Origin of the sequence: Saccharopolyspora phatthalungensis, from assembly GCF_014203395.1 — a bacterium.
In the GTDB taxonomy this organism is placed as follows: domain Bacteria; phylum Actinomycetota; class Actinomycetes; order Mycobacteriales; family Pseudonocardiaceae; genus Saccharopolyspora; species Saccharopolyspora phatthalungensis.
The window spans coordinates 518,152-747,301 of sequence record NZ_JACHIW010000001.1 but is presented as its reverse complement, the minus strand read 5'-3'; the positions used below and the strand labels follow the sequence as shown (position 1 = coordinate 747,301).

Sequence of the window (229,150 nt, the reverse complement as noted above, 5' to 3'; positions counted from 1 at the left end):
CAGTTCGGCGCGGTGCCGGGGTCGGGGCCTCGACCCGCGGGTGCGGCATTGGTGGTGGGCCGCCGTAGCCCTGGCTGCCGGGGGGCAGGTGCGTTGACGGCGGCACCCAGTCCGAGCGGTCCGGCACCTCCAGCCGCGGCTCCGGCTCCGGCGGGTCGGCTGGAGGCGGCTGGAGGACCGGCGGCGTGGGGGTCGTGCGGCGTTGCAGCCACAGGCCGTACCCGGTCAGGACCAGCCCGACAAGGCCGATCAGGGCCGATAGCACCGAGCCCAGCTTGTCTGCGATCTCCAGCACCCGAACAGACTGCCAGAACGAAGCCGGGGAACGCGCTGGAACAGCCGGATTCAGCGCGGCGGCGTCGGCGGGTCGGGCGCGAGGGTGCCGTCCGGGGCGATGTGGTCGAAGATCTGCTCGACCAGCGTCATCACGTGCGGGTCGTCGACGGTGTAGAGGTGGCGCCGGCCCTCTCGGCGGGCGGTGATGACCCCGGCCAGGCGGAGTTTGCTCAGGTGCTGGCTGACCGTCGCGATGCTGATGCCGACTCGCTTGGCCAGCGTGCCGACGTCGTAGGAACCGTGTGTGATCAACCACACAAGGTGTAATCGGGGTGGGCTGGCCAGCAGCGCGAACGTCGCCGCGGCGGCGGTGAGCTGGGCCTCGGTCGGTTCGGCGTCCTGCCTGGGCAGGCCGGGTTCTGCGGCGTTCGGTGCGGGATTTTTCGGCATGGCGAGCTCGATTGTTCCTCACCACGCAACCCCTGGGTGCATGCCGCGCAAACGTTTCGTTGGTTGCGAAAACTACGAAACCAGGGTGAAGGTAGTGGCATTCCGAAGGGGAGTAGTCCGCAAGCCCACCGTTCGACACGCTGAGATCCGTCTCCGGCGGTGGCCGACCGAGGTCCGGGAAGGAACTCGATGTCCACCACACTGCTGCGTCCGCTCGCGTTCTGCGCGGCGCTGACGGTGCCCGCTTTGATCGTGCGGTTCGCCGGACTGTCCCCGAGTCCGTTGCTGGGGTTGCTCCTGTTCGGCATGGCAGTGGTGGCCTCGTCGTTCGTGCTGGCCTGGGCCGCCGAGGCGGCGCAGGTCGACATCTCCGGCGGCTTGGCGATCGCGATCCTCGCGGTGATCGCCGTGTTGCCCGAGTACGCGGTCGACCTCTACTTCGCCTACACCGCGGGCAGCAACCCCGAATACGTCGCCTACGCAGCGGCGAACATGACCGGCTCGAACAGGTTGCTACTCGGCCTGGGCTGGTCGCTGGTGGCGATCGTGGCGCTCGCGCGGGCCAAGCAGCGCACCGGGAAGTCGGTGCGGGAGCTGACCCTGGAGTCCGGTTACCGGGTGGAGCTCGGTTTCCTGGCGATCGGCTCGCTGGTCGCCTTCGTGGTGCCGACGACCGGCCAGATCTCGCTGCTGCTCGGGTTCGCATTGCTCGCGTTCTTCGTGTTCTACCTGTGGAAGGTCTCGCGCGCCGAGGCAGCGGAACCCGACCTGGTCGGCACCGCCGCGACCATCGGCGACCTCCCCAAGCACCTCCGCCGACCGCTGGTGATCGCGTTGTTCGTCTTCGCCGCCGTGGTGATCCTTGCCTGTGCCGAGCCCTTCGCGCACTCGCTGATCGCCACCGGCACCCAGCTTGGCATCGACCAGTTCCTGCTCGTGCAGTGGCTTGCGCCGCTGGCGTCGGAAGCGCCGGAGTTCATCGTGGCGATCCTGTTCGCCGTCCGGGGCAACGGCGCCGCCGCGATCGGCACGCTGATCTCCAGCAAGGTCAACCAGTGGACGCTGTTGGTGGGCAGCCTGCCGCTGGCCTACCTGCTTGGTGGCGGTGGAACGGCCCTGCACCTCGACGCCCGCCAGGTGGAGGAGTTCCTGCTGACCGCGACGCAGACGGTGCTCGGCGTGGCCGCGTTGCTCGCGTTGCGGTTCCCGCGCTGGGCGGCATGGACGCTGCTCGGGTTGTTCGCGATCCAGTTCGCGCTGCCCGGCCAAACCGCGCGCTACGTCCTGTGCGGCATCTACGCGGTCATCGCGGTCGCCGCGCTTATCCGCAACCGCCGCCACATCCGGTCCACCCTCGCCGCGCCGTTCCGGAACCAGGTCGCCGACAGCCAGGCCACGCCCGATCCGGCACCCGCGAGCTCGGCACGCTGATCACGTCCGATGACTGTCCATCAGCGGGCGCACCCCCAGTCACGTGCCCGCTGGTGAGCAGTCATCTGCTGCGCACGGCCACGCAGCATTCGCCTACACGCGGGTCAAGGACCGCTTCGACTGAGCGGGCCTGCAGTCCCGCGAGGAACCCTTGCAGGAAGGCCCGGTTGAGTCCGCACACCAGCTCCGGTGATTGGGCGGTCAACGGGTGGAACGGGCAGTTGCGCAGCCGTACGCAGGTCGGCGTCTCCCGGTCGGGCTCGAAGCCGTAGCCGGTGAGCACGTCTTCGGTCTTGGTCAGCGCGCGTTCGGGGCCGAGGCGGCCGGGGCGGCTGCGGATCCGTTCCTCGGTACCGAGGCGGTGCCCGTGCTCTCGCGCGGTGCGCAGCGCGGCCTCGATCGCGGTCTCCTGGTCGCCTTCGGTGAGCACGGCGTCAAGCAGTACTTCGGCCAGCAGGTCGGGGCGGCGGGGCGGGATGCTCACCCCGATGTGGGCGTCGGTGGGTTCGTAGACCTTCGGCGTGCGGCCGACCTTGCGAATGCCGCCCACCGGTTCGAACCGCGCGCACAGCAGTCCGGCGTCGACGAGCTTGTCCAGGTGGAACGCGGCGAGCTTGCGGGAGATGCCGACCGCCGCGGCGGCCTCATCCCGGCCGACCGGGCGCCGGGCGCGCCGGATGAACTCGTACATCCCGCGCCGCAGTTCGTCGGTCAACGCGGCCACCGCCGCCATCGAGTTGCTGGTCGGCACGTTGCTGGACACCATTTCCCCAGGATACGCCCTGTCGCGCCCAATGTAGTGTCCGAAATCGGATGCGGATCGCTCAGTGCTGCAACATTGACCCGTTGGCATCAAAAAGACTAATGTCACTTGGTGAAATAGTCCCGGGTGGGTGAGCACGGTTCCGGTCGGTTCGCACGGGCGGGCGCGCCACCTGGGCCGGCGCAACCGACCCGAGGAACGCTGATGCCCGCTCCCGCCCTGCACGTCGTCCACCAGCCCGACGGCCAGATCGACCTCGCCGCCGCCGAGAAAGCGGCGGGAGATCTGCTGCGGGCCTTGGGGATCTCCACCGATTCCGAGAGCCTGCGCGGTACGCCGGGGCGAATGGCCCGCGCCTACGCCGAACTGTTCTCACCGCGGCCGTTCGAGCTGACGACCTTCCCGAACGATGAGGAGTACGACGAGCTGGTCCTCGCGCGGGCGATCCCGGTTCGCTCGGTCTGCGAGCACCACCTGCTGCCCTTCGTCGGCACCGCGCACGTGGGGTACCTGCCCGGCGAGCGGATCCTCGGGCTGTCCAAGCTGGCCCGGGTCGTCGAGCACTTCGCCTGCCGCCCGCAGGTCCAGGAGCGGCTGACCAAGCAGGTCGCCGACTGGTTATGCGAACAGCTGCAGCCGAAGGGCGTCGGCGTCGTGATCGAAGCCGAGCACACCTGCATGACCCTGCGCGGTGTCCAGGCGACCGGCTCCAACACCGTGACCTCGACCCTGCTGGGCACCCTGCGGCAGGATGCGCGGTCCCGTCAGGAGTTCTTCGCCCTCACCGGCGTCAACGCCTAACGGCATACCGCACGCCGCTGAAGCCGAGAGCATCTTGCGTTTCCCGGCAACGCGAGCGTGGGCATTCACTGTGCGCCAGTGTGCGCCCGAGTGCGCGGTGGAGCCTGCCGGATTTGTCGGAGCAGCGTATCGAGTGCGTACGGGCCGCCCCCCAGTATCGCGATCAGCAAGAAGAACCAGGCGTACAGCGCGGCCGAAACCCCGCCGTTCTGGAGGGGTAGAAGTCCTTTGGGCTGGTGCACGCTGAAGTACGCGAACGCCATCGCGCCCGAGCACACCAGCGCAGCGGGCCTGGTGAACAGCCCAAGCAGGACCAGGACGCCGCCGACGAACTGGATCAGTCCGGCCCACCAGGACGGCCACGCGAACAAGGGCGCGGGGTACGGGGCGCCCAGCACCCCGAAAAGCGCCGAAATGCCATGCAGAATGAACATGAACGACACGACGATCCGCACCGCGGACAGTGCGATCCCGCCCAGCCGATCCCAGGAATCCTGAGCCATTCGCCCTGCCCCCCTTCCGGTTCGGAGTTCTTTCGACGCCTGTAGGCGTTTCCCGATTGGCAGGCTCCCAATCTGATCCGGATCGCGGCGGCCAGGGGTAACAGCCATCGGCGGCCGTAATGGCCTCGCCCGGGCTGATCAAGTGGGTGATTGTCGCACGTCCGGGTGCCGGGATTGGCAAAGATCATTTAGGTTCGAACCCGTTCATCCCGCTGTTCATCCGCAGCGATCCGGGAGTAACCATGACGGACCAGCTTGCCGCCACCGACACCGCGCACCCGTTGCCGCGCACCTGCCCGTTTTCTCCGCCGCCGGAATACGTCCGGCTCCGCGCCGAGCGCCCCGTCACCAAGGTGCGCATGGTCGGCGGCGGCACCGCGTGGCTCGTGACACGGCACGAAGACGTGCGCAAACTGCTTGCGGATCCGAGGATGAGCTCCGACCGCACGCGTCCCGGTTTTCCCCGCCTGGCCGCGGGGCGGCAACCGCCGGACGCGATCATCGCGCCTTCGCTGATCGGGATGGACCCGCCCGCGCACACCGCCGCGCGCCGCGCGGTGCTCGGCGAGTTCACGGTCCGCCGCATCGAGGCCATGCGCCCACGCATCCAGGACATCGTGGACTCGTGCGTGGACGATCTGCTCGCCACGTCGCGGCCGGCTGATCTGGTGCACACGGTGTCGCTGCCGGTGCCGTCGCTGGTGATCTGCGAACTGCTCGGCGTGCCCTACGCCGACCACGACTTCTTCCAGCGCCACACCGCGATGATCATCCAGCGCAGTGGTTCGGACGTGCAGCACGCGTTCACCGAGATCCGGTCCTACCTGGACGAGCTGGTCACCGCCAAGGAGCGAGACGAACCGGATGACCTGTTGGGACGGCAGATCCGCAAGCAGCGCGAGACCGGCGAGCCCGACCACGACAGCCTGGTCAGCCTGGCGCTTCTGTTGTTGATCGCCGGGCACGACAGCACCGGGAACATGATCGCGCTGGGCACCCTTGCGCTGCTGGAGAACCCCGACCAGCGCGCTCAGATCGTGGCCGACCCGTCCCGCACGCCCGCGGCGGTCGAGGAGCTGCTGCGCTACTTCACGATCGCCCAGGCCGCGACATCGCGCACCGCACTGGCCGACATCGAAATCGGCGGTGTGCGCATCCGCGCGGGCGAGGGTGTGGTCGCGCTCGCGCTCGCCGCCAACCATGACCCGGAGGTCTTCGATCGGCCCGATGAGCTCGATCTGACCCGAAGCGCGCGGCAGCACGTCGCCTTCGGGTTCGGCCCCCACCAGTGCATCGGGCAGAACCTGGCGCGCCTGGAACTGCAGATCGTCTTCGACACCCTGTTCCGGCGCGTTCCCGGACTGCGGCTGGCCACGGCGGTGGAGGACCTCCCGTTCAAACAGGACGGCACCGTCTACGGCGTCCACGAACTCCCCGTGACCTGGTGAGCGGCGCCGCCGGGCGGAGTAGTACGTACTTCCGGCGCCCTCACCGGAGGGGCAGCCAGCGATGCGACGGGACGCCCACCCCGGCGGCGCGGGCCCCTCGATTACCCGGCCGGTGCCGCTTCGATCAGGGAAAACGGGCTGGGCGGCGGGAGCGGAAGGATCCGGGTGAGGGTGAGACCGGCCAACCGGCACAGGTCCTCGAAGTCGGCGCGGGTTCGTTCCCGGCCGCCGAGGTTCACCAGCATGTCCAGATCGCTCAGGTAATTGATCGGCCCTGTCGAGGAGGCCACGGTGGCCGGAAGCACGACTTCGACGAGCAGCACGCGGCCGCTCTCGGGCACGGCCCTCCGGCAGTTCCGCAGGATGACCGTCGCCCGGCCGTCGTCCCAGTCGTGAACGACGTTCTTGAGCAGGTACAGGTCTCCGCCGTCGGGGACGGAGTCGAAGAAGTCGCCGGCGTCGAGCGCACAGCGGTCCTCGACTCCTTCCCTCCCCAAGGATTCGCCAGCTCGGCCGAGTCCTTCGGGAGTGTCGAAGAGGATCCCACGCAGAGACGAGTGTTTCCGCAGGATCGCGGCGAGCAGCGTACCGTCGCCGCCGCCAACGTCCACGACCGTCGCGAACCCGCCGAAATCGTAGTGCGACAGGATGTCGGCGATGGTCGCGTGCGTGCCCTGACCCATCGCCGCGTTGAACTCCGCGGACAACTCCGGGTTTTCCTTGAGATAGCTGAAGAAATCAGTGCCGAAAACCGCATCGAAGGACGTCTTACCGGTGCGCACGCTGTCTGCCAGACCGTCCCACGATCGCATCGTTGCCGGACACGTGACCATGCGGACGAGGGAGTGCAGGGAATCTGGCCGATCGGTGCGCAGCAACGCCCCGGCCGGCGTCAATGAGAAGCTGCCAGGCCGGTTCTCGACGAGCAGTTCCAGCGCGGCAAGGGCCCGCAGCAGCCGGGTCGTCGCCTGCGGGTCCGCACCGCACTCCCGGGCCAGGTCGGCCGCCCTTCGCTGGCTGTCACCGATCAAGTCCACCAGGCCCAAGCGCACACCGGCCGCGACCGCCTGCGCCGCCATGTGTCCGCACGCGAGCTGAACCAGCTTTCCGCGGTCCGCCACGTCGTCTTGCTTCGGCTCCATCACAAGCCCTTCGGTGTCGCCCGATGCCCGCCCGCAATGAAGTCGCCAGCTGACGGGCTTGCAGGCAATTGTGTCCACGATGGGAAGATCCCGGTCGAACTAGGAGAAATGATCGCCCGGAAAGACGACGAGATCGAACCGCTCCCGATCAGCCGTGCGAAGACGGGTGGCTCCACGAGTCAAACCGGCGCATGCCGTAGAGCAGCGGAACGTCGGCCACGTGCGCGACCCCGACCACCACGCCGAGCACGACGGCGTGATCACCGACCATGTGGGTTCCGGTCACCGTGCACTCGGCGATCGCGAAGGCGTCCGTGACGAGCTTCGGAGCCCCGGTCCGGGGAGCCGCGCACCACGCCACCTTCCCAAAGCGGTCGTCCACTCCCGAGGAGAAGATCTCGGCGACGTGCCGAGCCCGGGCGTGCAGCAGGTTCACCGCGAAACCACCCCGGGCACCAAGCGCGCCGAGTGTGCCGCTGTGCTGGTGCAGGCAGACGAGCAAGGTCGGCGGGGCCAGGGTCACGCTCGACAGCGAGGTACACGTCAGGCCGTGCGGTTTCCCTTCGTCGTCGACCGTCGTGATCACCGCGACGCCGGTGGGAAAGGCGCTCATTAAGCTGCGGTAGTCGTCCACCGCCACGGCCGCGGGGTGGGGCGGAAGACTCCGCACCGTGGGCGCGGATGGCTGGATCGGTACGTCGACCATGATGGTGTCGCCTTCCGGGCGGGCGTGCGGAAGCCGCGGGCGGCGTCCCGGTCTCCGCCCACGATCTGGAGAGCCGGGCCGGGACCGTCAGTTGATGGAGTGCAGGTACTCGTAAGCGCTGGGCAGGGTGGCGACGAGTTCCTTGGCCTCGGCGCGCAGCCGACCGAACTGTGCCTGGGCCTGCATCGGGTCGATGTGCGCGAGCGCGGGCTTGGGGCGGCCGGGTTCCCAGCCGAGGCCGAGCAGCATCGTGTTCCAGGAATCCATGTCGAATCCGTGGTAATGCTGGTAAATGTTCTCCTCGCTGGGCAGCCGCGTCATGGCCATGTCGAGCCGCTCTTCGAGCCCGGGCGGCACTTTCCGAATCTTGGCTTCCTTCCAGTACGCCGTGTCGTCCCGTTTCGCGGCGCGGTAGTGCAGCACCAGGAATTCCTTCACGCCCTCGATCGCGCGGTTGATCCTGGTGTTGTAGTTGTCCCGCAAGCGCGGATCCCAGTCGGCGTCGGGAAAGTTCTTGACCAGTTGCTCGATGCCGTGCTGGATGAAGAATATTCCCGTGGACTCCAACGGTTCGACGAACGCGCTGGACAGGCCGATCGCCACGCAGTTGTTCACCCAGGACCGTTCGTTGCGGCCCACGCGCATCCGGATGTGGTTGGCTTCCAGGTCTTCCTGGTCCGGAGCCGCGAAACGGCGCAGCGTCCGCTCCGCTTCTTCGGGGGAGCAGAATTGGTCGGAGTACACGTAACCGGTGCCGACCCGCCCATAGAGCGGGATGGTCCAGATCCATCCGGCGTCCATCGCGGTGGCGGTGGTGTAAGGCTTGATGCCCAGTCGGGCCATGTCCCGGGGCACCCGCAGCGCCACGGCCCGGTTGTTCGGCAGAACGTCTTCGAAGGAGGTAAACCGCTCGCCGAGCGTCTGGTTGATCAGCATGCCCCGGAACCCGGTGCAGTCGATGAACAGGTCGCCGGTCACGTCGCCGTGCTCGCGCGTGGTCACGTGCGTGATCCAGCCGCGTTCGTCCTGCCGGACTTGCAGCACATCGTCCACCACATGCCGAACTCCGCGCTGTGTCGCGAATTTCGTGAGGAAGAGGGCCAATCGCGCCGCGTCGAAGTGGTAGGCGTAGTAGTACGGCGACGGGCGTTCCAGCGGCGTGGGGCGGCCGGGCGAACCGTCGCGGTTGGAAGACGATGTCGATCCGTCGAACATGCGCGGCGACCGCATGTGCTCGCACAGTGCCGTGGTAATGAAGCAGTTCTGGTCGAATCCGGTGCTGCGGTCGCCGAGCTGAAGCCACCAGTCCGCCAGGTTGAAACCGTTCGCGGTCCGGAACCATTCGAACGGGTGGTAGAAGTGGTGACCGGGTTCCCGCCAGTTCTCGAAACGAATCGCGAGTTTGTAGGAGGCGGAGCACTCCGGCATCCACTCCGGCTCGTCGAGACCGAGATACTCGAAGAAAAGCCGGATCGTCGCGAATGTCGCCTCGCCCACGCCGATAGTGGGTATCCGGTCGGACTCCACGACCGTGACCGACACCCGATCCCCGAACGTGGTCTTCAGGTAGGCGGCACTCATCCACCCCGCGGTGCCACCACCGACGATTACGACTGACCTGACCATCCAGAGCTCCTGCCTTCCACCGCGCGGCGTGTTGTCGGCCGAAAGGCGCTGAATTCGGGGGTGCGAAGCATTTCCTGGGAATTCAACTCCTTTCGGGGGATCGATCGCCGCCATCTAAGCAGCGTTCCCGGGGCCCCTCAACAGGAACCGAGCAGTCGCCACTGAATCGGTGAATCGGTGGCTCTGACGGGTAATAGTGGGGGACTTGCCCTTGCTTGCCCTGCCGACCTCTCCGACAGTGCGTAGCGTGATCGCCGTACTGCGTTTTCGTAGTCGGGCTCGTATTCCAGGCAAGGGGTTGACGTGAAACGCGATTTGCCGACTCTCGACGTCGCGTCCGAGGATTTCGCCGCCGACCCGCACCGCGTGCTCGCCACCCTGCCCGCAGGCACCGCCCTCGCCCGGAGCTCCCGCGGCCTAGAAGTGCTTAGCTACCACGCCTGCCAGGAAGTCTTCTCCAGCAAGAGTTTCACCCCGTGCATGCCGGAACTCGGCGCCGTGGTCGGCGTCACCAACCGGGACGTGCTGAGCTTCGTCGGCGAGGAGCTCAACAGCCACGAGGGAGCCGAGCACCGGCGGCTGCGCTCCGCGGTGTCCGGTTTTTTCACGGCCACGCGGCTGCGGCGGATGCGCGAGCACGCCGCGGAGATCGCCACCGATGTGGTCTCCTCGGCGGGCCGGGCCCGCCGGTGCGACGCCGTCGGCGAGGTCGGCATACCCGCCGCCGCACGCTTCTTCTGCCGCCTGCTCGGTGCGCCCGAGTCCGACGCCGAGGAGGTGCACCGCCACTCGGTGGCCTTCTCGGCGATCTTGCGCGGCGAGAACCAGTCGGAATACCGGGAGTTCCGGGACGGAATCGACGCCTACCTGCTCGACCTCTTCGACCACCGCCGCGCCGAACCGGGCGACGACTTCCTCTCCCACCTGCTATGCACCGAGCAGGATGGCCGACGCAGCCGGGCCGAATCGCTTCGGCTCGCGATCACGGTCCTGGGTGCCAGCACCGAGATGGTGGCCGGGCAGATCGCGCTGCTGATCGACACCCTGATCGAACACCCCGAGCAGTGGACTCTGTTGCGCGAGCGGGCCGACCTGGTCTCCGGCGCGGTGCAGGAATGTGCCCGGCTGCGGCCGACCGTGTTCGCCACGGAACGGATCACCCGCGAGGACGCCGAACTCTGCGGTGTCCCGGTCCAGCGCGGCGAGTTCGTCTTCGTCCACATCATCGCGGCGAACCGGGATCCGGAGGTGTACCGGGAACCCGACCGGCTCGACATCACCCGGCCGATCGGTCATCCGCCGCTGACCTGGAGCGTCGGTCGGCACTTCTGCGTCGGGCGGGTGCCCTCGGTGGTGATCATGGAGGAGGTGCTGCGGGCGATCCGGGCGCGGTGGACGGCGATGCGCCACACGGCGCCGCCGCAAACGATCGGCCAACCGTACAGCGTGCGGCCGCTTTTCATGCCCATCGCCGTCGACCAGGAGCCCGCGAGCCGGGCGACCGAACGCGAGGCGTCGACGCAGGACCGCACCTACAACGACATGTGGAGACCCCAGTGGACTTGAGTCCCGATACCTCGACGATGACACCACCGGACGAGGCCAGTTTGTCGGCGCTGTGCGGGGCCGATCCCGCGCTGTGGGAGACAGTCACGGCGGTGGCGGGGCGCCAGCCCCGTTCGCTGCGACTTGCCCAGCGCGCCTACCGAGTCTCCACGTCGCTACCGGCGAACCTGCCGTTTTCCGCGCCGTTGTTGCCAATCTGCATCGAGCACGCGAACGGTTCCCGGCTGCGGGATGTCGACGGCAACGACTACGTCGACTGCCACCTGAGCTACTCGGCCGCGACCCTCGGGCACAATCCGCCGCCGGTGGTCGCGGCGGTGCGGGAGAAGTTGTCCGGCGGCGTGGGGGTCGGCTACTTCGCCGCGGCGCAGGTGGAATTGGCCGAGCTGATCGCCGAGCTCGTTCCGGGCGCCGACCGGGTCGGGCTGTTCCACACCGGCGCCGAGGCGACCGCGGCGAGCGTGCGGATGGCGCGCGCGGTCACCGGGCGCCAGTTGGTGGCCAAGTTCGAGGGCGCCTACCACGGGGCCCACGAGATCGGCCTCTACAACAGTCTCGGGGCGGCCGGGCAGTGGGACGCCGATTCGCGGTACGGGATCAGCCCGCAACCCAGCGGTGGCGGCCTGCGTTCGCTGACCGGCGGTGAGCTGCTGGTGCTGCCGTTCGACCACGAGGCCGCGTTGAAGCTAGTCATCGAGCGCTCGTCCGAGCTGGCCTGCGTGCTCGTCGACCCGGTGCCCCGGTTCCGGACCCACGCGCCGTACGCCGCCCGAGACTTCCTAGCCGCGCTGCGGACCGTCACCGCCGAGCACGATGTACCGCTGATCTTCGACGAGGTGATCACCGGCTTTCGGCTGTCTCGCGGTGGTGCGCAGCAGGCGCTGTCCGTCACCGCCGATATGGCGTGCTTCGGCAAGCTCACCAGCGGCCTCGGCGTGCCCCTGACCGCGGTCGCCGGGCGCTCCGGCTACCTCGACGCCGCCCGCACCGACGGCCTGCTCGCCGACGCCGAGTCCGGCAAGACCTGGTTGTCCAGCACCAATCAGGGCAACCACGTGGCGGTGGTGGCGGCCCTGGCGCAGTTGCGATACCTCCGGGACAACTACGACGAGCTTTTCGACCGTATCGATCGGCATCACGACGCGCTGCGGGCCCGGTTGGCCGAGTTCGCGCAACGCAGCGGCATTCCCGTGCACCTGAGGGGAAATCCGCGCCACGTCACGCTTCTCGCGCTCGGCGAGCCCCCGGCCGACACGGTCGGCTACGCCGATTGGATGCGGGACATGGCGTCGCCGACGTCCCTGCGCGCCCTCCAGTTCCTGAGCCTGCACCTGCGGCTTCGCGGAGTGTTCACCCCCGGAATTCCCACCATGAACATCTCCGCCGCACACACCGAGGCCGACATCGACCAGATAACGATGGCCATCACCGAGAGCCTGCAGGCGATGGCCGAGCAGCGACTCCTGCCGAACTGACCGCCCGGGAGGGCACGTGACCACGCTCGACGACCACAAGATCCGGAAGTTCGGCAAGGGATTCACCCTGCTCGACCGCGACGACGACGGGGTGCTCCGGTTCGCCGACCTGCTCGCGGTGATCCGGGCCGAGGCCGAACACACCGGCCGGGACTACGACGCACCGGAACTGCTTCCGTTGCGCACCACGGTGCAACGGTGGTGGCAGACCGTCGACCCGTCCGGCCGGGCGCAGGTGGATCGCGGCCAGTTCGTCGCCGCACTGCTGGAACTGTCCACCGATCGCGAGGCGGTCCGGTACGTCTTCGAGGACGGCGTCCGCTGCCTGCTGTCGTTCATGGACTCCGACGGGGACGGCCGGATCAGCCAGGCCGACTTCGCCCGGGTCACCCGGGAAGACGGGCTCACCGACGAGGAGCGCAATGCCGCGTTCGCCCGGATGGACCGGGACGGCGACGGCTATGCGGATGTCGAGGACCTGGTGGCGGACTACATCGAGTTCTACTGCACGACGGACCCGGACGCGCCCTGCAACGGGATCGCCGGGTTCATCTGAGGCCGCCCGCAACCTTCGTCGGGCAAACCTGGTTCAGCTCCGTGGAGCGCGTCGTTTCGGTAGGGATCGCGCATGTCAGAGAACGGCCATCAAGGGGTCGAATTTCCGCTGCTGTCCGGGCAGCGGGAGATCTGGACCGCTCAACTCCTTGACCCCTCCAGCACCGCGTTCGACGTCGGCGAGCGCATCGACATCGCCGGTCCGGTCGACCGGGACGTCTTCGCCGCGGCCGTGCACCGGGTCCAGGCCGAGGTCGACATTCTTCGGCTGGAACTGGTGGAACGCGATGGGGTTCCGACGCAGCGGATCGCCCGGGAGCCCGCGCACGCGCTGCGGTTCGTCGATCTCGCGGACGAGCCGGACCCCCGGACCGCGGCCGACGAGTGGATGCGCGATGACCTGGACCGGGGACTGAACCTGCTCGGCGGACCGCTGTTCGCCCCGGCATTGCTGCGTCTCGCGCACGATCGGCACGTCTGGTTCAACCATCTGCACCACATCATGATGGACGGTTTCAGCCTGGCGATGATCGACCGGCGGATCGCCGCCGTCTACACCAGCCTGGTCCGCGGCGCTCGGCCTGACCGTCCCGGGTTCGGTGAGTACCGGCTGCTTTGCGCCGAGGATGCCGCCTATTGCGAGTCCGAACAGTCCGAATTGGACGCCGCATTCTGGCGTGATCGGCTCGCCGACCGCCCGGAGCCGGTCAATCTCGCCGGTCGGTGGGCGAAGCGCAGGACGGGCAAGGTGTCCAGCACCGCGCGGTTGTCACCCGAGCTGGAGACCGACATCCGCGGCCTGGGGCGGACCGTCGGGGCCGGTTGGACGCACGTGCTGACGGCCGGGATCGCGACCTACGTCTCCCGGCTCACGGGAGCACGCGACATGGTCGTCGGCCTGCCCCGGATGTGCCGCCCCACAGCGGCCCTCCAGCAGATCCCGGGCATGCTGGCGAACAATCTTCCGGTGCGCGTGGCGGTTTCGCCCGAGCAGAGCCCGGAGATGCTGATCAGGCAGGTGGCGGAGCAAGTCCGGGTTGCCAAACGGCATGAAAGGTACCGCTTCGAACACATCCGGCGTGACCTCGGCCTCCACGCCCCGGACGCCCCGCTGTTCTGCCCGGTGATCAACTTCATGCCCTTCGACTACGACCTCGACCTGGCGGGCACCGCGGGCACGGCGGAGATCCTGGCCAACGGCCCGGTCGACGACCTCACCGTCAACATCTACGACCGGCCGACCGAGGCCGGCGTGCGGATCGACCTGGTCGGCAACGCCGATATCTACGACGCCGACACGGTCGCGGACCATCTGCGGCGGCTCGTGCGGTTCCTAGCCTCCTTCGTCTCGGACGCCCGAACGGCAGTCGCGCGGTTGACCGTGCTCGGCGCCGGTGAGCGGGAAGTCCTGCTGGGCAAGAGCACCGCGCCACCGGCTCAGGTTCAGCCGGCGACGCTGTCGGAGCTGTTCGCCGACCGAGCCGCGCGGAATCCGGACACGACCGCCCTGGAGTCCGGTGCCCGTGCAATGTCTTTCCGCGAGGTCGCGAAACAAATGCGGAGCTGGGGCACCCTGCTGCGCGCGCACGGTGTCGGGCCGGAGCGGATCGTGGCCGTCCTGCTTCCCCGCTGCCCGGAGTGGGTCACCGCGGTGTTCGCGATCAGCCACGCCGGCGGCGCTGCGCTGCCGATCGACCCGGACCAACCGGTCGACCGCATCGCCGCCGTGCTCGACGACGCTCAGCCGCACGCGGTCATCTGCTCGGACGAGCTGATTGAGCGGATACCCGCCGACGGCGGAGTCGTCCGGCTGGTGCTCGACCACCACGAGCTGAGGCCCGCCTCCGACGCCGATCACACCCCCGACCACGATGTCGCGCCCGCGTCACCCGCGCTGGATCACGCCGCGTACGTGATCTACACCTCCGGGTCGACCGGGACGCCCAAAGGCGTGGTGGTGTCCCACCGGGGACTGGCCGGACTGGCCGCCGCGCAGGCCGAGCGGTTCACGCTGTGCCCCGGCAGCCGGGTGCTGTTCTTCGCGGCCCTCGGCTGTGATTCGGCGGTCGCGGAGGTCGTCACCACGCTGGTGGCCGGAGGCACGGTCGTGATTCCCCGATCGACGGAGCACCTGCCCGGCGCCGGACTGGCCGAGTTCGTCGCGGACCGGCGCGTCAGCCACGCGACCGTCCCGCCGAGCGTGCTGGCCGGCATGAACCCGGCCGACTACCCGAACCTGGTCACGGTGATCGTCGCCGGGGAAACCTGCCCACCGAACGTGGTCGCGGCCTGGGCGCCCGGCCGTCGGATGCTCAACGCCTACGGCCCGACCGAGACCACCGTCTGCGCGACCATGTCCGACCCGTTGACCCCCGAGGGCGGCACGCCGACCATCGGTCGTCCCATTCTCGGGGGCAGCGCCTACGTCCTGGACTCCTGCCTCCAGCCCTGCCCGGACGGCATCGCCGGAGAGCTCTACGTCGCCGGCCCGTCGCTTGCCCGGGGCTATCTGCGGAGCCCCGCGCTGACCGCGGGCCGCTTCGTCGCCAACCCTTTCGGTCCGGTCGGCAGCCGGATGTACCGCACCGGGGACCGGGTACGCCGACGGCCCGACGGAAACCTGGAGTACCTCGGCCGCGCCGACGGCCAGGTCAACGTCCACGGTTTCCGCATCGAACCGACCGAGGTCGAGGCGGTCCTCACCAACCACCCGGCCGTCGCTGCCGCCGCCGTGCTCCCGCAGTCCGAGGGTTCCGGTCCGCCTCGGTTGATCGCATACCTGGTCGGTGCCGACGACACCGACCTCGATGCGGGCGAGATGCGCCGCCACGCCGCGGCGCGGCTGCCCCGGCATATGGTGCCGTCGGCGTTCATCACCCTGGACCGGCTCCCGCTGACCGCGAGCGGCAAGCTCGATCGCCGGGCGCTGCCGACGTCACCGGCGGCCGGCACCGAGCCGGCGGGTGGGGCGCCGCAGGAACAGATCCTGTGCGGCCTTTTCGCGGACCTGCTGGACGTCACCTCGGTGTCGGTCCACGACGACTTCTTCGCTCTCGGCGGGCATTCCCTGCTCGCGACCCGGTTGGTCAACCGCATTCGGGCCACCTTCGGCGCCGCACTGTCGATCCACGACGTCTTCGAGGCTCCCACCCCCGCCCAGCTCAACGAACGCATCGACGCTCCGGTGGGCCTGCCGGCGCTGCGCCCGGAAAGCCGACCGGACCCGGCCCCGCTGTCCTACGCCCAGCGCAGGTTGTGGTTCCTGCACCGGATGGAGGGACCGAGTTCCACCTACACCATGGCGGCCGTCGTCCGGTTTTCCGGAGAACTCGACGTACCGACCCTGCGGCAGGCCCTGCACGACGTCATCGCCCGGCACGAGAGCCTGCGCACCATCTACCCCGAAGTGGACGATCAACCGCGGCAGGTGGTGCTGGACCCGGAGGACGCCTCGCCCGCACTGCTCGTGCACCGCATCGACGCCACCGAGCTGTCCGAACGCCTCGACGCCGGGGCCCGGTTCACCTTCGACCTCACCAAGAATGCCCCGGTCCACGCCGAACTGTTCACTATGGACACCGAGGAACGGGTGCTGTTGCTGCTGATCCACCACATCGCGGGCGACGGCTGGTCGATGGGGCCGTTGTGCCGCGACCTGGCCGCCGCCTACCGGGCCCGGCGCGACGGCACCGAGCCGAGCTGGTCGCCGCTGCCGGTGCAGTACATCGACTACACGCTGTGGCACCGGCGGCTGCTGGGCAGCGCGGACGATCCGGACAGCCGGCACCGCCGACAACTCGACTACTGGACGCGCACGCTGGCGGACCTGCCGGAAGAACTCGCGCTGCCCACCGACCGTCCGCGCCCGGCGGTGTCCTCGTACCACGGCGGGGTCGTCTCGTTCGAAGTGGACGCCCGGCTGCACCGGGCCCTGCTGACGCTCGCCCGCACGCACGACGTCACCCTGTTCATGGTGTTGCACGCCGCGTTGGCGACGCTGCTCACCCGGCTGGGTGCGGGCACGGATGTCCCGATCGGCACCGCGATCGCCGGGCGCACGGACGCCGCGCTGGACGACCTGGTCGGCTTCTTCGTCAACACCCTGGTGCTGCGCACCGACACCAGCGGCGACCCTCGGTTCACCGACCTGCTCGAACAGGCACGCCGGGTCGACCTCGGCGCGTACGCGCACCAGGACCTGCCGCTGAACCTGGTGGTCGAGGCCGTCAACCCGACCCGGTCGGCGAATCGGCAACCGCTGTTCCAGAACATGTTGGTGCTGCAGAACGTTCCGGAGATCCGCCTCGACCTGCCCGAGCTGAAGGCGAGCCTGGAACCGCGGTACTTGGATGTCGCCAAGGTCGACCTCGGCTGGTCGTTCATCGAGCGCTACACCGAAGATGGCGGCGGTGCCGGGCTTTCCGCCACGGTCGAGTACAGCAGCGATCTGTTCGACCGGGAGACCGTCCAGCAGTTCGCCGACCGGCTGGTCCGGGTGCTGGCCGCCGCGGTGGCCGACCCGGAAACGCGAATCTCCGAGTTGGACGTGCTGTTGCCCGATGAGCGGGATCGCCTGCTCCGCCGGTGGGCGGCCTCGCCCGACCGGGTCGAGCCCGCGACCGTGCCCGAACTGTTTGCCGCCTCAGTCGACCGCGATCCGCACGCCGTGGCGGTGTGCTCGGACGGCGAATCCGTGTCCTACGCCGAACTGGATCGCCGGGTTGACGAGCTCGCCCATCGGCTGCGGGTCCGCGGCGTGCGGCCGGAGCAGGTCGTGGCGGTCCTGCTGCCGCGCTCGGTCGACTGGGTAGTCGCGGTGTTGGCGGTGCTCCGAGCCGGTGGGGCGTTCCTGCCCATCGACCCGACCACCCCCGACCGTCGGATCAATGCGCTGCTCGCGGACGTGCGGGCCCGAACGGTGCTCACCGACACCGACCTGGCGGCCCGCGTGGCCGGATTCGCCTCGTCCGACCCTGTACTGATCGACCAACCGTCGTCGCGGGACGAGCGCCCGGAGCCCACTGCACTGCCGACGTCCCATGCATTGTCGGTGGACCATGCGGCTTACATGATCCTCACCTCGGGCTCGACTGGAGTCCCCAAGTGCGTCGTCGTTTCACATCGCGGCATCGCCAGCCTGGTCGCGGCGCACGCCGACCGGTTCGCCCTAGGACCGGGCTCTCGGATGCTGCAGTTCGCCGCGCTCGGCTTCGACGGAATCGTCGCCGAGTTGTTCAGCACTCTGCTCAACGGCGCCACGCTGGTGGTGCCATCGGGCACCCGCCCCCCGCTCGGCCCGGAACTGGCCGAGGCGGCCGAGCGCCACCGTGTCACGCATCTCATCCTGCAGCCCAGCGCACTGGCCACGCTGCGACCGGACCAACTGCCCACCGTGCGCACGCTGGTCGTGGTGGGGGAGGCGTGCCCGCCACCCACCGCCGCCGCATGGGCCTGCGATCGTCGGCTGATCAACGGCTACGGGCCGACCGAAACCACGGTGTGCGCGGCCCTGTCCGATCCGCTGACCGGGCCGGACGCGCCGATCGGCCGACCCAGTACCGGTCTGCGCTCCTACGTGCTGGACGCACGCCTCCGGCCGTGCCCGACCGGCGTCCCCGGCGAGCTCTACGTCAGTGGGGCAGGGCTCGCGCGAGGCTATGCCGACAAGCCGGGGCTCACCGCGCAGCGGTTCGTCGCCGATCCGTTCGCCGCCAACGGAGAACGGATGTACCGCACCGGAGACTTGGCGCGGTGGCGCCGGGACGGCCAGCTCGACTACGTCGGCCGGGCGGACGATCAGGTCAAGGTCCGGGGCCTGCGGGTCGAGCCAGCCGAGGTGGAGGCGACCCTCGCCGGGCACGCCGAGGTCGCCCATGCCGCCGTCGTCCGGCAGGACCACCCCGTCGTCGGGCCGCAGTTGGTCGCCTACGTCGTGCCGACCCCGCGATCCGCTGGGCTCGCGGCCAGCGAACCCGACGAGGTCGAGGAATGGCGGACGTTCAACGACGCGCTGTACTCCAGCAGCGCGCAGACAGCCTGGGGCGAGGACTTCGCCGGCTGGGTGAGTAGTTATGACGGGCACCCGATTCCGTTGTCGGCGATGCGGGAGTGGCGTGCCGCCACGGTCGAGCGGCTGCGCGCCCTCGCCCCACGGCGCGTGCTGGAGATCGGTGTCGGCAGCGGGCTGGTGTTGGCCAAGCTCGCCCCGGAGTGCGAAGAGTACTGGGGCAGCGACATCTCGGCCGCCGCAATCGCCAAGCTCCGCGAGCAGATCGCCCAGCGCCCGGAACTGGCCGACCGGACGCGGCTGCGGACCGCGCCCGCGGATGACGTCAACGGGTTGCCCAACGGCTTCTTCGATCTCGTCGTGCTCAACTCGACCGTCCAGTACTTCCCCGATACCGAGTACCTGGAGCAGGTGCTGCGGCATGCGGTCGACCTGCTCGCCCCCGGGGGCCGGATTTTCCTCGGCGACGTGCGGAACTTGCGCACACTGCACCTACTGCACACGGCGGTAGAACTGCACCGCGCAGACGGGGTCGTGGAGCCGAGCGCGATCCGCGAGGCCGTGCAGCGCCGGAGCGCCGACGAGCGGGAACTGTTGCTGGACCCGGACTACTTCGCCGCGCTGCCCGCGAAGCTCGACGGAATCGGCGGCGTGGACATCCGACTCAAACGCGGCCTCCAGCACACCGAGCTGACCCGCCACCGCTACGACGTCATCCTGCAGCGCCTCCCGGTGCATGATGGTGCCGAGCAGGACTCAGAGCTGGTGTGCAACGACACGGCGGGCCATCCGGAGCGGGTGGCCGACGTGCTTCGCGCCCAGCGGCCGGCCCGCCTGCGAGTCGCCGCAGTGCCCAATGCCCGGCTCGCCGGTGAGGCAGCCGCCAGCCACGCGCTGTCCGCCGACGAGGTCCGCGCGGACGTGCTGCACCGGCTGACGCAGCCGCCGCAGCCTGGCGTCGACCCGGAGACCTGGTACGACCTGGGTGCCCGGCTCGGCTATCAGGTCGAGGTGACCTGGAACGGTGCCTCCGCCGACGGCGCTGTCGATGTGGTGTTCAGCCGGTCGGGGCACCAGAAGCCCCCGGGCGGGCTCTACCGCCCGGCACAGCGCGGGATAGGATCGGCGCGGCTCGCCAACGATCCGGGCGCTGCCCAGCGCGCGCGGCGGATCGCCGCCACCTTGCGGGACTACCTTCGGGATCGGCTACCCGAGCACATGGTGCCGGCCGTCATCGTCGGTCTGGAGCGGTTTCCGTTCACCGCCAACGGAAAACTCGATTACGCGGCGCTTCCGACACCGGATTTCGAGGAACAGCCGCGCGGACGCCCGGCCCGCAACCCGCAGGAACGCGCGCTCTGCCGACTGTTCGCCGAAATGCTCGGCCGCCCCGAGGTCGGAATCGACCTCAACTTCTTCGATCTCGGCGGCCACTCGTTGCTCGCGGCGCGACTGATCAGCAGGATCAACCAAGAATTCGGAAGCGATCTGCCGGTCGCGGCGGTATTCGACGCCCCGACCGTCGCGGGCCTGTCCGAGGCGCTGGAACGCGTCGACTCGCCAGGGCGGGAAGCTCCGACCGTCCGGGAACTGCTGGCGGACGCGACCCTGGATCCGGCGATCGACACCGAGCCCAGTAGCTCGCAGCCGGCAGCCCGCATGGCCGACCCTGAGCACGTGCTGCTGACCGGAGCAACCGGTTTCGTCGGCTCCTTCCTGCTCGCCGAACTGGTGCGGAGCACCCGCGCCACGGTGTTCTGTCTGGTGCGTGGTTCCGACGAGGCGGACGCCGGTCGGCGGTTGCGGGACGTGCTGCGGCGTTATCGGCTGGCGGATGCGGTGCCGGACGGTCGGGTTATCCCGGTCGTCGGGGACTTGGCGCAGCCACTGCTGGGCCTGAGCCCCGAGCTGCACGGCCGGCTCGCCGAGCAGGTCGACGTCATCCATCACACCGGCGCGTGGGTGCACACCATGCACCCGTACCGGCAGCTCCGGTCGGCCAACGTGGGCGGCACCCGGGAGGTGCTGCGGCTGGCGGCGGCCGCACCGGGGACGCCGGTGCACTACATGTCGACCATCGGTGCCGCCGTGCAGGCCGATGGCAGCACGACGACAGTGCGAGAGGACTGCCGGCTATCGGCGGAGTCGGTCAATCCCAACGGCTACGTCAGCAGCAAGTGGGTCGCCGAGCAACTGGTGCACGCCGCCCGCGACCGCGGCATCCCCACCACCGTCTTCCGCCCCGGTCGGGTCAGCGGGCACAGCGGCACCGGAATCGGCGGCACCACCGACTCCTTCTGGCTCATCGTGCGCACCATGCTCGAACTCGGCGCGGTTCCACACTTCGCCGGGGACCACACCGGGATCGAGGTCGACCTGGTGCCGGTCGACTACGTGGCGCGGGCCGTGGCCGAGCTGGCCGGGCGGCCCGAGTCGGTCGGCACGACCTACCACATTCGCAATCCGCACCTGGTGTCGCTGGACGCGGTGGTGCACGCCCTGCGCGAAGCCGGTTATCGATTGGACGTCGTCTCGCCCGAGGACTGGTCCACCCGACTGGACACCCAGGCCGCCCAGGGCTCGGACCCGTTCCGGGTGGCCGCGATGTTCGGTCGGCTGGTCCCGATGCTGCGGGCGGCTTCGGCGCTGCGGTTCGACGCCGACCACACCGACCGCGCTCTGGCGGACACGGCCATCCACTGCCCGGACGTCGACGACGACGTGCTGGGACGGTACGTCGACTACTTCCTCCACACCGGGTTTTTCCCTAAGCCCATGGGGTAAATCCCGTTCCGGTCGGTCTCTGGTGGATTACCAGGCCACCGGCAGTGCCCGAAGATCGATCTCGGTGCCCGGCGGATTCCACGAAATCTCGTCGACCGGGACCGCCAGCCGCACATTCGGCAGCGTACGGACCAGCGCGCCGATGGCTTCCTGCAACACGACTCGGGCCAGCGAGGCACCGAGGCAGTGGTGCAGCCCGGCGCCGAAGGTGAGATGCGGATTCCCGTCTCGGTCCGGGTCGAACCTGTCCGGGTCGCAGAACCGCTCCGGATCCCGGTTGGCCGCCACCAGCGGGGGGATCACGATCTCGCCGCGGCGGACCAGCACCTCGCCCACCTCGACGTCGACCAACGCCCTGCGCTGTGAGCTGATCTCCGCACCGGTCAACTTGTACCGCAGAATCTCCTCCACCAGCGGTTCCAGCGCCTCGGGAGCGCGGTGCGCCTGCTCCAGCCGCTCAGGACGGCGAAGCAGCGCCAGCATCCCGCCGCCGATGGTGCTGGCTGTGGTCAGATACCCAGCCAGCAGCACCCAGACCACCATGCTGTGCAGCTCGTCGTCGCTGAGCCGACCACCGTCCTCGGTGCTCACCTCGGCGAGCTGGCCGAGCAATCCGACGCCGTCGCCGCGGTGACGGGCGACCAGTTCGCCGATGTGCTCCTCGACGTCCTGGATCGCCGCCCGCGCCCGCTCGTCGCCGGTCGCGGGATCCATCGGGATGGCCGCCCACCGGGCCATGCGGTCCCGGTCCGGCACGGGCAGTCCGATCACGTCGCACAGCACCGTCAGCGGCACCGGAAGCGCGAAGTCGGCCATCAGGTCCGCCGAGGCGCGGTCGGCGGTCATGTCGGCCAGGATTCCGGCCACCAGCTCGCGCACCCTCGGCCGCCACTTCTCCGCGCGGTGTGTGGAGAACGCTGCGGCCACCAGCCGTCGCAACCGGGTATGCCGGGCCCCGTCGTCAAACAGCATGAACTCGGCCCGGGTGTCCCCGGCCTTTTCGGGGGCGTGCAGCTCGAAGTTCGGGGATGTCAACACCGCGCGGATGTCCTCGTGGCGTGTCACCAACCACGCCACCTGACCGTCGGCCAGCGACACCCGCAGCACCGGCGTGCTGGAGCGGTACCGCGCGAATTCCGCGGACGGGACCGCCGGTGCGGGTTGTGGGAACGGGAAGGTAGGGACCTGCGGGTGGTCGGACATGGTTCCAGCAGCTCCTGCTCGTCAGTCGTCGATGCGGTAGGTCAGCAGGGACCACCCGCCGCGGGACACCAGCGGTGTCGTTTCGGACAGGGTCAGGCCGGCCGATTCACCGAGCGCTCGGAATTCACGTTCGCTGCGGATCTTCGCACCGAAGAGCAGCAGGAGACCCAGATCGGTCTCGACGATGTCCTGATCGAGGCCGGACGTCTCGGCGGGAACGACCTGGTCGACCATGACGATCCGGGACCCGGGGGCGGCGGCCGAGGCGCACTGGCCGAGGATCTTCCGGCTGTCCTCGTCGTTCCAGCAGTGCAGGACGTTGGCGAGCAGGTACACGTCCCCGTCGGTGGGCAACGGGTCGAAGAAGCTCTGACCGAGCGCCGTTGCGCGCCCGGCGATACCGAGCTGGTCGAACCGGTCCGCTGCCTCCGCCGCCGGACGGGGCAGATCCACCAGCGTTCCGCGCAGCCGAGGGTGGCTGGTCAACAACTCGGCGAGGATGCGTCCGGTGCCGCCACCGACATCGACCACGTGTTGTGCGGACGCCCAGTCGTATCCCTGCGAGATCCAGGTGGCGAGGAGCTCGGGGAAACCCGACATGGCGCGGTCGAACCCGTCCGACAGCTCCTGATCCTGGTCCTGGTCGGTCCAGAAGTCACGGCCCCACAACGCGGTCCACACGGGTTGTCCGGTGCGGACCGCCTCCAGCAGGCCGGTGATCGTGGCGGCTTCCCGGCGGTTGAAGGCGTTTTCTTGGTCCAGGGCGTTGGTGAGTCGGGCAGGGTGCTCGGTGCGCAATGGTTGCCCGAGCTCGGTGAGTTCGACGTGCCCTGGTCGGGGCTGGCGAACGAGGCCGAGGTGAGTGAGGTGACGAACAACGCGAGCCAGCGCGTCCGGGTCGGCCCCAGCGCGAGACGCTAGGGCGCTGATCTCGGTGGTGCCATCGGAGATCAGGTCGGGTAGCCGCAGGGTGACCGCGACCCGGATCACCCACGGGGCGGTCAACGAGGCCAATGCGCCGACGCGCACCGCCGCTTCGTCTTCTCGTCGCATATCGGCCACCGCCGCTCTCTAGTACACTCCGGAGTCGAATAATCACCGTTCGTGATCTTACCCAGGTATGGGTCAATCTCGCCGAGGAGCCACCGTTCCTAGTGAAAAATCGATGCGTGGCCGGGTGTTTCGTGGTCTGCGGTCGTTCGGGTCGCGGACGTTACCCCTCTCGGGCACAACCGCTTGCCGATCTCCGCGCGGCCTCGCTAGCGTGGCTTGGCGCCCCCGATGCCTTCCAGGGCAACGGAATCAACGGATCAGCACCCTCCCATCTGCATCCTGTCCGTGCGACAACGCGGCCTCGTGCGGGACACGCGACGCTGCCCGCCGGCGGCCATTCGACCAGAACCAGGAGGACCGTCATGACCAACCCGTTCGAGGACGAGGATGCCCGATACCTCGTCTTGGTCAACGCCGAAGGTCAGCACTCGTTGTGGCCTGCCACGATCGAGGTGCCGCCGGGTTGGACCGTCGCGCGCTCGGAAAGCAGCCGACAGACCTGTGTGGACTACATCGAGGAGCACTGGACCGATCTCCGTCCAAGGTCCCTCACTTGACAGTGTGTTTCCCGGCGAAAGCTCGCCTTGTCGCGTCATGCCGGAACGTGGCTCACGTCAGCGGTGGAACCGATTTCGGAGAGCCCAGGGTCCACAGTCGACATGCTCTTCGCCGCTGCCGAGGAACGGTCGTGCAACGTCGATCGAAAGGTGTCCTGGCGGCTCAAGCCGAGGAACCCGCATAGTGCTCTCGCGCGGCGGGACGGCTGTCGACGCGTGCGTACGAGCGGGCGACGTACCACCTGCGGTAAGTGATCGTGGACTCATGGATCGCCGCTGTGCCGAACCGCTTCCACCCGACCTCCGCGCGAGTTGTCGACAGAGTCCTCAATCGAATCGCGGAATGGCGATGCCGATAGCAGCGTCCACGCCCCCCGAGATCTGGAGCAACACATGGCGCACTCGCTCACCGAACCGTATTCGACCAAGCGCGTCGAGTCAGACCTGCTTCTCGACGGCCACGGGCTTGCCCTGCCCGATGTGGTCGCCGTCGCACGTGGCCCGCATCGACGTCACGTCGGCATTGCGACCGATGCGGTCGGGCGGATGGAAGCCGCCGTCCAGGTCAAGCTCAAGCTGATGGACGCGGGCGTCCCGATCTACGGCGTCACCGCCGGATTCGGTGACAGCAACACCAGGCAGATCCACGGCGACAAGAGTGCCGCGCTCCAGGAAAACCTGTTGCGCTTCCTCAACTGTGGCACCGGTTCGCCCGCCTCGCCCGAGGTCACGCGAGCGACCATGCTCATTCGCGCCAACTGCCTGGCCCGTGGCTATTCGGGGATCCGGCCGAACGTCGTGGAACTGCTGGTGGAGTGCCTCAACCACGATATCCTCCCGGTCATCCCAGAGCGCGGATCGGTCGGCGCCAGCGGGGATCTGGTACCGCTCAGCTACGTGGCGCGAATGCTGATCGGAGAAGGGGAGGTGCGGTACGGCGGAGAAGTTCTTCCGGCGGCCGACGCACTCGCCGCCGCCGGGCTTAAGCCGGTCGCGCTCGAAGCCAAGGAAGGGCTGGCGCTCGTCAACGGCACGTCCTTCATGGCGGCGTTCGCCGTCCTCGCCGCGCACGCGGCGGCAGAGATCGCGAACACGGCCGAGATGTGCACGGCGCTGGCCAGCCAAGTCCTCTGCGGCAATCCCGCCCATTTCGACGATTTCCTGTTCGAGCAGAAACCCCACGACGGTGTGCGGAGGAGTGCCCGGCACATCCGGCAGCTATTCAACGGCGTGACATCCCCTGGCCTCACGGGTGATTTCGACACCGACTGGTCCGGGCTCGGCTACCGGCAACTCGACCAGCCAATCCAGGACCGCTACTCGATCCGCTGCGCACCGCACGTCATCGGGGTTTTGCGCGACACGCTCACCTGGACCGAGAGGATGCTGGAGACCGAGGTCAACTCGTCCAACGACAACCCGCTGTTCGCGCCCGACGGCACGGTGCTCAACGGCGGCAACTTCTACGGTGGGCACGTCGGCCAGACAATGGACTCGTTGAAAATCGCGGTGGCGAGCGTCGGTGACCTTCTCGACCGGCAGCTGCAACTGGTCGTCGACGAGAAGTTCAACAACGGGTTGACGCCGAACCTCGTTCCGCGTTTCGACCCGGAGAGCTGGAACGCCGGCCTGCACCACGGCTTCAAGGGAATGCAGCTCACCGCGTCGGCTCTGGTCGCCGAGGCCTTGCGGTGGACGAATCCGGCGACCGCCTTCTCCCGCTCGACCGAGGCGCACAACCAGGACAAAGTCAGCATGGGAACGATCGCCGCCCGTGATGCGCGCTCCGTCGTGGAGCTAATCCAAGAGGTCGCCGCCATCCACTTGATCGCGCTGTGCCAAGCCGCCGACCTGCGTGGGCTGGAAAGGCTGAGCCCGGAGACGACCGCGGTCCACGCAGCCGTCCGGAAACTGTCGCCTTTCGTACACGCAGACCGCCCATTGGCAGCGGATGTCCGCCGCGTGACGGAAGCAATCGCCACTGGTGTGTGGAGCAGTGCTTGCACGGGGGAAACCGCGGCTCTCTGAACGAGATCCACTACGCGTTGTCGCGCCGGACAACTCAGAAGAATGATCGAGTTCAACGTCCGAGTGGCGAGCGGCAACTCGGGTTTCCCGCAAGTTGATCAGCACATAATCTGGCCACGCACCTGCTGGCGAACTGTGCACGGGTGCATTTTCCCGGTCAAACAATCCGCAGAGGAGAACGATGTCCAAGCGAAACCTGTGTGCTGCCGCGGTGATGTTTCTGACGCTCGCGTTGCCCGCGAGTGTCGCCAACGCGCAACCGGGCTTCACCGGGGACCCGGAGCCAGCCGTGGTCGAGAGCGCCTCGGCGAACGATTGCCCGGAAAACTCCGTCTGTTTCTACACCCAGGCAGAGTTCTTCGGCACACTGGTTTACTACAAGAATCCCCTCCAGCACACATGCAGTCCGCTCCCCAGGTACCCAGCTCGATCCGTCATCAACGCCACCGGTATCGACGCCACGCTCTATTCGGACCTCGAGTGCGGAGCCCCGACGGTCGTGGTGAAGAAGGGCCAGGCGCGAGACGTTCCGAGCTCAAGCAGTTGGAGATGATCCCCCGCGCCATCGACACAAGGCGCCGGTCACGTCCACTCCCTTTGCGTCCATGTGTCGGCTCAGCGGACGCAAAGGGAGCAGACCACTGAGGACGCACCGGTACGTCATATGTACTACGGCAGCTGGGAAGTGACGTGGCTGAGCGAGATGACGCGGCCGTGTATGTATGGCTTCCTGGCAAATAACGGTCTTTGCCCTCGCGGGGAAGGGTTCCCCGGTTGCAGCAGCTCGACATTGTCAAGCACGGGGACCGGCGGTGCTGGCCGCGTACGGCGTGACGTGGGCGCGGCCGGGTTGCCACTGCACGCACGTCGGCCGCGCTCCGGCACGGCCGCGCCGCATCCTGTGTCCATGTTGCAGACCGTATTGTTCAGCACGATCACGCCGTACGTCTTTTCCGGACTAACCTGATGACTTCCTTTCGCTCGCCCTCGCTGGGCAGACGAGTTCGCTGCCGACACTGACAAGTGTTGCGGGGAAAGGGGCTTCGTATTGATCATTCGTTCGCGGTGCCCCGTCGGTGGGGATTCCCAGGTTCGTCGGGCTAGTTCGTTCGTCAGCAGGGTTGCGCTATAGCCTGATGCCATACATGGCAGCCACAGAAGGACAGCGGCGAGGATCAACAGCCATTGCGACATGTGACGACCTTCGCCCCGATGCTAAGGAAGTTGTTGCCCTCGTGGCAAACACCCAGATGGGCTACACGTGGAGCCCAGCCCTGTAGGCCATACCACGCAACTCGCGGCCCACAGCATCACGCTTCGCCAGCGCTAGCAGCTCGACGAGCGTTGACCGTGTGAATGGGTGCCTGTGTACGTGCTCTGGAGAAATGTGCTCAGCTCGCCGCAGCATGATCACAGCGCCATCGCGCCTCTTCGGCAAACGCGCCAGCGCCCGGCCGGTCTCCCGCCAGTAAACGGCTTGTCTGGCGCGAACGGTTAGCGCATCTGGGTTGACGGTCTCGGCGATTTCGGCAGCCTCGGCGTAGTCGCCGGCTTCGAGCGCGCCCTGCATTCGCCAAACTGCCACATTCGATGGGCCGAAGCCGTAACCAAGCATGTTGGTTTCGCCTGTCTGTTCTGCCAGTTCCGCAGCGTGCTCCAAAGCGGCAGACCGGTCGGCGTGATCTTTCCGTGCCGCGGAGATCAGCGCCGACGCCAACGCCAGCGACCCGGCCATCTGCTTGTCCTCGGTGTTGGTCGGCGGCAGCTCGACTGCGGCGACGGTCTGGGATGCGAGTTTCAACGCTCCGGCGGACAGAAGCCCGAGCGCGGTGCCATACGCACTTACGGCCAGCGAAATCGGATCGTCAAGCCGCTCGGCAGCCTGCCGCGCCAGAATTGCTGCCTGCCACGATAGATCCAGCGGAGCACCGATCGTTGTCAGCCACGCCTGCGTGCCCTGCATGTGGGCCAACGTCAGCAGCCGCAACACTTCGGGCTCATCGCAGTGTGCTTTCAATGTCGTGTGCAGATCCCGCGAGGGCAACGATTTCCCTACAGCGGCGCTTTCGGCGTTGTTCTGTGCCGCCAGCATGCGCTGGACATCCGCGTGACGGGCCGAACCTCACCTCGCGGCTCGTCGAGGCTTACAGCCAGCAGCGCAAGACGAACTTCGTTCAGCGCCAGATCGTCACCCGGATCACGAGGTATCGCCAGTGCGGAACCAGTGATCTCGCTTGGAGCGACGTCCAACGCGTGCGCCAATGCCACGATTAGCCAACGCCGGTCGAGCGAGCGGTCACCGGACTCCAGCCGTGACAAATACGAAGGAGAAATGCCCGCCAAACCGGCGACCACTGCCAGCGACCTTCCACGAGCTTTGCGGATTTTCCGGAGCGTCTGGCCGAACGTTTCCATGAGGCCACCTACTTCGCCGTGTGTTCCCTTCGCCGCGCCTTGTGAGCTACCCCCCCCGGGGCTTCAGCCTCGGCGAACAGTGACCTTGAGCGTATCGACAACACGACCAGGTGGCGACCACCAGTATCCCCAAGAGCCCTGAGCTAGCAGGCCACGTTTGGCCACCGCAGTAAACGGGAAAAGTCATTCTCTTGCATCTGGCCGTGGTCGCCGGTCGGGCCGGACTCGGCGTAGCAGTGGGTGCATTCCAGCTGACATTTTCCGGTGATCTCTAGCCATACGAACGATATCCCTGCGTCCACAGTGAACCTCCGAATTCGCCGCTTGCATTGATCGCTCGTTCCCTGGTGCCCCGCTCAGACACCCGCGGGTAGGCCCCGGCGCGGTGGGGTCGGTTGCGGCGTTGTGCCGCTCGTCGACCCGGTCGCAGCGGCCGTGCTGCGGCTGCGACGCGCCGGGGCCGGGAAAGCTGGCCGAGCAGTTGGAACGTCACTCGACGCTGCTCGGCCGGCGGTCACAGTTGCGGGCCAACTCCCGGCCAGTGCGCTACGCCCCACGAGTCGTAGTACGGCGTGCCCTCGCCGCTGTCGTTCTGCTCGGTGGTGGATTCGTCTTCGAGCTCGGGATTGTCGGGCATCGGTCTCACCCCCTCTCTTTGTCCACAGTGGCCATTTCGGCCCGCAACGTCGTTGGTGCGGGAAGTTAGAACCGGCTGGACGGTGCGCCCGGGGGAAGTGCACCGTTAGCCGGGCGACCCGGTGCCGGTCGGGGGGCGTTTACGACACCGGGCCGGGTCTAAAGCCGCTTCACACTCGCGAGCAGGCGTTGCAGCACCAGCAGGTTGCGCGCCTGGTCGTCGCGGTCGAGCGACCGAATTTCGGGTGGCAGCGTCAGGATTCGGGTCTGCGTGTCGGCGAGGTCGTCGGCGAGGTCACCGCGGATCGTGACCGGCCCGCGCCGCTGGTGCCAGCCGCCGCTGCTCGCCTCGGACTCGACACGGTCGACCAGTTCCCGCACGGACACCGCGCCGTTGCGAGGATTCCGCGCCGGGTAGTAGCGACTGGCCCACACCGCCGTGAGGACGACTGCGGCAACGCCGATTACAACGCCTAGGACGACCACTGCGGCGGCCCTTCTGCTCGTGATGGTTGGTGGTTGCGGGAAATCAGCGGGGAATCGGCCGCGTTGGGTGCGGAGGATCGCCGGAGATCGACGGCGGCCGATAACTGATGGGGCGGCCTAGGTCCGGGGGTAGGAAGCACAGCGGGTCGGGCCGCAGCATCGCGATCGGCGCCTCAACGTGCCCCGGTTCGGGCAGTGCGAGCACTGCGCGCAGGGTCCACACCGCCGACGAGTGGTATTGCCAGGACACCAGTTCGGGCATGAGCGGGTCGGCGCCGGGCAAGGTGGCTGTGCGGTAGGCGGTCGCGTCGTTTTCGCCATCCTCGCCACGGAGGATCACCACATCCGAGCATGTCGGCCACCGACGCACCGAAGCGACGATGTCGGGACCATCCTTCGGGCCGAACACCCACGTTCCCCACGACTGGCGGCGCAGCTCGGCGAACAGGGCGTCGATCTGGGTACTCACGGTCGGTCGCCTCCGCCAGGACGCCGCCGCGCCAAGGGCGAAGTCGGCTGGCCCGGTGCGGGAAGATGGACGCGCACCCGATGTCGAACAATCACTCGTCGTTCACGCCTCGTGTGCGCGCTCACGCGTCTCGCTCTGCACCAGGCTTTCGCCGCCGAGAACACGTGTCCCAGGAACCCGCTGGTGCTCCCCGAATTGGTCATGACCTGACTCTCGTCAGAAAACGCGGGTCATCCGACACAGTTTCCGGGTCATCTCGGGTCAGGTTGCTATATGACCCGCTGCGTCCATGTAGATACACTCTGTGGTTGATCGTGAAAGGAGAGATCGTGCCAACGCCGAACACATCTCTTCGTGCAGCACGTGAGGCCACTCCATCCCGCCGCGTTCCGGGCGAGTCCATGTCGCGGTCCGAGCTGGCCGAGGAGGTCAATCGTTACCTGTTCGCCGCGACTGGCGATCGGTACGATCTCGATCGACACCAAATTGCTCGATACGAGCGTGGCGAAGTCAGGTGGCCCGGCGCGGCCTACCGGTCAGGACTGCGCGCAGTGCTGGACGCGCAATTCGACAGCGAACTGGGGTTCACTCCGCGTAGGCAGACGCCGACACAGTCTCGATCTTCAGGGGCAGACGCGCAGTCCACGGGCTGGCATCCTTCGGACGTCGTAGCCACTGCCGAGGAAATGACGAGTCAGGACGTGACCCTCTCGCGACGAAAAGCGCTGGCATCCGCGTCGGCCATCGCCGGTGCAGCACTGACCGACCCCCTACAGCGCTGGTTGATGCCCCAGCACAGTCGGTTCTCGGGTACCTCTGTGATCAGCCGGGCCGAACTGGACGGCTGGCGGGAGATCGCAGGAGGTCTCCAGGGGTGGAACAACACACCCACTGGGCAACTCGTCCGCAAAGCCGTGATCGCGCAACTCAACGACGTCAGCGACCGGCTGAAGAACGCTGCCGACACCGTCACAACGCGCGAGGGATTTCTCGCAGGCGCCGAGATCGCTGAGATCGCCGCGTCGATGTCGTGGGACTCCGGCCTACACCGAGCCGCCCAGCGCTACTACACGCTTTCGGTCCAGTTCGCCAAAGTCGGCGGCGACGACAACTTCGCCGCGGTCACCCTCGCGGCGTTCGCACGACAATGCTTCGACCTCGGCCAGCCCGACGATGGTCTTGAACTCGTCCAGCTTGCCCAGTACGGCACCCGGAAGTCGGCGCGCCCGATACTGCGCTCCCTGCTGGCCACACGCGAAGCGTGGTCTTACGCCCAGACCGGGGCAGTACAGCCGTTCCGCCGGGCGGTCGGCCTCGCCGAAGACCACTTCGCGGAATCCGGCGCCGAAGAGCCTGATAGCCGAGTACGGGGACTCGATGAGGCCGAGCTGTACGGCGTGCTCGGCGCCCGGTGGCGCGATCTCGCCGCCACAAGGCAGGAACCGACGGAAGCCCGACACGCACAGGCATACATCGGTCGCGCGCTTGCCCTGCGCGACCCGTCCCGCGCCCGAAACCGCGCATTCGACCTCATCGGCCTTGCACGCACTCACCTCATCACCGCGGAGCCCGACCGCGCGTGCGAACTGGTCGACGAGGCATTGCCCATCGCCAAGCACTGGGCGAACGGGCGCGTCGGCGAGAAGCTGCGAGACTTCCACCGCGAATCGCAGCCGTTCGCGTCGTCAGCGGCGGTGCGCAGCACACGCGACGCGGTTCGCGCCTTGATCGAAGCCTGATCAGCAGTGAAGGAAAGGGCCGGACTTGCCGCGTATCGGAATCACTGGGCACTCGAACCTCACAGCCGCGAGCGTCCCACTCGTACAGCAAGCACTAGAGGCTGAGTTGCTGCCTCACCGTGAAGGACTCATCGGGGTGAGCTGCCTTGCCCGCGGTGCTGATCAGATCTTCGCCCGTGCAGTACTCAACGTTGGCGGCTCACTCGAAGTCGTTCTTCCCGCCGCCGACTACCGCGACCGCAAGGTGAAGCCGGACAACGCCGCCGAGTTCGACGAACTGATCGGCGCAGCATCGAAGGTTCGAACGATGCCGTTCGCCGAGTCCGGTCGCGACGCCTACATGGGCGCAAGTGAGCACATCCTCGACACCGTCGACGCGATGCTGGCCGTATGGGATGGCCAGCCATCGGCCGGACACAGCGGTACGGGTGACGTCGTAAAGGCGGCCCGCGAGCACGATGTGCCGGTAACCGTCATCTGGCCAGACGGCGCAGGACGCGAGTAAGCAAAGACACCCCGTCTCTCCAAAAGATGTCGAACGGACGGAGCGAGGGCGTGGGTCAGTACTACGCTCGACGTGCTCGCGGGTGATCGCGCTGGCTGCGGTCGGCATCCCTCGGTCGCTGAGGAACTTCACGAACTCCTCGCCGACGTTGAGGTAGGAGAGGATCGTGCGCGGCGCCGTGTTCGTGGCGCGCAGGTGCCTACGTCAGTCTGTCAGCAGCTCGCCGAGGTCGTCGAGCGCGGCAGCCTGGGAGGCTAATGGCGTGGTCTTCGGCATAACCCGAGAGTAGGTCGCCGAATCCTGTGCTCGCTATACGCTGTGCAGGACTAAGTCCCGTTGTTTTGGCTGGTGGCGCCCCCAGCAGGACTCGAACCTGCGACCTAAGGATTAGAAGTCCTTTGCTCTATCCAGCTGAGCTATGGGGGCCGTTCGGGCGACAGCTCGTCTGAGCCGCAGCAAGCAGGGTAACCGGAGGCGTCATCAGGTGCGGGACTGACGCCACACCGTTGCCGAGCCGGTACCTAACGGCAAGCTGATCGACAACCTGGGTTCGCCCCGGTCAGGCCGGGGGCAACTTGTGCAGGGCGGCGGTAGTGAGCTGGAAGAGCTGGTCAGAGGTGTCGGCCGCGGACGCACCCTGCATCGACAGCATGGTCAGCAGCGTGCGGTCGGACCGGATCGCGGTGGCTGCGGTGCAGGTCTGGTGGGTATTGACGAGCTCGCAGTACAACCAGACCGAATGTCCCTCGACGTCGACCGGGACGCCCCGCGGTTGGCGGCTGACCGCGATCTCGTAAGGGTCGTAAAAACCGGCCGCCGCGGTGTTCTCCGGGCCGCTGGCCAGCAGCTGGGCGCAGGCACCGGCGATCGGGTTGTCCGGATGCGGCGACCCGACCGCACCGCCGACCACCGCCAGGTCGGCGGGTGTCAGCAGGGCGCAGGGGGCGATCCCGTCGGGGTTGCGCGGCGTCGCGATGTTCGCGTGCGTGGCGATGGACGACCGCGGCTGCCCCGGGTAATTGTCGTGGAATCCTGCCGCCGGAATCGGTTCGCCGGGCACCTGCGCGGCGCACCCGGTCACTGCGGACAAGAACAACACCGGCAACACAAGTACACAGCGACGGACGATTGTCACTGTGCAACCGTAGCGGCCCACGCGCACGGGAGAACACGTTCCCCAACGGTGTGAAGGCCGCGGTGCGGAGTACGTGCGACGGCGGTTCCGCACGCAAGCAGGGTGCCCGGTGTTCGCTGAACGTTTCGGACGCGGCGCTAACGTGGCCAGGCTCCCCAGCCGTGCGTACGCGGCGGTTACGCTCAGAACGTGCCCTCCGAGACCGTCCCCGCACCACCACCGGAACGGCGCAGCACGTCGAGCACCGTGGGCGTGTTGGTCGTTACCGCCGGGGTTCTGGCGGCGCTGATCGCCGCCGCCTTGACCGCGCTTTCCGCCGGTTCCTCGTACGCCCTGCTCGGCTTGCCGGATCCCGGGCCGATCACGCACTACGGGTTGCCGGTCGTTCGGGTAACTGCGGAATCCGGTGCCGTCGTGTGCATCGGCTCGCTGCTGCTGGCCGCGTTCGGGATCCCGGCGAAGCGGTCGGGTGCGCTGGCCGCTGACGGATACGCCGCCGTGCGGACCGCCGGTTGGGCGGCCGCGGTCTGGTGCGTGGGCGCGGCGCTGATGGTGCCGTTCATCGCCGCCGATGCCACCGGTCGCCCGGTGTCCGACGTGCTCAACACCGAAGTGCTTTTCGGCCTGGTCGACGCTCTGGAGGAAGCCAAGGCGTGGGCCCTGACCGCATTCATCGCGTTCGTGGTCGCGCTGGCTTGCCGGGTGGCGCTGTCCTGGGGCTGGACCGTCGTGGCCTTCGGGCTGGGGCTGCTCGGGCTTTTCCCGGTGATCGCCACCGGCCACTCCGCCAGCGGTGGCGCGCACGACATCGCGACCAACAGCCTGCTCTTTCACCTGTTCGGGGCGGTTCTCTGGGTGGGCGGCCTGGTCGCGCTGCTGGCGCACGCGGCTCGCCGCGGCGCATATCTCCCACTGGTCGCCCGGCGGTTCTCGCGAGTCGCGTTGGTGTGCTGGGCGGCGATGGCGCTGTCCGGGATGATCAACGCGCTGGTGCGGGTGTCGCCGGGGCAGCTTTTCACCTCGACCTACGGCCTACTGCTGGTGCTCAAGATCGTCGGCTTGGTGGTGCTCGGCGGGTTCGGGTACCTCCAGCGCCGCAGTGTGGTCCGGCGGTTGGACGGCGGGGCGGGCGGGTCCGCCCTGCTGCGACTCGGCGCGGTCGAGGTGCTGGTCATGTTCGCCACGATCGGCGTCGCCGTAGCCCTCGGACGCACGCCGCCGCCCGCCGGGAGCGCGACCGTGCCGGGCCGGACCGAGCTGCTGATCGGCTACCCGCTGGACGTCCCGCCGACCCCGCTCCGGCTGCTGTTCGACGTCCGGTTCGACCTGGTCTACGGCACGCTGGCGCTGGCCCTGGCCGCGCTTTACCTGTGCGGCGTTTACCGCTTGCGCCAGCGGGGCGACAGCTGGCCGGTCGGGCGGACCATCGCCTGGTTGTGCGGCTGCGCGACGATCTTGGCGGCCACCTCGTCGGGCATCGGCAAATACGCGCCCGCGGTGTTCAGCGTGCACATGGGCCAGCACATGCTGCTGTCGATGCTGGCGCCGGTTTTGCTGGTGCTGGCCGGCCCGACTTCGCTGGCGCTGCGCGTGTTCAAGCCCGCCGGGAAGGAGCAGCCGCCGGGACCGCGCGAATGGTTGCTGGCGTTCGTGCACTCGCCGGTGACACGGGTGCTGACCAACCCGATCGTCGCGTTGGCCCTGTTCGTCGGCTCCTTCTACGCGCTGTACTTCTCCGGGCTGTTCGACGTGGCGCTGACGCAGCACTGGGCGCACCTGGCGATGAACGCGCACTTCCTGCTGGTGGGCTATGTCTTCTACTGGCCGGTGATCGGCATCGATCCTGCGCCGCGCCCGCTGCCGCCGATGGGCAAGGTCGGTCTGGTCTTCGCCTCAATGCCGTTCCACGCGTTCTTCGGCATCGCGCTGATGATGTCGCAGACGGTGATCGGGGCGAACTTCTACCGCAGCATCGACCTGCCCTGGATGACCGACCTGCTCGCCGACCAGCGGCTCGGCGGGGGGCTGGCGTGGGCGTCGGGCGAGGTGCCGCTGGTCGTGGTGATGCTGGCGCTGCTGGTCCAATGGTCCCGCGCGGATTCCCGCGCGGCCCGGAGAATTGACCGGAAGGCCGATGCGGACGGCGACGCGGATCTGGCCGCGTACAACGAAATGCTGAGGCAACTAGCCGAGAAGGACACTCCTCGGAGCAGTTGACCTGGCCGATCGGCCGGAATATCTACGTAACGTAGTAAATCTGTCGCGCTGCGTGGCGATCTTCAGGCAACCTTGGGTGGTGGCCGGAGGTCGGCCGCGCAACACCGAAAGGAGCGGCAGCGATGTTCGAGACCCTGGTGACGGTGGTGGGCTACGTCATCACCGAACCCGTCGTGCGGGATACGCCGAATGGAAATCGGGTGGCCAGTTTCCGGGTGGCCGCCACCTCCCGCCGGTTCGACCGGGATGCCGAGGAATGGGTTGACGGCGCTCGGTTCTACGCCACGGTGAACTGCTGGAAACGGCTCGCCGACGGGGTGGCAACCGCATTGGGCAAGGGTGATCCGGTGGTGGCGACCGGGCGATTGCGCACGCGTGAGTACGAGCGGGGCGGGCAGTGGAGCACCGTCGTCGAGTTGGAGGCCAACGCGGTGGGGCTGGACTTGGCGCGTGGTGCGCCGCCGGCGGAGGACGTGTTACGGCAGCGCTCGGTCAGCGACCGCGGGCTGGTTTCGCTACCTAGCGGCTGATCGCGATCTTCGCTGCCGACCAGCCAGATTTCCGGTTCGAAGGAGGTGAGAGACGTCGAGATTCGGCGGGTAGGCGCCGTGGGCGGGGCGCTGGGGGACCGCGTGCGCGGTCCAACACGGGACGCAACTACGATTCATGGCATGGCCGAGTTCATTTACACCATGAAGAACGTGCGCAAGTCGCATGGTGACAAGGTCATCCTCGACAACGCGACCATCCAGTTCTACCCCGGCGCCAAGATCGGCGTCGTCGGTCCGAACGGGGCTGGCAAGTCGACCGTGCTGCGCATCATGGCGGGACTCGACCAGCCGAACAACGGTGAAGCGTTCCTCACGCCGGGCTACACCGTCGGCATCCAGCAGCAGGAGCCGCAGCTCAACGAGGAGAAGACGGTTCTCGGCAACGTCGAGGAGGGCGTCGGGGAGATCAAGCAGAAGCTCAATCGCTTCAACGAGATCGCCGAATTGCTCGCGACCGACTACTCCGACGAGCTCATGGAGGAGATGGGCAGGCTCCAGGAGGATCTGGACCACGCCGATGCGTGGGAGCTGGACTCCCAACTGGAGCAGGCGATGGACGCCTTGCGTTGTCCGCCGCCGGACGCCGAGGTCAAGAATCTCTCCGGTGGTGAGCGCCGCCGGGTCGCCCTGTGCAAGCTGCTGCTGAGCAAGCCCGACCTGCTGCTGCTCGACGAGCCGACCAACCACCTGGACGCCGAGAGCGTGCTGTGGCTGGAACAGCACCTGGCCAACTACCCGGGCGCCGTGCTCGCCGTCACCCACGACCGGTACTTCCTGGACAACGTCGCCGGCTGGATCCTGGAGCTGGACCGCGGCCGCACCTACCCATACGAGGGCAACTACTCGACCTATCTGGAGAAGAAGGCCGAGCGGCTCGCCGTGCAGGGCAAACGGGACGCGAAGCTGCAGAAGCGGCTCAAGGACGAGTTGGAGTGGGTTCGCTCCAACGCCAAGGCCCGCCAGACCAAGTCGCGTTCCCGACTGGGGCGCTACGAGGAGATGGCCGCCGAGGCGGAGCGGACCCGCAAGCTCGACTTCGAGGAGATCCAGATCCCGCCGGGCCCGCGCCTGGGCAACGTCGTGGTCGAGGTGGAGAACCTGAAGAAGGGCTTCGGCGACAACCTCCTCATCGATGGGCTGTCGTTCACCCTGCCGCGCAACGGCATCGTGGGCGTCATCGGCCCGAACGGGGTCGGCAAGACGACGCTGTTCAAGACCATCGTGGGCCTGGAAGAGCCGGACTCCGGCACGGTCAAGGTCGGCGACACCGTCAAGCTGTCCTATGTGGACCAGAACCGGGCGAACATCGACCCGAACAAGAACGTTTGGGAGATCGTTTCCGACGGGCTGGACTACATCCAGGTCGGCCAGGTCGAGATGCCGTCGCGCGCCTACGTCAGCGCCTTCGGGTTCAAGGGGCCGGACCAGCAGAAGCCGGCCGGGGTGCTCTCCGGTGGTGAGCGCAACCGCCTGAACCTGGCGTTGACGCTTAAGAAGGGCGGCAACCTGATCCTGCTGGATGAGCCGACCAACGACCTCGACGTGGAAACCCTGAGCTCGCTGGAGAACGCGCTCGAGCAGTTCCCCGGCTGCGCCGTGGTGATCTCCCACGACCGCTGGTTCCTGGACCGCGTCGCCACCCACATCCTTGCGTGGGAAGGCGACGACGAGGACCCGGCGAAGTGGTTCTGGTTCGAGGGCAACTTCGAGGGCTACGAGGAGAACAAGATCGAGAGGATGGGACCGGATGCGGCCCGCCCGCACCGCGTGACGCATCGCAAGCTGACCCGGGGCTGAACGGAGGCGCCTTGGCGAGCGTGCCCGGTTCACCGAACACTGGCTCGGCACAGGGACTTCTCGAACCCGCACGGCAAATGCGGTGGCGAGTCCCCGAGTTGGCGTTGGTGCTCAGTGATCATGCGGTTGCGCTCGCCAGGCGCACCGGCGACCAAGCGGCGCGGTTGCGCGCCGAGGCTCTTGCCCTGTTCGCCTCGAACCGCTTGGGACGCGGTGTCCCGGCCACCGGCCGGGCGCTCGCCGCGGTCCGCGACGCGGAGGTGGCGGGCGACGCCGAAGTCGCCGCGGAGCTGAGGGTCGAGCTGGCGTGGTGCGCCCGTAGCGCTGGCACCAGCGAGGTCGCGGTCCGGGTGCTGGACCCGGTGCTGGAGCAGGAGCGGATCGAGCCGACGGTGCGGGCACACGCCTTGCTGGCCTTTGCCGCGTCGTTGCCTGCGCACCGGCAGGACGGGGAACGCTCCGAAGCGCTCGACGAGGCCGACCGGCTGTACGCGGGCTGCGGGCTCAACCGGGACACAGTTCGGTTGCTCAAAGCCCGGGTTTGCGCTGCCCGCGCGGGACATCACCGCAGGCTGGGCGAGTTTGACGAGGCCATCGCGGCAGCCGACGGCGGGCTGGCGCTGCTCGGGCAACTCGGTGATCCGGCCGCCGACAGCGGGGAGATGCACACCCGGCTGGTGCTGGAGCAGGTGCAGTCGCTGCTGGAGTTGGGGCGGCGTCCGGAGGCCGTCCAAGCAGCGGAATCCGTGCTGGCGAAGCCGGTTCGCGCCGCGGCGGCGGGGCCGGTCGGCTGGTTAGGTCTCGCCTTGGCCACGCGCGTGCACCTTCCGGATGGCAACGACGGGGCAGCGGTGCGGACGCTCAACGACACTGCGGCAATCTCGGAGCGGCACAAGCTGGACGGTTTGCTCGCCGAAACGTTGAACACGCTGTCCCACATACTTGAGCGGGGAGCGGAGTTCGCCGAAGCGCTTCGGGCTTTGCGGGGCGCATATTCCGCTGATCGTCGCTGGCGTGCAGCCTTGCACACCGCAAGGGCTCGACTGCTCGCGGAATTCCCGGTGCTCACCAGCGACATCGAGGTGCCGCGGCAGCCAAGCTGGCCATCCGATCCGGCGCCGTGCGAACCGGGACCGCCCACCCCCGGGCAGCCCGACGCCGAACGGGCGCGGTCCAAGGGCCGGTCGGAGTACGAGGACGCGCACGATGCTGCGCGTCGACTGATGGAGACCCTCACCAACCGGGCCGCCGAACAGCGCGATGAGGAGCACCGTCGGCGAGTGATGCCCGAGCCTAGGACTTCCTCCGATGAGCCCGCGTCCCCGACGGTCGTATTCGAGCCCACGGTATTCGAGTCGCAGTCTGAGACCGGGCAACCGAGTCGCCAGGCGATCGCCGAACCAGTGGACCTTCAGGTTGAGACAGCCGCCTTCGCGCCACCCGACGACGGTGGGCTTGCCGGGCGCGAATCGGTGTCCGACGGCTACGTGGAGCCAACCGCGGCGGCTACCTCGCAGGCGGACTGGTGGCCGTCGGAGTCGTGGGGTCAGCCGTCCAACGCCGAGCGCACCTTCGGCAAGGGGTCTGCCGCATACGAGCCCCAGCCGCCCGAGTTACCAGAATCCCAGCTGTCGGAACCCGAGCCGACGAGTTCCCCGTCGGCGCAGCCCCGGTCCGCCGGGGCGCAGTCCAGCGCGGAGGCGTTGGCCGCGACAGCGGACCACCTTGGCTGGTCGACGGCCGCTCCCGGCCCTAGCGCGGTGGACGTAACCGCGATCCTTCCGGTGATCGGGGGTTCGGCCGAACTGGCCGACCGACCGGAATCAGGGTCGGCTGCCGATCAACAGCTGGAAGATTCGCAGCGCCAGCGGCACGACCAGGACCGGGCGGCCGAACTTCCCGGCATCGACCGGCCGGATGCCTACCCGGTCGTAGGCGGGCTGCGGAACGAGCCGGCCTACGGCGAACGCGAACCCGAAGCGGTCGAGGCCCTGGCAGACGGGATCGAGGAGCAGGAGGGCGGTCGCCGATCGCGCGGTAGATCGCTGGCCGAGATCCGCGCGAGCCTGCAGTTGTCCGGTGAGCCGCGGCCGAGTCGTCGTCGAGCCCGGCACGCCGAACCGTCCGAAACGCTCGAAGTGTCTGAAATGGCCGAGTCGGTCGAATCATCCGAAATTGCCCCCGTGCTGCCCACTCCGGCCGCAGAGCTGCTCGGCCGTCACCGCCAGGACTGGGCGACCGAGCCGAACCTCCCGGTGGCGGAGGCGGAGCAGCCCCCTTCGGGGTCAGAACGGTTGGAACCGGCCGGTGACCAGGCAGCTGCGGGCTCACCCCCGGAGGGTGCCGGACCGGCCGAGAAGATCGGGCTCGCCGAGCTGCTCACCGAGGCGTTGATGGCTTACGAGAGCGGTCGACGAGGGCAGCCCGAAGCCGAGCAGGCCGCGTCGCCCGGTCGGCACAGCGAAGCGCGTGTGGCCGGAATCACCAGCCGTTCTCAGGTCTCCCACAACGGCTATTCGTCCACATCGGACGATCGGGAACCGGGCACGGCCGCCCGGCACCGCCGTCCAGGGATCGACGCCACGGCGACGGATCCCCTGTTCTGAAAGACTTTTCGGCGGCGGCGCAGTCATCCGTAGCTCGCACCGCAGCGCATTTTTCCGGCTGCGTTGCGGTCCGGCGTCCCCGGCAGCGGCGTGTTAGCGCAGCTTTGGTCGGGGATCCCACAGCGATCCCGAAGACGGTCGTCGAGCGAAGCTGGGATCGAGGAACAGGTTCTGAAACGAACCCGACATCGATCATTGTGCCGCTTTTCACGCGTTCGACCGCGTTACCGCCCGCAGCGAACCGCCGGAGCTGGCAGTCTTAAGGTGGAACCTGTTGGCACAACGAGGTGCCGTCAAGCGTGGAGCTGCCTGAAGATGACCTGGAATCCCGGACAGTTGAAGACCGGACAACACCCGCAAGCCGGTGGGGACGGCGCGGTCGGCGAGTGGTCCGAGAACCCCGAACTGGCCAAGCGCCGCCTGCTGGACAGAGCGGTCGAGTTCGCCCCGGACCTCGCCGACCTCTTGCGCGCCTACTACCGGCACGTGCCCGCCGAGGAGCTCGTCGACGACGAGCCCACCGACCTCGTCGGGGCGCTGCGGTCGCACCACCTATTGGCTTCGGCCCGGGTGGCGGGGCGCCCGCTGGTGCAGATCTTCAACCCGAATCGGACCGATGACGGCTGGCAGAGCCAGGCGACGGTGGTGCAGATCGTCACCGACGACATGCCCTACCTGGTGGATTCGGTGATCGCCGAACTCGGCCGCGACGGCGCCGAGGTGCAGCGCATCATCCACCCCATCTTCGTGGTACGCCGCGACGTGGCCGGCCAGCTGCTGGAGGTGCTGCCGGGCGCGGACCCGACCACCCCGCCGGCCGACGCGATGGCCGAGAGCTGGATGTTCATCGAGGTGGACCGGGTAGTCGACGCCGAGCGGCTGACCGTCCTCAAGCAGGGCCTGACCGACGTGCTCAACGACGTGCGCGAGGTCGTCGAGGACACCGAGCGGATGCACGCCACGGCTCGGTCGCTGGCCGACGAGCTGGAGCAGAATCCGCCGCCGCTGCCGGGCGAGGCGGTTCACGACGGGGCCGAGTTGCTGCGCTGGCTGGCCGCCGGTCACTTCACGTTCCTCGGCTACCGGCACTACGAACTGGTCGGCGACGGTGCCGAACCCGCGCTGCAGGCCGTGCTGGCCTCCGGGCTGGGGGTGCTGCGCAGCGACAGTGTCGCGGCGCGCAGCCTGACCGCCGGGCCGGGCGCCCGCGGCAGCGCGTTGTCCAAGGACCTGCTGGTGCTGACCCAGGCCAGCGCACCGTCCACAGTGCACCGTCCGGTGCACCCGTTCTACGTCGGTGTCAAGACTTTCGACGAGTCCGGGCAGGTCAACGGCGAGCACCGCTTCCTCGGGCTGTTCACCACCACCGCGTTGCACGAAGACGTGCTCGACATTCCGTTCATCGATCGCCGGGTGCGCGAAGTCATCCACCGCGCCGGGTTCCCGATGGAGTCCTACTCCGGACAGCGGATGCTGGAGGAGATCCAGAACTATCCGCGCACCGAGCTGTTCTCCACCGACCTGGGCACGCTGCAGGAAACCATCACCGGTGTGCTGGCGCTGGCCGAACGGCGCAAGCTCAAGCCGTTCCTGCGCCGCGACCCCTACGGCCGCTTCTACTCCTGCCTGGTGTACCTGCCGCGGGACCGCTACACCACCAGCTCGCGGCTGGCGATGCAGGAGGTGCTGCTGGAAGAACTCGGCGGCACCGGCCTGGAGTACAGCACCAGGGTCGGCGAATCCACCCTGGCGCGGGTGCACTTCGTGGTCCACACCGACCCGGAGAACCGGCTGGAGCCGGACCTGGTGCGCATCCAGCAGCGGCTTAGCGAGGCCATCCACACCTGGGACGACCAGATGATCGAGGAGGTCGACGCCGAGCAGTCCGGTGGCGGCCACGACGGGCACGTGACGCGCAGCCTGTCGGAGGCGATCAGCCAGATCGGCCAGCGCTACGCGGCGGGCTTCCCAGAGGCATACAAGGAGGACTTCACCGCCAGCGAGGGCCTGGTGGACCTCCGGCGCCTGGAGTCGCTGTCGGGTCCCAGGGACCTGCGGATGTCGTTCTACGCGCCGCGCGACGCCAGCGCGGGCCAGCGCCGTTTCAAGCTCTACGTCGGCGGCCGGGTCATCCTGTCCCGGGTGCTGCCGGTACTGCAGAGCATGGGTGTCGAGGTCGTCGACGAGCGCCCGTACGAGATCGTCATCGACGACACCGAACAGCAGTACTGGATCTACGACTTCGGGCTGCGGCTGGAGCCGGGGCTGCTGGACAGCGAGGGCGCGGGAGTGCTGGACACCCTGCGGGAGCGTTTCGAGGGCGCCTTCCGGGCAGCCTGGCTCGGCGAAGCCGAGGTCGACCGGTTCAATGCGCTGGTGCTGCGCGCGGGGCTGACCTGGCGGCAGGCCACGGTGCTGCGCGCCTACGCCAAGTATCTGCGGCAGGTCGGCATCGCCTACAGCCAGGACTACATCGAGGACGCGATCCTGGCGCACCGCACCACCACGACGACACTGGTCAAGCTGTTCGAGACGCGCTTCGACCCGGCGCTGTCCGAGGACGACCGCGAATCCCGCGAGGCTGACCTGACCGACGAGGTCACCAAGCTGATCGACGAGGTCACCAGCCTGGACGCGGACCGGATCCTGCGCAGCTACCTGAGCCTGATCCGGGCCACCCTGCGGACCAACTACTTCGTCGCCGACGACAGCCGCAAGCGCTCCTACCTGGCGTTGAAGCTGGAGCCCAGGGAGATCCCGGGGCTGCCCGAGCCGCGCCCGCAGTTCGAGATCTTCGTGTACTCGCCGTGGGTGGAGGGCGTGCACCTGCGGTTCGGTTCGGTGGCCCGCGGCGGCCTGCGCTGGTCGGACCGGCGGGAGGACTTCCGCACCGAGATCCTGGGCCTGGTCAAGGCGCAGGCGGTGAAGAACGCGGTGATCGTGCCGGTCGGCGCGAAGGGCGGCTTCGTGGTGAAGCGGCCGCCGACACCGACCGGCGACCCGGCGGTGGACCGCAAGGCCACCCTCGACGAGGGCATCGCCTGCTACCGGATGTTCATCTCCGGCCTGCTCGACCTGACCGACAACCTGATCGGCGGCGAGGTGGCCCCGCCGCGCGATGTGGTGCGCCACGACGGCGACGACACCTACCTGGTGGTGGCCGCGGACAAGGGCACCGCGACGTTCTCCGACATCGCCAACGACGTGGCCAAGTCCTACGGGTTCTGGCTGGGCGACGCGTTCGCCTCCGGCGGCTCGGTGGGCTACGACCACAAGGCGATGGGCATCACCGCCAAGGGTGCCTGGGAGAGCGTGAAGCGGCACTTCCGCGAGCTCGACGTGGACACCCAGACCCAGGACTTCACGGTGGTCGGCATCGGCGACATGGCCGGCGACGTCTTCGGCAACGGCATGCTGCTGTCCGAGCACATCAAGCTGTTGGCCGCGTTCAACCACATGCACGTGTTCATCGACCCGGATCCGGACCCGGCGGTGTCCTTCGCCGAACGCCGCAGGCTGTTCGAACTGCCGCGGTCGACCTGGGACGATTACGACCGCAACAAGATCAGCGCGGGCGGCGGCGTGTGGTCGAGGTCGTTGAAGTCCATACCGCTGAACCCGGAGATCAGGCAGGCATTGGGCATCGACGAGTCGGTGCGCCAGCTGGCCCCGGCCGAGCTGATCAAGAAGATCTTGCTGGCCCCCGCGGACCTGCTGTGGAACGGCGGTATCGGCACCTACGTCAAGTCCTCGACCGAGACGCACGCCGACGTCGGTGACAAGGCCAACGACGCGGTTCGCGTCAACGGCGCCGACCTGCGCGTGAAGGTCGTCGGCGAGGGCGGCAACCTCGGCTTGACGTCGCTGGGCCGTATCGAGTTCGCCCGCGTCGGCGGCAAGGTCAACACCGACGCGTTGGACAACTCCGCCGGGGTGGACTGCTCCGACCACGAGGTCAACATCAAGATTCTGCTCGATCACCTGGTGACCGACGGCAAGTTGACCGGTCCGCAGCGCAACGAGCTGCTCGCGGACATGACCGACGAGGTCGGCGAGCTGGTGCTGGCCGACAACCACGCGCAGAACGCCGTGCTCGGCATCTCGCGGGCGCACGCCGCGCCGATGGTGTCGGTGCACGCCCGACAGGTGGCGGCGCTGGAAAAGAGCGCGGGCCTGGATCGCGAGCTGGAGGCGCTGCCGACGCCGAAGGAGTTCCGTGACCGCGAGAAGGCCGGGGAGGGGCTGACCTCGCCGGAGCTGGCGACGCTGCTGGCGCACGTCAAGCTGTCGCTGAAGCACGATGTGCTGGACAGCAGTCTGCCGGACACCGAGGCGTTCAGCAGCCGGCTTCCCGAGTACTTTCCGAAGCCGCTTCGGGAACGCTACGGCGACGCGATCGCGGCGCACCCGCTGCGCCGCGAAATCATCACGACGCTGCTGGTCAACGAGATGGTCGACGGTGCGGGCATCTCCTACGCCTATCGGCTGGCCGAGGAGATCAGCGCTTCGACGACCGATGCGGTGCGGGCGTTTGCGGTGGTCACCGACGTCTACGAGCTGGCCGAGCTGTGGGAGCAGATCGACGCGCTGGGCGGTTCGGTGCCGAGTTCGGTGGCCGACGAGCTGGTGCTGGAGAGCCGTCGGCTGCTCGACCGGGCGGCGCGCTGGATGCTGACGAACCGGCCGCAGCCGTTGGCGATCGGCGCCGAGATCAGCCGGTTCCGCCCGGTGGTGGCGGAACTGTCCGCCGGGGTCCGGGGCCTGTTGCGCGGCCGGGCCGCCGAGGGCGCCACCGAGATGATCGACCGCTGGACGGCGGCCGGAGTCCCGGCGGAACTGGCGGAACGCGTCGGCGTGCTGCTGGATTCCTTCGCGCTGCTGGACATCCGGGAGGTCGCCGAGCTCGCGGAACGCGACGCCGGCGTCGCGGCGGAGCGCAGCCCGCGGGAGAGCGCGGAGCTGTACTACACGCTGGCCGAGCACCTCGACGTCGAACGGATGCTGCTCGCGGTCAACAAGCTGGAGCGGGAAAACCGGTGGCACTCACTGGCCCGGTTGGCGTTGCGGGATGATTTCTACGCGTCGCTGCGAGCGATCACCATCGACGTCCTGCGGACCAGCGAACCGGAGGACGACGCGGAGCAGAAGATCGCTCGTTGGGAATCGACCAACGAGTCGAGACTGGCGCGGGCCAACTCGTCGCTGGAGCAGATCAAGAACTCCGGTCGACTGGATCTGGCCACGCTGTCGGTGGCGGCCCGGCAGCTGCGCAGCATGGTCCGGTGACAGCATGATCGGGTGGATGGGCGGGTGGCTTGCGGCAGGGTGACCGCAAGCCACCCGAACGGCAGAAAGGAAGCTCGCGAGTGGGCGCGTTCGTAGCCGAGGTGGCGCTGCGTTGGTCCGACATGGACGCGTTCGGCCACGTCAACCATGCCAGGACGATCACGCTGCTGGAGGAGGCGCGGGCCGACCTGCTGTTCACCGAGGCGGAACGGCAGGGCCTGTTCGGCATGGCCGAAGGCATGGTGGTGGCTCGGGTCGTGATCGACTACCACAGCCCGCTGCTGTACCGGGCGAGGTCGCTTCAGGTGCGGATGTCGGTGCGCGAGCTCAAGGCGGCGTCGTTCATCATCGATTACACCGCCTATGCGCAGGAGGCCGTGGCCACCGCGGAAACCCTGATGGTGCCCTACGACCTGCGGGCCGGGCGACCGCGGCGGCTGTCCGCCGACGAGCGCGACTTCCTCGCGGAGTGGCAGCTGGTCGACTCGGAGAAGACGGAGCTGGGTCGTGCCTGAGCTGCGGATGCCCGACCGGGTCGAGCGCGAAGACCTCGGCGCCTTCGTCGCCCGCGCGGTGCGGCTGGACGGTCAAGCGGTGGTGCGCCTGCGCAACCGCCCTGGCGGGGACCGGATCGACGTCTGGGCGGCGACGCCGTTCGACGCGCTGTGCACGCGGTCGGTCGAAGGCGAGGTGGAACCGGCGGACCTCACGGTGTCCGGCAACGAGCTGCTGGCCACGCTGACCGTGGCGGGTGCCCCGGTGATGGACCCGGGGCCGCCGCGGGACCTGATGTGGCGATCGGAGTTGCCCCCGGTCGAGGGCTGGCACCGGGTGGACGACCTGCCGGCGAAGCTTGTCGGCGAGGTCGCCGAACGCGGTATCGACGTCGCCAAGGACAATGTGGGTCCGAAGGGAACACCGCCGGCGTCGTTGCTGGACCAGGAGGTCTTCACGGTCAGCGGTGCCGGCTACGAGGTGAAGATCCCGCTCCGCTGCCTGTTCGTGCTGTCCGGCATGGGTTTCCTGGTTGCCAAACCAGCGGAATCCGAGATCGTCCGGGTAAGCGCGACGGACGCGTGGCTGCGCCTCGACTCCCGCTACGGCGCAGTGGTCCGCCGCCGCCACGCCCTGCTACCACTGCTCATCTGACACCTCATCCGGCCAAGTCTCCCGGCCGCACGCGCTCGTCGCCTCGTCCGCCGCTCAACCACAGCCCTCAAAGCACAGCCAATTCCGTCCTCGCAGATCGAATCCCGCCTAATTTTCGCGCCCGTTCGGTCAAGTGCGCCTTCCATCGCGTCGTGTTCCTGGTGCTCCCTTCCCTCGGGAAACGCGCGGCTGGCTTTTTAAGGTTGTAGGTGTTCGCCGCGACGCGAACGCCCACTTCCCGTGCCGTGTCCCGGGAATGTTGGCCGGGTAATCGAGCGCACGTGGCGATCTCGCGCGAATCGGCGGCCCTGGTGTTGACCGTCAGTCCCGGCTTAGCGTTGCGCGCGAATCGAAGGCGTGCCGACCGCCGGTAACTGGCTGCCAACGCCAGATTTTCGCGCCGCCAGGCAATATCTCGACTCCTTCCTCCTGGAGTTCCCCACCGGCAGCCTCTATTTGGCGGAACCCGAGGAAAACGCGCGGTATACGCTGAACTTCGACCACCTGCGAGCGACTGCCCTGGATCCGAGAGACTCCGTGAAGCTGCTCGGCAATGCTTGTCGCGCCATCGTCCAAAAACAGCCGATAGACGCCCTTCTTGGTCCCGCCGCGCAACCGTTCGACCGCGACCAGCTCGCGCCCTTCGAATGCGGCTCGGGCGACATCGAGCAGGTCGGCCCTTTCGAGGTGCGTCGGGGCATCGGTCACGGGTGCACAGTACCGATCAAACCCTTGCCCGGCCTTCGATCGGCTACGTCGATTCGGGCCGCTTTCTCTTGCGTGCTGGCAACAACGCGATCACACCGTCGTTGCGTACGAGTCCCGCCGACACATCTGTGCCCCCCCACGCGGCGCTCCCGACAAGTAGGGACTGAAGACGATCACGGTGCCGGGAGCCACAGACGTATTCAGGACGTTCCGTTATTGGTGTCGCTCGGCGTGGTGTAGGTCGGTGTGTTCGTGGGATGTGTGGGTGTGTTCGTCGAATTTGTGGGTGTGCTCGTGGAATTTGTCGGTGTGTTCGCGGAATTTGTCGGTGTGTTCGTGGGATTGGCCGGCGTGCCCGTGGGATGCGTCGGCGTCGTCGTCGGTTCGGTGGCCGCTGTCGTTGGTTGCGTCGGGCGCTCGGTGGCCGTTGTGGCCGGTTGCGTCGGGGGCTTGGTGGTCGGCTCGGGCCTTGAAGTCGTTGTGTGCGGCGGGTAGGGGGCCGTCGTGGTCGTCTGCGGAGGATTGGTGGTGGTTGGCTCGTCGGGCACTTGCGGCTGAGTGGCGGTGGGCTGTGGCGTGGGTGCCACGGGCGCTGCCGGAGTGGTGCCAGTAACGCCTTGCTGCGGCGTGGCGTCGCCGGTCGGTTGCGGAGTCTGGACCTGTGCCGACGCCTGGTACGGAGTGGCGCTGCGCTCAGCTGTTCGCGGCGTCTCCGGTGCCCCCTGCTGCCCGGCCGATGGACGCGATGTCCCGGGCGGAAGCGGTGACTGCGGTGTCGGTGCGGCTGAGGGACCGGATGCGCTTGAGGGACCGGATGCGCTTGAGGGACCGGATGCGCCTGAGGGACCGGGTGCTCCTGGGGGAGCGGGCGCACCTGGGGGAGCCGTACCCTGCGGGGGCGGCGGGCCCGGAGCAGCCGCAACGAGTGGCGTCTCGGGAAGCGCCGCCCCGTTGGGTGTGAACAGGAGCGGCGCTTGGCCGTCCGCGGCTGGGGGCGCTGTGTTCTCGGCGAACGGCGGGATCCGGTTGAAGATGTCCGGCGGAATCAGGCCGAGGAACGGGTCTGAAAAAGGCGCCGTCAGCGTGTAGCTGCTCGCCGCCACCGCGGCACCGAGCGCGGCCGTCGCGAGTGAGAGGCGGAACTGCTTCCGAAACGGCAGTACGCGCGGCTCCGGGACCAGGACCGGCGATACGAGCGGTTCGCTCACCAGCCACCGCCGCACCGCCGTGCCGTTGCGCGTATGCGAGATCCAAACCCGGCCGAGCCAGGTTGTCGCGTTGCCCAGGTGGTCCTGCAGCGCGGCGACCGGGAGCGGGCTGATCGAGAGGGGCCCGCCCAAGTGAACCAGGTTCGTCTCGCCGGTCTCGTGGATCCGGCTGTCGAGGCTGTCGAGGCGTTCCCGGACGATCGCCGGGTCGGTGAGGGCGGACATGACTCAGCCCTCGTTTTCGTCGAACCGGAGGCTCGACAGCGCGACGCCGTCGTAGCGCCACCACCGTTCGGTTGAGAGGTCCAGAATCCAGGCGTCGTGCTCGCGCACGATCAGCCCGATGCGCAGGGCGCGGCGGCGAAAGGTCGCATCATCGATGCGGCCCGCTTCCAACTCGTCGAGCAGGGTCCGGTAGCTCGCCATGGCCCTGCCGAGGGCGGGCGGGATTTCGACCGCTTCCGTTGCGTCGTCGGGCTGGTGCCGGAAATTCATGGAAACCACCTCCGGGTGCGCGACGGTCATTCGTCAACGCAACGACCCGCACGGCGAGACTGTTAAGAGGCGAAAGTCCCACACGTTGCGCGACCGGGCTTCTCCCAGGTCAGCGGCTTCGGGCCAGGTGTTCGGTGAGCCACCGGACGGTTTCGCTGACGGCCGCCTCCAGCGGCCCGCGGTGGAAGAACCGGCGCCAGATCAGCGGGAAACCGATGGAGAAGATCAGGAACACCTCCGGCATGTAGGTGTTCACGAACGCCACCACGCCCTCGGGGTGGTGGCCATCGCGCGGGAACGCGGGCATGTTCGGGATGTCCGTGGGCAGCGCCGGACCCATGCTGGCCAGCTTGGCCAGAAAGTCCGGCACGCCGCTCAGCGGCCAGCCGCCGACGACGATTTGCCACGACAGCACCAGCGCATGGATCGCGTATAGCGTCAACGCCATCGACCCGGCCGTGGCCAGCGGCTTCAACGCGCGGCCCGTCCGGTCCGCCAGTTCCAGGCACACGGCGAGGATCACCAGCGCGATGCCGCCGGAGTCGAGCAGTTCAAACGTGGTGCCGCTGTGCGCGGTGGTGGCCAGCAGCCACTCCGAGTGCTCGATCGGCACGGTGCCTTGGGTGGGGCCCGGCGGCAGTCCGCCGACGGATTCCACCAGCAGGCTCGATACCCGGCAACCCACGATCGACAGGACCAGCCCGGTCAGGCCGAGCCAGCACCGCACCTTGGTCGACTGCAGGTCCAGTCGCCCGACCGCCATCCCGGCCAGCACCAGCGGCAGGGCCGACGCCGCCGGGTAGAAGCCGAGCAGCAGCAGGTCGAAAACGCCGGCGTCGGCGATCAGATGCCCCGGATCGACCGAGTTGACCACGGAGATGACCGTGCCCAACGACGTGTCCCAGGCGATCCAGGTCCGCAGCAGGAACGACAGCTGAGGCCCCACCGCGGCCGCGACCACCGCGGCGATCAGCAGCCCGCGGGCCCGCAACCGGACGAACGGCACCGCCAGCAGGAAATACAACCCGTAGAACGGGATGATCACGGTCAGCAGGAAGCCCGTCGCATTGGTTGCCCTGGCCAAAGCGATGCCGACCACCAGCAACAACACCGCGCGCACCGCGATGCGGGTGCGGGCCTCGCGCAAGGCACTGCCGGTCGGTGGTTCGCCGCGCCCGGACAGCATCGCCAGCGACACCCCGGCCAGCAGGATGAACAGCGCGGTCGACCGGCCGCTGCAGAACTGCGCGACCCACACCTCCGGCGCGCCGTGCGTGAACGGCACGCCGAAGTGGATGCAGAACATGCCGAACACCGCGAAGAACCGGGCGATGTCGATGCCGACCAGCCGACGGGTGCGCTCCGTCCGAGACGAGTTCAGCTCGGGCGCGCAGGCAGTCATAGCATCCATCGGGAGTTCGGTGGGCGGATCCACCAGAATTTACCGATAGCCGTTACGGTCCACTCGCGGAAGGTCAGTTTCGGGAGGCCCGGCTCACACCAGCCAGGCCGCCGTGCCCGGCGGCAACTCGCCGGACTCCAGCGGCCGGGAGCTCAGCAGCAACTCGCCCGGCGGCACCGGCACCGCCGACGGTGAGGTGTTCAACGCGCAGATCAGGCTGGTGCCGGTGCGCCGGAACGCGAAGCATTCCTCCGGCGCCCCGAACCATTCGACCTGATCGCTGGTGAACGCCGGATGCGTGCTCCGGGTCTCCAGCGCCTGCCGGTACAGCGACAGCGTCGACGCCGCGTCCTCCAGCTGCGCCTCCACGGTGAAGGCGACCCAGTCCGCCGGGATCGACGACCAGTCCGCTTCGGCGGTGGAGAAACCGAATGGCGGCCGATCGCCTTCCCAGGGCATCCGCACCCGATGTGCGCCCGGCAACCCGAGTTCTTCACCGTGCCGGAGGCACACCGCGCCGGGCAGCGCCAGCTGCACCAGGGCCATCGCACGGACCGGGGTCAGCGCGGCTTCGTCTCGGCTCCGCTCGGTGTCGCGGCTGGCCATCGCCCACGCCGGCCGCGGTGCCGGGGCGGCGAGCACGTCCTTGATCGCCTCGCGGACCGGTTCGGCGGCGAACCCGGCCACGGCCAGGTCGAGGTTGAACGCCAAATGCCAGTCGCCAGGGCCGCTGCCGATCACCACGCGGTCCGGGTAATCGGCCAGCACGGCGCCGATCGCATCGGCCGGATCGGGGCGCGGCGCGAGGTGGAACCCGTCCACCCCGCGCTCCAGCCAAGGCAGGAGCACCGATCCAGGGTCGGTGCGCGCCGGATCGACATCCAGCGCGAGCATCACCCGCATCCCGGCCTCGTGCGCCTCAACGAGCAGGTCCGCGAAGTTCTCCGCCGCCGGATCCAGCCCGGCGGTTCCGGCCAGCACGACCGCGTCGACCCCGAGCAGTTCCAGGTAGCCGAGCCGGTCGCGTAGCCCGTCCAGGTCGCCGACGCCGTCGCCGTCGCCATCGGCGAACGAACCGACGTCAACTTGGTAGCACACCGCGTCCCACCACCACGGCCGTTCACCGTGGTCGGCCAGCGCGTCCGCCCGCCGCATCACCAGGTCCTTTGTCTCAGAACCACGAATTCATCATGCTGTTGGCGGCCATCTCCAGGTATTGCCACAGCTGCTCGCGGTGCTCGGGCTGGAGATCGACCTCGTCGACCGCGATCTGCATGCAGCGCAGCCACGCATCCCGTTCCGCCGGGCCGATCTTGAACGGGGCATGCCGCATCCGCAGCCGCGGGTGGCCGCGCCGGTCGGAGTAGGTGTGCGGGCCGCCCCAGTACTGCATCAGGAACAGCCGCAGGCGTTCCTCGGCGGGCCCGAGGTCTTCCTCCGGATAGAGCGGCCGCAGCAGCTCGTCCTTGGCCACCTCCTCGTAGAACCGCGCCACGATCCGGTGGAAGGTCGCCTCGCCGCCGACCTGCTGGTAGAAGGTCTCCACGGAAGTCACGTCTCCATCCTCTCAGGGCAGGTTGCCATGTGGACGACGTGCCCGCGCCGTGGAGAGTGGCGATTTCAAATGGAGATCGGCGCGTTGATTTCCATTTGAAATCGCACTCGGGGTCGGCTAGCGCTTCGCCGGGCTGGCGGGCAACCCAGGCCGGCCGTACGGGTACGGCGGCTCGATGTCCTCGTTGCTGTAGGCGCGTTTGATCTCCACGCGAAGCCGCCGCTGCACCGACCACTGCCGACCGGGCCGGACCTTGGTGGTCAGCCGCAGGGTGATGGTGTCCGCTGTGATCTGGTCCACGCCCAGCATGTCCGGCGGTTCGAGCACGTCCTTGGACAGCGGCTCCCGCGAGGTCGCCTCGGTGGCGACCTGGGTGGCCACCTCGATCGCCTTCTGCACGTCACTGTTGTGCGAGATGGGGAAGTCCACCACGGCGACCGCGAAGCCCTGGCTGGAGTTGCCGACCCGCAGGATCTCGCCGTTGCGGACGTACCAGACGGTGCCGTTGATGTCGCGCAGCGTCGTGACCCGCAGGCCCACCGCCTCGACGGTGCCGCTGGCCTCGCCGAGGTCGACCACGTCGCCGACCCCGTACTGGTCCTCGACGAGCATGAACATGCCGGACAGGAAGTCCCGGACCAGGTTCTGCGCACCGAAGGCGACGGCCACACCGAGCACCCCGGCGGAGGCCAGCACCGGCGCCACCTGAATGTCCAGGACCTGCAGCATGTAGATCGCGGCCAGGCCGAAGACCACGAACGAGGCCAGCGACTTGAGCACCGAGCCGATCGTGCGGGCCCGCTGGACGCGGCGCTCCGAAAGCAGTTCGGCGGTCAGTGTGTCAGCCCGGCGCTCCCGTAACGGCTGCAACAGCTTCGGGGGCCTGCCATTGCCGCGCGTAAGGCGGGTGATGGTGCGGTGCACCAGCCAGCGCAGGAGGAACGAGACGATCAGGATGAGCAGGATGTTCAGCGGCTTGGCGATGAGCAGGTCGGAGTAGGACGCCAGCCACTCATTGCCGGTCCACCGGAAGATCGTCTGGCACCAGCCTGGTTCTGACGTGCAGGTCGGTTGGGTCAGCAGCGGCAGATTCATGGGTCGGGGGTTCTCCATGCTGTCGTTCAGTGCCCACGGTGGTGGCCGGCACGAAGTGCCGGTGCATTGGGGCTACATCACCGGGTAGCGCAACCGCCAACCTGAGCATCGTGCGCGCCCCGCCGCGCACGAGACTCGAACAGCTGACCGCCGGGACCGAGTTCGGGGCTCAGTCCAGGGCGAGTCCGGTGGCCTCCGCGAGGAAGGCGAGCTGGTCGGTCGCCAGCCCCACAGTACGGGACACGGAGCGCGCGGCATGGCCGACCTCGGTCTCCCGGCGCAGCAGAACCGGCCGCTTGGCCGGGGCCGCGCTGGTGGCGTGCTGCAACGCCGCGCACATCTTGCGCGCGTGATTCGGGTCAACCCGGGAGTCCGACTCGAAGACGGTGAACAGCACCGACGGATAGTCGGTCTGGTCGGCCACGTTGTGGTACGGCGAGTAGGACAGCAGCCAGCCCAGTTCCGCCGGGTCATCGGCGGTGCCGTACTCGTCGTTCCAGGTGCGGCCCAGCAGGAACTGCTCATAGCGGACCATGTCCAACAGCGGTGCCGAGCACACCGCCGCCCGGTAGAGCTCCGGGCGCTGCGTCAGCGCCGCCCCGACCAGCAAACCGCCATTGGAGCCACCGGAGATCGCCAACTGGTCGGACGTGGTCCAGCCCTCGTCGATCAGGTGCTGCGCGGCCGCGTGGAAGTCGTCGAAGGTGTGCTGCTTGTGCTCGCGCATGCCCGCGAGATGCCATTCCTCGCCTTCCTCGCCGCCACCGCGCAGCGACGGCAGCGCCCAGACGCCGCCAGCGGCGACCCACGCCAGGGCGGATGGCGTGTAGCCGGGCTCGCGGGACAGCGAGAAACCGCCGTAGCCGGTCAGGAACACCGGGCGCGGGCGGTCCGGCTCGGCCGTCGGGCTCAGCAGGAACATCCGCACCGGGGTGCCGTCCAACGACCGGTAGGTGACCTGCTGGGTGTGCACCGCGGGCAGCTCGATGACGCCGGGGGCCTGCTGGTCCAGCGCGGTCTGCCCGGTCCGGCGGGAGAAGGCGTGCACGCAGGGCGGGGTGGCGAAGTCCGTCCACCCGATCCACAGCCGGTCCCGGTCGCCGTCGGTGGTCTCATCCACGGTGGTGAGTGCGGTGACCTGGCCGGTGCTCGGCAGCGGGACCTCCGCGATCTGCCGCCCGGTGGCCGGATCGTGCAGCGTCACCTCGGAGACCGCGTGCCGGGTGCGCAGCACGACAAGTTGCGGGTCACCGTCGCCGGTGTCGAACCAGCGCACCGCCTCCAGGACCGAGTCGGGCTCCTCGGCGATCAGCTCCGTCCAGTTCGCCGGCTCGGGCCGAGTCGGGTCGGCCACGCATAGCCGCCAGCGCGGGGCGTCCGAGGTCGTCATGACGTACAGGCGACCATCGCGCTCCACCCAGGCGTCGACCCGGTGTCCGTCGGAGGTGTCGACGATCTGCCGGAGGTTCGGTACCTCACCGCCTTCGGCGAGATCGGCGATCCACACCGAGTCGCGCCGGGCGGTGCCCGGGCTGCCTTCGATCACCAGCCAGCGGCCGTCCCGCGACACTTGGGTGCCGTAGTAGTAGGTGTGGTCCAGGCCCTCGCCGTGCACCAGGAGGTCCTGGTCGGGGTCGGCGCCCACCCGGTGTCGCCACACCCGGCGGTGGAACTGCTCCTCGCCGTCGGGCACCAGCTCCGGGGCGAGTCGCCGGATGTAGAAGTACTCCTCGCCGCCCGGTAACCAGGAGATCGTCGAATAGCGGCAGCGGTCGATCGGGCCCTCGATGATCTCCCCGGTGGCTACGTCCAGCACGTGCAGCAACGACTCCTCGTCGCCGCCAGCGGAGATCTGGTACGCCAGCCGGTTGCCCTCCAGGCTCGGGCTCCAGCTGTCCAGCGTGGTCAACCCGGACGGGTCCAGCTCCGTGACGTCCAGCAGCACCCGCTCGGTGCCGTCGGGCTCGCGCACGTAGAGCACCGGGAACTCCTGCCCGGGCTCCCGGCGGGTGAAGAACGACCGTCCGGCCCGCCACGCCGGGGCCGAAACCGAGCCGGCCGACAGCAGTGATCGCATCCGCTCTTCGACCGCCTCCCGGCCGGGCAACGCGTCTAGCCAGCTCCGGGCGAGTTCGTCCTGAGCGGCCGACCAGGCCTCGGTGCGTGGCCCGGTCGGGTCCTCTAACCACCGATACGGATCGGCCACCTGGTGGCCGTGCAGGTTTTCGACGATGTCGTCGCGGTCGGCGTTGGGGTAGCGCAGATGCGCTGTCTGCACGTCGGTCACCCACGCGACGATACGTTCGTTCCGCAGTCGTTCGGTGTTCTATGAGTGATCAACTGCCCGAATTTCGATTCGCATTCGCCCCGGAATGATCATTATTGATTCCAGGACGCATGATCGAGAATGATTGATGCCGCGTTCGGCGGTAGTTCAGCGTGGCGTGTCGAATCACACGTGCGTTCGGGCGGGGTTCTGTGTTCGACTATGCCCGACACCGGTGGAGGTGGTCGCGTGCCCGACCGACAACCGACCCGACAACCGGCGCTGAAGGCCACTGGCCTCGCGTCGCGGGCCACGCTGTGCCCGCCGAGCCGCGCCGGAACGTCGCCACCGCAGGCCGACCGCCCTCCCGGTCACGCCCCGTCCTGGCGCAAGCGGCGGGTGCTGCTGCTCAACACGACGTTCGAGCCGCTGACCGCGCTCCCGCTGCGCCGGGCGATTGTGCTGCTCGTCTGCGGTAAGGCTGAGGTGGTGCACGGTGATTCGGCCGGGATGGTGCTGCATTCCGCCACGGACAGCGTTGAAGTCCCGTCCGTGATTCGGTTGAGCAACTTTGTGCGAGTGCCCTACCGCGGCCGGGTGCCGCTGACCAGGGCGGCGCTGATGCTGCGGGACAACCACAGGTGCGCGTACTGCGGTGCTCGCGCCGAAACGATAGATCATGTCGTGCCGCGCAGTCGGGGCGGGCCGCACACCTGGGAAAACTGCGTCGCTTGCTGCACCAAGTGCAACCACCGCAAGGCGGACAAGACGCTGAGCGAGCTGGGTTGGCGCCTGCCGGTGGTGCCGCACGCGCCGCGCGGGCGGCACTGGCGACTGCTGGCGGGACTTTCCGAGACGGACCCGTTGTGGTTGCCGTACCTCGGTGAGCCCGCGGCCTGACTTGTCGTAGGTGCCGAACGAGAACCGCGTGACGCGTCGGCGGACGGCTCCTCTGCTGCCCAGTCGATTAGCTGATCCGCACGCCGTGCTGCGCGCTGATCCGGACGCCACGGCGGATCCGCACGCCGTTGGAAATCCGCACGCCTTGCTGTCCGCTGATCCGTACGCCCTGTTGTCCGCTGATCCGTACGCCACGGCTGATTCGCACACCGTTGGAGATCCGCACACCGCGCTCGCCGCTGATCCGGACGCCGCACTTGCCGCTGATCCGCACACCGCGCTCGCCGCTGATGCGCACGCCGGGGCCCCGGCCGCTGATCCGAACACCGTGTTCAAGCAGTGGCCGGTTGGGCATCGGAAGAGTGAGGGCGTTGCTCTGAGTGGCGGTTTTGATGATCAACATAGTGTGCCTCCCGCATTCAAAATTTGCTTTGAACGCATGTGATCAAATATGCAAGACCCATACAGGTGAAAAACTAGGAGCCGAAAACCTCGGGAACAAGCCGCCAAGTCGCCGCGCATTGCAACCGTCCGGTTGGACTCCATTCGGTGGCAGTAGTTACTCTGAAAGAGTTACCTTAAGTGATGTACAACACGCTTGACTAGTAACCGTACGTAGTTTCCGGAATTGTCAATTCGCTTTTCACCTGCGGAAACCTTGGTTGGGGCGAATCCCGGTCGTCGGGTCAACTCGAACGTGTCGGCGCGAGGTCGCGGCGCCTGGCCGCTGGCGTCGATCCTGCGCGGCACAGGTCGGGCGCACGGAGCGGAGGCCATCCGATACCGTACTCGCGTGACTGTCTTGGAGACTGTGCTCGCCTTGGCGGTGATCCCAGCGGCCATCTACGGCCTGATCGTGCTCATCGCGATGTGGCCCAGGCTCACCCGCCCGCGTTACCGCTCGGGGCAGGACTGGGATTTCGCGCCGGTGTTCTGGGTGGCCAACCCAGCGGGCGTGAACACCGCCGCACCAGCGGCAGACGTGGATTCGGAGAGCGCGCCGGAAGACGCGCGGCCCAGCACCGCTCGGGGAGGCGCACGTGGCAACTGGTGAGATCGCGGGGCGGCCCGCCGCGGACCCGGGCGAGCTCGCCATTGGCGAAGCGATGATGGCCACCGGTCGGCTGTCCGTCGCTCGCCACGTCGAACCCGACCGGCCCCGGCTGCCATTCAGCCCCGGCCAGCTCGCGCGACTGGACGAGGCACTGACCCTGTCCACCCGCAGCACCGGGCTGGAGTTTGCGATCTACCTCGGCGACCTCGGCGAGGACACCCGCAAGCAGGCCGAGGATCTGCATGCCGGCCTCGGTCCCAAGGCGCCAGAGGGCGTGCTGATCGCCGTTTCGCCCGGCCAGCGGAAGTTCGAGATCGTCACCGGTGAAGAGGCGCACCGGCGGATCCCGGACCGCAGCTGCCAGCTCGCCGCGATGAGCATGGTGGCCTCCTTCAAGGAGGGCGAGCTGATCGACGGCATCATCGGCGCCCTGCGCATGCTCGCCGACGCGGCGGGCACCAGCTACCCGGAATCCCGCGCCCACCACTGAGCAAGGTCAGCAGAGCACCTGTGACGCCCTCGGTGCCACGGGTGCTTGAGTTTCGGGCGGGTTCCGCGCCGTGCCGGACTTAGTGCGCGGGTTCGGTCAGAGCAGGTCGAAGCTCTGGAAGTTCTGGAACATCTCGTAGGCCGACGATGTCGTGCCGACCGCGCCCAACTGCCGCGCGTGCTCGCCGTACTGCTGCTGGGCCCGTGCGCTGCTGTAAACGATCACCGGGGTGTCGACGCCCAGGTCGCGGAGTTCGCTCAGCAGTGCGAGCCCGGCGTCGGGCCGCCACCGGCCGTTCTCCTTACGCCCCATGTCCTCCACGATCAGCCGGTACGGGCGCTGCGAGAGTTCAGCGAGCGCTGCATCGGTGGTCGTCGCCATCGTTACCCGCACGCCGTTCTCCCGGAGCTGCTCGGCCAGTATCGCGTGCGCCTCCGGTCTCTCGGCGATCCACAGCACGGCGAACGGCTCGGGGCCTGTCGGCGCCTGCACCGGTGGTAGCTCGCCCTGGTGTTCTCCCTCGCCGTTGCCGGGGAGGTCGGCTACCTCGGGCAGCGCCGGAACGGCGATCGGTTTGGGGACTTCCAACGCGGCGTCGACCCGATCGCGGTCCTCCAACTGCTTGCTGAGCATGCTCAGCTGCCGCTGGAGGTCCTGGATCATCTCGTTCTGCTGGTCGTTGAGCTCGTGCATGGTGAGCCGCTGTCCGCCGATCTCGAACTCCAGCTCACGCTTCTCGGCGGTGCGCAAGACCCGCCCGATCGCGCGCCGAAACACGACGATCGCCATCAGCGCGATCAACGGCCAGAGCAGTTGGGCGAACGCAGAGATCAACTCGGGCATCGACGCTCCTACCCCTCACGCCGGGCAGATCAAAAGCAGCTTACGCGCCGTGCCCGGTCGAACACGAACCGTGCTCGACCGCGTTTCGAACCAAGCAAGTGCCCCCTAGACCAGAGAGGCTCGGTCCAGGGGGCCCGCACTTATCACCCGTTGGTGTCAGGAGCGGTCGAACTCGCGAGCCGCGAGGGCGCGCACGATGCCCGCGCGTCCCTCCGACACCAGGCGGCGCAGCGCCGAGGGGTGTTCGCCGTCCAGCCAGGCGTCCGCGGCCGCGACGGTCTCGTCGGCGACGGCCCACGACGGGAACAGCCCGATCACCGTCGGCTGGGCCCGCTCGCTGGAGCGGCGCTGCCAGACCTCGTCGATCTCCTCGAAGTAGCGCCGCACGTACGGCACGAGCAGCTCGCGCTGGGCCGGGTGCTGGAAGCCCGCGATGATCGCGTCGCTGACCGCGTTCGGCAACTGGTCGTCATGCACCGCCCGCTGCCAGGCCTTCTCCTTGGACTCCGGGGTCGGGATCAGCGCCCGCGCCCGCTCCGCACGTCGCCGGCCGGTCGCAGTCTGGTCCTTGTCCAGCTCGACGTCGATCTCGGACTCGTCGGCCGCGCCGTGCGCGACCAGCGCCTGAAGCAGCTGCCAACGCAGGTCGGTGTCGACGGTCAGCCCGGGCAGGGGTGCGGAGCCGTCCAGCCAGCCGCGCAGCTCGGCGACCTGCCCATCGGAAAGCACCGATCCGGCAAGCGAGTTGACGAAGGCGAGCTGGTGGTCCGAGCCGGGCGCGGCCGTGCGGGCGAGCTCGAAGAGCCGAGCCGTGAACCGCCGCCAGCCCTCGGCCTGCCATGAAGTGTCCACATAGGACCCAAGTGCGGTCTGTGTCTGCAACAGCACCCGCTGCACCACGCCGATCTCGCTCTCGGCGCCGATGCCCCCGGCGGCGGAGGCGCCGAGCACCAGGGTCACGAAATCGCGCGCCTTGAGCTCCGCCTCGCGGGTCATTTCCCAGGCCGTGGACCAGCACAGTGCGCGCGGCAGCGATTCCTCGATGTCGCCGATCCGGTCGATCAGCGTGGTCAGCGACTCGGGGTCGAAGCGCAGCGAGCAGTAGGTCAGATCGTCGTCGTTGACCAGCACGAGCTTGCCCCGGTGCACGCCGACCAGATCGGGTACCTCGGTGCGCTCGCCGCTGACGTCGAGTTCGACGCGGTGCTTGCGCACCAGTTTGCCGCCCTCGTCGTCGTAGATGCCGATCGCCAGCCGGTGCGTGCGTAGCTCACCCGCGCCGGGCCGGGCACCGTTCTGCACCACCTCGAACGAGGTGATCCGCCCCTTGTCGTCGGTGGCGAACCGGGGCCGCAGCATGTTCAGACCGGTGGTCTCCAGCCACTGGGCGCTCCACCACGACAGGTCGCGGCCGGATGCCTCCTCCAATGCCCGCAGCAGGTCGTTGAGGGTGGCGTTGGCCCAGGCGTGCCGGTTGAAGTAGATCCGCAGCCCGGCCAGGAAGTTGTCCAGGCCCACGTAGGCGACGAGCTGCTTGAGCACCGAGGCGCCCTTGGCGTAGGTGATGCCGTCGAAGTTGACCTCCACGGCCTGCAGGTCCGGGATGTCGGCGGCCACCGGGTGGGTGGAGGGCAACTGGTCCTGCCGGTAGGCCCACGACTTCTCCACGCTCGCGAACGTCGTCCAGGCGTGGTGGTACTGCGTGGCGCTGACCTGCGCGAGCACGCTGGCCCAGGTGGCGAACGACTCGTTGAGCCAGAGGTCATCCCACCAGCGCATCGTCACCAGGTCGCCGAACCACATGTGCGCCATCTCGTGCAGCACAGTCTCGGAGCGCCGCTCGTAGAGGTAGCTGGTGACCTTCGACCGGAAAACGTAGTCCTCCAGGAACGTGACGCAGCCGGCGTTCTCCATCGCGCCCGCGTTGAACTCCGGCACGAAGCATTGGTCGTACTTGCCGAACGGGTACGGGACCCCGAACGCCTTGTGGTAGAAGCCGAAACCCTGCTTGGTCTCGGTGAACAGTCGCTCGGCGTCGAGGTGCTCGGCCAGGGAGGCGCGGCAGTAGATGCCCAGCGGGATCTCGTCCTGACCGTCCGCGCCGGGAAAGACATCGCGCCACTCCGCGTACGGACCGGCCACGAGTGCCACCAGGTAGGTCGACATCGGTTTGGTGGTGGCGAACTCGTGCCGGTTGCCGTTCGTCGAGGCGGTGACCTCGGCGGCGGCGTTGGAAATGACCTTCCAGTCGGCCGGCGCGTCCACCGTGATCTGGTAGGTGGCCTTCAGGTCGGGCTGGTCGAAGCAGGCGAACATCCGCTTGGCGTCGGCCGTTTCGAACTGGCTGTAGAGGTACACGCCGCCGTCGACCGGGTCGATGAAGCGGTGCAGGCCCTCACCGGTGTTGGTGTAGGCGCAGTCGGCGCGCACCACTAGTTCGTTGTCGGTGGCCAGGTTCGGCAGCCGGATGCCGGTGGACTCGTCGTAGTCGGAGACGTCGAGCTCAACTCCGTTGAGCACGGCACCATACACCCGTTCGGCCACCAGGTCGATCCAGCTGTCGGCGCCCGCTTGGTTGCTGCGGAACCGCACCGTGGTGGTGGAACCGAACGTCTCCACGTCCGGCCCACCCGCGCCGGCAGCGAGATCCAGTTCGATCGCGTAGGACTGGATCTCCAGCAAGGCCGCGCGCTGCTCGGCCTGTTCGCGGGTGAGGTTCGGCGGGGCCACGGATCACCTCGTTGCTCGTCGGGACTCGTCATGCCAGGGGCGTGCGGCGCACCTGGCGCAGGCATCAAATCACGTCCGCGTTCGGGCGTGTCGCCGGGCGGGTCCGGCTTTGTCGTCGGCGTGTCGGGTCGGGCGGGAAGACAACCGACCCTACCGGGGTTGGTACCCATGACGGGGCGTGCCGGAACGCATCCGCGATCGAACGGACATCGGAGGCGATACGGACGGTGGTTTCCCGCTCGTGCCCGTCGGCCGGTGTACCGCAGAACATGGGAGGACTGATGAGTGCCGCTACCCGCCCCCGGGTCGACTTCTACTTCGACCCGGCGTGCCCGTTCGCGTGGGTGTCCTCGCGCTGGATCTTGGAGGTCGCCGAGGTCCGTGACATCGATCTGCATTTCCGCGTGATGAGCCTGTCGGTGCTCAACGAGGGCCGCGACCTGCCGGCGGAATATCTGGAACTGCTGGACAGGGCGTGGGGCCCGGTGCGGGTGGCCATCGCCGCCGCCAAGCACCACGGCGAGGAGGTCCTGGACCCGCTGTACACCGCGATGGGCACCCGCCTGCACAACCAGGGCAATAAGGACTTCGAGCAGGTGATCAGCGAGTCGCTGGCCGAGGTGGGGTTGCCCGCGTCGCTGGCCGAGGCGGCCGGCAGCACCGAGTACGACGAGGAGCTGCGCGCCAGCCACCACGCGGGCATGGATCCGGTGGGCGAAGAGGTGGGCACCCCGACCATCCACGTCGACGGGGTCGCGTTCTTCGGGCCGGTGATCACCCGCATCCCGCGCGGCGAGGAGGCGGCGAAGTTGTTCGACGGCGCGGTGGCGCTGGCGAGCTACCCGTACTTCTTCGAGCTCAAGCGCACCCGTACCGAGTCCCCGCAGTTCGACTGAGGAGCGGGCACCCGCAGACGACTGGCCAGACCTCGTGCGTGCTTCGGAGCGCCGTGGCACCCAAAGCACGCACGAGCTGCGGCCGAGCTCTTCCCCGCTCGGATCGGCGTTCGCGCAAATGACGGCTCATCGCAGGCCCCCGGGGCGTCGCTGCCGTGGCCTACGATCGGATGAGTGATCCGCGTCCGCGACCTGCACCCGTGGCCCTCGACCGAGGCCGAAGCCGTTGCGATCCAAGAACGACTGCGCCCGCTGGTGCGTTTCGACGGCGGGCCGGCAGCGGTGCGCACGGCGGCGGGCTTGGACGTCGCGTACCGCGAAGACTCGGCCGAACTGGTCGCCGCGGTAACGGTCCTCGACGTGGCGAATCTGACCGTTGTGGACAGCGTAGTCGTCGATGGTAAGGCGGAATTTCCTTACATTCCAGGTCTTTTCGCTTTTCGCGAGGCGCCCCCGTTGCTCAGGGCGCTGTCCGAGCTGTCGGTGCAACCGGATGTCCTGGTGTGCGATGGGCAGGGCTTGGCCCACCCGCGCCGCTTCGGCCTGGCCTGCCACCTGGGGGTGTTGACCGACCTTCCCAGCATAGGCGTCGGCAAGACCGCCCCAACGCTTAACGCGGCCGGCCGCTACGAGCCGTGCGGCGTGGAGCGCGGCGAATGGTCTCCGCTTCGGCTCGACGACGAGGTCGTCGGCCGAGCGCTGCGAACACGGCGCGGGGTGAAACCGGTGTTCGTCTCGGTCGGCCACCGCTTCACCCTCGACGATGCGTGCGAGCTCGTACTCCGCCTCGCCCCGAAGTACCGCCTACCGGAGACGACCCGAACGGCCGATCATCTTGTCCGGATGTCCTCGCTTTGAGCCGAACGGCCCGTCCGGCCCGCCCTGGGGCTGGCGGCGATTTCGCGCGAAATCGCCGCCACCCCGCGGCAGGACCGCCGGTTTCGCGAAATCGCTACGCGTCAACCTCGGGCCACGTGCCGGTGACGAAGTTCCTCGGCAGGTACTCCGAATCAACCTGCACCGCGATCCCGTTGTCATGCGCCAGGGCCGCGAGCGCCGTTGGTGCGAGGGCGAAGAAACCGTCCGGGTTCGAGGATCGCTCGGCATCGGCGGTCCAAAAGCGACGATGGAGTTCAACTGCCTCGGCAAGGTTCTGGTTGAACTGATCGGCCTCGCCTGCCGCGATGTTGTAGAGCAACTTCATCGCCGGGTAGTAGCGAAGCAGCACGATCTCTGGCGAGCCGAATTGAAGCCCTTCGGGGTCGGTGAGCTCGATGCTTCGGTTGACTTTCGCATACACGTCGTCGTCGCCGCGGAAGTATCCCTGCAAGGTGTCGATCCATGAGTACATGTATTCATCGAACGTGCCACCGCCCTCGCGAAGGGTCTCCAGCGGTGTCTGGAAAAGGTCTTCGGCGAGGTGGTGTGCTCGGCAAATGACCGATGCCCACAGGGAATTCAGCCAGATTTTCGGGGCGTGGCTCTTCGTCGGGCCTAGGCGGTGCAATGTGGTGGTGGCGCCGACCGTGTACTCGAATTCCTCTTCCGGCCGGTTGGCCGCGGCGAAGAATCCCGCTCCCGCTTCGGCCGACAGCAGGAGCCCGGCGTGGGTTTCTCTTTTCGCCGCGGTGGGATCCAGCAGCACCCGATAGCTCGTCGTGATCAGCGATTCGTCGGAAACGTTTCGGAGTTGGCGGGTGTTGCGGGCCGCGCGGGACAAGAACATGTCCACGAAGCCCGCGCTTTTCGCGATTTCGTTTTCGGTATTGGCGTCGGCGCTCACGTGCCTGGTGGTCGAGGTCATTGTTGTCCCTGGTCGCGGCGTCAAATGTGGAACTTCCTGCGATTGTAGCCCGCGTAGACGTGATGTTTCTGGCCGTCCGGGCCGACAACCTCTCGAACGGATGGTTTGACTTCGAGATACTCGACGTCTCCGTCCTCGAGTGCCGCCTTGATGCGGGCGGCGAGCGCCTCGTCCGGGCCATTTCGCCTCATGTTGTCGAGGATCGATTCCATGTACTCCCGCGTTCCCTGCTGCACGAGGTCGCCGTTCAGGTCTCTCCTGGCCCCCAGGTCGGCGTTCGGGCCCTTGGCTTCGACGATGATGATTCGGCCGTCGTCAAGCTCGACGACCTTGTCGAAGACTCCGGAACCGTTGAATGTCTGGATTTGATCGGGGTTGACACCGTAATGCTGCGCGAGCATGTCGTCGGCCGCGGCTTCGCCGAAATCTTCCCCGGTGTTCGTGACATCCTTGTGCGCGGCGCTTAGTTCGTCCTTGGCTTCCTGGGCCTCCGGGGAGGAGTCTCGTTCCCGGATGACATTGCCGTCCGCGTCCTTCTGCTCATCATACGGCTCGTAGTTGTCCTTCTTTTGCTGAAGATTGTCGAGCTGCCGTTGCCGCTCGTCGACGAGATTCGAGTGTCGTAAGGCGTCGTCGCCGCTTGGCGGGGTGTGCGGAAGGTCGTCCCATTTCGCGAAGACCTTGATGTCGTCACTGGGGATGTGGAAGCCGTTTTCGTCGCTGTAGCGCAGTCGTGGGACCTGGTCGCCCGCGAGGTCTTCGGTGTCTTCCGTGCGTCGCCGGTAGTTTCCGTTCTTGTCCGGGCCGTCGTAGTAGCGCTCGCGATAGTTCGGATCGTGTATTGCCCGCTCTTCGGCGGTTTTTCGGAAGTCTGGGTTGGGTTTTCCGTTGTCGAGTAATTCGTGTTCCGACGGGGCGTGGACATCGCGTGGCGGGTTTCCCCGGTGGGTCGCGTCGTCGGGGCGGTCGCCTGGGTCGGCGCCGTCACGGGACGGGTGGAAGGCATCGTCGCTGGCCGGCGAGTTGGAGCCGTCGGGGTGGTGGGTGTCCCAACCGCCGTCCGGAGGCCAGGTGGGACCGCCGTCGGGTGCTTGGCTGGTGGAGAAGACCCTGCCGTTGCTGTCGGTCCACGCCAGGCCCCGCGGGGCCGTCACGTCCACGCCGAGCTTCTTCGCCAGGTCGCCGGCGAAATCGCCGGAGTCGCAGCTGACCAGGCGAATCGGGCTCTGCCCGTCCCAGCCGGAGCGGCGCAGCACGTCGGCGAACTCGTCGGGCGAGTAGCTGCGGCCGCCGATCTGGATGCGGCCGTCCGGGCCCATATGGGCGTCGACGGTGGTGTGCTTGCCGTCGTTGGGGACCTGGTCGGCGAGGTTCTGGTGGTTCGGGTCGGTGTGACCCGACATGCCGGCGTCGGTCTCCCTCAGGTTGTCGGCGCCGTCGCTGATCTTCTGGTCGTATTCGGGAGTGCCGGGCTCCGGGGTGTCGGGATCCGGATCGTTCGGCCCGTCCTTCGGGCTGTCCGACCCGTCAGGTTCTCGCTGGGAGTCGGGCCCGTCCTTCGAGCCGTCGGGCTCCTTCTGGGAGTCCGGTCCGTCCTTCGGGCGGTCCGGGTCGGTGGGATCGGGGCGCTTCGAGTCCGGCTGGTTGGCCGTGTCGGGCGACTTGGCGCCGTCTGGCTGCCTCGTGGTGTCCGGAGATTTCGTCGAGTCCGGGGTTTTCGTCGAGTCCGGAGTCTTCGTGGTGTCCGGGGTCTTCGGGCTGTCCGGTTTGGTCGAGCCGGGGCCCCCCGCGTCGGGGCGTTGGCCTGGGCCGTTGTTGGGGTGGGTGGGCCGCTGGGACGGTGCGTCCGGGCGGGAGCCCGGCGCGTCGGTGCGCGGCGTTCCGGTGCCGCCCGGGCCGCGACCGTCGGGACCCGTCGGCCGGGACGGGCTGTCGGGCCCGCTGCGTGGGCGAGACGGTGCGTCCGGGCCAGCCGATCCGCGAGGCGCCGCGGTGGGGCGTTCCGGTGTGCGGGGCCCGCTGCCTTCTGGGCCACGTGGGCGAGGCGGACCGTCCGGGGTCGAAGGCGGACGTCCCGCCGCGCCGGGGCTGCCCGGCGTGCCGGTCCAGCCGCCACCGCTGCCTGGACGGCTTCCGCCGCCACTCGGGCTCGCACCACCGCCGCCGGGGCTACCTGCCATGCCGCCACCACCCGTCGGGCCGCCCGCCGGGGCGCTGGCGGGCGGCTGGTCGGCGCGGGGCGGGTTCGGCGACGCCGTGGGGCTAGGAGCGTGTGCCTCAGGCGCGTCCACACTGGACGAACTGGTGCTGGACGGGGTGTTCGGGTTCGGCCGGTCGAACGAAGACGGTGCGTGGCTGCCGCCACCACCGGGCATCCCGCCGCCGGAAGTCCCGCCACCGCCGGGCATTCCGCCGCCGGTGCTGCTGCCGCCGGACGAGTGGCTGCCGGACGAGTGGCTGCCGGACGAGTGGCTGCCGCCAGGTGATCCGCCGCCATCAGGACTTGAGCCGCCGTGCGACGAGCCGCCACCGAGGTCGGGGCTGGAGCTTCCATTGGGCGAGCCGTGCGAGCCGCCCACATCGGGGCTGCCGGAGAGATCGCCGGAGAACGACGTGGTGCGCGGGCCGTCCGGCAGGTGTCCGCCGCCGGGCGAGCTGGGGGAATCGGCCGCCGAGCCGTTCCCGGCGGAGTGGCCGCTGCTAGAACCGCCGCCATCGTGCGACGGGCCACCGCCGGACGACGAAGCTGGGCCGTCGGGGGCGGAGTGAGATCCCGGCGACGAGCCGGACGAGTGCGAACCCCCTGAGTCGGTGCTGTGGGAGCGCGCCGGACCGTCGGACGACGTATCCGAGCGCGGGCTCGCGGGACCACTCGAACCTGGGCTGTGGTCGGAGCCGGAGTTGTAACCGCTGTCCGAACCTGGGCTGTGGTCGGAGCCGGAGCCGGAGCCGCTGTCTGAGCCGGAGCCGGAACTGCCGTTGCCCGAGCCGGAATCCGAGCGGGAACCGCTGCCGGAATCCGAGTGAGAACCGTTGCCTCCCGAACCCGATCCCGAACCGGTCTCGCCGGAACCCGACCCAGTTCCGTTCGAACCCGAGCCCGAACCGGACCCGTTCGAGCCCGAACCGGACCCCGAGCCGCCGTCGGATCCGCCGCCGTCGGGCAGGCTCCTGCCGCCGCCGCCGAACTTGGCGTTGTGCTTGCCGACGATGTTGGTGCCGAAGACGTCGTCGACCTTCTTCCACGCGCCTTCGGCGAACTTGTCCGGCATATCCCCGAGCTTCTTGATGACCTTGCCCAGGACCTCGACCATCTTGCTGATCTTCGGCGCGACGTTCTTGATCGTCTTGATCAGCTTCTTGACGACCTCACCGATCTTCGACACGGTCTTGGAGATGAAGGCGGTCGCCTGGGCGACGATCACCGGCGTACCGAGTCCGAAGGTGCCCAGCGCTTCCAGGGCGTAGGTGATGAGCCGGGAGACACAGTCGGCGACGAGATCGCGAACGAACTCGCGGACGAAAGAGACGACCTCGCCCATGATCGTGACGACCGTGCTGAGCGTTCCGGCCAGCTCACCGGCGCTGGCCACCGCATCGGCTTTCTCGGCCGCTTGCTTGCGGTAGGCGTCACTCGCCGCGCCGGTCCACTCCGCGGTGTCGCCCTTGACCGCGTTGTTGTACTCCTCCACGGCTGCCTTGACCGCTTCGGAGACCTTCCCCCAGGTTTGGCCGTAGGCCTTGACGCCGTCGGGGTCGCCGGCGAACCAGTCCAGCGCTTCCTTGAGCGGCTGCACGTGCTCGATGAGGAACGAGACGCCGTAAGACGCCAGGGTGCCGATCGGGTCCATCGCGATGCTGGCGACTTCCATCGCCATGCCGCCGTAGGCCAGCCCGGCTTCCACCCAGCTGGACCCGTCTTCCAGGCTCTTGATGTCGTGGGCGGACTCCAGGATGCCGACTCCCTTGATGCTGTCGGGAGTCTCGTTCGGGTCCTTCTGGAGGGTGTCTTCGGTGACGACCAGGTCGTTGTCGGCCATCACTGCATCCCACGGAACATGGAGCTGTTGTCGTCGTCCATGGACTGGTAGTCCTCGGCGGCGCCACGCACGTTCTCGGCGATGCCCTCCATCGCCGAGACGGCCTTCTGCAACGCTTGAACCCCGTTCTGCTCAACGGGCTGCAGCATCATCGCGAACGGCTGGCACAGGATTCCGTAGGCGCTGTCGTCCATGGTCACCTGCTGCGAGGCGTCCAACGCGGTGTTCAGCCGGTCGACCACACCATCCACTTTGGACGAATGGGCGCGCAGGTTTTCGGTGACGACGTTCATCTGGTCCGCCATCGTCAGCTCCCCTCAGTAAGGTGCTTCAGCGCAGGAACGAACGGTCGCCGAAGTCGTCGTCGTCGAAGTCGTCCGGGCGGCGACGTGATGGCCGCTGTTGGTGCGGCGGCGGGGCGGCGGGCCGTTGCGGCGGTTGCGGCCGCTGCGGTTCCTCGTAGTCTTCCTCGATGCCGAACCGCATCTGCGGCACGCCGGAACGGCCTTGCCGCGGTTCGTCCTCGTCTGCGGGTGGGTCCGGGAAGCTCTTGCGCGCCTCGCCGAGCACGTGCTGGGCGGCGGGGTCCTCCAGTCCGACCGTGTCGGCCACCGCCTGCTGCATCAGTGCCGGGACCCTCGCTTGCGCCGCTTGCACGGCGCGCATGATCTCGGCAGCCAGTTTCGCCATCGGGCGGTTGCTGGCGTTCTCGGTCAGCTGGAGGTCCCGCAGGATTCCGTTCGACCCGATGGTCACCTGGATCGAGCCGTCGCGGGAGGTTTCGGTCACCGCGATCTGCTCGATCTCCTGCTGCATCCGGCTGAACTTCTCGGCCTTCTCCGCAGCCCGCTCCTGCCACTGCTGAACCATCCGCTCAGCAGCGCCGATGTCCGCACCCACGTTGTCAGGCACGCGCCCCTCCTCGGCAGAACCCCCCTGTTTCGCAAAGAATGACGTGCGTGGGCGCTATTCGGATCCACTCCGCCGCACAATGCGGCCGAACGGCCTAGTATATGGATCTGAACGGTCTAGTTGATCCTGGGGAAGTGGAGATCAGCGGACCCGTCGCAACGCGTCGCGGGTGGTGTCCGCGGGGAAGGGTGAGCGGCGAACCGCTTGGTCCCAAGACGCCCGGCCGGTGCGGTATTCGCGGCAGGCGACGGCCAATTGGGTCAGTTCGGCGTGCTGCGTGCGGACGAAGGCGTGGTCGACCGGGCCGCCGTGTCCGGGTACGACCGTGATCGGGTCGAGTGCCAGCAGGGCGTCCACTGTGGATGGCCAGTGTTCCGGGTGGGAGTCGCCGAAGTCAGGGGGCGCGCCCTGCTCGACGAGGTCACCGGCGAACACCACCCCGGCGTCGGGGACCGCGATGACCAGGTCGTGGTCGGTGTGCCCGAGTCCGAGGTGCCGCAGCTGCACGGTTCGGCCACCCAGGTCGAGATCGGCTCGTTCGGGGACCAGCCGGTCCGGCGTGGTCGGGACGGAGTCGGCAAGCGCGGCGGCGATTTCGGGGTGGCCTTCGCGCTGGTAGTGCGCGACCCACTGGCCGCGCTGCTCGTCCGCGGTGGCGGCCAGGTACGCCGGGCAACGCTCCTGCGCCCAGACCGGTGCGGGCAGGAAGGCATCGGTGCCGAAGCAGTGGTCGAAATGGCCGTGCGTGATCGCGACCTGCCAGGGCAGTGCGGTGACTTGACGCACCGCGTCGGCCAGTTCCGAACCCTGCTGGTGGTCACCGCGCGTGTCGATCACCAGCGCGGACTCCGCGCCGACCACGAGCCCGACCGAAAGGTCCAGCTCGGCGTAGCGCCGGACGAAAACGTCCGGCGCGATCTCCAGCCACTTCACGGCGCCACTTCCATTCCCGGCCGCCGGCCACCTCGACGGCCAGCGCGCGAGGCGGCAGAGCGCGGGCCGGGTGCGCTCAGCCGCGGTGCACCTCGGTGTTCGCGCTGGTCACGGGGGCAAGCCTAACCAGGGTATGCGGGGTAGGCGGGCTATTTGGCAGACTGCCAGCGTGCGCGTCTACATCGGCTCCGACCATGCCGGCTTCGAACTCAAGAACCACTTCGTCAAGTGGCTGACCGACAAGGGTCACGACGTGACCGACATCGGTCCGGCGGAATACGACGCCCAGGACGACTACCCGCCGTTCTGCATCGAGACCGCCCGCCGCGTCGTCGCCGACGAGGGCAGCCTCGGGCTGGTCCTCGGCGGGTCCGGCAATGGCGAGCAGATCGCCGCGAACAAGGTCCCCGGCGCCCGCGCCGCGCTGGCCTGGAGCGTCGAGACCGCGAAGCTGGCTCGGCAGCACAACAACGCGCTGCTGGCCGGCATCGGTGCGCGGATGCACTCCGTCGACGAGGCCGAAAAGATCGTCGAGGCGTTCCTGACCACCGAATTCGAGGGTGGTCGGCACCAGCGCCGCATCGACCTGCTCACCAGGTACGAGGAGACCGGCGAGCCCCCGGCTCTGCCGGGCAACTGACCATGGCAACGGCGCGTCCGACCGCGGCACTGCTGACACCACTGGTGGCAGCGGCGGGAACCGCGGTCGGGGTGTTGGTGCTGTATTTCGGGCAACGCGCGCTCGCGCCTGTCCTGGCCGGTGGCCGAGGCTCGGTCTGCGCCCAGCCCGATTGCATGCTCGGTGTCGGCGTGTGGCTGATCGTGGGCGGCTTCCTCATGCTGGTCGTTTCGCTGCTGGCCGGGGTGGTGTTCCGGGATCGTGATCGGCCCGTTCGGCGTGGCCTGTTCGTCGCGCTGTGGTGCGTGGTTGCGTACTTCGTGGAGTCCGTCGTGCTGTGGATCCTCGCTTGACGCGGACGGAACGTCGACATGCCTGAAGGCCATACGCTGCACCGGCTCGCCGGGCTGCACGGCGACCTCTTCGGCGGCACCGAGGTCCAGGTGCACAGCCCGCAGGGCAGGTTCGCCACCAGTGCTTCGTTGCTGGACGGCTCGCTGTTCCAGCGGGCCGAGGCGCACGGCAAGCACCTGTTCCACTTTTACGGCCCGGACCGGGTCGTCCACGTGCATCTCGGGTTGTACGGCACGTTCACCGAGTCCGAGCTCCCATTGGCCGAACCGCGCGGCCAGGTGCGGATGCGCGTCGTTGGCCGTACACATTGGACGGACCTGCGCGGCCCGACCGCGTGCGAGCTGCTGACCGGCGAGGAGGTCGCCGCGCTGCGCGGGCGGCTGGGGCCCGACCCGCTGCGCCCGGATGCCGAACCCGAGCGCGCCTGGCAGCGGATCTCGCGTTCCCGCACGAGTATTGCCGCCCTGCTGATGGACCAGAAGGTGCTGGCTGGCGTCGGGAACGTCTACCGGGCCGAGGTGCTGTTCCGGCACGGCGTCCCGCCCTACACGCCCGGCCGGTCGCTCGGGCGCGAGCAGTGGGAATCCATTTGGGCCGATCTCGTGGCCCTGATGGCCGCCGGCGTGCGCGTCGGCCGCATCGACACCGTGCGACCGGAGCACCTGCCGGAGGTCACCGGCCGAGCGCCCCGACAGGACCGGCACGGCGGCGAGGTCTACGTCTACCGGCGGGCCGGGATGCCCTGCCTGGTGTGCGCGACACCGGTCGCCGGTGCGGACCTGTCCGCCCGCAAACTCTATTGGTGCCCCACCTGCCAGGCGGAGTAGCCGATTTCAATGAGCGTTTCCATCCTGTTTGCAGCACGTCGCTTTCTATTGAGATCGCCATCAACCGGGGTTAGAAGCCGCCCATGTCAAAGCCGTCGAACCCGTCGAAGCCGCTGTCCCCCATGTCGCCGCCGTCGAAGCCCTGACCGCCGCCGTCGAAGCCCGGATCGCTGCCGTCGAAGCCCATGCCATCCTGGAACCCGTCCGCGTAGGCGGCCTCCGCGGGGACCCCGGCCATACCGCCGAACAGCGCGCCCATCAGCAGGAACGAGCCCACGCCCCACGCGCCTCCGACCAGGGCTGGCTTCCACCACGGTTCGCTGTACCAACCCTGCGGAACGGGTCGTCCGGCGACCGTGCCGCCCGGGTAGTAGTGCGGGGTCTGCTCGGTCGGGTTCGGCGACGCCATCTGGCGCTGGCCTTCCACCTCGACCTCGCGGTATTCGGTGACCTTGCCCGCGCCGCGCTGGCCGGACAGGTCGGGCAGCTCCGGGCCCGGATCCATGTCCATCGCGATTCGCGCGGCACGCACGTAGTAGAGCCCTTCCAACGCGGATTCCGTGGTCAGGCGCGCCTGCGCGGCCGTGTTCGCCTGGTCGAGCTGGGAGACCGCCGCGCCGTGCCGTTCCGCTGCGTCGGCGAGCGCCTGCTTGGCCGCCTCGTTGGTGCCGACGAGGTTGAGCACCTGACCACCCAGCCGCTCCACCCAGCGCCGCGCCTCCGCCTTGGCGTCCTCAAGCTGCTTCTGCTGGTGCGCCACGGCTTTCTGGCGGGACCACCAGACCGCGGCGGCGATCACGACGAGGGCGATCACGATGATGACTGTTGCCGTGGACACCGCTGCCTCCTGACCTGGCGGAACCGGTTGCCTCCGACGGTACTCCGCTCAGCGCGGCGACGATTTCAGCGGAAATCAGCCCGTGGCGCCGAGGGGGACCTCGCCGATGGTTTCCCACTCGGAGCACGAGTGATCCCGGTTGAGCTTGACCAGCGACAGCGCGGACACCTTGGCCGTGGTTGGCTCCACAACGGTGGCGCTGAGCGTGGCGATGGCGAAGATCGCCGGACCGTCGGTGGTGGAGTGGGCGAGGCTCACGTACTTGTCGATGTCCTCAGGCTCGGCCGGCACCGTTGATTCACCGAGGACCTCGGCGGTCGCTTCCCGCACCGCGGCGCGCAGATCGAGCACCGTCGACTGCGGTTCGGCGGGCAGCGACAACGACTCCGGCAGCACCACGGCGTGGTGGAACGCCAGGGTGAGGGGCGGCACGGATGCCAGCCGGGTCCGTGCCGCCTCGAGCAGGGGCTCGATGCGCGACTGGTGGACCTGGTCGGTGAAACCGATCTCCTGCACCAGAATGTGCATCCATTCCAGCGGGACGAGGTCGAAACCTGGCAGGTCCCGCAGCGCGTACTGGTAGTCGTTCACCAGCTTGCGCAGTCCGGGTTGGTCGGCCAGCGGCAGTAGCCATGCGTAGCCGGTGCGCCCGGCGTGCCAGCCCGGGCGCCAGCGGGCGTGGTTGCGAACCTGATCGGCGTGCGGCATGTCGGTCACCCCTCACATACTGCCCGGGCCGGTCCGGAAGTGGGGCGAGCTTGAGCTATCTCACGGTTTCCGACGGCGTGCGTTCACCCGGCTGTGCCTTCACCGTCGTGGTGTCCAGGCTGGCCACCGCGTCGGCGTCGCGCACCCGCAGCCCCACCAGCAGGCCCAGCCCCGCGAACAGCACGGAGACCAGGAACGCGCCGTGGTAACCACCCAGCTGCGCTGCGGCGACCTGACCGGCCGCCGCGGGATCCACTGTGGACATGCCGCGTTCGGTCAGCACCACCAGCACGGTCGCCACGATCGCGGTGCCCAGCGCGGTGGCGACTTGCCGGCTGACGTTGAACATCGAACTGGCCTGCCCCATAGCCGCACCGGAGATGCGGGCGAACGTCGCGGTCTGCACCGGCGTCATCAGCAGCCCCATCGCCACCCCCTGCACCGCGAGCAACGCGACAAGGAACCACAGCGAGGTGTCGACGCCCTGGAGCTGGAGTCCGAGGCCGATGGCGATCTGCACCGCGAATCCGGCCAGGATCAACCGCTTCGGCCCGACCCGGCCGTAGATCCGGCTGATCACCTGGGTGGTCAGCAGCATGCTCATTGCCTGCGGCATGAGTACCAGGCCGGCGTGCATGGGGGACACCCCGCGCAGGTTCTGCAGATACAGCGGGATGAGGAACAGCACCCCGAACATCGCCCCGGTCTGGCACAGCAGCAGCACGTTGCCGGTGCCGAACAACCGGTCGGTCAGCAGCCGCAGGTCGAGCATCGGGGCGCGAACTGTCAGCTCCCGCCAGATCAGCCCGCCGATAAGCAGCACAGCGGCGATGAGGCTCAGCCACACCTGGGCTTCGCCCCAACCGAGCTGGGCGCCTTGGTCCAGGCCGTAGAGCAGGGTAGCGAGTCCTGCCCCGGCGAGCACGAACCCGGGCAGGTCCAACCGCCCAGGATCGCTACGCGCCTCCTCCTTGAGGAAGAGCACGGTGAAGACCAGCGCCAGCGCGCCGACGGGAACGTTGATGAAGAAAATCCAGCGCCAGCTCGCGTATTCCACGAGAAGGCCGCCGAGCACGGGGCCCAGCATGGGGGCGATGGTGACCGGAATGGACAGTACGGCCCCGGCCTTGGCGCGCTCGTGGGGCGGGAAGGTGCGGAAAAGCATCGCCTGACCAACGGGCACCAGCATGCCGCCGCCAACACCCTGCAACACCCGAGCGCCGACCAGCTGCCACATCTCGGTGGACATCCCGCACAGCACGGAGGCCAGCGTGAAGATCACCACGGCCGACTGGAAGGTCCGCTTGCTGCCGAACCGGTCGGCGATCCAACCGGAGGAGGGGATGAACACGGCGAGGCTGATCATGTAACCGGTGAGCACCCACTGCAGGGCGGCGGCGTCGACCCGGAACTCCCGCCCCAAGGTCGCCAGCGCGACGTTCAGGATGGTGACGTCCAGGATCTGCATGATCAGCGCCAGGACAAAGGTGATGCCGACCATCCACTTGTATTCGAGCCGCCGCACGAAACCCCCAAGATCGGAAAAATCCGGACCGGAACTCAAGCCGGACCCAAGCCTCGCGCAACCCCCTGACAAAACCCAAAGCCTTTTTATTCCGCCGATCCCGAGAAAATCCATCCAAAACCGACAACGTTCACAACGCCACCGACCCCCTTTCAGTTGGCGGGCCTGCCTGTCCCGAGCCCGTCGCCTCGTATTCCGCTACGTTCAGTCCACAGTCGATCACGGAGAGGTTTCGGGTGATGACGCACGCGGTGGACGACGACATCTCCGACGGACCATCCGGCCGGGCCGCTTGGCTCGGCCCGTTCGCCGCCGTCACCGTCCCGACCGGGCTCACCGGGCTGCACGCGATTGCCTACGGGCGGTGGATCGTCGACGACGCGGCGATCACCTTCGCCTACGCCCGTTCGGTCGCCACCGGCGCCGGCCCGGTTTTGCAGGCAGGCGTCGAGGCCGTGGAGGGCTACTCGAACCCGGCGTGGTTGGCGGTCCTGGTGGTGGGCCGCTGGTTGGGATTGTTCGATCACGGCGCCTGGTTCGGGGTGCCCGACTGGGTGGCGTTCCCCAAGGTCGTCGCGTTGGCGTGCGTGGCCGGGGTGTTCGCCGGGTTCTACGTCATCGCCCGGGCGCTTTCGGCCCGGCCGGTGCTGGTCACGCTCGTTGCCGGGACGGTGACCGCGCTGGTGCCGTCGTTTGTGATCTGGTGTTTCTCCGGGATGGAAAACCCGCTGCTGGCGGTCACCGTGGTCGGGGTCGGCGTGGTTCTGGTGCGGGCCGAGACGGTGGGCCGGTTGTTGGCGACGCCGACGGCGGTGGGGTGTGGGCTGCTGGCCGCCGTGGCCGCGCTCACCCGCCCGGATGGGCTGGTCTATGCGGGGGCGTACCCGATCGCCGTGCTGGTGCTGCTGCGCCAGGAGGCGTTCGCCCGCGCGATCACAGCGGCGGCGGTCAATGTGGTGGCGTTCGCGGTTCCGGTCGGGGCGTACCTGGCCTACCGGCTGGCCACGTTCGGGGCCTACCTGCCGAACACCGCGCTCGCGAAATCCCAAGCCGTCCCGGCCCCGGCTGATCTGGCCCGCCCCGGGGAATTGGTCGCCTATCTCGGGTGGCTGACCGTGCTGCTCGCGGCTGTGTGCGTGGGTGCGGCGCTGGCGCGTCCCTCGCGGCTGCGTCGTGGTCTGATCCTGCTGCTGGTCCCGCTTGGGCTGGCCCTGGCCGCGTTCGCGGTACTCACTGAGGACTGGATGGAGCAGTACCGGTTCGCCACCCCGGTGTGGCCGCTCGGCGCGCTCGTCGGCACGCTCGCCGCAGCCCACCTGCTGCCCCGGCTCGCTGTCCGCGGCCGTATCACCCTCACTCTGGTAGCTGTGCTGTCGGCGGTCCTGTCGGCGGCAGTGCTCGCTGAGCAGGCCCGCGTGTTCCGGGCCGACCCCACGGTGCCGCTGTGTGTGGTCGTGCAGCATCCGGGCCGGGACTTCAACGTCTACGCCGACACCCTCGGCCTGCCCGGCGGCACGGTTTTGGCCCCGGACATCGGCGGGGCCGCCCTCACCAGCCGGTTGCAGGTTGTCGACTTGGTTGGGTTGGCCGACCCACGGATGGCCCGCTACTGGCGCGCGAAGGACATGCCCGGCCTGCGTGATCATGTGTTCGGCACGGTGCGGCCGACGTTCATCACCAGCCACGGCAACTGGTCCATCCGCACCGGGCTACCGGACGATCCGCGGATGGCCGCCGACTACGCCGAGATCACCACGCTCAACGCCAAGACGGCGTGGGTGCGCCGCGAAATCCTCCGCCCGGGGCAACTTGAGGCTCTCCAGCGCGCCGCCGCCGAGGTGGTCGATCCGGCCGAAAACCAAGCGCGGGTGGCGCCGCGCCGCTCGTGCGGCGACGTCCTGAAGTAACAGGCGAACTGCAGCGCGTTCCTGAGGTATGGCCAACGGCCCGTCACGTCGAGCCGATGCCGGAAGCGACATGCTGTCGCGAAGATGGACCAACGGCCGCGAAGCGGCACAAGACAACGAAACGCAAGGGCCGGTCAAAACCCAGTCCAGAAACGCTCCGAGAGTGAAGGCAATGCCGGAGTGGATTGGCTGGTCGCAAACCCAGGCAGGGAACGCTCACGACTCGTGAGGAGCCCGTCGAGAGGTGGCGACCGCACTGTGGGGGTGTGTGAAGGTTGGGGCAAAGCCGGAGTCGGGTTGGCTGGTCGCAAACCCAGGCCGGGAACGCGGTGATTCGTGAGGAGCCCGTCGAGAGGTGGCCACGGCACCGTGGGGGTGTGGGGGGCTCGGCCCCCCACGGCAATGGCGGAGGGTAAAGGTTAGCGGCAAAGCCGCAACACACTAAGTCCAACTCGGAGCGGGCGACGGGAATCGAACCCGCGTAGCCAGTTTGGAAGACTGGGGCTCTACCATTGAGCTACGCCCGCGTGCGGGTTTCGCCTGTCCTCGTCGGGTTAGGCGACCTTGCGTGCCACAGCTTAGCGGGTCGCGATAAGCTCTTCGCAACGCACCCGGGTTTCCGGGTGCGTCGCACGTCGGACGGGGTGTGGCGCAGTTTGGTAGCGCACTCGCTTTGGGTGCGAGGGGTCGTGGGTTCAAATCCCGCCACCCCGACGTCGCGGCCGGCCGCTCGCCATTGGTGGGTGGCCGGTTTTCTTTTGCCCGTGGACGCCGTGGGCCCGGTGACATCCGGCGCAGTGTTGGGACGCGTTGGTAACGGTCGGCCGGAGGGGGCCGATTTCGTTTTCGTGCGCGATTGGAGTCTGGTCGGGTGCCGCGTTCAGCTGCCTGCTGCGGTGGTGTGTGCGGTGCTGAGCGCCGTCGTGGCTTTCCTGGTGGGCGTGTCGCTGTGGGTGCCGGGCCCGCCCGCGTCGCCGGGGTCGGCCCCGGCCGATGGCATCGTTACCGCGGCCACGCCTACCGAGCTGGGTTCAGCGGCCGGCCGGGTGCTGGTCGGCCAGTGATGGCGTCGGCGGTGTAGGCGGTCGGGCGGACCGCTGCCTTGCCGCAGCTGTTGGGGCGGGCCGGGTCGAGTTCGCGTTCTTGCACCGTCACCTGCCAGCTTCGGCCGTCTTGGTGGGTGATCAGCACTTGGCCGGCTTGCTCGCCGGTGACGCGCAGGGCGTCGATCAGGTATTCACCGATGTGTTCCCGGACGGCGAGTTCGGCCGTTTGTCCGGCGCGGGTCCACGAGGAGCGGCCACGGCAGTGGTCGAGGACTACTTTGCCGGCTGCGGCAGCGGAGAGCACCGCTTCAGCGGTGTGCGGCGTCAGCCGGCCGTAGGTGTATCCGCTGGGTAGGACGACCGCGGTCGGCGCGAAGCGGTGTCCACCGGTGTGCGAGGACTCCCAGATCGAGCCGTCGTGCCGCCCGGTCAGCGCGGTGATCAGTTGGCGGCCAAGGAGCGCGCAGCAGCGGTCGCGGCGGCCGTTGGTGCACACGAGCAGCAGCGGGTCGGTGACCGGGCGACCCCAATCGTCGTGGTGGCCGGCGGCGATCCGGTCGAAGTCGAGGTCGAGCAGGTCGGCGGGGCTCGTGGTGGTTGCCGTCCGCAGCCAGCTGGTCCCCGGGCCGGTGTGCGCGATGAACACCCGCCGCGGCGAATCGCCGGGGGTGTCCGCGTGCCGACCGGGGTGCCGGATGAGCTGGATTCGCACGCCGTGTTCGTCGCCTCGCGCGGACAGCAAACGCCCGATTTCGGGGTTCAGGTGGCTCTGGACCAGCGCGTTGTGGCCCCAGGGGCCGCGTTGCTCCAGGCACAGCCAGCTGCCGGCTACCGCGGCGGTGCCGGGCAGCGGCTCGGTGAACGCCTCGGAGAGTCCGGCGCAGGTGGCGACGGCGGCTGTGGTGTGGTGCACGTTTCCACTCAAACACGGATGGACGCCAGATGGGTGACATGGCTTAGGTGAGGCTGGCCAATGCGGGTTCATGCAACCCCGGGCCGTGTGCCCGGGTGGGAAGCAATAGACTCGGAGGTCAGCCCGGCATCGTTGGACGTGGTGGTATGCCGCGTCCGCTGGCAGCGCCGGGAATCAAGCACGTTCGCACTAGGAGACCACGTGAAGAGCACCGTCGAGCACCTGAGCCCGACGCGCGTCCGGATCAACGTCGAGGTGCCGTTCGACGAGCTCAAGCCGAACTTCGACCGCGCGTACAAGGCACTCGCCCAGCAGGTCCGCATCCCCGGCTTCCGGCCGGGCAAGGTCCCGGCGCGGGTGCTGGAGAGCCGCATCGGTCGGGGCCCCGTGCTCGACGAGGTCGTCAACGAAGCGGTCCCGGCCAAGTACCTGGAGGCGGTCAACAGCAGCGAGGTGCGCACCCTCGGTCGCCCGGACATCGAGGTGACCAAGATCGAGGACGGCGCGGAGATCGCGTTCACCGCCGAGGTCGACGTCCGCCCGGAGATCACCGTGCCCGCGTTCGGTGAGCTCTCGGTGAGCGTGGACGACGTCGAGGTCGCCGAGGAAGAGGTGACCGAGCAGCTGGACTCGCTGCGCGCCCGCTTCGGCACGCTCACCGGGGTGGAGCGGCCCGCGCAGGAGGGCGACTTCGTCAGCATCGACCTGTCCGCCACCGTCGACGGTGCGGAAGTCGAGGACGCCAAGACCAGTGGCCTGTCCTACGAGATCGGCTCCGGCCAGCTCGTGGAGGGCATTGACGACGCGCTGGTGGGCGCCAGCGAGGGTGACACCAAGACGTTCACCACCAAGCTGGTGGCCGGCGAGCACGCGGGCAAGGACGCCGAGGTGTCGGTCACCCTCAACTCGGTCAAGGAGCGGCAGCTGCCCGAGGCCGACGACGAGTTCGCCCAGCTGGCCAGCGAGTTCGACACCGTCGAGGACCTGGTCGCCGATCTGCGGGAGCGGCTGGGCAGGGTCAAGAAGATGCAGCAGGGCATGGAGGCCCGGGACAAGATCCTGGACGCGCTGCTGGAGACCATCGAGGTGCCGCTGCCGGAGAAGGTCGTCGAGTCGGAGATCGAGGCGCGTCGGCACGACGCGGTGCACCCGTTCGACCACGACGAGGCGCGCTTCGAAGAGTGGCTTGAGCAGCAGGAGAAGACCCGCGAGGAGTTCGACTCCGAGACCCAGGCCGAGGCGGAGAAGGCGGTCAAGACCCAGCTGGTGCTGGACACCATCGCCGACGCCGAGGACGTGTCGGTCTCCGACGAGGAGCTCACTCAGCGGATCATCTACCAAGCCCAGCGCTACGGGATGAGCCCGGACCAGTTCGTTCAGCAGGCCCAGCAGTCCGGTCAGCTCGGCGCGCTGTACGCGGACGTGCGGCGCAGCAAGGCGCTGTTCTCCGTCGTGCGCCAGGCAACCGTCCACGACGCGGCTGGCAACGAGTTGGATCTCGACGAGCTGTTCGGCCCGCAAGAGGGCGAGCAGGACGATGCGGCGACCGAGCCGGCCGAGGCCGCGAAGGCGGAGTGACCCGTCTCTCGGCGCACAACTGAAAAGCATGCTCTAAGCGAACGTGGGCGGTACTGGGAAGCTGGTGCCGTCCACGTTCGTTAGGGTCGCTTGTAGCGGATCACCCGAGAGGGAAGCAGGACATCACCGGGGGCCGCCGCGGTCGTCCGACGGCCCGGCCGCACCGGTCCACTGTGGAAGGGGACCGAGTGGCCGAAGTGGCCCTGGTGGATAACGGCCCATTGTGGGAGAAGGCAGGGAGACGTGACGCAGCACCTGACTGTTCCGGCGTCCGACGCGCAGTCGCCGTCCATGCGGACGGGGACGAACGGGCTCTCGCTCAACGACTCGGTTTACGAGCGGCTGCTGCGGGAGCGCATCATCGTCCTCGGCTCCCAGGTCGAGGACTCGATCTCGAACCAGATCTGCTCGCAGCTGCTGCTGCTGGCGGCCGAGGACGCGGACCGCGATATTTCGCTCTACATCAACTCGCCGGGTGGCTCGGTGACGGCGGGCATGGCGATCTACGACACCATGCAGCTGATCAAGCCGGACGTGGCCACCGTGGCGATGGGCATGGCCGCTTCGATGGGGCAGTTCCTACTGTCCGCGGGCGCCAAGGGCAAGCGCTTCGCGCTGCCGCATGCGCGGATCATGATGCACCAGCCCTCCGCCGGTTTGGGCGGCACGGCATCCGACATCGAGATTCAGGCCAAGATGTTCTCCAGGCACAAGAAGGAGATGGCCGAGCTGATCGCCGAGCAGACCGGGCAGACGGTGGAGAAGATCACCGCCGACTCGGACCGCGACCGGTGGTTCACCGCGGAGGAGGCCCGCGACTACGGATTCGTGGACCACGTGGCAAGCGCGGCGAACCTGCCGAGCAGCTGATCACACGCCCGGACCTAGTAACGAGGAGTCACCTGTCGTGAGCTCATTCCAGCCTCTGCAGTCCCGGTACGTGCTGCCTTCGTTCGTCGAGCGCACCGCGTACGGGGTCAAGGAGTCCAACCCGTACAACAAACTCTTCGAGGAACGCATCATCTTCCTCGGTGTCCAGGTCGACGACGCCTCGGCGAACGACGTGATGGCGCAGTTGCTGTTCCTGGAGTCCGACGACCCGGACCGCGAGATCGCGATGTACATCAATTCGCCCGGTGGTTCGTTCACCGCGCTGATGGCCATCTACGACACCATCCAGTACGTCCGGCCCGACGTGCGCACCATCTGCCTCGGCCAGGCCGCCTCGGCCGCGGCGGTGCTGTTGGCCGCCGGCACCAAGGGCAAGCGGTTGGCGCTGCCGAACTCGCGGATCCTGATCCACCAGCCGTCGGTGGAGGGCATCTACGGCCAGGTCTCCGACCTGGAGATCCAGGCCGCCGAGGTGCAGCGGATGCGGGAGTTGCTGGAGACCACGTTGGCCAAGCACACCAACCGGTCCCAGGAGCAGATCCGCGACGACATCGACCGTGACAAGATCCTCACCGCCGAGCAGGCCGCTGAATACGGCCTCATCGATGAGGTCTTGCCGTACCGGAAGCTGTCGGCGCAGAAATCCTGAATCGGTCAGCGATGACGGCCCGTGTTGTGGCGAGCGCGCCACGCCCGGCCGTCATCGCCGACACGCCGGGCGCGACGCTGGTCACACCACGCTCGGCAATGGCGGACACTGTGAGTCTCCCCGAACTCGGGGAACGCCAGGTACCGTCGGAGGCAAATACGGTCAGGCGCGCCACCGGACGGCGTGCCGGAGGGGACGGGGTCAGCGGTCATGGCACGTATCGGTGACGGCGGCGACCTGCTGAAGTGCTCCTTCTGCGGGAAGAGCCAGAAGCAGGTGAAGAAACTCATCGCCGGCCCCGGCGTGTACATCTGCGATGAGTGCATCGATCTCTGCAACGAGATCATCGAAGAGGAACTGGCCGAGGCGGGCGAGGTCAAGCTCGATGAGCTGCCGAAGCCGGCGGAGATCCACGAGTTCCTCGACCAGTACGTCATCGGGCAGGACCCGGCCAAGCGGAACCTTTCGGTCGCGGTCTACAACCACTACAAGCGCATTCAGGCTGGTGAGCGGCGGGAGAGCCGCGGCGAAGAGGCCGTCGAGCTGGCCAAGTCGAACATCTTGATGCTCGGCCCGACGGGCTGCGGCAAGACCTACCTGGCCCAGACGCTGGCGAAGATGCTCAACGTCCCGTTCGCTATCGCCGATGCCACCGCGCTGACCGAGGCCGGCTATGTCGGCGAGGATGTGGAAAACATCCTGCTCAAGCTGATCCAGGCGGCCGACTACGACGTGAAGCGGGCCGAGACCGGGATCATCTACATCGACGAGGTCGACAAAATCGCCCGCAAAAGCGAGAATCCCTCGATTACCCGGGACGTCTCCGGTGAAGGCGTGCAGCAGGCGCTGCTGAAGATCCTGGAGGGCACCACCGCGAGCGTGCCCCCGCAGGGCGGGCGCAAGCATCCGCACCAGGAGTTCATCCAGATCGACACCACGAACGTGCTGTTCATCGTGGCGGGCGCGTTCGCCGGGCTGGAGAAGATCGTCGAGGACCGGGTCGGCAAGCACAGCGTCGGGTTCGGCGCGGAGTTGCGTTCGAAGAACCAGATCGACACCGCCGACCACTTCGCCGACGTGATGCCCGAGGACCTGATCAAGTTCGGGCTGATTCCGGAGTTCATCGGCCGTCTCCCCACGGTCGCCAGCGTGACCAACCTGGACAAGCCGTCGCTGGTGCGGATCCTCACCGAGCCGCGCAACGCGCTGGTGAAGCAGTACAAGCGGTTGTTCGAGATGGACAACGTGGAGCTGGAGTTCACCAAGACCGCGCTGGAGGCCATCGCCGACCAGGCGATCCTGCGGGGCACCGGCGCCCGCGGGCTGCGCGCGATCCTGGAAGAGGTCCTGCTGCCGGTGATGTACGACATCCCGAGCCGCTCGGACGTGGCCAAGGTAGTGATCACCGAGCAGACGGTGCGCGAGAACGTCAACCCGACGATCGTCGCCCGCCAGGCCACCCGTCGCGAGCGCCGCGAGAAGTCCGCCTAGTGCTCGGCGCGCCGGTTTCCGTCGTCCCGGCCGGGTGAAGCCGTACCCGGTGGGTGGGTACCCGTGATCTTTGGCTGCGCACCTCGCGGGGTTAGATGATCATTGGTTGCGATGACCATCGACTCCGGGAGCGGTGCCATGAGCGAGATGCATGTCCTGCTGGTTCACGGGATGGCCGGTTCCGGTCCCTGGCACTGGCAGCAGTGGCTCGCCGGGCAGCTGCGCGAGCATGGGGTCCGGGTGGACCTGCCGCGCCTGCCCAGTGCGGACCGTCCGGTGTTGAAGCAGTGGCTGCCGGTGCTGCGGGAGCTCCTGGCGGCCGTGCCGCCGGAGGCAGAGCTCGTCGTGGCCGCCCATTCCTGCGGGGTGGCGCTGTGGCTGCACCACGCGGCGACGATCGCTGGGCGGGCCCGGCGCGCGGACCGGGTGCTGCTGGTGGCCCCGCCCGCCCCGGATTGGCAGCATCCGGACGTCGAGGACATCACGCCCTATCCGGCGGATGCCGCGGCGCTGCGCCGGGCCGCCGGGATCACCCGGCTCGTGGTGGGCACCGGCGATCCGTACCTGTCGATGCACCGGGCGCACGGGCTGGCCGAGCGGTTGCAGGTCGAGATGGACGTGATCCTCGACGGCGAACACCTGAACACCGACGCCGGCTACGGACCGTGGCCGTCGTTGCTGCGCTGGGCCCTCTACGGCTCGGTGCCGCTGACCGACCGATTCGACACGGACCGTTACTCCGCCGACCGCTCGCGCCGACTCCGCCTGGTGTGAATTCGTCGGTATCAATTCCTTCTGGGCACCCCGGGGCCTGGTGGCGACTGCCCTTACGGTGTGGCGAGCCGGGCGCCGACGAAGTCGACGACTTCCGGCAGTGCCTTGCGGTAGTAGCGGCTGTTGTGGCCGCCTGAGGTGGTCGAGGCGTACTCGGGCCGGGCCGCGCTGATGAAGCGGCGGGTGCCTTCGATGAACCGGTCCTCGGTGCCGCACCACACGCCCAGCGGGATGTCGCCGAGGGCGTCGAGGTGGTGGAGCGGGTCGATCGCCGCCCACTCGGCTTCGCTGGCGAAGGCCCGCCGCTTACTCATCTCCGGCCAACTGGTGATCAGCGCCGGGGAGACCACGGCGGTGGCCGACAGCGGGTTCCGCTGCTCTCGTCGGCGGCGGGCGTAGAGCAACGCGCCGAATCCGCCCATCGAGATGCCAGCCGCCGCGAACGGTTCGCCGTTCTCGCCGCCGAGGCCGCGTTCGGCCAGCCAGCCTGGCACCTCGTCGAGCAACATCCACATCGGATCGTCGCCCGGCCAGCGGTGCCAGTAGCTGTTGCCGCCACCGTCGACCGCGAGGAACGCGAACGGCGGGATACGGCCCGCGCCGACCGACTCGGACAGCCAGGTCGGCAGCCCGCCGGCCGACTTGCGCGCGTCACCGAACCGGCCGTGCAGCATCAGGCACACCGGAAGTCCTTCGCGCGCAACGTCTTTCGGGTACATCGTGACCAGGTTGACGACGCGATCGCGGGCCCGCGAGTACACCTGTTCCACGGACACGTTCGACTGCCCGGCCAGCGGCATGGGCGGGGGCGGGCTCACATCGGCGCTTAGCCCGAGGCCCAGCCCCGCGAGCCCGGCGACCCCGCCGGCGAGGACACTGCGCCGGCTCAGCATGCGGCCGGTCGACTCGCCGTCGCCCATGCGTCCTCCCTCCGCCGTCCGGTGTTCATCGTGCCAACGGGATGGCCCGGCACCAACCTGGCGGGGTGGGCTCAGGCGATGTCCTTTGTCACGATGCGCTCGGTTCCGGTGTAGACGTTCATGGACCGGCCACGGAGGAACCCGACCAGCGTCATACCCTGCTCCGCCGCGAGGTCCACGGCGAGAGACGACGGCGCGGAGACGGCGGCCAGTGCGGGCACCCCGGCCATCGCCGCCTTCTGCACGAGCTCGAAGGACGCCCGCCCCGATACCATCAGCACGCACCCGGTCAGCGGCACCCTATCCGCCAGCAACGCCCAGCCCAAGACCTTGTCGACGGCGTTGTGCCTGCCGACGTCCTCGCGCACCGCGAGTAGTTCGCCGTCGGCGGCGAACAGTCCTGCCGCGTGCAGCCCGCCGGTGGTGTCGAAGACGCGCTGGGCCGTCCGCAGCCGGTGCGGGAGGTCGACGAGGGTGTCGGCGTCGAGGACCAGCGGGTCGTCGGCGGGGGAGTGCCGGGTGCTCAGCCGGACCGAGTCCAGCGCGGCCTTGCCGCACACCCCGCACGACGAGGTGGTGTAGAAGTTGCGCGTCACCGAGGCGTTCGGGGGCTGCACGCCCGGCGAGAGCTGGATGTCCAGCACGTTGTAGGTATTGCGGCCGTCCGGCCCGGGGCTATCGCAGTAGCGGGCCGTGGACAACTGCTCCTTGTCGTGGATGACGCCCTCGGTCAGCAGGAACCCGTGCGCGAGTTCGATGTCGTGGCCGGGGGTGCGCATGGTGACCGAAAGCGGTCCGCCGTTGACCCGGATCTCCAGCGGTTCTTCGGCGGCCAGCGTGTCCGGTCTGGTCCGGCTGCCGTCGGCGGCGATCTTCAGCACCGGCCGTCGCACCGTGACACGTCCCATCAGGCCCTCCCTACCGGCTGCGTCGGCGAAATCACCCTCGTTCAGCGCCTGTACACAGTATGCTCGGCCGCGCTGTGATCAACATCGCGTCGGGGAGGTCCCGTGGTCGCAGACCTGCTAGCTCCCGAACGAATCGTCGCACCCGCTGATTGGAACCGGTGGCTGGTTCCGCCCGCGGCCCTCGCGGTGCACCTGTCCATCGGACAGGTCTATGCCTGGAGCGTCTTCAAACCGCCGCTGGAGGACGCCCTGGGGTTGTCCGGGACGCTCAGCGCGCTGCCGTTCCAGTTGGGCATCGTGATGCTGGGACTGTCCGCCGCGCTGGGCGGGACGCTGGTGGAGCGACGCGGGCCGCGGTGGGCGATGGCGGTATCCGCCACCTGCTTCTCGCTGGGGTTCCTACTCTCCTCGCTTGGCGTCGCGCTCGGCCAGTACTGGCTGGTGGTGCTCGGTTACGGGTTCGTCGGCGGGATCGGGCTCGGCATCGGCTACATATCGCCGGTGTCGACGCTGATCAAGTGGTTCCCGGACCGGCCGGGCATGGCGACCGGGATCGCGATCATGGGCTTCGGCGGCGGCGCGCTGATCGCCTCGCCGTGGTCGACGCAGATGCTGGAGTCCTTCGGCACCAGCCGGTCCGGGATCGCGTTGACGTTCTTGGTGCACGGGTTGGTCTACGCGGTGTTCATGTCGCTGGGCGTCGCGCTGGTCCGGGTGCCGCCGGCAGCGAAGCAGGGTGTCCGGCAAGTGATCACCACGGCGAACGTGACGGCCCGGAACGCGGTCCGCACGCCGCAGTTCTGGCTGCTGTGGGTGATCCTGTGCTGCAACGTCACGGCCGGGATCGGGATCCTGGAGAAGGCCGCACCGATGATCGCCGGCTTCTTCGCCGGGAGTTCGACGCCCGTCGCGACCGGCGCGGCGGCCGGCTTCGTCGCGCTGCTGTCGCTGACCAACATGGCGGGGCGGTTCGCCTGGTCGTCCACATCGGACATCGTGGGGCGCAAGAACATCTACCGCCTCTTCCTGGGCGGCGGCGCGCTGCTCTACCTGGGCATCCTGCTGCTCGGGGCGACCGGCGTGCCGGTGTTCGTGTTCTGCGCGATGCTGATCCTGTCGTTCTACGGCGGGGGTTTCGCGACGATCCCGGCGTACCTGAAGGATCTGTTCGGCGGCCTCCAGGTGGGCGCGATTCACGGCCGGTTGCTCACCGCGTGGTCGGCCGCCGGGGTGCTGGGCCCGTTGATCGTCAACGCGATCGCCGACGTCCGCAAGGCGGCCGGGGCCACCGGGCCGGACCTGTACACGACATCGCTGTACATCATGATCGGCCTGCTGATCGTCGGTTTCGCGGCCAACGAGCTGGTGCGGCCGGTCAACCCCAAGTTCCACGAACCGGTCTCCGGAGGTGCGCGATGAGCCGCCGAGCGCTGCTCGTGCTCGCCTGGGCGTGGGTCGGGTTGCCCTTCGCCTACGGCGTCTATGAACTCGTGCAGAAGGTCACCCAGCTCATCACCGGCTGATCCCTCCGGGGGAGATTTCCGTTGAAATCGGCGGTCGACACGGTCAGGCCCGCTCCAGCCGGATGATGACGGCCTTGGAGACCGGGGTGTTGGACCGCTCCGCCACCGAGTTCAGCGGCACCAGGGGATTGGCTTCCGGGTAGTAGGCCGCCGCGCAGCCCCGGGCCGTCGGGTAGGCGACGATCCGGAAGCGCTCCGCGCGGCGTTCTTCGAGCGCGCCGTCCACGGCCGTCCACTCCGAGATCACGTTTACCAGATCTCCGGCTGTGAAGCCGAGTTCGGCGATGTCCTCGCCGTTGACCAGCACTACGCGGCGGCCGTCCTCGACGCCGCGGTAGCGGTCCGACAGCCCGTAGATCGTGGTGTTGTACTGGTCGTGGCTGCGCAGGGTCTGCAGCAGCAGCCGCCCCGCGGGCACGCGGATCGGCTCCGGCACGTTCACCGTGAAGTTCGCCTTGCCGGTCGCGGTCGGGAAGGTGCGGCTGTCGCGCGGCGGGTGCGGCAGCACGAAACCATCCGGTTCGCGGACCCGCCGGTTGTAATCGGCGCAGCCGGGCACGACCTGCGCGATATGATCCCGGATCACGTCGTAGTCGTGCTCGAAAGACTCCCAGCGCACCGGGTGATCCGGGCCGAGCAATTCGCGCGCCATCCGGCACACGATCGCGACTTCCGACAGCAGATCGCCCGATGCCGGGGCGAGCCGTCCGCGCGAGGTGTGCACCACCGACATCGAATCCTCGACGGTCACGAACTGCTCGCCGCCGGCCTGCACGTCGCGTTCGGTGCGGCCGAGCGTGGGCAGGATCAGCGCGGTCCGCCCCGGGGTGACGTGTGAGCGGTTGAGCTTGGTGGACACCTGCACCGTCAGCTCGCAGCCACGAAGCGCCCGCGCGGTCGCGTCGGTGTCCGGCGTCGCGGAGACGAAGTTCCCGCCCATTCCCAGGAACACCTTGACCCGGCCGGACTGCATGGCCCGGATGGTGTCCACTGTGTCCAGTCCGTGGTGGCGCGGAATCGGCACCTCGAACTCGCGCTCCAGCGCGGCCAGGAACGAGTCCGGCATCTTCTCCCAGATGCCCATCGTGCGGTCGCCCTGCACGTTGGAATGGCCGCGGACCGGGCACACCCCCGCGCCGGGCTTGCCGATCATCCCGCGCAACAGCAGCAGGTTGACCACCTCGCGGATGGTGGCGACACCCTGCCGGTGCTGGGTGAGCCCCATTGCCCAGCACGCCACGGTGCGCCGCGAGGAGATCAGCATCTCGGCGATCCGCTCGATCTGCTCGCGGGCCAGCCCGGTGGCCTCGGCGGTGGCCTCCCAGTCGACGTCCTCGGCCTGGGCGGCGAACTCGGCAAAGCCGTGCGTGTGGGCGTCGATGAATGTTTGGTCCACCGCGCCCGCCTTGAGTACCAGCGCGTTGAGAGCCTTGAACAGCGCCAGGTCGCCGCCGATGCGGATCTGCGCGAACTCGTCGGCCAGCTGGGTGCCGTCACCGACCACGCCGCGCACGTTCTGCGGGTTCTTGAACCGCATCAGCCCGGTCTCCGGCAGCGGATTGACCGCGATGATCTTCCCACCGCGCCGCTTGACCTTCTCCAGCGAGGACAGCATCCGCGGGTGGTTGGTGCCCGGATTCTGGCCCACCACCAGCACCAGGTCCGCGTGCTCCACATCGGACAGTGACACCGAGCCCTTGCCGATGCCGATGGTCTCGGTCAACGCCGAACCGGACGACTCGTGGCACATGTTCGAGCAGTCCGGCAGGTTGTTCGTGCCGAAGCTGCGCACCAGCAGCTGGTAGAGGAATGCCGCCTCGTTGCTGGTGCGGCCCGAGGTGTAGAACGCCGCCTCGTCGGGCGAGGCCAGCCCGCGAAGGCCCGCCGCGATCACCCGGAACGCCTCGGTCCAGCCGATCGGGCGGTAGTGGCTGTCGCCGTCGCGCAGGATCATCGGCTGGGTCAGCCGGCCCTGCTGACCCAGCCAGTAGTCGGTCTTGCCGGCCAGGTCGGTTACCGAGTGACGGGCGAAGAACTCCGGCCCGACCCGCCGTGTCGTCGCCTCCTCGGCGACCGCCTTCGCCCCGTTCTCGCAGAATTCGGCGATCTTGCGCTTGTCGCCCTCGTCCTCGCGAGGATCCGGCCACGCACACCCCGGACAGTCGAAACCCGCGCGTTGGTTCAGCAGCGGCAACGTCCGGGCGGTCCGGGCCAGGCCCATCTGCTCCCAACTGCGTTGCAGCGAGACCAGCACCCCTTTCACGCCGGCCGCGGCATGGCCGGGCTGGCCGACTCGGAGGGCGTTTTCGTCGATGTCCTGTTCTGGGGCTCCTCGCGACATGGGAATAGCGTGCGACACGGTTCAGAGCGCAGCACCGCGGGGGTGGCGGGAGTCACATCAGCGGTGGTTGCGACGGAGGTGAATGCCCGCAAAACGCGCTGAACAGGCACTCGTAGAATTCGGTGCGTGACACAGACCCATGCCGCCCAGCAACGTGAACTTCCGTCGACCTGGAACCCGGCCGACGTAGAGGCCGAGCTGTACCAGCGCTGGGTAGCCGCCGGGTATTTCACCGCCGACGCGAACAGCGACAAGCCGCCGTTCTCGATCGTCATCCCGCCGCCGAACGTCACCGGCAGCCTGCACATCGGGCACGCCTTCGAGCACACCCTGATGGACATCCTCACCCGGCGCCGCCGGATGCAGGGCTACGAGGCGCTGTGGCTGCCCGGCATGGACCACGCGAGCATCGCGGTGCAGGCGCTGGTCGAACGGCAGCTCCGCGACGAGGGCATCGACCACCGCGACCTGGGCCGCGAGGCGTTCCTGGAGCGGGTGTGGCAATGGAAGGACAAGCACGGCGGGGCGATCTTGTCCCAGATGCGTCGCCTGGGCGACAGCGTGGATTGGACCCGCGAGCGCTTCACCATGGACTCCGGGCTGTCCCGCGCCGTGCAGACGATCTTCAAGAAACTCTACGACGACGGGCTGATCTACCGGGCCGAGCGGCTGGTCAACTGGTCGCCGGAGATGCGCTCGGCGATCAGCGATATCGAGGTGGAGCACAAGGAGGTCGAGGGCGAACTCGTCTCCATGCGCTACGGCGACGGCGAGAACTCGATCGTGGTCGCCACCACCCGGGTCGAGACGATGCTCGGCGACACGGCCGTCGCGGTGCACCCCGACGACGAGCGCTACCGGCACCTCGTCGGCACCGAGATCGAGCTCCCGCTGACCGGGCGCAAGATCCCGATCATCACCGACGAGCACGTCGACCCCGAGTTCGGCACCGGCGCGGTGAAGGTGACCCCGGCCCACGACCCGAACGACTTCGAGATCGGCAAGCGGCACGAGCTGCCGATGCTGACGATCATGGACGAGCAGGGCCGGATCGCGCACACCGGCACGCAGTTCGACGGCATGGATCGCTTCGAGGCACGCGGCGCGGTCCGCGAGGCCCTTCGCGAACAGGGCCGCATCGTCGCGGAGAAGCGCCCGTACCTGCACAGCGTCGGGCACAGCTCGCGGTCGAAGGAGCCGATCGAGCCGCGGCTGTCGCTGCAGTGGTTCGTCAAGGTCGGCCCGTTGGCCAAGGCCGCCGGGGACGCGGTGCGCGACGGCCGGGTGGCGGTGCACCCGCCGGAGATGGCCAAGCGCTACTTCGACTGGGTCGACAACTTGCATGACTGGGCCATTTCACGGCAGTTGTGGTGGGGCCACCGCATCCCGATCTGGTACGGCCCGAACGGGGAGGTCGTCTGCGTCGGACCGGACGAGGAACCGCCGTCGGGCGAGGGCTGGCGCCAGGACGAGGACGTGCTGGACACCTGGTTCTCCTCGGGCCTGTGGCCGTTCTCCACGATGGGCTGGCCCGAGAACACCCCGGAGCTCCGGAAGTTCTACCCGACCAGCGTGCTGGTCACCGGCTACGACATCTTGTTCTTCTGGGTCGCCCGGATGATGATGCTCGGCCTGTACGCGATGAGCGATCGAGAGCCGTCTGGTGCCGTGCCTTTCCGGGTGATCGCGCTGCACGGCATGGTTCGCGACGCGCACGGCAAGAAGATGTCGAAGTCCGCGGGCAACACCGTTGACCCGCTGGTGTGGATGGACACCTACGGCACCGACGCGCTGCGGTTCACCCTGGCGCGTGGGGCCAACCCGGGCGCGGACTCGCCGATCAGCGAGGAATGGGTGGCCGGGTCGCGCAGCTTCGGCACGAAGCTGTTCAACGCCACCAAGTTCGCGATGCTCAACGGTGCCCGGGTGCCGGAGCGGTTGGCCGACCGGGCCGAGCTCACCGACGCCGACCGCTGGATCCTGGACCTGACCGACCAGCTGGTGTCCGATGTGGACGAATTGCTGGAGGACTTCCAGTTCGCCAAGGCCACCGAGGCGCTCTACCACTTCACCTGGGACGAGTTCTGCGACTGGTACCTAGAGCTGTCCAAGGTTCAGCTGGACGCGGGTGGCGACCGGGCGGAGCGCACCCGCGAGGTGCTCGGCCACGTGCTCGACGTGCTGCTGCGGCTGCTGCACCCGATCATCCCGTTCATCACCGAGACGCTGTGGACCTCGTTGACCGGTGGCGAGTCCGTGGTCGTCGCGGACTGGCCGAAGGCGTCCGGGGCGGTGCGCGACGAGGCAGCCGCGGAGCGGATCGTCGCGGTGCAGAAGCTGATCACCGAGATCCGGCGGTTCCGGTCCGACCAGGGGCTCAAGCCGGGGCAGCGGGTCGCGGCCAAGCTCGGCGGCGTGGCGGAGCTGGGATTGGCCGACCACGTGCCCGCGGTTCGGGTGCTGGCCCGGGTCACCGCGCCGACCAACGGGTTCACCAGCTCGGCGGCCATCGAGGTCGGATTGACCGGTGGGAACGTGTCGGTGGAGTTGGACCTCTCCGGTGCGGTCGACGTGGCCGCCGAGCGCAAGCGGCTGGCCAAGGACCTGGCCGTGGCGGAGAAGGAGCTGGCCGGAACCGATAAGAAGCTGAACAATCCGGCGTTCCTGGACAAGGCCCCGGCCGACGTGGTGGACAAGATCAAGGCCCGCCGCGAAACGGCCCAGGCCGACATCGCCCGCATCAGCGCCCGCCTCGCGGCTCTCCCCGAGGCCTGACCACCTGGCGACGTGCTACCTGAGGGGCTCCTTTGACCTGTGCAAAGGAGCCCCGCACGCATTTCCGGGAACTGACCATCGAGTCGTGGCCCCCGCCGCCGCGGCTGCCCCCGCAGTTCCAGGCGGGGTCGGCCGGAGCGGGTCTTCGGCGGCTGGCCGATGGCCGAGACGTAGACTGTGACCTCGACATTCTTCGTCGCCCAGCAAGACATCGCAGGGGAGTGAGCACTTGTCCGGCACCGATCCCGCCGCGCTGCAGGAGCTGCGCGTGGTGGAGGCCGAGCTCAACGAACGCTGGCCGGAAACCAAGATCGAACCGTCGCTCGACCGGATCCGGGCGCTGGCCGACCTGCTCGCCGATCCGCAGCACAGCTATCCGGTCGTGCACATCGCCGGTACCAACGGCAAGTCGTCGACCTCGCGCATCATCGACGCACTGCTGAGCGGGCTCGGGCTGCGCACCGGCCGCTACACGAGCCCGCACCTGCAGCTGGCCACCGAGCGCATCAGCATCGACGGCGCGCCGATCAACCCGGCCGGTTACGTCGAGGCGTACCGGGACGTCGCGCCGTATGTGTCCATCGTGGACTCGCGCAGCGACGTTCGGATGAGCAAGTTCGAGGTGCTCACGGGGATGGCGTTCGCGGCCTTCGCCGACGCCCCGGTGGAGGCCGCGGTGGTCGAGGTCGGCCTGGGCGGCAGCTGGGACGCCACCAACGTCGCCGACGCGAAGATCGCGGTGATCTGCCCGGTCGCGCTGGACCACGCCGAGTACCTCGGCACCGAGCTGGGTGGCATCGCCACGGAGAAGGCCGGGATCATCAAGCCCGGTTCCATCGCCGTGGTGGCGGCACAGCCAGCCGAAGCGCAGAAGGCGATCATGGAGCGGGTCGCCGAGGTGGACGCGACGGTGGCCCGCGAGGGCCAGGAGTTCGGCGTGCTGTCCCGGACCGTCGCGGTGGGCGGTCAACTGCTCCGGCTGCAGGGTCTGGGCGGGGTGTACGACGAGATCTTCCTGCCGCTGCACGGCGAGCATCAGGCGCGCAACGCCGCGTTGGCGCTGGCGGCGGTCGAGGCGTTCTTCGGTGCCGGCGCCGACCGGCAGCTCGACGTCGAGCGGGTCCGCGAAGCCTTCGCCAGCGTCACTACGCCTGGACGCCTGGAGCGGGTTCGGGCCGCACCGGCGGTGCTCGTCGACGCTGCCCACAACCCGCACGGCACTCGCGCCTTGGCTGACGCGCTGAGCTCAGAGTTCTCCTTCCGCCGCCTGATCGCCGTGGTGGGGGTGCTCCGCGACAAGGACGTGCGCGGCATCCTTACCGAGCTGGAGCCGGTGGTGGAGGAGATCGTGCTGACCAAGAACTCCTCGCCCCGCGCGATGGATCCCGACGAACTAGCGGGCGTGGCCAAGGGCATCTTCGGCCCGGACCGGATCGTCGTGGAGCCCCGGCTGGACAATGCGGTCGAGACCGCGATCCAGCTGGCCGAGGAGACCGAGGAGCCGGGCGAGTCGGTCTCCGGCGGCGGCGTGGTGATCACCGGTTCCGTGGTGACCGCGGGCGAGGCACGCGCGCTGTTCGGCAAGGAGCCGGCGTGAGCGATCCGCAGAACACTGGAGCCGTCGTGACCGATCAGCCGAAACCCGAGCCAGGCAGGGGCCTGCCGGAGGCGCCGCCCGGCGTGCGCGACCCCTGGAAGGGCCTGCGCGGGATCATGGCGGGCACGTTGGTGCTGGAGTTCATCACCTTCATGCTCGCGCTGCCGGTGGTCGGCAAGCTCGGCGGTGGCGTCTCCAGCATCGGCTTCATCATCGTCACGGTGCTGTCGGTGTTGATGCTGGTCGCGGCGTTCGTGCAGCGCCGTCCCTGGGGGCTTGGCGTGGCGCTCGCCCTGCAGGTCGCCATGATCCTGTGCGCCTTCGTGCACCTGGCGGTCGGGGTCATGGGCGTGATTTTCGCCGCGGTGTGGGGCTACCTTCTCTACCTGCGGCGGGACGTCGCCCGCCGGATGCGCGAAGGTCAGCTCTACGACCAGCTCGGCCACCCGCCCGGGTATCCGCCGGAGCAGACCGACTGAGGCTCCGCCTGGCCAGGACCGTGCTCCGTGCTGCGATACCGCCGCTAATTCGCCCGGCGATCGGCGGAGCCGTGGTGAAGCCGGGAGAACTGCTCGGGTGACTAGCCGATGTCGATGACGGCTCGGCCGACGGTTTCGCCGTGCTTCAGGGCGTCGTAGGCATCTTGGACCTGCTCGAAGGGGTAGTGGCGGCTGATCGCGTCCTGCGGGCGCAGCAGGCCGCGGGCCACCAGGTCCAGCAGGACCGGCATGTCGCGTCGCGGTTTCGCGCCATAGGAGCCCTTGATCTGCAACTTCCGCCGGGCGATGGTGGCCAGGTCGAACTCGCCGGTAGTGCCCCTGGCGGCGATGCCGACCACCACGACCTGCCCGCCTTCGACGACCGCGTCGCGAGCGATGTTGAACGTCGCTACCGCGCCCAGCGCCTCGAAGGCGACATCCACGCCCCGCCCGCCGGTCAGCTCGCGGATCTTCGCCGAGGCGTCGACCTCGGCCGAGTTGACCGTGTGCGTCGCGCCGAGCTTGCGCGCCCCGGCCAGCTTCTCCTCGCTGATATCCACCGCGACGATCGGCGAGGCGCCGAACACCGTCGCCAGCTGGATCAACGCCGAGCCGACCCCGCCCGCCGCGACCACTGCCACGGCGTCGCCGACATGCACGTTCGCCGCGTGGCGCAGCGCTCCGTAGGCGGTCATCGTCGCGCACCCCACCGAAGCGACGTCGGTCAGCTCGACGCCCTCCGGAACGCGGTAAACCGAGGTCGCGGGTGTGACGCAGCGTTCCGCCAGGCCGCCCATCGAGTACATCCACACCGGTTCGCCGTCCGGCCGGAACAGCCGGGTCTCGTCGTCGTAGAGCCGCCCCTTGCCCCGGTTGAATTCGAAGAACCGCTGGCAGATCTCCTCGTTGCCGCGCGCGCATTGCTCGCATTGGCCGCACGGCATGATGAAACTGGTCACCACCCGGTCGCCCACCTCGAATCCGGTGACGCCCGGCCCGACCTCGGAGATCATCCCGGCTACCTCGTGCCCGAGCACGGTCGGCGTCGGGAACGGCAGTTCGCCCTTGAGCACATGCAGGTCCGTGTGGCAGGCGCCGCACGATCGCACGTCGATCGCGACCTCGCCGAGCTTCGGCCGGGGATCGGCGAGCTGCTCGATCCGCATCGGCTGGTTCGCGGCGGTGTGCACGGCGGCGCGCATCCGGACCTCCTCGTCGGACCGCCCAGTCGGTTCGCTCGTGAAGCTATCGCGCCGATCTCGCCCGCACCAGAGATGCGACGCTCGCGGCTGCCCGGCCGGGCTCTATCCCGGTTGGAGGCCCTTATGCACTCATGACCGGGTCGTGCGCTCGTGACCGAGTCGTGCACTCATGACCAATCTGCACGAAATCTTCACCTGCGGGCCCACTTTCGGTGGTCACGCTGCCGCCACGGCCGATTAGAAAACGCCGCATGAGCCATGAACCAGTTTTGAACCGGCGCGACCTCCTCCGACGTGGCGCCACCGGCATCGGCCTCGCGGCGGCCGGGCTGCTGCTGCCCGGCACCGCGTTGGCAAGCTCGGGTCGTCCGGTCCTGACCCACGGCGTGCAGCTCGGCGACCCCCGACCGGACGGGGCCGTGGTGTGGACCCGCGCCGACCGGCCGTCGCGAATGTTCGTCGAGATCGCTCGGGACGCCGATTTCCGCGGCGCGGTGCGGATTCCCGGCCCGGTCCTGACGCCGGAGACCGATGGCACCGGCGAGCTCCAGCTGACCGGATTGCCGCCGGGGAAGCAGATGCATTACCGCGTCATCGCCCAGGACCTCGACGGTCGCGTCGAAAGCGACGCGCTGACCGGAACCTTGCGCACAGTGCCGCGAAACCGGCGCGACGTGCGGTTCCTGTGGTCCGGTGACGTCGTCGGGCAGGGCTGGGGCATCAACCCGGACATCGGCGGCATGACGATCTACGCCGCTATGGCCGCCCGCAACCCGGACTTCTTCCTGCACAGCGGCGACACGGTGTACTCCGACGGCCCCTTGCGGGAATCCGTGACGCTGCCCGACGGCCGGGTGTGGCGCAACATCGTCACCCCGGAGAAGTCCAAGGTCGCCGAGACGCTGACCGAGTACCGCGGCCAGTTCGCCTACAACCTGCTCGACGAGAACGTGCGCCGCTTCACCGCGCAGGTCCCGCAACTCGTGCAGTGGGACGACCACGAGGTCACCAACAACTGGTACCCGGGCGAAATCCTGGATTCCGACAAGTACACCGAGAAGCGGGTCGACGTGCTGGCGCAGCGCGCGTTCCAGGCATTCCACGAGTGGCAGCCGGTCCGCCGCCAGGACGCGGTGGACGGCCGCGTGTACCGGAAGGTCTCGCACGGCCCGCTGCTGGAGGTGTTCGTGCTCGACATGCGCAGCTACCGCGACCCGAATTCGCCCGGCACCGCGCCCGAGCGGATCCTCGGTGACCGCCAGGCGCGCTGGCTGGTCGACGAGCTCACCCGCTCCCGCGCGACCTGGAAGGTGATCGCCTCGGACATGCCGATCGGCATCATCGTGCCCGATGGCGACAAGATCGAGGGCGTGGCCAACGGACTGCCGGGCGTGCCCAACGGGCGCGAGGCCGAGCTGGCCCGGGTGCTGCAGGAGATCAGTCGCCAGGCAGTGCGCAACATCGTGTGGCTGACCGCCGACGTGCACTACACCGCGGCGAACCACTATGCCCCGGAGCGGGCGGCCTTCAGCGGCTTCGACCCGTTCTGGGAGTTCGTCAGCGGCCCGCTGCACGCCGGTGCGTTCGGCCCGAACAAGCTCGACCCGACCTTCGGCCCGGAGCAGGTGTTCGTCAGCGCCCCGACCCGCCAGGGCGCCTCGCCGCTGGAGGGCTTCCAGCACTTCGGCGAGGTCAACATCGACGGCCACACCGGACAACTCCGCGTGGACCTCCGCGACCAAACCGGCCGCTCCCTCTGGAACAAGACCCTCGACCCGCGGCGCTGACCGGCGAGGATCGAGGCGTGTGGTGGAGTGCGAGCGGTCGCCGTTGCCGATTTTCCGCACCGGCGCGCATGCTGCGGTGGGACGCCCGGCGGTAACCGCACGTACTTTCCGCCGGTCCGGTTGATCGCCCCCTGGCGGGTAATGTCACCTGCATCGATACGCTGGCGGGCAAATCGGGCGCGGTGCGTGTTCGTAGCCGGCGCCGCAGGTAGCGAAGGAGAGGTAATCGTGAGCGAGCGCACCCTGGTCCTGGTCAAGCCCGACGGGGTCGAGCGCGGCCTGGTCGGCGAGGTGATCAGCCGCATCGAGCGCAAGGGCCTGAAGCTGGTCGCGCTGGAGCTGAAGAACGTCGACCGCCAGCTCGCCGAGCAGCATTACGCCGAACACGACGGGAAGCCGTTCTTCGGCAGCCTGATCGAGTTCATCACCTCCGGCCCGGTCGTAGCCGCGTGCGTCGAGGGCCCGCGCGCGATCTCGGCGTTCCGCCAGTTGGCCGGCGGCACCGACCCGGTCGACAAGGCCGCGCCGGGCAGCATCCGCGGCGACTTCGGCCTGGAGGTCCAGTACAACCTCGTGCACGGGTCCGACTCCGCCGAATCGGCGGAGCGCGAGCTTAAGCTGTGGTTCCCGGAGCTCTGAGTGCCCGGCGATGACAATGGAAATCGGCACGTCTGGCACGTCGATTTCCATTGACATCGCCCCCCGGACCACCGCTTCGCCCACACTCGGCGCGGACCTCTACCCTGGCCGAGTGCGTGTGGAGTCCGTTTTCGACAGGTTGGAACCGCTGCTGTCGCGCGTCTCCAAGCCCGTGCAATACGTGGGTGGGGAGCTCAACGCGACGGTGAAGGCGTGGGACGACGCCGCCGTGCGGTGGTGCTTGATGTACCCCGACGCCTACGAGGTCGGGCTGCCCAACCAGGGCGTGCAGATCCTCTACGAAATCCTCAACGAGCAGCCCGATGTGCTGGCCGAGCGCACCTATTCGGTGTGGCCGGATCTTGAGGAGCTGATGCGGGAGCACGAGATCCCGCAGTTCACCGTGGACAGCCACCGCCCGGTCGCGGCCTTCGACGTGCTGGGCCTCAGCTTCGCCACCGAACTGGGCTACACCAACCTGCTCGGCGCGCTCGACCTCGCGGGCATCCCGCTGCACGCGGCGAACCGCACCGACGACGACCCGATCGTGCTGGCAGGTGGGCACGCCGCGTTCAACCCGGAGCCGATCGCCGACTTCCTGGACGCGGTGGTGCTCGGGGACGGTGAGGAAGCCGTCCTGGAGATCACCGAGGCAATCCGGCGCTGGAAGGCCGAAGGGCGGCCCGGCGGCCGGGACGAGCTGCTGCTCCGGCTGGCCGAGTCCGGCGGCGTGTACGTGCCGAAGTTCTACGACGTCACCTATCGCCCGGACGGCCCGATCGACCAGGTCGTGCCCAACCGCGAGCGGGTGCCGTACCGCGTCTTCAAGCGCACCACCATGGAGCTCGACGACTGGCCGTACCCGAAGCAGCCGCTGGTGCCGCTGGCCGAGAGCGTGCACGAGCGGATGAGCGTGGAGATCTTCCGCGGCTGCACCCGAGGCTGCCGGTTCTGCCAGGCCGGGATGATCACCCGACCGGTGCGGGAGCGGTCCATCGAAGGCATCGGCGAGATGGTGCAGCGCGGGCTTGCGGCCACCGGTTTCGAAGAGGTCGGGCTGCTGTCGCTGAGCTCGGCGGACCACTCCGAGATCGCCGAGCTCACCAAGGGGCTGGCCGATCGCTACGAGGGCACCAACACCGGGCTGTCCCTGCCGTCCACCAGGGTGGACGCCTTCAACATCGATCTCGCCAACGAGCTGTCCCGCAACGGGCGGCGCTCCGGGCTGACCTTCGCGCCCGAGGGCGGCAGCGAGCGGATCCGGCGGGTGATCAACAAGATGGTGTCGGAGGAGGACCTGATCCGCACCGTCTCGGCCGCGTTCGCCAACGGCTGGCGGCAGGTCAAGCTGTACTTCATGTGCGGGCTGCCGACCGAGACCGATGAGGACGTGCTGCAGATCGCCGAGATGGCCAAGGAGGTCATCCGGGCCGGCCGGCAGGCATCGGGGCGCAAGGACATCCGCTGCACCATCTCGATCGGCGGGTTCGTGCCCAAGCCGCACACCCCGTTCCAGTGGGCGTCGCAGACCGACCCGGACACCATCGACGACCGGCTGCGCAAGCTGCGTCAGGCGATCAACGCCGATCGCGGCCTGGGCCGCAACATCGGCATGCGCTACCACGACGGCAAGCCGTCGCTGGTCGAGGGACTGCTGTCGCGCGGTGATCGCCGGCTCGGCCGGGTCATCGAGCGCGTGTGGCGCGAGGGCGGCCGGTTCGACGGCTGGAACGAGTACTTCTCCTTCGAGCGCTGGATGTCCTGCGCCGCCGCCGAGCTGGCGCCGCTGGGCGTGGACGTGGACTGGTTCACCATCCGGGAGCGCGGCGAGGACGAGGTGCTGCCGTGGGACCACCTCGATTCCGGGCTGGACAAGGAATGGCTGTGGGCCGACTGGCAGGACGCGCTGGACGCCCGCGAACAAGATGACTGCCGGTGGACGCCGTGCTTCGACTGCGGCGTCTGCCCGACGATGGGCACCGACATCGAGGTCGGCCCGACCGGGCGAAAACTGCTGCCCATTTCCCCGGTCGGACAGGGCTCGCCGGTGCGCAACCCGGCCTTCGACCACGGCTGACCACCTCGACCGGATGCGGGTTTTCGCTGGTCATCCGATGTGAGCCTGGTGGTCTGCGAGATCCGCCCGGCAGACTCACGGCCATCGGGCAGGGGATGTGCCGAGAAGAACCCCCGCCCGCTCCAGCGGTCGGTGCGGGGGTACGGGCCGAGGTACTGTCCTTCGAAACATGACCCGCAGGTGTTGTCACACTGCGGTTGAGCACGCAAGCATCGGTTTCGGAGCGGTCGGACGACCGCCGATGACGATCATTGGTCGGGAGGGCATTCTGAGTCGGCGAGATCACCCCAATCCCTCGGCGCCGCCGGTGCAGAAGCTGCGGCTGCGCTACGCCAAGCGGGGGCGGCTGCGGTTCACCTCGCACCGGGACGTGGCGCGCACCTTCGAGCGCGCGCTGCGGCGGGCTGGGGTACCCATGGCGTATTCGCAGGGCTTCAGCCCGCACCCGAAGGTGTCTTGGGCGGGCGCGGTGCCCACCGGGGTTTCCAGCATGGCCGAATACGCCGAGCTTCAACTCGTCGAAAGACTCGAACCGGCGGTGCTGCGCGACGAGCTGAACGCCGCGCTGCCCGACGGCATCGACGTGCTCGACGCGGCGGAGGCCGAGCCGGGCGCACTCGCCGACCGGCTGCAGGTCAGCCGGTGGCGGATCGATCTTCCCGGCACGGACGTCGCCGAACTGCGCGACGCCGTAGCGGCGCTGATGGCGGCCGAGACCGCGCTGGTGGAGCGGATGACCAAGGACGGTCTCCGCACCATCGACGCGCGGGCGGCGCTGCTCAGCGCGGAGGTTCAGGACGGTTGTCGGGCGATCGCGCAGAGTGATCAAAATTCCGCGTCGACCGCCCAGGTGGACGATTGGCCGGAGGCATCGGAACCGTATGGGATACTTGTAACGGTCGTGCGGCAGACAACACCGGTCGTACGACCCGACGACGTACTGAGCGCCCTGCGTGTCGTCGCCGGTCTGGCACCGTCGGTCGTCGCGAGCGCGACCCGGCTGGAGCAGGGTCGGCTCGACGACGGGGGAGGGATTGTCGACCCGTTGGCCCGGGCCTCAGGCGGCGACCGGATTCCGGCGGGAGAGCCCGCGACCGGGTGACGGACGGCGCGGACGTCGTCGACCCGCCGTGTGACTTCCCGGCCTGAAGGCCCGGGGCGGAGGGACCACCAGAATTGCCGTCGCCAGCGGGCGGCGGAGACCGAAGATCGCACATGCCTCTGTGCGGCCGCGTCCAGCCGGACGCGCCCGGGGGCGGAGGAGCTGGATGTTGAACATGGATACGCCCGCTGGAAACACCAGCGGGCAATCGCCCACACCTACCCGAGAAGAGCAGGGCACGATCGAGCTGCCCGCCAAGCTCCGGGTGCACGCACTGGCCAAGCTGCTGGGCGCCAGCAGCCGGGAGATCATCACGACGCTGGAATCGGTCGGCGAACCGGTCCGCAGCGCGCAGTCGAACATCACCCGCGAGGTCGCTCTGCAGGTGGTGCAGGCCCTGCACCCCGAACTGGTGGCGGAGTCGGGGGGCACGGCCGCGCAGAACGAATCCGAATCCCGGGTCGAAACCGAGCCGGAGCGGGCGGCCGAGCCCGCAGCGCCGGCCGCCGACTTCGCGCCCGCCGGGAGCAAGCCGGGGGCGGGCACGTCCGTGCCCGGGCTGACGCCGGTCTTCGCCGCACCGGAGGCGATGTTCCTGGCGCCCGACCCGCAGACGGCACGGCCCGCGCCGAAAGCCGAACCGAAGGCCGAGCCGAAGCCGGCGGAGGCAAAGCCGGAGCCCGAAGCCGCCCGGACCGAGGCGCCCGAGGAATCCGCCGAGACCGACGACGAATCCGAACCCTCTGGTCGCCGTCGCCGCAGGCGTGGCCGCCGGGGCCGGGGCCGCGGCCGCGGCGCCGACTCCGAGCCGGGCGGCGAGGAAGAATCGTCGGAGTCCGCCGAGGAGACCAGCGCCGAAGCTTCCGAGGAAAGCGCCGAGGAGCAGTCGGCCGAGTCCTCCGAGGGCGCGAGTGAGTCCAGCCGCCGTCGTCGGCGTCGCCGGCGCCGCAAGGGCGCTGCCGATGACGAGAGCAGCGCCCGCGAGGACGATCCGCCGAACACCGTCGTGCACGTGCGCGAGCCGGCCGCTGAGTCCCGCCAGGACAGCAGCGACGACGAGGTCCGCGCGGTCAAGGGCTCTACCCGCCTGGAAGCGAAGCGGCAGCGTCGTCGGGACGGTCGAGAGGCCGGCCGCCGCCGCGCGCCCGTGCTCTCCGAGTCCGAATTCCTGGCCCGCCGCGAATCGGTGGACCGCAAGATGGTGGTCCGCCAGAACGGCGACCAGACCCAGATCGCGGTCCTGGAGGACAACGTCCTCGTGGAGAACTTCGTGACCTCGTCGGGTTCCGGCTCGCTGGTCGGCAACGTCTACCTCGGGCGCGTGCAGAACGTGCTGCCCAGCATGGAAGCGGCGTTCGTCGACATCGGCCGGGGCCGCAACGCCGTGCTCTACGCCGGTGAGGTGGACTGGGACGCCGCCGGGCTGGCCGGCAAGGCCCGCCGCATCGAGCAGGCCCTGCAGACCGGCGACAGCGTTCTGGTGCAGGTCACCAAGGACCCGGTGGGTCACAAGGGCGCGCGGCTGACCACCCAGATCAGCCTGCCCGGCCGCTTCCTGGTGTACGTGCCCGGCGGCGGCGCCACCGGCATCAGCCGCAAGCTGCCGGACACCGAGCGCAAGCGGCTCAAGGAGATCCTCAAGCGGATCGTGCCGGAAAACGCCGGGGTGATCATCCGCACCGCGTCGGAGGGCACCAGCGAAGAGGCGCTGGACCGCGACGTGCGCCGGTTGCAGGCGCAGTGGGAGGTCATCAAGGAGAAGGCCGAGACGCCGGGCGCGCAGGCCCCGCAGCTGCTCTACGAGGAGCCTGACCTGCTGATCAAGGTCGTCCGCGACCTGTTCACCGAGGACTTCTCGGCCATGACCGTCCAGGGCAACGACGCCTGGGACACCATCGAGGCCTACGTCAAGCACGTCGCGCCGGACCTGGCGCAGCGGTTGTCCAAGCACGTCGGCAAGAACGACGTGTTCACCGAACAGCGGATCAACGAGCAGATCGCCAAGGCCCTGGATCGCAAGGTCTGGCTGCCCTCCGGCGGCTACCTGGTGGTCGACCGCACCGAAGCCATGACGGTGATCGACGTCAACACCGGCAAGTTCACCGGCTCCGGGGGCAACCTGGAGGAGACGGTCACCCGTAACAACCTGGAAGCCGCCGAGGAGATCGTCCGGCAGCTCCGGTTGCGCGACATCGGCGGCATCATCGTCATCGACTTCATCGACATGGTGCTGGAGTCCAACCGGGACCTGGTGCTGCGTCGCCTCACCGAGTGCCTGGGCCGGGACCGCACCCGCCACCAGGTCGCCGAGGTGACCTCGCTGGGTCTCGTGCAGATGACCCGCAAGCGGGTCGGCACCGGGCTGCTGGAGGCATACAGCAGCACCTGCGAGCACTGCCGGGGTCGCGGCCTGATCGTCTCCACCGATCCGGTCACGCAGTCGAACGGGCAGGCGGCCGCCAACGGTACCCGCCGCGGTCGGCACCGCGGCAAGCAGCACGAGGCCGAGCAGCCCGCGCCCCCGGAGCCCCGTGGCGAGGCCAAGCCGGAGGCTGCCAAGACCGAGGTGCCCAGGCCGGAGCCCGTGAAGTCGGCGGAGCCGGTGCGAGCGGAGCCCACTGCGGCCGTCGAGCCGCCGACCGCCAAGGCCGAGCCGGTGTCGTCGGCTCCGATGGCGGAGGCCGCGAAGCCGGCGGCGGAGCCCGAGCCGGCGGCGGCCCCAGCCGTCGAGCCCAGGACCGGGTGCCGGCCGGTGCCGTTCAAGGCCGAGCCCGTCGAGACGCAGCCGGTGGCTTCGGCGTCCCAGCCGGAGAGCGCGGTTGCCAACGGCCGGCCGCGCCGAAGGGCGAGGCGGGCCGCTGGTAGCGCCGGCGCGCCGACGTCTCCGCTGATCGTCAGCAAGCCGGCGGAGCCGCAGCAGGGCGTCGACAACGGCCTGCCGAGAGCCGCTCCGGCCACGCCGGTGCGCCGGGTCCGTCGGGCCCGCCGGGCCGCGTCGCGTCCGGCCGGTCCGCCGGTGGAGGACACGCCGACCGGGACTTCCACCGAAGGCTGAGCAGATCCGCGGGAATGGCCGATTCGCCCAGGGGCGAGTCGGCCATTCGTCTTTGACGTCGGCGCATGACTCGATGCGTCGCAGAACGCGTGGCCGCCGCGGACTTATCCGGTGCTGCCGATCGTGATCTACTACGGCTGGCGCGCGCTCGGAGCCCGCCCTGCTCGTCAACAAGGCGACACCGGCCCATGTGGTGCAGCGCGTCAGCGCGCGAAGTACTGGCGCGGAGTCAGGCCGCTGAGCCGGCGGAACTCGCGGGTAAGGTGCGCTTGGTCGGCGTAACCGGCGGTGCAGGCGAGCTCGGCGAGCCCACCCGGCCCGACGCCGAGCCGCGTCGCCCGCTGGAAGCGGAGCACACCGGCGAGGGTCTGCGGGCCGTAACCGACGGCTGCGGTGACCCGTCGCCGCAGTTGGCGCTCGGAGAGCCCGAGCGCGTCGGCGAGCGCCGGAATGGACGGCGGCACCGGGGCATCGAGAGCGGCGACCGCGGGCGTGAGTACCGGGTCGGGCCGGTATTCCGACAACCGTGAACAAGCGAACTCTTCGAGGATCCGTGCCGCCTGATCCGGTTGCTCGCCAATCCTGTCCACAGTGTCGCGGACCGAAACCCCCCAGACATCCAGGCTGTCGACCTGGAGATCCCGGAGTTCGGTGGCGGGCAGGTCGCCCAACAGCACGCGGGCGGCGCCGGGCCTGGCGCGGATCCCGATGATGCGGCTCCACGGCGGCAGCGCCACGAGCCGGGCGGCGGTGTCCGGCCCGACCACGTCGAGGCGATCGCCCATCCAGATCAGATCCACGCAGCCGTCCGGGACAACGCGCTGCAGATGGCCGTCCGCGTCCGCCCCGTGCGACCACACGCAGGCAATCGCCCCGGCCAGCGCCCCGACCGGCTGCCGCTGCCGATACCGACTCATCCGTCCATGATGCGCAGCCACCCCGACACAGCTTCTACCAGTCGAAAAGGGGCCCTCGACCGGCTCGCACCATCCCTCCAACACCGAAAGCACCTGATCGCGGTCAGTCCGAGTCGCTGTCGAAGGCAGGGATGTCGGTGCGGTTGTCGGAGCTGGGCATGTCTCCGGGCAGTTCCACGGCCTGCGTCAGCGGGCCGGGCGACCAGGTGCCCCAGTGGGTTTCGGAATGCACCTCCATCGCCGCCTGCGCCGGCAGCGCGTCCGCGTCGTAGGGGTGCACCACGAACAGCGAACCCCAGTCCTGCTGCGGGTCGTTGCGCAGGTAGGTGGGCAGCTCGCGGACGCTGGACGCCACGGTCAGCCAGCCGAACGGACCGCCCGCATCCGGCGACGACCAGCCTTCGCCGATGCCCCGGACCTCCTCGCCGGCCGACACCCGGAACTGCGGCATCTCGGCGATCCCGTCGTACAGCCCGGAAATCCGCAGGCAGGGGTGCACCAGGGCGGCGGGCCACTCCACGAACGTCGGGCTGTCGCCGATGACCTCGGTCATGTTCGTCAGCTTCGGCACCCGGGGCGCGGTCACCGCGAGCCAGCCCTCCCGGCCCAGCGCCTGGTCGACCGCTATGAGCCGCATCTTCGTCGCGGCCTTGGCCTCCGCGCCGAGCATGTACCGGTGGTCCCGCCACCCGGGCGGCGGGCCCTGCCGCACGGTGTAGCGGCCGGTGATCTGGAAACCGCGGTCGGTGTCCTTGCCGAATTCGAGCAACACGAAGTTCGCGCCGGATTCCGCCCCCGCCAGGCTCAGCGCCACCGGCAAGTTGCCGCCGCGGGCCGAGTCCGGCAGGTCGTACCAGGGGGTGCGCAGCTCGCCGGTGGTGGTGCCGGTCTCGTCGAAGCTGCCCCACACCGGCGCTTTTGTGCCGCCGAACTGGTGCGGCGGCTTCCAGTTCGGTGCGTCCGAGTTGGAGCCGTCGGCGGTGGGCACGCCGGGCCGGGTGAAGCCGACCTCCTTGGGCTGGAGGTACTGCGCGGCGGTCTCCCGGTCGGCCAGTCGGCGCGGCGGCACCGCCATTTCCGGGTCCACGGTTGGCGCGGCCACCGACGGCTGGTGGGCCGACACCGGCAACACGCCGGCCTGCGGATCGGTCTCCACCCCGATGTAGTCCGACAACCCGCAACTGGATCCGGTGAGCTGCTTGATGTTGTCGGTGGACAGGCTGTAGCTGTCGCCCCGCTCCTGGATGGCCTTGCCGAAGGCCGCGAGTTCACCGAACACCATCAGCGCGCACAACACCGACAACGGCGCGGTGCCGAGCCGCAGCGCCCGGCTCCGCTTCTCGGGGCTGTCCCAGCGTTCGTCGACGATCTTGGGGTTGTTCTCGTCGATGCGCAGGTGCTCGACCAGTGCGATGAGGCCGGCGATGCTGGCGAAGATGAGGAACAGCGTGCTGAAGTTGTGCCCCTCGATCGACGGTGGCTTGTCGAACCACGGAATGCCCCAGCCCGAGACGTACCACCAGGCGTTCGGACCGGTGGACGCGAACGCCAGGATCACCAGCAGCCCGGCCACGAATGCCGCCCGGTTGCGCCAGGAGCGCAATACGGTGCTGCTGGTCGCCAATGCGGTCAGCGCCGCCAGCGCGCCGCCAAACGCCGCGAAGATCCCGAAATGGTGGGTGTGCTTGGTGGGGGTCAGCGCCAGCACGGCGAAGCACAGCGCGGTGATGGCCAGCAGCCGTCGGCTCGGTCCGAGCGCGGCACCCCGGATCCGCCCGCGCCGCAGCAGCACCACCGCGCAGGTGGTCAGGCACAGGATCACCAGCAGCACCGGGAACCGGCGGGTCAGCGATCCGTCCGGGCTTTGGCTGAACAGCAGGCTGTACCGGTTGAGCTCCTCGTACCAGCGGCCGTTCGGGCCGAAGGTGGTCTTGAGCTCCATCGCGTCCATGACCGACTGCCAGGTCTGGTCGTAGAACACCAGCGTCAGGATCACGAACCCGGACGCGGAAATCGGCGCCAGCACCGGCACCCAGCCGAACTCCTGGGCCCGCTTGCGCACCAGCCGGAAAAGCGGCTTCACCGCGGCGACGTAGGGCAGCACCGCGACGAGACCATGCGGGTTGACCCCCACCGACAGCGCGGCGCCGACCAAGCCCAGTGCGGCGGGCATCAGCCGCCCGGTCGCCACGGCCCGCTCCACGGCGCACAACGCGAGCAGCGAGAACAGCACCACGACCGGCTCGGCCCGCAGCCCGTTGTTGTAGGGCAGCCAGAACGCCAGGAACACGGCGGCGGCGGCCCAACCGGCGGCGTTGCTGCGCCGCACCTGCTGGCCGAGCCGGGGAAGCACCTCGCGGCTGATCAACAGCCAGCTGACGATGGCCATCAGCAGCGCGGGCAACCGCACCCACGGCGTCGACGTCGACACCTGCACCCACAACGAGTAGAGCTCGTAGAACCAGCCGAACGGTGACTCCGGATTGGCGAACCAGCGGTAGTAGTTGCTGACGTACCCGGCGCTCTGCTCCGACCGCACCATGCTCAGCACATAGCCGTCGTCCGAGGTCATCGCGCCGAGCAGCCACCACACGACCAGCGCCGCGTACACCGCCGCATCGCGGAAGGTCGGCTTCCACCAGCCGCGCGGGGCCAGCCGCGGTGGGCGTCGGCCGGCCCGCACGTCCAGCCGTCGCAGACAGACCACCGAGCCGATGAACGCCGCCACGGTCACGGCGATCACTATGAACTTGAGGGGCGTGGCGTAGCTGCTGAACCGGTTGTCGACGCGGGCTTCGAAGGACAGCCCGCGCACGTCGTCGGAGGCGTTGTCCAGCGAGGAATAGATGCCGGTCAGCTGCGGACGCTGATCGCCGAGAACGCGTGCCCACTGCTGCTTGCCGACGGCGGCGGTGACGCCGGATGCATCGGCGTGCACCTTGATCGCGCAGTCGTCGGCGGGCAATTGCACCGTGCTCACCTGCTGGCCCTTGGCGAGCAGCGCGGCTTGGCCGTTGTCGACTTGCAGCGTCAAACCGGTCAGCTTGCCGTAGTCCGACGACGGCGGGTTGGTGCTCAGCAGGATGCCCGGCCCCGCGCTGCGTGCATCCAGGCTGTGCGCGGCGGCGCAAGGCACTTTCGCATCCAGCCACAGCGGCGAGTAAGCGACCAGCGGTGCCGACACCGATCTAGTGCCTTCCGAAGTTGGCCACCGCAATGTCACCACGTCGTGGTTGACAGGTAGGAAGGGCACGAGCAGCGCCAGCACGGTGCCGACGAGCCCGAGCAGCGAGGCGTACAGCCGAAGTTTTTTCGCCGACTCAGGGTGCACGAGGAGACCATACGGGCGGTGATCGGCTGTAGTTGTGCGGACCCCTTGGGTAGCCACCGGAACGCGTTAATCCGACCACACTGTTGCTGGTTCAGCTGGTCAAGGCCGGCGAAGCGTCCGGTGTTAATAGCCCCTCGAAGTAATCATGATCATTTGCCGAGACGGAAGTTCACGTTCGACTGGGCGCGGGGGTCGCGGCTGGTGTGATCGGCCACAAGCACGTCCACATCGCGGTCCCGTCCGGTCCGGTGCAGCACCAGTTCGGCGAGCAGGCCGACGGAGATCATCTGCACCGCGAAGATCTCCAGCAGGATGCCCAGCGTCAGCAGCGGGCGGGTGCCGATCGACTGGTCGGTGAACAACCACACCCCGCTCAGGTAGAGCAGGATCAGCGTGCCGATCGTTCCGGACAGCAGACCCAGCCCGCCGAACAGGTGCGCCGGGCGGCGCCCGTAGCGGGTGAGCGCGACGACCGTGAGCAGATCCAGCGCGCCGCGCACGTAGCGCTCCAGACCGTAATTGGACTTGCCGTGCACCCGCGGTCGATGGTGCACGGCGAGCTCGCGGACCCGGTAGCCGAGCTGGTGGGCAAGCGCCGGGATGTAGCGGTGCAGTTCCCCGTACAGCGGCACGCGCCGGTAGACCTCGGTCCGCGCCGCCTTGAGCCCGCAGTTGTGGTCGGCCAGCTTCAGGCCGGTGATCAGCCCGGTGATCCAGTTGAACACCTTCGAGGGCAGCCGTTTGCCCAGCGGGTCCTGCCGCTGAGCCTTGTGCCCGCTGACCAGATCCGCCCCGTCGTCGAGTTCGGCGAGTAATCGCGGGATCTCGGCGGGATCGTCCTGCAGGTCGGCGTCCAGCGTGACCAGCAGGTGCCCGCGGACCTCGGCGACCCCGGCCGCCAGCGCGGCGGCCTTGCCGAAGTTGCGCCGCAACCGGATGCCGCGGAACCGGGGATCAACCCGGGCCTGCGCGGTGATCACCTGCCAGCTGTCGTCGGTGCTGCCGTCGTCGACGACCAGTAACTCCCAGGACCGGTGCTGCCGCTGCATCGCGTCCCGGACCTCGGCGAACAGCCGGGGCAGGTTCTCGGCTTCGTTCTTGGCCGGGGCAAGCAGCGAGACCTCGACTTCGGGAGCGGCTTCAGTCATGGCGTGACCTGCGGACTTTCGCTGAGGGGCCGGATCCACCAGCCGTCGGGGAAGCGGAAGGCGATGCGCAGCGGACCGCTCTGGGCCGGCGCGACCGCCTGGAAACCCAGCCCGATCTCGATGCCGGGCGTCTGCGCCTCGGCATCCGAGCGCGGGATGTCGACCACCCCGCCGCCGACGACGGTGCCGGTCTGGTCGAGCACGGCGACGCACTCCGCCCGCTCGATCCCGGAGATGGCCCAGCCCTTGAGCATCCGGGCCCCACCGTGGACCTGATCGGTCTCCACGTTGAGCAACACGTCCCAGCCGTTCGGCCGCGGCTCGCGGAACGCGCCGACGCTGGGCACCCGCCAATCCCGGGTGTCCGCGCGGTCGCCGATTTCCACGCCATCGGGACAGCCCAGGGTGAATTCGGCGGAGAACGGGTAGTGCCCGAGGGCCCGCAGCCGTGGCAGCAGCCGGTCCGGTTCCGGAAACCGATCGATGAAGGCGTCGGGATGACCGATGCGCGCGGCGATGGCCAGCAGGCTCTGGTTCGGCGCATCGGCCCGCACGCCCTGCGCCATCGGAGCGCCCAGCGCGACGGTGGCCAAGGCCGTACCGGCGACGATGACGGTGCGGATCTTAGGCCAGCGGGGCCAGGTGACCACGATCACCAGCACCGCGATCCACAGCGCGGCGGTCATGCTGTTGTAGCGGCTCTGCAGCCCGGCGGTCTCGCCGAACGCGGCGCGCGAACCCGAGATCATCACCGCGCACCCGACCGCGTAGATCGCCATGCCCCACCAAGGCGCGGCGCTACGGCGCTCTTCCGGCGTCTGCCGGGCGTGCAGCACGAGCACGGCCAAGCCGGACACGCCCGCGATCAGCGCGACGGACGGTTCGGTGCCCGTCCACACCATGCCGAGCATGCTCAGCCCGGCGAGCAGGGCCTGTGCGGGATCGTCGGTGGGTGAGCTGCCACCGCCGCCCTGCGGGCCGCGCAGCACCAGCCATGCGGCGACCACGAGCACGCCGACCACCAGCGGCGTCACCACCGACCGGCGGCGGTCCCCGCGCAGCCACGCCACCAGGGCAAGCGCCGGCCACACGGCGAACGACGTACCGTAGCTGATCGATGCCAACAGGCCGAACACGATCGCCGACACCCGGTGCTCCCGTTGCATCGCCAGCAGCGCGGCGAGCACCAGCAGCAAGGCGAGAATCCAGGACGCCCCGCTCATTGAGCGCACGTAGTTGTGGATGCCGTGCGGGTTGAACACCAGCGTCGAGGCCACTGCCACCAACCCGGCCCGCTGCCACGGGTTCAGTTCCTTGGGCAGCATGGCGCGCACCAGCAGCACGCAGCCGATCCCGAAGGCGATGACCAGCAGCCCCAGCGGTTGGTTGAGCCCGTGCCCGAAGCGGGCGCTGAGCCAGAAGAGCAGGCTGGGCAACACGAACGGGTGCTCATTGCGGAATCCGAACAGCGCCTCCGGGCGTAATGAGCCGTCGTCGTTGGTGATGTCGAGCAGGACCCACCAGTAGTCGTAGAAGTGCATCTGCCGGTAGCGCAGCACTTCCCGGAGCATCATCAACGGCGGCACGATCGCCGACAGGCCGAGCAGCACGGGGCCGAACCGTTGCACCGGCCCGGTACGAGGGGCTTCGGGGGTGGCGGACTCGGCCCGGTCGGTATCTGATGCGATTTCAGTCACGCTATGTTTTTCCCAGATCAAATCGAATAGCGACTCACGTTAGCAAGCGCGGGTCGGCACCCGGCACTCCCGAAAGTCGGATGACGCCCTTTGGCCTGTCGGATGTGGTTGACCGGCCGGATCCGGCGGCCGTAGGCTGGCGCGGCTCGCCTGTCACCGGCTGTCGCGGCCGGGTCTCTCCCGCAGTGCCGCCCCCGGTCGATCGGGACCACTAACGCGGTCTGTATGATGGGTGGGAACTTCTCGCCGCCGGACGGGCGGAGAGGTTAAACGCCTGTTTCGGACGCGATCGCACGCGCGGCTCGGCTGCCGAGACGGGAACCCACCGAGGCGCTGCACCGGCGGCGTGGTAGGAATCCTCGATCCACACGGTCGGGGTGGACGTCCGCCGCAGACCTGGTGAAGTAGCGAAACCGAGCAGCAGGAGACTTCCGACTCATGTACGCGATCGTCAAGACCGGCGGCAAGCAGTACAAGGTGGCTGTCGGGGACGTCGTCGAGGTCGAGAAGCTCGAGGGCGAGCTGGGCTCCGAGGTCAGTTTCCCGGCGCTTCTGGTCGTCGATGGCTCTGAGGTCACGACCGACGCCGACGCGCTGGCCAAGGTGTCGGTGACCGGCAAGCTGGTCGAGCAGACCAAGGGCCCCAAGATCCGCATCCACAAGTTCAAGAACAAGACCGGCTACCACAAGCGCCAGGGTCACCGGCAGAAGCTGACCCGCGTTGAGGTCACCGGCATCACGAAGTGAGGACCTGAGTAGTCATGGCACACAAGAAGGGCGCATCCAGCTCTCGGAACGGCCGCGACTCGAACCCCAAGTACCTCGGGGTGAAGCGCTACGGCGGCCAGGTCGTCAAGGCCGGTGAGATCCTGATCCGGCAGCGGGGCACCAAGTTCCACCCCGGTCTCAACGTCGGACGGGGTAACGACGACACCCTGTTCGCACTGTCCGCTGGCACCGTCCAGTTCGGACGTTACCGCGGCCGCAAGGCCGTCAGCGTGCTGCCGGCCGAGGCCTGACCCGGCTCTCGGCTGCGAAGTACTTCCCGACGAGGGGCGGGTCCGGCTCAGTCCGGCCCGCCCCTCGTCGTTTGTGTTGTGCGGGTGCTCACGCCCCACGACAACAACGCGCCCCGCGCGGCAGTATCGAGGTAGGCGACTAGGCGGTGCTCGCGGGAGCTCGACCTGGTTCGGCCTTCGCGAGCCGGGCGCCAAGACTGTTTTCGCCGGGCCGAGCTCGGCCGGATTTTCCTGGAGGCATTCGTGTCGCGGTTCGTTGACCGCGTGACCATCCACGTCGCGGCAGGCGACGGCGGGCATGGCTGCGCCTCGGTGCACCGGGAGAAGTTCAAGCCGCTGGGTGGCCCGGACGGCGGCAACGGCGGCAAGGGCGGCGACGTCCAGCTCATCGTCGATCCCGGCGTGCACACGTTGCTGGACTTCCACTACCGGCCGAACGCGCGCGCCGCCAACGGCAAGCCGGGCAAGGGCAGCATGCGCAACGGCGCGATGGGCGAAGACCTGGTCCTGCCGGTCCCCGACGGCACCGTGGTGCTGTCCCCGGACGGCGAGGTGCTGGCCGACCTGGTCGGCACCGGCACCTCGTTCGTCGCCGCCGCCGGCGGCCGCGGCGGCCTGGGCAACGCGGCGCTGGCCTCCAAGGCCCGCAAGGCGCCGGGCTTTGCCCTCCTCGGCGAGCCGGGAGAGCAGTTCGAGCTGGTGCTGGAGCTGAAGTCGGTCGCCGACGTCGGCCTGGTCGGGTTCCCGTCGGCGGGCAAATCGTCGCTGATCTCGGTGCTGTCCGCGGCGCGGCCGAAGATCGCCGACTACCCGTTCACCACGCTGGTGCCCAACCTCGGCGTGGTCACCGCGGGCGAAACGGTGTTCACCGTGGCGGACGTCCCGGGGCTCATCCCGGGCGCCAGCGAGGGCCGCGGGCTGGGCCTGGACTTCCTGCGCCACATCGAGCGCTGTGCGGTACTGGTGCACGTGGTGGACTGCGCCACGCTCGAACCCGGCCGCGACCCGTTGTCCGATGTGGACGCCTTGGAGGCGGAGCTGGCGCAGTACACGCCAGCGCTGAAGGCCGAACAGGGCGGTCAGGACCTGGCGTCCCGCCCGCGCATGGTGGTGCTCAACAAGATGGACGTGCCGGAAGCACGCGAGCTGGCCGAACTGGTCAAGGCGGACGTCGGGGCTCGCGGGTGGCCGGTGTTCGAGGTGTCCACCGCGTCCCGCGAGGGGCTGCGCGAGCTGAGCTTCGCGATGGCCGCCGAGGTCGAGCGCTACCGCGCGCAGCTGCCGCCACCCGAGCCGGCGCGAGTGGTCGTCCGGCCGGCGGCCGTGGACGGCGGCAGCTTCACCGTCGAACCCGATCCCGAGGTCGAGGACGCGTTCGTGGTGCGTGGCGAGAAACCGGAGCGGTGGGTGCGGCAGACCGACTTCGGCAACAACGAGGCGATCGGTTTCCTCGCCGACCGGTTGGCGAAGCTCGGCGTGGAGGAGGCCCTGGCCAAGAACGGCGCGAAGCCGGGTAGCCAGGTGACCATCGGCAACATGACCTTCGACTGGGAGCCGTCCACCCCGGCCGGGGTGGCGGGCGTGCTCGGCCGTCGCGGCACCGACCTGCGCATAGACCACGATGACCGGATCTCGGCGGCGGACCGCAAGGCCGCGAAGAAGGCGCGCCGCAGCTCGCTGGACGAGTTCGGCCGGTACGTCGAGGAGGAGGACGGGCGGTGAGCGATCAGGCGTCGGCGACCAGGAAGGCGATAGCGGCGGCGCAGCGCGTCGTGGTGAAGGTCGGGTCGTCCTCGCTGACCACGACGACGGGCGGCCTGGACGCCGAGCGGCTGATGTTGCTGGTCGACACCGTGGCCCAGCGGGTGGCCTCCGGCGGTCAGGCGGTGCTGGTGTCGTCGGGGGCGATCGCGGCAGGGATCGCGCCGCTGGGCCTGCGCCGTAGGCCGAAGGACCTCGCAACCCAGCAGGCTGCGGCGAGCGTCGGTCAGCAAGCCTTGGCACACGCCTACGCCGAATCCTTCTCGCGCTACGACCTGACCGTCGGGCAGGTGCTGCTCACCGCGGACGACGTGGTGCGTCGCGGTCATTACCGCAACGCGCAGCGCACTCTGAACCGACTGCTCGGCCTCGGGGCGGTGCCGGTGGTCAACGAGAACGACACGGTAGCGACGCACGAGATCCGCTTCGGTGACAACGATCGCTTGGCCGCGCTGGTATCCCACCTGGTGGGGGCCGATGCGCTGATCCTGCTGTCCGATGTGGACGCACTGTACGACGGGGACCCGCGGCGGGGCGATGCTTCCGTCATCCGCGAGGTCAACGGCGATGCGGACATGGCGGGCGTGCGGGCGGGGCGCACCGGGGCATCCGGGTTGGGCACCGGAGGCATGGCGTCCAAAGTGGAGGCTGCCAGGGTTGCCTGCTCATCGGGGATTCCCGTGCTGTTGACCTCCGCCGCGCTGGCCGATCGCGCGCTCGGCCCGGCCGATGTCGGAACCGCGTTCGCGGTAACCGGCAGCAGGCTTTCGGCCCGCCGCTTCTGGCTGGCGCACGCGGCGGGAGCCAACGGCCGCCTGTGGTTGGACGACGGTGCGGTCGCGGCGGTGGTCAAACGCCGCCGCTCCCTGCTGGCGGCAGGTATCACGGCGGTGGAGGGCGCCTTCGACGGCGGGGACGTGGTCGAACTGGTCAACCCGGCGGGCGAGGTGGTGGCCCGTGGCGTGGTCGCCTACGACGCGGCGGAACTACCCGACCTGATCGGCCGCTCCAGCCACCAGCTCCCGGCCGAACAGCGCCGAGAGGTGGTCCACGCCGACGACCTCGTACCGCTGCGCTAAGACACGGCCGCACCTTTCCCAGGCCGGACTTCCTGCCAAGGGCCGGGTCAGCGGAGCTCGGCGGCCTTGGTTTCGGGGAGGGTGCGGATCGCGAAGAACGCGATTACCGCGCCAATCGCGATGTACCAGAAGAACATCGCCGATAGGTCGTAGCGGGCCAGTGCCTGGATCACCAGCGGTGCGGTGCCGCCGAAGATCGCGACGGTGAGGTTGTACCAGGCACCGATGCCCAGGCCGCGCAGTTCGGTGGGGAACAGCTCCGACATGATCGCCGGTGCGATCGACGTCATCGCGGTGTACAGCGCGATTCCGACGCAGAACGCCACGAGCAGGTTGCCCAGCCCGGGCCGCACCAACGTCGACAACGGCACGATGAGGATCGCGGTGGCCGCCGACCAGACCAGCAGCTGCGGTTTGCGGCCGATGCGGTCCGACAGCGCGCCCATCGGGTACTGCAGGACGATGAACAACGCAGTCGCGATCGACAGCGCAAGGAACACATCGGTGGCGTCGGCGTCCCGGTTCTTCACCGCGAACGGCGTGAGCGCGCTGAAGAACGTGTAGTAGCACAAAGTCGAGAGCATGCTGAAACCCACGAGTTGCCCGACCGCCTTGGGATGGTACCTCAGCGTGATCCACAGTGGATTCTTCAGCGCCCTGGCCCGGGCCTGGTTGTCCCCGAACTGCTCGGTTTCATCGAGCGTGCGGCGCAGCCAGATGCCGAGCAGGCCGAGCACGCCGCCGATCAGGAACGGGATCCGCCAGCCGTAGTCGGTGAGCTGGTCCTCGGTGAGCAGTGCGGTCAGCGCATAGCCGAGCAGCGAGGCGACCAGCAGCGCGGAAGGTAGATCGTCCAATCGAGTACCACTCGACGGCATTGCCGATGCTCGCGGCGACCAAGGTGCGGACCGGTAGCCGGGATTCCTCGGCAGTCGCCGCGTCATGCGCCATTTCGCATCCTCCGGTGCCGTACCAGGACGCCCGCGCTCCGGAGGCGTGCCGTGTTCCTCCGGGCCTTGAACGGGTGCGGACACAGGACGGTCTGCGACACCGGCGCGGAAAGTTCGAGTTCACCCAGTGGGAGGGCCTGGACGACAGGGTGCGATGGGGGTACCCGCGAGCTCGTGCGCGGCCTTGTTGCACTCCGGACAGGTCGTCCACAGCCACGCGACATCGGAATTGTCCACAGTGATCTGCGCGCCGCACAGCGTCTCAAGCTGCGTTCCGACCGGAAATCCGCCGTGGGGGCGGGGTTTCAGCGTGGCGTGTCGTTGTCCCTCGCCGGGTTGCCAACGAAACGGGTGGGGCATGCACGATCACCGCCTGTTCCAACTCGGCTGGAGGCGACCGCCGCGGGTCGCATCCGGGCAGCCGGTTTCGGGAAACGACGTCGACTGGAACGCGGTACCGGGCACCGGACTGCGTCGCACTGCTGCGAGATTGGCCGGTGTCCACATGTTGTGCTCCTGGTTGGTCGTCGTCGGGAGTACCATCTTGGTGGTACTGAAACGGCTGGCCAATTACCTGAACAGGTAGTAGTTACCAGACTCGAATTCTGTTTCGCTATGTTTCATGACCCGTACCACTGGCGGCACGCCGAAAGCCCGTGCGCTCGGCGCTGAGCTGCGCGAAGCCAGGGAAGCGGTCGGCAAAAGCCTACGCGCGCTGGCACACGAACTGGACACGAACCACGTCAAGCTGATGAGGTTCGAGACGGGGAAATCCGTGCCGCCGCCGGAAGTGGTAGCCGCCTTCGTCACTGCGTTGGGTGTTTCGGCTACCGAACGTGATCGACTTGTGGAAATGGCCCGCGATGCCGATGCGCCGAACTGGCTCACCGCGGACCGCTCCGGCGTGCGCCAGGAACTCACCGCGCTGATCGAGTTCGAGCGCACCGCCACCCGAATCACCAACGTGGCCACCGGGCTGATTCCTGGGCTGCTGCAGACTTCCGACTACGCGCGCGCGGTGATGCGCGGCAGACCGGTCGGCGAGGTCGAGAAACTGGTGCTGATGCGCGTCGGCCGCCGGGAGATCCTCTCCGCCCGCAACGCGCCGCGGCTGACGGCGATCATCAGCGAACACGCTCTGCGGGAACCGATCGGCGGGCACGCGGTGATGGCCGAACAACTCCGCAAGGTGGTGGAACTGGCCGACCGGCCCAACGTCGACGTCCGGGTGGTGGCGAGCGGTTCGACGACGTGGCATCCGGGCCACGTCGGCCCGTTCGTGGTGTTCGAGTTCCCGAAGGCCCGGCCGATCGTCCACTTGGAGCACTACCGCTCCGCCGCATTCCTGTACAACCCCGGACCCGCGCAGGAATACCTGGACGCGATCACTACCCTGCTCTCGTTCGCGATGGACGAAGCCGAATCGATCGGGTTCATCGCCGAGTGTGCGACCGAGATGGAGGGTATGGCGTGAGTACGGCACAGCCGGTTGGTTGGCGGAAGTCGAGCCGGTCGGCGCAGGTTACCGACTGCGTCGAGGTCGGACGCTGCGGTGACGGCGCGGCCGTCCGGGATTCGAAGCACCGCGCGGCAGGGTTTTTCACGGTTCCGGGCGCGCAGTGGCGATTGTTCATCGCCGGTGTGCGTGCCGGCCGATTCGATTGCTGAGCCGCCTACCGCGGTGCCCTCGACCCGCCGTTCGAGGGCACCGAACCGGGGGATTTTCCCGAGTTCAGGCCGAATCGGGAAAAACTCGGGTGCCTTACGGACTGTTCAGTTCGTGGTGGCGAGGGTGAAGGGGAGAACCGCGGGGGCGCCGCCGTGGCGGAGCAACCGGCTGACGACCGTGATGGTCCACCCGGTATCGGCGTAGTCGTCCATCAGCAGCACCGGTCCATCCAGTGTGGACAGCTTCGCGGCGAGGTCCTCAGGCACCTTGAACTGCGACCACAGCGACGCCACTCGTTGGGCGCTGTTGGTGGCGCGCCGGGGCGTCGTGTTCGGATTCGTCAGCACCTCGCCGAGCAGCGGCAACCGGCCGATCGTGGCGATTCGTTCCGCCAGGCTGCGCACCAGCCGCGGGCGCGTCCGCGATCCGAGCGCGACCACGCCCACCGGGCGCCGCGCCCAGTCCCAGGCGGCCAGCACCTTGATCCCGGCCTGGAACAGATCGTCCGGCAGCTCTTGGTCCGGCGCGCCGGTGGCGAGCAGCTCGCGTAGCCGGTTGCCCCAGCCGATGTCCGTGAGCCGTCCGATCGCACGGCCGTCCCCCGCCTGTTCGCCGACGGGAAGCCTGCCGGAGACCGGGATGCCCAGCGCGTCCATGCCGCTCGGCCACATCTTGCGCGGCGAAACCTCCACGCCAGGCCGGCGCAGCCGTTCCTCGGCCTGCTGGACGGCCTGCTCGTCGACGTCGCCGGAGTAGCCGGAGCCGGTGCAGTTGTCGCAGCGCCCGCAGGGTTCGGCCGCCGGGTCGTCGAGCTGCCGCCGCAGGAACTCCATGCGGCACGCCGTCGTCCCGAGGTAGTCGAGCATCGCCTGCTGCTCGGACTTCCGCTCCGCGGCGATGCGCTCGTAGCGCTTGGCGTCGTACTGCCACGGCTCGCCGGTGGCTTCCCAACCGCCCTTGACCCGGCGGACGGCCCCGTCGACGTCAAGCACCTTGAGCACCATCTCCAACCGGGTACGCCCCAGCTCGACGTGCGGCTCAAGGGCCACCGTCGACATGCGCTCCTGCTGGGCCAGCGCGTCGAGCACCGCGCGCACCGTCGGTTCCGGCGGGAAGGCCAGCGACGCGAAGTAGCTCCAGATGTCGCGATCCTCCGGGCCGGGCAATAGCAGCACTTCCGCCCGCTGCACGCCGCGACCCGCGCGGCCGATTTGCTGGTAGTAGGCGATCGGCGAGGACGGAGCCCCGAGGTGGACCACGAAACCGAGATCGGGCTTGTCGAAACCCATGCCCAGCGCGGAGGTCGCCACCAGCGCCTTGACCCGGTTCGCCAGCAGGTCCGCTTCGGCCTGCTGCCGCTCGGCGGGGTCGGTGCGGCCCGAGTAGGACGCCACCTGGTAGCCCTGGTCACGCAGGTAGGCCGCGATCTCGTCGGTCGCCGCCACGGTCAGCGTGTAGATGATCCCGGAGCCGGGCAGGTCCTTCAGGTGGCTCGCCAGCCAGCCCAGCCGGGCCTGCGCCGTGGGCAACCGGACCACGCCCAGTCGCAGGCTCCCCCGATCCAGGCTGCCGCGCAGGACCAGCGTCTCCTGCGGGTCGGTGTGCTCGCCGCCCACCCCGAGCTGATCGGCGACGTCCTGCACGACGCGGTCGTTGGCGGTGGCCGTGGTCGCCAGCACCGGAACGCCTTCGGGGAGCTCGGTGAGCAATGTCCGTAGCCGCCGGTAGTCCGGCCGGAAGTCATGCCCCCAGTCGGAGATGCAGTGCGCCTCGTCCACCACGAGCAGGCCGGCGGTCTGGGTGAGCTCCGGCAGGATCGTGTCGCGGAAGTCGGGGTTGTTCAGCCGTTCCGGGCTGACCAACAGCACGTCGACCTCGCCGGCGGCGACCCGTTCCTCGACGTCGGCCCATTCGTCCGGGTTCGCGGAGTTGATCGTCGCGGCCTGCACACCCGCGGCCGCGGCTGCCTCGACCTGGTTGCGCATCAGCGCAAGAAGCGGCGAAACGATCACCGTCGGGCCTTCGCCCAGCTCGCGCAGCAGCGCGGTGGCGATGAAGTAGACGGCGGACTTGCCCCAGCCGGTGCGCTGCACCACCAGCGCGCGACGGCGCTCCAGCACCAGCGCGCGGATCGCGCTCCACTGGTCTTCGCGCAGCGCGGCATCGGGTCCGGCCAGCGCGCGGAGTCGATCGTCGGCTAGTTCGCGCAGGGCGTGTTCGTCCACCCCCCGATTCCTACCGGACGCCCGCGATGTGCCGCCGCCGGGGTGATGACCGGGCCAAATCCGGTGTCTGTGGTTGTCCGAACGGACTAGTCTGGGCGGGTGACCACCACCGAGTCCACGATCACAGGCAAGGTGTCCGGGGACCAGCTGCGGGAGCAGGTCCGCGACGCGGCGCGGCGGGCCAAGCGGGCAGCGGCCGAGTTGGCGCAGGCCACCAGGGGCACCAAGGACGCGCTGCTGCACGCGATGGCCGAGGCGCTGATGCAGCGAGCACCGGAGATCCTCGCCGCCAACGACCGGGACGTCGCCGCGGGCCGCGAGTCGGGGATGCCGGAGGGTCTGATCGACCGGCTGAGCCTGAGCACCGAGCGCATTGCCGCGATGGGCGACGGACTGCGCACGGTCGCGGGGCTGCCGGATCCGGTCGGTGAGGTGGTGCGCGGTGGCGTGCTGCCGAACGGGTTGCAGTTGCAGCAGGTCCGGGTGCCGCTCGGCGTGGTCGGGATCGTCTACGAGGGCCGACCCAACGTCACGGTGGACGCCGCTGGGCTCACGCTCAAGGCGGGCAACGCGGTGCTGCTGCGGGGCTCGTCCTCGGCGGAGAACTCCAACACCGCGCTGGTGTCGATCCTCGCCGACGTGATCCGCGAACACGGCCTACCGGCCGACGCGGTGCAGCTCCTGCCGTGCCACGACCGGGCGTCGGTGCAGCACTTGATCACGGCGCGCGGGCTGGTCGACGTGGTGATCCCGCGTGGTGGCGCGGGCCTGATCTCGGCGGTCGTGGAGCAGGCCACGGTACCGGCCATCGAGACCGGCGTCGGCAACTGCCACGTGTACGTCGATGCGAGCGCTGATATCGACACCGCGCTGCGCATCCTGCTCAACTCCAAAGCACGGCGGCCCAGCGTGTGCAACGCGGCGGAGACCGTGCTGGTGCACAAGAACATCGCAGCGGAGTTCCTGCCCAGGGCGCTCGTCGAGCTGCACGGCGCGGGTGTGACCGTGCACGGCGACGAGCGCGTCGTCGCCGAAGGTGGCGCCAATATCGTGCCGGCCACCGACGAAGACTGGGACACCGAATTCCTGTCGCTGGACATCGCGGCAGCGGTGGTGGATTCGCTGCCGGACGCCGTCGAGCACATCCGCACCCACGGATCCGGGCACACCGAGGCCATCGTGACCAGCGACGTGCGCGCGGCTCGGCAGTTCACCGCCCAGGTGGATGCCGCCGCGGTGATGGTCAACGCGTCGACCGCGTTCACCGACGGGGGCGAGTTCGGGATGGGCGCGGAGATCGGCATCTCCACCCAGAAGCTGCACGCCCGCGGGCCGATGGGGCTGCCGGAGCTGACCTCCACGAAGTGGCTGGCCTTCGGCGATGGGCACGTGCGCCCGGGCTCCGCACCGGTAAGCACCAGCCCCGGCGCGGGGAGCTGATCCGATCCAGGGCCCTTCACGTGACCCGGCCGACGCGCCGAACCGGGGCGGGCTGCGCTTCGCGACGGCGACGAGGGCGTCTACCGAAAACCAGATACTCGTCCGGACCCCAATGCATGCCGCTGTCGTGGCAAAGTTGCGGGTGATCTTGCTCATCATGTGAAAGAGGTGGCGAATGAGCTGGTCGATCGAGGTCGACGCGGACACGTGTATCGGCTCCGGCATGTGCGCCGGCATCGCGCCGGACCATTTCGATCTGGTGGACGGGTATTCGTGCGTCAAGAACGCGACGGTGGACCCGGCTGAGCAGGTGGTCGACGCGGCGGAGTCGTGCCCGGTGGAGGCGATCCTGGTCAAGGACGCCGATACCGGTGAGATCGTCGCTCCAGCGGAGTGACGCACGACACTCCCGCGATCGTGTCATGGCGTCCGGGCGAGCGTGTCTCACCCTTGCGCGCCTGAGACACGGCAGCGCCCGCGACCCGAGGTGGGCCCCCAGCCGCTGCGGGTCGCGCAGGACCGCGGGGCCCGGCTCAGGGGGGAGCGTGGGCCGGGCTTCACGGTCAGCGTGACGTACGACTCACGCCCCGCTGACCATCGCGGGGCATCGGCTTTCTAGGCTTATCAGCTATGTCGCGTCGCCGGATCGGGGTCATGGGTGGCACCTTCGACCCCATTCATCACGGACACTTGGTGGCCGCCAGCGAGGTGCAGGCGCAGTTCGGCCTGGAACAGGTCGTCTTCGTGCCCACCGGTCAGCCGTGGCAGAAGAGCCACGAGCTAGTCAGCCCCGCCGAGGACCGGTACCTGATGACCGTGATCGCCACCGCGTCCAACCCCCGGTTCCTGGTCAGCCGAGTCGACATCGACCGAAGCGGGCCCACCTACACCGCCGACACCCTCACCGACCTGCACCACCAGTTCCCGGATGCGGACCTGTACTTCATCACCGGCGCCGACGCGCTGGAGCAGATCCTGTCCTGGCACCGGGTGGAGGAGCTGTTCGACCTGGCGCACTTCATCGGCGTGACCCGGCCGGGCTACTCGCTCAACGGCGCCCACCTGCCGGCCGGGGCGGTGTCGCTGGTCGAGATCCCGGCGATGGCGATCTCGTCCACCGGCTGTCGCGACCGGGTCCGAGCGGGGTTGCCGGTCTGGTACCTGGTTCCGGACGGCATCGTCCAATACATCACCAAGCGCGGCCTCTACCGGGAACCAACCCCGGAATGGGGTCCGTAGCAGGCGGTTTACCAAACGCAAACGGGGCTCAGGCTGCCCGGGTACAACTCCGGTACAACCTGGCCCCGCTTAGCTACGTGAACTTTGTCTCGACGCCGAGCGCGGCATCCACGAGCGTTCGAGTCCTGTCAACCGCATCCGGCCACTCATGGGCGTAGGTGTTGAGTGTGATCGTCGGCGTGCTATGTCCGAGTGCCAGCTGCACCGTCTTCACTGACGCCCCCGCATGAATCAGCAACGAAGCAAAGTAGTGCCGAAGACCGTGTAATCCGAATCCCTGCGGAAGCTTTGCCCGCTTCACCGCCGATCGCATAACCGGAGACCAGTTCGACCGGGTGACAGGCAGCCCGGTCGTCGTGGTGAATACCAGTCGAGCAGGCCGACGGATCGGATTTCTCGGATCGGTCAGATCATCGATCATGGTCACCGTCGGTGGATACGCCTTCAGGTGCCCCTTAAGTGCCCGAGCTGCGACTTCGGGGAGCTCGACCGTCCGTTTGCTGGTCTTGGTCTTCAGCTTTGCCAGCTGGGGCGGCTGGCCAGGGAGCTGCTTGAGCTGCTGGGCGATTGCGATCTCCCGGCGGTCGAAGTCGATATGCTCGACTTCCAAGCCGAAGACCTCACTGGGACGTGGTCCACAACCCGCCGCAACGTACGGCACAGCCCGATAACGCTCGAACAGCTCTCCAGCAAGTGCGTGAACCTGCCCGGGAGTCGGAATGAATCGATCTCCGTGTTCCAGCTCAGGGAGTCGCACCCCCTTGCACGGCGTTGACGCGATCACTTTGTCATAGAGTGCGGCCCGACACATCGACGCTATGTACCCGTAGAACAGGTGCACCGTGGACGGTGCCAGCTCCGCCGACCGGTCCTTCACCCACGACCGGAGATGACTCGACTGAAGATCACCCAGTGCCCGAAACCCTAGGATCGGATTGATGTGGAGCCTGAAGGCACGTTCAACCAGGTCCGCCGTTGAATCACGGTGAAGCTGCTCTTTACGCCACCCCTCCGAATATTCAGCAACAGTGATCTTTCCCGCGCTGGGGTCGATATAGAGCCCCCGCGAGATGTCGGCGTGAACGGTCGCATCATGCCGCTCGGCTTGGGCCTTTTTGTCAAACAAGGAGGTTTGCGTCTGCCCCGTCTTAGGATCGACCCACCGAACCCGCCATCGCTTACCCCGACCGTGCCGCTTGGACGGCAGCCGTTCACCCGTCCCCGGGTCTCGCTTCCGTAGGTACCACAGGTCATCGACCGGCACTCAGATCACCGCCTGAGTTTCGAACCAGGCTTCGACGTCGCCGGGTCTGTAGCGGACGTGCTTGCCGACGCGGCGTCCTATTGGCCCGGTGCCCCGGCTGCGCCATTGGTAGACGGTGCCGAGCGGTACGCCGAGGTAGTTGGCGACGTCTTGTGGTCCCCAGAGGTTGCGGATCATGGTCAGTCTTTCCTTTCTGTTGCGTAGCGGTGTTTGCGTGCCTCTCGCTGCCGTTCGGCGATAGCGGCAGCCAATTCGCGTTCTTCGGGGGTGTGGTGGCCGACGCTGACCAGGGACCAGTGGTTGACCACCGTGATCGATTCCTCGGTGACCCCGAGTTCGGCGAGGGTGTGTTCGTGCCGGTAGCGGCGTCGGTCGTCGCGGATCTGCCGGAACGGCACGGAATACGCCTGGGACTTGGTGAGGAAGTGGCCCCGGAAGGCGAGCATGTGTGCCCAGCGGCGCAGCTTGAGCGCATCCACCGGGTCGGGGCGGTCGCCGAGTTCGGGGTGCAGGCGGCGTTGGCGCACGGTGCGGGTGACCTCGCCGCCGTTGTTGCAGGTGGCGCAGTAGTGGGCGTGCTGGCAGCCGCACCCGTCGGTGTGGTGGAAGCCGTGGGGGTGACAGTCCGGGCAGGGCACCGGGGCCCCGAGATCCCAGGCGGTCTGGATGATCCGGCGGTGGTGCGGGGTGACGCGTAGCCGGTCGATATCGGCCTGGGAGCGGATGCGGCGGTCGGCGGCTTCGGACTTGCCGGTGCCTTTGGTGGCGTATTTGGCCACGTAGGAGGCCAACCGATCATCGGTGATCACACCGCGCTCGTCCTCAACCCGACCCGCCTCAGCCGGGCGGATCGGGCGGATATCGATCTGCCCTCCGAAGGCCAGCTCCCAGGTGCGCCCGTCAATGTCGGGTGAGGTGACCCGGGTGCAGGCGTGGGCGGCGTGGATGGCGTCGGTGAGTGCCTGGACGGTGCCCCAGGTGGGGGTGGGGTCGCCGGGTCCGTCTGGGCCGTCGAGGCGGATCACGGCGTGGAAGTGGATCAGCCCGCGCCGCTGGTATTCGGCCACCTTCGCGAACGAGAGCCGGGCGTGGTCGGCGAACGCGCGTTGCGGGAGCCCCGCTGCGTGGGCGAGGTGACGTTTCAGCGCGGTGATGAACCGGTGCCAGAGTTCGCCGCTGTGGGCCTGCCAGAGAACATGCCCGAGGTAGTCATAGCTACCGGGGTCGACCGGCTGCCCGAGGCGGGGGTCATCGGGGTGGTGGAATTCGCCGCAGCGGCACGGGATCGCTGTGCCATGGGGGGTGCGGCGGTTGTGGACCGGCCCGAAGCTGGGGGCGGTCAGGGTGAGGAACAGGCGTGGCTTGTCGGCAACGGTGACCGGGATGCCCTTGGTGCCCCCGGCCAGCCCGGCGCGTAGGAGGTGGAAGGCGTCGGCGGCGTAGCGGTCGGAGCAGGCGGGGCAGACGCTTTCGCGGCGGTTGCCGCAGGGCACCATCACCCGCCCATGCAGCGAGTCCAAGACGGTGCCGGTGGTGTTGTCCTGAACCGCCCACGAGCCCGACAAGCGGATCGGATGGGTGCAGCCACCGAGCCGTTCGATATCGGTGCGCCACTGCGCAAACCCGGCTGCGCGGGCACGGCGCTGGAAACCATCGGCGGTGATCCGCTGGTAGTCGGTGTGGTTGATGAGAGCGGTTGGGGGCAATGGGTGTCCACCTCCTGACAAGCAAAGGCGGGACACCCCCGGACCCATTGGCCCTGCGGTGATGTCCCGCCGAGCTGGCATTGGTTCCGGGTATTCAGTTGTGCGGCAACGGGTTTCAGGCGACCGGGTGCCCGTTGGTGGTGTAGTCGGCCACGATCCGCTCGGCCAACTCACCGGAGATATTGATCACGGCCTGCACGTCGGCAACGGTAAGCTCTCGCCCCTGCGCAGCCGCTTTCGATCGCGCGCCCAGGACGGCTTTGACCATCGGGGGCGGCAGATTCGGCCCCCGCTTGGCAACGGTCGGGGACTTCTGTGTCGGCGCAGGCTCCTGCGGTGGTGAAGGAGCAGGCGGCTGGTCAGGCCCCAGGCCCCGCGGTTGCAGGAGTGCCGCTTCAGCAGGTGAGGGGACGCCTTCCTGCGGTGACGGGGCCTCGTGGTCTGCCTGGTCGACTTGTTCGCTTTGGTCGGCTTGTTCGTAGCCTTGCAGGATCGCTTGCCGGGCCCGGGCCTGGATGACCGGGATCACCTCCGCCAGCCCGTAGACGATCACAGGGACGATCGCGTGCACGAACGCCGATCCCGGGTTGAACGCATCCCAGTCGGTGAACAGGGGAACGAGCTGGGGAATGACGTTCATGAACAGCGTGGCCACCAGCAAGACCCGTTTGAGCCTGGACCACCACTGGTGATCCGGCTCGATCCCGTGGGAGAGGATCAGGGCCTCAAAGTTCAGCAAGACGATCAGCAGTCCGGCGAACATCGGTTCCACCGTCCACGCAGCCCACCACAACGGGTCGGTGAAGGTGGCCTTGCCCGCCAGGAACTTCTGCACTCCCGCGCTGGTGAACACCAGCCCCAGGGCCAGGAAGAACCACAACCCGGCCAGGGTGCGCCTGCGGTGTCGTTCGATCTCCACCGCGTTGAGGTCGGGGTTGCGGACCAGGCCCCGCAGGCGGGTCGCTTCCGCGATCCGCTTGCGTAGCTTGCCGACCCGCCGCGTCTCCCCCTCCTGGCCGTCCTGGGGGCGTGGGCGCACACGCATAACCCGCCCTCCCTTATTCGCCGCTGGGGGTGAGCAGGGCATACAGGGCCCGTACGAGCACGATCACCCCGATGCCCCCGCCGATGGCGTAGGCGGGCCCGATCAGCAACCACACCAACGCCAGCACCACCACGACCAGGACCAGCAACCCGAGAATGGTCTTGATCGCTTGACCGGTCAGTTCAAAAAGGACAACAGGCTTCATCACGCTTTCCCTTCTACGTAAGGATTTTCAGGCGACTTCGTCTTCGTCTTGGTCTTCGTCGCGGTGGAACTGGACCACATTGGACTCATCCACCGGGCCCGGGGTGCAGGTGCGCACGAGTTCGGCGATATCGGCATCCGAGACCCACCCGGCCCGCACACGGGTCGGGCGGCGCGAGCGCTGATCCACCCGGAACCCGATCCCGGCGTATTCCTCATCGGCCGGGATCTCATCGGTCAGCGCGCCCTTGATGCGCATGCCCTCGCCCAGCACCATGTCCGGGTGGTTCTCGGCCGTGGTGCGCAGGCAAATCCGGCGGGTGAACAGGTCCCGGACCGGAACAATGTCCTTGGTCGGCTCCTGCACGTAGGCACACAACGCGAAACCCGGGGCGCGGCCTTGGGTCATCACCTCGGCCATGAGCTTGATGGCCGCCCGCGTGGTGCTTGAACTGCCCAAGGCCGTCATCATGGCTAGCTCATCGATCATCAGCACCCGAAACGGGGTCTCGCGGCTGACGGTGAACTTCCGCAAGCCCCTTTCGGCCAGGTGACGTTGGGTAGCCTTCATGTCATCGCGGAACGCCTCAATGACCTCAAGACCGGTGTCGGGCTCGGCTGCGTAGCGGTGGAACAGCGACCGGGCGGTCCCGGCGGCCATACCGCCCTTGAGATCGAGGAAGTCCACCCGCACCAACCCGTCACGAATCGCCGGGCCCATCCCACGCAACGGATTCCAGATCAGCGAGTCCTTACCCGAACCAGTCGCCCCGCACCCGATCAGGTGATGACCGAGCAGGGGTTCGGTCCAGTCGTTGCCGTACTCGTCCTCACCGAAATACAGGTTGCGCAAATCCACATCAGCGGAATCCACGGGAACCTCGGCCGGGTCGATCACGTCGGCGAACGGGTTGCCCCGCACCACGGTCAACGCGATCACACCCGGCTGAACCTTCACGATGCCCAGCGCGTCGGCCCGCAGCGCCATCGCCAACTCATCCTGCGCGTCCTGGAAACGCTTGAGCGACTGCCCGCGCAAGACCTTGACATACAGGGTGTCGATCGACGGAGACGCCGAACGCACCCGCAGCAGGCGCGGCACCTCGATGTGGCCGGTGCGGCGGTTCTCCCGCCCGAACTCGCAATCGATCATCAAATCCCGCCACCTGCGGCCCACATACCGCAGCCATCTACGGCGAAACGCCCGCACATACGGAGCCGCGTAACGGTCGAAGGTCTCCGGGTGGCCCCGGTACCACGACAACCCCGCCACACCCAGAGCCGCCAGCGTGGCCCCGGCACCAGCGGGCCCCAACTCGGCCACACCGGCACCGAGCACGGCCGGAGCGGCACTCATCCCCGGATGCCGCACCATCCACCCGGCAACGCGCCACTCGATTCCCTTGCGTCGGGTTTCCTTACCCATCACTGACCAACTCCCGATATCGCGGAAAAAGACAAAAAAGGGGGGCCCGGCCACCACATAGGGCAGCCGAGCCCCGAAACGATCGTGCGTGTTGCTACCTGGACGCGGCGATGTAGGGGGCCACGTCTTCCAGGTCCACCTTGTAATCGGCCACCTTCCGGGCCAACTCGTCATGCTCCTTCTTGAACCCCGCCGTGCGCACCTGGATCCCGGCCATCGCGTCACGAAGCTTGACCATCGCCTTGTCCAGATCCTCAATCACGGCATCCACCTGAAACCGGCCCATTCCTTAAACCCTCCATCCACGCGAAACGAGTTCCTTTTCCCACTTCACCGTGCTCGTGTGCAGCACGTTCAACTGCTCGGTCGCCTTGTGATGCCCGGCCTCAACCTGTTCACGGTCCGGCACCCGCCACCCGGAGTCCTCATCAACGGGCTTCCTGATCTTGGCGTGCAGCCTCGCCGCTTCCTGCAAAGCGATCCGCACCACCTCCAGCGCGTTGTGCAACTCCTGATACTTGTTCATCGCGCGCTTGTTCAGCGCTTGCACCTGCATTTTCTCTTTACTCCCTTCCGTTACGGATTCCGTGCTCACTCCTCGCCATCTGCGTCGAGGAATGCTTTCAGAAAGCGATTAGGCGGCTTTCCACGGCTTTGCCAGCGAGCCCCAGCGATACGCGGCTTGTTTCGACTTCCGGGGCACCAGCACCGACCGCGCCGACCCCGTGTAGCGGTCATAGCGCACATGGTGCGTACCGCCGACCTCCAGCCACTTAGACTCGATCAGCTGGTGTACCGCGTGATCCACATCCGGCGACACCGATTCGACCAGATCATCAGTGACACGGCGACACACCAGCTCACGGATGCCCACCAGCACGAACCCCACCGACGCCGCCTCACGCAACACCCGCTCGATCAACTCCATATCGTTGACCGTCGGGCGAGGCTCCGAACGAGGCGCAGGCGAGGCCACCGGGTTGCCCAACAAATCCGTCTCACCAACCACGGCCGGTCACCCCTTTACCCGCTCCCAGGCAGCCGGACCCGTGAAAACCGAACCCGCTCACTCGTCATCACCCCGCAGGTAATCAGCCGCCCGCGCCCACTCACACTCGTGGTGATCGGCCTCAACCTCATCGGAAACCGAGTGCCCACACCCCAGCCGGAAATCATCGGACATCGATATCCCTACCCTTCCCATTCACTTGCGGTTGTCAGCAACTCATCCCGCGCCTGCTCCACTGCGGACAAAGCGAACGGCACCCGCCAATTCCGCTCCCCCGCCCGAGAACGAGTGCTCCGGGCGAAATCCTCGATACTCTCCGAAATCGCCTTCAGTCGTTCCGTGATGCAGTGCAGATCGCGGCACTCAGAACCGTTCGCACCGGTCACCACTACTCACCTCCCGGGCACCGGATTCACAGAATCGATCACCCGAGTGCCGGTACCGAAGCTGGTCAATGTGGCACGCTGGGCAATACGCAAGAGACATGCTCTTACCACTTCCTTATACGTGGGCATTTACTCCACCTCGGCATTCTCTTCGAAGAACGCGATCCAGCGGCGCAGCTCCATGCACATTCTCTCCATGTCGTGGATGAGATTCGCTGATCGCTGGCGACAAGCGCCACCGGCTGACACGACGGTCCGCGAGTCTTCGTCCAGAAACGACGTGGCGCTCTCTACTATCTCCGCAACGTGCGTGTAGGAGTTCATCAACTCGTGGTACTGACGCTGATTTAGCACGCTCTCTCCTTCCTCTCGGGAAACCATGAAAGCCCCCGACTCTTTTGCATTCGGGGGCTAACCTGGCCTCCCCGGCGCAACAATTCACGCCGAAAAAGGGCATAGCTCGGCCCACTATGGAGTTCTCAAAGAACAAACAGCCGAATGGCTTAAAAGAATTCAGTCGGATTCGGTTTCCGACGGATCAAGCGCGTACTCGACCACCGAGAGGTTCACCCGGCCGTCACCTTCGCAGGCCTCGCAGTCCGGGCCCCAGTGATCGGGACAGTCCCCGGGCTCGGGGTCAGGCCAGCGAAACGTGTGCTGCCACAACATCTCAGGCCGCTGGGGTCAAGCCGTTGGCCTTGAACGAGATCCCCGACGAGTACCGCCCCTTACGCTCGGTCTGCCACGGGCTCACCGTCGCGTCCACCAGCTGGACGTAGGTGCCCTCCTCGAACCCCTCACCCGGGTCCGCCGTCAGGGTCACCTTGATTTCCTCGCCCTTCTCGGCGTACTCGCCCGGCTGCGCCTTCCGCTTCGCGAACAGCGACACCACGAACTGCTGCACACCCTGACGATCCGTGACCGGCTCCACCTGACCCGTGTCCTCGTTCTCTCGCATCTTCATCGCCGGAGCCTCAGTGATCATCAGCTTGTAACCCTGCATATTCGCCGGAATGTTCTTCAGAGCCATCACTACCTCCGTGGAGATCGACCATCGTTGTCCGAAGTCAGCTGCCGTTCAACTGGCTTGAGCCAGTGCCGATAGGTCATTTCTACTGGCTTGAGCCAGTGAAGTCAAGTGGCTTGAGCCAGTATCACTCGACTGGCTCAAGCCACCACGTGTAACCTGCGGATATGAACAGAGCTAAGGAGGAGGAGTGACGACCAAAGAGGAACCGCCCAGCAGGGCCCTTGCGACGCAGCTACGGGCAAAGATCCAGCGAGGCGACTACGCCCCCGGGGAGAAGTTGCCATCGGAACGAACGCTCGCTGCGGAGTACGGCATTGCCCGGAACACCGCCGCCGAAGCGGTTCGGCTACTCGCCGAGGAAGGCTTGGTGACCCGCCAGCACGGGAAGGGGAACTTCGTTAGGGGTGAACAGGCACTTATCAGGCTTGGGAGTGACCGGTACTCCCCCAAGTACAGGGAGTCAGGGCTGTCGCCGTTCCTACTTGAGTGTGAGAAGCAGGGCAAAGTCGGCCGCTTTGAAGTCCTGTCTGTCGAGAAGATCCGCAGCCCGGAATGGGTAGCCGACGAACTCGGGGTAGAGAACGGCAGCAACGTTCTAGAGCGGGAGAACGTCTTTTGGGCGAGCGACGACCCCGTGTATCGAGTGACGACCTACGTGCCCTGGGGTATCGCGAAGGGGAGCGGACTTCTCCGAGACGAGATTCCACACAAGTACGGCATCCACGGAATCTTCGAAGACAAGGGCTATGTCATGGCACGCATCCGTGAGTCAGTCAAGACTCGAATGCCCACCCCAGAAGAAGCTGAGCACCTACAACTGCCGTCAGGCGTACCCGTGCTCGAAGTTGTCCACACAAGCCTCACCGCTGAACAAACGGCCTACGAGGTCACCAGGTTTGTGATGCGCGGAGACATGAGTGGTCTGCTGTACAACATGCCGGTCGAGTAGCCAGACCCAAACCCGCGTGTTCAGAGTTTCTTTTCTTCATCAAGGGCGGCCCCTGCGGGGCCGCCTGCCTGCTGTTTCCCTGGCCGGGCCAGCGGGGCCGCAGGGGCCCGGCCGCAAGCGGCCACCCTGCGCCCCGCGGCCCGGCCGGACGGGAAGGCAGGCGGCCCCGCGCCGCAGAAGGGGCGCGTTGAAGCGCAAAGAGATGTCCTCGCCGGACTGGCGGGCCAAGGAGCCGTCGCGAGAGCACTGGGTCGCCTGGGCAAGGTCAAAAAACGGTACTGGGCACGTCGCCGAGCTGGTCGCCTTACCACTCCAGCAGGAACCGAGCCGTCACCTGCCGAACGGGGTTGCCCGCTTGTGGTCCCGATCAGGCAGCCCAGTCGACAAGATCCCCCCGGCGGGGAAAGGAGCCAGGTCGACGGGGTGAAGGCAGCGGCACTCCCTTGCTGGGGGAGGCAAGAGCCGCCCGGTACAAATTCGGTACATGTGAGCACGTCGACCACCCGAAAACGACGACAAACGACGGCAGGCATTGTGCCTGGTCACGGCGCATTTGAGCCCCGTCGATGCTGGTCAGAGGATTTCGACGTGCACTTCATCACCAAGCGCGGCCTCTACCGCGAGACGACCCCGGAATGGGGTCCGTAGCAGGCATCGTTGCACAGGGCTGCCCCACAGCGCCCACCGCTGCTGCTGGTGGTGCCGTCGTGTTCGGCGATCTGCGTCGTGGCGGTGCTGGCCCAGACAGATTGCATAGGGTCGCCCGATTTTCGGCACCCGCAGGGTGCTGGAGTGTGGGCGGGCGGTGGGGCGCGTTGTCGATCCCGCCTCTGGGTATTCGATGCTCAGGCCGACCCGCGGCATGCACTGCCGGTTCGGCGCTCGGAGCCGGCTCCCCGCGGAGGCGGTGACCGGGCGTGATGAGCGGCGAGTCGTCGCGGGTAGAAGCACCACATGTGGTGCGGATCGGAGCCCGCCATGAGTGAGCACACCCGCGACTGCACGTCCGGGACTCGCCGCCGGAATGCGTTGAAGATTCCGGTGCAACGGGTGGACAGCTTCCAGCAGCGCCACCGATCGTTGGGCGTGACGGTGGCCGTGTTCCGCAAGTTCGGCGAAGATCGGTCCGCGAACTTGGCGAGTATGCTCGCTTTTTGGGCGTTCTTCTCGATCTTTCCCCTGCTTTTGGTGCTGGTCACGCTGCTTGGCTTCCTGCTGCCGGTCAGCATGAAAGACCGGGTGCTCAGCAGTGCGGCGACGATGTTGCCGCTGCTGGACCCCGCAACCGTGCAGGGTCTCAGCGGCGCCTGGTGGGCGCTGATCCTTGGTGTGGTCACTGCGCTGTGGAGCGGTCTGAGGGTGGTTCGCGTCGCCCAAGCCGCGCTCAACTCGGTCTGGGGATTGCCGTTCGCTCGGCATCCCACGATCGTCCAGCAGATCGTGCGCGGTGTGGCCATGCTGGCCACCGTCGGCGTGGGCCTGGTGGTGAGCACCCTGGTCAACGGATACGTCTCCGGCGCTGCGGCGGGGATCGATCTGGGCTGGTTTGGTCGCCTGCTCGGCTATTTGATCGCGATCATCCTGGACCTGGGGCTGTTCGTGGCTGCGTTTCGGCTTCTCACCCACCGGCAGGTCACCACCCGCGATGTCCTGCCCGGCGCGGCGCTGTGCGGGGTCCTGTTCTTTGTGCTGCAAACCGCTTCGTCGTTGATTATCAGCCGGTTCTTGCACACTGCTCAAAGCACCTATGGCCCCTTTGCCACCGTGATCACCATGCTGTGGTGGTTCTATCTGCAAAGCGTCATCACCCTGCTGGGCGCACAGCTCAACGTGGTGCTCAAGGAACGTCTGCACCCTCGCGCACTGGTCGCCGCCCCACAGACCGATGCCGACCGCCGTGCCTACAGCGCCTATGCCCAGGTACGCACCTACCACCACGACGACGAGGGCTTTCGCTCGTAGTCGGACCCGCCGTGGACTAGGTCACCCCGGTGGCGCGGTATGTACCGATTCCGCCCCGTCCGTGATCGCAGTGAGGACGAACAGCGCACCACACCGACGACCTCCAGCACCTCGATCAGGCCGAAGGTTTCCTGCCCCTAGATCGCCTCGGCAGTGGCCGGGGCGGCTTGTTCGGGAGGAGAATGTCAGAACGTCGGCAAGGGGGTGGCCGCGTGCACTTTGATCCTGAACTGGCAGCAGCCCTGCCCGCGCTGCCCAACTTGCACATCCAGGACCTCGCCCAAGCTCGCGCCCGGATGCGGCAGCTGGCCGCGGGCGGGGAACGGCCCCCACCGGACGAGGTCATCATGACCGACCATGCGGTCCCTGGTGCCGACGGCAACTCCGTGCCAGTCAGGGTTTGCAAGCCGCCCGACGCCACCGGCCCACTGCCCGCTCTGCTCCTGCTGCACGGTGGCGGATTCGTGATGGGCGACGTGGAAGCGGTCACCGCGCAGGCGGCGGACCTGTGTAACCAGGTGCCGACGGTCGTCGTAGGCGTCGACTACCGGCTGGCCCCCGAGCATCCGTATCCGGCTGCCCTGCAAGACTGCGAGGCCACGCTGCGCTGGATCGCTTCCGAAAGCGAGGCGCTCGGCGTCGACACCGCACGAATCGGCGTGTACGGGATGAGCGCCGGCGGTGGCCTCGCCGCGGCACTCACCCTGCTCATCCGCGACCGTGGCGGACCGCCGCTGTGCTTCCAGCTGCTTGACGCACCCGAGGTTGATGACCGGCTGGACACGACCTCGATGCGCACGCTCGGCGACACCCCGCTGTGGAACCATGCCGACGCGGTACTGAGCTGGCGGCACTACCTGACGGGCGGTGAAGGGCTGACTGGCGGTGAAGGGCTGACCGGCCGTGAAGGGACGGTTCCTCCCTATGCGGCACCGGCGCGTGCCAGCGATCTCTCCGGTCTCCCTCCGGCGTACGTGTCGGTCTACGAGAACGATCCGCTGCGCGACGAGGGGTTGGCCTATGCGTCCGACCTGCTCAATGCCGGGGTGTCGGTCGAGCTTCACCTGTTCCCAGGCACCTTTCACCGATCGGCCATCATCACGAGCGCGGCCGTATCCCGGCGACAGGCGGCCGAAATCCTCGACGCGCTGCGCCGTGGACTGAACCCCGTCGCATAACGGTCCATCACTCCGGAATGCCTCTCGCGGCAACGACTTTCGGGGGCGGGGAAGTCCTGGCCGGCTTCAGCGCGTTGAAGTCGGCCACGTTCTTCGGGCATAACTGACGCCGGGGTCCAATGGCCGTGGAGGCGGGCCGGGCCCCGTGCCGGACGGGCTGGCTATCCTCTACTCGGCGTGGGCCGCACACCGGGCCTACCCGAGAGGAGTGACGTGGCAGCCACCGAGAACGCCCGCCGGCTGGCTCTGATCGCGGCGCAGGCCGCGGCGGACAAGAAGGCCACCGATGTGGTCCTGCTGGATGTCTCCGAGCAGTTGGTCATCACCGACTGCTTCCTGATCGCCTCGGCGCCCAACGAACGGCAGGTCGAGGCGATCGTCGACGCGGTCGAGGAGAAACTGCGCGCGAACGGCACCAAGCCGGTGCGCCGGGAGGGCGCGCGCGAGGGCCGGTGGGTCCTGTTGGACTTCGTCGACGTCGTGGTCCACGTGCAGCATTCCGAAGAGAGGGCGTTCTACCAGCTGGAACGGCTGTGGAAGGACTGCCCGCGGATCGAGTTCGAGGACAAGAACGCTCCCGCCGCGGCCGATTCGCCGGACGCGGACTTGTGAGCCTGGACCGGCTGGTGCTCTGGCGGCACGGGGAGACCGACTACAACGCGGCGGGCCGCCTCCAGGGGCATCTCGACAGCGCGCTGACCAAGACCGGCCATGAGCAGGCCAGGCGGGCGGCACCGGCGATCGCCCGGTTCGCCCCGGACCTCGCGGTCAGCTCGGACCTGAGCCGGGCGCGTACGACCGCGGCGGCCTTCGCCGAGGTCAGCGGTGCCTCGGTGCGATTGGACAAGCGGCTGCGCGAGACGCATCTGGGGGAGTGGCAGGGCCTCAGCGGACCTGAGGTCGAGCACGGCTGGCCCGGGGCCATGAGCACCTGGCGGGCGAACCCGAGGTGGGCGCCGCCGGGAGGAGAGTCCCGCGTCGAGGTCGCCGAGCGCGCGTTAGAGGTCGTAGCGGAACTCGACCACCAGCAGCAGGGCACGGTGCTGCTGTGCGCGCACGGCGGCCTGATCACCGGGTTGACCGCCAAGCTGCTCGGCTTGCCGCCGGACCTGTGGCCGGGGCTGGGCGGCGTCGGCAACTGCAACTGGGTGGAGCTCAGGCGGCGCAGCAGCAGCGATCACCGCTGGCGGCTGATGGCTTACAACGCCGGGGTACTGGCCGAGGGCTGATCGCTTTGCGACGGTGACGTCGTAGGGTTGCGGCGTGCCCATTGCAGTCGTCACCGACTCGACGGCGTACCTGCCGGCGGGATACGCCGAGACCTACGCGGTGCGGACCGTCCCGCTGCACGTCAGCTTGGATGGGGCCGCCGCGATCGACGAGACCGATTTCGGTCCCGGCGATCTAGCGCACGCCTTCGATCGCAAGCACCGGGTCACCACTGCCGGTGCGACGCCGGAGGAATTGGCGCGGGCCTACCGCGACGCGCTGGACGCCGGTGCCGACGGCGTGGTGGCGGTGCACCTGTCCCGGCAGCTATCCGGCACGTGGGACGCGGCGCGGCTGGCCGCGCGGGAAGTCGATCCCGCACTGGTTCGGGTGGTCGATTCCCGCTCCACCGCGATGGGGCTTGGGTTCTCCGTGCTCGCTGCGGCCGAGGCGGCCAAGTCGGGGGCCGAACTGGCGGAGGTGGAACGCATTGCGGTATCGACCGCCGAGCGCACGACGACACTATTCTCCGTGCAAACCTTGGAATACCTGCGGCGTGGCGGGCGGATCGGCACCGCCGCTGCGGTCTTGGGCACGGCGTTGGCGATAAAGCCCCTGCTGCACGTCCACGACGGGCGGATCGACGCGCTGGAGAAGGTGCGCACGACCACCCGGGCGATGGCTCGGTTGTTGGAGATTTCGTTGCGCTCGGCCGGGTCCGGGTCAGCCGCGATCGCGGTGCACCACCTGGCCGCACCGGAGCGTGCCGAGCAGCTTGCCGTGCGGATCCGGGCAGGGCTGGGGGACTCGGTGGATTGCGTTGCTTCGGAGGTCGGCGCGGTCATCGGCGCGCACATCGGGCCGGGCGCGGTGGGTGTCGTGGTGCTCCCGAACGGGTGGCGTTCGGGCGCCTGAAAACCTTTCGGCGGGCGGATTCCACACCTTCGAGCTGAATCCGGTCGGACTTTCCTCCACAGTGTCCTGATCGACGAAAAATAAAGCTGCGAAACGAGTTTCCACTGCCGTACCGTCGACTTCATGTTCGACACCAAAGGTTTCCGTTCCGGCACGGTCGAATCCGACGAAGCGCTCGACCCGCGAAGCAGGCTGCGAACGCTGCGGCGACATGCTTCCTACGACGACCCGGCGGAGCGCGCCGGATCGAATTATTCGGTGCAGCCACCGGATCCCGGCTCGGGTTCGTCCTGGCGGCGACTCGCCGAGCGGTGGCTTCCCGAGTCCCTGCTTCGGTCCAGAGTGGACCCTGGCCGGGTTGGTGTGCTCGCGCTCGCCCTGGTGGCTTTCGTGGTTCTGGTCGGCGTTGGCATCGGGGCGTGGGCGGGTCAGCCCACGGCCGAACCTGCGCCGCCGCCGATCTCGCCGCCCCCGATCTCGCCGCTGGCACCGGCCACGACGCGGGCGCCACCGGAGCTCGTGGTCAGTGTCGTCGGCCGGGTGGCTCGCCCGGGTCTGGTCACCGTGTCGCCGGGCGACCGGGTGGCCGATGCGGTCGAGTCCGCGGGTGGTCCGCTGCCGGACACCGATCTGACGGGGCTGAACCTGGCCCGTCGATTGGTCGACGGCGAACAGCTCTACGTCGCCGTCTCGCCGCCACCGCAGGCGTCGCCGGGCCAGCCCGGGGGCGACGGAAAAGTCGATCTCAACACCGCGACAGTGGAGCAACTCGATGAACTACCCGGCGTCGGCAAGGTCACCGCCAAGCGAATCGTGCAGTGGCGCGACGAACACGGCCGGTTCGATTCGGTGGAGCAGTTGCGGGAAATCGACGGCATCGGAGAGTCCCGGTTCGCCCGGCTGCGGGAGGTGGTGCGGGTGTGACCGCGAGCCTCGATCTTCGCCTGGCACCGGCCGCGCTCGCGGTTTGGGTCGTGACGTTGACCGGTCTGCTGGCGGGTTGGCTTCCGGCTGCGGTCTTGGCACTGCTCGCGATGCCGGCCGCGATCTTGGCGTGGAAGGCGGCGCGCGTCCGGCCGTTCGCCAGGGCAGCGCTGGTTGTCCTGCTGCTGGCGGGTGTCGCGGCGACCGGAATCGCGGTGCGGGCTTACGGCGTAGCGCACCATCCAGTGCGGTTGGCCGCCGATCATGGCGAGCGGGCGACGCTGCGGGTGACGTTGACGAGCGCACCAACCCCGTTGCGTGGCGCGTCATTCGGCACTCGACGAGCAGCAGACAGATCGCTGGTCCATGCGGAGTTGCAGGCCGCCGAGGTGGCCGGGCGCCGAGTGCGGGCCGACGGTGCGGTGGTGCTGCTGGTCCCTACTGCGGCATGGCGGAATCTCATTGCGGGGCAGCAGTTGACCGCGACCGGCAAGGCGGCTCCGCCGCGTGCCGGGGAGCTCACGGTCGCCGCGCTCCAGGTGTTGGGCCCGCCGGCTGACGTCGTGGCTGCGCCGGGTTGGCAGCGTGTGGCCGAGGATCTGCGTGTCGGCCTTCGTCAGGTGTCCGCGGATGTGCTCAGCCCGGCCGCGGCGGGCCTGCTGCCGGGGCTGGTGGTCGGCGACACCGGAAAGCTGCCCCCGGAAGTCGAGCAGGACTTCAAAACCGCTGGCTTGTCACACCTGACGGCGGTATCGGGTGCCAATCTCGCGATCGTGTGCGGCGCGGTGCTGATGTTGCTGCATCTGGCCGGTGCCGGTCCGGTCATCTCGGCCATCGGTGCCGGCGCGGCACTTATCGGCTTCGTCGTCTTGGCGGGTCCGGAACCGAGCGTGTTGCGTGCGGCGGTGATGGGTGCGATCACGTTGCTGGCACTGGTCCTGGGCAGACAGCGGTCGGCGTTGCCGGTGCTGTCGGCGAGCGTGATCGGTCTGCTGCTGCTCGAACCGGACCTGGCGACGAGCGCTGGGTTCGCGCTGTCGGTCGCGGCCACCGCCGGTCTGGTGCTGCTGGCTCCGGCGTGGTCGGCGGCGTTGCGAGCCAGGGGCGTGCCGATCGGGGTGGCGGAAGCGATTGCGGTCCCGTTGGCGGCGCATGTCGTCACCGCACCGTTGATCGCGGCCCTCTCCGGCGCGGTCAGTCTGGTAGCGGTCCCGGCGAACATGCTGGCCGACCCCGTTGTCGCACCGGCGACGGTGTTCGGCGTGCTGGCTACCGTGACGGCACCGGCGTCGACCTGGGTGGCCGGTGTGTTCGGTTGGCTGGCGGCACCGGAACTGGAATGGGTCCTGCTGGTAGCGGATCGGGCCGCGGCGGTTCCCGGCGCGGAGTTCGACTGGCCGTCGGGCACCGTCGGCGGGGTGCTGCTTGCGGTGCTCGTGGTGGTTGGGCTGATCACCTTGCGCAGCAAGCGGATTCGCTGGGTGGTTGCGGTGGCGGTGTTGCTCGCGGTGCTCGTGCTGGTGCCGGTGCGCAGTATGCTGCCGGGCTGGCCGACTCCGGGGTGGAGCCTGGTCGCCTGCGACGTCGGGCAGGGTGATGGTCTGGTGCTGGCCACCGGCCGCCCGGGTGAGGCGGTGGTGGTCGATGCCGGACCGGATCCGCAGCGGGCTGCGGAATGCCTGCACCGCTTGGGCATTCGCCGAGTCCCGCTGGCCGTACTGACCCACCTGCATGCCGACCATGTCAGCGGACTCGCCGCGCTGATGGGGAAGATCCCCGTTGACGCGGTCGCGATCGGCCCGCTGCGGGAACCGGCCTGGGCGCTGGACGAGGTCGTGCGGGACGCTCGCGCGCACCGGGTTCCGGTCGTGCCGATGTCGTCGGGGCAGCACGCGGCCTGGCCGGGACTGGTGCTCGATGTGCTGGGCCCGGATCCGGCGCTGGCCCGCACCCAGTCGGCTGACGACGCCAACGATGCGTCGATTGTGTTGCTGGCGACTACCCCGGCCGGGCGGGTCCTGCTCACCGGCGATGTCGAACTGCCTGGGCAAGGGCGGCTAATGTCGTCCGGTGCGGATCTGCGAGCCGACGTGCTCAAGGTCCCGCACCACGGATCCCGCTACACCACACCGCGTTTCCTGCAAGCGGTGCGTCCCCGACTAGCCGTGATCAGCGTCGGCGCCGGTAACAGCTACGGCCACCCGAGTCCGTTAGTTGTCGACCACCTCACCCGCGCGGGCACGAAAGTGCTGCGCACAGACCGGGAAGGAGACATCGCCATCCTGCCGGGGCCGCATGGCCCCCGCTTCGTCTCCCGAGGTGACCCGCTGCGGCCGAGCGGTAGGCGCTGAGGCAAAGACCGGTGGCGGGATCGAGATCGTCGTTCGTGACGAAACGAGCGGCGCCATCGTCGTGGCGTGGCGCCGCTCGTCTTCGATCAGGATGGCTGGGGCCCCTGTAACCGGGCTCAGAGACCCAGGGCTTGGTTGACCGCTTCGGTGGTCGGGGCGACGGTGGCCTTTGGGCCGATCTGGTCCTGCACCGCGTCCAGGGTCTTCAGTCCGTCACCGGTGATCAGCAGCACTGTTTCGGCGTCCGGGTCGATCTTCCCGGTCTCGATGAGCTTCTTCGCCGTGGCCACGGTGACCCCGCCGGCGGTCTCGGCGAAGATGCCCTCGGTGCGGGCCAGCAGTCGGATGCCCTCGCGGACCTCGTCGTCGCTGACGTCCTCGATCGCACCGCCGGTCTTGCGCACGATGTCCAGCACGTACGGGCCGTCGGCCGGGGCGCCGATGGCCAGCGAGCGGGCGATGGTGTCCGGCCGCACCGGCTGGACCACGTCGTGGCCGTTCTTGTACGCCGTCGACACCGGGGAGCAGCCGGTGGCCTGCGCGCCGAAGATCCGCACCGGGCTCGGCTCCACCAGACCGACCTGGCCCAACTCGTTGAATCCCTTGTAGACCTTGGTCAGCTGCGCGCCGGAGGCGATGGGCACCACGATCTGCTCGGGTTTGCGCCAACCGAGCTGCTCGGCGACCTCGAAGGCCAGCGTCTTGGAGCCTTCGGAGTAGTAGGGGCGCACGTTGACGTTGACGAACGCCCAGTCCTCGTGCTCCGAGGCGAGCTCGGTGGCCAGCCGGTTCACGTCGTCGTAGTTGCCGTCGACGGCCAGCAGCGATCCGTCGTAGACCGCGCTCATCAGGATCTTGGCCCGTTCCAAGGTTTTGGGCACCAGCACCACCGAGTCCCAGCCGGCGCGGGCCGCCGCGGCGGCCACTGCGTTGGCGAGGTTGCCGGTCGACGGGCAGGCCAACACCCTGAATCCGAACTCGCGGGCGGCGGCCAGCGCCACCGCGACGACGCGGTCCTTGAACGAGTGGGTGGGGTTGCCGGTGTCGTCCTTGACCCAGATTCGCTTGACGCCCAACGCCTTCGCGAGCTTGTCGGCCCGGATCAGCCGGGTACAGCCCGGCTCGGTGTTCGGGTGTTCTTCGACGTTGGAGGGAACCGGGAGCAGCTGCTTGTAGCGCCAGATGGAGCGCGGCCCGGATTCGATGTCCTCGCGACGGATGCGGCCGAAGTCGTAGGCGACCTCAAGCGGGGAGAAGTCTTCCAGCGAGACGAACTCGGGGGCCAGCGGCTGCCGGTGCCCCTCTTCCTTGGACACTAGTTCGACGGCATTTCCCAGGTCGAACGCCTTGTTCGCGGGGGTCTGGGCGTGGGCAGCAGCAGTCATCGCGAGGTCCTCTCCTCATCTGTCCCGCGGACGGGTCGGAATTGGCACCGCTTTCGTCAGAGACCTCGCGTCGCGCACGATTCGCTGACGAACGGTTGCCGGGGCTTCGTCGGGCCGTTCCCTCTGCCCCTCTGGATGAGCTATGCAGTTGTGTCGGCAACGCTAGTGGACCGTGCCAGGTTCTGGCCAGCGCGATCCAGATGGCGGGACCGTCACGGGGGCGTGCGACGATGCATGCATGAGCGCACCGGCCGTGGTTCCCGATCCGCTGCATCTGGTTCTCGGCGATGAAGAACTGCTGGTGGAACGCGCGCTGTGGGCCGCGGTCGGGGCGGCCCGCGCCGCTGATCCGGAAGCCGAACTGCGCCGGGTGAAGGTGAGCGAACTCACCCCGCCTGAGCTGGCCGAACTGCTCAGCCCGTCGCTGTTCGCGGAGGGTCGGGTGCTCGCCGTGGAGTCCGCGCAGGATGTCGGCAAGGAGATCGCCGAAGCCTTGCTTACGCACGCCCGGCAACCGGCGGACGGGGTCACGCTCGTCATCGTGCACAGCGGCGGCGGCCGGTCCAAGCACGCCAAGGAACTGCCCAATGCGCTACGCAAACTCGGCGCGCGGGTCACCGAGTGCAACAAGATCACCAAGCCTGCCGAGCGGGAGGCCTTCGTCCGCGACGAGGTGCGCCGGGCCGGTGGCAAGACCGATGCAGCCGGAGTGGCCGCGCTGCTCGAAACGGTCGGCTCGGACCTGCGCGAGTTGTCGTCGGCCGCGGCGCAGCTGGTCGCCGACACCGGCGGCAAGGTCGACGAGACGGCGGTGCGCCGCTACCACCGCGGCCGGGCCGAGGTGACCGGCTTCGCGGTCGCGGAGAAGGCGGTGACCGGGGACCGGGCCGCCGCCTTGGAGGCGCTGCGGTGGGCGGTGCAGCTCGGCGTCCCGCACGTGCTGATCGCCGACGCCCTCGCGGACTCGGTCCGCACCATCGGCCGGGTGGCCGCCGCCGGTGGTCGAAACGATCCGTTCCGGCTGGCCGGTGAGCTGGGCATGCCCGCTTGGAAGGTGAAGAAGGCGCTGGCGCAGTCCCGGGGCTGGAACCCGACGAGCCTCGCCGAAGCTCTCCAGGCGGTCGCCGAGGTCAACGCCGGGGTCAAGGGCATGGCCGCCGACGCCACCTACGCCCTGGAACGCACCGTCCTGCGCCTCGTGGAGCTGCGCAACCAACGCTCCTGACCCTCGCGGTTCATAGCCGCTAGCGGTTTCAAGAGAAATCGCGGTCTCCGCCCGGGACGGGTGAACGGCAAAAGGCCCCTTCCCCGGAAACGAGGAAGGGGCCGAAGCTCGGCTTCAGCTCAGAGCTGGTTGGCGCGCTGCGCCATCGCGGACTTCTTGTTCGCGGCCTGGTTCTTGTGGATGACACCCTTGCTGGCGGCCTTGTCCAGTGCGCGGCTGGCGGCCCGCTGCAGGTCGAGGGCTTTGTCCTTCTCGCCGGCGTCAGCGGCCTCGCGGAACTTGCGGATGGCGCTCTTGACCGAGGACTTCACGGCCTTGTTGCGCTGCCGGTTCTGCTCGTTGGTCTTGATCCGCTTCATCTGGGACTTGATGTTGGCCACGGTGGCGCCTCTTTCTCGTCTGTTGAATCGATCGTGCCGCGCTGTCGTCGGCGCTGCGCTCAGGCAGGTTTCCTCCACGGCGGAATGCCGCACGGCACGGTCGTCCATGCTAACAGCGGCCACCTGCGTGGATGGCGACCGGGCGGCGCAGGGCGTGAATGGTCACACCAGCCGCGAGAGCGATCACATCAGCTCGGAACCGGTGCCTGCACACCATAGGGTCGAGTCTCGTGCTCGCAGCGTTGAACTGGCCCGGATTCGCCGATCTGTCTCTCGCCGGGCTGCTGTTCCTCGGCAGCGCCGCATTCCTCGCCGGGGCGGTTGATGCGATTGTCGGTGGCGGTGGCCTGATCCAGTTGCCGGCGTTGATGCTGCTGCTACCGGGCGGCGAGGTGATCTATTCGCTGGCCACCAACAAGGTGTCGTCGATCGCCGGGACCGCGGCAGCCGCCCGCACCTATGCCAAGCGAACGCCTATCGACTGGCGCTCCGCGTTGTCGATGGCGCTCGTCGCCTTGCTCGGATCGCTCGGCGGCGCAGCGCTGGCCGATGCGTTGCCGTCGCAGGTCCTCAACGTCATCGTCCTGGTGGCGTTGGCCGTCGTCGGCGTGTACATCTGGCGCAAACCTGGGCTGGGTTCGGCGGATGTGCCGCGGTTCGAGCGAGGCCGGCAGCTGGTGGTGATGCTCATCGGTGGCGCCTTGATCGGGTTCTGGGACGGCATCGCCGGGCCCGGTACCGGCTCGTTCCTGGTGTTCCTGCTCGTCGGCCTGGTCGGTTTCGCGTTCGTCACGGCTTCGGCGACGGCGAAGATCGTCAATGTCGCCACGAACATCGGTGCCCTGACGTTTTTCATCCCGGCCGGGAAGGTGCTGTGGGGCTTGGCGCTGGTGATGGCGTCGTGCAACATGGCGGGCAGTGTTCTCGGCGCGGCGATGGCGGCCAAGCGTGGATCCGGTTTCGTGCGGCGGGTTTTCCTGACCGTGGTGGTCGGGCTGGTCATCAGTCTCGGTTGGAAGCTCGCCGCCGGCGTCTGAACCGGCGCCGCCGCGCCAACGCGCCCCGGCGGTGATCCAAGCCCCGATTCGCCTGAAGCTGCGTGTCCATACAAGCGCTGGAGTGCCAGACGTCAAGGGTGGCCGCCCGGTCCGCCGAAGCATCACCGTCCTGCGGTGACCCGCCACTCGGCGATCGCTGGTGCCTCCGGGTAGAAACGGGGCATGGAGGTCTTGAACAGCCGGTTGATCCTTCGGCCCCGGGATTGGGAACGCTCGTTGCGGTTCTACCGGGACGTGCTCGGGCTGGCCATCGCGCGCGAATTCCCGAGTGGCACGGTTTTCTTCCTCGGGCAGGGGTTTCTGGAGATCTCCGGCAGGGGCGGGCCGGGGCCGAGCCCGGACCAGGTGCTGTGGTTGCAGGTGCGCGATGTGCGCAGCGAATTCAACCGGCTACGCGACCAGGGCGTGACAGTGCTCGCCGAACCCGAGCGGCAGCCGTGGGGTCTCGATGAGGGCTGGGTCGCCGATCCGGACGGGATGCGCATCGTCTTGGTGGAGATTCCCGCCGGTCACCCGCTCCGCGTCGACGCCCGCAAGCCCTGAGCCATTGGCCGAACCTGCCCTGTCCGCAACCGAAACGGGCCAGGTCAGGGCAGGGAGGGCGGTGCCGTGCTGAAGCGTCCCGAGGTTTCGCTTCGGTCCGTGGTGTGACTGTCCTCTTAGGTCCGGACGGCTCGGGTCTGGGCCTGGGTGGTGCCTCGGGTAGGCGGTTGCCAGGCCCAGGTCTGCACGTCGGTGAAACCGGCCGCCTGGACGTCGGCGTGGAGACCGGAGCGGCCGCCGGGCAGCCAGCGTTCGTGCGTCGACAGCAGCAGGATTCCGCCGGGCCGGAGCACGCGGCGCAGTTCGGCGAGCGCGGCCGCGCGGTCCGGCCATAGCTGGACGTTGTTCACGCTCAGCACCACGTCGAACGCGGCGTCCCCCTGCCCGGTGGCTTCGGCGGTGCCGCCGCGCACGACCACGTTCGGCAGGTCAGCGCACCGACGGTCGGCGGCTTGACGCATGCGCGCCGACGGTTCGACCGCGACCACTGAAGCCGCCTGCTCGCCCGCTGCCCGCAAACCCACGCCGGGCCCTGGGCCGATGACCAGCACCTGTTCGCTCCCGGTCAGCCGGGCCAGGCGCACCACCTGCTGCTCCGCCGCCGCGTTGCCGCGCGCCATCAGGGCCCCGCCCAAGGCCCCCAGCAGGCCGCTGGGGTGACCGAACGCACGGTGCAGGGCGAAACCGGCGAATCCGCTCATATGACCAGCTCAGCACCCCGGGGCAGGTGGTCGCATCGGGGATGACCCGGAGTTGGGCGCCGGGTACCGGGCGTGTCATGGGACGATGGAGTGAACCCCCGCACCAGTCGACATCCGCGAGGAACACTGAGTGAGCAGTTTCGCCGACACCACGTTCACGCCCCCGGAGCGAATCCGGAACTTCTGCATCATCGCGCACATCGACCACGGCAAGTCAACGCTGGCCGACCGCATGCTGCAGTTGACCGGTGTGCTGGAGGAACGCGCGTACCGGGCCCAGTATCTCGACCGGATGGACATCGAGCGGGAGCGGGGCATCACGATCAAGGCGCAGAACGTGCGCCTGCCGTGGACCGCGGACGGCGTCGACCACGTGCTGCACATGATCGACACCCCCGGGCACGTCGACTTCACCTACGAGGTCAGCCGGTCGCTGGCGGCCTGCGAAGGCGCGGTGCTGCTGGTCGACGCCGCACAGGGCATCGAGGCGCAGACGCTGGCGAACTTGTACCTCGCCATGGAGCACGACCTGCAGATCATCCCGGTGCTCAACAAGATCGACCTGCCGGCCGCCGAGCCGGACAAGTACGCCGCCGAGCTCGCGCACATCATCGGCTGCGAGCCGGAGGATGTGCTGCGGGTGTCGGCCAAGACCGGTGAGGGCGTCGGGTCGGTGCTCGACGAGGTGGTGCGCCAGATCCCGGCGCCGGAAGGTGTTTCCGACGCGCCGCCGCGTGCGATGATCTTCGACTCGGTCTACGACACCTACCGCGGCGTGGTCACCTACATCCGGGTGGTCGACGGCAAGATCACCCCGCGGCAGCGGATCCGGATGATGTCCACCCACGCCACCCACGAGCTGCTGGAAGTCGGCATCATCTCGCCGGAACCCAAGCCGTCCGCCGGCCTCGGCGTCGGCGAGGTCGGCTACCTGATCACCGGGGTGAAGGACGTCCGGCAGTCCAAGGTCGGTGACACGATCACGGCCGAGCGCAAGGGCGCCGAGAAGCCGCTCAGCGGCTACCGCGAGCCGAAGCCGATGGTGTACTCCGGGCTCTACCCGGTGGACGGCACGGATTATCCGCTGCTGCGCGAGGCGTTGGACAAGCTGCAGCTCAACGACGCGGCGCTGACCTACGAGCCGGAGACCTCGGGGGCGCTGGGCTTCGGGTTCCGCTGCGGGTTCCTCGGGCTGCTGCACCTGGAGATCACCCGCGACCGGCTGGAACGCGAGTTCAACCTGAACCTGATCTCCACCGCGCCGAACGTGGTCTACCACGTGCACATGGAGGACGGCACGGAGCTGGTGGTGACCAACCCGTCCGACTGGCCCGAGGGCAAGATCAAGGACGTCTTCGAACCGGTCGCCAAGTGCACGATCATCGCACCGTCGGAGTTCGTGGGCACGATCATGGAGTTGTGCCAGGGCCGTCGCGGACAGTTGTCGGGCATGGACTACCTGTCGGAGAGCCGCGTCGAGCTGCGCTACACGCTGCCGCTGGCGGAGATCGTGTTCGACTTCTTCGACCAGCTCAAGTCCAGGACCCGCGGCTACGCCTCGATGGACTACGAGGAGTCCGGCATGCAGGCGTCGAACCTGGTCAAGGTCGACATCCTGCTGCAGGGCGAACCGGTGGACGCGTTCAGCGCGATCGTGCATCGCGACGCCGCCTATGCCTACGGCACGAAGATGGCCTCGAAGCTGCGCGAGCTGATCCCGCGGCAGCAGTTCGAGGTGCCGATCCAGGCGGCGATCGGGTCGCGGATCATCGCCCGCGAGACGATCCGCGCGATCCGCAAGGATGTGCTCGCCAAGTGCTACGGCGGTGACATCAGCCGGAAGCGCAAGCTGCTGGAGAAGCAGAAGGAGGGCAAGAAGCGGATGAAAACGATCGGCCGGGTCGAGGTCCCGCAGGAAGCCTTCGTTGCCGCGCTGTCCACCGACGAGGCCAAGGACGACAAGGCCAAAGGCAAGAAGTAGCCGTCGGCATTCGGCGCACCATGGCAGCCGAGGCAGAGACGACCGGTTCGCACGGCATCGTCCAGGATCGCCCGTTCACGGTGTACGACACGATGCCCGACGAGGGACACCGGTACGAGTTCGTCGACAACGGCGAATACCACCTGGTGGCCAAGGTCAGCGGCCCGGAGGGTTGAACTTGGCTGCCGTTCCCGGTGCGCATCGTTTACTCGGAACTCCTGGGGCGTCGTCGGTCGGGATAGTCGACAGCACAACCGGTACCGGCGATCACCGGTACCGGTTTGTCGTCAGTGGATTGACGCGATCAGCCGCGGAGCGGGTCGAAGCGCACCCGCACATCGCCATGCGATCGGTCGAACACCTTCCCCCTCTGCATACATAGCGGCTCTACGGATGTAGAGCACGGGTGTGATATCGAGGAGGCCGAGTGAGGCGTGAGCGGGACCGCCGAACGCGCATTGCCGACGCCGCGATCGAGCGCGTCGTCGAGCAGGGGTTAGGGCGTTCGCGCATCTGGCCACCGATGGTCGGCTGGGTCTGCCGCGCGTTCGACGTCGTACTGCGCACCAGGCGTGCGTTGCTGGAAGCCACGGCGGCCTGGTTGGCGATACTGCGCGGCGCACTCGGGTGAGATAGACATCTTCTATGGAGCGAATCGACAAATGGTCTTCCTCGCTGCGATGTCGCGCTGATCAGGCATGACGCTGCGGGTTTGCGATGCTGGGCACGTCGAACCTGCTGGTGCGCGATTCAGTGGCCGCTAGCATGGATCGTGGAATGCTTTGAATAGGTGGCGTTTTCGGATTGTCGCCGCTCAGTTCGTTGCTACACCGTCGAATCTGCGGGAGGTTGAGAGTGGAAATGTTGCGTGATCGGTTGCCGATTCCGGACCCCGAGCCGCCATCCGCGACCGCGCTGGACGTGCGCGACCAGCGCCCGGCCTTTCGGCCGCGCCAGCCGTTGCGCCCGCCGGAGGGAGCGCCGAACGTCGTCGTGGTGCTCATCGACGACATGGGTTTCGGCGCATCGAGCGCGTTCGGCGGGCCGTGCCAGATGCCGACCGCTGACCGGTTGGCCGACGGCGGCCTGCGCTACAGCCGCTTTCACGTCACCGCCATCTGCTCTCCGACCCGGCAGGCGTTGCTGACCGGGCGCAACCATCATTCGGTCGGGATGGGCGTCACGACCGAGATGGCAAGCGCCGCGCCCGGTTACTGCGGCATCCGGCCGTTGTCGGCGGCGACGATCGGCCAGATCCTGCAGGGCAACGGCTACAACACAGCGGCGTTCGGCAAGTGGCACCAGACCCCGGCGCGTGATGTGAGCGCCGCCGGGCCGTTCGACCGGTGGCCGACCGGTGAGGGCTTCGAGAAGTTCTACGGTTTCCTGTGCGCGGAGATGAACCACTGGTATCCGGTGCTGTTCGACGGCACGAATCCGGTGGAGCCGTCGCGCAAGCCGGAGGACGGCTATCACCTGTCCGAGGATCTTGTCGATCAGGCCATTGATTGGGTGCGCAATCAGCAGGCCCTCAAGCCGGACAACCCCTTCTTCGTCTATTTGCCGTTCGGCGCCACGCACGCGCCGTACCACGTGCCGAAGGAGTTCAGGGAGCGCTACCGCGGGAAGTTCGACCACGGTTGGGACGCGCAGCGCGAGGCCACTTTGCGGAGGCAGAAAGAACTCGGCGTCGTACCGCGCGATGCGGAACTCGCGCCGTGGGCCGAGGGCGTCCCGCACTGGGACGAGCTGTCGGCGCCCGAGAAGCGTGCGGCGGCTTCGTTGATGGAGCTCTACGCGGGTTTCGCCGAGCACACCGATATTCAGGTCGGCCGGTTCGTCGATGCCTTGCGGGAGTTGGGTGAACTGGACAACACGCTGTTCGTTTACATTCTCGGTGACAACGGCGCGTCGGCCGAGGGCGGTCTGGGCGGAACGCTCAACGAGCACCGCTTCGCCAGCGGCATCCCGGACAGCGCCGAGTTCATCAACTCCCAGGATTCGGCGCTCGGTGATGCAACCACGCACGCGCACTACCCGGTCGGCTGGGCATTGGCGATGAACACGCCCTACCAGTGGACGAAGCAGGTCGCTTCGCACTTCGGCGGGATCCGGGACGGGATGATCGTGCACTGGCCGGCCGGGATCGCCGACCGGGGCGGGATCCGCGATCAGTTCCACCATGTAATCGACGTCGTCCCGACGATCCTGGAGGCGGCCGGGTTGCCGCATCCCGCCGAGGTCAACGGTGTCGCGCAGCAGCCCATCGAGGGCACCAGCATGCTCTACAGCTTCAACGACCCGGCGGCGCCGGACCGGCATCGGGTGCAGTACTTCGAGATGGTCGGCAATCGCGGCATCTACCACGACGGCTGGATGGCGGTGACCAGGCACGGCACCCCGTGGGTGATGGTGCACGACGGTGCGCGCCGCTCGTTCGACGACGACCGGTGGGAGCTGTATGACACCAACGTGGACTGGACTCAGGCTCACGACCTGGCGGCGGAGCACCCGGATAAGCTGCGGGAACTCCAGCAGTTGTTCCTCGTCGAGGCGGCCAAGCACAACGTGCTGCCACTCGATGACCGGATGACCGAGCGGGAGAACCCGCTGGAGGCGGGCCGGCTGGATCTGATGGGTGAGCGCCGGTCGGTCACCTTCCACGACGGTGCCAAGCGGTTGACCGAGGAGACCGCGCCGAACGTCAAGAACCGCTCGCATGTCTTGACCGCTCTGGTCGAGGTGCCTGCCGGCGGCGCGGAGGGGGTGCTGGTGGCGCAGGGCGGTCGCTTTGGCGGCTGGTCGTTCTATTTCCACGGGGGCAGGCCCTGCTACGCCTACAACTACTTCGGGCTGACGGTGCACCGGGTGAGTGCACCGCAGCCGGTGCCGGCCGGTCGGCATGAGGTGCGGCTGCGGTTCGACTACGAGGGTGGCGGTGTGGGCAAGGGCGGCACAGCGTCGTTGCTGGTCGATGGCGCGGAGGTCGCCGCCGGGCGGATCGAGGAGACGATCCCGTACTACTTCGCTTTCGATGAGACCTTCGACATCGGGGTGGACCGGGCCTCGCCGGTGGTCGACGACTACCCCGTGGTCGACAACCGGTTCACCGGGCGCCTGCACCACGTGCGCGTCGACCTCGCGGACGACCAGCACACCGACCTCGCGGCCGAGCACACGTTCCGCACCGCCCACGAGTAGCGGCTGGCGAACTTGGTTCGTCCACACCGCGAGCGCGTCGGCAAGGGCCTGACTGGGCCGCGCCCGTGTTCGGTCAGCTGTGCAAACCACTTTTGAAACGCTCTTCAACGGCGGCGTGGGTTCGTCACGGCCCTGTCTACCTGCGAATATCGGAGGCGCAGGCGGTGAAGGGGAGGGTATGGAGCGGCGGGAGCTGGAGTACTTCTTGGCCATCGCCGAGCACGGCAGTTTCACCGCTGCCGCGCAGGCGCTGCACGTGGCCCAGCCGTCGTTGTCTCATGCCATCCGGAACTTGGAGCACGAACTGGGTGGGAAGGTGTTCCACCGGCTCCCGCACGGGGTTGCGCTGACGGCGGCGGGGGAGGCGCTGGTGGAGCCGGCGCGGCAGGTGATGCGCGACCTGAGCACGGCGTCGGCGTCGGTTCGGCGGGTTCTTGGGCTCTCGGCCGGGCGACTCGATGTGGTGGCGCAGACCACGTTGGCCGTGGATCCGCTGGCCGAGCTGATCGGCGCCTTCCTGCGTGCGCACCCGAAGGTCGCCGTCACCGTCTCGGATCCCGAGCTCGGTGCGGACGTCACCGGCACGGTGCGGGCCGGGGAGTGCGAGCTCGGCATGGTCGACACAGAGCAGTCGATCGACGACCTGGCCAACGTGGTGCTGCGCGGCCGGGAGATCCTCGCAGTGCTGCCGCCGGGTTCCGCGCCGGAGCGCAAGACGCTCAGCCGCTCCGAACTGTCCACTCTGGACTGGGTGACGACGCCGCGTGGCACCGCGACCCGTGCGGTCATCGAGGACATGGTCGGTGCGAACGGCCCTGCGGTCGCGGTGGAGACCACGCACCACGCGATGGTCGTCCCGCTGGTGCTCGCGGGTGCCGGCGCGACCTTGCTGCCGCAGTTGATGGCCCGGGACGCCGCCGCTCGCGGGGCCGTTGTGCTGCCGCTGCGGCCGCGGGTGATCAGGCGGGGCGTGCTGTTCTGGCGTCCTGGGCCGCTTTCGCCTGCGGCGGCGGAGTTCGTGCGGATGGTCGGGGCCAGCGCCGAACCGCGCCGCCGCTGATCAGCCCTGGTGCGCCTCGACGAACGAGTACACATCCGCCTCGTCCACGCCGGGGAAGGTGTCCGACGGGAGCGCGGCGAGCACGTGCGAGTGCGCCCGCGCCGACGGCCACACCATGCCTTCCCAGCGGCTGGCGAGATCCGCCGGTGGCCGCTGGCAGCATTCGCCGTTCGGGCATTTCGACTTGGAGTGGTTGTTGGTGTCCCGGCCCCGGAACCACCGCGACTCGGTGTAGGGCACGCCGAGGGTGATCGCGAAGTCCCGCCCGCGGCTGGGGTCGACGTGCGCGACGCACCAGTGGGTGGCACCGGGCTTGTCGGTGTACTGGTAGTAGGTCGAGTAGCGGTCCGGCGAGGCGAACACCTGGCGCCCGGCCCAGTACCGGCACATCCGCTGTCCCTCGATGGCGCCCGTCGGGTCGCTGGGGAAGACCAGCCCGTCGTTCTCGTACGCCTTGTAGATGATGCCGGTTTCGTCGTTGCGCACGAAGTGGCAGACGAGGTCCAGGTATTGGGTGGCGAGGTTGGTGAAGCGGTGCGCGGCCATCTCGTAGGACACCGAGAACACGTCGCGCATGTCCTCGACGGCGAGGTCGCGTTCGGCCTTCGCGTCCTGCAGGAACGGCACCGCGGTCTGCTCCGGCACCAGGACCGCCGCGGCGAAGTAGTTCGCCTCGACGCGCTGTCGCAGGAAGTCGGCGAAGTCGCGGGGCTGCCGGTGGCCGAGGCTGAGGTGGCCGAGGGTCTGCAGCAGGATGGTTCGCGGGCTGTGCATGCCCAGTGATTCACGGCGCAGGAAGATCCGCCGGTTCTTCAGGTCGGTCACCGAGCGGACCGAGCGGGGCAAGTCGGTGACGAACCGGAGCCCGTAGCCGAGGTTGGTGGCGATGGACTGGATCAGGCCTTCGGACAGCGGGCCGCCGTGATAGCCGACCTTGTCGAGGATGCCGGCGGCGGCCTTCTCGATCTCGGGGAAGTAGTTGCCATGTTCGCGCATCATGCGGCGCAGCTCGGCGTTGGCCTTGCGGGCCTCCTCGGGCGTGGCGACCTGCTTGGTCTCGCGGCGCTTGAGTTCTTCGTAGAGCGCGAGGACGTGCTCCAGCGCTTCGGTGGGGACGCGTTTGCCGACCTTCAGCGGTGACACGCCCAGCCGCTGGTAGACCGGGTCGAGCTGGGCCTTCTCCACGGCGATCTCCAGCTCGGCGCGGCGGTTCGGCGGTTTCTTCGACAGCAGGTCGTCGACGGAGCAGCCCAGCGCGTCGGCCAGTGCGCGCAGCAGCGACAGCTTCGGTTCGCGGTGGCCGTTCTCCAGCAGCGACAGCTGCGACGGCGCACGCCCGACCCGCTCACCCAGCTCCACGAGGGTGAGTCCGGCAGCCCGGCGCAAGTGCCGCAGCCGTTGACCGAAGACCAGAAGGTCGTGTTCCGTAGAAAAATTACGGTCTTCTTCGATGGCGAACTCCGTCATGGCATTGATGGTAGCAGAAAAATGGCAAAATTTACCTCGGAATTCTGGTCGTGTTTCGCCGGACCAGGGCCAAGACTGGGTTCAACAGGCCGCAGGGAGATCCCGAAAGGGGAACATCATGAGCATCCGCGAGCAGGCGAAGCAGGCCGTCGAGGAACTTCAGCGCGATTGGGACACCAACCCGCGTTGGAAGGGCATCGAGCGCACCCACTCGGCCGAGACCGTTATCCGCCTCCGCGGGTCTGTGCGGGAAGAACACACCCTCGCCCGGCAGGGCAGCGAACGGCTGTGGACGCTGCTGCACGAAACCGACTACGTCAATTCGCTCGGCGCGCTGACCGGGAACCAGGCGGTCCAGCAGGTCCGCGCGGGGCTGAAGGCCATCTACCTGTCCGGCTGGCAGGTCGCCGCCGACGCCAACCTGGCCGGCGAGACCTATCCGGATCAGAGCCTGTACCCGGCCAACTCGGTCCCGGCGGTCGTGCGCCGGATCAACAATGCCCTCAAGCGCGCCGACCAGATCAACTGGTCTGAAGCGCTGGACCCGCAGAACGAGGGGCTGGAGAGCGAGGCGATCCACTGGCTGGCGCCGATCGTCGCCGACGCCGAGGCCGGCTTCGGTGGTGTGCTCAACGCCTACGAGCTGATGAAGGGCATGATCGCCGCCGGTGCCGCGGGCGTGCACTGGGAAGACCAGCTGGCCTCCGAGAAGAAGTGCGGCCACCTCGGCGGCAAGGTGCTCATCCCCACCAGCCAGCACGTCAAGACGCTCAACGCCGCGCGGCTGGCGGCCGACGTCGCGGGTGTCCCGAGCCTGGTCATCGCCCGCACCGACGCGCAGGCCGCGACGCTGCTGACCAGTGACGTCGACGAGCGCGACCGGCAGTACATCACCGGCGAGCGCACCCCGGAGGGCTTCTACAAGGTGCGCAACGGCATCGAGCCGTGCATCACCCGCGCGCTGGCCTACGCGCCGCACTCGGACCTGATCTGGATGGAGACCTCGACCCCGGATCTGGAGGTCGCGCGGCGGTTCGCCGAGGCCGTCAAGGAGAAGTACCCGGAGCAGATGCTGGCCTACAACTGCTCGCCGTCGTTCAACTGGAGGAAGAACCTCGACGACAGCACCATCGCGAAGTTCCAGCGCGAACTCGGCCACATGGGCTACAAGTTCCAGTTCATCACCCTGGCCGGTTTCCACTCGCTGAACTACAGCATGTTCGACCTGGCCAAGGGGTACGCGGCGGACGGCATGACGTCCTACGTGGACCTGCAGGAGCGGGAGTTCGCTGCGGAGGCCGACGGCTACACCGCGACGCGCCACCAGCGCGAGGCGGGTACCGGTTACTTCGACCTGATCAGCACCGCGGTGAGCCCGGACTCTTCGACCACCGCGCTGGCCGGGTCCACCGAGACGGCCCAATTCCACTGATCCGGCTGACCAAGTGAATCCGTGCTCGGCGCGTGGGTAGCGCGCCGACCACGCCCGAGACGCACCAGCGGCCCTGTGGCGGGGTGTCGGAAAATCGCAATGGTGCGAGTGGGCGGGAACCCAGGCGTCGGGTTCCCGCCCGCTTTTTTTGTTGCCACGTTCCGGTGATCATCGCCCTCAGCTGTATCTGTACGGCCCCTTCGCTCCTCTTTATTCGCAGAGGCCCGAAAACCTCGGGGCGTTGAGTGGAGGGAGCACGTGATGTCCATCGATCTCGGCGGGCGCCGGTTCACCGTTCAGGACTTGGAGGCGATCCCGGAGGACGGGCGCCGGTACGAACTCATCGACGGCGAGCTGCTCGTGAGCCCGGCACCAGGCTGGCCGCATCAGGAGGCGGTCGGATCGTTGTTCGTCCGGCTGCATCGGGCTAGTCCGCCCGAATACCGGGTGCTGCCCGCGCCATTCCCGGTGCGCCAGGACCTGTTCACAGAACTGCGGCCGGACGTCGTGGTCGCGCGCTATGCGGAACTCACGTTGAGGAATTTGCAGACAGCGCCGGTGTTGGCGGTCGAGGTGGCGTCGCCGAGCAGCCGGTTGAACGACATCAGTTTGCGGAAGGCCGCGCACGCGAGACTGGGCACCCAGCACTTCTGGCTGGTCGATCCGGATCTGGAAGTGCCTACGGTGACGGCGTGGGAGTTGGTCGGCGGCAGCGACTACCAGCGGGTGGCTCGGGTGGTCGGGGACGAGCTCTTCGAGCCGCTGCGACCATTCCCGGTCAGGTTCGCTCCGGTCGACCTGGTCGCCGGGTTGCGTCCCTGACTCGGGTGGTCGAGTTGGCCTTGCCGGTCAGCGTTCGACCGGGCGCCACATGCCGTAGACGGTCAGGCCGGCGGCGATCGGGTATTCGTGGATCACCCGGAACCCGAATCGCTCGAAGTGGGTGACTCCGGCGTGCGTCGTCGCCTCCAGATAGACCGGGGTGTCGTGCGCGTCGGCCCGCGCCAGCCCGGAGTCCAGCAGGGCGCGGCCGAGTCCGCGGCTGCGGGCATGCGGCGTGGTGCCGATGGCCGCCAGGTGCCAGTGCGGTTCGTCCGGTCGGTGGCTGTCGGTGGCGTTGAACGCCTGGATCGCCCGGGTGGCTTCCGGCAGCCGCCAGCGGAACACCGACAGCAGTGCCGGGAGGTAGGCGAGTCGCCGACCGAGCGGGACGACCTGGCTGCCCGGTCGGTCCCACACCGCAACGGCCTCCGGCTGCCCGTTCAGCACGGCGATCTCGGTGCCGTGGTCGAGGTGCTCTTGGGTCAGCAGAAGGGAGAACAGTGCATGGAGCTTGGTTTCTCGGTGGGCGTGGTCCGGCAGTAGCGCGGACATCCGGGGGTCGTCGCGGTATGCCGCGCTGAGTAGTTCCGCGAGTGTCGGGGTGTCCTCGCTGCCGGCGGTGCGGAGCACGAGGTCATCGCGTTTGGTGGTGTGCATGTTGGGGTGCCTTTCCGATCAGCTCCTCAACTCCGTTATGCCTAAGAGAAAGGAGAATTGCCGTTGAAAGAGTGCGGGATCACCCGAAATTGATCAGCGGGCTCGCGGAGCTTCGCGTGGTGGTGCGGGGCCCTGCCGCTCGACTCACGCTCGACCGACGCGAGGCGTGCCGAGTGAACCTTGTTGTGGGGTGCACGATGCTCTGATGCGCGCCCGCCAGGAGCGGGATTACCGTCGAAACATGATTGCAGAGCGAGGAATCCCGCTGATCGCGGCGCCGATGGCAGGCGGCGTCTCCACGCCGGAACTGGCTGCGGCGGTGAGCGCCGCGGGCGGCCTCGGCTTCCTGGCCGGCGGGTATCTGTCTGAGGAAGCGCTGGCCGCCCAGATCGCGGACTTCCGCGCGCTCACGTCGGAGCCGTTCGGGGTGAACCTCTTCGTCCCGGGCGAGCGGCGAGACGTTGATCTCGCCGACTACCGGGCCCGGGTCGAGGCGGCGGCCGCGCGGCACGGGGTCGTGGCGGGCTCGCCGAGCTGGGACGACGACACCTACTTGGCCAAGGCGGAGTTGGTGATCGCCGAGCGGGTTCCGGTCGTGTCGTTCACATTCGGGCTGCCCGAGAGGTCCCTTGTGGATCGTTTGCACGAGGTGGGGGCTGAGGTCGTCGCCACGGTGACGACTCCGCAAGAGGCGCGGGCCGCGGCGAATGCGGGCGCAGACCTGCTGTGCGTGCAGGGCATGGAGGCCGGTGGGCACCGCGCGGTGCTCAACGACGATCCGGCGCTGGTAGGTGGCGGGCCGCTGATCGGGTTGCTGGCGGCGATCCGTCTGATCCGGGCCGAGGTCGACCTGCCGGTCATCGCCGCGGGCGGGCTCGTCCACGGTGCTGACGTCGCGGCGGTGTTGTCGGCAGGTGCGGTGGCGGCGCAATTGGGCACCGCGTTTCTGGTGTGCGATGAGGCGGGTACGCAGCCGACCCAGCGCGCTGAAATCGCCGCCGGGCGACGGGAAACCGCGCTGACGCGCGCGTTCAGCGGGCGTCCGGCGCGGGGGCTGGTGAACCGGTTCCTGGCCGAGAACGCTGACGCGCCGGCGGCGTACCCGCAGCTGAACAACCTGACCAAGCCGATGCGCGGCGCGGCGGGCAAGGCGGGTGATCCCGAGCTGCTGTCGTTGTGGGCGGGCCAGACCTACGCGCAAACGCGCCCGCTACCCGCAGCCGAACTGATGCGCGTCCTGACGGAGGAGGCACGCCAAGCGCTGGATCTGGCCGCCGCCCGGCTGCAACCGCAGGCTTGATCACGTCCGTTGCCAACGACACGGACGCGGTCAACCGAACACCGCCGCGCGGCAGACAACGGGAGGGAGGGGTGGGGGGAGGGGGAGGGGCCCAAGGAAACCGCGCGTGTGTTGGCCGGCGGAGGACGATCCCGTGGGAGCCGAGCGGCGACGGCGGCTGCGCAGGGTTCTGGTCGTCGGCGTTGGCGCGGGCGCGTCGCGGTGAGTTGGGGGTGAGTGGTGCCGCTGAATGCTCACCGGATTCGGCCTACCCGAGGCCGCGTAGTCGGGCTCATGGGGATTGTCCAGTCGGTGAATCTCGCGGTGGTGCTGACCGGGAAATGGACCGGCCGGGTCGGGCGGACCGGTATCGACAAGCGTCCGGTCGAGGGCCCCGTGCTGTTCGAGCGGTCCGGAGTGCGCGGCGACACGGTGTGCGACATGAAGTACCACGCGGCCTGGTACCAGGCGGCGTACGCGTTCGACATCGAGGAACTCCAATACTGGTCGCAAGTGCATGGCCGGGAGCTGGCTCCCGGCAACGCGGGCGAGAACCTCACGCTGGCGGGATGCGGCAGCAGTTCTGCGGTGATCGGTGAGCGGTGGCGAATCGGTGAGCGGTGGCGGATCGGTGAGCGGTGGCGAATCGGTGAGCGGTGGCGGATCGGTGGGGCGGTGCTGCGGGTGACTGGCCCGCAGCACGCCGTGCCGGGTATTCGCCGGGTTCTGGGACGGCAGGGGGCAGGTCGAGCAGTTCACCGAACATGGCCGGACCGGTGCCTATCTGGCGGTGGAGGAGCCGGGGGAGGTGACGGCGGGTGATGCCGTCGAGGTGATCTCCCGGCCGGCGCACGGGGTGCGGGTGGCCGAGGTGTTCGCCCTCCAGATGCACGATCGCCCCGACTTGGCCGGGCACGTCGCGGGTGGCTTGGCGGATCTGCCGGAGAAGTGGCGGGAGTCCGTCGCCGCCATCGTGCGGCGCTACCGCTCGGGGCGGCACTCGATGATGGCGTAACCGTTGTCCAGCGGGGTGAAGTCCTCGATGGTCAACCCGGCAGCCCTCGCGATCTGCTGGGTGCGGTCGAGGTCGCGCATCCGGCCGCCGGCGTAGACCATCATCCGCAGGTCCATCTCGGTGAACAGCTCCATCAGGTTTTTGTCCGGGAGCAATTCGACGATCAGTACTCGCCCGTCCGGGCCGATCACCTGCGCGCAGTGCTCAAGGATCCGGGTGGCGTCCTCGTCGTCCCAGTCGCCGAGGACGTCGCAGATCACCACGGCGTCGGCCGCGATGGGCAGCGGGTCGAAGAAGTTCGCGGTGACCACTTCGGCGCGTTCCCCGACGCCTTGCTCCCGCAGGTAGGTTGCCGCGTTGCGGGCCGGTCCGATCAGGTCGACCAGGATGCCCTGCAGGTGCGGGTGGGCCCGGAGGATCTCGGCGAGCAGCACGCCCTTACCGCCGCCGACGTCGGCGATCCGGGGGTAGGCGCCCCAGTCGTGCGCGGTGGCGATCAGCGGCGCGATCCCATAGGTCTTGGTCTCCATCAGTGAGTCGAATGAGTCCGACAGCTGCGGGTTGTGCGCGAGGTCTTCCCAGAAGGACCGGCCGAACGCGGCCGGATATGCGGGGTGGTGGCCCCGGACCTGTTCGACGAGTTCGACGAACGCGAGGTCGGCTCGACCGACGGCGCCGTCGAGGTCCAGCCACGGCTGCGGCCCGTCGGTGAAGTCGCTGCGGAGCGCCTCCGAGGCGTCGTTGGGACCGAAAACGTCCGCTCGTGGCTCGGTGAATATGCCGCGGTGCACCAGGAATCGCAGTACCCGGCCGAGCGGGTCCGCCTCGGCCTTGCAGCGGTGCGCGATCTCGGCGAGCGGGAGCGGGCCGTCCTTGACCACATCGGGCACCCGCAGGGTGGCCGCGGTGCGAACTGCGAATGGCGTGGCCAGGTCGGCCATTGCCCAGATGTCCGATGACTCGTGGGGCATGCGTTGCAGGGTAAGCCCGCAACGCTTGCGAAGCGCGCCGCGATTTCCCGGCCTAGCCTGCATCCGGTTTCGATCAGTCCTCGACCGGTTCGGTTGTTCATTGTGGACACCGGCCCCGGCACCGGATGCCGACGGTAGACCGCCTCGCGGTGCGGTCAGGAAGGATCTCGGATGCGGCGAGAACCCGTTGTGCCTGCGGGAAACTCGCAGCACGGGCTCTCGAACAGCGCTCGCGGGCTGATGGCTCAGCCCTGGAGCAGCGAGACGATCCGTTCAGCGGTCTCCTGCATGTGGCCGCGCATGACCTCGCGCGCACGGGAGGCATCCCCGGCCTCGATGGCGTCGACGATGGGCGTGTGCCGCTGCCAGTCCATGTTGCGCAGTGCTTGTTCCGGCCCGGAGCGGGCGATCGTCGCACGGGTCATCCCGGACAGGTGTTGCCAGGAATGCACGAGCGTCTCGTTCCCGGTGAGCTCGCACAGCCGCCGGTGAAACGCCAGGTCGGCCTCGACGAGCTCGGAAATGGGCTGGTCGGGGTCGCGGAGCTTGTCGACGGCCGCGCGGAGTTGCTGGACGATTGCGGTGCGGTCCGCAGCCGAGCACAGCGTCTCCACCGCCAGCGTCTCCAGCGCGCCGCGCACGGCGAAGATGTCGTCGACCTCGGCCGGGCTGAGCGCGCGAACCAGCAGTCGGCCGCGCTCGTCGCCGACGACAAGCCCTTCCTGGACAAGGTGGCGCAGCGCTTCCCGCAGCGTGCCGCGGGAGACCGAGAGGGCATCGCTGAGCTCGGTTTCGATCAGCCGGGTGCCCGGCGCGAGCTGGCCACTGCTGATGGCCTCGCGGAGCTTGTGCAGACTCTGCTCGCGTAGCGTCTGCCGGTCGACGCCGGACAGCGCTGGGACGTCAAGGGACACCGGGTTCTCGCCTCTCTGCTCGTCGAAGAACCTTCACTCTAGCCCATGGAAACGATCAACGGTCGACTGTTGACAATCGGCATCGCCGCGTCGGTGACTTTGCGTCACCGACAGCACGAAGGGGTGTCGCGGTGAAAAGATGTCCGGGATCGGCTGCTCGACTATTTCCTTTCGCCACCGGCCGTTAGCGGATGCGCTGAGCGCGATCGTGCGCCTCGGCCCGCTCGGTATCGACCTCGGCGGGCTGCCCGGGGCCTGCGACCACCTCCCCATGCCGCTCGACGGCCACGCCGACGACGTGGTCCGCGTACTCGACCAGCACGAACTCCGGACCGGGCGATCAACGTCGATGCGGGCCCCATGAACGACCCGGCGCTGAGCGACGACGTGCTCAAGGCCGTCGGCGGCGCGCTGATCTCCCTGGCGGCCCGGCTCGACGCGGTGATCATCGTGCCCTGCGGTGCGCAGTCGCGGGAACCGCTCGTCGACGAGGCCACCAACCTCGACCGCCTGGCTCGCGGCTTCCGGCTGCTGGGCGACCTGGCCGGTGAGCGGGACGAGCGGCTGCTGTTCCGGTCTGTCACACCCGCGAACTCGCTCGGGCGCTGCTCGACCGGGGGTCCGCAGTCGGCGGGTTTAGTCCTCGACGTCAGTCACATCGTCGCCGGGGAGATCGACGAGATCGCTTTCGCCCGCGACTTCATCGACCGAGCACGTCCATCTGCGCGACGCCGTGCCCGGCGAGATCAACCTCAGCCTGGGGCGCGGTCGCGTGGATTTCGCCGGAGTCATCCGCACCCTCTGCGAAAGCGGCTAAACCGGCCGCTACGTCCTGGAGCTGGATACCCACGATGTAGCCGAAGCCGACCGCGAAGCCGTCGCCGCGCGGGCCGTCGAACTGGTCGCGGCTTTCCTCGCCTGACCTCGATGCCCGCCAGAAACCCCGCGAACAAGGAGAGATTCATGCCCGCCACGCGCACCGTTGTGATCGCCGGGGCTGGCTCGGAACGCGGCATCGGCCGCGAGACGGCGCTACACCTAGCCGCCGCCGGCTTCGCCGTCGCCGTGCTGGACATCGAACGAGGACACCTCGATCGAGATCGCCATCGACGAGGTCGCGGAGCCCAAGCGCCGCCTGCCGCTGATCGTGCTGCTCCTGCCGGCGAGGCCGGTGCGAGCTTCGGCGGTCACGTGCACGATAACGCGTTCTGGATGTTCCGTGGTCTGCTGGGCCTGTACACCCGGGGCGCCTTCCAGGTCTACACCGTCGCCCAAACAATCATGTCGGTCGTTGCGCTGGTCCTTGTCCTCGGCGCCGGCGCGGCCCGCTGAGCGCGGCACGCCGATTTCCATTGAGCTTTCTTGATCCTGATCTTTGCAGGTCAGGTGGGGTGGACGTGGGCGGCGAGGCGTGAGTGGGCTGGTCAGAGTCATGATCATCAAGGTTGATCATCTGACACCGTCCCTCAGCCCACGGCAGCGTGATCGCGATCACGGCCGGGGAAAACGAAAAAGGTGGCCCGCGGCGGTTCGAATGGGTTCGTGACAACATAAAAAACCTCGCCGAGGGCGCAGCGCCCATTTTGTACCAGGGCCAGCCGCCGGTCTTCACCCGCACGCTACAGACCGTCGGCGACCTGATCTCCGGTCTGGCGTAAGGAAATCGGCTTCCGCCGGCGCAAAGCCACCCCCCGCGCGCGCAGGCGATCATCGCGCCGGACGTACTGCGTCACGCTCAACGCTTGCCGGACATGGCCAGGGGCAACGTCGTCTCGGCCTGCACGATCGTGGTTGTTCGTCAGCGGGCGATTTCCAGGTTGGTCAGCACCAGCAGTGCTCGCTGCAGGCGGGTGGCGTTGCGGGTGTGCATGCGCAGCCGGGTGAGGATGCGCCAGTTCTTCAGGTCGGCGAAACCGTGTTCGCAGGCGGCGCGTTCCCGGGCGAGGAGCTGGTTGGCCTGCTTCTGGGCGTCGGTGATCGGGCGGCAGCGGGCCGCGCGGCGGCCGGTGTGATGACCGGGTCGTCGGGGTCGTCTTCCAGGCCGGTGAATCCCAGGTCGGCTACGGCGCCCAGGCCGTGCTCGCGGAGTTTCGGGGTGAGCTTGTTGCGGCGTGAGGTGGTGGTTCCCAGGCCCGGCCGGGTGCGGACGCGGAGATCCACAGCAGGTTGCCGTGGGCGTCGGTGAGGGCGAGAAACAGCAGGCCGTGGGCTTTGTGTTTACCGCTGTAGTTGGCCCGGTTGGCGCGACCCGTGCGCCGCTGGGTGCGCACGAGGGTGCCATCCAGCAGCATCATGTCCGCTCCGGCGCGGGCGGCGTTGGCCGGCACGCGGTCCAGGCGGGGGCGCGGCGGCCAGTAGGTCGATGACTTCGGCGACCCACCTGCTGATCGTGGATGCCGAGACCCCGTTGCCGCCGGCCATGTCCAGCAGCCGCTGGTCGTGACGCAGTACCGCAAGCGCGATGATCGCCTGCTTGCCCGGAGTGGCTTTGCGCCAGCGGGAGCCGATCTTCTTGCAGTGGGCGGTGATCAGCGAGGCGACGTAGTCGATCGTGGTCTTCGACAGCGTAAGCCGGACCCGATACATAATGGGCTCTGCGCCCTCGGCGGGGCTCGATTGTGTTGTCACGAACCATTCAAACCCGCCGAGGGCGTCTGTCTTCTCTTCCCGCAACATGATCACGATCACGGCTGCTCCGAGTCCCCGTCCGGTGTCAGATGACCAACGGAAACGATCATGCCCTTGACCAGGCCGCCCACAACCTCCACCGCCCGCGTCCACACCCTCTGGCCAGCCAAGATCAGGATGGAAAAGGCCCATTGAAATTGACGAGCCCCAGCGGAGTCGATCCGCTGTGCTTCGACCATTGTGGACTTCCTGGCCGACTGCGCTAGTGCCGCGCTGCCGGACCGGCACCTGCGGTACGGTGGCGAAAAGCCTGGGAGGACGGTCCGCATGCACTTGGCCGAAGTGGCCGATCTGGCCCGACAAGACGCTGCCGACGGCGTGCAGCAGCAGATCGTCGCGGCCCTCATCGACTCTGGTGGGCGGGTCCTGCTGGTGCGCCGGTCCGAGACGGATTCCCGTGGCGGTGAATGGGAATTCCCCGGCGGCAAGGTCGATCCCGGCGAAGATCTGGGCACCGCGCTGCACCGCGAGGTCGTCGAAGAAACCGGGCTGCACATCGCCGAGGTCACCGGATATCTCGGCGCGTTCGACTACATCGCCCAGCGCGGCACGTACAACCGACAGCACACCTGGTCGGTCACCGTCACCGCGATCGACGACGTGCGGCTGACCGAACACGACGCCTACGCCTGGGTCTCGGCAGCCGACGAGCTCCCGCTCAGCGCCGAACTCGAAGCCATGCTCGACAGGCACCTCAAGGGCTGACCACCCGAGCGCGCAGCGGCTCAGCCACCATCCGAAGTGGACACTTCGGCCCCGGTGCGGCGATGGAGTTCCGCCTTCTCGCGGTCGGGCTACTAATTGTTGACTGTCAACAGTCGGCGAATCGAATGGGTGCTGTGACGGAGCGCACCTGTTGCGTTGGTCCGGTTTCTGGGAAAGATTGGAGTACAAAAGGTTTGGCTTCCTAGTAATTACCGACCGGGTCGGCGGAAGGTGCGTTGCGACATGACCAACGAGCTGGAGCACTTCATCGGCGGCAAGCGCGTGGCGGGGACGTCCGGCGCCTTCGGTGACGTGTTCGATCCCAACACCGGGCAAGTGCAGGCCAGGGTGCCGCTGGCCTCGGCGGAGGAGGTCGCGGCGGCGGTCGACAACGCCGCCGAGGCGCAGCCGGCATGGGCGGCGCAGAACCCGCAGAAGCGGGCGCGGGTGCTGATGCGGTTCCTCCAGCTCGTCAACGACGAGATGGAGTCGCTGGCAAGGCTGCTCGCCTCCGAGCACGGCAAGACCGTCGCCGACGCCAAGGGCGACATCCAGCGCGGCCTGGAGGTCGTCGAGTTCGCCGTCGGCATCCCGCACCTGCTCAAGGGCGAGTACAGCGAGAGCGTCGGCACCGGCATCGACGTGTACTCGCTGCGGCAACCGCTGGGCGTGGTCGCCGGCATCACCCCGTTCAACTTCCCGGCGATGATCCCGCTGTGGAAGGCGGCACCGGCGATCGCCTGCGGCAATGCCTTCGTGCTCAAGCCATCCGAACGCGACCCCTCGGTGCCGCTGCGGCTGGCCGAGCTGTTCATCGAGGCCGGGTTGCCGCCGGGCATTTTCAACGTGATCAACGGCGACAAGACCGCGGTGGACGCGATCCTGATCGAACCCCGCATCGAGGCCGTCGGCTTCGTCGGCTCGTCGGCGATCGCCGAGTACATCTACTCGACCGCGGCCGCCCACGGGAAGCGCGCCCAGTGCTTCGGCGGTGCCAAGAACCACCTGATCGTGATGCCCGACGCGGACCTGGACCAGGCCGCCGACGCGCTGATCGGCGCGGGCTACGGCTCCGCCGGGGAGCGCTGCATGGCGATCTCGGTCGCCGTGCCGGTCGGCGAGGCCACCGCGGACGCGCTTGTCGACAAGCTCGTCGAGCGGGTGCACCGGCTGAAGATCGGGACCAGCTTCGACCAGTCCGCCGACTTCGGCCCGCTGGTGACCAAGCAGGCGTGGCAGCGGGTCCGCGATCTGATCGGCGTCGGCGTCGACGAGGGCGCGAAACTGCTGGTCGACGGCCGGGACTTCCAATTGTCCGGGCATGAGGACGGGTTCTTCCTGGGCGCCTCGCTGTTCGACCACGTCACAGCGGACATGCGGATCTACCGGGAGGAGATCTTCGGCCCGGTGCTGTCGGTGGTCCGCGCCGCCGACTACGACGCGGCGGTCCGGCTGCCCAGCGAGAACGAGTACGGCAACGGCGTGGCAATCTTCACCCGCGACGGCGACGCCGCGCGCGAGTTCGTCTCCCGCGTCAACACCGGCATGGTCGGCGTCAACGTGCCGATCCCGGTGCCCATCGCCTACCACACCTTCGGCGGCTGGAAGCGGTCCGGATTCGGCGACCTCAACCAGCACGGGCCGGACTCGATCCGCTTCTACACCAAGACCAAGACGGTCACCTCGCGCTGGCCCTCCGGCCTCAAGGAAGGCGCCAGCTTCACCATTCCGACCATGCACTGATCCGGGTGGGTGCCAAAAGCGCCAAAAGTGCTAAAAGCGCCAAAAGTGCTAAAAAGGGGAGGGTACGGACATGTCCGTTGCAGCGGTTGCCGGTCCGGTGTCGCCGTTCGAGCTCACCGAGGACCAGCGCGCGATCCAGCAGACTGCGCGGGAATTCGCCGCCGAACAGCTCGCCCCGCACGCCATCGAGTGGGACCAGGCCAAGCACTTCCCGATCGACGCGCTGCGCGCCGCCGGACAGCTCGGCATCGGCGGGATCTACGTCGACGACTCGTTCGGCGGCAGCGGGCTGAGCCGGTTCGACTCGGCCCTGATCTTCGAGGCGCTGGCCACCGGCGACCCGTCCATCGCCGCCTACATCTCGATCCACAACATGTGTGTCGGCATGATCGACCGCTTCGGCACGGCCGAGCAGCGAGCTCGCTGGCTGCCTGAGCTGTGCTCGATGCAACGCTTGGTCAGCTACTGCCTCACCGAACCCGGCGTGGGCTCGGACGCGGCGGCGATCCAAACCCGAGCGGTTCGCGACGGCAATGACTACCTGATCACCGGCGTCAAGCAGTTCATCTCCGGCGGCGGCACCTCGGACGTCTACGTGGTGATGGCCCGCACCGGCGAACCGGGCGCGAAGGGCATCTCCACCTTCATCGTGGAAGGCGGCTCCGAGGGACTGTCCTTCGGAGCCAACGAGAAGAAGATGGGCTGGAACGCCCAACCGACCCGGCAGGTGATCTTCGACGGCGTCCGGGTGCCCGCCGACCAGCGGCTCGGCGAGGAGGGCATCGGCTTCCGGATCGCCATGGCGGGGCTGGACGGCGGTCGTCTCAGCATCGCGGCCTGCTCGCTGGGCGGCGCGCAGGCCGCGCTCGACAAGAGCCTGGACTACGTGCGGGAACGCAGCGCCTTTGGCTCCAAGCTCAGCGAGTTCCAGGTGCTGCAGTTCAAGCTCGCCGACATGGTCACCGACCTGGAAGCCGCCCGGCTGCTGCTGTGGCGGGCCGCCTGGGCACTGGACGTCGGGGACCCGGCGGCCACCCGGTTGTGCGCGATGGCCAAGCGGCTGGCCACCGACGTGGGGTTCGCGGTCGCGAACGAGGCACTTCAGATCCACGGTGGATACGGCTACCTTGCCGAGTACGGCCTGGAGAAGATCGTCCGCGACCTGCGGGTGCATCAGATCCTGGAAGGTACCAACGAAATCATGCGGCTGATCATCTCGCGGGGACTGCTGGCGGCGTGACCGCCACCGGCTCGGGGTGGCCAGCACAGGACGGAGTCGCATCATGACTGAGCCCGAGATCCTGGTCCGCGAACAGGGATCGCTCGGACGGATCACGCTCAATCGCCCCAAGGCGCTCAACTCCCTGACGCTGGGGATGGTTCGGGCGATGGCGCAGGCGGTGGAGCAGTGGCGCACCGCCGAGCACATCCAGGCGATCCTGATCGACGGAGCAGGGGAGCGCGGGCTGTGCGCGGGCGGCGATATCCGCGCACTACACGAGGCGGCGAAGGCCGGTGACGAGTCGCTGCCCGCCACCTTCTGGATCGAGGAGTACCGGCTCGATTCGGCGCTGGCGCGCTACCCGAAGCCGGTCGTCGGAATCATGGACGGCATCTGCATGGGCGGCGGCGTCGGCATCACCGCGCACGGCTCGCACCGGGTGGTCACCGAGCGCTCCAAGGTCGGCATGCCGGAGGTCGGCATCGGCTTCATCCCCGACGTCGGCGGCACCTACCTGCTGTCCCGCGCCCCCGGGGGACTCGGCACGCACCTGGCGCTGACCGGTGCGCCGGTCGGCGGCGCCGACGCGCTTTACTGCGGTTTGGCCGACTACTACGTCAACAGCGCGAACCTGCCGGAGCTCATCGACGCGCTGTCCACCGGCGCGGTGGACGAGGTGCTGCGGAAGTTCGCCGAGCCCGCCCCCGAGGCACCGCTGGCCGCGCAGCGGGAGTGGATCGACGCAGCGTACTCGGCCGACGACGTCGAGGAGATCCTGCGGCGTCTGCGCGAACGGCCGGAGGAAGCCGCCCGCAAGAGCGCCGAGGCGATCGGGCAGAAGTCGCCGACGTCGCTCAAGGTCACCCGCAAGGCCCTGCGCAGCGACTACGGCTCGCTGGAGGAGGCCCTCGTCCAGGAGTACCGGCTGGCCGTGGCGTGCGTGCGCATCGGCGATTTTATCGAGGGCGTGCGGGCGACCCTGGTGGACAAGGACCGCAACCCGCAGTGGTCCCCGGCGGAGTTGTCCGATGTGGACGATTCCCGGGTCGATAAGTTCTTCGAACCAGTCGCGGACGAGCCGAACCTGTTCGGCTGAGCCGCGGCGGCCTTGACGAAAGTTCCAGCGCAGAAAGGGAAATGACAATGGCTGTCATCGGTTTCATCGGGCTGGGCCACATGGGCGGTCCGATGTCGGCGAACCTCGTCAAGGCCGGTCACCGGGTACAGGGGTTCGACCTGATCCCGGCGGCGCTGGAGGTCGCCGACCGGCACGGCGTGACCACGGTGGCGTCGGTGCCCGAGGCCGTCACCGACGCCGATGCGGTCATCACCATGCTGCCCAGCGGCAAGCACGTGCTGTCCCTCTACGACGAGGTGCTCGCCGCGGCCAAGCCCGGCACGCTGCTCATCGACTCCTCCACCGTTGACGTCGCGGACGCCCGCGAGGCGCACCTGCGGGCGGCCGAGGCCGGGTTCGGGTCGATCGACGCCCCGGTCTCCGGCGGCACCGCAGGCGCCGAGGCGGGCACCCTGACGTTCATGGTGGGCGGTGCCGAGGAGGACTTCCATCGCGCGGAGCCGCTGCTGGAACCGATGGCGCGCAAGGTGATCCACTGCGGCGGGCCCGGCAACGGCCAGGTCACCAAGATGTGCAACAACCTCATCCTCGGTGCGTCGATGGTCGCGGTCAGCGAGGCGTTCGTGCTCGGCGAGCGGCTGGGGCTCTCGCATCAGGCGCTCTACGACGTGGCGTCGATCTCGACCGGGCAGTGCTGGGCGCTCACCACCAACTGCCCGGTGCCGGACCTGGTGGAGACCAGCCGCGCCAACCACGATTACGAGCCCGGGTTCGCCGCGGCACTGATGCTCAAGGACCTCAAGCTGGCCACCTCGGCGGCGGAGCAGAGCGGCACGGACGCCGCGATCGGCCGCCTGGCCACCGAGCTCTACCAGCGGTTCAACGACGAGGGTGGCGGCGGCTTCGACTTCGGCGCGATCATCAAGTCCGTCCGGGACCATTCCGACCAGCGCTGACGCGCCGTGGTCATGTCGGGGAAAGCGACCGTCACCCGGGCGACGGTCGCTTTCGCCATGAAACCGTGCTGCCCCGCGCGAGGTGCGCACGCGGGGTAGCGGTGAGTGGAGCCGGGGCGGCGCACATCACCGACGGAGCGCGCGTACCCTGACGCTCTGTGTTGGAGTGGCTGGTCGAGTGGTATGACGGCGTCGAGCTGTGGCTCGTGCAGCTGGCGTACCCGTTGCAGGTGACCCTGGTGCTGGCGGTGCTGCTGCCGCTGTGCTGGGCCCTCGCGCGCGTGATCGACCGTGGCATCGACCGCCTCGGCGCGAAGCTGACGAGGGTCCGGGACGCGGAACCCCCGGTTGGCCGCCGGGACGGCGGGCGGAAGGGGACCGCGGCGTGACCTCGCGCAGGCGCATCTCGGCGGCGCTGGTCGGGCTGATCGCGCTGGTCGTTATCGGCTGGTTCGTCCGCGACTACGCCGGAGCCGGGACGCAGCAGGCCGTGCCCGGCGCGGAGTCGGGCCTGCCGGTGCAAGAACTGTCCGCGCTTCCGCCGGAGGCTGGCCAGACCTGGCGGCTGATCATCAAGGGCGGGCCGTTCCCGTTCCCCGGCAAGGACGGCTCGGTGTTCGGTAACCGGGAGCACATCCTGCCGGGCCAGGCGGCGGGCTACTACCACGAGTACACCGTGCCGACCCCGGGCTCACCCGATCGCGGAGCCCGGAGGCTGGTCACCGGTGGTCATTCCGAGCTTTACTACACCAGCGATCATTACGAGTCATTTGTGGTTGTCAACGCGGCGGGTTGAATGCGATGTTCGCAACGAAGTGGGCCAGCAAGGTGCGGAAGGAGCCGACGGTGAGCGAGATGGAGCAGCCGTCCGCCGACGTCACTGCGCGCGAGGCCGTAGATGAGGTGGAGCAGCGCGGCGCGGTCGCGCATGTCCTGGACGGTGCCGACCTGGTGAGCAAGCGAACGACCCTGGACGGGATCGCCGCGGTGCTGAACTTCCCGGAGTGGGCCGGCCGCAACCTGGACGCGCTCTATGACTGCCTGACGGACCTGTCCTGGCTGCCGGAGGGCGAGCACGTCCTGGTCTGGTCGGGCTTCCAAACGCTTGCCGAGCACGACCCGAAGGCTTTCAGCCGGATCAACGCCGTCCTCCGCGATGCCGTCGAACACCCCATCTGCGGCCGGCAGTTCACAGCGGTCCTGACCCGTTCCTGACACACGTGATCGCCCGTTCGTGACCAGGGGTGTCTCGCAATACTGGCCTCCGTGCAGAACAGGAGGCAGGATGACTGTCGTGAACATGCGGGCGAACGAGCAGCACGCACCGATGACCGCCGACGATCTGGAACGGCTACCCGACGACGGGCGCCGCTACGAACTGGTCGACGGGAGGCTTGACGTGTCTCCATCGCCAGCGCGCAAGCATTCGCGTATCGAGAACCGACTGGGGTACCTGCTGACCCATCTGGCGCCTGAAGAATACGAGGTCCTGCAGGGGGCGGGCATCAACTTCAACGCCGATCGGACCCATCACCGCATCCCCGATGTTCTGGTACGTCGAGATGAGGATGACGAAACGCACCTCACTCGTCCCCCGCTGCTCGCCATCGAGGTTGTCTCGCCGGAGAGCGTCCTTCGTGATCACCACACCAAGCGTCGCGAGTACGCCAAGTTCGGTATCGAGGCGTACTGGATCGTCACGCCGGAAGATGAGAAGCCGGGGATCGTTGAGCTTCGGTTGGCGGACGGTGAGTACCGCGAGGTGCAGCAGGTTCTCGGCGAGGACACCTTCGCCACCGAGTTCCCGTTCCCGGTCAAGATCGTGCCGCAGTGGCTGCTCGCCAGCGGGCCCTGGCGCGACCGGATCGGTGGCGAAGGCGATTGATCGGCCGGTTCACTTGAGGTTTTGGGATACCCAGGCGGGCTTTCGTTTTTCGGCGAAGGCCCGCATGCCTTCTTGGCCTTCCTCGTTTGCGAAGTGCTTCGCCGACAGCTCCAGCATTTGGGCGAACGCGTCGCTCATTTTCGACGGGCGCTGACCGATCAGCATCTCCTTGCTCCGGGATGCCGTCGAGCACCCCATCTGCGGCCGGCAGTTCACGGCGGTCCTGACCCGTTCCTGACACACGTGATCGCCCGTTCGTGACCAGGGGTGTCTCGCAATACTGGCCTCCGTGCAGAACAGGAGGCAGTATGACTGTCGTGAACATGCGGGCGAACGAGCAGCACGCACCGATGACCGCCGACGATCTGGAACGGCTACCCGACGACGGGCGCCGCTACGAACTGGTCGACGGGAGGCTTGACGTGTCTCCTGCGCCAGTAAGTGTTCATTCTCTCGTCGAGTCGCGATTGTCCGCGTACCTTGGCTTCGAAGTCGCGCCGGATGACTGCGTCGTGATGCAGGGAGCGGGCATCAACTTGAATGCGGACCGGACGCATCACCGCATTCCGGACGTTGTTGTGATCGAGGCAGCCGACTTCGAGAAGCCGTATCTAACCCGACCACCTCTGCTAGCCATCGAGGTCGTCTCGCCGGAGAGCATCCTTCGCGATCACCACACCAAGCGTCGCGAGTACGCCAAGTTCGGTATCAATGCGTACTGGATCGTCACCCCGGGAGATGAGAAGCCGGCGATCGTTGAGCTTCGGTTGGCGGACGGTGAGTACCGCGAGGTGCAGCAGGTTCTCGGCGAGGACACCTTCGCCACCGAGTTCCCGTTCCCGGTCAAGATCGTGCCGCAGTGGCTGCTCGCCAGCGGGCCCTGGCGCGACCGGATCGGTGGCGAAGGCGACTGACTAGCCGGTCATCTGAGGTCTTTGGGTACCCAGGCGGGCTTTCGTTTTTCGGTGAAGGCCCGCATGCCTTCTTGGCCTTCCTCGCTTGCGAAGTGCTTCGCCGATAGCTCCAGCATTTGGGCGAACGCCTCGCTCATCTTCGACGGGCGGTGGCCGATCAGCATCTCCTTGGTCGCCGCCAGGGCGTTCGGGGCACCGAGGGCGAGCATGTCGGCGTAGCGCTGGACCGCGGCGTCCAGTTCGTCGGCGGCCACTGCGGAGTTGAGCAGGCCGATTTCGGCGGCGCGGCGGGCGTCGAAGGTCTCGCCGGTCAGGAACAGCTCGTGCGCCTGCCGACCGTTGAGGCGCGGCAGTACGGTCACCGAAATCAACGCGGGCACGACGCCGATGCGTACCTCGGAGAACGCGAAGGTCGCTCCTTCGGCCGCGACCGCGATGTCGCAGGCCGCGATCATGCCTACGCCACCGGCTCGCGCCGGTCCGGCGACCTTGGCCACCACCGGCTTCGGGCTGGTCCAGAGCTGTTCCAGGATCGCCGGGAACTCGTTCACACCCTGTTTCTCGGAGCCCGCCGAGCGCGACTCCTTCAGGTCCATCCCGGCGCAGAACACGGTGCCGGTGTGCGCCAGGACGATCACGCGCACCGCGTCGTCGGCGATCGCCGAGTTCAGGTGGTCCCGCAGTTCCCTGCGCAGCTGCGCGGAAAGCGCGTTGCGGTTGTGCGGCGAGTCCAGCGTGATCGTCGCTAGGCCGTCGGCCACGGCGAGGTGCACGAGTTCATCCATGACAGGCACGTTAACCGTCGTTAGCATCCCAGGCCAGTGAGCAAGGTCCCAATCCGTCCTAGGTGCAGAGCCGCTGTCCCAGCCAAGACCGTGAGCACGTTGGGCAGCAGTAGCCGGTCAACGTGCTCACGTGTCCTGAACAACGGCGGGCCGGTCGGTGCGCACCCCTACCCACACGCACCGGCCGGCCACCCCGCTGCTTCGTCAGGTCGGGGGGTAGCGGTCGGACCAGGCGGGCGGGCGGGGACCGAACTCCAGGACCGCGTCGTGCGCGAGTCGTTCGATCACGTCGTAGAGCTCCAGCTCCGACTTCCAGCGCTCCGGGATGCCCTCCGCGCCGGACAACGCACCGATCAGGCTGCCGCAGACCGCACCCGTGGTAGCGCTGTTGCCGGAGTGGTTCACCGCCACCGGCAGCGCCGTGTCGAAGTCCCCATCGCAGGCAAGCGCCGCGTACAACCCGAAGCCCAGGGCTTCGGCCGCCGTCGACCCAGTGCCGATGATGCGTTCCACATCGCCGGGCGGAACGCGGCCGCTGCGGCCTAGCCGGACCGCCGCCGTGATCCGTCGGCTGACCTCTTCATGCCCGTTGTGCGGGGCGAGCTGTTCCAGCGTCGCGTCCACCGCCGTGCTCAGCGCCTCGCCGTTCATCAGCCGCGACACCAGAAACGCCAGCGCGCCCGCGCTCAACCAGGCCGTCGGATGACCGTGGGTCAGCGCGGCGGTGTTCATCCCTACTCGGAAGACCTCCGCCGGATCGTTGCTCCACAGCGCGGCCGGAACGGCGCGCATGATCGCGCTGCTGCCCTGTGAGTCGCTGACCGGGTTCTCCGGGGTGCCCATCGCCTGCTGGCCCTTGGCGAACGCGATGAGCGTGCGCATCATGGTGCGGCCCGGGTTGCGGGTCTGGAACAGCGCCCGCTGGCCGACCAGCCAGCCGTCCGGGGCCGCAGTGCCGCCCAGGAATTCGCCCGCCGCCCGTGGCCAGCTCAGGTGCTGGGTGTGCAGCCAGCGCTGGTAGGCGTGCTGGATGTGCCGGGTCGGGTCGTCGGTGCCGGTGGCGCGTCGGCTGACGTTGGCACGGATCGTGCCTTCCAGCGAGAACAGCAGCAGCTGGGTATCGCTGCCGAGTCGGCCGGAGGGATGACCGGCGGGGATGTAGTCGGTCAGCCCCTCCGCGCCGTGGCGGGACCGGATCTCGTCCCAGCTCTCGGCGGCGATGGGCATGCCGAGCGCCTCGCCGACCGCGCAGCCCAGTACCGCGCCGAGGAACCGGTCTCGGGACGAGGCCAGCCGGGGCACCGCGGTGAGCCCGGTGCGGTAGTCCGTTGTGGACGGTCTTGGGGGATCGGCGGTTTCGGTGGTCGGGTAGCGGCGCTCCCACTCGTCGGATTCGTCCGGATAGGGGCCGAATTCGGTCGCCGCGTCCGCGGCGATTCGCTCGATCAGCGTGGTAATCGGCAGCTTCTCCAGCCATTCCACCGGAATCGCCGTCGGACCGTGCAGCGCGCCGAGCAACTGCCCGCACAGCACGGCCGAGGTCGCCGCGTCTCCGCTGTGCTCGCTCGCGGAAGCGATGGCACCGGCGAAGTCGTCTTCGCACGCTGTCGAGACCCGGACCGCGATCGCGAGCGCGTCCAGGCCGCTGCGGCCGGGACGCATCGCGTCGAGGTGCGCTCGGCGCGGTCGGAACCCGGCGGGGCTCATCCGCCCGAGCCACAAGGCGCGCGTCAACGGGGTGCGTGCTGACTGCCAGCCGGAAAGCCCTTGGCTCAGCGAGGTTTGCAGCGAAATCCCGCGCAGCAGGCACAGTATCGCCACCCCGAGCACGCTGGCCGGGCTGTGGCCGTTCGGGTGGCCGTGGGTGAGCGAGGCGAGGTCGCCACCGAGGGCGAACACCATGCCGGGATCGCCCGACCACAGCGCGGCGAGCGCGCCGAGCGGCACGGCCGAGGCGGTGTCCGAGCTGTTGATCGGCTGCTGCCGCGATCCGGCGGCCCGCCCGGCGGCGACCCGGGCGAGCGCGGTGAGCATCGTCGGGTCGTCGGTGTCGGAGGAGCGAAGCTCGGCTTCCCCGACCAGCCAGCCGTTCGGGCGGGCGGCATCGATTCCGCAGTCGTGCCACGGAACGCCGCGGGTGTACAGCCAGCGCTGGAGCCCGCCGAGGGCGAAGCCGACCGGGTCGCCATCGCCCGACGACCGCGCGTGGGTGTGCGCGCGGATCAGCCCTTCCAGGACGAAGAGCACGGCGGTGGTGCGCTGACCGACCCGGCCGAGCGTGATGAACTCGGCCACCGCACCGCCCAGCAGCATGCCGAGCACCCGGCCCGGTGCCTCGGGCAGCGCGCCGCGGCGATCGGCCAGGCCGGTGGCGGGCGCTGGCGGGGTTTCCGCGCCGAGCCGGTGTTGCAGTGCCGTCGCCCACAGCGGCCTGGTGGCGGGTTGCCGCCGCCACTGTCTCCAGGTGTCCAGCAGCCGTTGCTCCACCGGGTCGCGGTGGCCGGTAGCGCGCGCCTCGCGCCAAGCTGCCAGCAGCGCTCGTTCCGTTTCGTCGAGCCTGAATTCTTCCACTTGCGGATTATCCGGGGTAGCGCCGCGCCCATTCGGGCAGCGGCTCGTCGGTGGAGATCTCCGTCTGGGCGCGATGCTCGTCGGTCGCCAGTTGCGCCAGGACTTCCCGCAGCTCCAGTTCATCGACCCAGGTTTCCGGAATCTGCCCGAAACCACGGGCAGTTCCGAGCAAGCTGCCGCAGATGGCCGCGGTGGCTGCGGTGTTCCCGGCGTGGGTGGCGGCCAGCGCCACCGCGTCGGCGAAGGAGTTCGGGTGCGAAAGCGCCGCTGCGACGGCGATGGCCAGCGCCTCCGGCGCATTCCAGCCCAGGCCCAGCTCGTCGAACAGGGCAGGCGAGGCAGGGCCGTTGCTAGCGATCTCGACCGCCGAGCGCAAGCCCTGCGCGGTGGTATCGGCACCTTCCATCTGGGCCAATTCGGCCAGCACCGATTGCACGGCTTCGGCGAGGGTCTGCCCCTTGCCCAGTGCGCACACCAGCCCGGCCAGCGCGCCGGCGGGCAGGTACCCGTCTGGATGACCGTGGGTGACCACCGCGATCTCCGCACCGAGCGAGATCGCCTCATGCGGCTCAGCGACCGCGAAACCCACCACCGCGCCACGCACCGTGGCAGCCGCGGTCCGCGCGGAGTTGGGCGGGTTGCCCGGCGTCGGGGTCTCGCGACGGTCGGCGAAGCGGGCCAACGCGGTCAGGGTCGCCTCGTCCGGGAACCGCTGCGCACGCAGGACTTCGGTCTCCGCGAGGACTCCGAGCGGCAGGGTCTCGGCGAGCTCGCCGAGTGGCAGGTTGGACACCTGCGCGCCCTGGGTGTGCATCCAGTGCAGCAACGTCGAGCGCACCATTGAGGGCCGGTGCGCGTTGACACCGCGCAGGGTCGGGCGGATCCGCGCGCGGATCAGAGCGTCGAGCACGAACGCTGCCTGCTGCGTGTAGGCGGTGGCCGCGCCGCGACGGCCGAAAGCCTCGGCCAGCTCCCGCACGCCTTCCGGGTTCGCGTCCAGGATCGTGCTCAGGTCGGTGAACATCCACGGCGCGCCGAGCGCATCGCCGACGGCGCTGCCCAGCACACAGCCTTCGAGCCGTTCGCGGCGGCTGAGCCGCACCTGGGTCTCGGCGGCGAGCTCGGCCTCGGCTTCCGGCTCGGCCGCGGCCTCACCGATCAGCTGGGCCGCGCGTTCGGCGCCGAATGCCTCGACGAGCAGCTTGTGCAGGTCCTGCGTGAGGTCGGCGGGGTTACCGTCATTGTCGCGGAACTTGCGCCACGCGGCGAGCAACCGGAGTTCCTCGTCCGACAAGCCGTCGTCGGCATCGTCGACGGCTTCGGCCGCGGCCGACGCGACTGGCGGCGCGACGACGGAGGCCGCTACGGCCGGAGAAACCGGGTCGGCGGTTGCCTCGAATTCGGCCTCCCCGACCGGGCCCTCTGACACTGGACCCTCTGAGATTGGGGTCTCTGAGATTGGGCCCTCCGGGGCGTGGGTTTCCGCGACGGGGGCCGCTGTGACCGGGTCTTCTGCGAGCGAGTCTTCTGGGACTGGGTCTTCTGTGACTGGGTCTTCGACGGCGGCGTTCGCGGCGGGGGACTCGACCGGGCCGTCGGCGGCCGGGGTTTCCAGCACTGGCTCCATGACGACCGATTCGGGCTCCGAAAACCGCGTTGCCGCTGCATACTCGGGTCTTTCGGCCTCGATGCCGTGCCGCGGGGCCGGCGATTCGAAGACGTCCTCCCGCGATTGCTCGGCGGGCTCGGCGTCGCCGACCGGGTAGCGCTGCAGCCACTCCGCGCCCGTCGGCGGGTTGAGGCCGAACTCCCGGATCGCGTCGTCGGCGAGCCCCTCGATGACCTCGCGCAGTTCAAGCTTGTCGAGCCAGATCAGCGGGACCGCGTCCGCGGTGTGCGCCGCGCCCATGATGTTGCCGCAGATCGCCGCGGTCGAGGCGCTGTCTCCGGAATGGTTGGCGGCCATGATCACCGCGCCCGCGAACGACTCGGGGTGGGTCAGCGCCGCGCACACCGCGATCGCCAGGGCCTGCTCTGCGAACCAGCCCTCGCCGAGCAGCCCGTGGATCTGCTCCGGCGTCGGGGTGCCCGCGGTGGCCAGCTCGATCGCCTTGCGCAGCGCGGCGCTGGTCTCCTCATGTCCGTCCCATCTGGACAGTTCGGTGAGGGCGCGGTCCACGGCCTCCGGCAGCGACCGGCCATCCAGCAGTTGCTGGATGATCACCGCGAGCGCTCCGGCGGGCAGGTAGCCGCTGGGGTGGCCGTGGGTCAGCACCGCGGTCATCGCGCCGACCTGGAACGCCTCGGCGGAGTCGGTGGACCACAACCCGGCGGGAGCGGCCCGCACTACCCCGCCGCTGCCCTTCGAGTCGTTGAGCCGGTTGGTGAACGAGCCCTGCTCGTTGCCGTTGGCGTAGCCATGCAGCGCCTGGATGCAGGTGGCGCCGGGCGTACGGCGCGCGAACAGGGCCTTCTGCTTGATCAGCCAGCCGTCCGGCGGATACGCGGCCAGCGGACCACCGGCGTCCTTCCAGTCGAAGCCCTGCGTGTGCAGCCAGCGCTGATAGGCGTGCTGCACCTGGGTGGTCGGCACGTTTTCGCCGAAGAGCCGACGGCGGATGTGGGCCCGGATGAGGCCGTCCAGGGTGAACAGCGTCATCTGGGTCTCGTCGCTGATCGAGCCCCCGGGCCGGTGCGCGTCGACGAAATCGGTCAGGCCGTCCGCGCCGTATTTGCGGCGGATGTCCTCCAGCGAGTCGTCCTCGATCGGGTAGCCGAGCGCGTCACCGGCGGCGCCGCCGAGCAGCAAGCCCAGGACCCGGTTCGCTCGTAGATCGACGGCATCGACTCCCGCGGGTTCGGCTGCGACCGCGAGCGTCGTGTCCGCCTGGACCGCGGTTTCCATTGGAGCTGCGTGGGCCCCGCTCCCGGGCTCGGGGACAGGGGGGTTCTCCTGGGGTCTGCTCGCGGGAACCTCCGCGCCCGCCTGGACCGCGATGTCCAATGGAATCGCGGATGCCTCCGGCGCGATCGGTTCGACCGGTGCGTCGGCGGGCTCGGCGAGCGGAGTCGGCGCCGCGTCCGCCGGCGGCAGGGCGGAGGTGAACACCAGCTCCGACATGTCCTTCGCGGCCGGGTAACGCGCGGCCCACGCGTCGCCGTTCGGCGGTGTCGCGCTGAACTCCAGCAAGGCGTCCTTCGTCAAGGCTTCGACGATCTCTCGCTGCTTGAGATCCCGTAGCCAGACGCCCGGCACCGAGGGGGCGCCGTAGCGGGCGCCGACGATGTTGCCACAGATCGCCGCAGTGGAGTCGCTGTCGCCGGAATGGTTCACGGCCACCATCAGCGCGGCGGCGATGGTGTCGGTGCTCAACGCCGCGCACACCGCGATGGCCAGCGCCTCGTGCCCGGCCCAACCGCCACCCAATGCGTCTGTGATCTGCTCCGGGCTCGGTTTCCCTTGCCGGGCAAGCTCTTCGGCAGCCTGCAACGCGTGCTCGGTGTCTTCATGCCCCCGGTATTGCACGAGCAGTTCGCGAGCCTGTCGCACCGCGTCTGCCAACGTCTCTTCGCGCAGCAATCGGTGCACCACCACCGCCAGCACGCCCGCCGGCAGGTAGCCGTTGGGCTGCGAGTAGGTCAGGGCCGCGGTGGCGGCCGCGAGCTCGAAGACCTGCTTGGGGTCGTCGGACCAGAGCGCGACCGGCGCCGCCCGGACCACGCCGCCGCAGTCCTGCGCGTCGTTGATCGGCCGGTCGAAGGCGCCCGGCGCGCCGACCGAGGCGAACTCGCGCAGCGCGGCGATGCAGCTGCTGTTCGGCGAGCGCACGGCGAACAGGTCGCGCTGCTCGATCAGCCAGCCGTCGGGCTGGGGGTGGCTCATCGTGAACGGCCCGGCGGCCTGCATCCACGCGTAGCCCTGGGTGTGCAGCCAGCGCTGGTAGGCCAGCTGGATCGCGGAAAGCGGGGTGTCGGCCCCGGCGGTGCGGGCGACGATGTGCCCGCGGATGAGGCCTTCCAGGGTGAACAGCGTCATCTGGGTGTCGTCGGTGAACTCGCCCGGTTGCTCGCCGGTGCGGTCGTACTCGGTGACGCCCATCGCGCCGAACCGGCTGCGGATCTGGTCCACCGGGAAGAACTCCACCGGCGCGCCGAGCGCATCGCCGATCGCCCCGGCCAGCATCGAGCCGAGGAACCGGCGGCCGAACTCGGTTTCGGCGGGATCTTCCGGCGGCTTCGGCGCAGGCTGCTCGCTCGGCTCCGCCGGCCTCGGCGCTTGCGTCGCGGGCGGATTCGGGGCGGCGCCGGACGGCGCGATCGCCGGGTTGCCGTTCGCCGGGGAGTGCACCGGCACCTTCGGCGGCACGGCGGCAGCCGCCTTGATCAGGTCCTCGGCGGGGAGCCGGGCCTTGACCGGGCTGGTCGGGTTGACCTGCACATCGACGCCGGTGAGGTTGTGCGCGGCCAGCTGTCGACCGGTCATTCGCTGCCAGGTCGTCCAGTTCGGCGGCAAGAACGCTTCCGAGGTGAACACCTGCAGCTGCCGACGGCCCGATTCGTGCACCACCGTGAACAGCCCGTTGCCCTGCGGCTGCGCGAACAGGATCAGCTCGGCGTCCAGCATCGCGGTCAACAGCGCGTGTCCCTGCGCGTACCCGGTGGTGGTGAGTTGCAGGGCGCGTTCGACGTCGTTGGTCGGCGCGGGTAGCCGCAGCGCGACCGGGGACGGCCGGTAGTTCGGATTCGGGGAGAAGTCGTCGGTGATCTCGCCCTGCTCGTCAACCCGGTAGCCGCCGATGAAACCCCACGGCGGCACCTCGGCGTTCGGGTCGGTGAAGATCGGGTCGACCACGTACAGCCAGGTGTTCGGCTGCTTCATGGCCTGTTCTCGCATGCTCGGTGTGATGACCGGCCGACTCGGCTGCTGCGTGTTCATCTCGCGCTGTTGTCCCCGACTCCTCGTCCAGCCTTGCATTGATCGCCCCCACACACCGGCGGTCACTCGATAGCGCGGCCTGACGGGGACGGACGAGCACAGGGAGCGGCCGCTTCCCCGTCCAGACGCTGACAACAAACTCTCTCATGACCACATTGGGTGAAGCTTAGTGTTCAAAAGAACGACCCAGCGTTAGGTGCAGGTTCTTTGCCCGTTGTTCCTGTTCACTTGTCGCTGTCGGTCAGCGCGGCGACCAGCAAGCAATGCACGCACGGCATGCCGGCCGGGCCATCGAGCGTTTCCGCCTGACCTGGGACGATGGCGAAGCCGCAGTAGGCGCGCAGCCGCGACGGCAGCAGCGAGTTCTCCTCCGGCAGCGGGAAGAAGTGGCAGGACTTCTCCTGCTCGCTGCGCGCGAACTCGGCACGAACCCGCGCGATGAGGTGGGGTCGGTCGGTCATCCGGCCGCCACGGTGCGCCGCCGAGTCGAGGACCGCAGCGCCCCGGCGTGTCGGGGTGTTTCCGGCCGCTGCCGGTCTTCGCGTACCCAGGTGGACGACACGCGCACATCATGCCCGGAAGGTTGTCCATACCAGTGAAGTTGTCGACTTTTGCTCACGTGGGCCCCGGTGCGTGCGTGGATTCAGTCGTGGGAAAGACCTCGTCAAGTCACGGAAGTCACAGCGCAGTGGGCAGTCGCAGCGGGCTGGTCGCCGCCGCAAGCGCGTCGGCATAGCGGCGCAGGACCAGTTCGGCGACTCCCGCATCGTCGGCCATCGGTGTCGCGATCAGCGGGCCACCCGCATGCTGCCGGGCCTGCGCGCTGATCCGGTCCGGCAGCAGGCCCGGTGCCAGGAACCAGGAAGCGACCGCGAAACGCCGGGCACCGCGAGCGCGCAGGGCCTCGATCGCCGCCGGGACGGCAGGTTCGGCGGCCGCCGCGAACGCCGCTACGGCCCCAGTCCAGGATGTTTTCCCTTGCCAGCGCTCGGCAACGGCGGCGACGAGCCGGTTCGCCGGGGCGTGCGACGATCCCGCACCGGCCAGCACGACGCCCAGTCGCCGGTCTTCCGGTGACACCCCGGCTTCGGCCAGCCGCCGCCACGCCGCTTCGTCCAGTCGCGGGTCCGGCCCCAGCACGTCGGCGACGTGCACCCGGAATCGCGGATACCGCCGCTCCGCCTCGGCCACCGCCGCGGGCACGTCGACGCGCGCGTGGAAGGCCCGGCCGAGCAGCAGCGGAACGACCACCGCGGCGGAATGCCCGTCGCCGTGCACCGCGCTGAGCACGTCGCCGACGCGCGGTGCCGACAGGTCCAGGAACGCCACGCGCACGTCGAGATCCGGGCGCATCGACCGGACCACGTCCAGCAGGGCATGGATCGTCGCGGCCGAGCGCGGGTCCCGGCTGCCATGCGCGACAGCCACCAGCGGGGCGGTCATCGTCGGCTCACTCCGACGCGGCGGCCAACGGCGCCAACGGCACCCCGATCAGCCCGGCGGCCAGCGTAGTGCCGTCGGCGGGGTCGATCACCAGGAACGATCCGGTGCGCCGGCTCGCGGCGTATTCGTCGACGGGCAGCGGCTCCGCGGTGCGCAGTTGCACCCGGCCGATTTCGTTGAGCTGTAACGAATCCGGTCTCTCCACACTCGACAGCTGCTGCTCGTCGAAGCGGGCCGACAGGTCCGTTACGATTGCCGGCACGGTGCGGGTGCCGTGCTTGACCAGCACCTTGGCAGCCGGGGTCAGCGGCTTCTCGGCCAGCCAGCAAACCGTGGCGTCGAGCTCGTCGGTCAACTGCGGCGGCGCGTCCGCGGCGGCGATCAGGTCGCCGCGCGAGACGTCCACGTCGTCGGCCAGCAGCAGCGTGACGGAGTGCCCGGCGGCGGCGCGCGGTTTCGAACCGTCCGGAGTGTCCACCTTGGACACCCGGGTGCGCACCCCGGCGGGCAGCACGACGACCTCGTCGCCCTCGGCGACGACCCCGGCGGCGACCTGGCCCGCGTAGCCGCGGTAGTCCGGGTACTCCACGGTGCGCGGCCGGATCACGTACTGCACCGGCATCCGGAACGGCGCATCGTGCGGGTCCGGTGCCACCGGCACGCTTTCCAGGTGCTCCAGCAGCGAAGGCCCGCTGTACCAGGGCGTGTTCGCGGAGCGCTCGACCACGTTGTCGCCGAGCAGCGCGGACACCGGGATGGTCGTCACGGCGTCGTCGCGGTAACCCAGGGCCCGGGCGTGCGCGGTGAATTCGGCGGCGATGCGGGTGAACACCGCCTCGTCGAATCCGACCATGTCGATCTTGTTGATGGCCAGCACCAGCTGGGGCACGCCCAGCAGCGCCAGCACGGCGGCGTGCCGCCGGGTCTGCTCGATGACCCCCTTGCGCGCGTCCACCAGCAGCACCGCCAGCTGGGCGGTCGAGGCGCCGGTGACCGTGTTCCGGGTGTACTGCACGTGACCGGGAGTGTCGGCGAGCACGAAGGTGCGTTTGGGCGTGGCGAAGTACCGGTAGGCCACATCGATGGTGATGCCCTGCTCGCGCTCCGCGCGCAGGCCGTCCACCAGCAGCGACAGGTCCGGGGTCGCCAGACCGCGGTCCGCGCTGGCCCGCCGCACGGCGTCGAGCTGGTCGGCCAGCACCGACTTGGTGTCGTGCAGCAGCCGCCCGACCAAAGTGCTCTTGCCGTCGTCGACGGACCCGGCGGTGGCCAACCGCAACAGGTCGGTGTGCACCGGCAGGGTCACCTCGGTGCCGCTGTCCGGCGCGGTGCGGGTGGTCGTCTCGGTCATTTCGGGAACCCATTCCTGGTGGTTCGGCTTCGGAAGTGTGGGGCGGGAGCGCAGACCCAGGCAGTTGGTGCGCTCACCGGGCGGACTGCCGTTGCCCCCGTTTTGATCTTTTGTTTGTGATGGCATTCATGAGTCGGGCATCCCGCAGTCGAGGCGGCGACGGTAACTCCCGCAGAGAGGCCGCTACCCGCACCGCTACGCAGAAAGAGTCCATGAATCAGTCTTCTCAGAAGTAGCCCTCGCGCTTGCGGTCTTCCATGGCGGCTTCGGAGAGGCGGTCGTCGGCGCGCGTCGCGCCGCGCTCGGTAAGCCGGCTGGCGGCGACCTCGGCGATCACATCGTCCACTGTGTACGCCTCGGATTCCACCGCGCCGGTGCAGGAACCGTCGCCCACGGTGCGGTAGCGCACGGTCTTGGTCGCCGGCACCTCGCCCTCGCGCGGACCGCCCCAGGGCCCAGCGGTCAGCCACATGCCGTCGCGCTGGTACACCTCGCGGCGGTGCGCGTAGTAGAGCTCCGGCAGCTCGATCTTCTCCCGCTGGATGTAGCGCCAGACGTCCAGCTCGGTCCAGTTCGACAGCGGGAACACCCGGACGTGCTCGCCGGGCCGGTGCTTGCCGTTGTACAGGTTCCACAACTCGGGCCGCTGGCGGCGCGGGTCCCACTGCCCGAAGGCGTTGCGCAGGCTGAAGATCCGTTCCTTGGCGCGAGCCCGCTCCTCATCTCGCCGGCCGCCGCCGAAGACCGCGTCGAACCGGTTCTCGCTGATGCCGTCCAGCAGCGGCGTGGTCTGCAGCGGGTTGCGCGTGCCGTCGGGGCGTTCCCGCAGCCGGCCGTCGTCGATGTAGTCCTGCACCGACGCGACCACCAGCCGCAGGTCGTGCCGCTCCACCAGTTCGTCGCGGAAGGCCAGCACCTCCGAAAAGTTGTGCCCGGTGTCGACGTGCAGCAGCGGGAACGGCACCGGCGCCGGCCAGAACGCCTTCAGCGCCAAGTGCACCAGCACCGTGGAGTCCTTGCCGCCGGAGAACAGGATCACCGGCCGGTCGAATTCCCCGGCCACCTCGCGGAAGATGTGGATCGCCTCGGACTCCAGCGCGTCCAGGTTGTCCACCTGCGGCGGCGCGTCGGCCAGATCGTTCGGCAACTCGACTGTGGTCATGTCTCCTCCGTATCTTGCGGGGTAACCGCACCCGGTCGGTCTGCCTGAGCAAGAGAGTTGTGGCTCACGCAGTCCTCCGAAGTTCCTCAGCCGTGCAGTCCGCACTCGGTCTTGGCGCTGCCCGCCCAGCGCCCGCTGCGCGGGTCGGCGCCGGGCGCGGGTTTGGCGGTGCAGGGCTGGCACCCGATCGACGGGTAACCGGCCTGCACCAGCGGGTTGACCAGCACGCCGTGCTCGTCGATGTAGTGCTGCATGTCGTCGTCGGACCAGGCGGCCAGCGGATTGATCTTGACCAGGTTGTTGCGCTCGTCCCAGGTCACGATCGGCGTGTTGGCGCGCGTCGGCGCCTCCACCCGGCGCACTCCGGTTACCCACGCCTCGTAGCGGGCCAGGGTGTTGCGCAGTGGCACCACCTTGCGCAGGAAGCAGCAGCGGTTCGGATCCCGCTCGAACAGCCGCGGGCCCTCGCTGGCGTCCTGCTCGGCGACGGTCTGCGCGGGGATGGCGTTGACGATGTTGACGTCGTAGACCTGCGCGACGGCGTCGCGGGTGCCGATGGTCTCGGCGAAGTGGTAGCCGGTCTCCAGGAACAGGATCTCCACGCCCGGCTTGGCCTTGGCCGCCAGGTCGACCAGCACCGCGTCCTGCATGTTCGACGCGACGATCAGCCCGTCGCCGAAGGTGTCGACGGCCCAGCGCAGGGCTTCCTCGGCACTGGCCTCGGCCAACCGCGCCGCGGCCTGCTCGACCAATGCGCGCAGCTCGTCGTCGCCGCGCCGGGAGCCGATGTTCGTGGTGGTGTCGGCAGTCATGGTTCTCCGTTTCCTCCGAGGGCCAGCCCGACCAGTCGCACGGTGAAGACCCGAAGACACGACCCGCACCGCCACGCCCCGGACGGCTCGGTCTCGGGGGTGAGTTCCTCGTCCCCGCAGTAGGGGCAGTAGAACGGCACCGCCCGGCCTTCCGGTTGGCTCACTTGAGGTCGTCTTCCTCGGCCCGGGCGACCCACTGCGCGAAGCGCTCGCCGGCGGCGCGCTGGTCCAGGTAGCGGCGCACCAAGCGCTCCACGTAATCCCCGAGCTCGGCGGAGGTGACCTTGTGGCCGCGGATCTTGCGGCCGAAGCCGGCGTCCTGGCCGAGTCCGCCGCCCAGGTGCACCTGGAAGCCCTCGACCTGTTCGCCGTTGGCGTCCGGGACCATCTGACCCTTCAGGCCGATGTCGGCGACCTGCGTGCGGGCGCAGGCGTTCGGGCAGCCGTTGAGGTTGATCGTCACCGGGTCGGTGACATCGCCCTGGATGTCGGCCAGTCGCTCTTCCAGGTCATTGACCAGCGCGATCGCCCGCTGCTTGGTCTCCACGATGGCCAGCTTGCAGAACTCGATACCGGTGCAGGCCATCACGTTGCGCCGCCACGGCGACGGGTCGGACCGCAGGCCCAGGTTGGCCAGTTCCGCGACCAGACCGTCCACTTCGGACTTCGGGACGTCGAGGACCAGCAGGTTCTGCTCGACGGTGGTGCGGATGCGGCCGGAACCGACCCGCTCGGCGGCCTTGGCGACCGCCATCAGCGTGGAACCACTGACCCGGCCGGCCGCGGACTTCGCGCCGACGTAGAAATTGCCGTCGGCCTGCGGGTGCACCCCGATGTGGTCGCGGTGGCCGGCCGGTGTTTCCGGCGCGGGGCCATCGAGCAGCTTGCGGCCCAGGTATTCGTCCTCCAGCACCTGGCGGAACTTCTCCGCGCCCCAGTCGGCGACCAGGAACTTGATCCGGGCGCGGTGCCGCAACCGCCGGTAGCCGTAGTCGCGGAAGATCTGCACCACGCCGTGCCACACCTCGGCGACCTCGTCGAGCGGCACCCAGGCGCCCAGCCGCACCGCCAGCTTCGGGTTCGTCGACAGGCCGCCGCCGACCCACAGGTCGAAGCCGGGCCCGTGCTCCGGGTGCACGACGCCGACCAGCGAGACGTCGTTGATCTCGGGCACCGTGTCCCAGCGCGGCGAACCGGAGATCGCGGTCTTGAACTTGCGCGGCAGGTTGGACAGCGACCGGTCGCCGATGAACCGCTCGGAAATCTCCTTGATCGCCGGGGTGGCGTCGACGATCTCGTCGGCCGCGATGCCGGCCACCGGCGAACCCAGCACCACGCGGGGGCAGTCGCCGCAGGCCTCGGTGGTGGACAGCCCGACGGCCTCCAGCTTCTGCCAGATCGTCGGCATGTCCTCGACCCGCACCCAGTGCAGCTGGATGTTCTGCCGGTCGGTGATGTCGGCGGTGTCGCGCGCGTAGGTCTGCGAGATCTCACCGACGGTGCGCAGCTGCTCGGTGGTCAGCGCACCGCCGTCGATGCGGACCCGCAGCATGAAGTAGCGGTCATCGAGCGCTTCGGGCTCGATCGTGCCGGTGCGCGCGCCGGGGATGCCCGGGGCGCGCTGGGTGTACAAGCCCCACCACCGGAAACGACCCCGCAGGTCGGCCGGGTCGATCGAGTCGAAGCCGCGGTGGGCGTAGATCGTCTCGATGCGCTGCCGAACGTTCAGCGGATTGTCGTCCTTCTTGGAGCGCTCGTTGGCGTTGAGCGGCTCACGGTAGCCGAGCGCCCACTGGCCCTCGCCGCGCGTCTTGCGTTTGCGGGCGGGACGAGCAGGGGCTTCCGTCGGGGGGACCATGTCCGACCTCCGGGATTCGGGCGCGGCAGCGCCGCGTGGAATCCCGTCGCCGGTGACGGTTCTCACTGCTCGGCGCCCCCGACGCCGACTGGATAGAACGCGGCGGCGGGATTCAATCCTTGGCGCGGCACAGCGCGCTGGACACTCGCCGCAGGTCCACATAGCGGCGGGTGACCAGCAGGAGCCTCGGCAAGGTCGCACCCATGCGAAGCAGCGTGCCACGCGCTCACCGGCCGGTCCAACCCCATCCGAATGGTGAGACAGTGGTCGAGTGCCTGCTCTACTGCCCGCCGGGGAACCCGCCCCGGCCGACGGAACGCTACCGGCCGAGGCCCTGACCGGGCTGGGTTCGCGGCCGTTCGGGGTGTACGTCCACGTGCCGTTCTGCGCCACCCGCTGCGGCTACTGCGACTTCAACACCTACACCGCCGACGAGCTGGGCTCAGCTGCGAGTTTCGGCAGTTGGCTGGATGGTCTGCGGGCGGAGCTGGACCTGGGGGCGCGGGTGCTGGCGGCGGGCGAGCGGCCGGTGCCGGCCGCCGAGACGGTGTTCGTCGGCGGCGGCACGCCATCGCTGCTCGGCGCCCGGCGGCTGGGCGAGGTCCTGGCGGCGATCCGGGAGTCCTTCGGGCTCGGCGATGCGGCGGAAATCACCACCGAGTCCAACCCGGAGTCGACCTCGCCGGAGTTCTTCGCCGGGATCCGCGAAGCCGGGTTCAACCGGGTTTCGCTGGGCATGCAGTCGGCCGCCGAACACGTACTGCGGGTGCTGGAGCGGCGGCACACCCCGGGCCGCGCGGTGGCGGCCGTCGGCGAGGCGCGCACGGCCGGCTTCGAGCACGTCAACCTGGATCTGATCTACGGCACACCGGGGGAGACCGACGAGGACCTGCGGGCCTCGCTGGACGCGGTGCTGTCCACCGGGGTCGATCACGTCTCGGCGTATGCGCTGATCGTCGAGGACGGCACCGCGATGGCGCGCAAGGTCCGCCGGGGCGAGCTGCCGATGCCCGACGACGACGTGCTCGCCGATCGCTACGAACTGATCGACGGAGTGCTCGGCGAGGCGGGTCTGGGCTGGTACGAGGTGTCCAACTGGGCTCGCGACGACGAAGCCCGCTGCCGTCACAATCTCGGCTACTGGCAGGGCGGCGACTGGTGGGGCGCCGGGCCGGGCGCGCACAGCCACGTCGGCGGTGTCCGCTGGTGGAACGTCAAGCACCCGGCCCGCTACGCGGCCATGCTGGCCGAGGGCAACTCGCCTGCTGTGGGGCGGGAACTTCTCAGCGCCGAGGACCAGCGCATCGAGCGGATCATGCTCGAACTCCGCCTGGCCACGGGCTTTCCCGTGGAGATACTCGACGAGCCGGCCCGCCTGGCGGCGAAGCAGCTGGTGGCAGACGGTCTGCTCCGGCGCGACGCCCTGGCGGCGGGCCGCTGTGTCCTAACGAATCGAGGACGCCTCCTGGCGGACGGAGCCATCCAACGGCTGATCGGCTGAAGCGGGTCAACGAATTGGATGGCGCTTCAGAGGCGCTGATATTCCTTGAAACCGCCACGGGAGGCGTCCAGGTCGAGGACTCGCGCGTGCAGCACCGTGCGCTGGTGCAGAGCGGAGCGCAGGGCCCGGTGCAGGCCGTCTTCCAGGTAGAGCTCGCCGCGCCAGCGGACCACGTGCGGGAACAGGTCGCCGAAGAACGTCGAGTCCGGGCTCAGCAGCCGGTCGAGGTGCAGCACCTTGGTGGTGGTGACCAACTCTTCCATCCGCACCGGGCGCGGCGGGATCTTGGCCCAGTCCCGCAGCGACAGCCGGTGGTCGGGATACGGTTGTCCCTCCCGGACATCCTTGAAGATCACGGCAGCTGCCACCTCCCGGCGAACGGCGCAATCCGGTGCCTGCCCCACGTGCGGCTCTCGGCTCCGGCGTATGAACACCGTAAGCTCGATGGTGGTACCGCAAGTGCTGCTGGGGCGCGAAGGAGGTGGGGCGGGTGAGTGCGGATGAACGCCGCTTCGAGGTCCTGCGGGCTATCGTGGCCGACTACGTGTCGACCAAGGAGCCGGTGGGGTCGAAATCGCTCGTCGACCGCCACAACCTCGGGGTGTCCAGCGCCACGGTCCGCAACGACATGGCGGCGCTGGAGGAGGACGGGTTCATCGTCCAGCCGCACACCAGCGCCGGGCGGGTGCCCACCGACAAGGGCTACCGGTTGTTCGTGGACCGGTTGCACGAGGTCAAGCCGCTGACCGAGGCCGAGCGTCGCGCGATCCACAAGTTCCTTGAAGGGGCGATGGACCTCGACGACGTGATGCGCCGCAGCGTGCGGCTGCTGGCCCAGCTGACCCAGCAGGTGGCCGTGGTTCAGTACCCCACGCTGACCCGGTCGACCGTCCGGCACGTCGAGGTGGTCACCATCACCCCGGCCCGGCTGATGTTGGTGCTGATCACCAACACCGGTCGCGTCGACCAGCGGATGGTCGACCTCGGCGACGTGATCACCGACGAGGACGTCGCCCGGCTGCGCAACGTGCTCAACGCGTCGATGACCGAGAAGCGGCTCGCCGACGCCTCAGCCGCGGTGGCCGAGCTCCCCGAGCAGGCGCCGTCCGAGCTGCGCGACGCGCTGGTCCGGGTGTGCAGTGTGCTCATCGAGTCTTTGGTGGAGCATCCGGAGGAGCGGATGGTGCTCGGCGGCACCCCCAACCTGACCCGCAACGTCGCGGACTTCCCCAACTCGCTGCGCCAGGTCTTGGAGGCGCTCGAAGAGCAGGTCGTGGTGCTCAAGCTGCTTGCCGCGGCCCGCGACTCGGGCACCGTGCGGGTCAGCATCGGGATGGAGAACGAGGCCAAGGAGATGCAGACGACCTCGGTGATTTCCACCGGATACGGTTCGGATGGGATGGTGCTGGGCGGCCTGGGCGTGGTCGGACCTACCCGGATGGACTACCCGGGCACCATGGCGGCGGTCCGAGCCGTCGCCGCATACGTTGGTGAGATCTTGGTCGGTCGGTGACGGTTCACCGGCGCGCGACCGGCGTGTACTCGTTGATCGAGCAGAGGAAGTACGGAGAAGGTGGCCAGGGACTACTACGCGACCCTCGGGGTGGCCAGCGACGCGACACCCGAGCAGATCAAGCGGGCGTACCGCAAGCTCGCACGTGAACTGCACCCGGACGTCAACCCTGATGAGGCCGCGCAGGAGCGGTTCCGTGAGGTGACGACCGCCTACGAGGTGCTTTCGGACCCGAAGAAACGGCAGGTCGTCGACCTGGGCGGCGATCCGCTGTCCAACGGCGGCGGCGCCGGTGGCGGCATGGGCGACCCCTTCGCCGGTTTCGGCGGGCTGGGCGACATCATGGACGCCTTCTTCGGCGGCGGGGGAGCCGGCGGCGGCCGCGGCCCGCGCAGCCGGGTCCAGCCGGGTTCGGACGCGCTGTTGCGGCTGGAGCTGACCCTTGAGGAGTGCGCCAGCGGCGTCAACCGGGACATCACCGTAGACACGGCGGTGCTCTGCGACTCCTGCGACGGCGGCGGTTCGCGGGCCGGCAGCGCCCCGTCGACCTGCGACACCTGCGGTGGTCGCGGCGAGGTGCAGTCCGTGCAGCGGTCGTTCCTGGGGCAGGTCATGACGTCCCGGCCGTGCCCGGTCTGCCGCGGATTCGGCGAGGTCATCACCGATCCGTGCCAGCAGTGCGGCGGCGACGGCCGGGTCCGCGCGCGGCGCACCATCACCGTCAAGATCCCGGCCGGGGTCGGCGACGGGATGCGGGTGCGGCTGGCCGGCGAGGGTGAGGTCGGGCCCGGCGGAGGACCGGCTGGTGACCTGTTCGTCGAGGTCGAGGAGCTGCCGCACGAGCGGTTCACCCGCGACGGCGCGGACCTGCACTGCACCCTCGAACTGCCGATGACGGCCGCCGCGCTGGGCACCGTGCTCGTCCTGGAGACCCTCGACGGTGGACGGGAAGAGCTCGCCGTCGAGCCGGGCACCCAGCCCGGCACCGAGCACGTGCTCGCCGGTCGGGGCCTGCCCAAGCTGCGGTCCAACGGCAGGGTCAGCGGACACGGCGACCTGCATGTGCACCTCGATGTCGTGGTGCCGACCCGGCTCGACGAAACGCAGTCGGACTTGCTGCGGCAGCTCGCCTCGTTGCGCGGCGAGGAGCAGCCGGAGCCCACGGTGACAGCCAACGGCAACGGCAACCGGCACGGGCTGTTCTCCCGTTTCCGGTCCTTCGGTCACCGCTGAAGCAGGTGAACTCGTGGTGCGCGGGTGGTCACCGGCCGCGCTGCGCATGTGGGCCAAGCGGCTCTGCCGCTTCGAAGACAAGAACTGAGCAGCCTATGAGGGCGAAGTCAATTGGTGATGTTTCCGGTTTTGGGCGTGCGGCAGTGTCCCCGCGGGTGTGCGGGGTTGATCATGGTGGGTGGTGATGTGGTGGGTGGCGTGACTGGCCGGGGTGGCGGGTGCCTGCGCCCACTCTCCGTGCTCGACCTAGCGAACAACCGGGTTTGTCCCAACAGCCCTCATCCGAGCTTGGGTGGAGGGTGGGCGGGGCGCCCCTGCTCAGTTCCGGGTTCTGCCCAAGGAGGAGTCGGGTTCGCCCCGCCCATGGCCAGTGTCGCGCTATGCGGCCTGCGGCGCCACCTCCTTCGTAGTGCCGGCGGCAACCGCCGGATCCCAGGCCACCCGGCGGGTGACGACCACGAACAGCTGTCGCAGCAGTGCCGCTGCGAGGGCCGTGCGGGCTTGTCCCGGGCGCAGCGGGTTGGTTTCACGGGTGGTCAGGTGCGTATAGCGGGCGGTGTAGACCGGGTTGTGGGTCAGTGCGCCCCAGATGGCCCGCCAAGCGGCGGTGCGCAGTCCGGGGCGGCCGCGGCGGGAGACCGTGGTGATGCCGTGAAAGTTCCCGGATTCGTTGGCACGTGGGCACAACCCCGCATGCTTGACCCAGGTTCGGGCACAGTCGAAGCGCGCTGGGTCGCCGGTCTCGGCGAGGATGGCGGCGGCCCCGACGACCGACAACCCCGTGATGGTGGTGACCAACGTGGACAGTTCCAGGGTGTCGAGGACCTCGATCATGCGGGCCTCAACGTCGGCGAGCTGCCCCAGGGCATGGTGCCAGTCGTCGAGTGCGTAGGCCGCTCGTTCGCAGGCCGCGGCTTGCTCGGTAGCAACCCCGCCAGGTGTGCGAGCGGCGTCGAAGATCGCGCGCAGAATGCGCAGATTGCGGCGGCTGCCACCCCAGCGGGGAAGTTCGTCACGCACTGCCGCGGCAAAGGCATCAAAGCCCATCGCCATGATCCGGGCCGGGTCGGTGGACACCGCCATGGCCACCCGCCAGGTCAGCGTGTCCAAAGGCTTGCTCGCGGTGGACAGCACCGCAGGCCAGGCACACTCCAGCAGATCACGCAAACGCTGCCGGGCCGACCCCGCGGCAACAAGCTGATCGGCACGGCGAGCCCCCAGATGCCGCAGGCGACACCAGTGCCCCTCCAGCACATAGGGCACGTAGCAGCGCAGTTCCGTGACGCGTTTGGCGATGATCGTGGCGTCTTTGAAGTCCGACCGGTCGCGGGTGAAGTCCTCTTCCTCCCGGCCACGGTGCACCAGCATCGGGTTCACACACACCAGCTCAACTCCGCGAGCGCGGGCCCGGTCCAGCAGCGGCTTCCAGCGATGCCCGGTCGGCTCGCACCCCAGCACCACACCGGCGAACCCCGCCTTGGCGGCGACCGGCCCGGCCCAGTCCAGGATGTCATCGATCACCCACGCATCCCCGCTGAACATGCGTCGGCCCAGCACCCGCGAATCGTGATCGGCGACCACCGCCGCCTGTTTGGCCGAGGCCAGATCGACTGCGACCACCGCGAACTCGCGGCGCACGATCGATCGCAACCGGGTCAGCCGCTCGTTCCGACGACGATCACCGCGCGTAAGCGCCCTGACATGAGGCACAGCATCCTCCTCGATAGCAACTGATCCAGAACCCGAACACTCACAAGAAGGAGACCTGCGCAATGAACTCCGGATCAACCACTACCCGTACTTACTAGGCCGGACGTGTCGGAATCCTCGCTGCCGGTGTTCTCCGTCGAGCGGCTGCCGGCCGTCGGCGCAACCACATTGGACGGCCCGGAAGGCAAGCACGCGGCCACCGTGCGCCGTTTGCGGGCCGGTGAGCAGCTGCTGCTCTCGGACGGCCAGGGCGGCTTGGCGCGTTGTGAAGTGGCTGCGTCGGCGAGGGATTCCCTGCGGCTCTCGGTGGCCGAGACCTGGCACGTCCCGCAGCCCGCGCTTCGGGTCCGGCTGGCGCAGGCGCTGGTCAAGGGCGATCGCGGGGAACTCGCGGTGGAACTGGCCACCGAAGCGGGAGTGGACGCTGTGGTGCCGTGGCGGGCCGCCCGGTGTGTGGCGAAGTGGGACGACGGCCCGCGCGGCGCGAAGGCGCTGGCGAGATGGCGCAGCACGGCCGCGCAGGCGGCGAAACAGGCGAGGCGGGCGTGGACACCGCTCGTCGACGATCCGGTCAGCACCAGGCAACTCGCCGAGTTGGTCGGCCGCGCCGATGCGGCGCTGGTGCTGCACGAGTCGGCGACCACGCCGCTGGCGTCGGTCGACCTACCCGCCGCGGGTGAACTCGTGCTGGTCGTAGGCCCGGAGGGCGGCGTGGCCAGCGACGAACTCGCGACGCTGACCGACGCTGGTGCGCAAGTCGTCCGCTTGGGCCCGACGGTTCTGCGTGCCTCGACCGCCGCCGCTGTCGCGCTCGGCGCCGTCGGCGTCCGCACCGACCGCTGGAACTGACCAGTCGGGCGAATTGACGGTTCACCTGAGAGAGGGGCGATTTCGCGCGAGCCCGCTACCGCAACCACGCGGCGTTGACGTACCGCTAAGAAGATCAAAAACTTCGCTCGATCCGTAGCGCGAACGGTTGAAGGAGCGATACGCTCGGTGTGCGAAAGATCGCGGCGGGATTTTCGTCGCAGCCGGTGCCGCACGGGGCATCGGACCCCAGACTCGCCGGATACCTCCCCCCTTAGTCCGGCGAGGGCTGCGCCGCAAACGGGGCTACCCCCAGACCCGATTGCGGCGCAGCGCACTGGAGATGTGACCGGCACCGGGCTCGCGATGATCGAACCGCGTCGGGTGGCTCGGATAACCTTCCGGCATGAGCGACATGGACTCCTTGTTCCTGCGGATCATCGCCCGTGAGATCCCGGCCGACGTGGTGCACGAAAACGACCAGGTGATCGCGATTCGCGACATCAATCCGCAGGCGCCCACCCACGTGCTCGTCGTGCCGAAGAAGCGCTACCGCAACGTGGCCGAGCTGGCCGCCGCCGACCCGGGACTGCTGGCCGAGCTGATCGCCGTGGCCCACAACATCGCAGAGCGGGAAGGCATTGCCGACTCCGGCTACCGGCTGCTGTTCAACACCAACTCCGACGCCGGGCAGACGATCTTCCACGTGCATCTGCACCTGCTCGGCGGCGAACCGCTCGGCGGGCTGACCGGCGGTCCCATCAGGGGCTGACCGCGGCGTCGATCAGGTGGCGGTGACGGCGGCAATCTGATTGCCGAGTGGACTACCATCGACGCCAGGGAGAACTGACCGAACGACCCGCGCGAACGCGCAGAAAGCAGGCCCGAACACACGTGGCCGGTATTGCAGCGGGTGGAGCCGCCGCCCAGTCCGGAGAGCACCGCCAGAGCGCAGCCCAGCAGGCAACAGCGCAGTCGAAGGTGACCGTTCCCGACGACGTCGTGTTGACGCTGGTCGGATCCAGGGACGAGAACCTTCGGGTCGTGGAGGATGTGCTCACTGCCGATGTTCATGTCCGGGGCAACGAGGTGACGCTGTCCGGGGATCCCGCGGAGGTCGCGTTCGCCGAACGGGTGTTCGCCGAGCTGATCGCGTTGATCGCCAAGGGCAACCAACTCACGCCGGATACCGTTCGCCGCAGCGTCGCGATGCTCTCGGCCGACCACACCGAGTCGCCGGCCGACGTGCTCAGCCTGGACATCGTGTCCCGGCGCGGCCGGACGATCCGGCCCAAGACGCTCAACCAGAAACGCTACGTCGACGCCATCGACCACCACACCGTGGTGTTCGGCATCGGCCCGGCCGGTACCGGCAAGACGTATCTGGCGATGGCCAAGGCGGTGCAGGCGCTGCAGGCGAAGCAGGTCAACCGGATCATCCTCACCCGCCCCGCCGTCGAGGCGGGCGAGCGGCTCGGGTTCCTGCCGGGAACCCTCTACGAGAAGATCGACCCGTACCTGCGGCCGCTGTACGACGCGCTGCACGACATGGTCGAGCCGGAGTCGGTGCCGCGGCTGACGCAAGCAGGCACCATCGAGATCGCGCCGCTGGCCTACATGCGCGGGCGCACGCTCAACGACGCGTTCATCATCCTCGACGAGGCGCAGAACACCACGCCCGAGCAGATGAAGATGTTCCTGACCCGGCTGGGCTTCGGCTCCAAGATCGTGGTCACCGGTGACGTCACGCAGATCGACCTGCCCGGCGGGCAGCGCAGCGGGCTGAAGGTCGTACAGCAGATCCTCGATGGCGTCGACGACGTGCACTTTTCCCTGCTGGACAGCCACGACGTGGTGCGGCACCGGCTGGTCACCGACATCGTCAACGCCTACGACCGCTGGCACGCCCTGGAGGACGCCGACCACCACGAGCAGTCGGGTCGGCGCAACGGGCAGCGACGGGGACGCGCATGAGCATCGAGATCGCCAACGAATCCGGCGTCGCAGTGCCCGAGGCGTCCATCGTCTCGGTCGCCCGGTTCGCCCTGGACAAGATGAGCGTCAGCCAGCTCGCCGAGCTGTCCATCGTGCTGGTGGAGCTCGATGTGATGGCCGACCTGCACGAGCGGTGGATGGACCTGCCGGGACCCACCGACGTGATGTCGTTCCCGATGGACGAGTACGACTCGGCCCGCCGCCCCGACGCCGCCGGGTCCGGCCCGGCGCTGCTGGGTGACATCGTGCTCTGCCCGGCGTTCGCCAGGGACCAGGCCCGTAAGGCGGGGCACAGCCTGCTGGACGAGCTGCATCTGCTCACCGTGCACGGAGTGCTGCACTTGCTCGGCTACGACCACGCCGAGCCGGAGGAGGAGCGGGAGATGTTCGGCCTGCAGAACCGGATCCTGGCCGACTACCGCACGGCCCGGGACGAGGCCGAGCAGGCGGCCGCGCAGCGCAGCGCGGACGCCCGGGTGCTGGGTGCTGTCGGGCTGGACGAGCCGGAGTCGCCGCGGGGCGGCCCGGCCGCCACCAACTAGGGGAGTCGGCGGTGGCGTTGACCGATTCCACCGCGTTTTTGATCACCGTGGTGCTGCTGGTGCTGGCGGCCGGGGTCTTCGCGGCATCCGAAGCCGCCATTACGGTTGCCTCCCGCGCCCGTGCCGAGGAGCTGGTTCGTGCGGGCCGCAGCGGTGCCAAGCAGCTTGCGCAGCTGCTGGCCGACCGACCGCGGCATGTCAACCTGCTGCTGTTGCTGCGGCTGGCGTGCGAGATGGGAGCGACGGTGCTGGTCACCGTGGTGGCCCTCCGGATGGCCAACTCCGAGGCATGGGCGGTGGTCATCGCCGGGCTGATCATGTTGGTCGCGTCTTACGTGCTGGTCGGCGTCGGCCCGCGCACCCTCGGCCGGCAGCACCCCTACAGCATCGGGCTCAAGGTGGCCGCGCCGGTGCGGGTGCTGGCCAGGCTGCTCAACCCGCTGACCAGGCTGCTGATCCTGATCGGGAACATGATCACCCCGGGCAAGGGCTTCCGGGAAGGGCCGTTCTCGACCGAGGTGGAGCTGCGCGAGCTGGTCGACCTCGCCGGTGAGCGCGGTGTGGTGGCCGCAGGCGAGCGCGAGATGATCCACTCGGTGTTCGAGCTCGGCGACACCCTCGCCCGCGAGGTGATGGTGCCGCGCACCGAGATCATCTGGATCGAGCAGACCAAGTCCGCCCGGCAGGCGCTTGCGCTGTGCCTGCGCTCCGGGTTCTCCCGCATCCCGGTAATCGGCGAGAGCGTCGACGACATCGTCGGCGTGGTGACCCTGAAGGACCTGACCCGCGCCGTGGTGGACGGCCGCGACGAGGCCGGCCCGGCGGTCGCGGAGCTGATGCGCCCGGCTAGCTTCGTGCCGGACACCAAGCGCCTGGACGAACTGCTCGGCGAGATGCAGCTGTCCCGCAGCCACCTGGCCATCGCCGTCGACGAGTACGGCGGCACCGCCGGACTACTGACCATCGAGGACATCATCGAGGAGATCGTCGGCGAGATCACCGACGAGTCGGACCTTGAGGAACGCCGCCCGATCGAACGGCTCGACGACGGCACCGTGCGGGTCAGCTCGCGGCTGCCGGTCGAGGACCTAGGCGAGTTGTTCGACGTGGAACTCGACGACTCCGATGTGGAGACTGTCGGCGGGCTGCTGGCGCAGCGGCTCGGCCGGGTGCCGCTGCCCGGCGCGGAGACCGAGATCGCCGGGCTGCGACTGCGCGCCGAGGGCGGCAAGGACCACCGCGGAAGGATTCGCATCAACGCGCTGCTCGTCCGCCCGGTGAACACAGAGCAAGCACCGCTGCGCGGTGCCGACCAGGAGGGAAGCAACACTCGTGGCTGAGCACGTCGAAGCGGCGGCCCCGCAGGAAATCGACCCGGAGGACGCCAAGATCGTCACGCTCGCGCGGTCGTCCAGGGCCCGCACCGGGGCCGCTGAGGGCGCGGCGGTGCGCGACACCGACGGCCGCACATACGCGGCGTGCACGGTCGCCCTCCCGTCCTTGCACCTGACCGCCCTCCAGGCGGCCGTGGCCGCCGCGGTCGCCAGCGGTGCCGAGGGCCTAGAAGCCGCTGCGGTCGTCACCGACGCCGACGCGGTCGACAACGCATCCGTGGCCGCGGTTCACGACCTCACCCGCGCCGCCCCGATCTTGCGCGCGGACGCGCGCGGCGATGTCGTCGGCGTTCTCGCCTGACCGGTTTCGAGTCGAGGGCATCCTCAACCAAGCGACGCGGTTAAGGCGCCCTACGCGCATCACCAGGTGGCGGGAGCTGTGCCCGGTGCGTCCGGCTGGGGGGTCGATCGGCACAATGGTGCGGTGACCAGCTCCGCAGATGTGCACCGCTCCGGATTCGCCTGCTTCGTCGGCCGCCCGAACGCCGGGAAGTCGACGCTGACGAACCATCTGGTCGGCTCGAAGGTGGCGATCACCTCCAGCAAGCCGCAGACCACCCGGCACGCCATCCGCGGCATCGTGCACCGCCCCGACGCGCAGTTGATCATTGTGGACACTCCGGGCCTGCACCGGCCGCGCACCCTGCTCGGGCGGCGGCTCAACGACCTGGTGTACGAGACGTGGTCCGAAGTGGACGTGGTCGGGTTCTGCGTGCCCGCCGACCAGAAGGTCGGTCCGGGGGACCGGTTCATCGCCGAGCAACTGAAGAAAGTCGCGCGCCGCACCCCGGTGCTGGGCATCGTGACCAAGACCGACCTGGTGAGCAAGGAACAGGTCGCGCAGCAACTGCTGGATCTGCAGCAGTTGATGGATTTCGCCGATCTGGTGCCGGTGTCCGCAATGGATTCGTTCCAGGTCGACGTGCTGGCCGATCTGCTGGTCGGCCAACTGCCGGAGGGGCCGCAGCTGTACCCGGACGGCGAGCTGACCGACGAGCCCGAGACGACGCTCATCGCCGAGCTGATCCGCGAGGCGGCGCTGGAAGGCGTGCGCGACGAGCTGCCGCACTCGCTGGCCGTCACCATCGAGGAGATGATCCCTCGCGAGGGTCGCGATGACCTGATCGACGTGCACGCGGTGCTCTACGTCGAGCGCTCCAGCCAGAAGTCGATCGTCATCGGCCGCGGCGGGGAACGCCTGCGCGCGGTCGGCACCCAGGCCCGCAAGCACATTCAGGCGCTGCTGGGCAGCAAAATCTACCTCGACCTGCACGTCAAGGTCGCCAAGGACTGGCAGCGCGATCCGAAACAGCTGCGCAAACTGGGGTTCTGATCACAACTTCGCCGCGGATTGCCGGGAACCGTCCTTGCCGGGGCCACGTCTCAGGTACGTTGCTGGCCGGTCTTCGAGCATGGACGAAGGCACCCATCGGCTTTTTGTTGGAACAGTTGAAGGAATTATCGTGACGAATCCCTATGGCGGCCCACCCTCGGGGCCCCAGCCGCAGGACCCCTACGGTCAGCAGCAGGGCGGATACGGTCCGCCGTCGGGGCCTATGCCCCAGCAGCCGTATGGCCAACCGAGCCCCTACGGGCAGCCGAACCCATACGGCCAGCAGCCCGGCATGGGTGGCGCGCCGCCGAACAACAACATCGGTTGGGGCATCGGCTCGATCTTCTTATGCTGGCCGTTCGCGATTCCGTCGCTGATTAAGGCCACCTCGGTGCAGAACCTGTGGGCCCAGGGCCAGTACCAGCAGGCCCAGGCCGCCGCGGACGACGCCAAGAAGTGGGGCAAGATCGGGATCATCGCCGGCGCGAGCTGGTGGGTCCTGATCATCCTGATCTACGTGGTCCTCATCGTCATCGGTATCGCCGCGGCGAGCTCCTAATCAAGTCGTGCCGTTGCGGGCAGATCTGCGCTGACCGCAACGGCAATCGCAAAACTCATTCCTGTGGGGAGCCATGGCAAACCCGTCCGATCCCGACGGCGTCCCGGCGCAGCAGCCGGTGCCGGCGCCGCCACCGCAGTACGGATATGCCGCGCAGTTCGGCGTCACCCCGGTGCCCGTGAACAACAACCTGGGCTGGGCCATCGCCGGGCTGCTGGTGTGCTGGCCCTTCGGGATTCCATCGCTGATCAAGTCGCTCCAGGTCAACTCGCTGTGGTACCAGGGCCAGTTCGACCAGGCGCGGTTTGCCGCCAATGAGGCCAAGAAGTGGGGCAAGATCGCCGTCATTGTCGGCGCGATCCTGCTGGGCCTGTACGTGCTGGCGTTCGTCGCCTACTTCGTGATCATGATCGCGGTTTTCGGTTTCACCGCCACGTCAAGATGATGACCGCTACGCGGCACCGTGCGATGCTGTTACCCGCCGCGACGGTGCTGGTCGGTTGCGCGGCGGCCGGTGTGGTGCTGGCCGCCGACCCGACCTCCGACGCGGGATTCCCGTTGCCGCCTTGCCCCGTCAAGTGGCTGACCGGGCTCGACTGCCCCGGCTGCGGCGCGACCCGCATGTTCTACAGCCTGCTGCACGGCGACCTGCTGTCCGCGCTGCACTACAACGCGGCAGCGGTCGTGTTCATCCCGTTCTTCCTGTGGACCTGGGGCGCCTGGGCGCTCGGCCGCTGGCGCGGTCGGCGGATCCCGACCTGGGAGCAGTGGCGCTGGTCCCCGCTGGTCGGGCTGGTCCTGATCGCCGTCTGGTCGATGATCAGGAACCTGCCGTTCCCGCCGTTCAACGCGCTCTACGTCTAGGTTCTGTCGCTACGCGGAATGTCCTCGGATTTCGCCGCGTGGCTTCGCCGCCCGTCGCCCACGGGTGTGATGATGGGTGGGTGAGCCTCTACCGGGATACCGCGGTCGTGCTGCGGGTGCAGAAGCTGGGCGAGGCGGACCGGATCATAACCTTGCTGACCCGTCGATACGGCAAAGTTCGGGCGGTCGCCAAGGGAGTGCGCCGGACGACGTCGCGGTTCGGCGCGCGGGTCGAGCCGTTCTGCCACGTCGACTTGCAGCTCTACACCGGCCGCACGCTCGACGTGATCACCCAGGTGCAGACCGTGGATGCCTTCGGCGTGCACATCGTCGACGACTACCGGCGCTATACCGCGGCCTGCGCGGTGCTGGAGACCGTCGACCGGCTGGCCGCCGAGGAAGGCGAGCCGGTGCTGCGGCTCTATCTGCTGGCCATCGGTGCGCTGCGCGCGTTGGCCGGTCGGGAACGCGATTCCTCGCAGGTGTTGGATGCTTTCTTGCTTCGCGCGATGTCGTTCGCGGGTTGGGCGCCGGCGCTCGCCGAGTGCGCGCGTTGTGGTGCGGCGGGTGCACACGCGGCGTTCAACGTGCAGGCCGGCGGCGCGGTGTGCGTCCGGTGTCGTCCCGCCGGTTCGGTGCGCCCCTCGGTGGAGACGTTGACGCTGATGGAGTCGTTGCTGCACGGCGACTGGCCCACCGCGGAGCAGGCCACCAGTTCGGTCCGCCGGGAGGCCAGCGGCCTGATCGCGGCGCACCTGCAGTGGCACATGGAACGGCAGTTGCGGTCGTTGCCGTTGGTCGAGCGGACCGTGCCCGAACTGATCCGGGAGCGCGCGGCCGATGCCGCGCTGGTCGCCGTGGCCGAGGACGGCGCGGGACAGGCGCTGCATTGACGATCGACCTGGGCGAGGACAATGAGTACCTTACGCCCAGCAGTCCGAAGGAGAACCCAGTTATGTTGCGACGCCGTGGGCGGGCCAAGGACGACCTGACCGTGCGGGCACCGGACCCGCACGCCTCGGGTGCCAAGCCGCCAGCGTTGCCACCCGAATTCGTGCCCAAGCACGTCGCCATCGTGATGGACGGCAACGGCCGCTGGGCCAACGAGCGCGGGCTGCCCCGCATCGAGGGGCACAAGCGGGGCGAGGCGGTCGTGCTGGAACTCGCCCGGGGCGCGATCGAGATCGGCGTGAAGTGGCTTTCGCTGTACGCCTTCTCCACCGAGAACTGGAAGCGGAGTCCCGACGAGGTCCGGTTCCTGATGGGCTTCAACCGCGACGTGATCCGGCGCCGCGTCGACGAGCTCGACGAACTCGGTGTGCGGGTGCGCTGGGCGGGCCGCAAGCCGCGGCTGTGGCGCAGCGTGGTGAACGAGTTGCAGTCCGCCGAGGCCCGCACGCGGCACAACGACGTCATGAACCTGACCATGTGCGTCAACTACGGTGGCAGGGCCGAGGTCGGGGACGCCGCGCGCGAGATCGCCCGGTTGGCGGCGGCAGGGCAGATCAACCCGGAGCGGGTGGACGAGCGCACCGTGGCCCGTTACATGTACCAGCCCGAGATGCCGGACGTGGACCTGTTCATCAGGCCGTCCGGTGAGAAGCGGACCTCGAACTTCATGCTCTGGCAGTCCGCGTACGCCGAACTCGTCTTCCAGGACACCCTATTCCCCGATGTGGATCGTCGGCACTTGTGGCGCGCGTGCGAGGAGTACGCGCATCGCGACCGGCGATTCGGCGGGGCCATCGATCGGGCGGCGGCCGGTGAGCCCGCAGATTCCGCCCAGGAGGGCAATTGATGACCCAGGAGGCCGCAACCACCGCGCGGTTGATGACTGCTGCGAAGGAAGCGTTGGAGAACTACCACGACGTGCACGTCGACGACGACGGTGCGCTCACCTTCCGGCACGCCGAAGTTCCGTGTGCGGTGCAGGCGATGCAACTGGCCGAGGGGCTGACCGTGCTGAGCCTGACCTGCGTGGTCGCCTGGGACCTGCCGCCCAGCGACGAGCTCGCGCAGTCGGTCGCGGAGCGCGCCGGGCAGGGCCTGTTCGGCACGCTCGGGGTGGTTCGCAACGAGCGCGGCATGGACGTGACCCTGCGCTACGCCTTCCCGGCGGAGGGGATGGCGCCGACGCCGTTGGGCACCCTGCTGATGCTGGTGGTGGCGACCGCGTCCCAGCTGCGCACCGAATTACTCACGGAACCCGAGGGAACCCCCCAGTAGCGGTGCATCGCGGCGCAGTGCGAACGATTATCAGTTCGAACTGGCACCATGATCGGGTGACCGAGATCGCTGATCCGCCGCGCGCGCGGCGCCCTGTCGTCACCTCATTGGAGGTGCTCTGCGCCCTGCTGGTCGTCGCGGCGGTGTTCCAGCAGCAGCTGAGTTCGATGCTGAACGTCCCCGCGCTCCGCACCGGCTCGACCGTATTCGTCGCGGTGTGCGTACAGGCCATGCCGTTCCTGGTGCTCGGCGTGCTGGTCAGCGGCCTGATCGCGGCGTTCGTCCCACCGGAAGCGCTACGCCGGTTGCTGCCGGCCAACTCCGCTGCCGCGGTGCCGGTCGCGGGCATCGTGGGGGTGGCGCTGCCCGGTTGCGAGTGCGCCTCGGTGCCGGTGGCGCGCCGGTTGATGCAGCAGGGCGTCGCACCGGCCGCGGCGTTGGCGTTCCTGCTGGCCGCGCCGGCGGTGAACCCGATCGTCCTGGTGTCCACCGCGGTCGCCTTTCCGGCTGAGCCAAGGATGGTGCTCGCCAGATTCCTCGGTTCGCTGCTGACGGCATGCGTAATGGGCTGGCTCTGGGCCCGGCTGGGCAGCGCCGAATGGCTCGCCGAGCGGGCGCTGAGCCGGATCGAGGCACACCAGGCACCCGGCAGCAGCCGGTGGGTTGTGTTCGCCGAGTCCGCCCGGCATGATCTGGTCGAGGCGGGCGGTTTCCTGGTGCTGGGCGGCCTGACCTCGGCGGTGTTCAACGTCGTCGTGCCCGCGGAATGGCTGGAGTCGCTCGGCGGGCAGCCGATCGTGGGCGTGCTGGTCATGGCGGTGCTCGCGGTGGTCCTTGCGTTGTGCAGCGAGGCCGACGCGTTCGTGGTGGCGTCGATGCCGGGCCTGCCGTTGGTCCCGAAGCTGGTGTTCCTGGTCGTCGGTCCGGCCGTGGACCTCAAGCTGATCGCGCTGCAGTCCGGCGCTTTCGGCCGCCGCTTCACCGTCCGGTTCGCCCCGGCCACGTTCATGGTGGCGATCGGCTGCGCGGTCGGGGTCGGTGCCGTCCTGCTGGGAGGTTCGTGATGCGCCGGGAAACGCAGAACCTGCTGTTGTTGCTGCTGGGCGGCGCGCTGCTCAAGATCGCTCTCGGCGGCAGCTACCTCCGCTACGTCAAACCCTCGCTGTTCCCGTGGCTGGTGGCCTCCGGCGTGATCATGATCGCGCTCGGAGTTTTCGCGATCGTCCGCGACATCCGCGCCGGCGGGGCCGACCAGCACGAGCACAACTCGCGCAGCCCCTGGATGCTGCTGCTACCGGTGTTCGCGATCTTCCTGATCGCTCCGCCGGCCCTCGGCTCGGACTCGGTGACCCGGGATCGGGTGGCGGCGCCCTCGGCCCCGAAGGAATCCCTGTTTCCGGACCTGCCGCCGGAGGAGGCTCCGCTGCTGGGCATGTCGGAGTTCGTCACCCGCGCCATCTGGGACGACAGCGGTGCCCTGAACGGCCGGACGGTGCGCCTCCAGGGCTTCGTGGTGCACCCGAAGCCGGGAACCACGCAGCTCGCCAGGATGCGCATCAGTTGCTGCGCCGCCGACGCGGCCCCGGTGAAGGTCGACCTCGCGGCGCCGGCGCAGGCCGCGGAGCTCCCGTCGGATACCTGGATCGAGGTGACCGGCAAGCTCCGGCCGGGCACGGCCACCGACGCCAATGACTACGTGCCGACGCTGGAGGCGAGGCTGATCCGCCCGATCCCCACCCCGCAAGACACTTACGAATACTGATCTCAACAGATTGGTGACCGCTTGGTCGGCCGGTGCGATTGCGTGAGCCATCAGCAGCCCCGTGCCGGTCGCGCAGCGCCATGCGAAGAGACCGGAACTACTGGAAACGTGGAGGCGTCAGAGGCCGCGAGCCGTGCACTCGGGGCAGGAGCCGATGATCTCGACGGTGTGGCTGACCTCGGAGAAGCCGTGCTCCTGGCCGATCCGCTCGGCCCAATTCTCCACCGGCGGGTCGGCGACCTCGACGGTCCGCCCGCAGTGCCGGCACACCAGGTGATGGTGGTGGTGGCTGGAGCACCGCCGGTACACCGCCTCGCCCGACGGGTTGCGCAGCACGTCGACCTCGCCCGCGTCGGCCAGGGTTTGCAGCGTGCGGTAGACCGTGGTCAGGCCGATACCCTCGCCCTGCCGTCGCAGCTCCTCGTGCAGTTCCTGGGCGGAGCGGAAGTCGTCGATCTGGTCCAGCAGGTTCGACACCGCCGCCCGCTGCTTGGTGGCCCGCAGTCCCGGTACGCCGGCCGCGGGACCCTCGCCGGTGGTCACTCCGCCTCCTGTCCGCCGTTGGATTGGATGGAACGTGCCGCCGGACCGCGGGGGCGGGTGCCGGCGATCTCCTCGGCGTGCGCGGCGGCGTCCACCACGATGTGCGCCAGGTGCTCGTCGACGAGCCGGTAGACGACTTCCCGCCCGTGCCGCTCGCCGTAGACGACCCCGGCCGACTTCAGCACCCGCAGGTGCTGGCTGATCAGCGGCTGGGCCACGTCGAGCGCGTCGACCAGCTCGTGCACGCAGCGTTCCGAGACCCGCAGTTGCAGGACGATCGCGATGCGCACCGGCGCGGCGAGCGCTCGCAGCAGCTCCCCGGCCTCGACCAGGATCCGCTGGTCCCGCAGCGGGGCCGGGTGCGCATCCCGCTCCGGCGAGTGCACGTGGTCGTCGGGGTTGTCCAACCTGCCGGGGCCCGCAGTCGACCGGGCCGGCTCGGAATCCGGGCTGACGACGGGCATTGTTTCCTTTCCGGCGAGCCTCGACGTGGGATCGCCTGCCTGCGGTGACGTCGGCTGAGCAGGCGCCCGAACAGTGGCCTGCGCGCGGGGACGTTCCACGCAACCCATCCTACGGGTACGTCCCACTTGACCTGTCACATCAATACCGCACGCCGTTCGGCGGCACCGCCCCGCCCGGTGGCCAGCCCGGGCGAACGCCATCGGGGCCGGGATCGGTACGCTGGGAAACTCCAGCCCTACCAGCTGGTTCGACGTATCCAGTGATGATTCCGGAGTGAACGTGCCCGCCGACCAGATCGACACGATCGTCAATCTTTGCAAGCGCCGTGGTTTCGTCTACCCGTCCGGCGAGATCTACGGCGGTACGCGGTCGGCCTGGGATTACGGACCGCTCGGCGTCGAGCTCAAGGACAACATCAAGCGCCAGTGGTGGAAGTCGATGGTGCAGGGCCGCGACGACGTCGTCGGCCTGGACTCCTCGGTGATCCTGCCCCGCCCCGTCTGGGAGGCATCCGGGCACGTCACCGCCTTTCACGACCCGCTGGTGGAGTGCACCTCCTGCCACCACCGCTTCCGCGCCGACCAGCTCGCCGAGGAGTACGCCGAGCGCACCGGCAAGGAGATCGCCGAGGACGACCTCTCCGACGTCCCGTGCCCGAACTGCGGCACCCGCGGCCAGTACACCGAGCCGCGCGAGTTCAACATGATGCTCAAGACCTTCCTGGGCCCGGTGGAGAGCGAAGAGGGGATGCACTACCTGCGGCCGGAGACCGCGCAGGGCATCTTCGTCAACTTCGCCAACGTGATGACCACCGCGCGCAAGAAACCGCCGTTCGGCATCGGCCAGATCGGCAAGTCGTTCCGCAACGAGATCACGCCCGGCAACTTCATCTTCCGGACCCGCGAGTTCGAGCAGATGGAGATGGAGTTCTTCGTCGAGCCCGGCGAGGACGAGCAGTGGCACCAGTACTGGATCGACGAGCGCACCCGCTGGTACACCGACCTCGGCATCAACCCGGACAACCTGCGCAGCTACGAGCACCCGAAGGAAAAGCTCTCGCATTACGCGAAGCGCACCGTCGACATCGAGTACCGGTTCCGGTTCGGTGGCCAGGAGTGGGGTGAGCTGGAGGGCATCGCCAACCGCACCGACTTCGACCTCACCACGCACTCGAACCACTCCGGAGTGGACCTGTCCTACTTCGACCAGGCCAGCAACTCCCGGTACCGGCCGTACGTGATCGAGCCGGCGGCGGGCGTGGGGCGGCCGATGATGGCGTTCCTGATCGACGCCTACCACGAGGACGAGGCGCCCAACGCCAAGGGCGGCGTGGACAAGCGCGTGGTGCTGAAGCTGGATCGCCGGTTGGCGCCGGTGAAGGTGGCGGTGCTGCCGCTGTCGCGCAACCCGGAGCTGTCGCCGAAGGCTCGCGACATCGCCGCGCAACTGCGCCGCAACTGGAACGTCGACTTCGACGACGCCGGTGCGATCGGCCGCCGCTACCGGCGGCAGGACGAGGTCGGCACGCCGTTCTGCGTGACGGTCGACTTCGATTCGCTGTCCGACCACGCCGTCACCGTCCGCGAACGCGACACGATGTCGCAGGAGCGGGTGGCGATGGACAAGTTGGAGGAGTACCTGGCGGCCCGGCTTCCCGGCTGCTGAGCGGGGAGTGCGCCCGGCGGCGTTTCGAACGCCGTCGGCCTGGTTTCCGAGAGCGGTTGAGTAGGTTGGACATCCCGAATCTGCACAACCATTGACGCGGTCGATCGCGCCCGGCTTGCGCCGGGCCCGATCGGCGGCCGCGGTCCCGAAGGTCTGTGAGGATGCCAACGTGAGCCCTCATCGAGCCGTCCATCGGCGTCGGTCGGCCGGCCGAGTGCTCGGGCGCGCCGTGATCGGCGCCTTGCTCATCGCGGTGCTCGTGGTCGGCGGAACCGCGTTCCGCGTGTGGCAGGTGGCCCGCGCCGACGACCGGCGGCCGGTGGACATCGTCGTCGTGCTCGGGGCCGCGCAGTACCACGGCAAACCCTCGGACGTGCTCGAAGCACGGCTGAAACAGGCGCTGAAGCTCTACCGGGACGGCCTGACCGACTACGTCGTCACGGTCGGCGGCCGACTGCCCGGCGACGCCTACACCGAGGCGCAGGCCGGCAAGAAGTGGCTGGCCGACAGCGGCGTGCCCAGCGACAAGATCGTGGACGTCGACGTCGGCAGGGACACGCTGGGCAGCATGCAAGCTGTCGCGCACCTGTCCCAGGAGAGAGGCTGGACGCGCGCGCTCATCGTGAGCGACCCCTGGCATTCGCTGCGGGCGCGTACGATGGCTAACGACCTAGGGCTTGAGTCGTGGGCGTCGCCGGCCCGCTCGGGGCCGGTGGTGCAGACTCGCGAGTTCCAGTTCCGTTACATCGTCCGCGAAACGGGTGCGTTGCTGTACTACCGGTTGACGCACGCCCCGGCGGAACTGACCGGCGACGGGCTGGGCTAGCTGCGGTGGTATGTCGGCTTTGGGCCGTAATCTGTGCGCGATGAGCACCGACGACCCCGCAGGCGGCACCACGCCCGGTTACCACGAGCACGACCTTCGGCGGCTGTTGCCAGAGCCGCCGAAGTCAGCCGTGCCCGTAGGGGCTCGTTCGGACGATCGCAGCCCGTTCGCGCGGGACCGGGCGCGGGTACTGCACTCGGCGGCGCTGCGCCGGTTGGCGGGCAAGACGCAGGTCGTCGGCCCGGAAGAGGGCGACGTGCCGCGCACCCGGCTGACCCACTCGCTGGAGGTGGCGCAGATCGGGCGGGGCATCGCCACCGCGCTGGGCGCCGATCCCGACCTGGTGGACACCGCCGGGTTGGCGCACGACATCGGGCATCCGCCGTTCGGACACAACGGCGAGCAGGCGTTGAACGACGTGGCCGACGGCTGCGGAGGTTTCGAGGGCAACGCGCAGACCCTGCGCATCCTCACCCGGTTGGAGCCGAAATTGGCCGAATCCGGTGACATTGGCCGCGGCTTGAACCTGACCCGCGCGTGCCTGGACGCGGCGACGAAGTATCCGTGGCCGAAACGCCCGGGCCAAGCCAAGTTCGGGGTCTACCCGGATGACTTGGCGGTGTTCGAGTGGCTGCGCGAGTCCGCGCCGCCGGACCGCCGGTGCCTGGAGGCTCAGATCATGGACTGGTCCGACGACGTGGCCTACTCGGTGCACGACGTCGAGGACGGGGTCTTGTCGGGCCGGATCTCGCTGCGTTCGCTGACCAGTGCCGACGAGCGGGCGGAGATCGTCCGGATGGCCGCCAAGCATTTCTGGGGCGACGGCCCAGAGGACACCGCCGGCTTGCTCGAACACGCCGCGGCGGAGTTGGTGCGGTGGCCGGTGGTGGCCGCCGTGCTGGACTACGACGGGACCTTTCGGGCGCAGGTCGCGCTCAAACGGCTCACCAGTGAACTGGTCGGGCGGTTCGTGGCCGCGGCGGTGACCGGGACGCGGGAGCGGTTCGGAGCGGGGACGCTGACCCGGTATGGCGCCGATCTGATCGTGCCCGAGCCGGTGGTGGCCGAGGTGGCCGTGCTCAAGGCCGTCGCGCTGCGGTACGTGATGAGCGATCCGCGGCGGTTGCGGATGCAGGAACGGCAGCGGGCGATGTTGGTGGAGCTGGTTCGGGCGTTGGCCGAACGGGCGCCGGAATCACTTGACCCGGCGATGGCAGCGGCCTGGCACCGGGCGGCCGACGACCCGGCGCGGCTGCGGGTGGTGTTGGACCAGGTCGCGTCGTTGACGGACGCGCAGGCGACCGCATGGCATCGAAAACATGTACGGAACGTGGCCGATTCGGTGTGATATTCGTCCGAAAGGGAAGAGTTGATCTGGTATTCACCCGCAAAATCCTTACCCAGAGTGTTGTTCGGCGAATCCCGAAGCCGACAGCACCACCCCCGATCCCCGTCCGGCGTCCGTGCGCCCCGCGCGGAAACAGCCCGCGGCCCGGCCCCCGAAGCCGCCGGGTCGCAAGGAGACCCCGATGCGCAACCGGCACTACATCCAGAAGCTCGTCGTCGGCGGCGAGCCATACGTGAACACCGACAACCTGGCCGACTGGGTCACCGACCTGCGGTGGCAGGACCCGGAGGCCCAGCGCGCGGCCCACTACATCGCCCAGGAGCTCCGCCTGATGGGCCTGTCCGACATCGAAGAGTCCATCCGCTGACGTCGGACGGTCGTGAGCGATGAAGGCCGCGAGGGCGAGCAGCACCGCGCACGAGGCTGACAACACCACGGTGCGGTAAAAGCGGGCGAGAACTCGCCAGCGTGCACGCCCCGCGCGGGGCGCTGGGCTGGCAGACTCGGGATCAGCCCGAGTCAGCCGACGCGGAAACGGAGCCCAGCGGCCGTGCGCGAACACCTCGACTTCAGCCTGTCCCTGCACCGGCGGCTCGCGCCGCCGGTGGAAAACCCGTTCTGCTGGTCGCCGTACTCAGTGGCCAGCGCGCTCGGCCTGGCCGCGGCGGCGACCCGCGGCCGGACCAGGGAAGAACTGGTCACCGCATTGCGCGACGATCCGGCCGGGCTGCTCAAACTGCTCAGCGGCGCCGCCGAACTCTCCACCGACGGCCCGGCCGCCGAGCCACCCGTGCTGGCACTCGCCAACACCTTGTGGGCGCACGCCGATCTCCCGGTCGAAGAGTCCTACCTGTCCGTGCTGAAGGACTGGCCGGGCAGCGCCGTGCGCAACGCGCCGTTCGGGACGGCCCCGGAAGAGGCCCGCGAGTTGATCAACGCGGATGTCGCGGAAACGACGCGCGGCCTGATCCCCGAGTTGCTGCCCGCTGGCTCGGTCGACCCCCACACGATCGCCGTCCTGGTCAACGCCCTTTACCTGAAGGTGTCGTGGCGGGAAGCATTCGATGAGAAGGCCACCACCAAACGGCCGTTTCACGCCCCGGCAGGGGATCGCGACGTCGCGACCATGCGCGCCACCCGCCGCCTCGGCTACGCCGCGGCGGAAGGCTGGCAGGTCGTCAGCCTGCCTGCGGCGGGCGGGGTCGAGGCCGTGGTGCTGCTGCCGGATGCGGGCCTGGCGACGGCCGAACCGGACCTCGACGCTGCCCGGTTGGGAAGGCTGCTGGATGCCGCCCAGCAGCAGCGCGTGGAGCTGTACCTGCCGAAGTTCGACGTCACCGGCGACGCCGAGCTGACCAGATCGCTCGGTGCGCTTGGGGTGCACACGTTGTTCACCCGCGAAGCGGACTTCTCGCCCCTGACAGACCAACCGCTGCGGGTTTCGACGATCGTGCACCAGTCGGTGCTCAAGGTCGACGAGAGCGGCCTCGAAGGCGCGGCCGCGACTGCGGTGATGATGCGGCTCACCGCGATCGTGCGGGAGCCGGATCCGATCCGGGTCGAGGTGGACCGGCCGTTCCTGTTCCTGGTGCGTCACCGGATCACCGGATCGCTCTACTTCCTTGCCCGGGTCACCGACCCGAGCTGACCCGGCACGCCGAGCGACCCTTCCCGGCTCTCCCTGCTCGATGCCCGCGGGTCGTTTCGGGTGTCATCGCCCCGGCTGGCCACGGGGTATGTCCGGCTAGTGTTCGGATTACCAGGAGACGCGGGTTAGCTTGTCTGGGTTGACGATGTCGAAGATCGCCGCCGAACGCCCGTCCCGCACCGCCAGGGTGAACACCCGGGGCGCGGCCCGTCCGTCGTCGGTGCCGTGGAACACCACCCCGAGGTCCCCGTTGACCAGCACCGGCCGGATGTTCTCCACCAGCCCGTCGCCGTACTTCTCCATGAGCCCGACGATGAACCTGGCGACCTTCTCGACGCCCACCACCGGACGCCGCGCGGTGCGGGCCTTTCCGCCGCTGTCGCCGTAGACCGCGACGTCCGGGTGCAGCACCCGGGTGATCGCGCCGATGTCCTTGGCGGCCACCGCGGCGAGGAAGTCCTCCAGCACCCGTTGCTGTTCGGGCATCGGCACCCGCTGCGGCGGATCGGCATCGGCCATCGCCCGCCTCGCCCGCGATGCGTGCTGGCGAGCCGCCGCCACGCTGCACCCCAAGACCTCGGCGATCTCGGCGAACGGGACCTCGAACCCGTCGTGCAAGACGAACGCCAGCCGCTGGTCCGGTGGCAACTCGTGCAGCACCCGCAGCGCAGCCATCCGCAGGTCGTCCCGGCCCGCGACGATGTCGCCCGGATCCGCCTCGATCGAGGTCACCAGCGGCTCCGGCAGCCACGGCCCGACGTATTGCTCGCGCCGGACGGCGGCCGAGCGCATCCGGTCCAGGCACAGCCGGCTGACCACGGTGGTCAACCACCCGGTCAGGTCGCGGATGCTGTCGCGGTCGGTCGAGGCCAGTCGCAGCCAGGCGTCCTGGACGGCGTCCTCGGCGTCGGCGAGCCGGCCGGTGAGCCGGTAACCGATGCCGATCAGCCGACTGCGATGCTGGTCGAATTCCGCGGCGAGGGCGGCGTTCGTGGCGGACACGGCCAAGATTCTGCCGCACTGGCAAGCCACCCCGACCGTGACGATCACAATGCCCCTAGACTGGGACACGTGGCAGGCAGGATCCGGGAAAGCGACATCGCTGAAGTGCGCGAACGCAACCGGATCGACGATGTGGTCGGTGAGTACGTCGCCCTGCGCAACGCCGGCGGCGGCGCGCAGAAGGGTCTCTGCCCGTTTCACGACGAGAAAACTCCGTCGTTCAACGTCCGGCCCAGCCACGGCACCTTCCACTGCTTCGGCTGTGGCGAAGGCGGCGACGTCATCGCGTTCGTGATGAAGATCGAGCACCTCGGCTTCGTCGAGTCCGTCGAACGGTTGGCCGACCGAGTCGGCCTCCAGCTGCAGTACGAGGGCGGCACGCCAGGCCCGAAGCGAGACCGCGGCACGCGCGCGCGGATGGTCGAGGCGCACCGCATCGCCGCCGAGTTCTACGCCGAGCAGCTTCGCTCGCCGGAGGCGCTGAAGGCCCGGGAATACTTGGCGCAGCGCGGTTTCGACGAGGCGGTCGCCGAGCGATTCGGCTGCGGGTTCGCCCCGGCCGGCTGGGACACGCTCACCAAGATCCTGCTGACGAAGGGCTTCGAGCTCGACGAGCTGATCAAGTGCGGGTTGTCCAGGGAGGGGCGCCGCGGCCCGATCGACCGGTTCCACCGGCGCCTGCTGTGGCCGCTGAAGGACCTCGGCGGCGACGTGGTCGGCTTCGGCGCGCGGCGGATCTTCGACGACGATCCCATCGAGGCCAAGTACGTCAACACCTCGGCCACCCCGATCTTCAACAAGTCGCAGGTGCTCTTCGGTATCGACCTGGCCAAGCGGGAGATCGCCAAGCGCCGCCAGGCGGTCGTGGTCGAGGGCTACACCGACGTGATGGCGATGCACCTGGCCGGGGTGCCGACGGCGGTGGCCTCCTGCGGCACGGCGTTCGGCGACGAACACATCTCGGTCCTGCGCCGCCTGATGATGGATGACGAGGCGTTCCGCGGCGAGGTCATCTTCACCTTCGACGGCGACGAGGCGGGGCAGAAGGCGGCCCTGAAGGCATTCGACGGCGAGCAGCAGTTCGCCGGCCAGACCTACGTGGCGATCACCCCGGACGGCATGGACCCGTGCGAGCTGCGGGAGGCCAAGGGCGACGCGGCGGTGCGCGACCTGGTCGCCCGTCGTCGGCCGCTGTTCGAGTTCGCCATTCGCAGCCTGCTCACCGAGCACGACCTGGATTCGGTCGACGGCCGGGTCGCGGCGTTGAAGCGCACCGTGCCGCTGGTCGCGCAGATCAAGGACCCGGCCAGCCGGGATGGCTATGCCGCCAGGCTGGCCTGGTGGGCGGGCTGGAGCGACGAGAACCAGGTGGTGCGCCAGGTGCGGCAGAGCGCCGGCACGCCAGCGCGTTCCTCGCGGCGCCGTCCCCGGCGGGAGGAAGCCCAGCAGTCGCTGGGCATGGACGTCGATCTGCCGAAGCGCCCGCCCCGGCACGACCCCCGGTTCTTGCAGCGCGAGGCGTTGAAGGCGGCGTTGCAGGTGCCGGCGTTGGCGGGGCCGCTGTATGACTCGCTGCCCGAGGAAGCGTTCACCGAGTCCGTCTACGCCGAGCTGCACCGGGCGTTGCTGTCGGCGGGCGGCACGATGTGCGGGCTCGCCGGTGCGGCGTTCGTGGACGCGGTGTCGCAGCAGTGCGAGAGTCAGGTCACGCGGAGCCTGCTCACCCAGCTTTCGGTGGAACAGCTGGAGATCCAGTCGGGAGAGGACCCGCGCTACGTCGCGGCCTTGCTCGCCCGGCTGCAGGAACGGCTGGTCAGCAGGCAGATCGCGGACATCAAGTCCAGGGTGCAGCGGATGTCGCCGCTGGAGGACGCCGAGGAGTACAACGCGCTGTTCGGCGACATGGTGGCGCTGGAGGGCTACCGCAAGGCGCTGCTGGATCAGGCCATGGGCACGCTGTGATCGCATGGCTGCGGCGGCTGATCGCGCGGCTGAGCGGCACGGCCGACGTGCCGGCGGGTTTCCCCGGCACGCTCGCGGCCGAAGAGCAGGTCCTGGCGGTGGCCAAGACGGCGGACGGCGCACTGGTCGCCACGCATCTGGGCCTGTGGCTGCCGGAGGGTCGCCGCCTCGGCTGGCATCTGCTCAGCAAGGCAACCTGGAACAACGGCGTGCTGACCGTGATCGAGGCAGTGGAAGCCGGTTCGGCGGGCGGCGCGGTGCTGTTGCGCGACCAGCCGAGCCGCCGGCTCCCGTTGACCGAACCGGGGCGGCTGCCCGATGTCGTGCACGAGCGCGTCAACCAGTCCATCCGCTCCCGCCACCACCGCGACCTGCCCGGTGGGGGAGCGTGGTTCGTGCAGCGCAAGGTGCCCGGCCAGGATGGGATCGTGTTGCAGGTGCGGGCTGATCGGGGCGCGGACGAGGCGGCGGTGGCCGATTTCGCCGCGACCGTCGCCGAGCGCTTGCGACAGGCGAAAGACCCCGAGCGGGACTGATTTCCGCTCGACACCGGAGCGCAGCCGAATATACAGTACAAGCGTACTGTTACGGAGGTGTGGGTGTGTGGGATCCGCAGAAGTACCTGTCGTTCAGTGACCAGCGCGACCGCCCGGCCCACGACCTGCTGGCCCGGGTAGGAGCGATCCGGGCCCGACGGGTCGTGGACCTCGGCTGCGGCGCGGGAAACCTGACCTCGTTGCTGACCGACCGGTGGCCCGATGCGGCGGTCGAGGCCACGGACGTGTCCCCGGAAATGGTCGCGGCGGCCCGGGCTCGCGGGGTCGCGGCGAGGCAGGAAGACGTCCGGGACTGGAAACCATCGCCGGACACCGATGTCGTGCTGTGCAACGCCGTCCTGCAGTGGATACCGGAGCACGTCGAGCTGCTGCGGCGCTGGCTGCCCCAACTGTCCGCCGGGGCGTGGTTCGCCTTCCAGGTGCCGGGCAACTTCGAATCACCGTCGCACATGGCGATCCGGGAACTGCTCGCGGAGCCGCGCTGGCACGACCGGGTGGGCGGCGTGCTGCGGCCGGACTCGGTGCTATCGCCGATCGGCTACGCCGACGAGCTCACCGATCCCGGCACGGAGGTCGAGGCCTGGGAAACAACCTACGTCCACGCGCTGCGTGGCGCCGACCCCGTGCTGGAGTGGGTGACGGGCACCGCGCTGCGACCGGTCCGTGCGGCGCTGGACGACGCGGAGTGGGCCGACTTCCGCGCGGCCTTGGCACCCCGCCTGGCAGCGGCGTACCCGCAACGCGCCGACGGCACGACCTGGTTCCCCTTCCGTCGCATCTTCGCCGTGGTGCATCGGAGCTGACCAGCGGTTTTGCCAGATGGATCAATAACCGGGGGGTGCGGTGAAACAGGCTGCGAGCATGGGTTAAAGTAGTTCCTGTCAGCGCGAAAGGGCTGGCAAGAACAACAGCATTCCTCCGTAGCTCAATTGGCAGAGCATTCGGCTGTTAACCGAAGGGTTACTGGTTCGAGTCCAGTCGGAGGAGCAAAAGTCCAGGCCAGGCGGCCTGGGCTTTGCTTTTGGGCCCAGTTTCAAGATCAAAGGCCCTAAAACGGTCCGCTTTCAGTCGGCGCTGTCGACGGCGACCGTGCCTGGGCCTGTTGACGCGCGTCCAGCGACTGCTCGACCGCGATGTCGTAGTACTGGTACTCGTTCATACCTCATCCCGTGCATCGACTTTTGCGAACGGCGCTGCGCGGAAGCCCGAGTCGTCTCCCATGTGGATGAACAATTGTCCCTGGAGCGGTGCCGTCCTCGGCCAACGTGGCCCAGCCGCGACCGCAGACCTGATCGCCTTCGTCGTCGCCATCCCAGCTGAACTCAACGTAAGGCCAGCCGTTGCGCTCGGTAGGGCGGCAGTCCATCCAGCCGTGCACGGCGACAAGTCCGAACTCACCGGTCCCGTCGGCAGCGAACTCGATGAAGCCAGGCCCCTCGAGATCGATGGCATTGCGGTCCCACATGTCCATTTCCACGATCCGCCGTCGGCCCGCCAGACTCATCGCCAATCCTTCGCTTTGTGCTCGCCGTTGCGGCGTCAGGCTGGCAACTATGAAGTCGGCGGCCAGCTCCGCGCCCAGAATCGTTACGACGTAGCGTCCCGCGCTACCGCCTGCATTGCCACGAGTGGAGATGTCCTTCGGGGCCGTGTGGGCTCCATCCGTTGAGGTAGGGCGTCAGGTCGTCGTGTCGGAGTCTGGGAGGCTCGGGCATTGCTGGTGGGTGCTCGATCGGGTCTTCCCGAGTGATGTGATCATTGATCCAGCTCAGCCACTGGTGGGCGGGCATGAGGTCGCCATCGGTTGGCCTGGGGTTAGCGAGTCGGTGTTCGAGTTCTTCGTAATAGGCCCGGAGTTCCTTGGCGCGTTGCCAGCGCTCGACCTGTTCGTCGAGAACCTTTGCGTAGTGAGCTTCGATCGCCTTCTGCTGAGCGAGCTTCATGGCCTGTTCCCAGCGGACCTTGCGTTCGGCTTTGGCGCGCTCTTCGTCGATCTGACGTTGGCGATCTTCGATGGCCCGGGTTTCAGCTTCGCGCAGGAGCGCTGCGAGCCCATCTTCGACTGTGCGTAGTTTTGCGTCTGTCCAGCGGTACTGCCGTCCCTCCGAATGATAGGCGGGGAGTTCGATGACGAGCCGTCGAGCTTTGTCGGGGTCTTCGGATTGCGGGCTTAGCTGCCGGATTGTGACCGTGTAGCTGAAGTCGCTGACGACGAGGTTGATGTGGCCGTCGCGTCGGGAGTATCGCGGTCCACCCGAGCGGGTGCCATAGCCGTAGTGGTGGTGCCGTTCGGATACCGGCTGTTCGGTGATCTTGTGGCCTCGCTTCGCCGCCTCCGCGGCGAGCCCTTGCAGGAGGAGCAGGCAGCGTCTGCGTAGCTCCTTCTGCATGACCAGCCGTCCCTGATCGTCCCGCAGCGCGACCACCACTGGGTGCGGTGCGCGGAGAGATTCGGGCACGGGTACTGGCGGTAGATTGCCGGTGTCGCTCTTCGTGTTGGCGTGGCTTCCTTTGTGCAGCCTGATGTGCAGGTCCCGGTCTCTGTTCCACTGCCGGGTTTTCTCGATGTGATGTCCATCGGGGACGAGATTGTGTCGTTTCGCGAAGTCCACAATCTTGCGCATTTGCGCGACTTTGTCCTCACTGGGTGCTTTGATCACCACAAGGTTGTCCGCAACCAGCCGCTCGACCAGTTCAAGCGCCTCTGCCCGGCGTCGTTGCGCGGCGATCACAGTGGCATGCGGGGCTGAGGGAGTGGCTTTTCCGGTGGACGTACCGGTGGCCTCGTCGTCCTGCTGGTTCGGCGGTGCAGGCTTGGAGCTTTGGCGCTTTGACCTGGCTGCCTTCCGAGTAGTGGGTTGGGCGCGTTCGTTCCGATAGCGAGGATCGTCAGGATGGTGGCCCTGATCGAGATAGAACCGCCCGGCCTTGGTCATCTCAGCCCGCCAAACTCCGCCGCGCTTGCTGATCGTGATCAATCCACGGTCACGAACAGCGTTGGCAGAGTGCCGGAGTCGCGCGTGCTCGGGGCCGCTGAGGTCCTCGGAGGCATCGACTCGCTTCAGGAGATCGAGTTGGTTTTCGTTTAGGGGATCCCACCGCCGCATGTCCGAAATATCAGCATCCGGCCAGGAACCAGGCAAGAACCCTGCGCGAACGTCGACCGAGAGTGTACGAGATGTCGACGCAGGTGCGGTTGGCGAACTTAAAGTCAGTTGGCGGTGTCACGACGGCGTTCAGTGCGCGTTCAACAGCTCGACGGACGACAGCAACAACCTAAGATGTGGGTAACTCCTGCCGTACCGGCAGCACTGCGGAGCTCTTCACCCGCCACAGCAGATCCGCGCCTGTGGCCGCGGCAGCCGACCACAGGTCATACCCGGGAAAACCGCGATCGGCGATCAGCAGCATGCCCGGGCGTGCTGCATTCGGGCAGTACGACCACACGAGCAGGCGGATACGCCCCTTTAAACCTCGCCCGTGTGGAACCAGGCTGCCCGAAGTGTTCGGCTTTGGACGCCGTGTCCTGCAGGTCGAACGTGATACCGTCCACGGCCCCAATCGCCACCCGCGATCATGTCAACGGCGTCTGAATTTTAGTTTTCACCCGCCGCCGACAGGCGTGTCGCGTCGTCGCTGCCTTTGAGCGCGGACACAGCGGGGAAGCTGCCTCGACGGTCGTCGCGGTGGGTGTGGACGAACGCAGGCGATCAAGTTCCTAAACTGATCCGCGTCCTGGCACGCCTTCTTGGGATGCGTGCGGTGCTCTCGGCGTTTGGGTCTGTGGTATCGGGAAAACGCCTGTTTCAAGGGTGTGGGGGAGCACTGTACGGATCAATACCGTACTTGCGCACTAGTCCAGTCCTCTCGCTGGGCGCAGTAGCACCCAGCCAATGATCATGTCGAAAATCGACAGCAGAAGCGGCATCGCAAGAAGGATCAGGTAGCTGATGGTCGACGGGGTATAGCCGAGCGGTTGATCACCATACAACTGCTGGTAAACGGGGTCGTGGGCGGTTTTGACCGACGCGCTTACAGTGCCAGTGAAGAAAAAAACTGAGATGATCGAGGTGAGGATCGTGCTGCCACACAGCGTGACGAGCACTCGTCGGGCCCTGGTTGTGGAGGTCACGTTGAGGTGTCCGTTTCTCACATAGACCGGGGCAAGTGTCAAGGTGATGCCGGAAACGAAGCAGAAGAATGCGGAGAGGCCGCCCATAGTCGTTACGAGGCCGGTTGTTGCCCAGGTTGCTGTGGGTAGTTGGTAACCGACCACAACAGCAAGAATTCCTATGACGACACTCGAAATGATCGACAACGATCCAACTAGGACAGACAAAAACTGGATTTTATATGCGCGTCGTGGTGGCAGCGCCGCGAACTCGTGGTAAGGCCTTTGGGTTGGAACGTAGTGGTGGTGGTGCGGGGGTATGCCTGGGCCGCCGGGGTTCATCGGTTGACTCGCCAATCTGATCCGTCGCCGTCGCTAATGCTGCCATCGGAGAGGTCGCGATCCGAGCGTGACCATGTGCCGCCGACGTCGTGGATTTTCTGCGTGAGGGCGGTCTGCTCGGTCTCGATCACATCCATATAGGAATTCACCGCAGTAATCGCAGTGGTGATCAAGCCGATGGCAACGCTTGCACCCGTCACGATCGCGCCGATCGCGGCACCTGCGCCCACGATGGCGCCGACGACACCGACGATAAAGACGGTAATAGCGACGTACAGCGCCAATTTGAAGGCGTCGAGTGCGTTCGCCAAGCTGTTCAGCGAGGTGCGGATCTGCAGGGCGAGGTCCTTTAGCCCCGTGAGCGCATCGGCTTGAGCCGGAACGATCGCCTTGTAGGCTTCGGCGGCTCGGCCGGTCCACTCCACGTTCGTGTCCAGTTTGTGTAGTGCGACATCGCCCGCAACATCACCGATGGGATTGGCGACCGCGCTCACCCACATCTCCCCTTTGATCCTTAGCCTCGATCCACCGGTGGTTTTGGGTAACGGTTCGGCCGTAAGAAGGCGAGATGCCCTCCTGAGCTGGGACGATTGATCTTGCTGAAGGAACCAATCGTTCAAGATCACCAATAAACAACACCGGCGGATCGAGGCTTAGTATGGCGGAGTTGCCGGGCTGGTTCCACGCCTGCTGGACCCTGTCCCAGAATTCTTGGATCTTCTGGCCCACGACCGCCATGCCTCGTTGAATTGGCTCAATAAGGTGAGCGAAGGTTTCTGGGACCCAGCTGAGCACTTCGTTGACCTTGCCAAAGAACTCCTTGATCTTCCGGTCAAGCTCCTGCAGCTTGTCGTCGACCTGTCCGACCAGCGGATCAGCCACCATAGATATCGCCCTGCATTCGGTACGCGTTTTGGAGTTCGTGCAGTCCTTGGTCGTCATCGCGCTCGTACTGATCGGCCGCGCTACGTAGATCCGCGCCGATTTCCCTGAAGTACTCGGCAGCCTGACGGATCATGTCTTCCAGGGCCGCGCGTGCGTCGTTGAAGGCGTCGTCCAGGCCACGGTCAACCGCCCACATGGACACTTCTTCGCCCGTGACCTTGAGCGGGCCCAGAGCGGTTATCGGGGCGCTCAAGCTGTCGGCTGCGGTTTCCCAAACGCTCGCATCCGACCGTAACGCTTCCAGCGCAACGTCGACGCCATCACCAGGATGAGTCACGCGGCACTCCTCGTTCCATCAGTTCATCAGGCGTTCACGACAGCAGGCCGACCCGGCGAAGGAACAGCTGCGGGTCGCTAGCCAGGGCATGGAGTTCGTCGATGGCGCGGCTGCGGGGCCCCTGTGCCAACTCGCCAGGTGAACTCAGCTCACCCAGCTGTTTCAGGACCTCGGTGAGCTCAAGCTCGATCTCGGAGTTCCGCGCTGATGCGGCCCAGTTCGGGTCGATCGACACGTCCAGGATCTGCCCGCTCCTGGCAGAACCCCGTACGTGCCCGCCGGCGCTCTCCACCGAGACAGTCTGGTCAACGCGAGCGGACACCTGCTCGGTGAAGTGGTTGAGATCAGCCGAGACAGCATCCACCAGCCGCATCACGTCTTCCTTGCTCAGCGGCGAAGTGTCAGGAAGGTCAGCTGGTGTGCTGGCCCCTGTGACAGGAGGCGTCTGCTGTGTGCCTTCGACTCGGTTCGCCAGCACCTGCATGGTCGCGGTGGCGAATGCGGAAAGCACGGCCGCGCCAAGCTCGCGTGGGTCAACCGAACGTCGCCAACCCGCAGCAAGAACTACCGACGTGACGACTCCAGCATCTGTGACATTGACAGCGACCGGACGCCCAACGAGGCTGGGCGTGTCATCCGTATCGCTCGCGTACGGACCATCGCCAGGTGCGGGATCGTCCAGATCCCTGAAGTCCTCGAACTCCGACAGCGGGTCGTACTCGGATTCCCACTCGTTCGGCCCACGTCTGCGGTAGTTCATCCGGCTAACCCTCCCCAGGTATCGAGTGCCGCGCCAGTCTGCCGCCCGATCCACCTCCTCCGGGCGACAGCTTGCGGAATGTGTCCTGCGACACGGCTACTTGGGTGACGTACCGGCGGGGTGCGTTACGACTTGCCTCGGGTACGCGATATCCTCCCCCGCTGGAAGATCATCCCAAGCGTGCCCGAGTAGGCTGGGGTAGAGCGCAGTTTCTGGCAGTTCGACGACCCCCGAGCCCTGAAGAAGCTCCAGCGGGATCTCGCCGTCGAAATTTGCGCCCAAGAGTTCTTCTGCGTAACGATCTGTATGGACTGGACCCAGAGGAAGCCATCGATCGCGCCGAGCACACGGCGAATCTCCTCACCGGGCCGCGTTGGGGGGCAACGACGTCACCCAGTCCCGCACGGTCGTTTAAATCTGACGGTCGATACCGATCGCGCCGTAACGGGTGTCAGCAGGAAATACCCTCGTCGTGGATTTCCTTTCTATGGGGCGGAAATCCTAGTTCGGGTGGAGTTCCCGCCGACGAGGTGGCGCAGAGACCAGATCTCAGGGAGGCTCCGCTGGCTGCCATGATGTCGACCAGCGGTACGCAACGGTTGCAGCCGAAGATGTGGAGTTCGTCGGTGTCGGCGTCTCCCGCTTTACTGGCGTTGTGCACGGAGTTCTCATGGGACATTGCCGCCCTGGGCCGCTGTGACGCCGACAGCGCACCGGTGGCTTGATCGGCATACAGCGCGCGGGTCAATGGAAGGTGCGGATAGAACCCGTGCCGGCGCTTCCCGCCGCAACACGTGTCAGGGCCGGACCGACTGGCCGACGCAGCAGCCGAACAACGTTCGCGAAGCTCGCTGTCCCAGGCCGGCCGACTGCGAGGCGGGTGAGGGTGGCGTGTACGCCCTTCCCGCCTTGCGGTGGCCGAGGCTCTATGACCGTCCTTTGTGGTCTGTTTATAGGGCTGCGTGGTTGAGGCTGTCGAGGAGGCTGGGTTTGAGTGCGTGTTCCTGGCGGAGAGCCGCGATGCGCTTGGCGTATTCGTGTGTGCGGTCGTAGCGTTTGGCCAGGGCTTGCAGGTCGGTGAGCAGCTTGACTGCGGCGTCGTACTCGGTGGGTTTGCGGGTGGCGATCATCGCGGCTACGCGTGCCCGGGCGTCGACTTCATCGCGGGCCAAGTTGTCCAGCCGTCGCTGGCGGCCGAGTTCTCGTGCCCCTTGGCGGCGTGCCTTATCCGTCAGCACGCTGGGCGTCTTCGTGGCGCTGCCGTCAAGCCCTCCGCCGTGCCGCGCCATCCAGGAGATCGGCCACGGTGCGACGGGGCGGACTGGGGCTGGCCGTGGTGGATTCGTCGCGGAATCGCCGCAGCATCTCCATTTGCGCGGTCGCAGCCTGTTCCTGGACGACCTGCAGGAGGAACTGATCCTTCTCGGCAGGAGACAAGTTCTTCACCCAGGCAGTGAGCTGGCCGAGATCATCGGTGGTCTCCGTGCGAGGAAGGCTCGCCTCGGTGGCAACCGCGAGCAGGTCGTCGTCGAGGCGGAGGAAGTCGGCCAGCTCGCGTTGGGCCGCGGTGAGCGTGTGCAATCCTGGCGGTACGGGTGGCTCGAGCTCGCCATCCTCGGCGCGGTCGAAGGCGTACTCGTCGCGTTCCCAGGTGCCGTATCCGGCAAGCCAAGCCAGGTAGAGCGATCGGTGGTCACCGGCGGCGAGCTCTGCTCGGATCCCGACGATGGCCGACAGCGATCCCTGTGCCTCGACATCAAAGTCGTCGGACTCGTCCTCGCTCATCAGGTCGAGCACGAGGTGCTCGTCGGTGGACCAAGCCGTGACGTGGTCGCCGACGCAGTACTGCTCGGCCACATCCAGGTCCAGCAGCCTGCGCGGCAGGCGGAGCATGATTCGCCGGGTTCCCCAGTTGGCCAAATAAAGGTGCGCGTCGTAGAAGTCCTCCATCAACTGGTCCGGATCGCCGCGGAAGTCTCCCCAGTGGTACTCGTTGACGAAGCTGGTGGCGGTGATCCGCGCGCGGGTGGAAAGCGACCGCACCTCGGCCTGTTGACGCGCGTCGAGCGGCCGGTCGACCGCGAGGAACTCGTAATACTGGTATTCGCTCATAATCCGTCCCGTGCATCGGCTCCGGCAAACCGCGTCGCGCGGAAGCCCGAGTCATCTCATCCGTGGAAGAACAGGTGTCCCTCAAAGGTGCCGCAGTCGGCCAACATGGCCCAGGCGCGCCATCGGCCCGCCATATTCATCACCCGCCCTTCTCACTGTCGCCGCGTAAGGTTAGTCATCGCGCGAACCGAGCCGTTCCGCGCATCGATGATGAATGGTGGGCGGTGTGGTGAGCGCAGCAGTGAAGCGCGCCCCTCGGTTGATCGGCGGCCCGCATTCGGACTGGTGATGTTTGGAAAATGCGCCAGTCGGAGCGGCTTGATCGGCCCGGGTGCCCGCTCTGCAGATCCCTGCGAACTGCCGCGTCGTGCCCACCGCTTGTGGTGTCATTGTGCGCAGGCAACGCGGCTGATCAACAAGGCGGGAACCTGGCGACGAGAGATCGTCATGGCCCGGATCCGACCATTCTTCGAGCTCAGCCTGCCTTCTGCACAGGAGCAATCGGAGTGGGCCCAACTCCGCAGGCCGCGGAGATTCGCGCTACTGTCTCGATCTTGCTGGCCGCTTCGCGGGTCTTCGGCACCACGGTCATGGTCCGCAGCTCGCGTTAGGGCTCCCGGCGGTCCAGTGCACGGCAGAGCATGCCGTGGCAGACCGGAAGAAATGCCCATATTGGCGAGCGAACCGCCAATGCCGGGGCCTGACGGTCATGAACCTGATTGACCCGAGTTCCGACCGGCTGGCCTTCATCGGGGCGGTCATCGGCAGAACCGCTGACAGCGCGTGTGCGGCCGGTCGCTTCTTCACCCTCTGGACAATCACGAGGCGGGACGTACTGTTGCGCTTCGGCGCGGCCGATGGGTGCGAAAACCCGCTATGGAAAGGAAAACCCCGTACCGGACGCCACGGGGTGGGCGAGTCCCGGACGGCGGGGACGGGCGTTGCCCGGCGCGTCGGCGATAGGGCCGGGGTCCGGCCAGACGGCCCTCAGTGGACAGGGTGGTAGGTAGCAGGGATGTCCGACCGACGCGGTAGGATCAGTGCGAGGGCAACCGGAAGAGCGTGCCGGCGGGGCGCGGCGACATCGGAGCCCCGCGCATCACACGTCCGAGCGATTTGGACGGCGGGTCGGATAACGATCCGGGCTCAGGGCGCGATCTCGTTCTTGCCCGGCTCGCGGTCACCGGCATCGGCGCGGATGATTGGTCCGAGGCCGCGTGACCCGCGGGCCGGAATGGTTGACCGCGCTGGTTGATCCACTCGATTGCTACCGAAACGAACTCGTGATGCGTCGCGCGCAACGGGGAGTCCGCTGCGCTTCGTCTAGTGAGCAGTGGTGTTTTCGTCCACGGGGACTGACAGAGGACGGGGGAAGTCAGGATGTCCGCACCAGGGATCGGCAAGGAACCGCACGTTTCGCTGCCCGACTTCGCTTCGGTGGCCAAGCTGCCGAAGCCGATCAAGGCGCTCGTCTACTTGATCATGCTTTCTGTGCTGACGGTGGCCGGGATCGGCGCGTTGTTGGCCACCATAGCGATCATCGGCCAGCTCACCGGAGCCTTCGACGTCTTCAGCTTCATCAGCTGACCGAGCGACCGAGCGAGGCTGGCGCACTCAGCGAGTGCGCCGGCCGTCGTTTTGCACGGCCCGGGCCGCGTAGGCCAGTCGGCGTAACGTCGCCGCGTACTGGGTACGGCTGGTCCGACCAATCGCCTTGTGCGCCGGTCGGCGGATCCACCCGGCAACCCCGATCCCCCGCGACCTCGCTACGATCGCCAGTGTCATGCACGGCACCGGGGGCAGTAGCTCAGCAGGTCAGAGCAGCGGACTCATAATCCGTCAGGTCGTGGGTTCAAGTCCCACCTGCCCCACTTTCTCCGCAGGTCAGAGGCGCTTGAGCTGATCTTGCATGGGATCAAGTCCCACCTGACTTCACTGAACCACCGCGCCCAAGTTCTCCAGGGCGTCCGCCGTCGCTCGGCCGACAATTCGTCGCTGTGCATGTAGACGTCCTGCGTTCACGCTCGGCTGGACGTGCCAGAGGTGTCCGGTATTCATGCGGACCGACATGCCCCCCGCATCCAAGATCGTTAGTCCGCGGCGGTGCCTCGTTCGCCACGGAGAGTTTCATGAGGCAGCTGGATTTAAGAATGCGGAGTTCTGAGGTAAGGCCAACTTTGAAATTGCTCGTTTTGGTGTGCTGCCGAGTTTGAATTGGCGAAGTTTATCTCGCGGCCTCATTGGTCCGCTGATTGGCATGTGAGTCAACGACGGGCCCACCATCCGAGGTAGAGCCCGGTCGCCATGTCGAGTACGAAGTCGTCAGGGCTTCCACGGACCTAACTATTGGCGGCCGGATGGCTCCCCGCTCACTAGACGAGGCCGAACAACTCGTGCGAACCGCCAGCTACACCGAACCCGTCGGGCGGCGGCTGCTCGTCGCCGTCGGTGAGCTTTCGCAGCTCGCGGGGTGGGTCGCCAGCGACGCGGTGATTACGGGCAGGCGCAGCGGTTCTACGTCTCGGGGGTCGGTGCTGCCCGCGAGGCCTCTGACCGGGTGCTCGGCAGCCAATTGCTGTCCAGCCTCAGCTACCAGATCGCCACCATCGGCGACCCGGCCGAGCCGATGCGGCGCTGCTGGCCCGCACCGCAATCATGGGGGCTGAGGGCGCAACCCCGGTGGTGCGCGCGCTCCTGCTGGAACGGGTGGCGTGGGCATCGGCGCGCGCCCGGGACGCCGACGCTACATGGTGTGCGCTGGACGCGGTCGACGACTCCTACGAGCAGCGCGGCGAGGGCGAGCCGGAGTGGGTTTACTGGCTCAACCGCAACGAGATCGACGTGATGGCAGGCCGGTGCATGATCGAACTGGGGAGGCCGGGCGACGCCGAGCCCTTGCTGTCCAATGCCATAGCCAACTACCCGCCCGAGCGCGCCCGTGAGGTCGCGCTCTACTTGACGTGGCTCGCTGAGTCGCATGCGCTGGCGGGCGACCTTGATGCCGCGCGGGACGTCGTCCAGCGTGCGAGGCGCTACGCCGAGACCATGCCTTCTGCCCGTGCTGACCTGCGGCTAGACGCGGTACAACGGCTGATGGGGGCCGGCAAAACAACATTTTTCTGCTCAGGGCTCAACCTGCACCAACCGCTGACTCGGTAAGCGCCGGTTAGGCTTGGACTCATATCAGTCAGGTCGTGGGTCCAAGTCCCACCTGCCCCGCAAAACGCCTGGTAAAACGGCTGATAGGGAAAGTATGCGGTGTGTGTGCGGAGCAGAATGTTGAACGCCGCATCGTCATGCTGTGCTTTTTCACCACGTTCTCGTGACCGGCTGATTATAAACTACCGTGGAGTCGCTCTTAATCACAAGGCGTTGGTTGTTGATCGTATAGTGATAGTTAGCATTCTCCGCTTCGTAGGCGTTCCCAATCCATTTTGCCGACAATGTGATGTTCACGCTTGAATCGCTATTCTCGGCCCCGTAGTAGTAAACCTGCCCAGATGGACCGCGGCATAATATGACATAATATTTTGCGGTCTGGTAGCCGGCGACAAATAAAGCATTTTTCTCTGGCAGGGTTCGTTCCGTTTCGGATGGGCACGTAGAGGCAGCGGTCTCCGGCGTGGCTGATTGTGTGTATTGCGGTGGATACGCAGGGGGCGGAATGTATATCTGCGGTGACGGTGGAGCAGGCGCCTGAGGCGCTTGAGGCGCCTGAGAAATCTGTATACATGCGGAAAGACTGAAGATGCTGGTGATCAGCGCCATCCTTACGTGATTCCGTTTCATGTTCAAACAGCTCCTTTTCTATTCGCAACTCCGTCCTTTCGCTGGTCGTCAGGTCTCAAATGTCAGGATCGAACCGGTTTTTTCGTCCTTGCTGACTTATTGGGAGAATACCTCTTGGCTACCTGCGGGATTAGGGGCGAACGTCCTCCTGGTGTCATGAGTTAGACCCAGGTAGAAATGGCCGCCGCGAGAGCGAAGAGTGCGCCCGAGATCAGCTAGGGAATCTCAGGGGTATACGGCCGGCCCGCTGGATCTGTAGTGCTTAATTTTGAACTGAATGACTCAATATAATTAATTTCTGACACACTGGAACAGTGGTCGACTCTCGCTTGGCCGGAGATGCCGAACCAAATTTTACCCGGAGCGGCCGCGCGCCGTCTCTGGCATCGGTCAGCCGGGCGCACCGTGCCGTGTACGAACGCCAAAGCGCGGATCCCCGAGACGGCGTTTTGGGCCGTCTGGGTCGAATCCGCGCTTCAGTTTCCCGGCCGATCGGCGAGTCGACGTTGCTGTGCGTTCGGGTGTCGTGTGACGCGGGGCTGGAATGTGGTGGACGTGTCTGCCTGCGGGGGCCGGCGGCCTTTTCGACGACCGTCGCCATCTTGCCCGCTGGTCTCGTGTTGGGGTCAGCGGAGGGCTTCGGCTATTGCTCGGTAGGACGGTAGTGGGTCCTCGGCGCCGAGGGCTTGGATGCTCACGTGGTTCGCGCCCGCGTCGAGGTGCGCGGTGATGCCTTCGGCGATCGTCGCTGCCGTTCCATGCAATGCCAGGGCGTCGATCAGGCGGTCGCTGCCGGGCTGGGCGAGGTCTTCGTCGGTGAAGCCGTACCGGCGCAGATTCCGGGTGTAGTTGCTCAGGTTCAGGTATATGCCGATTGCTGCGTGGCCGGCGGCGCGGGCCCGGTCCGGGTCGGTGTCGACCACGACCTTCTGTTCCGGGGCGAGCAGCGGTTCCTCCCCGAGGATCTCCCTGGCGCGCCTCGTGTGTGCCGGGACGGTCAGGTAGGGGTGCGCGCCCGCCGATCGGTCACGGGCCAATTCGAGCACCTTCGGGCCGAGTGCGGCGAGTACTCGACCCGACTTCGGCACGTCGGCGGCGTCCAGTTGGTCGAGGTAGTCGACCAGTGCCTGATAGGGCCTGGTGTAGGCGTCGGTCATCTCGCGGTGGCCGGCACCGATGCCGAGCACGAAGCGCTCCGGATGCTTCGCGGTAATCCGGTGGTAGGACGCGGCGACGATCTTCGGGTCGGAGTTCCAGATGTTCACGATCCCGGTAGCCACCGTGATCTCGCTGGTGGCGTCCAGCAGGCTTTCGGCCAGGGCTAGGTCGGCGGGCGGCGAGCCACCGATCCAGATCGTGCCGTAGCCGAGCTTTTCCACCTCGATCGCCAGCTCCGGGTTGAGCCCCGAGGAAATCCGCCAGATACCGATCTTGCCCAGTGATGCGCTCATGCTTGGAGGCAACAGCGGCCGTGGGTGCGGTATTCCGGACCCCGCCCGACCAGGTTACCCCCAACCAGGTGGAGCGCGGGCCTGGCCAACAACGGCGGTTGTGTAGCGGGTCCGGAATCGCAGGGCGACCGCGGATCACACGGCCGATAGCGCAGTGACCTACGCACGGGCCAGAAACTGTCCGAAAAGGACGAGGCGATCAGTCGTCCTTGCGCCAGACGTAGGCGGCGGAGATCGGGTGGTTGCGGAAGCGCTCCCACTTGGGCTTCACCGCGAGCCAACTGTCGTCGATCACGCCCTCGTGCAGTTCCACCAACCGCCAGCCCGCCGCCAGTGCCGCCCTGACGTGGTCGCTGACGAGGTGGATGTTGGTGGTGATGGCCACCGATTCGCCGGCGCCGTTGGTGTAGTGGGTGGGCATGCCCGAGGTCATGATGAAGTGCGGGTGGAAGGT

Annotated in this window: 208 protein-coding genes, 5 tRNA genes, 4 pseudogenes and 1 riboswitch (2 of these 218 running past the window's edge); of the genes and pseudogenes, 119 read left to right on the top strand and 98 right to left on the bottom strand. The window is 68.3% G+C overall.

Annotated features, from left to right (window positions below):
• Both BJ970_RS03240 and BJ970_RS03235 read right to left on the bottom strand, forming a co-directional pair.
• A protein-coding gene (locus tag BJ970_RS03240) for a hypothetical protein (RefSeq protein ID WP_184723515.1) crosses the window boundary here: on the bottom strand, positions 1 to 295 show its 5' portion. Its footprint begins 68 nt before the window's first position; only the first 295 of its 363 coding nucleotides appear in the window; it begins with the start codon at positions 293 to 295; the stop codon falls past the left edge of the window.
• Between the two features lie 50 nt (positions 296 to 345).
• Positions 346 to 726, bottom strand: coding sequence for an ArsR/SmtB family transcription factor (locus tag BJ970_RS03235; protein ID WP_184723512.1), 381 nt, complete (start codon positions 724 to 726; stop codon positions 346 to 348).
• 189 nt (positions 727 to 915) lie between these two features.
• On the opposite strand from BJ970_RS03235, the gene BJ970_RS03230 reads away from it, so the two are divergent.
• On the top strand, positions 916 to 2,157 hold the full coding sequence (locus BJ970_RS03230) for a calcium:cation antiporter family protein (protein WP_184723509.1): 1,242 nt from the start codon (positions 916 to 918) through the stop codon (positions 2,155 to 2,157).
• Between the two features lie 61 nt (positions 2,158 to 2,218).
• On the opposite strand, the gene BJ970_RS03225 is transcribed toward BJ970_RS03230, so the two are convergent.
• Positions 2,219 to 2,923, bottom strand: a complete 705-nt coding sequence (locus BJ970_RS03225) for a helix-turn-helix transcriptional regulator (protein WP_184723506.1) — start codon at positions 2,921 to 2,923, stop codon at positions 2,219 to 2,221.
• Between the two features lie 201 nt (positions 2,924 to 3,124).
• Here BJ970_RS03225 and folE point away from each other — a divergent pair, with 201 nt between their 5' ends.
• Complete coding sequence (gene folE, locus BJ970_RS03220; RefSeq protein WP_184723503.1) at positions 3,125 to 3,721, top strand: GTP cyclohydrolase I FolE; 597 nt, start codon at positions 3,125 to 3,127, stop codon at positions 3,719 to 3,721.
• Positions 3,722 to 3,786: 65 nt separating this feature from the next.
• On the opposite strand, the gene BJ970_RS03215 is transcribed toward folE, so the two are convergent.
• Positions 3,787 to 4,224, bottom strand: a complete 438-nt coding sequence (locus BJ970_RS03215; protein ID WP_184723500.1) for a DoxX family protein — start codon at positions 4,222 to 4,224, stop codon at positions 3,787 to 3,789.
• Positions 4,225 to 4,466: 242 nt separating this feature from the next.
• On the opposite strand from BJ970_RS03215, the gene BJ970_RS03210 reads away from it, so the two are divergent.
• A complete protein-coding gene (locus BJ970_RS03210; protein ID WP_184723497.1) occupies positions 4,467 to 5,672 on the top strand; it encodes a cytochrome P450 in 1,206 nt (401 codons plus the stop codon).
• Positions 5,673 to 5,773: 101 nt separating this feature from the next.
• On the opposite strand, the gene BJ970_RS03205 is transcribed toward BJ970_RS03210, so the two are convergent.
• The 3 genes from BJ970_RS03205 to BJ970_RS03195 form a co-directional block, all read right to left on the bottom strand.
• Positions 5,774 to 6,814, bottom strand: a complete 1,041-nt coding sequence (locus BJ970_RS03205; RefSeq protein ID WP_184723494.1) for a methyltransferase — start codon at positions 6,812 to 6,814, stop codon at positions 5,774 to 5,776.
• 148 nt (positions 6,815 to 6,962) lie between these two features.
• Positions 6,963 to 7,520, bottom strand: a complete 558-nt coding sequence (locus tag BJ970_RS03200; RefSeq protein ID WP_184723491.1) for a flavin reductase family protein — start codon at positions 7,518 to 7,520, stop codon at positions 6,963 to 6,965.
• 87 nt (positions 7,521 to 7,607) lie between these two features.
• Entirely contained in the window at positions 7,608 to 9,146 is a 1,539-nt protein-coding gene (locus BJ970_RS03195) for a tryptophan halogenase family protein (protein ID WP_184723488.1), read from the bottom strand.
• A 303-nt stretch (positions 9,147 to 9,449) separates the two neighbouring features.
• Here BJ970_RS03195 and BJ970_RS03190 point away from each other — a divergent pair, with 303 nt between their 5' ends.
• The 4 genes from BJ970_RS03190 (at position 9,450) to BJ970_RS03175 (ending at position 21,533) form a co-directional block, all read left to right on the top strand.
• Entirely contained in the window at positions 9,450 to 10,712 is a 1,263-nt protein-coding gene (locus tag BJ970_RS03190) for a cytochrome P450 (protein ID WP_184723485.1), read from the top strand.
• Positions 10,703 to 12,187 carry an aminotransferase class III-fold pyridoxal phosphate-dependent enzyme gene (locus BJ970_RS03185; protein ID WP_184723482.1) on the top strand — a complete coding sequence of 495 codons (1,485 nt, stop codon included), beginning with the start codon at positions 10,703 to 10,705 and terminating at the stop codon, positions 12,185 to 12,187. The genes BJ970_RS03190 and BJ970_RS03185 overlap by 10 nt, the downstream gene beginning before the upstream one ends.
• 16 nt (positions 12,188 to 12,203) lie before the next feature.
• Complete coding sequence (locus BJ970_RS03180) at positions 12,204 to 12,743, top strand: EF-hand domain-containing protein (protein WP_184723479.1); 540 nt, start codon at positions 12,204 to 12,206, stop codon at positions 12,741 to 12,743.
• 72 nt (positions 12,744 to 12,815) lie between these two features.
• Positions 12,816 to 21,533, top strand: a complete 8,718-nt coding sequence (locus BJ970_RS03175; protein WP_184723475.1) for a non-ribosomal peptide synthetase — start codon at positions 12,816 to 12,818, stop codon at positions 21,531 to 21,533.
• Positions 21,534 to 21,560: 27 nt separating this feature from the next.
• Here BJ970_RS03175 and BJ970_RS03170 read toward each other — a convergent pair whose 3' ends face one another.
• Positions 21,561 to 22,736, bottom strand: a complete 1,176-nt coding sequence (locus tag BJ970_RS03170; protein WP_184723471.1) for a cytochrome P450 — start codon at positions 22,734 to 22,736, stop codon at positions 21,561 to 21,563.
• Positions 22,737 to 22,757: 21 nt separating this feature from the next.
• Positions 22,758 to 23,789: a methyltransferase gene (locus BJ970_RS03165; protein WP_184723467.1), complete on the bottom strand. Its 1,032-nt coding sequence runs from the start codon at positions 23,787 to 23,789 to the stop codon at positions 22,758 to 22,760.
• A 362-nt stretch (positions 23,790 to 24,151) separates the two neighbouring features.
• Here BJ970_RS03165 and BJ970_RS03160 point away from each other — a divergent pair, with 362 nt between their 5' ends.
• The 3 genes from BJ970_RS03160 to BJ970_RS03150 all read left to right on the top strand — a co-directional run bounded on the left by BJ970_RS03160 (position 24,152) and on the right by BJ970_RS03150 (position 26,927).
• A complete protein-coding gene (locus BJ970_RS03160; RefSeq protein ID WP_184723464.1) occupies positions 24,152 to 24,346 on the top strand; it encodes an MbtH family protein in 195 nt (64 codons plus the stop codon).
• A gap of 393 nt (positions 24,347 to 24,739) precedes the next feature.
• Positions 24,740 to 26,374 carry an HAL/PAL/TAL family ammonia-lyase gene (locus BJ970_RS03155; protein WP_184723461.1) on the top strand — a complete coding sequence of 545 codons (1,635 nt, stop codon included), beginning with the start codon at positions 24,740 to 24,742 and terminating at the stop codon, positions 26,372 to 26,374.
• Between the two features lie 181 nt (positions 26,375 to 26,555).
• Positions 26,556 to 26,927: a peptidase inhibitor family I36 protein gene (locus BJ970_RS03150; RefSeq protein ID WP_184723457.1), complete on the top strand. Its 372-nt coding sequence runs from the start codon at positions 26,556 to 26,558 to the stop codon at positions 26,925 to 26,927.
• Positions 26,928 to 27,629: 702 nt separating this feature from the next.
• Here BJ970_RS03150 and BJ970_RS03145 read toward each other — a convergent pair.
• From BJ970_RS03145 to BJ970_RS03135, 5 genes are all read right to left on the bottom strand, one after another.
• Entirely contained in the window at positions 27,630 to 28,466 is an 837-nt protein-coding gene (locus BJ970_RS03145) for an XRE family transcriptional regulator (protein ID WP_246470685.1), read from the bottom strand.
• Complete coding sequence (locus tag BJ970_RS37600) at positions 28,427 to 28,789, bottom strand: helix-turn-helix domain-containing protein (RefSeq protein ID WP_246470684.1); 363 nt, start codon at positions 28,787 to 28,789, stop codon at positions 28,427 to 28,429. Before BJ970_RS37600 ends, BJ970_RS03145 begins: the two co-directional genes overlap by 40 nt.
• Positions 28,790 to 29,303: 514 nt before the next feature.
• Entirely contained in the window at positions 29,304 to 29,426 is a 123-nt protein-coding gene (locus BJ970_RS38740; RefSeq protein WP_281399409.1) for a hypothetical protein, read from the bottom strand.
• A gap of 158 nt (positions 29,427 to 29,584) precedes the next feature.
• Complete coding sequence (locus tag BJ970_RS03140; protein WP_184723454.1) at positions 29,585 to 29,911, bottom strand: hypothetical protein; 327 nt, start codon at positions 29,909 to 29,911, stop codon at positions 29,585 to 29,587.
• Positions 29,912 to 29,954: 43 nt separating this feature from the next.
• Positions 29,955 to 30,380: a hypothetical protein gene (locus BJ970_RS03135; protein ID WP_184723451.1), complete on the bottom strand. Its 426-nt coding sequence runs from the start codon at positions 30,378 to 30,380 to the stop codon at positions 29,955 to 29,957.
• Here BJ970_RS03135 and BJ970_RS40395 point away from each other — a divergent pair.
• Together BJ970_RS40395 and BJ970_RS03125 are read left to right on the top strand one after the other, a co-directional pair.
• On the top strand, positions 30,263 to 32,119 hold the full coding sequence (locus BJ970_RS40395) for an NsdA family TPR-like regulatory protein (protein ID WP_512700276.1): 1,857 nt from the start codon (positions 30,263 to 30,265) through the stop codon (positions 32,117 to 32,119). The genes BJ970_RS03135 and BJ970_RS40395 overlap by 118 nt on opposite strands.
• Positions 32,120 to 32,255: 136 nt before the next feature.
• Positions 32,256 to 32,624 (top strand): hypothetical protein, encoded by a 369-nt coding sequence (locus tag BJ970_RS03125; RefSeq protein ID WP_312864086.1) that lies wholly within the window; start codon positions 32,256 to 32,258, stop codon positions 32,622 to 32,624.
• Positions 32,625 to 32,973: 349 nt separating this feature from the next.
• Here the strand turns inward: BJ970_RS03125 and BJ970_RS03120 are convergent.
• A tRNA-Arg gene (locus BJ970_RS03120) sits at positions 32,974 to 33,050 on the bottom strand.
• Positions 33,051 to 33,183: 133 nt separating this feature from the next.
• Positions 33,184 to 33,759, bottom strand: coding sequence for a DUF3558 domain-containing protein (locus BJ970_RS03115; protein ID WP_312864085.1), 576 nt, complete (start codon positions 33,757 to 33,759; stop codon positions 33,184 to 33,186).
• 189 nt (positions 33,760 to 33,948) lie between these two features.
• Here BJ970_RS03115 and BJ970_RS03110 point away from each other — a divergent pair, with 189 nt between their 5' ends.
• The 7 genes from BJ970_RS03110 (at position 33,949) to BJ970_RS03080 (ending at position 47,365) form a co-directional block, all read left to right on the top strand.
• On the top strand, positions 33,949 to 35,976 hold the full coding sequence (locus BJ970_RS03110; RefSeq protein ID WP_184723442.1) for a bifunctional copper resistance protein CopD/cytochrome c oxidase assembly protein: 2,028 nt from the start codon (positions 33,949 to 33,951) through the stop codon (positions 35,974 to 35,976).
• 122 nt (positions 35,977 to 36,098) lie between these two features.
• The gene (gene ssb, locus BJ970_RS03105; protein WP_246470675.1) at positions 36,099 to 36,506 is read left to right on the top strand and encodes a single-stranded DNA-binding protein; all 408 of its coding nucleotides are present in this window, start codon (positions 36,099 to 36,101) and stop codon (positions 36,504 to 36,506) included.
• Positions 36,507 to 36,647: 141 nt separating this feature from the next.
• The gene (gene ettA, locus BJ970_RS03100; protein WP_184723439.1) at positions 36,648 to 38,324 is read left to right on the top strand and encodes an energy-dependent translational throttle protein EttA; all 1,677 of its coding nucleotides are present in this window, start codon (positions 36,648 to 36,650) and stop codon (positions 38,322 to 38,324) included.
• A 77-nt stretch (positions 38,325 to 38,401) separates the two neighbouring features.
• The gene (locus BJ970_RS37595; protein ID WP_246470673.1) at positions 38,402 to 40,930 is read left to right on the top strand and encodes a hypothetical protein; all 2,529 of its coding nucleotides are present in this window, start codon (positions 38,402 to 38,404) and stop codon (positions 40,928 to 40,930) included.
• A gap of 315 nt (positions 40,931 to 41,245) precedes the next feature.
• Complete coding sequence (locus tag BJ970_RS03090) at positions 41,246 to 46,216, top strand: NAD-glutamate dehydrogenase (RefSeq protein WP_184723436.1); 4,971 nt, start codon at positions 41,246 to 41,248, stop codon at positions 46,214 to 46,216.
• Positions 46,217 to 46,296: 80 nt separating this feature from the next.
• Complete coding sequence (locus BJ970_RS03085) at positions 46,297 to 46,731, top strand: acyl-CoA thioesterase (protein ID WP_184723434.1); 435 nt, start codon at positions 46,297 to 46,299, stop codon at positions 46,729 to 46,731.
• The gene (locus BJ970_RS03080) at positions 46,724 to 47,365 is read left to right on the top strand and encodes a DUF8010 domain-containing protein (RefSeq protein ID WP_184723433.1); all 642 of its coding nucleotides are present in this window, start codon (positions 46,724 to 46,726) and stop codon (positions 47,363 to 47,365) included. Before BJ970_RS03085 ends, BJ970_RS03080 begins: the two co-directional genes overlap by 8 nt.
• Positions 47,366 to 47,686: 321 nt before the next feature.
• Here the strand turns inward: BJ970_RS03080 and BJ970_RS39850 are convergent, their stop codons facing one another.
• Positions 47,687 to 48,073 (bottom strand): hypothetical protein, encoded by a 387-nt coding sequence (locus tag BJ970_RS39850; protein WP_376774983.1) that lies wholly within the window; start codon positions 48,071 to 48,073, stop codon positions 47,687 to 47,689.
• 261 nt (positions 48,074 to 48,334) lie between these two features.
• Here BJ970_RS39850 and BJ970_RS03070 point away from each other — a divergent pair, with 261 nt between their 5' ends.
• Positions 48,335 to 48,568: a hypothetical protein gene (locus BJ970_RS03070; protein WP_184723431.1), complete on the top strand. Its 234-nt coding sequence runs from the start codon at positions 48,335 to 48,337 to the stop codon at positions 48,566 to 48,568.
• 941 nt (positions 48,569 to 49,509) lie between these two features.
• Here the strand turns inward: BJ970_RS03070 and BJ970_RS03065 are convergent.
• The 6 genes from BJ970_RS03065 to BJ970_RS03040 all read right to left on the bottom strand — a co-directional run bounded on the left by BJ970_RS03065 (position 49,510) and on the right by BJ970_RS03040 (position 56,115).
• Positions 49,510 to 49,806, bottom strand: a complete 297-nt coding sequence (locus BJ970_RS03065; protein WP_184723429.1) for a hypothetical protein — start codon at positions 49,804 to 49,806, stop codon at positions 49,510 to 49,512.
• Positions 49,807 to 49,885: 79 nt separating this feature from the next.
• The gene (locus BJ970_RS03060; protein ID WP_246470671.1) at positions 49,886 to 51,178 is read right to left on the bottom strand and encodes a heparan-alpha-glucosaminide N-acetyltransferase domain-containing protein; all 1,293 of its coding nucleotides are present in this window, start codon (positions 51,176 to 51,178) and stop codon (positions 49,886 to 49,888) included.
• A 93-nt stretch (positions 51,179 to 51,271) separates the two neighbouring features.
• Positions 51,272 to 52,333 (bottom strand): alpha-amylase family glycosyl hydrolase, encoded by a 1,062-nt coding sequence (locus BJ970_RS03055; RefSeq protein ID WP_184723425.1) that lies wholly within the window; start codon positions 52,331 to 52,333, stop codon positions 51,272 to 51,274.
• 16 nt (positions 52,334 to 52,349) lie between these two features.
• Positions 52,350 to 52,733 (bottom strand): globin, encoded by a 384-nt coding sequence (locus tag BJ970_RS03050; protein WP_184723423.1) that lies wholly within the window; start codon positions 52,731 to 52,733, stop codon positions 52,350 to 52,352.
• A 117-nt stretch (positions 52,734 to 52,850) separates the two neighbouring features.
• On the bottom strand, positions 52,851 to 53,828 hold the full coding sequence (locus tag BJ970_RS03045; protein ID WP_184723420.1) for a mechanosensitive ion channel family protein: 978 nt from the start codon (positions 53,826 to 53,828) through the stop codon (positions 52,851 to 52,853).
• Positions 53,829 to 53,997: 169 nt separating this feature from the next.
• Complete coding sequence (locus BJ970_RS03040; RefSeq protein ID WP_184723417.1) at positions 53,998 to 56,115, bottom strand: prolyl oligopeptidase family serine peptidase; 2,118 nt, start codon at positions 56,113 to 56,115, stop codon at positions 53,998 to 54,000.
• 228 nt (positions 56,116 to 56,343) lie between these two features.
• Here BJ970_RS03040 and BJ970_RS03035 point away from each other — a divergent pair, with 228 nt between their 5' ends.
• Complete coding sequence (locus tag BJ970_RS03035; RefSeq protein WP_312864083.1) at positions 56,344 to 56,994, top strand: HNH endonuclease; 651 nt, start codon at positions 56,344 to 56,346, stop codon at positions 56,992 to 56,994.
• Between the two features lie 67 nt (positions 56,995 to 57,061).
• Here BJ970_RS03035 and BJ970_RS03030 read toward each other — a convergent pair whose 3' ends face one another.
• Positions 57,062 to 57,397: a hypothetical protein gene (locus tag BJ970_RS03030; protein WP_184723414.1), complete on the bottom strand. Its 336-nt coding sequence runs from the start codon at positions 57,395 to 57,397 to the stop codon at positions 57,062 to 57,064.
• Between the two features lie 390 nt (positions 57,398 to 57,787).
• On the opposite strand from BJ970_RS03030, the gene ctaJ reads away from it, so the two are divergent.
• Together ctaJ and BJ970_RS03020 are read left to right on the top strand one after the other, a co-directional pair.
• The gene (gene ctaJ, locus BJ970_RS03025) at positions 57,788 to 58,048 is read left to right on the top strand and encodes an aa3-type cytochrome oxidase subunit CtaJ (protein ID WP_184723411.1); all 261 of its coding nucleotides are present in this window, start codon (positions 57,788 to 57,790) and stop codon (positions 58,046 to 58,048) included.
• Complete coding sequence (locus tag BJ970_RS03020; RefSeq protein WP_184723408.1) at positions 58,035 to 58,538, top strand: DUF5130 family protein; 504 nt, start codon at positions 58,035 to 58,037, stop codon at positions 58,536 to 58,538. Before ctaJ ends, BJ970_RS03020 begins: the two co-directional genes overlap by 14 nt.
• A gap of 96 nt (positions 58,539 to 58,634) precedes the next feature.
• Here BJ970_RS03020 and BJ970_RS03015 read toward each other — a convergent pair whose 3' ends face one another.
• Together BJ970_RS03015 and pepN are read right to left on the bottom strand one after the other, a co-directional pair.
• Complete coding sequence (locus BJ970_RS03015) at positions 58,635 to 59,381, bottom strand: response regulator (protein ID WP_184723405.1); 747 nt, start codon at positions 59,379 to 59,381, stop codon at positions 58,635 to 58,637.
• 156 nt (positions 59,382 to 59,537) lie between these two features.
• Positions 59,538 to 62,111: an aminopeptidase N gene (gene pepN / locus BJ970_RS03010; RefSeq protein WP_184723402.1), complete on the bottom strand. Its 2,574-nt coding sequence runs from the start codon at positions 62,109 to 62,111 to the stop codon at positions 59,538 to 59,540.
• A gap of 281 nt (positions 62,112 to 62,392) precedes the next feature.
• Between pepN and BJ970_RS03005 the strand changes: the two genes are divergently transcribed.
• Complete coding sequence (locus BJ970_RS03005; RefSeq protein WP_184723399.1) at positions 62,393 to 63,007, top strand: mycothiol-dependent nitroreductase Rv2466c family protein; 615 nt, start codon at positions 62,393 to 62,395, stop codon at positions 63,005 to 63,007.
• Between the two features lie 177 nt (positions 63,008 to 63,184).
• Complete coding sequence (locus BJ970_RS03000; protein WP_376775103.1) at positions 63,185 to 63,865, top strand: endonuclease V; 681 nt, start codon at positions 63,185 to 63,187, stop codon at positions 63,863 to 63,865.
• A gap of 94 nt (positions 63,866 to 63,959) precedes the next feature.
• Here BJ970_RS03000 and BJ970_RS02995 read toward each other — a convergent pair whose 3' ends face one another.
• The 5 genes from BJ970_RS02995 to BJ970_RS02975 form a co-directional block, all read right to left on the bottom strand.
• Positions 63,960 to 64,790 (bottom strand): immunity 49 family protein, encoded by an 831-nt coding sequence (locus BJ970_RS02995; protein ID WP_184723393.1) that lies wholly within the window; start codon positions 64,788 to 64,790, stop codon positions 63,960 to 63,962.
• Positions 64,791 to 64,831: 41 nt separating this feature from the next.
• Positions 64,832 to 68,851, bottom strand: a complete 4,020-nt coding sequence (locus BJ970_RS02990) for a DUF8616 domain-containing protein (RefSeq protein ID WP_184723390.1) — start codon at positions 68,849 to 68,851, stop codon at positions 64,832 to 64,834.
• Positions 68,851 to 69,156, bottom strand: a complete 306-nt coding sequence (locus BJ970_RS02985; RefSeq protein WP_184723387.1) for an ESX-1 secretion-associated protein — start codon at positions 69,154 to 69,156, stop codon at positions 68,851 to 68,853. Before BJ970_RS02985 ends, BJ970_RS02990 begins: the two co-directional genes overlap by 1 nt.
• 25 nt (positions 69,157 to 69,181) lie before the next feature.
• Positions 69,182 to 69,763 carry a YbaB/EbfC family nucleoid-associated protein gene (locus BJ970_RS02980; RefSeq protein ID WP_184723384.1) on the bottom strand — a complete coding sequence of 194 codons (582 nt, stop codon included), beginning with the start codon at positions 69,761 to 69,763 and terminating at the stop codon, positions 69,182 to 69,184.
• Between the two features lie 141 nt (positions 69,764 to 69,904).
• On the bottom strand, positions 69,905 to 70,696 hold the full coding sequence (locus tag BJ970_RS02975) for an MBL fold metallo-hydrolase (RefSeq protein ID WP_184723381.1): 792 nt from the start codon (positions 70,694 to 70,696) through the stop codon (positions 69,905 to 69,907).
• Between the two features lie 169 nt (positions 70,697 to 70,865).
• On the opposite strand from BJ970_RS02975, the gene BJ970_RS02970 reads away from it, so the two are divergent.
• From BJ970_RS02970 to BJ970_RS02960, 3 genes are read left to right on the top strand one after another with little or no spacing between them, the layout of a single operon-like run.
• Positions 70,866 to 71,336: a ribose-5-phosphate isomerase gene (locus tag BJ970_RS02970; protein ID WP_184723378.1), complete on the top strand. Its 471-nt coding sequence runs from the start codon at positions 70,866 to 70,868 to the stop codon at positions 71,334 to 71,336.
• A 2-nt stretch (positions 71,337 to 71,338) separates the two neighbouring features.
• On the top strand, positions 71,339 to 71,668 hold the full coding sequence (locus BJ970_RS02965; RefSeq protein WP_184723375.1) for a hypothetical protein: 330 nt from the start codon (positions 71,339 to 71,341) through the stop codon (positions 71,666 to 71,668).
• A gap of 18 nt (positions 71,669 to 71,686) precedes the next feature.
• Positions 71,687 to 72,496 carry an Fpg/Nei family DNA glycosylase gene (locus BJ970_RS02960; protein WP_184723372.1) on the top strand — a complete coding sequence of 270 codons (810 nt, stop codon included), beginning with the start codon at positions 71,687 to 71,689 and terminating at the stop codon, positions 72,494 to 72,496.
• Positions 72,497 to 72,566: 70 nt separating this feature from the next.
• Here BJ970_RS02960 and BJ970_RS02955 read toward each other — a convergent pair whose 3' ends face one another.
• The 3 genes from BJ970_RS02955 to BJ970_RS02945 all read right to left on the bottom strand — a co-directional run bounded on the left by BJ970_RS02955 (position 72,567) and on the right by BJ970_RS02945 (position 75,567).
• A complete protein-coding gene (locus BJ970_RS02955) occupies positions 72,567 to 73,334 on the bottom strand; it encodes a hypothetical protein (RefSeq protein ID WP_184723369.1) in 768 nt (255 codons plus the stop codon).
• 75 nt (positions 73,335 to 73,409) lie between these two features.
• Entirely contained in the window at positions 73,410 to 74,042 is a 633-nt protein-coding gene (locus BJ970_RS02950; protein WP_184728835.1) for a 2'-5' RNA ligase family protein, read from the bottom strand.
• 55 nt (positions 74,043 to 74,097) lie between these two features.
• A complete protein-coding gene (locus BJ970_RS02945; RefSeq protein ID WP_184723366.1) occupies positions 74,098 to 75,567 on the bottom strand; it encodes an MDR family MFS transporter in 1,470 nt (489 codons plus the stop codon).
• Positions 75,568 to 75,806: 239 nt separating this feature from the next.
• Between BJ970_RS02945 and BJ970_RS02940 the strand changes: the two genes are divergently transcribed.
• A complete protein-coding gene (locus BJ970_RS02940) occupies positions 75,807 to 77,474 on the top strand; it encodes a DUF8728 domain-containing protein (protein WP_184723363.1) in 1,668 nt (555 codons plus the stop codon).
• Between the two features lie 456 nt (positions 77,475 to 77,930).
• On the opposite strand, the gene BJ970_RS02935 is transcribed toward BJ970_RS02940, so the two are convergent.
• Positions 77,931 to 78,001, bottom strand: a tRNA-Gly gene (locus BJ970_RS02935).
• Positions 78,002 to 78,114: 113 nt separating this feature from the next.
• Here BJ970_RS02935 and BJ970_RS02930 point away from each other — a divergent pair.
• Positions 78,115 to 78,188, top strand: a tRNA-Pro gene (locus tag BJ970_RS02930).
• 303 nt (positions 78,189 to 78,491) lie between these two features.
• On the opposite strand, the gene BJ970_RS02925 is transcribed toward BJ970_RS02930, so the two are convergent.
• Complete coding sequence (locus BJ970_RS02925) at positions 78,492 to 79,433, bottom strand: ferredoxin family protein (RefSeq protein ID WP_312864082.1); 942 nt, start codon at positions 79,431 to 79,433, stop codon at positions 78,492 to 78,494.
• 201 nt (positions 79,434 to 79,634) lie between these two features.
• Here BJ970_RS02925 and tig point away from each other — a divergent pair, with 201 nt between their 5' ends.
• The 5 genes from tig (at position 79,635) to BJ970_RS02900 (ending at position 84,816) form a co-directional block, all read left to right on the top strand.
• Entirely contained in the window at positions 79,635 to 81,011 is a 1,377-nt protein-coding gene (gene tig / locus BJ970_RS02920; RefSeq protein WP_184723357.1) for a trigger factor, read from the top strand.
• 243 nt (positions 81,012 to 81,254) lie between these two features.
• Entirely contained in the window at positions 81,255 to 81,881 is a 627-nt protein-coding gene (locus tag BJ970_RS02915) for an ATP-dependent Clp protease proteolytic subunit (RefSeq protein ID WP_184723354.1), read from the top strand.
• A 37-nt stretch (positions 81,882 to 81,918) separates the two neighbouring features.
• Positions 81,919 to 82,551: an ATP-dependent Clp protease proteolytic subunit gene (locus tag BJ970_RS02910; RefSeq protein ID WP_184723351.1), complete on the top strand. Its 633-nt coding sequence runs from the start codon at positions 81,919 to 81,921 to the stop codon at positions 82,549 to 82,551.
• A gap of 210 nt (positions 82,552 to 82,761) precedes the next feature.
• On the top strand, positions 82,762 to 84,042 hold the full coding sequence (gene clpX / locus BJ970_RS02905; RefSeq protein ID WP_184723349.1) for an ATP-dependent Clp protease ATP-binding subunit ClpX: 1,281 nt from the start codon (positions 82,762 to 82,764) through the stop codon (positions 84,040 to 84,042).
• Positions 84,043 to 84,180: 138 nt separating this feature from the next.
• A complete protein-coding gene (locus tag BJ970_RS02900) occupies positions 84,181 to 84,816 on the top strand; it encodes an RBBP9/YdeN family alpha/beta hydrolase (protein WP_184723346.1) in 636 nt (211 codons plus the stop codon).
• A 53-nt stretch (positions 84,817 to 84,869) separates the two neighbouring features.
• Here the strand turns inward: BJ970_RS02900 and BJ970_RS02895 are convergent, their stop codons facing one another.
• Positions 84,870 to 85,736 carry an alpha/beta hydrolase gene (locus tag BJ970_RS02895; RefSeq protein WP_184723343.1) on the bottom strand — a complete coding sequence of 289 codons (867 nt, stop codon included), beginning with the start codon at positions 85,734 to 85,736 and terminating at the stop codon, positions 84,870 to 84,872.
• A gap of 71 nt (positions 85,737 to 85,807) precedes the next feature.
• Positions 85,808 to 86,644: a formate dehydrogenase accessory sulfurtransferase FdhD gene (fdhD, locus tag BJ970_RS02890; RefSeq protein WP_184723340.1), complete on the bottom strand. Its 837-nt coding sequence runs from the start codon at positions 86,642 to 86,644 to the stop codon at positions 85,808 to 85,810.
• A 102-nt stretch (positions 86,645 to 86,746) separates the two neighbouring features.
• Between fdhD and BJ970_RS02885 the strand changes: the two genes are divergently transcribed.
• Both BJ970_RS02885 and BJ970_RS40340 read left to right on the top strand, forming a co-directional pair.
• Positions 86,747 to 88,063, top strand: coding sequence for an OFA family MFS transporter (locus BJ970_RS02885; RefSeq protein ID WP_312864081.1), 1,317 nt, complete (start codon positions 86,747 to 86,749; stop codon positions 88,061 to 88,063).
• On the top strand, positions 88,060 to 88,167 hold the full coding sequence (locus BJ970_RS40340) for an MFS transporter small subunit (RefSeq protein ID WP_446689078.1): 108 nt from the start codon (positions 88,060 to 88,062) through the stop codon (positions 88,165 to 88,167). The genes BJ970_RS02885 and BJ970_RS40340 overlap by 4 nt, the downstream gene beginning before the upstream one ends.
• Positions 88,168 to 88,210: 43 nt before the next feature.
• Here the strand turns inward: BJ970_RS40340 and BJ970_RS02880 are convergent, their stop codons facing one another.
• Positions 88,211 to 90,508 carry an FdhF/YdeP family oxidoreductase gene (locus BJ970_RS02880; protein ID WP_184723337.1) on the bottom strand — a complete coding sequence of 766 codons (2,298 nt, stop codon included), beginning with the start codon at positions 90,506 to 90,508 and terminating at the stop codon, positions 88,211 to 88,213.
• A gap of 126 nt (positions 90,509 to 90,634) precedes the next feature.
• Between BJ970_RS02880 and BJ970_RS02875 the strand changes: the two genes are divergently transcribed.
• From BJ970_RS02875 to BJ970_RS02865, 3 genes and pseudogenes are all read left to right on the top strand, one after another.
• The gene (locus tag BJ970_RS02875; RefSeq protein ID WP_184723334.1) at positions 90,635 to 93,283 is read left to right on the top strand and encodes a valine--tRNA ligase; all 2,649 of its coding nucleotides are present in this window, start codon (positions 90,635 to 90,637) and stop codon (positions 93,281 to 93,283) included.
• A gap of 199 nt (positions 93,284 to 93,482) precedes the next feature.
• Positions 93,483 to 94,880: pseudogene (folC, locus tag BJ970_RS02870) on the top strand (bifunctional tetrahydrofolate synthase/dihydrofolate synthase); the annotation flags it as partial.
• A complete protein-coding gene (locus BJ970_RS02865) occupies positions 94,877 to 95,359 on the top strand; it encodes a DUF4233 domain-containing protein (RefSeq protein ID WP_312864080.1) in 483 nt (160 codons plus the stop codon). The pseudogene folC and the gene BJ970_RS02865, both read left to right, overlap by 4 nt.
• Positions 95,360 to 95,460: 101 nt before the next feature.
• On the opposite strand, the gene BJ970_RS02860 is transcribed toward BJ970_RS02865, so the two are convergent.
• Complete coding sequence (locus BJ970_RS02860) at positions 95,461 to 96,561, bottom strand: zinc-binding dehydrogenase (protein ID WP_184723327.1); 1,101 nt, start codon at positions 96,559 to 96,561, stop codon at positions 95,461 to 95,463.
• Between the two features lie 251 nt (positions 96,562 to 96,812).
• Between BJ970_RS02860 and BJ970_RS02855 the strand changes: the two genes are divergently transcribed.
• From BJ970_RS02855 to BJ970_RS02835, 5 genes are all read left to right on the top strand, one after another.
• The gene (locus tag BJ970_RS02855; RefSeq protein WP_184723324.1) at positions 96,813 to 98,348 is read left to right on the top strand and encodes an alkaline phosphatase D family protein; all 1,536 of its coding nucleotides are present in this window, start codon (positions 96,813 to 96,815) and stop codon (positions 98,346 to 98,348) included.
• A 228-nt stretch (positions 98,349 to 98,576) separates the two neighbouring features.
• Complete coding sequence (gene ndk / locus BJ970_RS02850) at positions 98,577 to 98,987, top strand: nucleoside-diphosphate kinase (RefSeq protein ID WP_184723321.1); 411 nt, start codon at positions 98,577 to 98,579, stop codon at positions 98,985 to 98,987.
• A 112-nt stretch (positions 98,988 to 99,099) separates the two neighbouring features.
• Positions 99,100 to 101,064, top strand: a complete 1,965-nt coding sequence (locus BJ970_RS02845; RefSeq protein ID WP_184723318.1) for a TIGR03960 family B12-binding radical SAM protein — start codon at positions 99,100 to 99,102, stop codon at positions 101,062 to 101,064.
• Positions 101,065 to 101,371: 307 nt separating this feature from the next.
• Positions 101,372 to 102,166 (top strand): TIGR03936 family radical SAM-associated protein, encoded by a 795-nt coding sequence (locus BJ970_RS02840; protein WP_184728832.1) that lies wholly within the window; start codon positions 101,372 to 101,374, stop codon positions 102,164 to 102,166.
• A gap of 166 nt (positions 102,167 to 102,332) precedes the next feature.
• Entirely contained in the window at positions 102,333 to 105,221 is a 2,889-nt protein-coding gene (locus BJ970_RS02835) for a translation initiation factor IF-2 N-terminal domain-containing protein (protein WP_184723315.1), read from the top strand.
• Between the two features lie 203 nt (positions 105,222 to 105,424).
• Here BJ970_RS02835 and BJ970_RS02830 read toward each other — a convergent pair whose 3' ends face one another.
• The 4 genes from BJ970_RS02830 to BJ970_RS02815 all read right to left on the bottom strand — a co-directional run bounded on the left by BJ970_RS02830 (position 105,425) and on the right by BJ970_RS02815 (position 112,314).
• The gene (locus BJ970_RS02830; protein WP_184723311.1) at positions 105,425 to 106,138 is read right to left on the bottom strand and encodes an AraC family transcriptional regulator; all 714 of its coding nucleotides are present in this window, start codon (positions 106,136 to 106,138) and stop codon (positions 105,425 to 105,427) included.
• A 103-nt stretch (positions 106,139 to 106,241) separates the two neighbouring features.
• A complete protein-coding gene (locus tag BJ970_RS02825) occupies positions 106,242 to 109,469 on the bottom strand; it encodes an arabinosyltransferase domain-containing protein (protein WP_312864079.1) in 3,228 nt (1,075 codons plus the stop codon).
• A 149-nt stretch (positions 109,470 to 109,618) separates the two neighbouring features.
• Positions 109,619 to 110,617 carry a glycosyltransferase family 2 protein gene (locus tag BJ970_RS02820; protein WP_184723308.1) on the bottom strand — a complete coding sequence of 333 codons (999 nt, stop codon included), beginning with the start codon at positions 110,615 to 110,617 and terminating at the stop codon, positions 109,619 to 109,621.
• Complete coding sequence (locus tag BJ970_RS02815) at positions 110,614 to 112,314, bottom strand: hypothetical protein (protein WP_184723305.1); 1,701 nt, start codon at positions 112,312 to 112,314, stop codon at positions 110,614 to 110,616. Before BJ970_RS02815 ends, BJ970_RS02820 begins: the two co-directional genes overlap by 4 nt.
• Before the next feature lie 438 nt (positions 112,315 to 112,752).
• Between BJ970_RS02815 and rplU the strand changes: the two genes are divergently transcribed.
• From rplU to proB, 4 genes are all read left to right on the top strand, one after another.
• Entirely contained in the window at positions 112,753 to 113,061 is a 309-nt protein-coding gene (rplU, locus tag BJ970_RS02810) for a 50S ribosomal protein L21 (protein WP_010695780.1), read from the top strand.
• Positions 113,062 to 113,075: 14 nt separating this feature from the next.
• The gene (gene rpmA, locus BJ970_RS02805) at positions 113,076 to 113,333 is read left to right on the top strand and encodes a 50S ribosomal protein L27 (protein WP_010695777.1); all 258 of its coding nucleotides are present in this window, start codon (positions 113,076 to 113,078) and stop codon (positions 113,331 to 113,333) included.
• A gap of 231 nt (positions 113,334 to 113,564) precedes the next feature.
• Complete coding sequence (gene obgE, locus BJ970_RS02800; protein ID WP_184728830.1) at positions 113,565 to 115,055, top strand: GTPase ObgE; 1,491 nt, start codon at positions 113,565 to 113,567, stop codon at positions 115,053 to 115,055.
• The gene (proB, locus tag BJ970_RS02795) at positions 115,052 to 116,173 is read left to right on the top strand and encodes a glutamate 5-kinase (protein WP_184723302.1); all 1,122 of its coding nucleotides are present in this window, start codon (positions 115,052 to 115,054) and stop codon (positions 116,171 to 116,173) included. Before obgE ends, proB begins: the two co-directional genes overlap by 4 nt.
• Positions 116,174 to 116,220: 47 nt before the next feature.
• On the opposite strand, the pseudogene BJ970_RS02790 reads toward proB, so the two are convergent.
• Positions 116,221 to 117,015 (bottom strand): annotated as a pseudogene (locus tag BJ970_RS02790) (MFS transporter); the annotation flags it as partial.
• Between the two features lie 228 nt (positions 117,016 to 117,243).
• Positions 117,244 to 117,483 carry an HC3 family zinc finger protein gene (locus BJ970_RS02785; protein WP_184723299.1) on the bottom strand — a complete coding sequence of 80 codons (240 nt, stop codon included), beginning with the start codon at positions 117,481 to 117,483 and terminating at the stop codon, positions 117,244 to 117,246.
• Positions 117,484 to 117,745: 262 nt separating this feature from the next.
• Here BJ970_RS02785 and BJ970_RS02780 point away from each other — a divergent pair, with 262 nt between their 5' ends.
• Complete coding sequence (locus BJ970_RS02780; RefSeq protein WP_184723294.1) at positions 117,746 to 118,597, top strand: helix-turn-helix domain-containing protein; 852 nt, start codon at positions 117,746 to 117,748, stop codon at positions 118,595 to 118,597.
• Positions 118,567 to 118,791 (top strand): DUF397 domain-containing protein, encoded by a 225-nt coding sequence (locus BJ970_RS02775; RefSeq protein ID WP_376774982.1) that lies wholly within the window; start codon positions 118,567 to 118,569, stop codon positions 118,789 to 118,791. The genes BJ970_RS02780 and BJ970_RS02775 overlap by 31 nt, the downstream gene beginning before the upstream one ends.
• A 105-nt stretch (positions 118,792 to 118,896) precedes the next feature.
• On the opposite strand, the gene BJ970_RS02770 is transcribed toward BJ970_RS02775, so the two are convergent.
• Positions 118,897 to 121,017: a RecQ family ATP-dependent DNA helicase gene (locus BJ970_RS02770; protein WP_184723288.1), complete on the bottom strand. Its 2,121-nt coding sequence runs from the start codon at positions 121,015 to 121,017 to the stop codon at positions 118,897 to 118,899.
• Positions 121,018 to 121,116: 99 nt separating this feature from the next.
• On the opposite strand from BJ970_RS02770, the gene BJ970_RS02765 reads away from it, so the two are divergent.
• The 3 genes from BJ970_RS02765 (at position 121,117) to nadD (ending at position 123,696) form a co-directional block, all read left to right on the top strand.
• Positions 121,117 to 122,457 carry a glutamate-5-semialdehyde dehydrogenase gene (locus BJ970_RS02765; protein WP_184723285.1) on the top strand — a complete coding sequence of 447 codons (1,341 nt, stop codon included), beginning with the start codon at positions 121,117 to 121,119 and terminating at the stop codon, positions 122,455 to 122,457.
• A gap of 175 nt (positions 122,458 to 122,632) precedes the next feature.
• Complete coding sequence (locus tag BJ970_RS02760) at positions 122,633 to 122,854, top strand: ferredoxin (RefSeq protein WP_184723282.1); 222 nt, start codon at positions 122,633 to 122,635, stop codon at positions 122,852 to 122,854.
• A gap of 233 nt (positions 122,855 to 123,087) precedes the next feature.
• Positions 123,088 to 123,696 carry a nicotinate-nucleotide adenylyltransferase gene (gene nadD / locus BJ970_RS02755; RefSeq protein WP_184723279.1) on the top strand — a complete coding sequence of 203 codons (609 nt, stop codon included), beginning with the start codon at positions 123,088 to 123,090 and terminating at the stop codon, positions 123,694 to 123,696.
• 73 nt (positions 123,697 to 123,769) lie between these two features.
• Here the strand turns inward: nadD and BJ970_RS02750 are convergent, their stop codons facing one another.
• The 11 genes from BJ970_RS02750 to BJ970_RS02700 form a co-directional block, all read right to left on the bottom strand.
• Positions 123,770 to 124,822, bottom strand: a complete 1,053-nt coding sequence (locus BJ970_RS02750) for a tyrosine-type recombinase/integrase (RefSeq protein ID WP_246470661.1) — start codon at positions 124,820 to 124,822, stop codon at positions 123,770 to 123,772.
• A gap of 138 nt (positions 124,823 to 124,960) precedes the next feature.
• Positions 124,961 to 125,137 carry a helix-turn-helix domain-containing protein gene (locus BJ970_RS02745; protein WP_184723273.1) on the bottom strand — a complete coding sequence of 59 codons (177 nt, stop codon included), beginning with the start codon at positions 125,135 to 125,137 and terminating at the stop codon, positions 124,961 to 124,963.
• Between the two features lie 2 nt (positions 125,138 to 125,139).
• Positions 125,140 to 126,666 (bottom strand): replication initiator, encoded by a 1,527-nt coding sequence (locus tag BJ970_RS02740; RefSeq protein ID WP_184723268.1) that lies wholly within the window; start codon positions 126,664 to 126,666, stop codon positions 125,140 to 125,142.
• 115 nt (positions 126,667 to 126,781) lie between these two features.
• Positions 126,782 to 127,711 (bottom strand): hypothetical protein, encoded by a 930-nt coding sequence (locus tag BJ970_RS02735; protein ID WP_184723264.1) that lies wholly within the window; start codon positions 127,709 to 127,711, stop codon positions 126,782 to 126,784.
• A 13-nt stretch (positions 127,712 to 127,724) separates the two neighbouring features.
• Positions 127,725 to 127,916: a hypothetical protein gene (locus tag BJ970_RS02730; protein WP_184723261.1), complete on the bottom strand. Its 192-nt coding sequence runs from the start codon at positions 127,914 to 127,916 to the stop codon at positions 127,725 to 127,727.
• Between the two features lie 27 nt (positions 127,917 to 127,943).
• Entirely contained in the window at positions 127,944 to 129,341 is a 1,398-nt protein-coding gene (locus tag BJ970_RS02725; RefSeq protein WP_184723258.1) for a cell division protein FtsK, read from the bottom strand.
• A 94-nt stretch (positions 129,342 to 129,435) separates the two neighbouring features.
• Entirely contained in the window at positions 129,436 to 129,603 is a 168-nt protein-coding gene (locus tag BJ970_RS02720; RefSeq protein ID WP_246471855.1) for a hypothetical protein, read from the bottom strand.
• A gap of 27 nt (positions 129,604 to 129,630) precedes the next feature.
• Positions 129,631 to 129,936, bottom strand: a complete 306-nt coding sequence (locus BJ970_RS02715; protein WP_184723252.1) for a hypothetical protein — start codon at positions 129,934 to 129,936, stop codon at positions 129,631 to 129,633.
• 39 nt (positions 129,937 to 129,975) lie between these two features.
• The gene (locus BJ970_RS02710) at positions 129,976 to 130,269 is read right to left on the bottom strand and encodes a hypothetical protein (RefSeq protein WP_184723249.1); all 294 of its coding nucleotides are present in this window, start codon (positions 130,267 to 130,269) and stop codon (positions 129,976 to 129,978) included.
• Positions 130,270 to 130,865: 596 nt separating this feature from the next.
• Positions 130,866 to 131,090, bottom strand: coding sequence for a hypothetical protein (locus BJ970_RS02705; protein WP_184723246.1), 225 nt, complete (start codon positions 131,088 to 131,090; stop codon positions 130,866 to 130,868).
• Positions 131,091 to 131,406: 316 nt separating this feature from the next.
• Entirely contained in the window at positions 131,407 to 131,766 is a 360-nt protein-coding gene (locus tag BJ970_RS02700) for a hypothetical protein (protein WP_184723243.1), read from the bottom strand.
• A 187-nt stretch (positions 131,767 to 131,953) separates the two neighbouring features.
• Here BJ970_RS02700 and BJ970_RS02695 point away from each other — a divergent pair, with 187 nt between their 5' ends.
• From BJ970_RS02695 to BJ970_RS02660, 8 genes are all read left to right on the top strand, one after another.
• Positions 131,954 to 132,715, top strand: a complete 762-nt coding sequence (locus BJ970_RS02695) for a GntR family transcriptional regulator (protein ID WP_184723240.1) — start codon at positions 131,954 to 131,956, stop codon at positions 132,713 to 132,715.
• A gap of 1,086 nt (positions 132,716 to 133,801) precedes the next feature.
• Positions 133,802 to 134,677: a YihY/virulence factor BrkB family protein gene (locus tag BJ970_RS02690; protein ID WP_312864075.1), complete on the top strand. Its 876-nt coding sequence runs from the start codon at positions 133,802 to 133,804 to the stop codon at positions 134,675 to 134,677.
• A 212-nt stretch (positions 134,678 to 134,889) separates the two neighbouring features.
• Positions 134,890 to 135,855: an alpha/beta hydrolase gene (locus BJ970_RS02685; RefSeq protein WP_184723234.1), complete on the top strand. Its 966-nt coding sequence runs from the start codon at positions 134,890 to 134,892 to the stop codon at positions 135,853 to 135,855.
• Between the two features lie 213 nt (positions 135,856 to 136,068).
• Positions 136,069 to 136,467: a ribosome silencing factor gene (rsfS, locus tag BJ970_RS02680; protein ID WP_184723231.1), complete on the top strand. Its 399-nt coding sequence runs from the start codon at positions 136,069 to 136,071 to the stop codon at positions 136,465 to 136,467.
• Positions 136,464 to 137,084 (top strand): histidine phosphatase family protein, encoded by a 621-nt coding sequence (locus BJ970_RS02675; RefSeq protein WP_184723228.1) that lies wholly within the window; start codon positions 136,464 to 136,466, stop codon positions 137,082 to 137,084. Before rsfS ends, BJ970_RS02675 begins: the two co-directional genes overlap by 4 nt.
• A gap of 34 nt (positions 137,085 to 137,118) precedes the next feature.
• Positions 137,119 to 137,979: a DegV family protein gene (locus BJ970_RS02670; RefSeq protein ID WP_184723225.1), complete on the top strand. Its 861-nt coding sequence runs from the start codon at positions 137,119 to 137,121 to the stop codon at positions 137,977 to 137,979.
• A 123-nt stretch (positions 137,980 to 138,102) separates the two neighbouring features.
• On the top strand, positions 138,103 to 138,903 hold the full coding sequence (locus BJ970_RS02665) for a ComEA family DNA-binding protein (RefSeq protein ID WP_184723222.1): 801 nt from the start codon (positions 138,103 to 138,105) through the stop codon (positions 138,901 to 138,903).
• Entirely contained in the window at positions 138,900 to 141,254 is a 2,355-nt protein-coding gene (locus tag BJ970_RS02660; RefSeq protein WP_184723218.1) for a DNA internalization-related competence protein ComEC/Rec2, read from the top strand. The genes BJ970_RS02665 and BJ970_RS02660 overlap by 4 nt, the downstream gene beginning before the upstream one ends.
• Positions 141,255 to 141,370: 116 nt before the next feature.
• Here BJ970_RS02660 and thrC read toward each other — a convergent pair whose 3' ends face one another.
• Positions 141,371 to 142,639 carry a threonine synthase gene (gene thrC / locus BJ970_RS02655; protein WP_184723215.1) on the bottom strand — a complete coding sequence of 423 codons (1,269 nt, stop codon included), beginning with the start codon at positions 142,637 to 142,639 and terminating at the stop codon, positions 141,371 to 141,373.
• A 12-nt stretch (positions 142,640 to 142,651) separates the two neighbouring features.
• A riboswitch (SAM riboswitch) is annotated at positions 142,652 to 142,781 on the bottom strand.
• A gap of 96 nt (positions 142,782 to 142,877) precedes the next feature.
• Here thrC and holA point away from each other — a divergent pair.
• Positions 142,878 to 143,864 (top strand): DNA polymerase III subunit delta, encoded by a 987-nt coding sequence (gene holA / locus BJ970_RS02650; RefSeq protein ID WP_184723212.1) that lies wholly within the window; start codon positions 142,878 to 142,880, stop codon positions 143,862 to 143,864.
• 119 nt (positions 143,865 to 143,983) lie between these two features.
• Here holA and rpsT read toward each other — a convergent pair whose 3' ends face one another.
• Positions 143,984 to 144,244: a 30S ribosomal protein S20 gene (gene rpsT / locus BJ970_RS02645; protein ID WP_184723209.1), complete on the bottom strand. Its 261-nt coding sequence runs from the start codon at positions 144,242 to 144,244 to the stop codon at positions 143,984 to 143,986.
• 230 nt (positions 144,245 to 144,474) lie between these two features.
• On the opposite strand from rpsT, the gene BJ970_RS02640 reads away from it, so the two are divergent.
• Together BJ970_RS02640 and BJ970_RS02635 are read left to right on the top strand one after the other, a co-directional pair.
• Positions 144,475 to 145,281, top strand: coding sequence for a TSUP family transporter (locus tag BJ970_RS02640; RefSeq protein ID WP_312864073.1), 807 nt, complete (start codon positions 144,475 to 144,477; stop codon positions 145,279 to 145,281).
• A gap of 183 nt (positions 145,282 to 145,464) precedes the next feature.
• A complete protein-coding gene (locus BJ970_RS02635) occupies positions 145,465 to 145,845 on the top strand; it encodes a VOC family protein (RefSeq protein WP_184723202.1) in 381 nt (126 codons plus the stop codon).
• Between the two features lie 116 nt (positions 145,846 to 145,961).
• Here BJ970_RS02635 and BJ970_RS02630 read toward each other — a convergent pair whose 3' ends face one another.
• Positions 145,962 to 146,546 (bottom strand): class I SAM-dependent methyltransferase, encoded by a 585-nt coding sequence (locus tag BJ970_RS02630; protein ID WP_184723199.1) that lies wholly within the window; start codon positions 146,544 to 146,546, stop codon positions 145,962 to 145,964.
• Between the two features lie 130 nt (positions 146,547 to 146,676).
• Between BJ970_RS02630 and lepA the strand changes: the two genes are divergently transcribed.
• The 5 genes from lepA (at position 146,677) to BJ970_RS02605 (ending at position 152,788) form a co-directional block, all read left to right on the top strand.
• On the top strand, positions 146,677 to 148,527 hold the full coding sequence (lepA, locus tag BJ970_RS02625; RefSeq protein ID WP_184723197.1) for a translation elongation factor 4: 1,851 nt from the start codon (positions 146,677 to 146,679) through the stop codon (positions 148,525 to 148,527).
• 20 nt (positions 148,528 to 148,547) lie between these two features.
• Positions 148,548 to 148,703 carry a hypothetical protein gene (locus tag BJ970_RS02620; protein ID WP_184723195.1) on the top strand — a complete coding sequence of 52 codons (156 nt, stop codon included), beginning with the start codon at positions 148,548 to 148,550 and terminating at the stop codon, positions 148,701 to 148,703.
• A gap of 251 nt (positions 148,704 to 148,954) precedes the next feature.
• Positions 148,955 to 149,158, top strand: a complete 204-nt coding sequence (locus BJ970_RS02615) for a hypothetical protein (RefSeq protein WP_184723193.1) — start codon at positions 148,955 to 148,957, stop codon at positions 149,156 to 149,158.
• A 230-nt stretch (positions 149,159 to 149,388) separates the two neighbouring features.
• Positions 149,389 to 151,728, top strand: coding sequence for an arylsulfatase (locus tag BJ970_RS02610; protein WP_184728829.1), 2,340 nt, complete (start codon positions 149,389 to 149,391; stop codon positions 151,726 to 151,728).
• Positions 151,729 to 151,906: 178 nt separating this feature from the next.
• Complete coding sequence (locus tag BJ970_RS02605) at positions 151,907 to 152,788, top strand: LysR family transcriptional regulator (protein WP_184723191.1); 882 nt, start codon at positions 151,907 to 151,909, stop codon at positions 152,786 to 152,788.
• Here BJ970_RS02605 and BJ970_RS02600 read toward each other — a convergent pair whose 3' ends face one another.
• The gene (locus BJ970_RS02600) at positions 152,789 to 154,255 is read right to left on the bottom strand and encodes a helix-turn-helix transcriptional regulator (protein ID WP_184723189.1); all 1,467 of its coding nucleotides are present in this window, start codon (positions 154,253 to 154,255) and stop codon (positions 152,789 to 152,791) included. It lies immediately after the preceding gene.
• 118 nt (positions 154,256 to 154,373) lie between these two features.
• On the opposite strand from BJ970_RS02600, the gene aceA reads away from it, so the two are divergent.
• Entirely contained in the window at positions 154,374 to 155,687 is a 1,314-nt protein-coding gene (gene aceA, locus BJ970_RS02595) for an isocitrate lyase (RefSeq protein ID WP_184723187.1), read from the top strand.
• A 261-nt stretch (positions 155,688 to 155,948) separates the two neighbouring features.
• On the top strand, positions 155,949 to 156,509 hold the full coding sequence (locus tag BJ970_RS02590) for a Uma2 family endonuclease (RefSeq protein ID WP_184723184.1): 561 nt from the start codon (positions 155,949 to 155,951) through the stop codon (positions 156,507 to 156,509).
• 27 nt (positions 156,510 to 156,536) lie between these two features.
• Here BJ970_RS02590 and BJ970_RS02585 read toward each other — a convergent pair whose 3' ends face one another.
• Complete coding sequence (locus tag BJ970_RS02585; RefSeq protein WP_184723182.1) at positions 156,537 to 157,166, bottom strand: GNAT family N-acetyltransferase; 630 nt, start codon at positions 157,164 to 157,166, stop codon at positions 156,537 to 156,539.
• Between the two features lie 241 nt (positions 157,167 to 157,407).
• On the opposite strand from BJ970_RS02585, the gene BJ970_RS02580 reads away from it, so the two are divergent.
• The 4 genes and pseudogenes from BJ970_RS02580 to BJ970_RS39355 all read left to right on the top strand — a co-directional run bounded on the left by BJ970_RS02580 (position 157,408) and on the right by BJ970_RS39355 (position 159,460).
• On the top strand, positions 157,408 to 158,466 hold the full coding sequence (locus BJ970_RS02580; protein WP_184723179.1) for an NAD(P)H-dependent flavin oxidoreductase: 1,059 nt from the start codon (positions 157,408 to 157,410) through the stop codon (positions 158,464 to 158,466).
• Between the two features lie 273 nt (positions 158,467 to 158,739).
• Positions 158,740 to 159,081: pseudogene (locus BJ970_RS39845) on the top strand (MOSC domain-containing protein); the annotation flags it as partial.
• Between the two features lie 52 nt (positions 159,082 to 159,133).
• A pseudogene (locus BJ970_RS39360) lies at positions 159,134 to 159,217 on the top strand (hypothetical protein); the annotation flags it as partial.
• Positions 159,218 to 159,253: 36 nt separating this feature from the next.
• Positions 159,254 to 159,460, top strand: coding sequence for a hypothetical protein (locus BJ970_RS39355; RefSeq protein WP_312864071.1), 207 nt, complete (start codon positions 159,254 to 159,256; stop codon positions 159,458 to 159,460).
• Here BJ970_RS39355 and BJ970_RS02570 read toward each other — a convergent pair.
• Positions 159,427 to 160,431, bottom strand: a complete 1,005-nt coding sequence (locus tag BJ970_RS02570; protein ID WP_246470660.1) for a methyltransferase — start codon at positions 160,429 to 160,431, stop codon at positions 159,427 to 159,429. The genes BJ970_RS39355 and BJ970_RS02570 overlap by 34 nt on opposite strands.
• 245 nt (positions 160,432 to 160,676) lie before the next feature.
• Positions 160,677 to 161,345, bottom strand: a complete 669-nt coding sequence (locus BJ970_RS02565) for a GntR family transcriptional regulator (protein WP_184723176.1) — start codon at positions 161,343 to 161,345, stop codon at positions 160,677 to 160,679.
• A gap of 139 nt (positions 161,346 to 161,484) precedes the next feature.
• Between BJ970_RS02565 and BJ970_RS37580 the strand changes: the two genes are divergently transcribed.
• From BJ970_RS37580 to BJ970_RS02545, 3 genes are all read left to right on the top strand, one after another.
• Positions 161,485 to 161,709 (top strand): hypothetical protein, encoded by a 225-nt coding sequence (locus BJ970_RS37580; protein ID WP_246470659.1) that lies wholly within the window; start codon positions 161,485 to 161,487, stop codon positions 161,707 to 161,709.
• Positions 161,706 to 162,677: a GntT/GntP/DsdX family permease gene (locus tag BJ970_RS37575; protein WP_246470657.1), complete on the top strand. Its 972-nt coding sequence runs from the start codon at positions 161,706 to 161,708 to the stop codon at positions 162,675 to 162,677. Before BJ970_RS37580 ends, BJ970_RS37575 begins: the two co-directional genes overlap by 4 nt.
• Before the next feature lie 149 nt (positions 162,678 to 162,826).
• Positions 162,827 to 163,003, top strand: a complete 177-nt coding sequence (locus BJ970_RS02545; RefSeq protein ID WP_184723173.1) for a hypothetical protein — start codon at positions 162,827 to 162,829, stop codon at positions 163,001 to 163,003.
• A 140-nt stretch (positions 163,004 to 163,143) separates the two neighbouring features.
• On the opposite strand, the gene BJ970_RS39840 is transcribed toward BJ970_RS02545, so the two are convergent.
• From BJ970_RS39840 to BJ970_RS02535, 5 genes are read right to left on the bottom strand one after another with little or no spacing between them, the layout of a single operon-like run.
• Complete coding sequence (locus tag BJ970_RS39840) at positions 163,144 to 163,323, bottom strand: transposase family protein (protein WP_376775101.1); 180 nt, start codon at positions 163,321 to 163,323, stop codon at positions 163,144 to 163,146.
• Positions 163,245 to 163,505, bottom strand: a complete 261-nt coding sequence (locus BJ970_RS37570) for a hypothetical protein (protein ID WP_246470655.1) — start codon at positions 163,503 to 163,505, stop codon at positions 163,245 to 163,247. The genes BJ970_RS39840 and BJ970_RS37570 overlap by 79 nt, the downstream gene beginning before the upstream one ends.
• Positions 163,406 to 163,636: a transposase family protein gene (locus BJ970_RS39835; RefSeq protein WP_376775100.1), complete on the bottom strand. Its 231-nt coding sequence runs from the start codon at positions 163,634 to 163,636 to the stop codon at positions 163,406 to 163,408. The genes BJ970_RS37570 and BJ970_RS39835 overlap by 100 nt, the downstream gene beginning before the upstream one ends.
• A complete protein-coding gene (locus tag BJ970_RS36910; protein ID WP_221468271.1) occupies positions 163,563 to 164,033 on the bottom strand; it encodes a helix-turn-helix domain-containing protein in 471 nt (156 codons plus the stop codon). Before BJ970_RS36910 ends, BJ970_RS39835 begins: the two co-directional genes overlap by 74 nt.
• A complete protein-coding gene (locus BJ970_RS02535; protein ID WP_184723170.1) occupies positions 164,030 to 164,212 on the bottom strand; it encodes a hypothetical protein in 183 nt (60 codons plus the stop codon). Before BJ970_RS02535 ends, BJ970_RS36910 begins: the two co-directional genes overlap by 4 nt.
• Positions 164,213 to 164,300: 88 nt before the next feature.
• Between BJ970_RS02535 and BJ970_RS02530 the strand changes: the two genes are divergently transcribed.
• The 9 genes from BJ970_RS02530 (at position 164,301) to BJ970_RS02490 (ending at position 171,622) form a co-directional block, all read left to right on the top strand.
• Positions 164,301 to 164,738: an NUDIX domain-containing protein gene (locus tag BJ970_RS02530; protein ID WP_184723167.1), complete on the top strand. Its 438-nt coding sequence runs from the start codon at positions 164,301 to 164,303 to the stop codon at positions 164,736 to 164,738.
• Between the two features lie 243 nt (positions 164,739 to 164,981).
• Positions 164,982 to 166,481 carry a CoA-acylating methylmalonate-semialdehyde dehydrogenase gene (locus BJ970_RS02525; RefSeq protein WP_184723164.1) on the top strand — a complete coding sequence of 500 codons (1,500 nt, stop codon included), beginning with the start codon at positions 164,982 to 164,984 and terminating at the stop codon, positions 166,479 to 166,481.
• A gap of 70 nt (positions 166,482 to 166,551) precedes the next feature.
• On the top strand, positions 166,552 to 167,721 hold the full coding sequence (locus tag BJ970_RS02520; RefSeq protein ID WP_184723161.1) for an acyl-CoA dehydrogenase family protein: 1,170 nt from the start codon (positions 166,552 to 166,554) through the stop codon (positions 167,719 to 167,721).
• Between the two features lie 43 nt (positions 167,722 to 167,764).
• The gene (locus BJ970_RS02515) at positions 167,765 to 168,799 is read left to right on the top strand and encodes an enoyl-CoA hydratase/isomerase family protein (protein ID WP_184723158.1); all 1,035 of its coding nucleotides are present in this window, start codon (positions 167,765 to 167,767) and stop codon (positions 168,797 to 168,799) included.
• Positions 168,796 to 169,737, top strand: coding sequence for a 3-hydroxyisobutyrate dehydrogenase (gene mmsB, locus BJ970_RS02510; RefSeq protein ID WP_281399506.1), 942 nt, complete (start codon positions 168,796 to 168,798; stop codon positions 169,735 to 169,737). The genes BJ970_RS02515 and mmsB overlap by 4 nt, the downstream gene beginning before the upstream one ends.
• Before the next feature lie 158 nt (positions 169,738 to 169,895).
• On the top strand, positions 169,896 to 170,126 hold the full coding sequence (locus BJ970_RS02505) for a hypothetical protein (protein WP_184723151.1): 231 nt from the start codon (positions 169,896 to 169,898) through the stop codon (positions 170,124 to 170,126).
• A complete protein-coding gene (locus tag BJ970_RS02500) occupies positions 170,123 to 170,533 on the top strand; it encodes a guanyl-specific ribonuclease (protein WP_184723148.1) in 411 nt (136 codons plus the stop codon). Before BJ970_RS02505 ends, BJ970_RS02500 begins: the two co-directional genes overlap by 4 nt.
• Before the next feature lie 59 nt (positions 170,534 to 170,592).
• Positions 170,593 to 170,952, top strand: a complete 360-nt coding sequence (locus BJ970_RS02495; RefSeq protein WP_246471110.1) for a barstar family protein — start codon at positions 170,593 to 170,595, stop codon at positions 170,950 to 170,952.
• A gap of 70 nt (positions 170,953 to 171,022) precedes the next feature.
• Positions 171,023 to 171,622, top strand: a complete 600-nt coding sequence (locus tag BJ970_RS02490) for a Uma2 family endonuclease (protein ID WP_184723142.1) — start codon at positions 171,023 to 171,025, stop codon at positions 171,620 to 171,622.
• Between the two features lie 9 nt (positions 171,623 to 171,631).
• Here BJ970_RS02490 and BJ970_RS02485 read toward each other — a convergent pair whose 3' ends face one another.
• Positions 171,632 to 171,787 (bottom strand): hypothetical protein, encoded by a 156-nt coding sequence (locus BJ970_RS02485; protein ID WP_184723138.1) that lies wholly within the window; start codon positions 171,785 to 171,787, stop codon positions 171,632 to 171,634.
• Between the two features lie 143 nt (positions 171,788 to 171,930).
• Here BJ970_RS02485 and BJ970_RS02480 point away from each other — a divergent pair, with 143 nt between their 5' ends.
• Positions 171,931 to 172,536: a Uma2 family endonuclease gene (locus tag BJ970_RS02480; RefSeq protein ID WP_184723135.1), complete on the top strand. Its 606-nt coding sequence runs from the start codon at positions 171,931 to 171,933 to the stop codon at positions 172,534 to 172,536.
• Between the two features lie 8 nt (positions 172,537 to 172,544).
• On the opposite strand, the gene BJ970_RS02475 is transcribed toward BJ970_RS02480, so the two are convergent.
• The 11 genes from BJ970_RS02475 to BJ970_RS39350 form a co-directional block, all read right to left on the bottom strand.
• On the bottom strand, positions 172,545 to 173,321 hold the full coding sequence (locus BJ970_RS02475) for an enoyl-CoA hydratase-related protein (RefSeq protein WP_246470652.1): 777 nt from the start codon (positions 173,319 to 173,321) through the stop codon (positions 172,545 to 172,547).
• A gap of 204 nt (positions 173,322 to 173,525) precedes the next feature.
• Positions 173,526 to 175,892: an ADP-ribosylglycohydrolase family protein gene (locus BJ970_RS02470; RefSeq protein ID WP_184723129.1), complete on the bottom strand. Its 2,367-nt coding sequence runs from the start codon at positions 175,890 to 175,892 to the stop codon at positions 173,526 to 173,528.
• A 7-nt stretch (positions 175,893 to 175,899) separates the two neighbouring features.
• Positions 175,900 to 180,828: a type VII secretion system-associated protein gene (locus BJ970_RS02465; RefSeq protein WP_184723126.1), complete on the bottom strand. Its 4,929-nt coding sequence runs from the start codon at positions 180,826 to 180,828 to the stop codon at positions 175,900 to 175,902.
• Positions 180,829 to 181,052: 224 nt separating this feature from the next.
• Positions 181,053 to 181,289: a hypothetical protein gene (locus BJ970_RS02460; protein ID WP_184723123.1), complete on the bottom strand. Its 237-nt coding sequence runs from the start codon at positions 181,287 to 181,289 to the stop codon at positions 181,053 to 181,055.
• Positions 181,290 to 181,506: 217 nt separating this feature from the next.
• A complete protein-coding gene (locus BJ970_RS02455) occupies positions 181,507 to 182,271 on the bottom strand; it encodes a sirohydrochlorin chelatase (protein ID WP_184723120.1) in 765 nt (254 codons plus the stop codon).
• Positions 182,272 to 182,278: 7 nt separating this feature from the next.
• A complete protein-coding gene (locus tag BJ970_RS02450) occupies positions 182,279 to 183,622 on the bottom strand; it encodes a sulfate adenylyltransferase subunit 1 (protein WP_246470651.1) in 1,344 nt (447 codons plus the stop codon).
• A 226-nt stretch (positions 183,623 to 183,848) separates the two neighbouring features.
• Complete coding sequence (gene cysD / locus BJ970_RS02445) at positions 183,849 to 184,784, bottom strand: sulfate adenylyltransferase subunit CysD (protein ID WP_184723117.1); 936 nt, start codon at positions 184,782 to 184,784, stop codon at positions 183,849 to 183,851.
• A gap of 86 nt (positions 184,785 to 184,870) precedes the next feature.
• Entirely contained in the window at positions 184,871 to 185,596 is a 726-nt protein-coding gene (locus BJ970_RS02440) for a phosphoadenylyl-sulfate reductase (protein WP_184723114.1), read from the bottom strand.
• Complete coding sequence (locus BJ970_RS02435; protein ID WP_184723111.1) at positions 185,593 to 185,760, bottom strand: hypothetical protein; 168 nt, start codon at positions 185,758 to 185,760, stop codon at positions 185,593 to 185,595. Before BJ970_RS02435 ends, BJ970_RS02440 begins: the two co-directional genes overlap by 4 nt.
• The gene (locus tag BJ970_RS02430; protein ID WP_184723108.1) at positions 185,757 to 187,454 is read right to left on the bottom strand and encodes a nitrite/sulfite reductase; all 1,698 of its coding nucleotides are present in this window, start codon (positions 187,452 to 187,454) and stop codon (positions 185,757 to 185,759) included. Before BJ970_RS02430 ends, BJ970_RS02435 begins: the two co-directional genes overlap by 4 nt.
• A 112-nt stretch (positions 187,455 to 187,566) precedes the next feature.
• Complete coding sequence (locus BJ970_RS39350) at positions 187,567 to 187,659, bottom strand: putative leader peptide (protein WP_312864070.1); 93 nt, start codon at positions 187,657 to 187,659, stop codon at positions 187,567 to 187,569.
• A 66-nt stretch (positions 187,660 to 187,725) separates the two neighbouring features.
• Between BJ970_RS39350 and hemW the strand changes: the two genes are divergently transcribed.
• A complete protein-coding gene (hemW, locus tag BJ970_RS02425; RefSeq protein ID WP_184723105.1) occupies positions 187,726 to 188,955 on the top strand; it encodes a radical SAM family heme chaperone HemW in 1,230 nt (409 codons plus the stop codon).
• A 26-nt stretch (positions 188,956 to 188,981) separates the two neighbouring features.
• On the opposite strand, the gene BJ970_RS02420 is transcribed toward hemW, so the two are convergent.
• Complete coding sequence (locus BJ970_RS02420) at positions 188,982 to 189,311, bottom strand: type II toxin-antitoxin system VapB family antitoxin (RefSeq protein WP_184723102.1); 330 nt, start codon at positions 189,309 to 189,311, stop codon at positions 188,982 to 188,984.
• Positions 189,312 to 189,445: 134 nt separating this feature from the next.
• Here BJ970_RS02420 and hrcA point away from each other — a divergent pair, with 134 nt between their 5' ends.
• Together hrcA and dnaJ are read left to right on the top strand one after the other, a co-directional pair.
• On the top strand, positions 189,446 to 190,468 hold the full coding sequence (hrcA, locus tag BJ970_RS02415) for a heat-inducible transcriptional repressor HrcA (RefSeq protein WP_312864069.1): 1,023 nt from the start codon (positions 189,446 to 189,448) through the stop codon (positions 190,466 to 190,468).
• Between the two features lie 60 nt (positions 190,469 to 190,528).
• The gene (dnaJ, locus tag BJ970_RS02410) at positions 190,529 to 191,701 is read left to right on the top strand and encodes a molecular chaperone DnaJ (RefSeq protein ID WP_184723096.1); all 1,173 of its coding nucleotides are present in this window, start codon (positions 190,529 to 190,531) and stop codon (positions 191,699 to 191,701) included.
• A 378-nt stretch (positions 191,702 to 192,079) separates the two neighbouring features.
• Here the strand turns inward: dnaJ and BJ970_RS02405 are convergent, their stop codons facing one another.
• On the bottom strand, positions 192,080 to 193,411 hold the full coding sequence (locus BJ970_RS02405; protein WP_184723093.1) for a transposase: 1,332 nt from the start codon (positions 193,409 to 193,411) through the stop codon (positions 192,080 to 192,082).
• A gap of 105 nt (positions 193,412 to 193,516) precedes the next feature.
• Between BJ970_RS02405 and BJ970_RS02400 the strand changes: the two genes are divergently transcribed.
• The 15 genes from BJ970_RS02400 to BJ970_RS02330 all read left to right on the top strand — a co-directional run bounded on the left by BJ970_RS02400 (position 193,517) and on the right by BJ970_RS02330 (position 204,893).
• Positions 193,517 to 194,260, top strand: a complete 744-nt coding sequence (locus tag BJ970_RS02400) for a 16S rRNA (uracil(1498)-N(3))-methyltransferase (protein WP_184723090.1) — start codon at positions 193,517 to 193,519, stop codon at positions 194,258 to 194,260.
• 364 nt (positions 194,261 to 194,624) lie between these two features.
• On the top strand, positions 194,625 to 194,990 hold the full coding sequence (locus BJ970_RS02395) for a histidine triad nucleotide-binding protein (protein WP_184723086.1): 366 nt from the start codon (positions 194,625 to 194,627) through the stop codon (positions 194,988 to 194,990).
• Between the two features lie 122 nt (positions 194,991 to 195,112).
• Positions 195,113 to 196,192 (top strand): PhoH family protein, encoded by a 1,080-nt coding sequence (locus BJ970_RS02390; protein WP_184723083.1) that lies wholly within the window; start codon positions 195,113 to 195,115, stop codon positions 196,190 to 196,192.
• Positions 196,189 to 196,755 carry an rRNA maturation RNase YbeY gene (ybeY, locus tag BJ970_RS02385; RefSeq protein WP_184723080.1) on the top strand — a complete coding sequence of 189 codons (567 nt, stop codon included), beginning with the start codon at positions 196,189 to 196,191 and terminating at the stop codon, positions 196,753 to 196,755. Before BJ970_RS02390 ends, ybeY begins: the two co-directional genes overlap by 4 nt.
• A gap of 17 nt (positions 196,756 to 196,772) precedes the next feature.
• The gene (locus tag BJ970_RS02380; protein ID WP_184728826.1) at positions 196,773 to 198,095 is read left to right on the top strand and encodes a hemolysin family protein; all 1,323 of its coding nucleotides are present in this window, start codon (positions 196,773 to 196,775) and stop codon (positions 198,093 to 198,095) included.
• Positions 198,088 to 198,450 carry a cytidine deaminase-like protein gene (locus tag BJ970_RS02375; RefSeq protein WP_184723077.1) on the top strand — a complete coding sequence of 121 codons (363 nt, stop codon included), beginning with the start codon at positions 198,088 to 198,090 and terminating at the stop codon, positions 198,448 to 198,450. The genes BJ970_RS02380 and BJ970_RS02375 overlap by 8 nt, the downstream gene beginning before the upstream one ends.
• A 123-nt stretch (positions 198,451 to 198,573) precedes the next feature.
• The gene (era, locus tag BJ970_RS02370; protein WP_184723074.1) at positions 198,574 to 199,482 is read left to right on the top strand and encodes a GTPase Era; all 909 of its coding nucleotides are present in this window, start codon (positions 198,574 to 198,576) and stop codon (positions 199,480 to 199,482) included.
• A 130-nt stretch (positions 199,483 to 199,612) separates the two neighbouring features.
• Positions 199,613 to 200,041: a CD225/dispanin family protein gene (locus tag BJ970_RS02365; protein ID WP_184723071.1), complete on the top strand. Its 429-nt coding sequence runs from the start codon at positions 199,613 to 199,615 to the stop codon at positions 200,039 to 200,041.
• 73 nt (positions 200,042 to 200,114) lie between these two features.
• Positions 200,115 to 200,486 carry a CD225/dispanin family protein gene (locus tag BJ970_RS02360; RefSeq protein ID WP_184723069.1) on the top strand — a complete coding sequence of 124 codons (372 nt, stop codon included), beginning with the start codon at positions 200,115 to 200,117 and terminating at the stop codon, positions 200,484 to 200,486.
• Positions 200,486 to 200,905 (top strand): DUF2752 domain-containing protein, encoded by a 420-nt coding sequence (locus BJ970_RS02355; protein WP_184723066.1) that lies wholly within the window; start codon positions 200,486 to 200,488, stop codon positions 200,903 to 200,905. Before BJ970_RS02360 ends, BJ970_RS02355 begins: the two co-directional genes overlap by 1 nt.
• An 80-nt stretch (positions 200,906 to 200,985) precedes the next feature.
• The gene (gene recO / locus BJ970_RS02350) at positions 200,986 to 201,798 is read left to right on the top strand and encodes a DNA repair protein RecO (protein WP_184723063.1); all 813 of its coding nucleotides are present in this window, start codon (positions 200,986 to 200,988) and stop codon (positions 201,796 to 201,798) included.
• A gap of 62 nt (positions 201,799 to 201,860) precedes the next feature.
• Entirely contained in the window at positions 201,861 to 202,703 is an 843-nt protein-coding gene (locus BJ970_RS02345; RefSeq protein ID WP_184723060.1) for an isoprenyl transferase, read from the top strand.
• Positions 202,703 to 203,131 (top strand): hypothetical protein, encoded by a 429-nt coding sequence (locus BJ970_RS02340; RefSeq protein ID WP_184723057.1) that lies wholly within the window; start codon positions 202,703 to 202,705, stop codon positions 203,129 to 203,131. The genes BJ970_RS02345 and BJ970_RS02340 overlap by 1 nt, the downstream gene beginning before the upstream one ends.
• A gap of 56 nt (positions 203,132 to 203,187) precedes the next feature.
• Positions 203,188 to 204,195 carry a permease gene (locus BJ970_RS02335; protein WP_184723053.1) on the top strand — a complete coding sequence of 336 codons (1,008 nt, stop codon included), beginning with the start codon at positions 203,188 to 203,190 and terminating at the stop codon, positions 204,193 to 204,195.
• Entirely contained in the window at positions 204,195 to 204,893 is a 699-nt protein-coding gene (locus tag BJ970_RS02330; protein ID WP_184723050.1) for a TIGR03943 family putative permease subunit, read from the top strand. Before BJ970_RS02335 ends, BJ970_RS02330 begins: the two co-directional genes overlap by 1 nt.
• Before the next feature lie 117 nt (positions 204,894 to 205,010).
• Here BJ970_RS02330 and BJ970_RS02325 read toward each other — a convergent pair whose 3' ends face one another.
• The gene (locus BJ970_RS02325) at positions 205,011 to 205,436 is read right to left on the bottom strand and encodes a Fur family transcriptional regulator (protein ID WP_184723047.1); all 426 of its coding nucleotides are present in this window, start codon (positions 205,434 to 205,436) and stop codon (positions 205,011 to 205,013) included.
• The gene (locus tag BJ970_RS02320) at positions 205,433 to 205,900 is read right to left on the bottom strand and encodes an ArsR/SmtB family transcription factor (RefSeq protein WP_184723043.1); all 468 of its coding nucleotides are present in this window, start codon (positions 205,898 to 205,900) and stop codon (positions 205,433 to 205,435) included. The genes BJ970_RS02325 and BJ970_RS02320 overlap by 4 nt, the downstream gene beginning before the upstream one ends.
• Before the next feature lie 280 nt (positions 205,901 to 206,180).
• Between BJ970_RS02320 and BJ970_RS02315 the strand changes: the two genes are divergently transcribed.
• The 5 genes from BJ970_RS02315 (at position 206,181) to BJ970_RS02295 (ending at position 211,388) form a co-directional block, all read left to right on the top strand.
• Positions 206,181 to 207,566, top strand: a complete 1,386-nt coding sequence (locus BJ970_RS02315; protein ID WP_184728825.1) for a glycine--tRNA ligase — start codon at positions 206,181 to 206,183, stop codon at positions 207,564 to 207,566.
• A gap of 169 nt (positions 207,567 to 207,735) precedes the next feature.
• Positions 207,736 to 208,392, top strand: coding sequence for a YdcF family protein (locus BJ970_RS02310; protein WP_184723041.1), 657 nt, complete (start codon positions 207,736 to 207,738; stop codon positions 208,390 to 208,392).
• 40 nt (positions 208,393 to 208,432) lie between these two features.
• Positions 208,433 to 209,740 (top strand): deoxyguanosinetriphosphate triphosphohydrolase, encoded by a 1,308-nt coding sequence (locus BJ970_RS02305; protein WP_184723038.1) that lies wholly within the window; start codon positions 208,433 to 208,435, stop codon positions 209,738 to 209,740.
• Between the two features lie 181 nt (positions 209,741 to 209,921).
• Positions 209,922 to 210,107: a hypothetical protein gene (locus BJ970_RS02300; RefSeq protein ID WP_184723035.1), complete on the top strand. Its 186-nt coding sequence runs from the start codon at positions 209,922 to 209,924 to the stop codon at positions 210,105 to 210,107.
• Between the two features lie 183 nt (positions 210,108 to 210,290).
• Positions 210,291 to 211,388, top strand: a complete 1,098-nt coding sequence (locus tag BJ970_RS02295) for a serpin family protein (protein ID WP_184723032.1) — start codon at positions 210,291 to 210,293, stop codon at positions 211,386 to 211,388.
• A gap of 108 nt (positions 211,389 to 211,496) precedes the next feature.
• On the opposite strand, the gene BJ970_RS02290 is transcribed toward BJ970_RS02295, so the two are convergent.
• Entirely contained in the window at positions 211,497 to 212,390 is an 894-nt protein-coding gene (locus BJ970_RS02290) for a sigma-70 family RNA polymerase sigma factor (RefSeq protein ID WP_184723029.1), read from the bottom strand.
• Between the two features lie 69 nt (positions 212,391 to 212,459).
• Here BJ970_RS02290 and dnaG point away from each other — a divergent pair, with 69 nt between their 5' ends.
• From dnaG to BJ970_RS02270, 4 genes are all read left to right on the top strand, one after another.
• Positions 212,460 to 214,352: a DNA primase gene (dnaG, locus tag BJ970_RS02285; RefSeq protein ID WP_184723026.1), complete on the top strand. Its 1,893-nt coding sequence runs from the start codon at positions 212,460 to 212,462 to the stop codon at positions 214,350 to 214,352.
• Positions 214,349 to 214,888, top strand: a complete 540-nt coding sequence (locus BJ970_RS02280) for a hypothetical protein (protein WP_184723023.1) — start codon at positions 214,349 to 214,351, stop codon at positions 214,886 to 214,888. Before dnaG ends, BJ970_RS02280 begins: the two co-directional genes overlap by 4 nt.
• A 65-nt stretch (positions 214,889 to 214,953) precedes the next feature.
• Entirely contained in the window at positions 214,954 to 215,712 is a 759-nt protein-coding gene (locus BJ970_RS02275; RefSeq protein ID WP_184723020.1) for a trans-aconitate 2-methyltransferase, read from the top strand.
• A 111-nt stretch (positions 215,713 to 215,823) separates the two neighbouring features.
• Positions 215,824 to 215,896, top strand: a tRNA-Asn gene (locus BJ970_RS02270).
• 175 nt (positions 215,897 to 216,071) lie between these two features.
• Here the strand turns inward: BJ970_RS02270 and BJ970_RS02265 are convergent.
• The 9 genes from BJ970_RS02265 to BJ970_RS02230 form a co-directional block, all read right to left on the bottom strand.
• A complete protein-coding gene (locus BJ970_RS02265; RefSeq protein ID WP_246470649.1) occupies positions 216,072 to 216,413 on the bottom strand; it encodes a hypothetical protein in 342 nt (113 codons plus the stop codon).
• Between the two features lie 103 nt (positions 216,414 to 216,516).
• The gene (locus BJ970_RS02260) at positions 216,517 to 218,016 is read right to left on the bottom strand and encodes a hypothetical protein (protein WP_184723017.1); all 1,500 of its coding nucleotides are present in this window, start codon (positions 218,014 to 218,016) and stop codon (positions 216,517 to 216,519) included.
• A gap of 746 nt (positions 218,017 to 218,762) precedes the next feature.
• Positions 218,763 to 219,227 (bottom strand): hypothetical protein, encoded by a 465-nt coding sequence (locus BJ970_RS02255; protein WP_184723015.1) that lies wholly within the window; start codon positions 219,225 to 219,227, stop codon positions 218,763 to 218,765.
• Positions 219,228 to 219,358: 131 nt separating this feature from the next.
• Complete coding sequence (locus BJ970_RS02250; RefSeq protein ID WP_184723012.1) at positions 219,359 to 219,856, bottom strand: hypothetical protein; 498 nt, start codon at positions 219,854 to 219,856, stop codon at positions 219,359 to 219,361.
• Entirely contained in the window at positions 219,828 to 220,244 is a 417-nt protein-coding gene (locus tag BJ970_RS02245) for a hypothetical protein (protein ID WP_221467014.1), read from the bottom strand. Before BJ970_RS02245 ends, BJ970_RS02250 begins: the two co-directional genes overlap by 29 nt.
• On the bottom strand, positions 220,237 to 220,584 hold the full coding sequence (locus tag BJ970_RS02240; protein WP_184723005.1) for a type VII secretion target: 348 nt from the start codon (positions 220,582 to 220,584) through the stop codon (positions 220,237 to 220,239). Before BJ970_RS02240 ends, BJ970_RS02245 begins: the two co-directional genes overlap by 8 nt.
• A 34-nt stretch (positions 220,585 to 220,618) precedes the next feature.
• Entirely contained in the window at positions 220,619 to 221,344 is a 726-nt protein-coding gene (locus BJ970_RS02235; protein ID WP_184723002.1) for a hypothetical protein, read from the bottom strand.
• A gap of 950 nt (positions 221,345 to 222,294) precedes the next feature.
• The gene (locus BJ970_RS37565) at positions 222,295 to 222,582 is read right to left on the bottom strand and encodes a hypothetical protein (protein ID WP_246470648.1); all 288 of its coding nucleotides are present in this window, start codon (positions 222,580 to 222,582) and stop codon (positions 222,295 to 222,297) included.
• A 25-nt stretch (positions 222,583 to 222,607) separates the two neighbouring features.
• On the bottom strand, positions 222,608 to 223,456 hold the full coding sequence (locus BJ970_RS02230) for a hypothetical protein (protein WP_246470647.1): 849 nt from the start codon (positions 223,454 to 223,456) through the stop codon (positions 222,608 to 222,610).
• Positions 223,457 to 224,836: 1,380 nt separating this feature from the next.
• On the opposite strand from BJ970_RS02230, the gene BJ970_RS02225 reads away from it, so the two are divergent.
• From BJ970_RS02225 to BJ970_RS02215, 3 genes are all read left to right on the top strand, one after another.
• The gene (locus BJ970_RS02225; RefSeq protein WP_184722999.1) at positions 224,837 to 225,043 is read left to right on the top strand and encodes a hypothetical protein; all 207 of its coding nucleotides are present in this window, start codon (positions 224,837 to 224,839) and stop codon (positions 225,041 to 225,043) included.
• A 209-nt stretch (positions 225,044 to 225,252) separates the two neighbouring features.
• Positions 225,253 to 225,327 (top strand) — tRNA-Ile (locus BJ970_RS02220).
• A gap of 808 nt (positions 225,328 to 226,135) precedes the next feature.
• Positions 226,136 to 226,615 carry a tetratricopeptide repeat protein gene (locus BJ970_RS02215; RefSeq protein WP_221467013.1) on the top strand — a complete coding sequence of 160 codons (480 nt, stop codon included), beginning with the start codon at positions 226,136 to 226,138 and terminating at the stop codon, positions 226,613 to 226,615.
• A gap of 1,256 nt (positions 226,616 to 227,871) precedes the next feature.
• On the opposite strand, the gene BJ970_RS02210 is transcribed toward BJ970_RS02215, so the two are convergent.
• Together BJ970_RS02210 and BJ970_RS02205 are read right to left on the bottom strand one after the other, a co-directional pair.
• Positions 227,872 to 228,696: an LLM class F420-dependent oxidoreductase gene (locus tag BJ970_RS02210; protein WP_184722993.1), complete on the bottom strand. Its 825-nt coding sequence runs from the start codon at positions 228,694 to 228,696 to the stop codon at positions 227,872 to 227,874.
• Between the two features lie 199 nt (positions 228,697 to 228,895).
• Positions 228,896 to 229,150, bottom strand: the final stretch of a protein-coding gene (locus BJ970_RS02205; protein WP_184722990.1) for a class I SAM-dependent DNA methyltransferase. Its footprint extends 444 nt past the window's final position; the window shows 255 of its 699 coding nt (coding positions 445-699); the start codon falls outside the window, past its right edge; it ends in the stop codon at positions 228,896 to 228,898.

What these genes read in the sequence shown, in the direction of transcription:
- BJ970_RS03235 (WP_184723512.1), bottom strand. Translation starts at nt 726, where the DNA reads ATGCCGAAAAATCCCGCACCGAACGCCGCAGAACCCGGCCTGCCCAGG.
- BJ970_RS03230 (WP_184723509.1), top strand. Translation starts at nt 916, where the DNA reads ATGTCCACCACACTGCTGCGTCCGCTCGCGTTCTGCGCGGCGCTGACG.
- BJ970_RS03225 (WP_184723506.1), bottom strand. Translation starts at nt 2,923, where the DNA reads ATGGTGTCCAGCAACGTGCCGACCAGCAACTCGATGGCGGCGGTGGCC.
- folE (WP_184723503.1), top strand. Translation starts at nt 3,125, where the DNA reads ATGCCCGCTCCCGCCCTGCACGTCGTCCACCAGCCCGACGGCCAGATC.
- BJ970_RS03215 (WP_184723500.1), bottom strand. Translation starts at nt 4,224, where the DNA reads ATGGCTCAGGATTCCTGGGATCGGCTGGGCGGGATCGCACTGTCCGCG.
- BJ970_RS03210 (WP_184723497.1), top strand. Translation starts at nt 4,467, where the DNA reads ATGACGGACCAGCTTGCCGCCACCGACACCGCGCACCCGTTGCCGCGC.
- BJ970_RS03205 (WP_184723494.1), bottom strand. Translation starts at nt 6,814, where the DNA reads ATGGAGCCGAAGCAAGACGACGTGGCGGACCGCGGAAAGCTGGTTCAG.
- BJ970_RS03200 (WP_184723491.1), bottom strand. Translation starts at nt 7,520, where the DNA reads ATGGTCGACGTACCGATCCAGCCATCCGCGCCCACGGTGCGGAGTCTT.
- BJ970_RS03195 (WP_184723488.1), bottom strand. Translation starts at nt 9,146, where the DNA reads ATGGTCAGGTCAGTCGTAATCGTCGGTGGTGGCACCGCGGGGTGGATG.
- BJ970_RS03175 (WP_184723475.1), top strand. Translation starts at nt 12,816, where the DNA reads ATGTCAGAGAACGGCCATCAAGGGGTCGAATTTCCGCTGCTGTCCGGG.
- BJ970_RS03170 (WP_184723471.1), bottom strand. Translation starts at nt 22,736, where the DNA reads ATGTCCGACCACCCGCAGGTCCCTACCTTCCCGTTCCCACAACCCGCA.
- BJ970_RS03165 (WP_184723467.1), bottom strand. Translation starts at nt 23,789, where the DNA reads ATGCGACGAGAAGACGAAGCGGCGGTGCGCGTCGGCGCATTGGCCTCG.
- BJ970_RS03160 (WP_184723464.1), top strand. Translation starts at nt 24,152, where the DNA reads ATGACCAACCCGTTCGAGGACGAGGATGCCCGATACCTCGTCTTGGTC.
- BJ970_RS03155 (WP_184723461.1), top strand. Translation starts at nt 24,740, where the DNA reads ATGGCGCACTCGCTCACCGAACCGTATTCGACCAAGCGCGTCGAGTCA.
- BJ970_RS03150 (WP_184723457.1), top strand. Translation starts at nt 26,556, where the DNA reads ATGTCCAAGCGAAACCTGTGTGCTGCCGCGGTGATGTTTCTGACGCTC.
- BJ970_RS03145 (WP_246470685.1), bottom strand. Translation starts at nt 28,466, where the DNA reads ATGCTGGCGGCACAGAACAACGCCGAAAGCGCCGCTGTAGGGAAATCG.
- BJ970_RS37600 (WP_246470684.1), bottom strand. Translation starts at nt 28,789, where the DNA reads ATGGAAACGTTCGGCCAGACGCTCCGGAAAATCCGCAAAGCTCGTGGA.
- BJ970_RS38740 (WP_281399409.1), bottom strand. Translation starts at nt 29,426, where the DNA reads ATGCCCGACAATCCCGAGCTCGAAGACGAATCCACCACCGAGCAGAAC.
- BJ970_RS40395 (WP_512700276.1), top strand. Translation starts at nt 30,263, where the DNA reads ATGTCGGCCACCGACGCACCGAAGCGACGATGTCGGGACCATCCTTCG.
- ssb (WP_246470675.1), top strand. Translation starts at nt 36,099, where the DNA reads ATGTTCGAGACCCTGGTGACGGTGGTGGGCTACGTCATCACCGAACCC.
- ettA (WP_184723439.1), top strand. Translation starts at nt 36,648, where the DNA reads ATGGCCGAGTTCATTTACACCATGAAGAACGTGCGCAAGTCGCATGGT.
- BJ970_RS37595 (WP_246470673.1), top strand. Translation starts at nt 38,402, where the DNA reads ATGCGGTGGCGAGTCCCCGAGTTGGCGTTGGTGCTCAGTGATCATGCG.
- BJ970_RS03090 (WP_184723436.1), top strand. Translation starts at nt 41,246, where the DNA reads ATGACCTGGAATCCCGGACAGTTGAAGACCGGACAACACCCGCAAGCC.
- BJ970_RS03065 (WP_184723429.1), bottom strand. Translation starts at nt 49,806, where the DNA reads ATGACCGTCGCGCACCCGGAGGTGGTTTCCATGAATTTCCGGCACCAG.
- BJ970_RS03060 (WP_246470671.1), bottom strand. Translation starts at nt 51,178, where the DNA reads ATGACTGCCTGCGCGCCCGAGCTGAACTCGTCTCGGACGGAGCGCACC.
- BJ970_RS03055 (WP_184723425.1), bottom strand. Translation starts at nt 52,333, where the DNA reads ATGCGGCGGGCGGACGCGCTGGCCGACCACGGTGAACGGCCGTGGTGG.
- BJ970_RS03045 (WP_184723420.1), bottom strand. Translation starts at nt 53,828, where the DNA reads ATGAATCTGCCGCTGCTGACCCAACCGACCTGCACGTCAGAACCAGGC.
- BJ970_RS03030 (WP_184723414.1), bottom strand. Translation starts at nt 57,397, where the DNA reads ATGTTGATCATCAAAACCGCCACTCAGAGCAACGCCCTCACTCTTCCG.
- BJ970_RS03015 (WP_184723405.1), bottom strand. Translation starts at nt 59,381, where the DNA reads ATGCCCGAGTTGATCTCTGCGTTCGCCCAACTGCTCTGGCCGTTGATC.
- BJ970_RS03005 (WP_184723399.1), top strand. Translation starts at nt 62,393, where the DNA reads ATGAGTGCCGCTACCCGCCCCCGGGTCGACTTCTACTTCGACCCGGCG.
- BJ970_RS02990 (WP_184723390.1), bottom strand. Translation starts at nt 68,851, where the DNA reads ATGGCCGACAACGACCTGGTCGTCACCGAAGACACCCTCCAGAAGGAC.
- BJ970_RS02985 (WP_184723387.1), bottom strand. Translation starts at nt 69,156, where the DNA reads ATGGCGGACCAGATGAACGTCGTCACCGAAAACCTGCGCGCCCATTCG.
- BJ970_RS02965 (WP_184723375.1), top strand. Translation starts at nt 71,339, where the DNA reads ATGGCAACGGCGCGTCCGACCGCGGCACTGCTGACACCACTGGTGGCA.
- BJ970_RS02960 (WP_184723372.1), top strand. Translation starts at nt 71,687, where the DNA reads ATGCCTGAAGGCCATACGCTGCACCGGCTCGCCGGGCTGCACGGCGAC.
- BJ970_RS02950 (WP_184728835.1), bottom strand. Translation starts at nt 74,042, where the DNA reads ATGCCGCACGCCGATCAGGTTCGCAACCACGCCCGCTGGCGCCCGGGC.
- BJ970_RS02940 (WP_184723363.1), top strand. Translation starts at nt 75,807, where the DNA reads ATGACGCACGCGGTGGACGACGACATCTCCGACGGACCATCCGGCCGG.
- clpX (WP_184723349.1), top strand. Translation starts at nt 82,762, where the DNA reads ATGGCACGTATCGGTGACGGCGGCGACCTGCTGAAGTGCTCCTTCTGC.
- BJ970_RS02900 (WP_184723346.1), top strand. Translation starts at nt 84,181, where the DNA reads ATGAGCGAGATGCATGTCCTGCTGGTTCACGGGATGGCCGGTTCCGGT.
- BJ970_RS02895 (WP_184723343.1), bottom strand. Translation starts at nt 85,736, where the DNA reads ATGGGCGACGGCGAGTCGACCGGCCGCATGCTGAGCCGGCGCAGTGTC.
- fdhD (WP_184723340.1), bottom strand. Translation starts at nt 86,644, where the DNA reads ATGGGACGTGTCACGGTGCGACGGCCGGTGCTGAAGATCGCCGCCGAC.
- BJ970_RS40340 (WP_446689078.1), top strand. Translation starts at nt 88,060, where the DNA reads ATGAGCCGCCGAGCGCTGCTCGTGCTCGCCTGGGCGTGGGTCGGGTTG.
- BJ970_RS02880 (WP_184723337.1), bottom strand. Translation starts at nt 90,508, where the DNA reads ATGTCGCGAGGAGCCCCAGAACAGGACATCGACGAAAACGCCCTCCGA.
- BJ970_RS02860 (WP_184723327.1), bottom strand. Translation starts at nt 96,561, where the DNA reads ATGCGCGCCGCCGTGCACACCGCCGCGAACCAGCCGATGCGGATCGAG.
- BJ970_RS02855 (WP_184723324.1), top strand. Translation starts at nt 96,813, where the DNA reads ATGAGCCATGAACCAGTTTTGAACCGGCGCGACCTCCTCCGACGTGGC.
- BJ970_RS02835 (WP_184723315.1), top strand. Translation starts at nt 102,333, where the DNA reads ATGTTGAACATGGATACGCCCGCTGGAAACACCAGCGGGCAATCGCCC.
- BJ970_RS02830 (WP_184723311.1), bottom strand. Translation starts at nt 106,138, where the DNA reads ATGAGTCGGTATCGGCAGCGGCAGCCGGTCGGGGCGCTGGCCGGGGCG.
- BJ970_RS02820 (WP_184723308.1), bottom strand. Translation starts at nt 110,617, where the DNA reads ATGACTGAAGCCGCTCCCGAAGTCGAGGTCTCGCTGCTTGCCCCGGCC.
- rplU (WP_010695780.1), top strand. Translation starts at nt 112,753, where the DNA reads ATGTACGCGATCGTCAAGACCGGCGGCAAGCAGTACAAGGTGGCTGTC.
- rpmA (WP_010695777.1), top strand. Translation starts at nt 113,076, where the DNA reads ATGGCACACAAGAAGGGCGCATCCAGCTCTCGGAACGGCCGCGACTCG.
- BJ970_RS02785 (WP_184723299.1), bottom strand. Translation starts at nt 117,483, where the DNA reads ATGCCCCACCCGTTTCGTTGGCAACCCGGCGAGGGACAACGACACGCC.
- BJ970_RS02780 (WP_184723294.1), top strand. Translation starts at nt 117,746, where the DNA reads ATGACCCGTACCACTGGCGGCACGCCGAAAGCCCGTGCGCTCGGCGCT.
- BJ970_RS02760 (WP_184723282.1), top strand. Translation starts at nt 122,633, where the DNA reads ATGAGCTGGTCGATCGAGGTCGACGCGGACACGTGTATCGGCTCCGGC.
- nadD (WP_184723279.1), top strand. Translation starts at nt 123,088, where the DNA reads ATGTCGCGTCGCCGGATCGGGGTCATGGGTGGCACCTTCGACCCCATT.
- BJ970_RS02745 (WP_184723273.1), bottom strand. Translation starts at nt 125,137, where the DNA reads ATGATCCGCAACCTCTGGGGACCACAAGACGTCGCCAACTACCTCGGC.
- BJ970_RS02735 (WP_184723264.1), bottom strand. Translation starts at nt 127,711, where the DNA reads ATGCGTGTGCGCCCACGCCCCCAGGACGGCCAGGAGGGGGAGACGCGG.
- BJ970_RS02730 (WP_184723261.1), bottom strand. Translation starts at nt 127,916, where the DNA reads ATGAAGCCTGTTGTCCTTTTTGAACTGACCGGTCAAGCGATCAAGACC.
- BJ970_RS02725 (WP_184723258.1), bottom strand. Translation starts at nt 129,341, where the DNA reads ATGGGTAAGGAAACCCGACGCAAGGGAATCGAGTGGCGCGTTGCCGGG.
- BJ970_RS02710 (WP_184723249.1), bottom strand. Translation starts at nt 130,269, where the DNA reads ATGGAGTTGATCGAGCGGGTGTTGCGTGAGGCGGCGTCGGTGGGGTTC.
- BJ970_RS02700 (WP_184723243.1), bottom strand. Translation starts at nt 131,766, where the DNA reads ATGGCTCTGAAGAACATTCCGGCGAATATGCAGGGTTACAAGCTGATG.
- BJ970_RS02665 (WP_184723222.1), top strand. Translation starts at nt 138,103, where the DNA reads ATGTTCGACACCAAAGGTTTCCGTTCCGGCACGGTCGAATCCGACGAA.
- thrC (WP_184723215.1), bottom strand. Translation starts at nt 142,639, where the DNA reads ATGACTGCTGCTGCCCACGCCCAGACCCCCGCGAACAAGGCGTTCGAC.
- holA (WP_184723212.1), top strand. Translation starts at nt 142,878, where the DNA reads ATGAGCGCACCGGCCGTGGTTCCCGATCCGCTGCATCTGGTTCTCGGC.
- BJ970_RS02635 (WP_184723202.1), top strand. Translation starts at nt 145,465, where the DNA reads ATGGAGGTCTTGAACAGCCGGTTGATCCTTCGGCCCCGGGATTGGGAA.
- BJ970_RS02630 (WP_184723199.1), bottom strand. Translation starts at nt 146,546, where the DNA reads ATGAGCGGATTCGCCGGTTTCGCCCTGCACCGTGCGTTCGGTCACCCC.
- BJ970_RS02620 (WP_184723195.1), top strand. Translation starts at nt 148,548, where the DNA reads ATGGCAGCCGAGGCAGAGACGACCGGTTCGCACGGCATCGTCCAGGAT.
- BJ970_RS02610 (WP_184728829.1), top strand. Translation starts at nt 149,389, where the DNA reads ATGTTGCGTGATCGGTTGCCGATTCCGGACCCCGAGCCGCCATCCGCG.
- BJ970_RS02605 (WP_184723191.1), top strand. Translation starts at nt 151,907, where the DNA reads ATGGAGCGGCGGGAGCTGGAGTACTTCTTGGCCATCGCCGAGCACGGC.
- BJ970_RS02600 (WP_184723189.1), bottom strand. Translation starts at nt 154,255, where the DNA reads ATGACGGAGTTCGCCATCGAAGAAGACCGTAATTTTTCTACGGAACAC.
- aceA (WP_184723187.1), top strand. Translation starts at nt 154,374, where the DNA reads ATGAGCATCCGCGAGCAGGCGAAGCAGGCCGTCGAGGAACTTCAGCGC.
- BJ970_RS02590 (WP_184723184.1), top strand. Translation starts at nt 155,949, where the DNA reads ATGTCCATCGATCTCGGCGGGCGCCGGTTCACCGTTCAGGACTTGGAG.
- BJ970_RS02585 (WP_184723182.1), bottom strand. Translation starts at nt 157,166, where the DNA reads ATGCACACCACCAAACGCGATGACCTCGTGCTCCGCACCGCCGGCAGC.
- BJ970_RS02580 (WP_184723179.1), top strand. Translation starts at nt 157,408, where the DNA reads ATGATTGCAGAGCGAGGAATCCCGCTGATCGCGGCGCCGATGGCAGGC.
- BJ970_RS02570 (WP_246470660.1), bottom strand. Translation starts at nt 160,431, where the DNA reads ATGCCCCACGAGTCATCGGACATCTGGGCAATGGCCGACCTGGCCACG.
- BJ970_RS37580 (WP_246470659.1), top strand. Translation starts at nt 161,485, where the DNA reads ATGTCCGGGATCGGCTGCTCGACTATTTCCTTTCGCCACCGGCCGTTA.
- BJ970_RS37575 (WP_246470657.1), top strand. Translation starts at nt 161,706, where the DNA reads ATGAACGACCCGGCGCTGAGCGACGACGTGCTCAAGGCCGTCGGCGGC.
- BJ970_RS39835 (WP_376775100.1), bottom strand. Translation starts at nt 163,636, where the DNA reads ATGCTGCTGGATGGCACCCTCGTGCGCACCCAGCGGCGCACGGGTCGC.
- BJ970_RS02535 (WP_184723170.1), bottom strand. Translation starts at nt 164,212, where the DNA reads ATGGTCGAAGCACAGCGGATCGACTCCGCTGGGGCTCGTCAATTTCAA.
- BJ970_RS02530 (WP_184723167.1), top strand. Translation starts at nt 164,301, where the DNA reads ATGCACTTGGCCGAAGTGGCCGATCTGGCCCGACAAGACGCTGCCGAC.
- BJ970_RS02525 (WP_184723164.1), top strand. Translation starts at nt 164,982, where the DNA reads ATGACCAACGAGCTGGAGCACTTCATCGGCGGCAAGCGCGTGGCGGGG.
- BJ970_RS02520 (WP_184723161.1), top strand. Translation starts at nt 166,552, where the DNA reads ATGTCCGTTGCAGCGGTTGCCGGTCCGGTGTCGCCGTTCGAGCTCACC.
- BJ970_RS02515 (WP_184723158.1), top strand. Translation starts at nt 167,765, where the DNA reads ATGACTGAGCCCGAGATCCTGGTCCGCGAACAGGGATCGCTCGGACGG.
- BJ970_RS02495 (WP_246471110.1), top strand. Translation starts at nt 170,593, where the DNA reads ATGGAGCAGCCGTCCGCCGACGTCACTGCGCGCGAGGCCGTAGATGAG.
- BJ970_RS02490 (WP_184723142.1), top strand. Translation starts at nt 171,023, where the DNA reads ATGACTGTCGTGAACATGCGGGCGAACGAGCAGCACGCACCGATGACC.
- BJ970_RS02485 (WP_184723138.1), bottom strand. Translation starts at nt 171,787, where the DNA reads ATGCTGATCGGTCAGCGCCCGTCGAAAATGAGCGACGCGTTCGCCCAA.
- BJ970_RS02480 (WP_184723135.1), top strand. Translation starts at nt 171,931, where the DNA reads ATGACTGTCGTGAACATGCGGGCGAACGAGCAGCACGCACCGATGACC.
- BJ970_RS02475 (WP_246470652.1), bottom strand. Translation starts at nt 173,321, where the DNA reads ATGGATGAACTCGTGCACCTCGCCGTGGCCGACGGCCTAGCGACGATC.
- BJ970_RS02465 (WP_184723126.1), bottom strand. Translation starts at nt 180,828, where the DNA reads ATGAACACGCAGCAGCCGAGTCGGCCGGTCATCACACCGAGCATGCGA.
- BJ970_RS02460 (WP_184723123.1), bottom strand. Translation starts at nt 181,289, where the DNA reads ATGACCGACCGACCCCACCTCATCGCGCGGGTTCGTGCCGAGTTCGCG.
- BJ970_RS02455 (WP_184723120.1), bottom strand. Translation starts at nt 182,271, where the DNA reads ATGACCGCCCCGCTGGTGGCTGTCGCGCATGGCAGCCGGGACCCGCGC.
- BJ970_RS02450 (WP_246470651.1), bottom strand. Translation starts at nt 183,622, where the DNA reads ATGACCGAGACGACCACCCGCACCGCGCCGGACAGCGGCACCGAGGTG.
- cysD (WP_184723117.1), bottom strand. Translation starts at nt 184,784, where the DNA reads ATGACCACAGTCGAGTTGCCGAACGATCTGGCCGACGCGCCGCCGCAG.
- BJ970_RS02440 (WP_184723114.1), bottom strand. Translation starts at nt 185,596, where the DNA reads ATGACTGCCGACACCACCACGAACATCGGCTCCCGGCGCGGCGACGAC.
- BJ970_RS02430 (WP_184723108.1), bottom strand. Translation starts at nt 187,454, where the DNA reads ATGGTCCCCCCGACGGAAGCCCCTGCTCGTCCCGCCCGCAAACGCAAG.
- BJ970_RS39350 (WP_312864070.1), bottom strand. Translation starts at nt 187,659, where the DNA reads ATGGGTGCGACCTTGCCGAGGCTCCTGCTGGTCACCCGCCGCTATGTG.
- BJ970_RS02395 (WP_184723086.1), top strand. Translation starts at nt 194,625, where the DNA reads ATGAGCGACATGGACTCCTTGTTCCTGCGGATCATCGCCCGTGAGATC.
- ybeY (WP_184723080.1), top strand. Translation starts at nt 196,189, where the DNA reads ATGAGCATCGAGATCGCCAACGAATCCGGCGTCGCAGTGCCCGAGGCG.
- BJ970_RS02360 (WP_184723069.1), top strand. Translation starts at nt 200,115, where the DNA reads ATGGCAAACCCGTCCGATCCCGACGGCGTCCCGGCGCAGCAGCCGGTG.
- BJ970_RS02355 (WP_184723066.1), top strand. Translation starts at nt 200,486, where the DNA reads ATGACCGCTACGCGGCACCGTGCGATGCTGTTACCCGCCGCGACGGTG.
- BJ970_RS02345 (WP_184723060.1), top strand. Translation starts at nt 201,861, where the DNA reads ATGTTGCGACGCCGTGGGCGGGCCAAGGACGACCTGACCGTGCGGGCA.
- BJ970_RS02340 (WP_184723057.1), top strand. Translation starts at nt 202,703, where the DNA reads ATGACCCAGGAGGCCGCAACCACCGCGCGGTTGATGACTGCTGCGAAG.
- BJ970_RS02330 (WP_184723050.1), top strand. Translation starts at nt 204,195, where the DNA reads ATGCGCCGGGAAACGCAGAACCTGCTGTTGTTGCTGCTGGGCGGCGCG.
- BJ970_RS02320 (WP_184723043.1), bottom strand. Translation starts at nt 205,900, where the DNA reads ATGCCCGTCGTCAGCCCGGATTCCGAGCCGGCCCGGTCGACTGCGGGC.
- BJ970_RS02305 (WP_184723038.1), top strand. Translation starts at nt 208,433, where the DNA reads ATGAGCACCGACGACCCCGCAGGCGGCACCACGCCCGGTTACCACGAG.
- BJ970_RS02300 (WP_184723035.1), top strand. Translation starts at nt 209,922, where the DNA reads ATGCGCAACCGGCACTACATCCAGAAGCTCGTCGTCGGCGGCGAGCCA.
- BJ970_RS02265 (WP_246470649.1), bottom strand. Translation starts at nt 216,413, where the DNA reads ATGAGTCTGGCGGGCCGACGGCGGATCGTGGAAATGGACATGTGGGAC.
- BJ970_RS02260 (WP_184723017.1), bottom strand. Translation starts at nt 218,016, where the DNA reads ATGCGGCGGTGGGATCCCCTAAACGAAAACCAACTCGATCTCCTGAAG.
- BJ970_RS02235 (WP_184723002.1), bottom strand. Translation starts at nt 221,344, where the DNA reads ATGAACTACCGCAGACGTGGGCCGAACGAGTGGGAATCCGAGTACGAC.
- BJ970_RS02230 (WP_246470647.1), bottom strand. Translation starts at nt 223,456, where the DNA reads ATGAGCGAATACCAGTATTACGAGTTCCTCGCGGTCGACCGGCCGCTC.
- BJ970_RS02225 (WP_184722999.1), top strand. Translation starts at nt 224,837, where the DNA reads ATGTCCGCACCAGGGATCGGCAAGGAACCGCACGTTTCGCTGCCCGAC.
- BJ970_RS02210 (WP_184722993.1), bottom strand. Translation starts at nt 228,696, where the DNA reads ATGAGCGCATCACTGGGCAAGATCGGTATCTGGCGGATTTCCTCGGGG.